Source organism: Variovorax sp. (assembly GCF_035634955.1).
Taxonomy (GTDB): domain Bacteria; phylum Pseudomonadota; class Gammaproteobacteria; order Burkholderiales; family Burkholderiaceae_C; genus Variovorax.
In genome coordinates, this window is record NZ_DASQBZ010000015.1 from 110,758 (window position 1) to 340,196 (window position 229,439).

Consider the following 229,439-nt stretch of genomic DNA (forward strand, 5'->3'; position numbering starts at 1 on the left):
GCGCCACTTTCGTCCAAAGCCGCCCGTCGTTGGGGGTCTCCGACAGACTTGAGGTCGGCGCCCGCACAAAAGTGTTCCCCCTGACCCGTCAGAATCGCGACACGCGCCTGAGGGTCAGCCTCGAAACGTTCAAATGCCTGGCGCAACTCGACGCCCATTGGTCCATCGACCGCGTTGCGGCGCTCGGGCCTTGCCAGCGTGATGACGCACACGCCACCGATTTGCTCCACTCTTACATTGTCAGGCTCGGCCAATTGATGCTCCATGCTGCTTCGGCAGGGATGCTATGGGTTGTTTCAAAGTTTCACAACGACGGCAATTCCATGTAACTTTGAGGGATGCGTTTGAAAGCTCCCGACCTGTTACTCGACCTGCTTGGCACCAATGAGCAACCCGTGCCGACCCAGGTCCTCATTCAAGCCGGGCGGCTCATTGGCATTGGCGACGTCGCGATTCGAGTGGCGCTGGGGCGCTTGGTGGTCGACGGGAAGATCGAGCGGCACGCGCGTGCGAGCTACCGAGCCCGTCGTCCAGCGGGCGTAGCGCGCGCGGTCACGAATTGGCGAGACAAGCACTTCGTGATGGGCCCTTGGGAGGCCGGACAATGGATTGCCGTTCAGGACGCAGACGTGGCACGCGCTGAGAAGATTGTCTGGCGCCGCCACCAGTTGGCGATGGACTTGTGGGGATTCAGGCAGCTCAGAGCGGGCTTGCACGTGCGGCCCGCGAACCTGCGCCTTTCTGTCGACGAGCTGAGGGCGCAGATGACGGACGTGGGGCTTTCCCCCTCGGCGTTCGCGTTTCACATCAGCGCGTTGCCGAAGGAAATAGAGACCCAAGCGCGAGGCCTTTGGCGTGTCGAGGAAATTGTTGCCACGGACACTGCGCTGCTCAAGCGACTTCGGGCAAGCCTGCCGCGGCTCGCCCGGTCCACGCTGGATCACGCGGTGGTGGAGTCGTTTGTCTTGGGCCGGGAGGTCATCGAGTACCTGGTGCGGGACCCTTTGCTTCCGCCAGAACTCATGAAATCGGCCCTGCGCCTGCAATTGCTCGAAGCCGCACGCCGCTATCAAGACCACGGCAAGAATCTTTGGCGGCAGTGGATTGCTGAACGATTGAGCGGCGCACGTTGACGTTTGCCAGATGGCGTGTGTCGCGAGGCGCGATGGGTGCGGCGCACGGCGCGCAGCTTCAGGGATCGCCGGGGCAGGTCGGGCCACCCCACCCTGCGGCAGACCTTGCGGCACGCCTCCTGGCTGACTCCAAGCATGCTGGCGATGTCCCTGAACTGCATTCAGTCCTTGCGTACGGCGCGCGAGTCTGCGGTCCGGGAGCAGTCGAGGGGCGCGAAACGAAGAAGTGTGGAAACGTTCACATTGCGGGGTAAGTAATCATTTCTACAATGCCCGACAGCGCCGCTGCGTGCTATTGGGGAGATCGCGCGCAGCGTTCCATTGGTGTGACATGCCGGTACTCGAAGGGTGTCGGGGTAAGAAGGGCTAGACGTCAATGAGGTCCTACAGAGAAGCAAAGTCGTTCTCGCCGTCGCACCATACAGCGTAGGTCATGAGCATCTTGCGCAGCGCAGCCACACTGCGCAACCTTCGCGAGCAATCGATGTGGAAGCTCCTTGCTGCCGACCGCGCGCCTGTCATTGCCGCCCTGTTGGACAACTTGCTCCTTCAGGACGAGAAGGTGCTCTCCGCGTCTACCTTCGAAGAGCGGCTTACGCGAGACATGGAAGCGCTTCGCGCGCAGGGCTATGAGTTGCCTTACGCGGCACCGGCCTATGTGCGGGAATGGCTTGACCTGGGTTGGCTGTCGCGGCGCCTTGCTCAAGGCGCCGCCGAGGAAGAGCTCAGCCTCACGACCGATGCAGCCAATGCCGTGCGCTTCGTTGTTGGGTCGACCCAGCCGCGCCGCACTGCAACGGAAAGCCGTCTGGCCACTGTCATCAACCAACTGCAGCGACTTGCGGAAGAAACTGATGGGGACCGCAAGAGCCGACTCGAGTCACTGATCGAGCAGCGCGACCGTATAGACCGCGAGATTGAGCGCGTCAACAACGGCCAAATCACGACGCTGCCAGATGAGCGGGCGTTGGAGCGTGCTCGCGACATTATCTTTCTCGCCGAGGAACTGGTTTCGGATTTTCGGCAGGTGCGCGATGAATTTGAGCGACTCAACCGCGACCTACGCGCAACCCTTATGGATCACGAAGGCAGCCGCGGCCATGTCCTTGAGAAGCTCTTCAGCGGTGTGGACGTCATCGGCGATAGCGACGCCGGTCGCACCTTCCAGGCCTTCTGGCGCCTCCTCAATGACTACGAGCAATCCGCCATCCTTGAAGATGCCGTCGATGCGCTGAACTCTCGCTCGTTCTCCAGAAGCCTGAGTGATGCCGACCGGCGCATGTTGCGCAACCTCACGAGTCTTCTGCTCAAGGAAGGTTCGACCGTGCATGAAGTGCAGCAAAGCTTTGCCCGAGGCCTGAAGCATTTCGTTCAGAGTCGGGAGTTCATGGAAAACCGCCGACTGCATCAGCTGCTCGGGGCGGCCCAGCGCGGCGCTGTTCAAGTCAAGGATCAGCTCCGTACCAACGCCAATATCGGCTTCACTCTCACCTCGACCGGTGCCCGGGTCGCTTCAGCTGCCCAGTGGGGTTTGCTCGACCCCGACATGCGGATGGCGGACACCACGATGGAGAAGGTACCCGAGGGCGAACTCTCGATGGATCAAATTGTCGAGATGGTTCGTCGTTCGGAGATCGACCTCCGTGCCCTGAAGCGCAACATCCTCGTCCTCCTAGAAGACAAGGAAGTGGTGAGCTTGACCGAATTGCTCGAAAACTTTGATGTCGAGCAGGGCCTGGGCAGCGTCGTGGGCTATCTCTCCTTGGCCGCGAAGCACGGTCAGATTTTCGACACGCAGCACTGCTCCATTGAATGGACGGGTGCAGACGGCGTGCGTCGACGTGCTGACGCTCCTACCGTGTTCTTCCGTCGGGAACGGGCCCATGAATTCCAGCTTTGACTTTCTTCCTTTCGCCGAGGACGGCACTCCCACCGACTCGTTAGAGGCTTCGGTAGCCGCGTTGCAGGTGACCCGTCAGCAGACTTTTGAGGGCGATAGCGGCGCCCTGCCGCTGGACACGCGCCGCACACTGGTGCAACTCTTAACCGGTCCCCTGGTAGACGGTCGGCGACATTCCAAAGCGTGGGAAGTGGTGTTGCGCGACGAGCAAGTCCTGCGCAGCCGGCTACACGAGCTATTCCTGGAGCTGGTACTGGACCGGGACCAGCAGGTGGCCTTCTTGCGCCAGGTATCCCGAGAGGATGTGGACATCCCGATCCTGCTGCGACGAAACACGCTGTCCTTCATCGAGACCGCGCTGCTGCTCTTCTTGCGTCTTCGCCTGACTCAGGCCGACGCGCAGGGGGAGCGCGCGGCACTCGACCTCCAGGAAATGCTCGAGTACCTCAAGACGTTTGAACGCAGTGACAACGTCGACCAGTCGCGTTTCGCCAAACAGTGCGATGGTGCGGTGGAGAAGGCAAAAAAGCTGGGCTTGTTGCGCAAACTGGCCAACTCAGAAGAGCGATTCGAGGTTTCGCCTGCGCTCAAGCTACTTTTTCCTGCAGAGGAGATTGAGCAGCTGACCAAGGCCTATGCCATGGCAGCCGGCCTTCCGAATGCGCCCGACGCGGGGGCCGCCACCGGCGACGACAACGAGGATGAAGGGGACGAAGCGTGACGGACTCCAACAACGGGAACCAGTCGGGGGGCGAAGGGTTGTTCGCCACGACCAGTGTGCCCGCGTTCCTCTTGAAACAGGCGAATGAGGTCGATCCGATAGCCCTGGCACCAGCCGTCGCCCCGTTTTCGCCAGGCCCCGATCTATTTTCGTTCGAGGTGGACAGCGCGCCCCCTACCCCCTCTCCGCCCTTGATGGCGCGCCCTCCTGCAGTTGGGGCCGACATGGTGAGCGGGCATTTGACACGTCCTAACGTGTTCCTCGACGGCGACGACCCCGATGTCCGAGCGCAGTTCCGCCTGCGTCGCCTGCAGGCCTACAACTGGGGGACGTTCCAAGGGGTCGCGGACTTTGCCATCGCGCCCGAAGGCTACCTATTCGTAGGCAACTCCGGCTCAGGAAAGAGCACGATGCTCGATGGTCTGGCTGCGCTCACCACCCCGGACCGATGGCGCGCTTTCAACGCGGCGGCGCGCGAGGCGGATCGCGGCCGTTCTGACCGCAATCTTGTGACCTACGTGCGCGGCGCCTGGGCTCGGCAGAGCAATGACGAGCGTGAGGCCGTCCAGCAGTTCCTGCGCAAGGGCACCACCTGGAGCGCGCTGGCCGCCACATACCGCAACGCGCTGGGAACGGTGGTCACCATCGTCATGCTGATGTGGATTCGAGGCCAAAGTGCATCCACTCGCGACCTGCGCCACCAGTACCTCGTCTTCGAGCGCGAATTCGACGTCACTGAATTCAAGGCACCGTTCGCCGAGACGGACTTCGACGTTAGGAAGCTCAAGACGGCCTTTCCGGAAGCCTTCATCCGCGAAGAATTCAAGGCCTACCAAGAGCGCTTCTGTCGGCTGTTGGGCATCGAAAGCGAGCGAGCGCTACGTCTGTTGCACAAGACGCAGTCGACCAAGGACCTGGGCGAGCTAAATGTGTTCCTTCGAGATTTCATGCTCGACGAACCAGAAACGTTCTCAGTTTCCGAGCGACTGGTTCGCGACTTCCAGGAGCTCAATGCAGCTCACGCCGAAGTGGTTTCGGCTCGTCGACAAATTGAGACGTTGGCGGCAGCGCGGGACAACTTTGCGACCCGTGCGGGCGTCGTGACACAGATTGACGACCTCCAAGCCATCGACGAGCACCTGGAAAGCTATGGTCAGGAGCAGCGCGGGATATTGATAACTGCCGATATCGATGAGACGAGAAGGGAAATCCAGCACTCCCAGATCGCCGTTGGCGAGGCAAAGGCGAAGGAAGCGCACGAGAAAAGCGTGCGCGACCAATACATCTCTCAGGTACAGGGTGCCGGCGGCCTACAGCTTCAAAACCTGGAGCTTCGAATTAAGGAGGCCGAGGGTCAGAAAGGCAATCGCCTCACCAAGCATGCAGTGGTCGATGCGGCATGCCGGGCCTTGGAGTGGCCGACTCCCAATGCGCCGCAAACCTTTCTTGCTATCCAAGAGAAAGCGCGGGTCATGCTCACCGGACCGTCGCCGGCTGACGACCTTGAGGAGCGTCGAGACCCCGTCAAGAGCCAGTACGACCGCCTTTCCGAGCGTTTGAGCGAACTGCGCAGCGAAATCGAGTCGATGGAGCGCCAACCATCCAGTATTCCAAGGCCGTACCTGCGGCTGCGTGCCGAGCTTGCGGAGGAACTTGGCGCAGAGCCCAAGGACCTGCCCTTCGCGGGTGAGCTGATGGAAGTACGTTCCGAGGAAGCGGTTTGGACCGGTGCCATAGAGCGCGTTCTGCGAGGCTTTTCGCTATCCATCGTCGTGCAGCCAGACCTGTACGCCGATTTCAGCCGCGCGCTCAACGAGCGGCACACCGGAATGCGTGTCGTCTATTTGCGCGCCATCATGAACGCGCCCACAGAGGCAGACCGTCGTTCTCTCAGCGAAGGCTCGCTGGTCCGCAAGGTCACGCTGGCCCGTGGGCCTCACCAAGACTGGATGCGTCAACAATTGCGCCAGCACTTCGACTATGAATGTGTCGAGGACATGGCGGAGTTCCGCAGTAGCACTCGCGCCGTCACCAAGGCCGGCCAGGTGAAGCACAACTCCACGCGTCACGAAAAGGACGACCGCTCAAACGTCAGCGACCGTCGCCAGTGGGTAATGGGCTTGGACAACCTGGCTAAGAGACAGGTTTACATCGCCGAGGCGCAAAAGGTTGGCGTAGACCTTGCCGTGCTCAAGGGGCAACTCGACGAACTCACGAAGGAGCGCAACGAACTTCAGAAGCGTCGCGATCAGGCGAACATCCTCGCCAATGTGAGTTGGGAAGAGATGGACGTCAACGGCTTGCTGCGCCAGATTGCCGAGCTGCAGCAGCAGCGCAACCTCGAGCTGGAGCGCAATCCAGACCTAAAGGGCTTGCAAGAGCGCTTGGCCAACCAGGAAAAACACTACGAAGCTGCGGTCGCGAAGCGACAGAAGGCCGAGGGCGATGAGCGCGACGGCCTAAAACGACTGACGGCCCTGCAAAAATCGCTGGACGCGCTGCATGTACCTCGTGCACTTACCGAGGGGATGCGCGCTTCCATCAAAGAACGCGTGGTGCGTATCAACCGTCAATTGACTCTGGAGTCGCTGGACAGCGTACTGCACAACGTAACCCGGGACATTGGGAAGGAGCGCGACACGCTCAAGGGCCGCTCGGCCGCTCTTCAGGCGGCCATCGAACAGGCGTTTCGGGACTACAGCCGCATTTGGCCGTCAGAAGCCGGCGGTCTGGACCCAAAATTGGAGAGCGCAACGGACTTCATCGCCAAGCTCGAACGACTGGAAAGCGACGACTTGCCGCGGTTCGAAGACCGATTCATGCAGCTACTGCAGCAACAGAGCAACCAGAACCTGGCCACATTGCAGCAGCGCCTGGATATCGAGCGAAAGCAGATTCATGACCGGCTGGACCAAGTCAACGGCAGCTTGAAAACGGCGGACTACAACCCCGGCACCCACTTGGTGATCGAACCGCACGACCGCGCTCTGGACGAGGTCAAGGCGTTTCGCGCGCAATTGCGCGACGCGTTGACCCAGGCCTTCACGCAAGACAAGGAAGCTGCCGAGCGCCGCTTCGAAGCCCTCAGCGCTATGGTGAAGCGCTTGTCCAGCCAGGAATCGGCCGACGTCAAATGGCGCACCCTGGTCTTGGATGTCCGACTCCACGTGGACTTCCGCGTTCGCGAGCTTGACCGGGACGGTATCGAGCGCGAGGTCTATCACAGTGGTGCCGGCAAGTCGGGGGGCCAGCGGCAGAAGCTGGCTGCGGCGTGCCTTGCTGCCGCGCTGCGTTACCAGCTAGGCGGTCAAGATCGCTCAGTGCCCTCGTACTCCACCGTCGTTTTAGATGAAGCCTTCGACAAGGCCGATGCGGAATTCACGGCCGCTGCCATGACCATTTTCAAGACCTTCGGGTTCCAGATGGTGGTGGCCACACCAATGCGCTCAGTGATGACACTCGAGCCCTTTATCGGCGGGGCCTCTGTCATTCATATCGTCGACGGCAAGAGTTCACGCTTTTCGCAGGTCCAGTATGACAACGTCCAAGGGCGCCTCGGCTTGACCGCAGAGCTGCACGCCCTCGCGACCGAAGAGTGAGCGCACGAGGCATGAAGTTGGAATCCGTGGCCACCGTCCTCGCCGAGATGAAGCGGCGCATAGACGCGCGGTTTGGCCTATGGCTTCTGCAGGACGCAGGCGTGCCCGAGGGCACGGAGCCCCGTGAGGACGGGCTTGACGCTGCAACGTGGCCAGTCCGCGTGCCCATGGGCAGCTTGAAGGAGCGAGATGTCCTCGAGTCGATGGACCTCGTCGCCAAATGGGTGCGAGAGTGGGAGCAAGCGCAAGCCGCTTTGCCCAGAGGCATCACGTTGGACTGGGAAACTCGCCAGTGGACCCGACTCGGGGAGCAGCGAATTCCTGCGCGTCTGGTCATTGATTCCCCAGGTGCCCTGGCTGAATGGGTAAATCAGGGCCCGCAATGGCGCCAGGCCTGCCACCGCCGAGAGATGCTTTTCCGGCGTTTTGGAAAGTTGCGCAGCTCACCGGTCTGCCGGCGCCACCTCGCAGTGTTCGTGGACTGGGCCGATGAGGACGTGGAGCGATTGCAAACGCTTCTTGCGTGGTTCGAGGCCAATCCGAGCTCAGGCCTGTACCTGCGTCAACTCCCCGTGCCAACCATCGACACCAAATGGATCGAACCGCGCAAGGCCGTCGTGCGCGATTTTCTATTGGCGGTCAAGGGTCAGCTGGTCACTGCGGCGTCTCAGGACTTCCACGAGGTTTGCGGGTTGCGCAAGCCGGCGGGCAAACTTCGTTTGCGAGTCTTGTGCCCCGAGCTGCGAGCGAGCCTAGCCGGCCTATGCGACATCGAGGCGCCGGTGGAAGAAGTGGCCAGGATGACCCTTCCTGTCCGTTCGATCATCATCGTAGAAAACTTGGAAACCGGTCTGGCGCTGCCGGATTTCGAGGGCGCAGTTGCCTTCATGCGATTGGGCCACGCGGTTTCGGAGCTCGCTCGCATTCCTTGGTTGCGACCGGAGCATCTCGCTGGCAGCGTCGACCAAAGCTCCCCGCCCCGCATGATCTACTGGGGCGACCTGGATACGCATGGTTTTGCCATTCTGTCGCGAGCTCGCGGCATCTTTTCACGGCTGCAATCCATCTTGATGGATGAGGCGACCTTTTCGCGCGGGCAGTCCCTATGGGTTACCGAACTCAAACCAAATCGCGCCGAGGTCTTACCTCACTTAACGCCTGCCGAGATGGACGTGTATGTTGGGCTGCGTTCGAATCGATGGGGCGTCGGCCTTCGGTTGGAGCAGGAGCGACTCTCCTGGCCGGAGTGTCTACGCGTGCTCCGGGAGGCGCTTGAGGTCAATCCTGACCAATCAATCGACGGTTCGGCCGACCGACAGTTGGTCGGCCAGGCGGTTCATATCGTAGGCCTCTGAGGCCTCCGCAGTCTGCGCCGCTGCGCCGCTGCGCCGCTGCGCCGCTGCGCATTATCGGATTGCCGCCGGACGACAGAGCGCGTCAAGCATTTGTTCCTCAAACTGGCCGTTCCAAAACCTCGGAGGTCAATATCCTGCGGGCGGTAGCGTCGCTCTTGTGGAAGGATGCGCGGGGTGTTATCCGAATGCGTAGCTCACTCGACCTGTCGCCTCGATAGAGACCTTGCCTCCCGCCAGAAGCCCAGACAGCACTGCCGGCACCGACTCGGCGTTTGCTGCCTCACCCAAGAGTGACGCGATGGCGGCAACAAGTGACGCCTCCTTAGACGGCCGACTTGTGGTTTTTTGAAGGCTGGCTTCCACCCGAGCGAGGGCTCGAAGGAGGTCTTCGGCCAGAGGCGTCGGTAGAACGTCTGCAGATTGAGGCGAAATCGCGGGAAGTACGATCGCAAAACCAACCTGACGCGCCGCGAACCCGAGGCCAATCGCGTGATCAATCATCGGACCATAGCCCCGATCGTTCGCCATCACGACCAGGTTCGCCTGTGGATGGCGAGATGCGATGTACCCCATGTAAAACGACAAATGAAAGTCGAGCGCGTTCTTTCCCGTGCGCGCAATCGGTACAGGAGTAACTCGATTTCCAAAGGAAGCGTGGTGGACCTCGACGCGCTTTTGATGTGGGCCATGAAAGAGCCAAACGTCCGTGACGTCAGGCACTACCTTGCGAATGTCTACATCTTTGGGTTGGACGTTTTCCCAGTCAACCAACACATGCGTCTGCGGCGAGACGGTCTTCTCTTCCATCGGAACGGCTACGCGAACCGGCGGATGCTTCTTGGCGTTCATCGCCAGCTTTCGACCAACGGCGCGCTTCAGATCAATTTGCGAATGGTCGGCCAGTTGGAGAAGGTAGAGCAACACATCCGCGACCTCCTCCCCAATCCGGTCCCTCAGCACCGCATCATCATGGGCTCGCTGTGACTCCTCAGCAGTCATCCACTGAAAGATCTCCGCCAACTCCGCAGCTTCGACCATCAGCGCTGTCGACAAGTTCTTCGGTGTGTGGAAAGGCTGCCAATCGCGTTGGGCCGCGAATTCTCGCAAGGTCGTCTGTAGAGCCAACAAATCCAAGTCTCACTCCGATGGGCTTAGGTTCCTCAGTTTCCCGTACACCTCCAGAGAAGACATTAGCCAAATCCCGAAAAGGCATCGGGTGCTGCGTCAAGCGGCTTTCGAATCCCGAAGACTAAAGTCGTCGTCACGCGGCGCCCAATAGGCTGGATGTGCCACACCGTACGGGTGACGCTCCTGCAGGCCTCGAAGTTCAATTTCACCCCAAAAGTGATGCTCCGATTCGAGTCCGCCACTTCTGGGCCTGATACGCTATGCAAAACGCTAGCGTTTTCCACACAGGAGCAGTTTTTGACCATCACCAAATCCGAAGTCGTCAGCGTTCGCGTCCCACCCGATGTCAAAGCCGCTCTTATCACTGCCGCAGGACTCGAGCGTCGCAGCCTTGCGTCGATGGTGGAGTTCATGGTGCTGGAATACTGCAAGACACGGTCGATTCCGCTTGATACCGAGGGAGCCGCAGCGACGTTGAGTCGTCGAAAGGCGCGGAGCAGAGCGGATGTTTCGGATGTCTGAAGGCGCACGGTGCAGACCGCGAGGGGTTGACGCCTTATTGGCTCCTGGCATCCGCCTTCGCGCGCGAACCCAATACAAAGATAACGGAGAACAGAGCCGTGGATGACGTTTTTCAGTTCCGCAACCAATTGGTTGATCGCTACAGCAACTTCTCTCGCAGCTTCGTTCGTATCGCAGCGCAGGACATCCAACAGGAAGTCGAGCGCCAGTACCAGGACGGCAGGTACTGGCCCGAGCCACTGGTTCAGATCAACCCCAACTATCAGCGCAAAGGCACCGTTCAGTCGCTGGCTGCTGAAGGCGTACTGCATCCCGTTTGCGCAGACGTTTTTCTGGTTGGGAAGCCTGAAGGCCATCCGCAACCACTCCACCTATACGCCCATCAATTGCAGGCCCTCGCCAAGGGCCAGGCGGAGCAAAGTTATGTCGTAACCACCGGGACGGGCTCCGGGAAGTCGCTTTCGTTCTTCATCCCCATCATTGACCGGATCATCAAGGCTAAGGCAGAAGGGGGTAAGCCACGTACACGGGCCATCGTCATCTACCCGATGAACGCGTTGGCGAACAGCCAACTGGAAGAACTCGACAAGTTCCTGCACGGCTATGGATCCGGCGAGCGGCCATTTACCGTAGCGCGCTATACCGGCCAGGAGAAGAAGCCTGAGCGCGACGCGATCGCGGACAACCCGCCAGACATCTTGCTCACCAACTTCATGATGCTGGAGTACATCCTCACCCGCTTCGACGATGTGGATCGCAGGGTGGTGGACAACTGTGAAGGCTTGCAATTCTTGGTGCTGGATGAGCTCCACACCTACCGGGGACGCCAAGGGGCTGATGTGGCCCTGCTTGTCCGGCGTCTGCGCGAGCGACTCAAGGCTGACAAACTGGTTTGCATCGGCACATCCGCCACTATGTCGAGCGCGGGCACCCAGGCAGATCGCAACCGCACCGTGGCCGAAGTAGCTGCCAAGCTGTTTGGCACCCACATCAGCGAACACGATGTGATTGGGGAAACCCTCGAACGCGTTACGAACCCGCTCAAGGACGTCGCGGCGGTTGCTGCCGAATTGCCAGCAGCCGTACGGCGTGAGCACTTCGAGTGGTCAGACTTTGACGCTTTTCAACGTGATCCGCTGTCGATCTGGGTAGAGCTCAACCTCGGCATCGAGCTGCCTGATCACGAGCCCCCTCGGAGAGCCAAGCCCAAGACCATCCAGGTCGCCAGCGAAGATTTGGCGCGCGACGCCAAGTGCGACGTGGTGCAGGCCCGCGCAGCACTGCAGGGTTTTCTGGTGGCCGCGCACGAAGTGCGAACACCTCAAGGGCGCCCTCCTTTTGCCTTCAAGCTGCACCAATTCATCAGCGGCCCCGGCAAGGTTCTCACCACGCTGGAGGCCGCAGGCCACCGTCACATTACCCTTGATGCCCAACGCTTCGCGCCCGGTCGACAAGATGAAGGTGTTCATCTCTATCCCGCCCACTTTTGCCGGGATTGTGGGCAGGAGTACCTGCCAGTGTGGCAGTCTGGGCAAAGACCGGTCACCTACCTGCCGCGAGAGATCGACGACGTCAGCGCAGACGACAACGAAGATGCCAGTTATGGGTTTCTCTGCCCGACGAAAGGTGGGCAGCAGTATGGTGGTCAGATCGACGATCTGCCTGAGACTTGGCTGGACCTGAGCCGGGAGGAGCCGAAAGTCAAGCCCGCCTACAGAAAGGCCATCCCCTATCGAGTCGCCGCCGACCCCCAAGGGCACGATGGATCGGGTGAGGACTTCTGGTTCGTTCCGGGCAAGTTCCGCTTTTGCCTGAGTTGCGGTGTGGTCCATGAGGCGCATGGCAAGGATGCGAACCGCCTCTCCAGTTTGTCGGGCGAAGGCCGTTCCTCGGCCACCACGATGATCGCGCTGAGCGCCCTTCAGCAGCTCTTTGCTTTGCCTGATCCAGCGCCGGGTCAACCCGACCCGCGCAAGCTGTTGGGGTTCACCGACAACCGGCAGGACGCCGCCCTGCAGGCGGGTCACTTCAACGACTTCATCTTTTTGTTGACTCTGCGCGCAGGCCTGATTGGTGCCTTGCAGGACAACGCTGGCGTGCTTAACGAGGAGCAACTCGCCGATGCCGTGTTTAAAGCGCTCGGCTTCCAACAGGTGGAGCAGAGCATCCTGGCGGAGTATCTGCGCTCTCCCAAGCTTATGGGCCTAGCACGGCAAGAGGCCCAGCGCACGTTGCGCTTCACTATTGCCTATCGCCTGCTGCGCGATCTGCGTAAAGGCTGGCGTCACAACAACCCCAATCTGGATCAGCTCAATCTACTGGCGATCCGCTATCGCGGCCTGGACGAGTTTTCCGCTGATGCAGGTGCATTCACGGATAACAGTGTGCTGTCCAGACTCAATCCGACGCATCGCGCGCGCTTGAGCGTGCTGCTGTTCGACAGCCTGCGCCGGCATCTGTGCCTTGAAACCCGGTACCTGGACCCTGTCGAGCATGACAAGGCGCGCACGAGCGGCCATACCTACCTTACGGAGCGCTGGGCATTTGCCCCCGATGAAAAACTTGAAACGGGTCGCTACCTGATCCTGGGCAAGCGTCCCGAGTACAAGGGAAAGCCGCGCACCGACCTTGTCACCGGCGGTGCACGCTCGCGTTTGTTGCGGCAGATCAAGACATCCAGCTTCTGGCAAGACACGGTCTTTGCCAATGAGGTCAAACGTTGGAAGGACGTTGAATGGGTTGAACTCATCGAGGCCATGCTGCGCGCCGCAGGCAGCTACGGCTATGTCCAGAAGCACGCCATCGATGCGCAACTGGCAGGCTGGCGCCTGAACGCCGCGGCCTTGGACTGGTGCCTGACCACCGATCAGATACTGGGCGACGACACCCGGGTGAATGCCTTTTTCCGTGAGCTCTACCTGAGTGTGGCTGACCTGCTGCGCTTGCCATCTCACCCACTGTTCGAGTTCGAAGCACAAGAGCACACCGCACAGGTCGATGCCCCGCGCCGGCAACTGCTGGAGCAGCGCTTCCGCTACACGGACAAAGACCGCAACGATTGGTCCCAGAACCCCGCGCACGAGGCTCCGCTGGAGCGCCTTCCTGTCATGTTCTGCTCGCCCACCATGGAGCTGGGCGTAGACATCTCTGCACTCAACACTGTGTATCTGCGGAACATGCCGCCCACGCCCGCCAACTACGCGCAGCGTAGTGGCCGGGCGGGCCGCTCCGGCCAGCAGGCGCTGGTGGTGACCTACTGTGCCGCCCTCAGTCCCCACGACCAATGGTTCTTCCACCATGCCAATGACATGGTGCACGGAGTGGTCCGTGCGCCGACGCTGGATCTGGCCAACCGGGACCTCGTAGACAGCCACCTGCAAGCGGTTTGGCTGGCCAGCACGCAAAGCCCGTTGGACGCCAGCATCGCCCCGATGCTTGATCTGGACCAACCCGGCAAACCGCTCAAACAAAGCTACCAAGACGCCTTCAATGCACCTGGTGTGCGTGAACGCGCCTTGGACAGCGCACAGCGGGTCGTCGACCAACTTCTGACCGAGTTGAATGGCAGCCACTGGTTCACACCTGAGTACGTACGACAGGTCATCGAGCGTGCTCCGCAACAGTTCTCGGGTGCACTGGAACGCTGGCGAGTCTTGTTCGATGCCACTCGGCAGCAGATGAACATGGCCGACCAGATCGTCAAGAGCCACACCGCCTCGCACGGTGAGCGCCAGAACGCCCAGCGGCGCTACGGCGACGCTGCCCGCCAGTACGCCGTACTCCTCAAGTCAGGCAACAGCCAGAACACTGATTTCTACACCTATCGCTACCTGGCCAGCCAAGGATTCCTGCCGGGCTACAACTTCCCTCGCCTGCCCCTCATGGCCTGGATACCAGCTCGCGGCGGACAAACGACCAATGGCAAGGACGACGAGGGCAGCATGGTAAGTCGCCCCCGTTTCCTGGCGCTGTCTGAGTTTGGGCCACGCAGCCTCATCTACCACCAAGGCCGCATGTACCGCGTGGTGCGTGCCAAGCTCAATGTGGGCAACGCCGATCACATTTCGGGCAATAGCCAGCTCTCAACGATCACCTCGTTGGTGTGTAGCCAATGCGGCTACGGCCACCTGGGCGAGCCGGGTGGCGGGCAGCCTCTGGTTAACCGCTGTGAGAACTGTGATGCCCTGCTGACTGAAACCGATTGGGTGCGTGAGCTCTACCGCATCGAGACAGTCGAAACCGTGCCGGTCGAGCGCATCTCCATCAACGACGAAGATCGCCAGCGACAAGGCTTCGAGCTGCAAACCACATACCGATTTTTGCCTGGGCCCGATGGGAATATCCAGAAACAGAAAGCAGATGTTTTGCAGAATGATGAGGGCCTTGCTGAGCTCAGCTACGCCCCTGCCGCACGCATTTGGCGAATCAACCGGGGGTGGCGTCGTCGCAAGGACAAGGAGCAGTTGGGCTTCTACATCAACCCCATTACGGGCACCTGGAGCAAGCAGGACGCCCCGGATGCGGGTGACGACAACGGCAACGACGACGCGCTCATGGACAAGGTGCCCAACCAGCGCATCGTCCCCTTCGTCGAAGACCATCGCAATTTGCTGATCCTGGCGCCGGTGGATGAGTTGCAGTTAGAGGCCATGGCGACGCTGCAGGCCGCTCTCAAGCGGGGTGTCGAAATGACTTTTCAGATCGAAGAGTCTGAACTGGTGACCGAGCCTTTGCCGAAGCTCGACGAACGCCGCGCCCTGCTGTTTTACGAGGCAGCAGAAGGCGGTGCGGGTGTGCTCACCCGTTTGGCTAACGACTCCGCCAGCCTGGCACAAGTTGCGCAGAACGCGCTGCGTCTCCTGCACCACCGAGATCCCGCCGACGGCATCTGGCGCATGGAAGATCTGCCCTCGCTGGAAGAAACCGATGACCTCGGCAACCACATCTGCGAGGCGGGTTGCTACCAGTGTCTGCTCTCCTACTTCAACCAGCCTGACCACGAGCACATCAACCGTCGCAACCCCGAAGCGCTCAAGCTGCTGGTTGCCATGGCCAACGCCGAAGTGAAGCTGCGCCCCGCACTGGACAGCCCCCCGGCCGCCTCGGTTGGCGCTGATACGCTACCAACAGGCAATACGACCGAGGCACGCTGGCTGGCCGCCCTGCATCAGGCAGGCCTGGCCACCCCAGACGCCTTGAATGTCTCTGTCAACCAAGGCGCAGCCACCGCTGCAGCCCAGTACAAGGCCGCGCGTGCCTTGGTATTCCTCAGCGCGGTCGATGCCGCTACGGCCGCGTCGCTGCAAGACAAGGGCTGGCAGGTGCTGGACTTCTCTGAACCCGAACATTGGTCAAAGCGCTTCGCCGAACATCCTGCCGTATTTGGTCAGGCCAGCTGACCTCCCCGAACGAATTCCATGACAACCCTTGAATACGTCTTTCAGCCAGGCACCCTGGTTCGCGCTCGAGGCCGCGAATGGGTGGTACAGACTGACACGCACCGCGACTGGCTGCGCTTGCGCCCTCTGGGTGGTGCCGAAGACGAAACCATTGCCCTGATTCCCGAACTGGAGCTGGTGCCGGTCGAACACGCCACCTTTGAATTGCCAGACCCAGCCCTGGCAGGCAACCATGCAGCGGCTGTTCTGTTGCGCGATGCCTTGCGCCTCACCCTGCGCGCCGGCGCAGGCCCCTTCCGTTCGTTCGGCAACATCGCGGTGGAACCACGCGGCTACCAACTGGTGCCCTTGCTGATGGCTCTGCGCCTGTCCACGGTTCGCTTGCTGATTGCAGACGACGTGGGCGTTGGCAAGACCGTCGAAGCAGGGTTGATTGCCCGCGAGTTGATGGACCGTGGCGAGATTGCCCGCCTGGCCGTGCTGTGCCCGCCGCATTTGGTCGAGCAATGGCAATCCGAGCTGGAGACCCGCTTCAATCTTCATGCCATCGCCCTTACGGCATCGTCAGCCGCCAGGGTCGAGCGCGAACTGCCCCACGGCGTGGCCTTGTTCGATCACCACCCTGTGGTCGTCGTGAGTCTGGACTACATCAAAAGCGAGCGCAACCGCGAGCAGTTCATTGCCACCGCGCCCGAGTGCATCATCGTGGACGAGGCCCATACCTGCGCCAGCAGCGGCGCCGGCAAGCAACTGCGCTTTGAGTTGTTGCAGCGCTTGTGCAAAGACGAACACCGGCACCTGATCCTGCTCACCGCCACGCCGCACTCGGGTGACGAGGGGGCCTTCTACAACCTACTGTCGTTGCTGGACCAGCGCTTCCTGGCACTTCAAGGCCGTATGTCGGCCAGCGATCCGTTGCGTCAGGAACTGGCGCGCCATTTCGTTCAACGCCGCCGAAAAGACATCGCCGAGTGGCAGGCCGAGACGCAAGACGGTCGAGGCTTTGCCCGGCGCATGAAAACCGAGCTGACTTACCAGCTCAGTGGCGACTGGGGCAACTTCTTCGACGCTGTACAAGACTACTGCCGCGAACTGGCCGAGACCGCCGAGCGCGAAAGCGCGGCCGGAGGCTCCGGCCTCATGTGGTACGCCACCTTGGCCTTGCTGCGCTGCGTGGCATCCTCGCCTGCTGCAGCGGTCAAAGCCTTGACCACCCGTCTTGAAGGCACTCGGTCCGAAGATGAGCTGCTGACCGACGAGCGTCTGCACGACGGGGCAGTAGACGACCTTTCAACCAGCGACCTGGAGCCCCCTGCCCAGGTGCAAGACGCGTCCCGTCTACAAACGCTCATCAACACGGCCGAGCGTCTCTCAGGACTGTCCGGCGACCCCAAGCTGGCCGCACTGATCCAACACGTGGGTCAGTTGCTCAAAGATGGCTACCACCCCGTGGTGTTCTGCCGCTACATCGCCACTGCGCATTACGTGGCCGACCATCTCAAGGCAAAGTTTCCCCAGGCCACCATTGAGGCCATCACGGGCGAATTGACGCCCGAGGAGCGGCGCGAGCGTGTCGAAGACATGGGCGAGACCAGCAGCCGCATCTTGGTTGCGACCGACTGCCTGTCAGAGGGCATCAACCTGCAGCACCTGTTCACCGCCGTCATCCACTACGACCTGGCCTGGAACCCCACGCGCCACGAACAACGCGAAGGCCGGGTGGATCGATTCGGCCAGCAAGCCCCGGAGGTGCGCTGCACCATGCTCTACGGGCAAGACAACCCGATTGATGGCTTTGTGCTGAAGGTCATCTTGCGCAAGGGCGAGGCGATCCAGAAAGAACTGGGCGTAATGGTGCCCCTGCCTGAGGACGATGCCCGCATCAACCAGGCACTGGTCAAGGCCGCGCTGATGCGCCGCGAGCACAAGGCACCGGCCATCATGCTGCAAGAGTCCTTCGACTTTGGCGAGCCGGAGCGCCTGCTCGCGCCCTTGCAGGCCCAGTGGCAAGACGCTCTGGAAAAGGCCAAGGCCAACCGGACCGTGTTTGCTCAGCGCCGCATCCGCCCTGACGAGGTGCTGCCCGAGTGGCACAAACAGCAGCAGGCCCTGGGTGCCCAGGCCGATGTGAAGCGCTTTCTGCAAAGCGCCTGCGTGCGCCTGGGCTCACCTCTGGACAACACGCGCCGCGCCGACCGGGTGCGCTTCACCCCTGAACACCTACCCGAAGCCTTGCGCCTACGCTTGGCCGACGAAGGGCTGGATGAAGCTCAGCTGATCGACTTTGACGAACTGCACCGCAGCCACCCGCTGGTGGGCCTGCTGGCCCAGCACCTGCTGGAAGATGCCCTCGGCAACACCCAGCCCGTTGCAGCCCGCTGCGCGGCCACGCTGACCAACGATGTGGAGGTGGCCACCACGTTGTACCTGCTGCGCGTGCGCCACCAGCTCAGCTACGTGCGCCGCCGCGAACCCTTCCAGATGATGGCCGAAGAAACCGTCGCCCTGGCTGTACGCGGCCGGGCGAACCCGGAGTGGTTGACAGATGGACAGGCGGCCCGCCTCATCGAGTGCACCCCCAGTGGCAACCTCCCAGCTGAGGCCGTGCGGCGCGAGGTGCGTCAGGCCCTCGAGTTCCTGGCCGCCCATCCACATCAGTTGCAGGCCCTGGCCCAGCAACGTGCCGATACCTTGCTGGACGACCACAAGCGCGTGCGCGAAGCTGCTCGCGACGTGGGCCAGTACAACGTCAAGCCCTGCCTGCCCGTGGATGTGATGGGCGTGTACGTGCTCCTGCCTGATTCGCTGTAAGTCTGAGCCGATAACAACATGAAACGCATCCGCAACAGCAAGCACCAGTCCACGCTCAACCTGCCCACCATCCAGCTGGAAGGCAGCCTTTTCCTGCCCGACCAGTTGGAAAAGGCCGCCCAAGGCCGCGCCGAAGGCCAGACCGAGGTGGACTACGGCGTGCCCAAGGGCGTCAAGCTCAAAGACGAGTACAGCCGATCCTTCCAGATTGCCTGCGCGCAGTGGCAACACTTCGCCACCCACTTAGACCGAGCCGACGTAGAAGCCCACCGGCTCACCATCGGATTCGTGAGCGAACTGCTGCGAGACGCCTTGGGTTACACGCCTGTGCAGCCCAGCACGTCGGTGCAGGTGGGTGCCATGGCCTACCCCGTCAGCGTGATCGCAGGCCGGACGGTGGTGCTGGTGGCCCCGCACAACGTTACCTTGGACGACGCCGACCCACGCTTCGCCGTGGCAGGCAGCGGCAACCGCAAGAAGTCGGCCTTTCAGGCCATGCAAGAGCTGCTCAACGCCAGCCCCCAGCACAGCTGGGGCATCGTCAGCAACGGCAAGCAACTCCGTCTGCTGCGCGATGCAGCGTCACTTACCCGGCCCACCTACCTAGAATTTGACTTGGCGGACTTGCTGGGCGGCCAACGCTATGCCGAGTTCGCCAACGTGTGGCGCTTGCTGCACGCCAGCCGCGCACTGCAGACTGGCGGCGCGGCGTGTGTCTGGGAACGATGGCGCGAAGCAGGCAAAGCCGAGGGCACCCGCGTGCGGGATGGCCTGCGCAACGGGGTTGAGAAAGCCCTGCTCACCTTCGGCGAAGGCTTCTTGCAGCACCCTTCCAACGATGCGCTGCGCGCGGCGCTGCACGATGGCAGCCTGAGCAAGGACGCCTACTTCCAGCAACTGCTGCGCCTCATCTACCGGCTGATCTTTGTCTTCACCGTGGAAGAGCGCGGTGTGTTGCATCCAATTGATGAGAGCGCCGAGGCCCTGGCTGCCCGCAACGCCTATGCCGAAGGCTATGCCCTGAGCCGTCTACGCGAGGTCTGCCTCAAGCGCCGCGCCCGCAACCGGCATGACGACCACTGGCAGGCCATACGCATCATCTGGCGAGGCTTGGCGCACGGCCAAGCCCGGCTGGCTTTGCCCGCTTTGGGCGGCCTATTCTCGGAAGACCAATGCCCGCACCTGGACACAGCTAGCCTGCAAAACACCCACATGCTGGCCGCTCTGCAGCACCTGCGCTGGGCCGTCACCGTCCAAGGCAAGGCCAGCAGCCTCACCCCAGTGGACTACCGCAACATGGGGCCGGAAGAGCTGGGCAGCGTGTACGAAAGCCTGCTCGAGCTTGTGCCCACCGTTGACCTGCCCGCGCGCACCTTTGGCTTTGTCGGCATCACTGAGGAAGGAAGCACCGCCGGCAATGCCCGCAAGACCTCGGGCAGCTACTACACGCCTGATAGCCTAGTGCAGGATCTGATCAAGAGTGCGCTTGATCCTGTCATCGAACAGCGCCTGCAGGCCCGCCCCGAAAACCCCACCGACGCCCTGCTGTCCATCCGCGTGATGGACCCCGCCTGCGGCAGCGGGCACTTTCTGCTGGCTGCCGCCCGCCGCCTCGCCGAAAAGCTGGCCGAGATGCGCAGCGTTGACGGTGGGCAGGAGGGCGCGGTGCGCCCGCAAGACTATCGCCACGCGCTGCGTGAGGTGGTGGCTCGCTGCATCTTCGGGGTGGACCGGAACCCCATGGCCATTGAACTGGCCCGCACCGCTCTGTGGCTGGAAGGCTTTGAGGAAGGCCGCCCCTTGAGCTTTCTGGATCACCACCTGCAAGTGGGTGATGCGCTCTTGGGCCTCACCGACCTCAAGACCCTGGAATTCGGCATCGCGAAGGATGCGTTCAAACCCTTGTCAGGTGACGACAAGGAGGTGTGCAAAGGACTGGCCAAGGCCAACACCGCCGCACTCAAGCAACTTGCAGCTGAACGCAAGAGCCAACAGGCCCGCCTGCAGTTGGAAGACACACATGGCCTGACCCAACTGCGGGCCATCGAAGCCCTGCCCGAAAGCAGCACCGCTGAAATAGAGGCCAAGGCCCAGGCATACGATCATTACCTGCAAGGGGCACGATCCAGCCACTTGGCCGCCGCGGCCGACGCCTTGCTGGGTGCCTACCTGCTGCCGAAAAACGAGGCCACCGCCAAGGCCATTCCGACCACCACCACCCTCGTCCTCATTCTACAAGGCTCCACCCTACAGGCCGAGCAACAAGCGGCGCTAGCCACGGCACAAGCGGCATGCCTGCACGCCCGGGTCTTTCACTGGCCACTGGCCTTTCCGCAGGTATTTGCCCAGGGTGGTTTCGATTGCGTGCTGGGCAACCCGCCGTGGGAACACGTGGAGCTGAAAGAGGAAGAATTCTTTGCCACCCGCCACCGTAACGTGGCAGAGGCCCGCAACAAGGCCGAGCGTGCGCAGCGCATCCAATGGCTAAGCGAAGGCATGCTGGCCCGGCACCTTCACCCCGAACTGATCCAGGACTCCCATGAAGACGAGGCCGAAAAACGCTTGTACGCCGAGTTCATCAACACTCGCCGTACCTACGAGTCCGCTAGTAACTTCGCCCATGTGGATGGTAAAGACGGAGGGCGCTACCCGCTCACCGGCGTGGGGCGCGTCAACACCTATGCGCTGTTCGCGGAAGCCATTCTGCAGATCCACGCGCGCGACGGCCGCGCTGGCTTCATCGTGCCCACTGGCATTGCCACGGATGACAGCACGAAGGCCTTCTTCGGACACATCACGCAGCAAGGCCGCCTGGTCAGTCTTTACGACATTGAGAACCGAGATGCCGTGTTCCCCTCGGTACACCGCAGCTACAAGTTCTGTCTGCTTACCCTGGGGGCAGCAGAACAGGCCGAGTTTGTTTGCTTTGCCAGCCAGGTGGATCAACTGTCCGACCCCAGGCGCCGCTTCACTCTCAGCCCCGACGAATTCCGCCTCATCAACCCCAACACGCTCACTTGTCCGGTGTTCCGCAGCGCGCGCGATGCGGAGTTGACCAAGCGGCTATACCGCGCCGCACCCGTGTTGATGAAGGATGCGGTGACCGTTGGTGAAGGCAAGCAGGCCCACGTGGTTGAGCCGCCACACAACGCATGGGGCATCACGTTCTCTCAAGGCTTGTTCAACATGTCCAGCGACAGTCACTTGTTCGCCGATGAACCCGCTCCCGACCGACTTCCGCTGTACGAGGCCAAGCTGATGCACCAGTTCGACCACCGTTGGGCCACCTACACACCGGACGGCAACAGTCGTGACCTGGGCAAGGCAGAAAAAGCAGATCCCGCTTGCACAGTCACCCCGCGTTATTGGGTGGGCCGCGCCGAAGTAGAAGAGCGCCTGCAAGAGGTAGGATGGCGCAGTCGTTGGATGATTGGCTGGCGACGAAACTGCCGATCCACGGACGAGAGAACATGCATTGCCAGCGTAATGCCTGCGGCTGCAGTTGGCGACAGCTTGTTTCTCATGCTGCCGAGAACGGAAGACCTCAGATTGAGCGCCTGCTTGTTGGCATGCTTGAACTCGTTGACTTTTGACTTCATATCTAGGCAAAAGGTGGGTGGCGTCAACTTCAGCTTCTATTTCATGAAGCAGCTTCCCGTCCTTCCACCCAGCCGTTACTCCGAGACGGACATGGCCTTCATCGTCCCGCGTGTGCTGGAACTGACCAACACCGCACACGATCTGTCCGATTGGGCGAAGGACTTGGGGTACGAAGGCACTCCCTTTTCCTTCGACTCCGACCGCCGAGCCACTCTGCGCGCCGAACTCGACGCCTACTACGCGCGCCTGTACGGCCTGACCCGCGACGAGCTGCGCTACATCCTCGATCCAGCAGATGTGATGGGTGAGGACTACCCGTCAGAAACCTTCCGCGTTCTGAAGGACAAGGAAAAGCGCGAATTCGGCGAATACCGAACTCAGCTACTGGTACTGGAAGCTTGGGAGCAGCTGGAACGCGGAGAACTGTGCTGATGCTGACTCACCTAAAACTGGAAAACTTCAAGATCTGGCGTAGTACGGGCCCAATTCGAATGGCACCTATCACGCTGCTGCTTGGCACCAACTCGTCGGGCAAGTCCAGCTTGATTCAAAGCCTGCTACTGGTTCGACAAACCGTGAGGGGAGATGACCCAAATCTAGACCTGAATTTGGGCAATCCTGACGGCGACGATTCGGTCACCCTGGGCCAATTCAAAGATTTGCTCTGTCGGCACGGCGCCGCGACCGAAAGCACATTGGCAACGCAAGTGGGCATCGAGTTTCGCTGGAGCGAGGATGGTTCGGCGGAGAGCTCTACGCTGTTTTCTGCGCGTTACAACAAGGGCCCGGCTGGCAGCGCCGAACTGGCCTTTTTGCGCTTGGGCAAAGACGGGCAAGGATTCAGCGTGCAAAGACGCAAACCCGGTATCTACCGCTTGAGCATAGCCACACAGGCGAGGCCCTTGGGCCAGAGTGCCGATCTTCGTCCGCAGCGTTCATTTGCCTTTTCGGCGTCCACGCTGAACAAGCTCGGCGTGCAGGGGGAGTTGATCGAGCCAATCGGCCCGGCCTTGCTCGATGAGTTGGGACGCATCATCTACTTGGGCCCCGTGCGCCGCTTGGCACAGCGCGACTATGTGTGGGCAGGCAGGATGCCTGCCCACGTTGGTGACGATGGGGCCAAGGCCGTAGACGCCCTCATAGCCAGCGGTGTGGCCCGCCAATTGGCCAAGAGGCGCAACGAAGCCTTGCCGGCAGAAGGGGCACTCTTTGAACAAACGATTCGCTGGTTGAAAGATATGAACCTCGCTGATGGTCTCTCCATCCGCGCTTTGGGAAACTCAGCTCGCTATGAGCTGCTAGTCGAGAACGACGGCCAGGCCGTCAACCTAAAGGATGTGGGCGTGGGAGTTTCGCAGGTCATCCCCGTCATCGTTGCGGCCTTGTTTGCGCAGCCCGGTCATATCGTCATCGTCGAAGAGCCTGAAAGCCATCTGCACCCGCTCGCTCAAAGTAAGCTGGCCGAACTGCTGGCGCTAGTAAGCAAGGAGCGCAACGTCCAGTTTATCGTCGAGACCCACTCCGAACACCTGTTCCGGCGCATGCAGACCTTGATTGCCCGTGGAGAGGTTCCAATTGCCGATGCTGCCATGTACTTCGTTGAACGAGAGGGCAAGAACGCACGCCTTTTGCTGTTGGAGGTCGATGACTTCGGGCGGGTGCGAAACTGGCCCAAGGATTTCTTCGGTGATGCGCTGGGTGAAACCCGTGAACAAACTGCACTAGCCATCAAACGAGCTAAAGAGCTGAGGGCCCAGGATGGCAAAGTTCCTGGTTGACACAAACGTAATGCTCGCCGCCAGCGCAATCTCTGACCTGTCCAATGTCGCGGCGCGAGCGATGCCGAATGAGATCGAGTTGCGCGAGTTGGTATACGAATGGCTGATGCAATTCGATCTCTCGAACGACCACATCGTGCTGGACGATGTTGGATTGGTGCGAGCGGAATACGAGCGCAACATGCCATACAACTGGCGTGAGCAGGAGTACGGCATGCGGGTACTTCAAAACAAGATTGACCACATGCAGGTGGATCACGTGCCGATCGACACATTTGAGGGCAATGGTGAGCACATAGCCGTACTCGAAGCTGTGCACGAGGCCATCGTCACCGACCGAGAGGACCGCAAATGGATCGCGTGCGCGCTGGCGGCGCTGATCCTGTTTGATGAATCGCCCCCCATTGTTTACGGCGCAGAGACAGACTGGCATGTCGCCAGAGCACAGTTGGAGGCCCTCGGAGTGTGCTTTCAGCCACTGTTACCTGCCGATTGGTATCGGGTCAAAGCGGGTCATCCATGACAGAAGGCTTCTTTCGCTTTCCCCATACTCCGCACCTGGTGTGGCTAGGCCAGACCGAGCCGCGCGACGACAAGGTGCTGTCGTCTGACGAAGCCAAATCTTTGTTGACAGCCGACGTTGTGGTGGAAGAAAAACTCGATGGCGCCAATCTCGGCTTTTCCCTCGCCCCCGATGGCAGTCTGCGCGCGCAGAACCGTGGGCAGTATTTGTCTGAACCTCATGCCGGCCAGTTTGCCCGGCTGCCAGCGTGGCTTGCCCTGCATGGTGACGCGCTGCGCGAGGTACTGATGCGCGACATCATCCTTTTCGGCGAGTGGTGCGCCGCACGTCACTCGCTGGACTATGCCGCGCTGCCCGACTGGTTCCTGCTGTTCGACGTGTATGACCACAGACTGGATCGTTTCTGGAGTAGCTCGCGTCGAAATGCGCTCGCCGACTTCGCAGGGTTGGCCACGGTGCCCCTGATCGCGCGCGGAAAGCACACGGTTGTTGAACTTGAGCGGTTGGTGGTCGCAACCATCAGCCGTTATCGCCATGGGCCGCTGGAGGGGGTTGTGGTTCGCCGCGAGTCTGCAGACTGGTGCGAGGCCAGGGCGAAACTCGTGCGGGCTGATTTCAATCAGGCTATTGCGGCGCATTGGCGCAGACGTGCCATTGAATGGAATAGGGTGGATCCCAACAGGCAGAGCCACGCTTGAGCTGTGTACAAGGAGAAAAGAGATTGTTCGAGAAGATCACTCAAGACATCGCACAGAGCTACTACCAGCAGCACTTTCCCAATGATGGGCAGCGCTTCGTGGCTTGGTATGTACGCAACATCCACGCGCAAGACGCTAGTCAGGCGCGCTACTGCATTACCGATGGCTCAGATGACAAGCAGATTGATGCCATCGTGATCGACGACGATGCGCAGGCGGTCTACGTGGTGCAGGGCAAGTTCATCGCCACCCAGGCGGTGGATGCAGCGCCGCTGCGGGAGGTGCTTTCATCCTGGGTTCAGCTGAAGGACCTGGCCGCACTGCAACAGAATGCCAACAACCGCCTCAAGCAGCGGCTAACAGACCTATCTGCGGCGCTGGACGATGGATATGACGTCCACTTCGAGCTCATCACCACAGGCGAGTTGACAGATGCGGCGCGGAACGACTTGGCCCTATTTCAGAAGGAGCTGGCTGCATCCGATGACCTACCCGCCACGCTGACGCTGGTGAACACGGACGAGCTGCAGCGTCGTTACGAACTCTCGCTGGAAAAGGAAAACCCCTTTCTCAAGCACGAGTTGACTTTGGTGCCGGGCAAGTACATGAGCATGGAAATGGCCGGAACGGCAGTGATAGTTGCGGCCGTGCCCTTGAAAAGCTGCCTGGCGTTTCCCGGCATTAAGGACGGGGCGCTCTTCCAGAAGAACGTGCGCCAGTCACTGGGCTTGTCGAACAGCGTGAACAAGCAGATCAAAGCCACCATTTACGGAGACAAGCATCGCGACTTTTTCTTCTTTCACAACGGAATCACGGCAATCTGCTCGCGTATGGCGCTCCACGGCGATCATCTGCAGTTGCAGGGGCTGAGCGTAGTCAACGGCTGCCAGTCGCTGACCACCATCTTGTCTTGCAGCGAGAAGGTCAAGCAGCTCGACGACACCTTCGTAATGTTCCGCTTCTACGAAATTCCCCAGCACGACCGCGCCGATCGCATCAGCATTTCGACCAACTCGCAGTCTACGGTGAAGCCGCGAGATCTGCGCAGCAATGACAAGCGGGTATTGGTGCTTAAGAAGTCCTTCGAGCAGCGCTATCAAGACGGGCAGTTTCTGACCAAGCGCGGCGAGCAGCCGACCGCTGACAAGAACTCTGCGCGGGTGGTGGACTTGGGAAATCTAGGCAAGCGCCTGATGGCTTGGCATTCACAGCGGCCCAACATCTCGTATAGCGAGACCAAAATTTTCGACAAGTATTTCGAGCAGCTCTTCAAGCGTGACTACGCGCCGGAACGCATTGCTGCCTTGCAGGATTGGACGGCTCTTGTAGAGGCAGGATGGGGCAAGGACAATCCTCACGGCTTCAATGAGACACTACTGGCGATGCGTGCGTATGCGCCGTTCCACCATCTGTACGCAGTGTCCATGTGCTTTGCCGTGGCAAGCAAGCACGTAGATCGTGTGCCGGCGCCTGATCGGGCTTGGCGGCAAGCTCAAGATAGGGGTATCGCCGAATGGACCGTGACGGTAGCTGCCACGGCGCTGAACTTCGCGCTGGAGACGGCAGCCAACGAGCCACAGCCGGGGAGCAAGGTGTTTAGCCCCGTCAACTGGATCAAGACCAAGACTTGCTTGAGCGGCATCACCAATGCCATCCAGATGCAGCTGATGATGATGCCCAACATCCCGGGTGGAAAGGAGAAGCGTGAGGCTCTGGTGTTGGAGGCGGATGCGTTTGAATATCGTTGGCAGGCGGACTGAGTAGATGAACCCGCTGCAGCGCGCCCTGATCGAAAAGGCAGGGCATGACTACGGCTTTGAGCATGTACTGGTCAGTGGCCTGGAAGGTGTGGTGCTAGCCTCAGCGCGGCATGCGGCGCGCGCGCAGGTGTCCGCCCTGCCTGCGGGTGGCTACGTGTTGCGCTTGCTTCAGGTCGCCACGCCAGCTTTGCTGCCCGAGATGCATCGCTCCTTCGCCACTGTGCTTCACTCGGACGGCTTTGCGGCTGGCTCTGTAGCCGAACTGGCCGCATTGTTTCGCCGCGCCTCTGGCCTGGCGCGGGCCCTGCCCAGCCAAGTTGCACAGGACTACGAGGCCGCTGTTTCCAGCGAGTTGGCAAAGTTGCCAGGTGGCCTAGGTGGCACTGAGGTGGAGCGGGTGGTCCGTCAGCGAGTGGGGCAACAAAAGTTTCGTGCAGCCATGCTCGACTATTGGGGCGGCGCCTGTGCCGTGACTGGTGTGGCGCTGCCCGAGGTGCTGCGCGCCAGCCATGCCAAGCCTTGGGCGGCATGCGTCAGTGACGCCGAAAGGCTTGACGTGTTCAACGGCTTCTTGCTGGTCGCCAACCTGGATGCGTTATTCGACCGCTTTCTGATCAGTTTTGATGACGACGGGCAGTTGTTGGTGTCGCCACGGTTAAGCGCTGATGATCAAGGTTGTTTGGGATTGAGCCCCGGCATGGCGCTTCGCTGGTTGAGCGATACGCATCGCCGCTACTTGGCATGGCATCGCGGTCAAACCACTGGCGGCAACTCGCTCTCTGGGCAGCAGCAGCCCGCAAGAGAACTCTAAGCCCACTCGCTCCCGAGTGCTGGCGTAAGAGGGATATTTGTCGCCAGGTGGCGCCGCCAAAGGGCGGATCGCGATGGCCGAGAACGGCAACTGCGCGCCTAGGCGATGGTTGTTTGCGACGCGCAGCGCCGTCCGCGCGCCGCATGATGAGGCCTGCCTCGTTTCCATGCATACGGGCGGGTGCTCCGATTCAGCGCAATGGCGCCGAGAATCCGGCGAATTCGACTAAGTCCAGACAAATCGACGCGAGTCCGCTGAAATTCGCTCCTCTCGCGAGCCTTTGCTCGACGATTCCTGATGGTCATTCAGGTGGACCGCCTGCCGGGCGAGCCCATGGATTTCTCATCTTATGGGTCTCAGATTCTCACCTAATGGGTAGCCCTACAAAGACGCTCAAACGTCAATATTCGCCGCCCGCAGCGCATTCGTCTCGATGAACTCCCGGCGCGGCTCGACCTCGTCGCCCATCAGCATGGTGAACACGTGGTCGGCCTCGATCGCGTCGTCGATCTGCACCCTGAGCAGGCGGCGCACGTTCGGGTCCATGGTGGTTTCCCACAGCTGCTCGGGGTTCATCTCGCCCAGACCCTTGTAGCGCTGGCGGCTGGTGGCGGCTTCGGCCTGGCCGATCAGCCAGCGCATGGCGGTGCGGAAGTCGCTCACGCGCTCTTCCTTGGCCCTTTCGCCTTCGCCGCGGCGCACCATGGCGCCCTCGGACAGCAGGTTGCGGAAGGTGCCAGCGGCCTCGGCCAGCGCGGCGTAGTCGGCGCCGTGGACGAAGTCCTGGGTCAGCACGCTGCTCTTGATGTTGCCGTGGTGGCGGCGGCTGATGCGCAGCACCGGCTTGTCGGTGCGCGCGTCGAATTCGCTTGCCACTTCGGCGGGCACGCCGGTGGTATTGAGCTCGCGCAGCTTCGCCTGCAATGCCACGGCGCTCGCCTCGGCGGCCGGCGTGGTGTCCAGGTCCAGCGCGACGCCGTCGGCGATGGCGCGCAGCGCCTCGGCATCCATGAAGCCACCCAGCCGGTCGATGACCGCCTCGGCCAGCTGGTGCTTGCGCGCCAGTTCGGCCAGGGTGTCGCCGTCGATCAGGGTGGGCTTTTCGCCGCCGGTGCTGATGCTCGCGTCCTTGAGCGCCACCTTGAGCAGGAAGGCGTCGAGTGCCGGGCCGTCCTTGAGGTATTGCTCTTCCTTGCCGACCTTCACCTTGTACAGCGGCGGCTGCGCAATGTAGATGTGGCCGCGCTCGACCAGCTCCGGCATCTGCCGGTAGAAGAAGGTCAGCAGCAGGGTGCGGATGTGCGCGCCGTCCACGTCGGCGTCGGTCATGATGATGATGCGGTGGTAGCGCAGCTTGCTGACGTCGAAGTCGTCCGCGCCGCCGCCCGAGGTGGTTGCGCCGGCACGGCCGATGCCGGTGCCCAGCGCGGTGATCATGGTCAGGATCTCGTTGCTGGTCAGCAGCTTCTCGTAGCGCGCCTTCTCCACGTTCAGGATCTTGCCGCGCAGCGGCAGGATGGCTTGGAATTTCCGGTCGCGGCCCTGCTTGGCCGAGCCGCCGGCGGAGTCGCCCTCCACCAGGTAGACCTCGCAGAGCGCCGGGTCCTTTTCCTGGCAGTCGGCCAGCTTGCCGGGCAGGCCCATGCCGTCGAGCACGCCCTTGCGGCGCGTCATCTCGCGTGCCTTGCGCGCCGCTTCGCGGGCCCGGGCGGCCTCGACGATCTTGCCGCAGATGATCTTGGCGTCGGCCGGGCGTTCCTGCAGGTAGTCCGACAGCAGGCGCCCGACGATGTCCTCGACCGGCGCGCGCACTTCGCTGGACACCAGCTTGTCCTTGGTCTGGCTGGAGAACTTGGGCTCGGGCACCTTCACGCTGAGCACGCAGCACAGGCCTTCGCGCATGTCGTCGCCGGTGACCTCGACCTTCGCCTTCTTGGCGAAGTCGTTCTCTTCGATGTACTTGTTGATCACGCGCGTCATGGCGGCGCGAAGACCCGTCAGGTGGGTTCCGCCGTCACGCTGCGGGATGTTGTTGGTGAAGCACAGCACCTGCTCGTTGTAGCCGCTGTTCCACTGCATCGCCACCTCGACGCCGATGTGCGTACCGGGAATGCCGCCGTAGGTTTCCGCCGGCTTCTCGCCTGCCGCGTAGAACGGCGTGGGGTGCAGCACCTGCTTGCCCTTGTTGATGAACTCGACGAAGCCCTGCACGCCGCCGGCGCCGGAGAAGTCGTCTTCCTTGCCGCTGCGCTCGTCGATGAGGCGGATGCGCACGCCGTTGTTCAGGAAGCTCAGCTCGCGCAGGCGCTTGGAGAGGATCTCGTAGTGGAAGTCGTTGTTCTCCTTGAAGATCTCGGTGTCCGGCAGGAAGTGCACCTCGGTGCCGCGCTTCTCGGTCTCGCCGGTGATCTTCATCGGCGAGACTTCCACGCCGTTGACGGTCTCGATGATCCGGTTCTGCAGGAAGCCGCGGCTGAACTCGAGCACGTGCACCTTGCCTTCGCGGCGCACCGTCAGGCGCAGCATCTTGGACAACGCATTGACGCAGCTCACGCCCACGCCGTGCAGGCCGCCGGACACCTTGTAGCTGTTCTGGTTGAACTTGCCGCCCGCGTGCAGCTCGGTCAGGGCGATCTCGGAGGCCGAGCGCTTGGGCTCGTGCTTGTCGTCCATCTTCACGCCGGTGGGAATGCCGCGGCCGTTGTCCACCACGCTGATGGAGTTGTCGGTGTGGATGGTCACGACGATGTCGTCGCAGTAGCCGGCCAGTGCCTCGTCGATCGAGTTGTCGACCACCTCGAACACCAGGTGGTGCAGGCCGGTGCCGTCGGACGTGTCGCCGATGTACATGCCCGGGCGTTTGCGCACCGCTTCGAGGCCTTCGAGGATGGTGATCGAGCCTTCACCGTAGGCTTCGGCCGAAGCCTGCGCCAGCTGCGCGGTTGCTGCGCCCTGGGCGAGCGTGTCGGCGCCGGCCCCATCGATACGCGGTGCGTCCGGCTTCACTTCTTCGGTGCTCATCAGATTTCCTCAAACTCTTGCTGTGATCGGGGCCTGCGACGGTGGCCCCTTGTGCGGCCGGCGCCGCGCGGGCCGGCCGGTGGTTGCTGTCGGTGCGCGGTCAGATCCGCATCGGCATCACGACGTACTTGAACTCGTCGTTCTCCGGAATCGTCACCAGTGCCGAGCTGTTGGAGTCCTGCAGGTCGATGCGGACCATGTCCTGGCTCATGTTGGCCAGCGCCTCGCTCAGGTAGGTGACGTTGAAGCCGATCTCGATGGCGTCGCCGCCGTAGTCGATGTCGATCTCGTCCTGCGCTTCCTCCTGCTCGGCATTGCTCGAGGCGATGCGCAAGGTGCCCGGCTCGATGTTCAGGCGCACGCCCTTGAACTTCTCGGACGTCAGGATGGCGGTGCGATTGAGCGCCGCCAGCAGCGCCGTGCGGCCCAGCGTGACGCTGTTCTTGTGGCCCTTGGGGATGACGCGGTTGTAGTCGGGGAACTTGCCCTCGACCAGCTTCGTGACGAACTCCATGCCGTCGAACGTGAAGCGGGCCTGGTTGCTGGCGAACTGCATCTCGATGGCGCCTTCGGCGTCGGACAGCAGGCGCTGCAGCTCCAGCACCGTCTTGCGCGGCAGGATCACTTCCTGGCGCGGCACCTCGACGTCCAGCGTGGCGCTGACGAAGGCCAGCCGATGCCCGTCGGTGGCGACCAGCGAGAGCTGCTTGCCTTCGGCGACGAACAGGATGCCGTTGAGGTAGTAGCGGATGTCATGCACCGCCATCGCGAACGAAACCTGCGACAGCAGGTTCTTGAGCGTCTTCTGCGGCACGCTGAAGGCCGGGCCGAAATTGGGCGACTCCTGCACCAGCGGGAAGTCCTCGGCCGGCAGGCTCTGCAGCGTGAACCGGCTCTTGCCGCCCTTGAGCAGCAGCTTGTTCTGGCTCGACTCGAGGCTCACGGTCTGGTCGGCCGGCATGGTGCGCAGGATGTCCACCAGCTTGCGCGCGCCCACCGTCGTGGTGAACGCGCCCTCGTCGCCTCCCAGCTCGGCCGTGGTGCGGATCTGGATTTCCAGGTCGCTCGTCGTCAGCTGGACCTGGCCGCCTGCCTTGCGGATCAGCACGTTGGCCAGGATCGGAAGCGTGTGCCGCCGCTCGACGATACCGGCCACCGATTGGAGGGCGGCGAGGACTTTGTCTTGAGTTGCCTTCAAAACGATCATGGTCTACCTCTTCTCTTCCTTTTTGTTTCCTGGATCCGGAACCTGGACACCCGACGCGCCCGGTACAGCGCCGGCGCGGCGATGATGGGACAGGCGGGTGACGCGGCAGTGGCGGCTCGGGCGCATGGGCGGTGTGGTCTTCAGCCCTTGAGCGTCTGCTCGAGCACGTGCAGTTGCTGGTTGAGTTCGGACAGCTGCTGGCGCTCGCCGGAGATCTTGCGCACCGCGTGCAGCACGGTCGTGTGGTCGCGGCCACCGAACAGCTCGCCAATTTCGGGCAGGCTCTTCTGCGTCAATTCCTTGGCCAGGTACATGGCAATCTGGCGCGGGCGGGCGATCGAGGCCGGGCGCTTCTTGCTGTACATGTCGGCGACCTTGATCTTGTAGTAGTCCGCCACCGTCTTCTGGATGTTTTCCACCGAGATCTGCCGGTTCTGGATCGACAGCAGGTCGCGCAGCGCCTCGCGCGCCAGCACGATCGAGATCTCTTTCTGGTTGAAGCGCGAGTAGGCCAGGATCTTGCGCAGCGCCCCCTCGAGCTCGCGCACGTTGGAGCGCACGTTCTTGGCCACGAAGAAAGCCACCTCTTCGGGCATCTCGGCACCTTCTGCGCGCGCCTTGTTGATCAGGATGGCCACGCGCATCTCGAGTTCGGGCGGCTCGATCGCCACCGTCAGCCCCGAGTCGAAGCGCGACACCAGCCGCTCGTGGATGTCCGCCAGCCCCTTCGGATAGGTGTCGCTGGTCATCACGATGTGGCTCTTCTTGGCCAGCAGGGCCTCGAACGCGTTGAAGAATTCTTCCTGCGTGCGATCCTTGTTGGCGAAGAACTGCACATCGTCGATCAGCAGCAGGTCGAGCGAGTGATAGCGCTCCTTGAACTCGTCGAAGGTCTTGCGCTGGTACGCCTTGACCACATCCGAGACGAACTGCTCGGCGTGGATGTAGAGAACCTTGGCGTCCGGCCTGTCGGCCTGCAGCCGGTTGCCCACGGCGTGCATCAGGTGGGTCTTGCCCAGGCCGACGCCGCCGTAGATGAACAGCGGGTTGTACAGGTGCCCCGGCATGCCGGCCACGTGCATGGCCGCGGCGCGCGCCATGCGGTTGGCCGTGCCTTCGACCAGGGTGTCGAAGGTCAGGCTGGCGTTGAGCCGGCTCTTGAAGCCGGCAACCGGCGGCTCTTCGCCCAGGCCGACCACGTCCCGCGGCACGTCGGTGTAAGCCGAGACGGCCACGGGGGCAGGCATGACGGGCGCTTCACGCGGAGCGAGCGCTAACTCAATGGTGACCGGCTGGCCGTTCAGCTTCTCGGCCAGCGCGGCGATCTTGCCGGCGTACTGGGCGCGAATCCAATCGAGCTTGAAGCGGTTGGCGACGAAGACGGTGACGCGCGACAGGTCGTCCGTGACCTGTGCGGTCAGCGGTTTGATCCAGGTGTTGAATTGCTGCTCGGACAGCTCCTGCGCGAGCTGGTCGACGCAGGCTTGCCAAAGACTTTCGCCGATGCCGTCACTGGACATGGATGGGAAGGCGCAGGGTGTATCCCTCGGGCATTGTCGTTGTAGGGTTGTGGATAGCCGCGCTGCGGGCAAGCCGTCCATTCTAACTTCTCAAGACGTTATCCACACCGCCTTTCGGCGCCCGGCAGGGCTATCTGTGGGCAGCCCGATACGGGCCTCGAATTGTGCTTGTCGCAAATGTTTGCGATAATCGCGGGTTTCCCTCAGTGCGCTTCATTTCCAGGTGCGGTGCGAGCCGAGCTACTTGCGGAGGCGGGGGAGCAAAGAAAAGAGAAGCGCTGCGGCAGGCCAGAGTCCGCTCACGCCCAGGGCCCAGCCATCATGGGCCGGGCACGGCCCGATGGGCGCTTCGAGTTAAGCCGTTGGCGGGGCGTCTGGCCACCACGCCAAGACCATCAGGAAATTTTCAATCATGAAACGTACTTACCAAGCTTCCAAGACCCGTCGCGCCCGCACCCACGGCTTTCTGGTCCGCATGAAGACCCGTGGCGGCCGCGCCGTCATCAACGCCCGCCGCGCCAAGGGCCGCAAGCGCCTGGCCGTCTGACGGCCAGCGTCGGGTTCACGCCCAGACCCACGCCTCGAGACTGGCTGGCGCCGGCTTCGACGATGGCCGACCTGCCGTGTCCAGCCTCATGATGCGGTTGAAGACACGTGCGCAGTTCCAGGCCGTTCTAGCCGGGACCACGGTGGCGCGCACCCCCCATTTCGCGTTGCATCGCCGGACCGCCGAGGCGGCCGGCGCGCTGTCGTCTGCGCCATCCGCGGATGAAGCGCCCGGGCGGCGCGAGCCCCCGCTGTTCGACGGCGCGGGCCCGTGGCTCGGCGCAATGGTGCCCAAGCGCTGGGCGCGCCGCGCCGTCACGCGCAACGCCATCAAGCGCCAGATCTATCAAGTGAGCGCCAGCTTCGAAGCCGCCGCGCCGAACGCCGCGTACATCGTGCGCCTGCGCGCCGGTTTCGACCGCACCGCCTTTCCAAGTGCCGCCTCGGGTCCGCTGAAGGCGGCCGTGCGCGCTGAACTGCTGCGGCTTTTCGAGCGCGTGGCGGCGCCGGCACCTGCCGTGGCCCGTCCGGAAGGCTCGGCATGAGCGCCGGCCCGGCGGTCCCCGCCAGTGCTCGCGCCAGCGGGCCGGTGGCGCGCCTGCTGGTGTGGCTGGTGCGCGGCTATCGGCTGCTGCTCAGCCCGTGGCTGGGTTCGGCCTGCCGCTTCGAGCCGACCTGTTCCGTCTATGCCATCGACGCGTTGCAGTGCCACGGCGCGGCGCGCGGCAGCTACCTGACGCTGCGCCGCCTGGCACGTTGCCAGCCGTGGTGCGAGGGCGGGCACGATCCCGTCCCCTCCGCCGGCGGCAGCGCCGGCGCCGGTGCGCGTCCGGCGCTGTTTTCCTCTCTTCTCCCGTACGACAAGAAGTCCCCTCCATGAACGACATCCGCCGAACCATCCTGTTGGTGATCTTTGGGTTCTCGCTGATATTGCTGTGGGACCAATGGCAGGTCTACAACGGCCGCGTGCCGACCTTCCTGCCCACGGCCTCGCAGAAGGCGCACGACGCCGCCGGCAAGCAACCCGTCGCCCCGGCCGGCAATGCGGCCGGCCATGGCGCGGATGGCGTTCCGGCACCGGCTGCGGCGAGCAGCGCCGGCGGCACCGTGCCGGTGCAGGCGGCCGCGGCCGCGCCCGCCGGCACGCAGGTCGAAGTCAAGACCGACGTGTTCCGGGCGGTGATCGACAGCCAGGGCGGCACGCTGTCGCGGCTCGAGCTGAGCCAGTTCATGGACGAGACGAACAACCACGGCTTGGTGGAGTGGTTCAAGAAGCTCATCGGCCGTCCGGTCCCGCTCAATGAGGTCAAGCCCGTGGTGCTGATGGAGGACGGCTCGCCGGCGGTGCGCTACGTCGCCCAGACCGGCCTGCTGAACCCGACCGAAGGCGGCCCGCGCTTCCCGACCCACCTGGCGCCGATGACCGTCCAGCCCGGCGCGCGCGTGCTCGCCGATGGGCAGGACACGCTGGAGGTGTCGTTCGAGTCGCAGCCCGAAGGCGGCATCAAGTACGTCAAGACCTACGTCTTCAAGCGTGGCGACTACGTCATTCACGTCAAGCACCAGGTGGTCAACGTGAGCGACCAGCCGCGCGACGTGCAGGTCTACATGCAGTTGGTGCGCCACGGCACCGTGCCGGGCACCACCATGTTCGGCGCCAACACCTTCACCGGCCCGGCCTTCTACACGGAAGAGAAGAAGTTCCACAAGGTGGCCTTCGCCGACATCGCCAAGGGCAAGGGCGAGGTGCCGCCGCCGGCCAACGACGGCTGGGTGGCAATGGTGCAGCATTACTTCGCCTCCGCCTGGCTGCTCAACCTGCCGGGCAACGAGAAGCTGCGCCGCGAATTCCGCGTGCGCGACCTGGGCAACAACCAGTTCTCGGCCGCGGTGGTCATGAACCTGCCGCAACTGGCGCCCGGCGCCACCCGCACGCTCGACAGCAACCTGTTCGCCGGCCCCGAAGAGGAAAAGAAGCTCGAGGCGCTGGCTCCGGGGCTCGAGCTGGTCAAGGACTACGGCGTCTTCGCCATCATCTCCAAGCCGCTGTACTGGCTGCTGAACAAGCTGCACACGCTGCTGGGCAACTGGGGCTGGTCGATCGTTGCCCTGGTGGTGCTGCTCAAGGCCGCCTTCTACTGGCTCAATGCCAAGGCCTACGGCAGCATGGCCAAGATGAAGGCCATCAATCCGCGCATCATGGAAATGCGCGAGCGCCTCAAGGACAAGCCGCAGGAGATGCAGCAGGAGATGATGCGCATCTACCGCGAGGAAAAGGTCAACCCGATGGGCGGCTGCCTGCCGATCGTGATCCAGATCCCGGTGTTCATCGCGCTGTACTGGGTGCTGCTGTCGTCGGTCGAGATGCGCCACGCGCCCTGGATCGGCTGGATCCACGACCTGTCCGCACCCGACCCGTGGTTCATCCTGCCGGTGATCATGACGGCCAGCTCGCTGGTCCAGACCTGGCTGAACCCGACCCCGCCGGACCCGATGCAGGCTCGCCTGATGTGGATCATGCCGCTGGCCTTCTCGGTCATGTTCATCTTCTTCCCGGCCGGCCTGGTGCTCTACTGGATCACCAACAACATCCTGTCGATCGCCCAGCAGTGGGTCATCAACAAGCGGCTGGGCGTGATCCCGGACCGCAAGACCGCCGCCGCGGCCAAGACGGCCGTCGCCGTCAAGAAGAAGTAGCACGTCGCACAGTCTGGACGTCCGGGGCCGCGAAAGCGGCCCTTTTTGCTGAAAGAATCGCCCCATGCTGGCTCGCCATGCGGATCCCATCGTTGCCCTCGCCACTGCGCCGGGTCGTGGCGCGGTGGGCATCGTGCGGGTGTCCGGCGCGAACCTGGGTCCGCTGGTCCGGGCCCTGTGCGGACGGGCGCTGCGCCCGCGCGAGGCCACGTACCTGCCCTTCCTCGACGCGAGCGGGCAGCCGCTGGACCGCGGCCTGGCCATCTACTTCCCGGCGCCCCATTCGTTCACCGGCGAAGACGTGCTGGAGCTGCAGGCGCACGGCGGCCCCGTCCTGCTGCAGCTGCTGCTGGCGCGTTGCCTGGAGGCGGCCGCCGAATCGGACGACGCCACCGGCCAGCCGCGCGCGGCCAACCTGAGGGTGGCGCAGCCGGGCGAATTCAGCCAGCGCGCGTTCCTCAATGGCAAGCTCGACCTGGCCCAGGCCGAGGCCATCGCCGACCTGATCGACGCCAGCACCGAGGCGGCCGCGCGAAGTGCCAGCCGCTCGTTGTCGGGCGAGTTTTCGCGCGAGATCCACGGCCTGCGCGACGCGCTGATCCACCTGCGCATGCTGGTCGAGGCGACGCTGGACTTTCCCGAGGAAGAAATCGACTTCCTGCGCCAGGCGGACGCGGCGGGCCAGTTGGCGGCGCTACGCGCGCGGCTGGCAGCGGTGCAGGCACGCGCACGCCAGGGGGCGTTGCTGCGAGAGGGCATCAAGGTCGTCATTGCCGGCCAACCCAACGCCGGCAAGAGCTCGCTGCTCAACGCGCTGGCCGGCGCCGAACTGGCGATCGTCAGCAACGTGCCCGGCACAACGCGCGACGTGGTCGCGCAGACCATCCAGATCCAGGGGGTGCCGGTGCATGTGGCCGACACGGCCGGGTTGCGCGACAGCAGCGACGAGGTCGAGCGCATCGGCATCGCGCGCGCCTGGGGCCAGATCGAAGGCGCAGATGCCATCGTGTTCCTGCACGACCTCACCCGGGCCGGCGAGCCGGGCTATGCCGACGCGGACGCCGCGCTGCTGCGGCGGATCCGCCAGGCGCTGCTCGCCAGCGTGCCGGTGCTCAATGTCTGGAACAAGCGCGACGCCGTCGGCGAACTGGCGCCGCAGCCGGCCGAGGGCATCGCCCTGTCGGCCCGCTCAGGCGAAGGCCTGGAAGACCTGCGGCAGCGGCTGCTCGCGGTGGCCGGATGGCAAGCCGTGCCCGAAGGGGTGTACCTGTCTCGCGCGCGGCACGTGCAAGCGCTGGCGCGCGTGGGCGATCATCTGGCGTCGGCGTCGTCCCAGCTGGATGCGCCCTCGCCCATGCTCGAGCTTCTGGCGGAGGAATTGCGCCTGTCCCAGAACGCGCTGAATGAAATCACAGGCGAGTTCGGCGCCGACGACCTGCTTGGCGTGATCTTCTCCCGCTTCTGCATCGGCAAATAGCACGTAGTAGTTACGTTAATTACATTTTGTACACAACAGCGGGAATATCGCTGATACTGGCGGCGCCTCCATTCACGGAGCGCTACGCCCATGTCCGTGCCCATCCAGGAACTTTGTCGCGCTATTTCGCAGAACACCAGCTACGACGCGTTCGCGCCGTCGCTGAATGCCCAGCAATGGGAAATGCTGGCGACCTACCTGCAGCCCCTTGACCTGCCGCCGGGCCAGATCCTGATCGACCAGGGCTCGCAGGACCGCTCCCTCTACTTCATCGAAAGCGGCGCACTCAGCGTGCACGTGATCAGCTCGAGCGGAAAGATGCAGCTGGCCATCCTCAACGCCGGGTCGGTGGTGGGCGAAGGTGCCTTCTTCTCGCACCTGCCGCGTTCGGCCAACGTGATCGCCACCGGCGCCAGCCGTCTCTGGCGGCTGACGCCGATCCGCTTCTCCGAGATGGTCAACCGCCAGCCGGCGCTGGCACTGGAAGTGGCCATGGCGCTGGGCGCCGTCATTGCAAAGCGCATGGTCAACAAGCCCAAGCGCGTCGCGGTGACCTGAGGCGCGCTGGCGCAGCGCACCCGGATCGACACACCATGGCGCTGCTGTGCGAGCATTGCCGGGCCGAGAACCGCAACGCGGCCAAGTTCTGCAAGGGGTGCGGGCGCAAGATCGCCCAATCCTGGCCGAGCGAAGCGCCGGCCGGGCTGGGCGCCGACCCGGCCATGGCATTGGCGACCGGCGTTTCCGCCGCCGCGGCGCCGCCATCCCTGCCGCCGTGGGCTTCGAACGATCTTCCGGAGTTTCCCGGTGCACCAGGCGCCATCGACGCCGACGCGCCCCGTGCCCGGCTCCTGCTGCCGGCGCTGGCGGGCGTGATCATCGCCGTGGCCTCCGTGGCATGGCTGGCCATCGGGCATCGCGCTCCGTCGGCGGGATTGGCCAGCGCCGCAGCTTCTGCTGCGCCAGCCACCCCGCCGCCCGCAGCCCCATCGGTGAATGCCGCCGCACCGGCAGCGAAGGCGCCGCCGACGGAATCAACCCACGCCGCCGCGACCGTGGACGCCGTGCCGGCCACAGTGGCGGCCGAGCCGCCGGCGGTGGCCGAGCAGCCGGCACCGGCGAAACCGGTGCGCAAGCCGGTCGCGCGCAAGCGCGCACCTCCGCCGCCGCCTCCGGCAGTGGCCGCCGCCCCGCCGCCTGAGGTGGCGCCCCCGCCTCCGCCCCCGCCGTCGCCGCAGGAAGCCTGCGCCGGCCGCAACTTCATCGCCAAGGCGCGCTGCCTGGCCGACCAATGCGCCCAGGCGTCGCAAAGAAGCCATCCCCAATGCCAGGCCGTGCGCGACCAGCAGCGGCTGGAGGAAGAAAAGCGCAACCCGCAGTGGGCAAGCTAGCGGCCCGCGGCGACTAGGCTCGCCGCGCCAGCCGCTCCATCGCCTCGGCCAGGGGCGCTGCCTTGCCCGAGAGCACCAGCATGTCGCCGGCCGCCAGGTGCGCCTGGCCGGTGGCCTCGCTGCGCCGGCCGTTGCGCGTGCGAAGACTCACCACCCGCACCCCGAGCGATTCCAGCCCCAGGCTGTCGATGTCCTGCCCCACGGCGCGTGCGCCCGGCTCGAGTGTGATGCTGTCGAAGCGCTCCTGTTCGACCTCGTCGGGATGGTCGTCGTCGGCGCCGTGGAAGTAGCCGCGCAGCAGCTGGTAGCGCGCATCGCGCTGGTCCTGCACCACCCGGATCACCCGCCGCAAGGGCACGCCGACCAGCGCCAACGCATGGCTGGCCAGCATGAGCGAGCCTTCGATCGCCTCCGGCACCACCTCTGCGGCACCCGCGGCCTGCAAGCGTTCCAGGTCGTGGTCGTCCTGGGTTCGAACGATGACCGGCACCTGCGGCGCATGTGCGCGGCTGTTGGCCAGCACCTTCAACGCACCGGGAACGTCGAGGTAGGTGACCACCACGGCGCTGGCGCGTGCCAGGCCGGCTGCCATCAGCGCTTGCAGTCTGGCCGCATCGCCGAACACCACCGAGTCGCCGGCGGCCGACGCCTGTCGCACCCTGTCGGGATCGAGATCGAGCGCCACGTAGGGAATGCCTTCGCGCTCCAGGATGCGCGCCAGGTTCTGCCCGCAGCGCCCGTAGCCGCAGATGATCACGTGGCGGGTCGTGTTGATGGTCTTGCGGGCGATGGACGTCATCTGCAGCGACTGCTGCAGCCAGTCGCTGGCCACCAGCTTGCGTACGATCGCCTCGCTGTAGAGGATGATGAACGGCGTGGCCAGCATCGAGGTCACCATCGACGCGAGCACGGGGTTGATCAGCCAGTCGGGGATGAGTTCGCGTTGGCTGGCCAGCGTCAGCAGCACGAAGCCGAACTCGCCCGCCTGCGCCAGGTACAGCGCGGCGCGCAGCGACACGCCGGTGGTCGCCCCCAGCACGCGCGCCAGTACCAGCACCAGGCCCAGCTTGAAAGCCAGCGGCAGGACCAGCAGGACGGCCACCAGGCGCCAGCGCTCGACCACCACGTGCCAGTCGAGCGCCATGCCGATGGTGATGAAGAACAGGCCCAGCAGCAGGTCGTGGAAGGGCCGGATGTCGGTTTCCACCTGGAGCTTGAACTCCGTCTCGGACACCAGCATGCCGGCGATGAAGGCGCCCAGCGCCAGGCTCAGGCCGGCCCGCTCGGTCAGCCAGCTCAGCCCGAGGGTGATCAGCAGCAGGTTGAGCATGAACAGCTCCTCGCTGCGCCGCCGGGCCACCAGGGTGAGCCACCACCGCATGATGCGCGGGCCGCCGAAGAGCAGCACCGCCACCAGCGCGCCGGCCTTGAGCATGGCCACCAGCAGCGCCGTCAGCAGCAGGTCCGGCGGCGTGCCCAGCGCCGGGACCACCACCAGCAGGGGCACCACCGCCAGGTCCTGGAACAGCAGCACGCCCATGACGCGCTTGCCGTGCTCGCTGTCGAGCTCGAGCCGCTCGGCCATCAGCTTGACCACGATCGCGGTGCTGCTCATGGCCAGCGCGCCGGACAGGGCGAGCGCTGTCTGCCAGGAAAAGCGCCACTGCGGCGGCAGCAGGCGTGCCAGCAGCAGCGCACCGCCGGTGGCAAGGACCATCGTCAGCACCACCTGCAGCAAACCCAGCCCGAAAACGTGGCGGCGCATCGCGCGCAGCTTGGGCAGGTTGAACTCGAGGCCGATGACGAACATCAGGAACACCACGCCGAACTCGCCCAGGTGGCGGATTCCTTCGGAGTCGTGCGCAAGTGCCAGCGCGTGCGGACCGATGACGACGCCGGCCACCAGGTAGCCGAGCATCGGCGGCAGCTTCATCGAGCGGCAAACCACCACGCCGCTGACCGCGGCGAGCAGATAGAGCAGCGTGAGCTCGAACGAAGACATCGCCTGATCCTATTCGAGGCGGCGACCTGCCGGCGGCCACACGCGGCCGGCAAGCGGTTTCCAAGTGCCCGAGCCGCACGCCCGGCGCGGCCCGGGCGCCTAGAATCCGGTCGATGAGCACCCCGACGCCCGACACCGCTGCCGCCTTCGACCCCGACGCGATGCTGGCGCGGGCGCGCGCCACCTTCGACATCGAGGCGCAGGCCGTGCTCGGCCTGAAGCAGCGCGTCGGCGGCAATTTCGTCGAGGCGGTGCGCCGCATCCTCGCGGTTCGCGGCCGCGTGGTCGTGATGGGCATGGGCAAGAGTGGCCACGTGGGCCGCAAGATTGCCGCCACGCTCGCTTCCACCGGCACGCCGGCCATGTTCGTCCATCCGGCCGAAGCCAGCCATGGCGACCTGGGAATGATCAAGGCGGTCGACCTGGTGCTGGCCATCTCCAACAGCGGCGAGGTCGAGGAACTCACCACCATCCTGCCGGTCGTCAAGCGCCAGGGCGTCCCGCTCATCGCCATGACCGGCCGGCTCGACTCCACGCTGGCCAACCATGCCGACGTCGTGCTCGACGCCGGCGTCGAGAAGGAAGCCTGTCCGCTCAACCTCGCGCCAACCGCCAGTACCACGGCACAGATGGCGCTTGGCGACGCCCTGGCGGTGGCCTTGCTCGACGCCCGCGGCTTCGGCGCCGAGGACTTCGCCCGCTCGCATCCCGGAGGGGCGCTCGGGCGCAAGCTGCTGACGCACGTCAGCGACGTCATGCGCAGCGCCGATCAGGTGCCGCGCGCCACGCCGCAGGCCACGGTGAGCGAACTCATGCGCGCCATGAGCGTTGGCGGCTTCGGTGCCGCCGTGGTGGTCGAGCCCGATGGCCGGCCCAGCGGCATCTTCACCGACGGCGACCTGCGCCGGCTGGTCGAGGGCGGCGTCGACCTGCGCAGCGCGCGCGCAGACGAGGTGATGCATCGCGGCCCGCGCACCATCCGCGTCGAGGCCCTCGCGGTGGAAGCGGCCGAACTGATGGAACAGCACGGCATCACCCGCCTTTTCGTCATCGATGCCGATGGCCGCGTCGTCGGCGCCCTGAACACGCACGACCTCATGCGTGCGAAGGTGATCTGATGCGCGTTCGCCCGTCCGCTCCCACGGAGGCTGCCTCGTGAGCGCGGCGTCCCCCGCGGCGTCGCAACCGTTCCCGACCGAAGCCTTGCTCGCGGCGCAGGACGTGCGCGTGGCCTTCTTCGACGTCGACGGTGTGCTCACCGACGGCGGCGTCTACTTCACCGAGGCGGGCGAGACGCTCAAGCGCTTCTCCATCCTCGACGGCCTGGGACTGAAGCTGCTGCAGCGCGCCGGCATCGTCCCGGCCGTCGTCACCGGCCGCGACTCCAAGCCGCTGCGCCTGCGCCTGGAAGCGCTGGGCGTGCAGCACGTGCGCTACGGCACCGAGGACAAGCTGCCAGCCGCACAAGCCATGCTGGACGCCCTCGGCCTGGATTGGACCCAGGCGGCGGCCATCGGCGACGACTGGCCGGATCTGCCCGTGCTCTGCCGGGCCGCGCTGGCCGTCGCGCCGCCCAACGCACACGTGGAAGTGCGCTCCGTGGCACACCACGTGACGCGGGCACGCGGCGGCGAAGGCGCGGCGCGCGAGTTCTGCGACCTGCTGCTCACCGCCGGTGGGCACTACCGTCGCATGCTGGACGCGGCGCGGGGGCCGCAGCCTTGATGGCGCTGCCACGCTGGCTGACCGTCGGGCTGGATCGATTGACGATCTACCTGCCGATCGTGCTCGCCGCCGCACTCGCCCTGAGCTCCTACTGGCTCGTGCGCATCGCGCCCAAGCTCTCGTCGCCCACCACGCCGGCAGCGCCGACCCACGAGCCCGACTACTTCATGCAGGGCTTCGTGGTCAAACGCTTCCTGCCCAACGGCGACCTGCGCAGCGAACTGCGCGGCACCGAAGGGCGCCACTATCCCGACACCGACACGATGGAAGTCGACCAGGTGCAGCTGCGCAGCATCTCGCCGGCCGGGCTGGTCACCCACGCCACGGCCAAGCGGGGACTGTCCAACGCAGACGCCAGCGAGGTCCAGTTGTTCGGCGATGCCGTGGTGGTGCGCGACGAAGCACGCGACACCGACGGCACCGTGCTTCCGCGGCTCGAGTTTCGCGGGGAATTCCTCTGGGCCTTCGTCGACCAGGAGCGCGTGATGTCCAACAAGCCCGTGACATTGACGCGCGGCAGCGACACCTTCACGGCCGACGCCATGGACTACGACAAGATCACCGGCGTGGCGAACCTCAAGGGGCGCGTGCGCGGCGTCATCCAGCCGCCGGCAGCCGCCAAGGGCCGATGAGCGACGGCAAGGGTCCGCTGGTCTTCATCACCGGCGCTTCCAGCGGCATCGGGCAGGCGCTGGCCGCGCAGTATGCGCGGTCCGGCTGGCGGCTTGCGCTGTCGGCGCGCCGCGTCGATGAAGTGCAGGCATGGGCTCAGTCGCAGTCGATCGCCGCGGAACAGGTCCAGGTCTATGGGGCTGACGTGGCGCAGCCCGACAGCATCATCGGCGCGGGCCGGGCCTGCATCGAACGCCAGGGCCTTCCCGACGTGGTCATCGCCAATGCCGGCATCAGCATCGGCATGGACACCGCCGAGCGGGACGACCTGGACGTGATGGCGCAGACCTTCGCCATCAACAATCTTGGCATGGCGGCAACGTTTCATCCTTTCGTTGCGGCCATGCGTGCGCGCGGCAGCGGCCGCCTGGTCGGCATCGCCAGCGTGGCCGGAATCCGCGGCCTGCCGGGCCATGGCGCCTACTGCGGCAGCAAGGCCGGCGTGATCAGCTATTGCGAGAGCCTGCGCACCGAACTGCACGGCACCGGTGTGCGCGTGGTGACGATCTGCCCGGGCTACGTGGCCACGCCGCTGACCGAAGGCAACCGCTACGGCATGCCGTTCCTGATGCAGCCGGACGACTTCGCCGGACGCGCTCGCCGCGCGATCGAGGAAGGCAGCAGCTACCGGGTGATCCCGTGGCAGATGGGCGTCGTGGCGAAGCTGCTGCGCCTGGTGCCCAACGCGCTGTTCGACCGGGCCGTTCAGGGCCGGGGCCGCAAGCGCCGCCGCTCCGAAGCCTGAGGGGCGAAAAAGCAAAAGGGCTCCGATCGGAGCCCTTTCTTGTCCATTTGCTCGGGGCACCTTCGTGCCCCGGCGTGGATCAGTAGCTGCTGCTGCCGAAGCCCCGGCCGCCGCCACCGCCGCCGCTGCGCGGGCCGGTGCCGTACGGGCTGCGGAAGCCGCCGTCGCCGCGACCACCGCCGCCGCCACCGTAGCCACCACCACCGCCGCCGCCGTAGCCGCCGCCACCACCGCTGCGGCCACCGCCGCCGCCGCCGTAGCCGCCGCCACCACCACCATAGCCACCACCGCCACCGCCGTAGCCGCCGCCACCGCTGCGGGGGGGACGCGGCTCCATCGGGCGCGCTTCATTGACCACGACGCTGCGGCCGCCCAGGGGCTGGCCGTTCATGCCGTTGATGGCTGCTTGCGCTTCCGCGTCGCTGCCCATTTCCACGAAGCCGAAGCCCTTGGAGCGGCCGGTTTCGCGCTCCATCATGACCTTGGCGCTGGTGACCGAACCGAACTGGCCGAAGGCCTGCTCCAGATCACCGTCACGCACGGAATACGGCAGGTTGCCGACGTACAGTTTATTGCCCATCAAGGGACTCCTCAAAAATAACAAAACCAGCGATGGAGTCCCGTGAGCTTGACTCGCAAAATCAAGCTGAAAAGTCTCGCGAAACTGCCCGATCACCTACTTGCCATCCCATCCACCTATGAAAGGCCTTGGAAAGGCTTCGCGCATTATGTGTGATCTCTCGAAAAAGCAAGTAGGAAATTGATATCTCTAACGCAATAGGCAAGAAAAAAATCGAAGTGTGTACGCACTCATGCGGCGCCGTATATCAATGGCCTACATGGGCCACAGCGGTATCTCCCGATTCGCCGTTGCCGAGGTGCCTAACGGGTCGAAACGAGTCTGTCGCTTCGACCCAACGTCCGGGCGCGTCCGACCGCTTGCGTGGGCATCGGCAGCCGGCTCCGCCGCCTCGCGGCATGGGGTGGGCAAGCCCGCCGGCCGGGGAGCCTCGCTATACTGACGCCGCGCCGATTTGCTCCAGCTTGCGGGCGCTTGATAAATACTGCTAAAGACGGATGCCTACCCGGCTCGTTTTTGGCGAGGCCGGGTTTTTTATTGTCGATGTCCTTCGAAGTCACGCCCCAGACGATGTCGTTCGGCGAGCCGTTGCCGCTGCGCAGCGGCGCCCGGCTGGCCGGCTACTCGCTCACGTACGAAACCTACGGCACGCTGAACGCCAACCGCAGCAACGCCGTGCTGGTGTGCCACGCGCTCAATGCGTCGCACCACGTCGCCGGCGTGTATGCGGGCCAGCCGAAGTCCGAGGGTTGGTGGGACAACATGATCGGCCCCGGCAAGCCAGTCGATACCGACCGCTTCTTCGTGATCGGCGTCAACAACCTCGGCTCCTGCTTCGGCTCCTCGGGGCCGATGCACGTCAATCCGGAAACAGGCCGCGTCTGGGGAGCCGATTTCCCGGTCGTTACCGTCGAGGACTGGGTCGACGCACAGGCGCGCCTGCTCGATGCCCTCGGCATCGACACCCTGGCCGCCGTCATGGGCGGCAGCCTCGGCGGCATGCAGGCGCTTTCATGGACGTTGCAGTACCCGCGGCGCGTCAGGCATGCGGTCGTGGTGGCCAGCGCGCCCAACCTCACGGCCGAGAACATCGCCTTCAACGAGGTCGCGCGGCGGGCGATCGTGACCGATCCCGACTTCCACGGCGGGCATTTCTATGCGCATGGCGTGCTGCCCAAGCGTGGTTTGCGCATCGCCCGCATGATCGGACACATCACGTATCTCAGCGACGACGTGATGAACGAGAAGTTCGGCCGCGAGCTCAGGCACGCCACCGCCGAAGGCGCGTCGTACCGCTATTCCACGCAGGACGTGGAATTCCAGATCGAGAGCTACCTGCGCCACCAGGGCGACAAGTTCAGCGAGTACTTCGATGCCAACACGTACCTGCTCATCACCCGTGCGCTCGACTACTTCGACCCGGCGCTGGCCTACGGCGGCAACCTTTCCGCGGCGCTTGCCGCCGCGCAAGCAGCCTTCCTCATCGTGAGCTTCTCCACCGACTGGCGATTCGCGCCCCAACGCAGCCGCGAGATCGTGCACGCCCTGCTCGACAACCGCCGCCGCGTGAGCTACGCGGAGATCGACGCGCCGCACGGGCACGACGCTTTCCTGCTCGACGACGTGCGCTACCTCGGCGTCGTGCGCGCGTACTTCGAGGGCATCGCGCAGGAGGCCGCGCCGTGAGCGACGAGACGACCCAGCGCCGCATCGCGCAGATGGTGCCGCGCGGCTCGCGCGTGCTCGACCTCGGTTGCGGCGACGGCGCCTTGCTCGACCTGCTGCAGCGCGAGCGCGGCTGCACCGGCTACGGCGTGGAGATCGCCGACGGCAACGTGCTGAAATGCGTGCGCCGCGGCGTGGACGTCATCCAGCTCAACCTCGAGGAAGGGCTGGCGCTGTTCCAGGACGCCTCGTTCGACATCGTCCTGCAGATCGACACGCTGCAGCACCTGCGCAATGCGGAGGTCATGCTGCGCGAGACGGTGCGGGTCGGACGCGTGGGCATCATTGCCTTTCCGAACTTCGCCCACTGGCCCAATCGCCTGAGCATCGCCCGCGGGCGCATGCCCGTGACCCGCCGCCTGCCCTACGAGTGGTACGACACGCCGAACATCCGGGTCGGTACGTTCAAGGACTTCGAGGCGCTTGCGCACAAGAACAAGCTGCGCGTGCTCGAAGCATTCGGCCTGCAGAACGAACGCGAGGTGCGCTGGCTGCCCAATGCGCGCGCCGGCACGGCCGTGTTCCGCATCGAGCGCAGCGCCTGAGCGCGTGCGTCGGCAAGCGCGCCCGCGCCTGGCATGGCCTTCACCCTGACCGCCGCCGCCCACAGCGAACTGCTGGTCAAGAAGAGCCGCTTCATCGGCTGCGTCCAGCCGGTCACGGACCGGGCCGCCGCACGCCAGGTGGTCGACGGCCTGCGCGCCGAGCACCCGGCAGCGGGCCATGTGTGCTGGGCGCTCATGGCCGGCGGGCAGTCGGCGGCCAATGACGACGGCGAGCCCGGCGGCACCGCCGGGCGGCCCATGCTCGACGTGTTGCGCCATCGTGAACTCGACGGTGTACTCGCCACCGTGGTGCGCTACTTCGGCGGCGTCAAGCTCGGCGCCGGCGGACTGGTGCGCGCTTATACCGAAGCGGTGTCGCGCGCATTGGCCGACGCGCCGGTGATCCAACGCGTGCCGCGCAGCATCCTCGAATGTGCGCTGCCCTATGCACTCGAAGGCGCGGCGCGCCGCGAACTTGCCGCGTGCGGCGCCGACTTGCAGGACGTGCGCCACCAGGCCGACGTCCACCTGCGCTTCGAGGTCGACGCCGCCATCGCCTCGGCGCTGATGCAGCGGCTGCAGGACCTCAGCCAGGGCCGTGTGAAGTGGCACGAATCTGATTCCGCCGACTAATTTGTTACCGAAGTAGTGAAAAGTTTGCGAAGAGTGATTCGCTGCTCCATTTTGTTACGCCTCTTTCGCAATGAAGTCACGCGGCGAGCGTGTGCGCTTCTAGGATGGCCTTTTCTGCAGGAGTTAACCCAGTGGCATCTCAGTCCCCCTTCTTCGGCCGTCGTGATCGCGAGCCCGAGCCGCTCACTTCCCGTCCCGCACCGCTGATGGGTTCTGGCACCAATCTGTCCGGTACGCCCGTCGGCAGCAGCGCCGCAGGCGCGGCCAGCTCCGTGCCGCCGTCGGTCAGCAACGCGGCAACCGCTGCGGGTGCCGTTGCCAAGGAAGGCGGCGCCAAGCTCACGGTGGGTCCCAACATCAAGCTCAAGGGCGTCGAGATCACCGATTGCGACACGCTCGTGGTCGAAGGCCTGGTCGAAGCAACAATGGATTCGCGCGTCATGCAGATTGCCGAGACGGGTGCCTTCAAGGGCTCGGCCGGCATCGACATCGCCGAGATCCGCGGCGTGTTCGACGGCAACCTGACCGTGCGCGAGAAGCTGGTCATCCACGCCACCGGCAAGGTCAGCGGCAAGATCCGCTACGGCAAGGTCGTCATCGAGGAAGGCGGCCAGTTGTCCGGCGAAATCAGCGTTGGCGAAAGGTCCGCCAGCGCCGACAAGTCGGAAGACAAACCCGCCAAGCCAGCGCTCCAGGCCGCAGCCTGAGCGGGCGGGCCGGCCGCATGGCGGCTGGCCCACGGTTCGTCAATCGGACGGCGGCTTCCAGCCCAACCGATCGAGCAAGGCACCGGCCGCGGCCGGTGCCTTTTCTTTTGCGCCGTTGATGAAGTACACGAACGTCTCGCGCCCGGCCGCCCATTTCCTGGCGCGTTCGGCCCATTCGTCCAGCGCCTTGGGCGCGTAGCCGTTGACGTAGGCGGCATCGCTGCGCATCAGGCGCGCATACGCCACCGGCCCCTGCGGCTCGTCGAATGACGGGTACTTGTCCGAATCGGTGAAGACCGTCGAGACACCGTACTTGTCCGCCAGCGCCTGGTAGTCCGGCGAGATGAAGGTCGGATGGCGCACGTCCATCACATGACGCAGCACGTGGCTGCCTTCCTTGGCGGGCAGCAGGGCCAGGAAGGCCTCGAAATCCTCGGCGTCGAACTGCTTGGTCGGCATGAACTGCCACACGATCGGCCCCAGGCGCGCGCCCATCTCCGTCGGGCCGCTGTCGATGAAGCGGCGTATGGATTCGCCGGCCGTCGCCAGTTGCTTGCGATTGGTGGCAAAGCGCGTCGCCTTGAGCGAGAACACGAAGCCATCGGGCGTCTCGGCGGCCCACTTTCGGAAGTGTTCGGGTTTGAAGCCGCTGTAGTAGGTGCCGTTGATCTCGATGGCCGTCAGGTGGCGGCTGGCATAGGCCAGCTCGCGGGCGTGCGGCAGGCCCTTGGGGTAGAAGTTGTCGCGCCAGGGCTCGTAGGTCCAGCCTCCGACCCCCACGCGTACATCCGCGCGCTTCATGGCGAAAGCTCCTTCGTCCGGCGTCGGGCGGGCCGCCCCATCGCTCTTGCAATGCGGTGCTTCATGTGCGCATCTTTGCAGTGGCTTTTGAAGCAGCGCACTCTACGCGCAGGCCGCGACGGGCGCAAAATGCATTTCCCCCCGTTTCTTTCGCCTGAACAGAAGGTTCGCCATGAACGCACCCTTGCACCGCGAAATGCCGGCTGGCCTGCTCGATGCCGGCCGCGCCCTCGCCGATGTCAGCCGCCAGTGGGACGACGACATCCTGCGGCAACTGACCGCATACATCGAGATCCCGGCCAAGTCGCCCGGCTTCGACAAGGACTGGGCCGCCCACGGCTACCTGGAAACCGTGCTGCGCAATGCCGCGCAATGGGTGGAGGAACAGAAGGTCGACGGCCTGCGGCTGGAGATCGTGCGCATCGAAGGCCGCACCCCGGTGCTGTTCTTCGAATTGCCGGCCCATGGCACCGACATGCGCGAGACGGTCCTGATGTACGGCCACCTGGACAAGCAGCCCGAATTCTCGGGCTGGCGCAACGACCTCGGCCCGTGGACGCCCAAGTACGAGAACGGCCTGCTCTACGGCCGAGGAGGCGCCGACGACGGCTACGCCGTGTATGCCAGCCTGGCGGCGATCCGCGCGCTCAAGGCCCAGGGCCAGGCGCATCCGCGCATCGTCGGCCTGATCGAGACCTGCGAGGAGTCCGGCTCGCCTGACCTGCTGCCCTACGTGGATGCCCTGCGCGAGCGGCTGGGCGATGTCGGCCTGGTGATCTGCCTCGACTCGGGTGCGGGCAACTACGACCAGCTGTGGCTCACGACGTCGCTGCGCGGCCTGGCCGCCGGCACGCTCAAGGTGGAGATCCTCACCGAGGGCGTGCACTCGGGCGACGCCTCCGGCCTGGTGCCTTCGAGCTTTCGCATCATGCGCCAGGTGCTCGACCGCCTGGAAGACAGCAAGACCGGCACGCTGCTGCCGCGCAGCTTCCACTGCGAGGTGCCGGCAGAGCGGCTGGCGCAGGCCCGGGCTACTGCAGACATCCTGGGCGACGAGGTCTACAAGCGCTATCCGTGGGTGCATTTCGACTGCGACGGCTCCAGCCGGTTCGCGCTGCCGGTGACCACCGATCCGGTCGATGCATTGATCAGCCGGACCTGGAAGCCGACCCTGAGCGTCACCGGCGCCGAAGGCTTTCCGGCGCTGGCCGATGCCGGCAACGTGCTACGCCCATACACCGCCTTCCAGCTGTCGCTGCGGTTGCCGCCGCTGGTCGATGCCGCGCAAGCGGTGGCCGAACTCAAGAGCCTGCTGGAGGACAACGCACCCTATCAGGCGAAGGTGACCTTCCAGGCCGGCGGCGCGGCGACCGGATGGAACGCGCCGGAAACCGCCCCGTGGTTCGCGCGGGCGCTCGACGCCGCCTCTCAGGCGCACTTCGGTGCATCTTGCGGCTACATCGGACAGGGCGGAACCATTCCCCTGATGAACATGCTCAGTGCCGGCTTCCCGAAGGCGCAGATGATGGTCTGTGGCGTGCTCGGGCCCAAGAGCAACGCACACGGGCCCAACGAGTTCCTGCACGTGCCCTATGCCAAGAAGCTCACCGCCGCCGTGGCGGAGGTGATTGCCGCCCTGCCCGCCGCCCATCGGGCCGCGCAGCAAGAGCCCAGCGCAGCCTGAGCATGCGCCGTGCCTCGCTGGCCAGCCGCGACGGCGAGACGCTGGCGCTACGCCAGTGGCCGAGCCCGGCAGCAGCGCCCCGCGCGCTGGTGCTCGTGTGCCACGGCCTGGGCGAACATGCGGGGCGCTACCAGCAACTGGCGGCACATCTCAACGATTGGGGCTTCGCAGTCCTGGCCTACGACCACTATGGCCACGGCGAATCGAGCGGAGCCCGTGGCGGACTGCCAGGTGCGACGCGCCTGCTGGACGACCTGGCGCTGGTGACGGACGACGCGCGGCGCAATCACCCAGGCGTGCCGCTCGTCCTCCTGGGGCACAGCATGGGCGGCCTGGTGGCGGCGAGCTTCGTGGCGCGCGCGTTGCGCCCGGTCGACGCCCTCGTGTTGTCGTCGCCCGCGCTGGTGCCGGCGCTGAGCTGGCCACAGAAGGCGCTCATCGCGTTGCTCTCGCGCATCGCCCCCGGTCTTCGCGTGGGCAACGGCCTGGATGTCGATGCGCTGTCGCACGACCCGGCCGTGGCGCCGGCGTATCGCGCCGACCCGCTCAATCACGACCGCATCAGCGCTCGGCTGGCGCGATTCCTGGCCGACGAAGGCGCTTGCGTCATGGCGATGGCGCCTCGCTGGCGGGTGCCCACGCTGCTGCTGTATGCCGGGGCCGACCGCCTCGTCAGGCCAGAGGGCAGCGATGCCTTCGTGCGGGCCGCCGCGTCCAGCGGCCATGTCGACGGACGTCGGTTTTCCGGCCACTTCCACGAGCTGTTCAACGAGCTCGAATCGCGCGTGGTGCTCAACGCGCTGTGGAGCTGGCTCGAGGACCGCTACCCGGGCCAGGCGCGCGCGGCGCGGACTGCCTGAGCGCGGCAGGGCGTGCCGGTCAGGCCGCGCTGGTGGCCGGGCGGCGCTGCACGCGCGCCAGCCACAGCAGCAGCGCGCCGATGATGACCACCGGCAGCAGGGATCCCAGGTTCAGCCACTGCCAGCCCTGCGTTGTCACCAGCACGCCCGACGCCAGCGACGTCACCCCGAGCGTGGCGAACACGCAGAAGTTGAGCGCTGCCTGGGCGCGATCCTTCTCCTCTGGTGCATAGGACGACAGCGACAGCGTGGTGCTGCTGGTGAAAAGGAAGTTCCAGCCCACGCCCAGCATCAACAACGCGATCACGAAGTGATGCAGCTCGACCCCGCTCAGCGCCACCAGGATGCAGACCAGGTTGAGCAGCAACCCCGCAGCCATGATCGGCAACGCACCGAAGCGGCGGATCAGGTGGCCGGTGAAGAAGCCGGGCGCGAACATGCCGATCACGTGCCACTCCAGGACCAGCGCGACGTCGTCGAAGGGCAGGCTGCACACCTGCATGGCCAGCGGCGTGGCGGCCATCAGCAGGTTCATCACACCGTAGCTCAGCGCGCCGGCCGCAGCGGCGACGATGAACAACGGCTGTCGCGCGATCTGGGCCAGCGGACGGCCGCCGCCGCCGGCGCGCACCGGCACCGCTGGCGGGAAGCGGATGAACTGCATCAACAGGGCCGACAGCACGGCCACCCCGGCCAGCGCGACGTACACGCCGACGTAGGGCGTGGCGAACCACTGGCGCGTCTGGGCCGCCAGGTTGGGCCCGACCACCGCTCCGATCAGGCCGCCGGCCATGACCAGCGACACGGCTTTCTCGCGCCAGCCGGGTGCCGCCAGCTCGGCTGCCGCGAAACGGTAGAGCGTGGCGTTGGCACTGTAGTAGCCGGCGACCACGGTGGCCGCGCACAGCAGCCAGAAAGAATGCGTCAGTACCGCCGCCGCGCAGGCCAGGGCCGAGACGAAGGCCACCACCAACCCGATCTGGAACGAGATGCGCCGGCCCAGGCGCCGCTGGGTGCGCGCCACGATGCCAGTGGAGAGTGCGCCGCCGACCACATAGCCCATCACCGGCAGCGTGGCCAGCCAGGCATGCGGCGCGAGCGACAGCCCCACCAGGCCATTGATGGCGATGAAGCTGACGTTGTTCGTCAGGAAGAGTCCCTGACAGAAGGTCAGGAGCCAGAGCTGCCGATTCACGCGCGGTTGGTTTCTGCGCCCGCGCTCAGCCGCGCGGGCCGAACAGGTTGCCCAGCGACGCCATCAGGTCTTGCTGATTGCCGAGGCCCTGGTCGGGCACGCGCCCATGCGGCGTGAACTGGTTGATCAGCACGGGCAGGAGGCTGGCAAGCAGCGGCAACAATGTCTGCGCATTGATTCCCAGCCGCGCAGCCATGCCCGAGATGGCTTCGCTGCCGAGCGCGCCTTGCACCTGATCGGGGGCAATCTGCTTGTTCTCGCCGTTGCCCACCCAGGAGCCGACCACGTCGCCCAGGCCGGCCTGCTCGAACTTGGACACCAGGCCGCCGAGCCCGCCGGCCGCGCCGTCATTGGCCAGCAGACCGCCCAGCACGTCGGCCAGGCCGCCCGCGCCCGGGCCTTGCCCCGGCGCCTCGGTTCCAGCGCCGGCGCCGCCCAGCAGCGCATCCAGGCTGCCCAGGCCGGCCAGGCCACCCAGGCCGTCCAGCCCGCTGCCTTCCCCCTGCTGGCGAGGTTGCGCGTTGGCGCCGAGCGCCTGGCTCAATACCGAATCCAACAATCCCATGACGTACTCCTTGTTCCCTGATCGATCTGGCGAGCCATCGCGCCGTGCAAGGCACGGCAGCCCACGGGCCGACAGGCATTGTGCGCGCGTTCGCATGTGTCGTCACCCGCCGCGCTCGTGCCGATGCGGCGAGCGCCGTCAGGGCTGTACCGGGTTCGCCAGCAGCACCAGCGCGGCGAGCGCCGCGCTCTCGGCGCGCAGCACGCGCGCGCCGAGGCCGGCGGGCTTGAAGCCTGCCGCCAGCGCCTGCGACTGCTCCTGCGACGACAGGCCGCCTTCGGGGCCGCTGAGGACCCATGCGTGGCGGCCGGGCGCCAGCGCGGCCGCGATGGCGGGCAATGGCTCGCTGCCGTCGGCAAGGCTCAGCAGCACGCGCAGCGCGCCTCCGTCATCCATGGCGGCCGAGGGCAGCCAGTCCGCGAAGTCGCGCACCGGATGCACCACCGGGAGCCGGTTGCGGCCGCATTGTTCGCACGCCGCGGCGGCGACGGCTTCCCAATGGGCCCGCTTCTTCTGCGCGCGTTCGCCCGAAAGGCGCAGCACGCCATGCGCCGTGACAAGTGGCTGAATGCTGGCGACGCCCAGTTCGGTGGCTTTCTCGACCAGCCAGTCCATGCGCTCGTTGGCCGGCATGCCCAGCGCCAGATGCACGGCGCGCGGCGCCTCGCGCTCGACAGGGTCGTGCGCGCCCACCTGGACGACGACTTCGCTGCGGCCCATGCGTTCGACGGTGGCTGCATGCTCGCCGCCCGCTCCGTCGAACAGGGTGATGACAGCGCCGGGCTGCAGCCGCAGCACCTGCACGTGCCGCGCGGGCCCGGGTGGCAGCGCCAGCGTGGCGCCGGGCCGGAGCGGCTCGGGACAGTGGAAGCGCGGCATGTCGGTCGGGGAAGCTGGATCGCGCCTTGCGCTACATGCGGCCGAAGGCATAGCCGGTCTGCGCCTGCGAGCCTTCCACCTCGTCGATCAGGCGCAGCAGAGGCGTGAGTTCGCGGTAGCGTGCGGCGGTGGCACGGATGTAGCCGATGAAGCGCGGCGTGTCGGCCAGGTAGCGCGGCTTGCCGTCGCGAAGCGTCAGACGGGCAAAGATGCCGGCGACCTTCAGGTGGCGCTGCAGGCCCATCCATTCCACGGCGCGGTAGAAGGCGCCGAAGTCCTCGTCGACCGGCAGGCCGGCGCGTCGCGCCTTCTCCCAGTAGCGCACGGTGACGTCGAGCACGAACTCCTCGTCCCAGCTCATGAACGCGTCGCGCATGAGGCAGGCGATGTCGTACGTGATGGGCCCGTACACGGCGTCCTGGAAGTCGAGCACGCCGAGCCCGGCGCCGCCGGGGTCCACCATCAGGTTGCGCGGCATGAAGTCGCGGTGGACGTAGACCGCGTGCGACGCCAGGTTGGTCCGCACGATCTGGTCGAAGGCGGACGCCAGCGTCCGGGCCGCCTTGTCCTGCAAGGTCACGCCGCGGTGCCTGCCCAGGTACCAGTCGGGAAACAACGCGAGCTCGCGCCGCAGCAGGGCCTCGTCATAGGGCGGCAGCACGCCTGGCGCGGAAGCGAGCTGCCAGCGCACCAGTGCATCGGTGGCTTGCTCGAACAGCTCCAGTGCCGCCTGCGGTTGTGCCGGGTCGACGGCTTCGAGCATGGTCTGGCGGCCCAGGTCGTCCAGCAGCATGAAGCCGCTGCCGGCATCCCATTCGAGGACCTTCGGCGCCCGCACGCCGGCCTGGGCCATCAGCCCGGCCACCTTCACGAAGGGGGCGCTGTCTTCCTTGTCGGGCGGCGCATCCATGATGATGCGACTGGCGCCGGCGTCGGCAGCGTCGATGCGGAAGTAGCGCCTGAAGCTTGCGTCCACCGACGCCGGGCGCACGGTGGCGGCCAGCAGGTGGTGTGCGGGGGCGATGCGCTCGAGCCAGCGGGCAAATGCCTGGCCGCGGGCGGCGTCGTGCCAGGCGATGCCGGCGGGTGCCTCGGCATTCGTGGCAATGGCCGGGGTCGGTGAGTCTGTCATGGATAATCGATTCTACAAACGAGCCCGGCGTCGGCTGCGCCGGATACCCATTGGGCCGTCGCTGGCCCGGAGCCCCAAGCCGTCGCCGCGATGCTGCCTGACACACCTCCAGACACCGCCATTACAGATTCGGATGCCTGATTCGACCCGTGCCTTCCGGCGCCGGACCGGGCCGCCCCTGCCGCTGGCACTGTTGTCGGCGGCCCTGCTGCACGCGCCCTGGGCCTCTGCGCAGCAACCGTCGGCGGGCTCGGCGGCCGACCCGCTCGGCGGTCCCTTGCAATTGCGCACCACCGATCGGCTGGCCGAGGTGATCCCGAACGACCTGCGGTCGCTGCTGCCCAGTTTCATCACCGGCGACAAGATCAGCGGCCAACCCGACCTGGGCACTGTCGTCGAGGGCAATGCGGCGCTGCGCAAGGGCGACACGGTCATCACCGCCGACCGCCTGGAGTACTACCAGCCCAACGACACGGTGCGCGCCAGCGGAAATGTGCACGTCAACCAGGCCGGCAACATCTACGAGGGGCCGCAGCTGCAGCTCAAGGTCGAGACGTTCGAGGGCTTCTTCGACAAGGTGCGCTATCAGTTCCTTGCCAACGGCGGACACGGCGAGGCAACGCGCGTGGACTTCATCGACCAGAACGTGGCGGTGGCCAGGAACGCCAGCTACACCACGTGCCGGCGCGAGGATTTCCCCGGCTGGACGCCCGACTGGGTGCTCAATGCCGCGTCTATCCGCACCGACAAGGAAGAGGACGTCGGCGTCGCCGAGAACGCGCGATTGAGCTTCATGGGCGTGACGACGCCGGCACTGCCGTCGATCAGCTTCCCGCTGTCGGGCGCACGCAAGAGCGGTTGGCTGCCGCCCATCATCGGGCTGGACAACACCAACGGCTTCGAGCTCGACATGCCGTACTACTGGAACATCGCGCCCAACCGGGACCTGACGCTGATTCCGACGATCATGAGCAACCGCGGCGTCAACCTCGGAACGGATTTCCGGTACCTGGAGAACACCTACAGCGGCGAGGCGCGGGTCGACTACATGCCATCCGACCAGCTGCGCGACCGCGACCGCTGGGGCATCTGGGCCAACCACCTGCAGACCTTCGACGGCACGTGGCTGGGGCTCGACAGCCTCTCCGGTTCCCTGAACATCAACCGGGTCAGCGACGACAACTACTGGAGCGACTTCTCGCACACGCCGTCGGTGACGCAGCGCTTGCTGGCCTCCGACGCAACCCTCAACTGGGCTCGCGGCGACTTCTACGGCCAGGTGCGCGCGCTGTCCTACCAGACGCTGCAGGCAGCCGACTCGGTCATCGTGCCGCCGTACGACCGGCTTCCGCAGTTGACCGTCAACTACGACAAGTTCGCGCTGCCCGGCGGCTTCGATTTCAGCTTCAACGGCGACTACACGCGCTTTCGCGGCGATCCCGCGCTGCAGGCGTTGCTCTATCCGGGCCTGGCACAGCAGCCGGACGGCGAGCGCATGTTCGGCATCCTCAGCCTGAGCCGCCCGTTCCTGACGCCCGGAACCTTCGTCATCCCGAAGGTGATGCTCAATGCCACGGCCTACCAGTTCGACGAGCAGTTCTACGGCGCCAACAGCGCCAGCCGCGTGCTGCCCACTTTCAGCCTCGACAGCGGCCTGATCTTCGAGCGCGACGCCAACTTCTTCGGTCGCCGCTTCACCCAGACGCTGGAGCCGCGCGCCTTCTACACCTACACGCCGTTTCGCGACCAGAGCATGCTGCCGGTGTACGACTCGGCGCAGAACGACTTCAACTTCGCCACCGTCTACACCGAGAACGTCTACTCAGGCTACGACCGGATCGCCGACAACAACATGGCCACCGTCGGCGTGACCTCGCGCCTGATCGATCCCGACACCGGGGTCGAGGCAGTGCGCCTGGGCATCGCGCAGCGCATCCGCTTCAAGGACCAGGAAGTCACGCTGCCGGGCCAGCCTGCCGTGACCGATCGCCTCAGCGACATCCTGATGGGCGCCCAGATCAACTGGACCCCCAAGTGGGGCGTGGACGGCACCATCCAGTACAACCCGGACACGCACACCTCCAGCCGCACCACGCTGGGCGCGCGCTACAGCCCGGGGCCTTATCGCAGCCTGACGGCGGCCTACCGCTACCAGGACGCCAGCACCGCCGCCTTCAACGACGGCAATCGTTCGATCGACGTGTCCTGGCAATGGCCGCTCAATGACCTGTGGGGCGATTCGGGCAAGGACCTTGGCTCAGGCAGGGGGCAAGGCGGCGGCCGCTGGTACGCCGTAGGCCGATTGAATTACAGTCTGGATGACAACAAGATGACCGACGGCATCGTCGGTGTGGAATACGATGCTTGTTGCTGGATCGGCCGGGTGGTGATGGAGCGCCTGACCACCGGACAGGCCACCGCCAACACGCGGCTGATGTTCCAGCTGGAATTCGTCGGCTTTGCCGCCGTCGGCACCAGCCCGCTGCGCAGCCTCCAGCAGAACATTCGCGGCTATACGCCCTTGCGGCAGGACTATCCGAGTCCCAGCCGCTTCACCCAGTACGACTGAATCTCATCGATCGAAGGCCAGCCATGAGCCACCCGCGCATTCCCCTTACCGCCTTCTGTCTGGCCGCCCTGGCATTCCTCGCCTCGGGCGCGCAGGCGCAAGGCATCACCGATTTCATGCGCGCCCGTCCTCCGCAGCTGCGCGCTCCCGCGCCGACCCCCGCGCCGGCCGCGCCAGCCGCGGGCCAGCCGCGCCAGCGCGTCGCCGAATACATCGTGGCGCTGGTCAATTCGGAGCCGGTCACCAACACCGAGGTGCAAAAGCGTGTCGAACGCGCCCTGCGCCAGGGCAACCCGGAAATGCAGCGCATCCCGCGCGCGGAACTCAACCGCATGGCGCTCGAGCGCATCATCGCCGAGAAGGCGCAGATGCAGACGGCCAAGGAAGTCGGCATCAGGATCGACGACCTCGCGGTCGACCAGGCGGTCGAGAACGTTGCCCGCCAGAACCAGATCTCGGTCGACGAGATGCGCCGGCAACTGGTTGCCGGTGGCGATACGTTCGAGTCGTTCCGCAACGACCTGCGCAGCCAGCTGACGCTGCTGCGCCTGCGTGAGCGGGAGGTCGAGCCCAAGGTGAAGATCACCGACCTGGAGGTCGACCAGTACCTGCAGGAGCAGCGCAACAAGGCTGGCGGCGCGGCCGCGCCGCAGGAAATCAACCTGGGCCAGGTGCTGGTGGCCGTGCCGGAGAACGCAAGCGCCGACCAGGTGGCGGCGGCCCAGCGCAAGGCCGAGGACATCGCCCGGCGCGCCCGCGGCGGCGACGACTTCGCCGCGCTTGCGCGCGAGTATTCCGATTCGCCCGACAAGGCCAACGGCGGCGCCATGGGCCTTCGCAATGCCGACCGCTATCCCGCCCTGTTCACCGAGGCCGTCGCTTCCACCGCCGTGGGCGGCATTGCCGGCCCGGTGCGGTCGAGCGCCGGCTTCCATGTGCTCAAGGTGATTTCCAAGGCCCAATTCGGAGACGCCGCCACGGTTACGCAGACCAAGGTGCGCCACATCCTTCTGCGCGTCGACGACAACCGCACGACGGCGCAGGCGGTCGACATCCTGGCGGGCTTCAAGCGCCGCATCGAGAGCGGCACGGCCACGTTCGAGGGCCTGGCCCGGGACAATTCGCAGGACGGCAGCGCCAAGGACGGCGGCGAACTCGGCTGGTCGCGCCCGGGTCTGTTCGTGCCCGAGTTCGAGGACGCCATGAACCGGCTGGCGCCCGGCCAGATCAGCGACCCGGTCGTCACCCGCTTCGGTGTGCACCTGATCCAGGCCGAGGAGCGCCGCGAAGCCAAGCTCTCGCAGGCCGAGCAACGCGATGCCGCGCGTGCGCTGCTGCGCGAGAAGCGCCTCGAAGATGCCTACGACACCTGGGCCCAGGAAGTGCGCGCCCGCGCCTACGTCGAATACCGCGAGCCGCCGCAGAGCTGATCCGCAGCTGCGGCCGACTTCATGAAACACATCCCGCGCAAGCGCTTCGGGCAGCATTTCCTGTCCGACGGCGCGATCATCGACGCGATCGTCCGCGCCATCGCGCCGCGTCCGGGCGAGCCGATCGTCGAGATCGGCCCGGGCCTGGCCGCACTGACGCAGCCGCTGGTCGAGCGCGCAGGCCGCATCACCGTCATCGAGCTCGATCGCGACCTGGCACAGCGCCTGCGCGCGCATGCCCACCTGTCGGTGATCGAGTCGGACGTGCTCAAGGTGGACTTCCGGGCGCTGGCGGCGAGCTTGCTGCCGCAGACCACGGGCGGCGCCGGGCTGCGTGTGGTGGGCAACCTGCCCTACAACATCTCCACGCCGATCCTGTTTCACCTGTTAGGCAGCGCTGACGTCATCGCCGACCAGCACTTCATGCTGCAAAAGGAAGTGATCGACCGCATGCTGGCCCGACCCGCCACGGCGGACTACGGCCGCCTGAGCGTGATGCTGCAGTGGCGCTACGAGATGGAAAACGTCCTCTTCGTGCCGCCGGAGAGCTTCGATCCGCCCCCACGGGTCGACAGTGCCGTGGTGCGGATGGTGCCGCGTGCGGCGCCGGCCGCGCTCGACGTGCGGCAACTGGAGGAACTGGTACAGGTCGCCTTCAGCCAGCGGCGCAAGCTCCTTCGGCACACGCTGGGGCGCTGGCTGGCAGAGCGCGGGGTGGCCGATGGATTCGACACCCAGCGCCGCGCCGAAGAGGTGCCGGTGCAAGAGTACATCGCGCTGGCCCAGGCCTTGCCGTCGAAGGCCTGATGCGGCCCCGAGCGGCCTGCCTTGCGGCGGGCCGCCCATGAAAAAGGCCCGTCGAGACGGGCCTTCGGATGTGACGACGGTCGGTCGCGGCTCAGGCCGCCGACAGCCAGTATCCCGCGTTGAAGGGGCTGCTCATGCGCAGCGCCAGCGGCGACACGTCGAGCAGCTTGTCGGTGGGCATCTTCTCGGCCGACAGGTCGTCGACCGCGATGCCTTGCGCTTGCTGCTGTTGTTCGGGGGCAATGGCTCCCGGGGCCTCATTCGCCCGTTCTGCTTGGCCGGCTGGTGCAGAACGGGCTACAGAAAAGAATAGAAGCACCGGAAGGGTATCTTGCGGTCCCCCCAGTAGTCGGAGGCGTCGCGGAAGATGTCGAGCAGTTGCTCGCGCGCTTCCTTGTCGAACTTGGCGTTGGCGGGAATGTGCTCGAGCACCACCACGAAACCGGGTTGCGGGCCCGACTTGTGCAGCGGGTCGGTCATGCAGTCGTACAGCGCGTCGAAGTTCTTGCCGAAGTGGGCAGGGAACATGAATTGCTGCGCGATCAGGTCGAGCACGTCCTGCTTGCTTTGCGCGCTGCTGAGGTTGGCGTACAGGAAATGCTGTCCGCTGGCGTGGGCCACCTCTTGCAGATCGCTCACGCGGAAGGCGCGGATCGACTGCACGATATTGGGCCGTACGCCCCGCAGGGATACGTTCGTCTCCACTGGTCTTTCCATAGTCATCAACATAAACGTCAGGCGCGTCAGGCGCGCCGGCTGCTCCATTACATCAAGGCTCAAGTCTCGGCACGATGCGGCGAAAGCTCGCATAGTGGTCGGCCGTATACCAACACGTTTGCGGCGCCGTCCGCTTGCCACCGCACACGATGCGCCGGGCACCGCGGTCACGCGATCCGGGCGTCTCGACCGTGTATTCGCGATAGTGGCCTCGTGTCTCGCGCGGCAGCAGGCGTTCGCGGTTGCCGAACACACTGCCATCCTTCTCGTACCGGAACGGGCCGCCATTGAAAATGGCCTCATAGGCTTGGCGCCCCTCGGGCGGCAGTTGCGACAACGCGATCGTGGTGGTGCGATCGGCGTCGATGCCTGAGCTGCCAACCCCTTCGCGCGCCAGGGCTTCGGTGCCTGCCGTCGCCATGGCCACGAACGCCAGCCCGGCAAGGGCAAACTTCGTAACAGACGACTTGAGGCAGGCGAGTGCCACCATGGAACGTGCGAAAAAGTGGGGTGCGGGAGCTTCTGATCGAGGGATCCAACCCTTAGGGGTTAACCCGCAAATCCAAGCCCGCCAGTGTGCACCACCTGCGCACAAATAGCAAGGGCCTGCCCAATTGTTGAGCAGGCCCCAGTGTGGCTGCAAGTATATGTAAGTGTGTGCTCGCTACTTGGTCAGGCGTTTACCGCTCGACGTTGGCATCCGCGACCGTGAGCGCCGTCATGTTGACGATGCGACGCACGGTTGCGCTGGCCGTCAGGATGTGCACAGGTTTGGCCGCGCCCAGCAGCACCGGGCCGATGGCGATGTTTCCGCCGGCAGCCGTCTTGAGCAGGTTGTAGGAGATGTTGGCCGCGTCGATGTTCGGGAAGACCAGCAGGTTGGCATCGCCGGCCAGGGCGCTGTGCGGCATGATCTCGTCGCGTTGCTTGCCGTCGAGCGCGACGTCGCCATGCATCTCGCCGTCGACCTCGAGCCAGGGCGCCTGCTCGCGCAGCAGCTCGAGCACCTTGCGCATCTTGACCGCGCTCGGGGAATCGCTCGTGCCGAAGTTGGAATGCGACAGCAGCGCGGCCTTGGGCTTGATGCCGAACCGCATCATTTCCTCGGCCGCCATGGTGGTGATCTCGGCCAGCTCGGTCGGGCTGGGGTCGTAGTTGACGTGCGTGTCGACCAGGAAGACCTGCCGGTTCGGCAGCACCAGGCCGTTCATGCAGGCGTAGATCGGCACGTCCTGGGGCGTGCTGGCGCAGCCGCCCGGGCGCTTGCCGATCACCTGGTCGATATAGCGCAGGTGCAGCGCGGTGGTGCCCCATGTGCCGCAGATCATGCCGTCCACGTCGCCCTTGTGCAGCAGCATGGCGCCGATCAGGGTCAGGCGCCGGCGCATCTCGATCTTGGCCACCTGAACCGTGATGCCCTTGCGCTCGGTCATGCGGTGGTAGGTTTGCCAGAAGTCGCGGTAGCGGTGGTCGAAGTCGGTGTTGACCACGTCGTAGTCGACGTCCTGCTTGAGCCGCAGGCCGAACTTCTCGACGCGCTGGGCGATGATCGCCGGCCGGCCGATCAGCGTGGGCCGGGCAATGCCCTCGTCCACCACGATCTGCGCGGCACGCAGGACGCGCTCTTCCTCGCCCTCGCAGTAGGCCACCCGCTTGCGCGGCGCACGACGCGCGGCGTCGAAGATCGGCTTCATCGCCGTGCCCGACGCATAGACGAAGCTCTGCAGCTTGTCGCGGTAGGCGTCCATGTCCTGGATCGGGCGCAGCGCCACGCCGCTGTCGGCGGCGGCCTTTGCCACGGCCGGCGCGATCTTGATCATCAGGCGCGGGTCGAAAGGCTTCGGGATGAGGTATTCCGGGCCGAAGCTCAGCGACTCGCCAACGTAGGCGGCCGCCACGCGCTCGCTTTGCTCGGCCTGCGCCAGGTCGGCAATGGCATGCACCGCGGCGATCTCCATCTCGTCGGTGATGGTGGTCGCGCCCGAGTCGAGCGCGCCGCGGAAGATGTACGGGAAGCACAGGACGTTGTTGACCTGGTTCGGGTAGTCCGTGCGGCCGGTGGCCATGACCACGTCGTCGCGCACCGCCCGCGCGTCTTCCGGCGTGATTTCCGGATTGGGATTGGCCAGCGCGAAGATCACCGGCCGCGCGGCCATGCGCTGGACCATCTCCGGCTTGAGCACGCCGCCTGCGGACAGGCCCAGGAACACGTCGGCGCCTTCGATGACCTCGCCCAGCGTACGGGCGGAGGTGTTCTGCATGTACTGCGCCTTGTCCTCGTCCATCAGCTCGGTGCGGCCCTGGTAGACGACGCCCGCGAGGTCCGTGACGTACACGTTCTCGCGCTTGAGGCCCACCTTCAGCAGCAGGTTCAGGCAGGCCAGCGCCGCGGCGCCGGCACCGGAGGTCACCAGCTTCACGTCGCCGATGTTCTTGCCCACGACCTTCAGGCCGTTGAGCATGGCGGCGGCCACCGTGATGGCGGTGCCGTGCTGGTCGTCATGGAAGACCGGAATGTTCAGCCGCTTGCGCAGTTCGCGCTCGACGTAGAAGCAGTCGGGCGCCTTGATGTCCTCGAGGTTGATGGCGCCGAAGGTGGGCGCCAGCGCCGCGATCACGTCGACCAGCCTGGCCGGGTCCTTCTCGTCGATCTCGATGTCGAAGACATCGACGGCGGCGAACTTCTTGAACAGGACGCCCTTGCCCTCCATCACGGGCTTGGCGGCCAGGGGGCCGATGTCGCCCAGGCCGAGCACGGCGGTACCGTTCGTGATGACGGCCACCAGATTGCCGCGCGAGGTGTACTTGAAGGCGTTGACCGGATCCTTGACGATCTCCTCGCACGGTGCCGCCACGCCCGGCGAGTAGGCCAGCGCCAGGTCGCGCTGGTTGATCACCTGCTTGGTCGGCATGATGGCGATCTTGCCGGGCGTCGGGAACTCGTGGTACTCGAGTGCGGCGCGGCGCAGCTGCATGCGCTTGTCTTCGGCGCTCACGGTGGACGTGGTGGAAGCGGCCGGCGTGCCGTTTTCGTTCGGACTGGACATGGGGCAATTGACTCCTGCAGCCGTTGCTCTCCATGGCGCCATGCCTTGCGTGCCTGCGGCTGTCGTTGTGACGTGCTGGCCCGGGTGGCCAGGGGGCGCCGATTGTAGACCCCGCCTGCAAGGCGCGTCGCGGCTGGGGCTGTGCGCTATGGCAAGATCGCCGGCCGGGCCGCCGCGCGGCACCTGCAATGGCCCCTCAAATGCCCTCAAAGGAGTGCGACATGGCGCTGGTGGATTTCATCAGAAAGCAGTTCATTGACATCATCCAATGGACCGAGAGCGGCGACGGCACGCTGGCCTGGCGCTTTCCGATGCAGGAGATGGAGATCCAGCACGGCGCCTCGCTGACCGTGCGCGAGTCGCAGGTGGCGCTGTTCGTCAGCGAAGGCCGGGTGGCCGATCTCTTCGGCCCGGGCACGTACAAGCTCACGACCCGGACGCTGCCGGTGCTGACCTACCTCAAGAACTGGGACAAGCTCTTCGAATCGCCGTTCAAGAGCGACGTCTATTACTTCAGCACGCGCCAGCAGCTCGACTGCAAGTGGGGCACGCCGCAGCCGGTCACGGTCCGCGACAGCGAATTCGGCGCGGTGCGGCTGCGCGCGTTCGGCAACTATGCCTACCGGGTGGCGGATGCCAAGCGCTTTCACACCGAGATCTCCGGCACCCGTCCGTCCTACGAGGCCGAAGATCTCGACGGGCAGCTGCGCGGGCTCGTGCTGCAGAACATCAGCAACGCCATCGCCGCCAGCGGCGTGCCTTTCCTGGACCTGGCGGCCAGCCAGAACCAGTTCGCACAGGCATTGACCGCCCAGCTCGCGCCCGAGTTCGAGCGTCTTGGCCTCGAGCTCGAAAGCATGACCGTGCAGAACGTGTCGCTGCCCGAGACGCTGCAGCAGGTGCTGGACCAGAAGATCGGCATGGGCATGGTGGGGCAGGACATGGGCCGCTTCATGCAATACCAGGCGGCGCAGGCCATCCCCAGGATGGCCGAAGGCGGCAGCCAGGGCGGCGGCGTCGCCGGCGACGCGATGGGCCTCGGCGCGGGCGTGGCGTTGGGACAGCTGGTGGCGCAGAACCTGGCGCAGGGGCTGCAGGCCCGCCCACCCGAAGTCGCCGCAGTCAGCCCGGCAGATGTCATGAGCACGCTGGAGCAGCTTGGCGAGCTCAGGGCCAAGGGCATCCTCACTCAGGAAGAGTTCGACGCCAAGAAAGCCCAGTTGCTCAAGAAGCTGGTGTGAGCTCCGCCGCGGGCGGGCGCCGCGGCGAAACCCACCCGGGCCGCGCGCTGCCCGCGCGTCAGCCGCGCATCAAGGCCTCGATCTCGTCCGCCTTCACCGGCACGCCGCGGGTGATGAGTTCGCAGCCGCCGTCGGTCACCACTGCGTCGTCCTCGATGCGGATGCCCAGGTTCCAGAATTCTTCGGGCACGTCCTCGGTGGGCCGTACATACAGGCCGGGCTCGATGGTCAGCACCATGCCCGGGCGCAGGATCCGGCTCGGGCGGTTGACCACCAGTTCGCCCGAAAGCGGATCGCGCCGCTCGGCGGTCTGGTCGGCTTCGCCGGGCTCGACGTAGCTGCCGCAATCGTGCACGTCCATGCCCAGCCAGTGGCTGGTGCGGTGCATGTAGAAGGGGAAGTAGGCGCGCTGCGCGATCACGTCCTCGGCCGAGCCGACCTTGCCGGCGTCGAGGATCTTCAGGTCGAGCAGGCCCTGGGCCAGCACCTTCACCGTCGCCTCGTGCGGGTCGTTGAAGCGGGCGCCTGCACGCGTGGCGGCAACCGCCGCGTCCTGGCTGGCCAGCACCAGGTCGTACAGCGCGCGCTGCGGGCCGGTGAAGCGGCCGTTGGCCGGAAAGGTGCGGGTGATGTCGCTCGCGTAGCTGTCGAGCTCGCAGCCGGCGTCGATCAGTACCAGTTCGCCGTCGCGGACCGGCGCTACGTCCGCGCGGTAGTGCAGCACGCAGGCGTTGGCACCGGCTGCCACGATCGAGCCGTAGGCCGGGTACTGGGAGCCGCCAAGGCGGAACTCGTGCAGCAGCTCGGCGTCCAGGTGGTACTCGCGCACCTCGCGGCCTTCGCGCAACATCCGGGCCGATGTCTGCATGGCACGCACGTGCGCACGGGCGCTGATCGATGAGGCCTTTCGCATGACATCGAGCTCGTGCGCGTCCTTGATGAGCCGCATTTCGTCAAGTGGACCGCACAAATCGCGCTGCTCCTGCGGACAAATTGCGCCCTGCCGCACGCGGCCGCGAACGACCGCCAACCACTCGTCCACGCGTGTCTCCAGGCCCTTGTGGGTCGCGAAGTTGTACCAGACGGTCGTGCGGTTCTCGAGCAGGCGCGGCACTTGCTTGTCGAGTTCGAAAACGGACCAGGCCGCGTCCACCCCCAAGGCCTCGGGGGCGGCCTCCGGTCCGAGCCGATAGCCGTCCCAGATCTCGCGTTCGAGGTCCTTGGGCGCACAGAAGAGGGTGCTGCGACCGTTGCCTTCCAGCACGAGCCAGGCGTTGGGCTCGGTGAAGCCGGTCAGATAGTAGAAGTAGCTGTCATGACGGAACAGGAAGTCGCTGTCCCGGTTGCGCTGACGCTCGGGCGCCGTCGGCACGATGGCGACGCCGTGTGGACCAAGTTCCGCGGCCAGCCGCGCGCGGCGCTCTGCATAGGGAGTTGAGTTCGTCATGGCGACACGATGCCATACGTTTGTAACAGATGCCTGTTGTTCGTTGGTTGACCAGTGCAATTGTTTGAAAGAACGATTGCCCGACAACGTCAACTCAATAGAACATATTGGTTATGTCAAAAGTAGGATATTGTCTTGAAAGTAATTAAGAAATTCGCGTTACTTAAAGGTAGCGCATGGGTGTCCGCACTGCTCGTGCTCAGTGCCTGCGGCGGCGGTGGAGGAGGAGAAAGCGGCAGCGTCAGCGGAACGGCCAGCGGGTCGAACGGGTCAGTCTCCGGCTCATCGGGAACGCAATCGGACGCGCAAGCGTCGTCACAGGCGCCCGGAGCTTCCGATTCGTCGACGGCCGCGCCTACGCCGGTCGCCGCGGTGCCCGCGCCCGTGCCCGCGCCGCCTCCAGCCGCTGCACCGCCGTCCGTCCCCGTGGCAGCGAACGGAGCGGCCGTCAGCGGCGACATCGTCAACGCGAGCGGCCAGATCGACCCGGCCGCCTACGTGGCGATGGCCGGCAAGCTGAGTACCGATGCCGGCATCGCCTATCGTTATGGCAACCTGCCCGGCACGCAAGCCGCAGCCACGACGACCACCTGGTACAAGAGGACCGACACAGTCCGCATCCACGCCTCGGACGGCGGCGACTGGCAAGTCGGCGGGCCCGATCTACCCGACGTGGGCGACTACTTCCAGAACTGGTCGAACATGCTCTTCGTGGCGGACGCGCCGACCACCAACGTGGGCGTCGGGACCATCCTGACCGCGCAGACGTCGTTCAACACGTTCACCCAGCGGCCGCAACTGGCGCCGATCCTGACCCGCTACAGCCCCGTGGGTGGCCTCGACGACAGCCAGGGCGCCGCCCTGAATGCGCATTTCCCGGTCGCGCAGGGCCGCTGCTACGGTCGCCCGGGCTGGTGCGTGGGCTCGATCATCGCCTACCAGAACGGCCTGATCTCGACCGCCTACAGCAGCAACACGGCGTCCAACTCGGCCAACCTGCGCCTGCCGGCGAACAAGGTGCCGACTGCGGTGGCCGTCACCAACAGTTCGGAGTTCGCGCTCGTCACTGTGTGGGACACATCGGCCATGAAGGGCCAGATCGCGGTGATCGCGCTCGCCGGTCTGTGTGAAGGCTGTACGGTCTCCACGCCGAACAAGCCCGACTACTGGGGCGAGTGGGGCGCCGCCTACCCGGGCATGCCCAACCTCGGCAACATCGCCTTCATGAAGCTGGTGGGCTTTGTCGACCTGCCCGAGAGCGTGCGTGCGCCCACGGAAATCAGCGTCACCACGGGGTCGAACCCATGGGACGGCAGGCCGCGCGATGCCAACAACCAGTACACCACGCCATACAAGTTCCCGATCACCAACGAGACCAACCGCCAGACCTTCGTCTCGGGCAACAACACCGGTGTGTATCCGCGCGGCGGCATGGCGATCGTGGCTTCGAAGTCTGAGAAGCGGGTCAGCTTCGTCGACCTCAAGCCGCTGTTCGACTACTACCGGTCGATGTACTTCGGTGCCCGCACCGATTTCGACAAGACCGCCAACGTCGGCACGGCAGACAACCAGTGGCCGTTCGCCCTGCCCGAAAGCGCCAAGCCGAAGGTGGTGAATACGCTGGATCTGGGCGCGCGCCCCACCGCCGTCAAGGCCACCCTCTGGGGCGACAACCTGCGCGCCTGGGTGGCCACGCAGGAAGGCAACCTCAGGTTCTTCGACATCAACGGCTATGGCCACGGAACCGGCACGTCGAGCTTCGCCGAAGTGGGGCGCGTGGCGGTCGGCCCCAACCCGACGAGCATCTCGTACTACCGCGCGACCATGAACGACATGGGCAACGACATCAACAACACGTTGCTGGTGCTCTCGCGCGCCGACCGGATGGTTCGCTGGGTCGACTTCTCCGCCGACCACAACAGTGCGACGGTGCGCCGCAACGCGCTGGCGGACAGCCGCATCGTCGACCCGGTCATGATCGAGGACAACGGCAACCACGGCACCGCGATGTGGGTGCTGTCGATGGCCGACTACGGTGGCAAGGCCATCCGCAACTTCCGCTATGGCCCGGTGATCTTCTGGAGCAACCCGGGCGCCTGCCAGCCGCCCAACGGCTGCGGATTGGGGCCGAACAACCTGCCGGCTTCGCAGTACCCCTTCGAGTACGGCGGCGACATGACCCTGCCGGGCAAGCCTTTCGTGATCTCCACGGCCAACGTGCCCTGACGCCGTGCCCGGCCCGCCGAGGCCGGGCCTTGCGTCGCTTCAATCGGCGGCGCCGGTGCGCGGCCCGGGCCCGGGGCCGTCGAGCGCCGCCAGTCTTTGTGGCGTGCCGACGTCCGTCCAGGGCCCTTCGTACAGCTGCGCGCTGACCTTGCCGAGCGCCATCCCCCGGCGCAGCAAGGGCGCCAGCGGCGCCTTCACGCCATTCGCATTGCCTGCCGGGATGTCGCACATCGGCGGCGCGAAGAACTCGGCGCGAACCAACGCGACCGTCGAATAGGTGAAGCGGGGCGCCCCCTGTGGCGGATCGGCCAGCGCGCTGCCGTCCGCCGCGATGCCGAAGTCGCCTCCCGGGTGCTGCGGCGGGTTGGGCACCAGCCACAGGTGCGCCAGCCTGCCGCTTTCGCGAAAACGGGTCACCGCGGACTGCGAGAACTCGAAGCCCGGCATGAAGACGTCGCCGGCGACGATCCAGAACACCGGCGCCAGCCGCGGCAGGGCGCGCACGATGCCGCCGGCGGTTTCCAGCGCAGCGCCGAAGTCGACTCCCTCGTGTGAATACGCGATCGTCACCGGGCCATCCGTGCTGTCGAACCGCGCCCCGAATCGCGCAGGAATCTGTTCGCCCAGCCAGGCGGTGTTGACCAGCACGTCGCGCACACCCCCGCGCGCCAGGCCTTCGAGTGTCCATTGCATGAGTGGCTTGCCGCGCACAGCCAGCAAGGGCTTGGGCGTGGTGTCGGTCAGCGGCCGCATGCGCTCGCCGCGTCCGGCGGCCAGCACCATGGCCTGGGCGAGGGGCTGGCTCAAGGCGCGGCGCCCGCGCGGGGATTCGAGGTGAGATGCAGGGCTTGCATGGCGCCCGACTCTAGCAGCCGGGCCGGGCCGTTAAACTTACGGGTTCTCCCCCAGATTTCCCAGGAAAGCCACACCCATGGCCCAACAAGCCTTGATGGCCAACGCGATCCGCGCGCTGGCGATGGACGCCGTTCAACTCGCCAATTCCGGACACCCGGGCGCGCCCATGGGCATGGCCGACATGGCCGTCGCGCTGTGGGGCGACCACCTGCGCCACAACCCGGCCAACCCGAGCTGGTTCGACCGCGACCGCTTCGTGCTGTCCAACGGCCATGCGTCGATGCTCATCTACGCGGTGCTGCACCTCACGGGCTACGACCTGCCGATCGGCGAGCTCAAGCAGTTCCGCCAGTTGCACAGCAAGACCGCCGGCCATCCCGAGACCGGCATCACCCCCGGCGTCGAAACCACCACCGGCCCGCTGGGCCAGGGCATCACCAACGCGGTGGGCTTTGCACTGGCCGAGAAGCTGCTGGCCGGCGAGTTCAACCGCGACGGCCACAGCATCGTCGACCACCACACCTACGCTTTCCTGGGGGACGGCTGCCTGATGGAGGGCATCAGCCACGAGGCCTGCGCCCTGGCCGGCGCCTGGAAGCTGGGCAAGCTGATCGCCCTGTACGACGACAACGGCATTTCCATCGACGGCCCGGTCAAGCCTTGGTTCATCGACAACACGGCCGAGCGGTTCAAGGCCTATGGCTGGAACGTGATCGGTCCGATCGACGGCCATGACGTGCCCGAAGTCTCGCGCGCCCTCGCCGAAGCCAAGCAGCAGGACGAGCGACCGACACTGATCATCTGCAAGACGCAGATCGGCAAGGGCAGCCCGAACCGCGCCAACACCGCCAAGGCGCACGGCGAGCCGCTGGGCGCCGAGGAAATCGGACTGACCCGCAGCGCGCTGAACTGGCAGCACGCGCCCTTCGAGTTGCCCGCAGCCGCCTACGAGGCCTGGGACGCCAAGAAGACCGGCGCCGCGCACGAAGCCGCATGGAGCGAGAAGTTCGCGGCCTACGCCAAGGCCTTCCCCGACCTGGCCGCCGAGTTCACCCGCCGCATGAAGGGCGAACTGCCCCGCGGCTTCCACCAGACGGCGCTCGACGCCGTGGTGGCCGCGCACACCAAGGCCGAGACGGTGGCCAGCCGCAAGGCATCGCAGATCGCGCTGGAGGCGTTCACCGCCGCCCTGCCCGAACTGCTCGGCGGCAGTGCCGACCTGACCGGCTCGAACCTCACCAACACCAAGAGCACGCCTGCGCTGCGCTTCGGCGCGAAAGGCGAGGTGCTGCGCAGCGAAGGCAACGAGACCAACCCCGACGGGCTGCCCGGGCGCCACATCAACTACGGCGTGCGCGAGTTCGGCATGGCCGCCATCATGAACGGCCTGGCGCTGCATGGCGGCTTCATTCCTTACGGCGGTACCTTCCTGACCTTCAGCGACTACAGCCGCAACGCCATCCGGATGGCGGCGCTGATGAAGCAGCGCGTCGTGCACGTGTTCACGCACGACTCGATCGGCCTGGGCGAAGACGGTCCGACGCACCAGTCGATCGAGCATGCGGCCAGCCTGCGCCTGATTCCCAACCTGGACGTCTGGCGTCCGGCCGACACCGCAGAAACCGCCGTGGCATGGGCCATGGCGCTGCAGAACGCCACGCGGCCGACGGCGATGCTGCTGTCGCGCCAGAACCTGCCCTACGCCCCCAAGGGCGACCTGAGCGACATCAGCAAGGGTGCCTACGTGCTGGCCGAACCCGCGCGCGTGGGCCTCAAGAAGAAGGCCCAGGCCGTCATCATCGCCACCGGCTCGGAAGTGCAGCTGGCGCTCGCCGCCCAGGAACAGCTCGCGGCGCGCAAGATCGCCGTGCGCGTTGTCTCCATGCCCTCGACGACCACCTTCGACCGCCAGGACCTGGCCTACAAGAAGCGCGTGCTGCCGGCCGGCCTGCCACGCGTGGCCGTCGAGATGGGCGCCACCGACGGATGGTGGAAGTACGGCGTGGCCGCCGTCGTGGGAATCGACACCTACGGCGAGTCGGCGCCCGCGGGCGTGCTGTTCAAGCATTTCGGCTTCACGGCGGAGAACGTCGCCGCCACGGTGGAGGCGGCGCTGCGCCGGCGCTGAGCCCGCGGCCTGTCCATTCACCTGACTTTTTCAACTTCAGCAGGAGCATTTACATGGCTATCAGGATCGGCATCAACGGCTTCGGCCGCATTGGACGCATGGTGTTCCGCGCCGCGGTGCAGAACTTCAAGAACGACATCGAGGTGGTCGCCATCAACGACCTGCTCGAACCCGACTACCTGGCCTACATGCTCCAGTACGACTCGGTGCATGGCCGCTTCAAGGGCGAGGTCAGCGTCGAGGGCAGCAACCTCGTGGTCAACGGCAAGTCGATCCGCCTGACCGCGGTGAAGGACCCCGCCGAGCTCAAGTGGGGCGAGGTCGGCGCCGACGTGGTGATCGAATCCACCGGCATCTTCCTGACCAAGGAAGGCGCGCAGAAGCACATCGACGCCGGCGCCAAGAAGGTGATCATGTCCGCGCCTTCGAAGGACGACACCCCCATGTTCGTCTACGGCGTCAACGACAAGACCTACAAGGGCGAGGCCATCATCAGCAACGCCAGCTGCACCACCAACTGCCTGGCCCCGCTGGCCAAGGTGCTCAACGACAAGTGGGGCATCAAGCGCGGTCTGATGACCACCGTGCACGCTGCCACCGCCACGCAGAAGACCGTCGACGGCCCGAGCAACAAGGACTGGCGCGGCGGCCGCGGCATCCTGGAGAACATCATCCCCAGCAGCACCGGCGCGGCCAAGGCGGTGGGCGTGGTCATCCCCGAGCTGAACAAGAAGCTGACCGGCATGTCCTTCCGCGTGCCGACCTCCGACGTCTCGGTGGTCGACCTCACGGTCGAACTGGTCAAGGAAGCCAGCTACAAGGACATCTGCGCCGAGATGAAGGCACAGAGCGAAGGCGCCATGAAGGGCGTGCTGGGCTACACCGAGGACAAGGTGGTCGCCACCGACTTCCGCGGCGACCCGCGTACCTCCATCTTCGACGCCGAGGCCGGCATCGCGCTCGACAGCACCTTCGTCAAGCTGGTGAGCTGGTACGACAACGAATGGGGCTATTCGAACAAGTGCCTCGAGATGGTCCGCGTGGTCAGCAAGTAGGCGGTCCGGATCTCCACGAAAAAAGGCGCGCCCCGGGCGCGCCTTTTTTCGTTGGCCGCTCGCGAAGGCCTCAGACCGGCTCGAGGACGTGGATCACCCGGTTGGCCAGCAGCTCCTTGGTCCTTGCGGCATAGGCCTGCATGTGGGCCGAGGCGCCATGCGCCTGCAAGTCGGCCAGCGAGGCCCACTTCTCGACCACCATGAAGGTGTCGTCGCCCAGCGAGCCCTTGGATGGCGGCAGGCCCTTGGCATCGACGACGGCCTGGTATTCGATGCAGCCCTGCTCGGCCAGCACGGCCGGGACATTGGCCTTGAAGGCTTCCAGAACGGCGGCTCGCTGGCCGGGCTTGGCGGTGATGACGGCGACGACGTGGATCATGGACGAGGGTCTCCTGGTGGCATGGGATGGAAGGAATCCGCCAGTGTGCCGCAGCGCGCCGCGCCGGCCCGGCACGTGCGGGACAGCGCGTCCGCCGTTCGTCCGCCGTTCGCTCAGGCTGCCGCCAGCAAGCGGGCCAGCGCGATGGTGGTGCGGTCTTCCAGGTACGGCCCGACGATCTGCACGCCCAGAGGCAGACCCTGCGCATCCCGGGCCAGCGGCGCGACGGTGGCGGGCAGGCCCGCGTGCGACGCCATCGTGCTCCAGGCCCCCTGCGCCCCGAACCGCGTGGCCGCACCGTCGATCGTCAGCATGCGCGCGTCCCAGTCGGACGCTTCCTGGTGCGGGAATGCGGCGCAGCCGAATGGCGGGCACAGCAACGCGTCGAACTCGCCGAAGAAGGCGCGCCACTGCACCCGCAAGGCGTCGCGCCGGGCGATCAGGCCGATCCAGTCGTGCGCACTCAGGCGCGTGCTGCCGCCTGGCTGGACGGCGGACAGGACGGTGTTGATGAAGGTTCCGTAGTCCTTGCTCAGCGACTGCAGGTCGGGCAGCCGGGGGCTTTGCCGCGCCACCGTTGCGCCGGCCGCCTCGAGCCGGGCCGCCAGCGATTCGAGGGCGTCGCGCATGTCGTGCGAGCACTCGGCCGCCGGATGCGCCGCGAGCACCAGAACGCGGAAGTCGCGCAGCTGGGCATGGCGCGGCGGGGGCAGGCGCACGGACCAGGCAGCCGAATCCGGAACGTCGGCGCCGGTCAGCACGTCCAGCGCAAGATCGAGGTCCTGGGCCGTTCGCGCCAGCGGCCCGATCACGCCCGGGCGGTCCCCCGGGTCCTGCTCCGTGCCGGGGAAATCGTGGCCGCGCGTGGGCAGCACGCCCACGCTGGGCTTGTGTCCGTACACGCCGCAGAAATGCGCCGGCACGCGGATCGAGCCGTACAGGTCCGAGCCCAGTTCCAGCGCCACCATGCCGGCCGCCAACGCAGCGGCACCGCCGCCGGAGGAACCCCCGGGCGTGCGCGTCGGGTCGTGCGGATTCACCGTGCGCCCGTGGATCGGGTTCTCGCATTGCCAATCGCTCAACGCGACCGGCACGTTGGTCTTGCCCAGGATCACCGCGCCGGCGGCCTTGAGCCGCTGCACCGCCACGGCGTCATGCTTCGGACGGAAGTCGCGCAGGTCCGGCAGCCCCCACGAAGTGGGCAGGCCGGCGACGTTGAACGACTCCTTGACCGTCATCGGCACGCCCAGCAGCGGCAGCCGTTGCCCCTGCGCCCGCAGCGCGTCGGCGGCCCGGGCCTGCTCGCGCGCGCTGTCGAAGTCGCGCAGCACCACCGCGTTGATCGCGCCGTCGAGCGCCTCGACGCGGCCAATGGCCGCCTCGCACAGCGCCTGTGCGCTGACACGTCCTTCATGGATGGCGTGGGCGCAGGCGCTCGCACCGGCAGCAATCAGGGTCTCGGGATCTGTCGGGTCGAGTTCGTCCGTGTCGTTCATCGGAGCGTTTCCGGAAGTCGCATCGACGGATTGTGGTCCCGGTCGGCGGCGCCTGGATAGCTCTGGCAATGCACCCTTTCGCCGCCGTCGTCAAGACGAATTCGGATGATGCAGCGCACGCTATCGTGCGGCTACCCTGGCCGCTCCATCTCAAGAAGGAGCGCCGCCATGCGACTGCCATTGGTATTGCCGCTTTGCCTGATTGCCGCGGTGCCGGCGCTCTGCCCGGCACAGGACGCTCCTGAACGCACATACCTGACAAAACAGGAGGTAGAGCAGACATTGATTGGCAAGCCGCACACCTTCAAGGCGTCGAACGGCAGCCTGATCAAATGGGACCTGCGTCCCGATGGAGATCTGTACTACAACAACCTGAGCTACGCGACCAGCGGAGGCAACGGCTCAGGCAAATGGGAGCTCAGGGACGATGGCCAGTTGTGCGTGAAGTGGAACCGTGCCGAAAGCGGCAACGGTGGCTGCAACTACTACTTCAGGAAACCGGACGGAAAGTTCGGGCGCAGTGGCCGCAAGGCGCCCGATGCGAAGGAGAACGCGCAGATCGAGTCGATCGGCTAGGCGGCGGTTCTACCGGTCGGCCGGCTTTTCCTGCCTGCCACCGGGATGGCGCGCAAAGCGCCCCGGCTCGCGGCCATGCACCGGCGCGGCGTCCGGCCAGGGCCAGCCACCGAACTGCGTGCGCCGGTAGTCCTGCATGGCCTGCATGATCTCGGCCTGCGTGTTCATGACGAAGGGGCCGTATTGCGCCACGGGTTCGCCGATCGGGCGGCCTTGGAGCAACAGGCATTCGGCCTCGGCGCCGTCGCCGTTGGCCAATTCCACCGCGACGCGGGCATCGAGTTCGATGGCCGCCGGCCCCTCGATCGCCTGGCCGGCGGCACTCAGCACGCCGCCCTTGAAGAAGTAGAGCATGCGGCGCGTGCCGGTCGCGCGGGCGGCCGGCAATGTCCATCGGGCGCCGGGCGCCATGCGCAGGGTCCAGATGGCCACGTCCGCGTCGGCCTGTGCCGCCCAGGAATCGGGCGGCGGCGCCAGCGGGGCCGGGGCGGCATCGTCCGCTGCCGATTCCGGCCGGCCGGCGATGCAGGCGATCTCGGTCTCGCGGCCGGCCGCATCGTGCAGGCGCAACCGCGGAATCGCTTCCGACCAGAACATCGTGAAGTGCGGCGTTGCCATCTTGCTGGCGGCCGGCAGGTTCAGCCAGATCTGGAACAGTTCGAGCGGATTGGGCGCATCTGCGCGCAGCAAGGGGAACATCTCGGCGTGCACGATGCCCGCGCCGGCCGTCAGCCACTGAACGTCGCCACCGCCGAAGCGTGCGGCAGCGCCGAGCGAGTCGGCGTGGTCGATCAGGCCCTGGCGCACGATCGTGACCGTCTCGAAGCCGCGGTGCGGGTGCGCGGGAAAGCCCGGCACCACCTCGCCGTGGTACATGCTCCAGCCGTCCTTGCGGCTGAAGTCCTGGCCGATCTCGCGTCCGGCCAGGGCCGTGTCAGGCCCCATGGCTGCATTGCCGCGCGGGTAGGCGTCGTCATGGTGCACGCAGAACAGGAACGGGTCGATGGTCGGCCAGGGAAAGCCCAGCCGCTGAGCGTTCAGAACGGGCGATGCAGACATATCGCCTCAGTGGTGGTGGCCGTGTTCGCCGTGCACGTGGCGGTGCGCGATCTCCTCGGCGGTGGCGGCGCGCACGCCGGTCACCTTGAGCGAGAAGCGCAGGGCCTTCCCGGCCCAGGGATGATTGCCGTCGAGCAGCACCTGGTCGCCCTTGATCTTCTGGACGTAGAAGACGTGCGGTTCGCCCCCGTCGGTCGTTCCCTGGAGCTGGCCGCCGACCTTCACGCCGGGCGGGAACTCGGACTTCGGGATGGTGCGCACCAGCGATTCGTCGCGCAGCCCGAATGCGTCTTCGGGCGCCAGCGCCAGCGTCGTGGCATAGCCGACGGACTGGCCATCGAGCGCGGCCTCGATCCGGGGCAAGGTGTTGTCGTAGCCGCCGTGCAGGTAGGCCATGGGCGTCTTGCTCTGCTCGATCAGCTTGCCGGCGGCGTCGCTCACCTTGTAGCTGATGGTGACGACGGAGTCTTTGGTGATTTGCATGGCCGCCATTGTCTCGCAGCGCCGCCGCCGGCGCCTGCCGAGGGCGCCTTGCTCAACCGCCGGAGCGCGCGGGGAGGTTGCTCAGGTACAGGTACAGCGCGCGCACGTCCACGTCGTTCATCTGCGACAGCGAGTCGAACGGCATCACCTGGATCGCCGAGCCGTCCGGCCGGCGTCCGGACTTGAACATCGCGGCAAAGGCCTCGGCACTGCCGTAGCGGGGCATGGCAGAGCCTTCGCCCGGCGCCAGGCGGGCAGCCGCCGGCCACTCCGGCGGTCCGCCCGGAATGCGGCCGCCGGCCAGGGCCGCGCCGTGACAACCCAGGCACATGTTGGCCACGTAGGCGCCGTGCTCGAGCGACACGGCGTCGGCCACCGGCTTCTCCGGCGCGCGCGCATGGTCGATCTTGGCTGCGGCGTCCTGCATCAGGCCGAAACCGTAGGCGACCCGCACCGGCAGGGGCATCTCGATCACCGCCTTGCCGCCCTGCGTCGGCGGCATGTGCCGCACATAGGCCACCAGCGCGGCGAGGTCGTCGTCCGTGAAGCGGTTGTAGTCTTCGCTCGGCATCACCATCAGCGGCCGCCCCTGCGGATTGACGCCGTGGCGGATCGCACGCACCCAGTCCTCGGCCGCATAGCCGGCGACCACGCTGCCCGGCCCGGGCGCGATGTGCGGCCCGGCGATGCGCAGCCCCTTGCCGTCGTCGATGAAGACGCGGCCATTGCCCTGCGCGCCGTGGCAGTCGACGCAGCCGCGCGAGGCAAAGAGGTAGCGACCGCGGGCGATGGCCGCCTCGTCGTCGCGCAACGCCACGGCCTGCACCGGCACGTCGACCACGCGCGTGCGGCGCCGCTCGGCCATGTGCTCGCCAGCGAACAGGCCGGCGCCGGCCAGCACCACCAGCACCGCCAGCGCCACGCCCGCACGGCGCAGCCAGCGTCGGCCGCGCGTCATGATGCCTCCCGCGCGCCGGCGTTGCCTGCGGGGTCCTCGAAGACGAGGTAGCAGAGCCGAAGATCGGGGCTGGGCGGCGGAGACATTGCTGTTATCCTTAAATTTGATGATGTCGTTGAAAATTGAACGCAACACTCAAAAATGAATATTAGTCAGAATTCATTAACACCGTCAATGCCGCCACTGCCCCCACCTTTGGCCTATGGCTTGACCAGCCTCGCGCCAGGAATGCCCAAGCGCGAGCGCACGCGCGCCCAGCTTGCCGGGGCGGCGATCCAGGTGTTCGCCGCGCGGGGCGTGCTCGGCGCCACCGTCCAGGAAATCGCGGACGTGGCCGGCGTGACCACCGGCACCGTCTACAACCATTTCAAGACGAAGGAAGAGGTGCAGCGCGAAGTCGCCGTGCGGCTGGCCACGACGCTGTGCCAGCGCATCGTGGAAAGCCAGACCGGCGTGAAGGACGGCGCCGAACGCATGGCCATCGGCGGGCGCCGCTACGTCTGGCTTGCCGAGGTCGCGCCGGCCTGGGCGATGCTGATGCTGGACGTGGCCGCCACCGTCCCGGAACTGATGGCGCACGTCCTCCAGTACGTGCTGGCCGACCTGCGGCTGGGCGTGCGCCAGAAGTCGTTCCGCATCGCCAGCGAGCCGGTGGCGATGGATCTCATTGGCGGTGCCGGCATGCAGGCCATGCGCAGCGTGGCCATGGGGCTGGCGCCGGCCGGGCACGGGGCCGCCATGTCGGCCTGCGTGCTGCGCGCACTGGGCGTGCCGTTCGACAAGGCCGAGCGCATCGCGCATCGGCCGCTGCCGGACTTTCCCGTTGTCGTGGTCGAGCCGACGCCGAAACCTGCGCCCAAGCGCCGCGCGGCGCGCAAGGTGGCCTGACGTGGTGCGGCCGATTGCAGGCATCGACTTCGGCGCCGATGCGCACGAAGTGGCACGGCGGCTGATCGGCGTCACGCTGCTCGTCGACGGCGTGGGCGGCCGCATCGTCGAGACCGAGGCCTACGACCGCGATGACCCGGCCTCGCACGCCTTCGCCGGACCGACGCAGCGCAACGCCGCCATGTTCGGGCCGCCCGGCCGCGCTTACGTGTACCGGTCGTACGGCATCCACTGGTGCCTGAATTTCGTCTGCCGCGAAGCGGGGCACGGCGCCGGCGTGCTGATCCGCGCGCTGGAGCCGACCCATGGGCTGGCCACCATGCATCGGCGCCGCGGCGTCCAGGACGAGCGGCTGCTGTGCGCCGGGCCGGGCCGGGTCGGCCAGGCGCTGGCGATCGACCCGATGTTCAACGGCAAGCGCCTGGATGCTGCGCCCTTTCGCCTGCTTGCGGTCGACGGCGCGGCGCCTGCACTCGTTGTCGGGCCGCGCATCGGGATCTCGAAGGCCGTGGAACAGCCGTGGCGCTTCGGCGAAGGCGGCTCGCGCTACTGGAGCCGGCCCTTCCCGATCGCGCCGGCGGACGGCTGAGGCGCCGGCCGCGGCAACCAGGCGAACGCGCATGCGCCGGCGGCCAGCAGTGCGGCAATCGTCAGCAGCACCGCGAAGAAAGGGTCCAGGCCATGCGACTTGGCCCACGAGGCGACGGCGCCGGTGAACCACTGCATCACGGCCACGCCCAGGAACATGGCCATGGTGAACAGGGCCAGGGCGCGGCCGGCCATCTCGGGCGGATAAGCGGCCTTGGTGTCGGCGTACTGCAGCACGATGTAGCCCGACAGGACGCCCACCAGCAGCATCACCGCCACGTCGACCGTTGCCGTCGGCGCCAGGGCCATCAGCAGGAAGCCGGCCGCCACCACTGCCGTGAAGCCGACGATCCAGCGCCGGCGGCTGGCCGGCCCGGGGTCTAGGCGGCCGAACAAGGGTGGCCCGAACATGCCCACCACCGACACGATCAATGCGATGTTGCCGCTTTGCACCAGCGAAAAGCCGTGCCGCTCGACCAGCAGCGGACCGAGCCACAGCCCGCGCAGCGAGATGAACGCGGCGTAGGTCACCGAGGCCAGCAGCAGGATGCCCAGCGTGTGCGGCAGCGCGAACAGCGCGCCATAGCTCTTGAGCGCGTCCCACATGGAGGGCGCCGGCCCGTGCGCGGGCAGCGCAGGTTCGTGCACCTTCCAGGCCATCAGCAGCCATGCGGCCAGCGAGCACAGCGCCAGCGCGATGAAGCCGGCGCGCCAGGATGCCGCGTCGACCAGCCAGGCCAGCGGCGTGCCGGTCAGCAGCATGCCGATCGAACCCACGCCCATCGTCAGGCCCGACACGGAGGCAAATCGCTCGGGCGGAAAGTGGCGGGCGATGAACACGGTGCACACCAGGAATGCCGGCGCGCAACCCACGCCGATCAATACCTGGCCGAGCACGAGCATCGGGAAGCTGTGCGCCAGCGCCGACAGCAGCGCGCCGGCCATGGCGAACGGAAAGGCAACGAGCACGGTGCGGCGCAGGCCGTGCACGTCGATGCCCATGCCCATGAAGAACTGCAGCGCGCCGAACGCAAAGTGGAATGCACCGGCGAAGACGCCGAGCTGCTGCGCGGAAAGGTGGAACTCGGCCTGCAGCGGGGGCGCCAGGATGGCCGCCACGGTACGAAATGACTGGCTCAGGGCAAAGGCGCTGCACAGCGCCAGGAGCATCACCCAGGCGGATGCGGGTGAGCCGCCAGCCGTTCTACTCACGCCGCAGCGCTGCCGACGCAGGGGGTCGGGCTCGACAAGCGCGGTCGGCGCACGCCTTCATGCCGGCGCGAAGGCTCAGCGGCGGTGGTGGTTGCCGCCGCCGGGGGTCGGGCCGGTGCCCGGCGCACGACGCTCGAGGTGGCGGAACGTGATCCGGCCCTTGGTGAGGTCGTAGGGGGACAGTTCGAGCGACACCTTGTCACCCGCGAGGATGCGGATGTGGTGCTTGCGCATCTTGCCGCCGCTGTAGGCGATCAGCTGGTGGCCGTTGTCCAATGTCACGCGGTAGCGGGAATCCGGCAGCACTTCTGTCACCGAACCGCTCATTTCGATCAGTTCTTCCTTAGGCATTCAATCCCTTTGCAAAATTCCTCCCGCAGCTTGGCCTGCAGGTCGCTTGCGGGTTGCCAGCATTCAATGCGGCGTGCCGCCCGTAGTCTTCGTTAGCGTCGACTTAGCGCGCTCGAGCCAACCCTCAATGATAACCGATAGGCGCCCATCGCGCATCGCGCGGCGGCTTGGACACTTGCTGGACGGGGGCTCCGGCGCTTTGCGGGGTTTTGCTTCGATGCTATGAAAAGCATAGCGCCGCGATCCATGGGAGAACGCGCGTGCGCCATGCGTTGCGCAAAGCACGAAAACGGTCTCCTCGTACAGCCGGCAGGGCGCATGCCTACAACATCGACCCGGCGAACGCGCCACAATCCAACTCAAGTTTCAACAACAGTTCGCCCGCCCGCCGGAGCCGCCACGGGATGACTCAAAGCGTTGCCAGCCGCCTCAAGATCGGCCTGTCGGCCTGCTTCCAGCACGCCGATCCCGCGCGGTCGCTTTTCACCAACAAGACCCTGCAGTACGTCGAGCAGTCGATCGCGCACTGGCTGATGTCGGCCGGCGCCATGGTCGTCATGGTGCCCTGCCCGACCGGCGAGACCGCGCGCGGCGACACCAGCCTGACGCACTACGCCGAATGGCTCGACGGGGTCGTCATGCACGGCGGCGCCGATGTCTGGCCCGGTACCTACGGCGAGGTGCCGCTGCGCGAGGCCTGGATGGGCGACCGCGTGCGCGACCTGTACGACCTGGCCGTGGTGGAAGCTTTCGAGCAGGCCGGCAAGCCGGTGTTCGGCGTCTGCCGCGGGTTGCAGCTGATCAATGTCGCGTTCGGCGGCACGCTGTACCAGGACATCGAAACGCAGCACCCCAACGCCCTGCAGCACCGCGACCCGATCAGCTACGACCAGAACTTCCACGACGTCGAGCTGGTCGAAGGCTCGCGGCTGTCCAAGCTCTACCCAGACGTGACGCACGCCCGGGTCAACAGCATCCATCACCAGGGCATCAAGCACCTGGCGCCCGGCTTCGACGTGGAGGCCTGGAGCTATCCGGACCATGTGCCGGAGGCCATCCGTCGCCGCCCCGGCGAGGGCGGCCGAGGCTACATCGCGGCGACACAGTGGCACCCCGAGTTCCATCGCGTCGACGGGCCGGTCCACACGATGGACGACACGGCCATCCTGCACGACTTCCTCAACGCCTGCCTGATGGCGCGCACCCTGCGCCACCCGCGGCCGCGGGGGCTGCCCGGCAAGGTGCGCGATCGCGCGTCGCGCCTGCTGCGCCAGGCGCTGCTGCGCCACTGAGGCGAGGAAGCCGCCGCCTCCCGAATGCATCCATCCCGAGGCCAGGCTCCTTCCTCATGACAGATTCCACGTTCCGCCGGATCCCGGACGCCGTCACCGGGCCCGCGTATGAGCGCCTGCGCGGCGTGGAGGTCGACCCGTCCTACGGCCTGCACGTCGGCACCATCGACATCGACGGGCAGGCTTTGCGCGTGGGCATCCGGCCGCGCGACCGGGCCGCGCCCGCCGACGCCGGCCGAAGGCCGCTGCTCCTGTTCAACGGCATCGGCGCCAACCTGGAATTGTGCGGGCCGCTGATGGCCTGCCTGGCCGGGCGCGAGACCATCGCCTTCGACGTGCCCGGCACCGGCCAGTCTCCCGCGCCGGGGCGGCCCTATCGCCTGTTCTGGCTCGCCCAGCTGGCGCGCCGGCTGCTCGATCGCCTCGGCGTCGAGCAGGTGGACGTGCTCGGAATTTCCTGGGGCGGCGCGTTGGCGCAGCAGTTTGCGCTGCAGTATGGGCGGCGCGTGGGGCGCCTGGTGCTGGCGGCCACCTCCACGGGCGGCGCCACCATGGTCCCGCCCCGGCCCTCGGTGCTGATGAAGCTGGCCAGCCCGCGCCGCCTTCTCGACAAGGGCTACCTGTCGCGCATCGCGCCCGAGATCTACGGCGGCCGCATGCGCTCGGACCCTCAAGCCCTGCGCCTGCTCGGCGAACTGGCGAGCGGCGGCGACCCGGCCGGATACCGCTACCAGTTGCTCGCCATGGTCGGCTGGACCAGCCTGCCCTGGCTGTGGCGCTTGCGCCAGCCGGTGCTCGTCATGGCGGGCAGCGACGACCCGCTGGTGCCGCTGGTCAATGCGCGCATGCTGGCGGCGCTGCTGCCCCGCGCGCGGCTGTGCGTGGTCGACGATGGCCACCTCTTCCTGCTGACCCGGGCGCGCGAGGTGGCGCCGCTGATCTCGTCCTTCCTCGACCAGGCCGAGGCGGCCGGCCGCTGAGGGCGGGCGTTCAGCCCACCAGCTCGCAGAAGCGCTTGAGGTCGACGTTGCCGCCGCTGATGATCACGCCGACGCGCTTTCCGGCCAGCGAAGGGGCCAGCCGGCGGGCCGCCGCAAAGCCGAGGCACCCGGTCGGCTCGACCACCATCTTCATGCGCTCGGCGAAGAAGCGCATGGCCTCCACCAGCTCGGCGTCGCTCGCGGTGTGGATGTCGTCCACGTCGCGCCGGATGATGGCGAAGGTGTGTTCGCCCAGGTGCTGCGTCTGCGCGCCGTCGGCAATGGTCCGAGGCGTGTCGATGTGGATGATGCGGCCTTCGCGCAGCGAGCGCTGGCCGTCGTTGCCCGCCTCGGGCTCGACGCCGTAGACCTTGCACGACGGCGCCAGCGCACGCGCGGCCAGCGCGCTGCCCGACAGGAGCCCACCGCCGCCGAGGCAGACGAACAGCGCGTCCATCGGGCCGCATTCCTCGAACAGCTCCTTGGCCGCGGTGCCCTGCCCGGCGATCACGTGAGGATGATCGTAGGGCGGAATCAGCGTCAGGCCCCGCTCAGCCGCCAGCCGGCGCCCGATTTCCTCGCGGTCCTCGGTGTAGCGGTCGTAGTGCACGACCTCGGCGCCGTAGCCCCTGGTCGCCGCCACCTTCATGGCTGGGGCGTCGTTGGGCATCACGATGGTGGCAGGCATGCCCAGCAGCCGCGCCGACAGCGCGATCGCCTGCGCATGGTTGCCCGACGAGAACGCCACCACGCCGGCCTTGCGCTGCGCGGCGTCGAAGCAGGACAGGGCGTTGAACGCGCCGCGGAACTTGAAGGCGCCCATGCGCTGGAAGTTCTCGCATTTCAGGAAGAACTGCGCGCCGGCGGCGGCGTCCAGGCCGCGCGAGGTGAGCGCCGGCGTGCGGTGCGCATGACCTTCGATGCGGCCGGCGGCTGCCACGACGTCGTCGTAGCCGGGGGTGGCGAGTGCAGCGCTCATGTCGACGTCATCCCAGGTGCTTGCCGACCACGCCGGCCAGTTCGAACATGCCCACCTGCGCCTGGCCGAACACCGGCAGCAGCTTGGCGTCGGCGTTGATCTTGCGCTTGTCGGCGGGGTCCTGCAGGTTGTTGGCCTTGATGTATTCCCACAGCTTCTTGATCACCTCGGTGCGGGCCACTGGCTCGCTGCCGATCACCGCGGCAAGCGCGGCGTCGGGCTGCAGCTTCGAGGCGGCGGCGGTCTTGCGTGGTGCCTTCGGCGCGGCGGCGGCAGGCGACTTCGCCGCCGTCTTCTTCGCGGCGGTCTTCTTCGCTGCCGGCGCCTTCTTCGCCGCCGCGGCGGCGGGCCGGGCCGCGGCAGTCTTGCGCGGCGGGAACTTGGAGGTGCGCGGCTCGAACTCGAAGGTGACCTTGCCTTCCTCCGGATTCCACACCAGGAATGCCTTGAAGGTCCGGCGCGTGCGCATCGAGACGAACTTGTCGAGCAGGTCGGTCTTGCCGTCGCGCAGCAGCTTCTGGATCTGCTCGGTCGCTACCGGCTGCGACAGCACCACCTTGCCGGTCTTGAAGTCGCAGCTCGGCGCCGGCTGGGCGGCGGTGGGCACGGACTTCTCGCACAGGTAGTTGCTGCCGAACTCGAACACGCGGGCGCCGCACTTGGGGCAGTTGCCCAACGGCGCCTGGTCGGAGAAGTCGACCAGTTCGCCGGTCTCGGCTGGGTCCTTCTCGTCGCCGAAGTCGAACTCCAGCTTGTAGTTGTGCGCCTCCTCGTCGTAGCGCAGCACGATCTCGGAGGTGAATGGCCAGCCGGCCTTGGAGCGGAAGCCCTCCAGCGGGCCGATGCGCTTGTCCGCCAGCAGCGCCTCGGCCTCGGCCACTTCGAAGGTGCGACCGGCCGGCGACTTGCCGAAGGAGAAGCCGCACGGCTCCTGGCCGGGCTTGCCGATGCAGCCGTAGCGGCGGTAGTTCTCGCGCACCACGCCGCCGCAGTTCGGGCAGGGCGTCGACAGCGTGGCGTAGTCGCCGGGCACCGTGTCGCGGTCGTACTCCTTGGCCTTCTTGACGATGTGGCGCGTCATCTCGGCGATCTCGCGCATGAACTCGTCGCGGCTGAGCTGGCCGTGCTCCATCTGCGCGAGCTTGTATTCCCATTCGCCGGTGAGCTCGGCCTTGGACAGCTCCTCCACGCCCAGGCCGCGCAGCAGCGTCATGAGCTGGAAGGCCTTGGCGGTGGGAATGAGTTCTCGGCCTTCGCGCAGGATGTACTTCTCGGCCAGCAGTCCTTCGATGATGGCGGCGCGCGTGGCCGGGGTGCCCAGGCCCTTCTCCTGCATCGCCTCGCGCAGCTCGTCGTCGTCGATCAGCTTGCCGGCGCCTTCCATGGCGCCGAGCAGCGTGGCTTCGGAGTAGCGCGCCGGCGGGCGCGTCTTCAGGCCCTTGGCATCGACCGATTCGGTCAGCACCTGCTCGCCGGGCTTGACCGGCACGAGGTTCTTGCCGTCCTTCTCGTCGTCGTCGCTGACGGCCTCCTTGCCGTAGATGGCCAGCCAGCCCGGCTTGACCAGCACCTTGCCGTCCGAACGGAAGGCATAGCTGCGGCCTTCGCGCTCGACCGTGCTGATGCGCGTCGTCACCTGGAATTCGGCGCTCGGGAAGAACACCGACAGGAACCGCCGCACCACGAAGTCGTAGAGCTTCTGTTCCGCGTCCGACAGGCCGCTGGGCGCCTGCAGCGTCGGGATGATGGCGAAGTGGTCCGAGACTTTCGCGTTGTCGAAGATCCGCTTGCTCGGCTTGACGTAGTTGCCGTCCACCGCCTGCTGTGCGAACGGGGCCAGGTGGCGCATGCCGCTGCCGGCCAGCATCTGCATGGTGTCGCGCACGACGGGCAGGTAGTCTTCCGGCAGCGCCCGCGAGTCGGTCCGGGGATAGGTCAGCGCCTTGTGCCGCTCGTAGAGCGACTGCGCCAGCGCCAGCGTCGTCTTGGCCGAGAAGCCGAAGCGGCTGTTGGCCTCGCGCTGCAGCGACGTCAGGTCGAACAGCAGCGGGCTGGCCTGCGTCGTGGGCTTGCTTTCCTCGGTGACGCTGGCCGGCTGGCCGCGCGCCGCCTCGGCGATGGCCTGCGCGTCACGCGCGTTCCACACGCGGTCGGCCCGCTGTTCCGGGTCAGGTTCCCCGCTGGGCAGCAGCGGCGCGTTCGCCTTCTTCCAGGCCGGGTCGAACCACTTGCCAGGGTATTGCCCGGCCTCGGCCTGGAATACGGCGTGGATTTCCCAGTAGTCGCGGCTGACGAACTTGCGGATCTGCTCCTCGCGTTCGACCACCACCGACAGCGTGGGCGTCTGTACGCGGCCGACGGTGGTCAGGAAGAAGCCGCCGTCGCGCGAATTGAAGGCGGTCATGGCACGGGTGCCGTTGATGCCCACCAGCCAGTCGGCTTCCGAGCGCGAGCGGGCGGCATCGGCCAGCCCCTGCATCTGGCGTTCGCTGCGCAGGCTATCGAAGCCGTCGCGGATGGCCTGCGGCGTCATCGACTGCAGCCACAGCCGCTGCACCGGCTTGCCAAGCCCCTTGCCATCGGCCTTGGCGCCGCCGGCGTACTGCTCGATCAGGCGGAAGATCAGCTCGCCCTCGCGGCCCGCGTCGCAGGCGTTGACCAGCGCCGACACGTCCTTGCGCCTGGCCTGGCGCACCACGGCGTTCAGGCGGGTCTTGGTCTTCTCGACCGGCTTGAGGTCGAAGCGCGGCGGGATGACCGGCAGGTTGGCAAAGCTCCACTTGCCGCGCTTGACGTCGAACTCCTCCGGCGCCTGGATCTCCACCAGGTGGCCGACGGCGCTGGTCACGATGTACCTGTCGTTCTCGAAGTGCTCTTCGTGCTTGTCGAACTTGCCGGCCACCGGCGTGAGCGCGCGCACGATGTCCTGCGCCACCGACGGCTTTTCCGCAATAACCAATGTCTTTGTCATCTGAGCTCTCTCTACAATCTGCCGCTACGCGCTCGCGTGCGCATGTGTGCACATACGCGCGCAGGCCTATTTATTCAAACTACCAGACTTCGGCGATGCCTTCCAAATCCACACAGACCGGCGGTCGTCGCATCCAGATGCGCCGCTCGGCCGTCCATGGCAACGGCGTGTTTGCCGCGCAAGACCTGGCAGCCGGCGAAACGCTGGTCGAGTACAAGGGCGAGGTGATCGATTGGCCGGAGGCGCTGCGCCGCCACCCGCACGATCCGTCGCAGCCCAACCATACCTTCTACTTCCACGTCGATGAGGAGCACGTGATCGACGGCGGGGTCAACGGCAACGTCGCCCGCTGGATCAACCATTCCTGCAATCCCAACTGCGAGGCCGACGAGCAGGACGGACGCATTTTCATCAAGGCCCTGCGCGACATCCCGGCCGGCCAGGAACTCAATTACGACTACGGCCTGATCATCGACGACGAAGAATACAGCCCCGAGCTGCTGGCCGAATTCCCCTGCTGGTGCGGCGCCGAGACTTGCCGCGGCACGCTGCTGTCGCCGCGCGAGGACGAGGGCAAGAAGAACAAGAAGAAAAAGAAGAAGGCCAAGTCGAAGTCGTCCAAGGGCAAGGCAAAGCTCGAGGGCAAGGACAAGGAAAAATCCAAGGACAAGAAAAAGTCGTCCAGGAAGAAGGGCTGAGCGCCGTGGCCGCTGCCGACTGGCCGCTTGCAACACTCGACGCGCAACTGGGCGCGCTGCTGCCGGCGTGCCGGGCGGAACACCTGGACGCGGTCGATTCCACCAGCACCGAGCTGATGCGCCGCGCCCGCGCCGGCCGCTGCGAGCCGGTGCTGCTGGTGGCCGACCGGCAGACGGCCGGGCGCGGCCGAATGGGCCGGCCCTGGCAAAGCGCGCTCGGCGCGGACCAGCCCGCTTCGCTGACCTTCTCGCTCGGCCTGCCGCTGGCGCCGCGGGACTGGTCGGGCCTGTCGCTGGCCGTCGGCATCGCGCTGGCCGAAAGCCTCGACCCGGACGGTGCCGCCGGCCTGGCGCTGAAGTGGCCGAACGACCTCTGGCTCGAAGGTCGCAAGCTCGGCGGCATCCTGATCGAGACCGCCGGTGGCGGCCAGTCGGCGCGAAGCGAGCGCCAACTGGTGATCGGCGTGGGCCTCAACATCGATGCGCGGCCGGCAACCGATGGCATGAGCACCGCGCCGGCATGGCTGCGCGAATGGCAGCCGCAAGCCTCCCCCCAGAGCGCCCTGCTGCAAGTGGCTGCGCCGCTGCTGCAGGCGGTGCTCGCATTCGCCGAGACCGGGTTCGCACCGCTGGCCGAGCGCTTTGCCCGGCGCGACACGCTGCGTGGGCGCGACGTCCAGCTCAGCGACGGCCGCTCGGGCCGCTGCGCCGGCGTCGGGCCGGGCGGTGAACTGCTCGTGCATACTGGCCAGGCAATGGAAGCGATCACCAGTTCAGAAGTCAGCGTGCGGCCCCGGGCGGCGTCGGCACCACGCCAGGGTTGACGCCGTGCTGCGCCTGCTTTTCGTTGTGCTCCTGCTGGCCAACGGCCTGTACTTTGCCTGGTCCGAAGGGGCACTTGCGGCGTTCGGCTACGTGCCGGCCAGCCTGACCGAGCGCGAGCCGCAGCGCATGTCCCAGCAGATCCGGCCGCAGGCGCTGGTGATCCGCCCGGCGCCGGCGCCTAGCGCTCCCGCGCCAGTTCGAAACGGACAGTAAAGCGCGAGCCCGGCGGCTGCCGGCCAGGATGGGCCTCTTCATGGCTGACCTGGGCGGCATGCCGGTCGGCGATCTCGCGCACGATCGGCAGGCCGAGCCCGGAGCCGTCCGCCTCGCTGCCCAGCACCCTGTAGAACGGTTCGAACACCAGTTCGCGCTCGGCCTCGGCGATGCCCGGGCCGTTGTCCTCCACCTGCAGCAGCAGCACCTTGCCGAACGGGTCGCCGAGCACCCGCACGGTGATCACGCCCGGGTGATCCGCCGACGACGGCGTGTAGTTGATGGCGTTGTCCAGCAGGTTGCGCACCAGTTCCTTGAGCAGCGTCGGATGGCCCTGCAGCTGCACGCCCGGCGCGCCGGGCTGGTGGCCGTCGTAGCCGAGGTCGATGCGCCGGTCCAGGGCGCGCGGGACGGCCTCGCGCACCACCTCGATGGCCAGCCGGGCGAAGTCGCACATCTGCGGCGCAAGCGCACCGATGCCGCCTTCGGCGCGCGCCAGCGACAGCAACTGGTTGACGGTGTGCGTGGCGCGGATGCTCGAGCGCCCGATGTGCTTGAGCGACTGCTTGAGGTCGTCCGCGTTGGTGCCTTCGCGCAGCGCCAGGTCGGCCTGCATGCGCAGCCCTGCCAGCGGCGTCTTGAGCTGGTGCGCCGCGTCGGCCAGGAAGCGCTTCTGCGTGGCGAGCGTTTCCTTGAGCTTGATCAGCAGGCCGTTGACCGACATCACCAGTGGCGCCACCTCGACCGGCACCTGGCTGTCGTCGAGCGGGCTGAGGTCGTCCGAGCGCCGCTCGCGGATGCGGTCTTCCAGCTCCGACAGCGGCTTGATGCCGCGCACCAGCGCCAGCCAGATCAGCAGGATGGCCAGCGGCAGGATGGCGAACTGCGGCAACAGCACGCCCTTGATGATCTCGGCGGCCAGCACGCGCTGCTTCTCGCGTGTCTCGGCCACCTGGACCTGCACGCGCCGCGCCGCGCCGTCGGGTCCTCGCAGTTCGACCCAGGTCGCGGCCACGCGCACGGTCTGGCCGCGCATCGTGTCGTCGCGCACGATCACCTCGCCGTCATCCGCCTCGTCCGGCGGCCGCGGCACGTCGGCGTCGCCCCCGAGAAGCTCGTCGTCGGCACTGAGCACCTGGTAGTAGACATGGTCGGTGTCGTCGGCGCGCAGGAGCTCGCTGGCGGCCTGCGGCAGGTGAAACTGCAGCGATCCGTTCTGGAAGGTCACGAGCCGGGCCAGCGTCTGGGCGTTGAACTCGAGCGTGCGGTCGAACGGCCGGTTGGCAATGCCCTGCGCCACCAGCCATGTCACGCCGATGCTGACCGGCACGAGCAGCAAAAGCGGCGTGAGCATCCAGTCGAGGATCTCGCCGAACAGGGAGCGCTGGCCGCGTTGGAACAGTCTCAAGTGATCTTTTCCTCGATGGTTGAAGCTTGAATCGTCAATTCAGTGTCCCATTTTTGCGGATGGCGAAATAGTTCCGCTTCGACATCAAAGACGAACCTAGGCTTCACAGTTACTTCGACTCGAACACAGAGAAAAACATGAATTCCGAGCAGGGCGGCTGCTCTCGTCAGCGCATTTTCTTGTTGCGGACGGTGCTGACAATCCTTTCGATCGCGACGCCTGCCGCGTGCAGTGGCGGCAGTGGCGGCGGCGCAATTTCCTCGGAAAGAAATATGTCGAGAGCCGGTTCTGGCCAGGCGTCCGGCGAGCCGGCAGAGAACGCTCCGGACGATCGCTGTCTGCGAGAGGCCATCGACAGTTCAAGGCTGTCGCCAGACTTCGCGCGACCTCACTGCGGTTCGACTGCTGATGTCCATCGACGAAGATGGAGTCCTCACCGGTGGAGTAGATAGGAAGGCCGGCACTATGGGCGCGGGACCTTTGCAAGCAATGGCAGGGGTGCAATTCCGGACTGACCCACTATCCCTGGATCTTTTCCAGGCAGTAGCCCAGGCCGCGCACCGTCGCAATGCGGATCGGGCCCTTCTCGATCTTCTTGCGCAGGCGATGGATGTAGACCTCGATCGCATTGAGGCTGACCTCCTCGCCCCATTCGCACAACCGCTCGACCAGCTGGTCCTTGCTGACCAGTCGTCCGGCGCGTTGCAGCAATACCTCGAGCAGGCCCAGCTCGCGCGCCGACAACTCGATCATCTTGCCGTCGATGGTGGCGACGCGGCCGGCCTGGTCGTACACCAGCGGACCGTGGCGGATGGCGTTGCTGGTGGCGCCCATGCCGCGGCGCGTGAGCGCGCGAACACGCGCCTCGAGCTCCTGCAGCGAGAAGGGCTTGGCCATGTAGTCGTCGGCGCCGTAGTCCAGGCCCTTGACCCGCTCTTCCACGCTGTCGGCGGCGGTGAGCACCAGTACCGGCATCTGCGAGCCGCGGGCACGCAGGCGCTTGAGAATCTCCAGGCCGTGCATGCCGGGCAGCCCGAGGTCGAGGATCAGAAGATCGAACTCGCTGTTGGTCATGAGAGCGGCGTCTGCCTGGGTGCCGCTGGCGACGCGGTCCACGGCGGCGCCCGACGTGCGCAGGCTGCGCAGTAGCGCATCGGCAAGCACCTGGTCGTCCTCGGCAATCAATATGCGCACGCTGTCAGTCTCCGCTGCAGGCAACGCCCCCGACATCTGATGCACCGAGGTTTGCGCGCCGTTGTTGTTCTTGCCGCCCTGCGGCGGAAATTCTAGGCCCGAACAGGCGCCGCCCTAGGCAGCGGCATAGGCTTCGAGGCCGATGGTCAGCACCGTGGCGATCTCGTCGCCGACGCTGGCGCGGAATTCGTCCTCGGCCTGCGCGACAGCGCGCCGGAAGGCATTGAGCCAGGCCAGTCCGTCGGCGGTGAAATGCACCACCCGCGCCCGGGCGTCGCGCGGGTCCCCCGCACGCGTGACCAGGCCCCAGGCCTCGCATTGGTCCACCAGCGTGCCCATGGCCTGCTTGGTCATGCCGGCGCTTTCGGCCAGTTCGGTCAGACGCGAACCATGGCGCGAGAGGTGGCGCGTGATGTGGATGTGCGCCGCGCTCACCTGCTGGCGCGCCGCCAGGTTGGACAGCGCCAGCGGCACGTCGACGTCATGCGCCATGAGGGTGAGCACGCGCTCGTCGAATCGGCGCATGGCGTGGCCGAGCAGGCGGCCGAGGTGTGTCTGGCGCCAGGCGTCGGGATCGTGCGGAGAGGCGGCTTCGGTCACGGCTAGATGGTAAGGCAAACTGACCAAAAAATGGCTTTACGCCGCGCCATGGCCTCGTACACTACTGTTCAAGCATCCAGGCTGTAGTTTGAAACAGGCCGATCAGCATCACACAACCCATTGATCTTCAAGGAGTTTTCTCACATGGACGCAATCGTCAAGGGCGCGAGCATCGCCAACGCCAACAGCGAAAAGGCCAAGGCCCTGCAGGCCGCGCTGGCCCAGATCGAAAAGCAGTTCGGCAAGGGCACGATCATGCGTCTGGGCGAGGGCGAAGCCCTGCAGGACGTGCAGGTGGTCTCCACCGGCTCGCTCGGCCTGGACATCGCCCTGGGCGTCGGCGGCCTGCCGCGCGGCCGTGTGGTCGAGATCTACGGCCCGGAATCCTCGGGCAAGACCACCCTGACCCTGCAGGTGATCGCCGAGATGCAGCGCCAGGCCGGCACCTGCGCCTTTGTCGACGCCGAACACGCCCTCGACGTGCAGTACGCGCAAAAGCTCGGCGTGAACCTGTCCGACCTGCTGATCAGCCAGCCCGACACCGGCGAGCAGGCGCTCGAAATCGTCGATTCGCTGGTGCGCTCGGGCGCGGTCGACCTGATCGTGGTCGACTCGGTCGCCGCGCTCACGCCCAAGGCCGAAATCGAAGGCGAGATGGGCGACTCGCTGCCCGGCCTGCAGGCGCGCCTGATGAGCCAGGCGCTGCGCAAGCTCACCGCCACCATCAAGAAGACCAACTGCATGGTCATCTTCATCAACCAGATCCGCATGAAGATTGGCGTGATGTTCGGCTCGCCAGAGACCACCACCGGCGGCAATGCGCTCAAGTTCTACGCCTCGGTGCGCCTGGACATCCGCCGCATCGGCACCATCAAGAAGGGTGACGAGGCGATCGGCAACGAGACCAAGGTCAAGGTGGTCAAGAACAAGGTCAGCCCGCCGTTCAAGACGGCCGAGTTCGACATCCTGTTCGGCGAGGGCATCTCGCGCGAGGGCGAGATCATCGACATGGGCGTCAACGCCCGCATCATCGAGAAGTCCGGCGCCTGGTACGCCTACGGTGGCGAGAAGATCGGCCAGGGCCGGGACAACGCCCGCGAGTTCCTGCGCGAGAACGTCGAACTGGCCCGCGAGATCGAGAACAAGGTGCGCGAATCGCTGGGCATTCCGCTGCTCGCCGCCGATGTCGATGCCGAGCCGGCTGGCGCCGCCCCCGGCAAGCCGCAGAAGGCCTCGAAGGCCGACAAGGCGGACAAGGGCGACAAGGCCGAATAAGTCCGGAGCGCGGCTTCTCCCGGGGCCGCACGGACGATTCCCGCATGGCATTCGACGCGCCTTCGCTCAAGGGCCGCGCGCTGCGCCTGCTGTCGCAACGCGAGCATTCGCGCGCGGAGCTCGAGCGCAAGCTGGCCAGATACGAGGAAGAACCCGGCACGCTGGCAGCCGCGCTCGACGCCCTGGACGCGGCCGGATTCATCAGCCAGGAGCGGGTGGTGGCCTCGGTGCTGCATCAGCGCGCCGGCCGCCACGGCACGCTGCGTGTGCGCCAGGAACTGCAGCAGAAGGGCATTGCGCCCGAGGCCATTGCCGACGCCGTGGCGCAACTGCAGGAGACTGAACTGGCCCGCGCCCGCGAGGTCTGGCGCCGCCGCTTCGGGCAGCCAGCCGCAGACGCGAACGAGCGCGCACGGCAAGGGCGATTCCTGCTGGCGCGTGGGTTTCCGGCCCCTGTCGTGAGCAAGGTGCTCAAGGGTGGGCCGGAAGACGAAGGCTTCTAGCGCCCGTTGCCGACCGCCACTGCCGCCGAGATCAGCGGCCCGGCGCCTTCCCAGAAGATCTGGATGCCCAGGCACAGCAGGATGAAGGCGGACAGCCGCAGGAAGATGATGGTGCCCGTCTCGCCGAGCGGGCGCAGCAGCTTCTCGGCGTAGCGGTAGCAAAACAGGATGACCGCGGCGACGACGCCCAGGCCGATCACCGAGCCGGTGGTGCGCGCCAGGGCCATCGTCCAGGACGGATCGGACAGGCTCACGCCCACCGTGATGGTGGCCGCCAGCGTGCCGGGGCCGCAGGTGATGGGGAACGACAGCGGGTAGAAGGCCGTGCTGCGCACCATGTCGGGCGTGTAGGCCTCGGCCAGGCGCGAGGCGCGCGGCGAGTCGCTGCGCTCGGCGCTCAGCAGGCGCCATCCGGTCTGGATGACCAGCAGTCCGCCGCCCACGCGCACGATGTCCAGCGAGATGCCGAAGAAATCGAGCACGTACGACCCGACCAGCGTGCAGCCGAGCATCAGCAGGAACACGTTGCCGGCGATGCGCCGCGCCAGCTCCCAACGGGTGGCATGGCTGGCGCCTTCGGTCAGCGACAGGAAGATGGTCGCCGTGCTGGGCGGGTTGATGATCGGCAGCAGCGTGCCGACCACGAGAAATGCGCTCTTGCCGAGCGCCACCAGGTAGGTGAGCAGTTCCGCTGTCATGCCGGGCTGACGCCGCCCGAGCTCAAAGCCCCAGCATCAACCTGAGGTTCTGCACCGCGGCACCGCTGGCGCCCTTGCCCAGGTTGTCCAGGCGGGCAATGGCCACCGCATGGCGATGGTCCTCGTTGGGAAACACGCGGATCTCGAGCACGTTGGTGTCGTTCAGGCCCAGCGGGTCGAGCTTGCCGTCCTCGGTGGGCGGCAGCACCTTGACGAACTGCTCGGGTGTATTGCTGCCTGCATAGTGCGCGGCATACACGGCCTGCAGGTCGGCGGCGCGCGGCTTGCCGGGCAGATCGTCCAGGTGCAGCGGCAGGTTGACCAGCATGCCCTGGCGGAAGTTGCCCACCGAGGGGATGAACACGGGCCGGGCGGTCAGGCCGGTGTATTTCATGATCTCGGGAATGTGCTTGTGCTTGAGGCCCAGCGCGTAGGTCTCGAAGGCGGGTGCGCTGCCTTGCTCGTAGGCCTCGATCATGGTGCGGCCGCCGCCGGAGTAGCCGCTCACCGAGGGCAGGCTGGCGGCGAAGCCGGCCGGCAGCACGCCGGCGTCGACCAGCGGGCGGACCAGGGCGATGGCGCCGGTGGCATAGCAGCCCGGGTTGGCCACGCGCGAGGCGGCCACCACCAGGCGCGCATGGCCTTCGGTCAGTTCGGGAAACCCGTACACCCAGCCGGGCGCCACGCGGTGCGCGGTAGAGGCGTCGATGATCTTGGGCTTGTTGCCCGGCAGCGCGTCGATCAGGGCCACCGACTCGCGGGCGGCGTCGTCATGCAGGCACAGCACCACCAGGTCGACGCCGGCCATCAGGTCGCGCTTGGCCTGCACGTCCTTGCGGCGCTCGGGCGCGATGCTGACGAGTTCGACCTCGGCCATCTTCTGCAGCCGCTCGCGGATTTGCAGGCCGGTGGTGCCGGCCTCGCCGTCGATGAATACCTTGACCATGTGTGTGTCCCTGCTCGAAAAACGCAACCGCCTGCCTACGTGATTGCCGCAAAACCGTGCGCCAGGTTGGTGCAGCGCAACATGATACAGTTGACCGATTGTCCTTCGACCGCGCCTTTTCTGCGCTGTGGCCGGTGGGCAACGGCAGCAATCCAGCTTCTGTTCAACCTCCGCCCGAGAGAGTTCCCTCATGAAGATTCACGAGTATCAAGGCAAGGAAGTTCTTGCCAAGTTCGGCGTGCCCGTGCCCCGTGGCATTCCCGCATTCACAGTCCAGGAGGCGGTCGAGGCCGCCCAGAAGCTCGGTGGTCCGGTCTGGGTCGTCAAGGCGCAGATCCACGCCGGCGGCCGCGGCAAGGGCGGCGGCGTCAAGGTGGCCAAGAGCATCGACCAGGTCAAGGAACTGTCCGGCCAGATCCTGGGCATGCAGCTCAAGACCCACCAGACCGGCCCCGAAGGGCAGAAGGTGCGCCGCCTCTACATCGAGGAAGGTGCGGACATCCAGAAGGAGTACTACCTCTCCGTCGTGACCGACCGCGCCACCCAGAAGGTGGCCTTCATCGCCTCGAGCGAAGGCGGCATGGACATCGAGGAAGTGGCCCACTCCACCCCCGAGAAGATCGTCACCGTGTTCGTCGACCCGCTGGCCGGCTTCACCACCGAGCTCGGCAAGGAGCTGGCCAAGGGCATCGCCCTGCCGGCCGATTCCGAGGCGCAGTTCATCGACGTGTGCGCCAAGCTGTACAAGTGCTACATGGACACCGACGCGTCGCTGGTCGAGATCAACCCGCTCAACCGCGACAGCAAGGGCAACATCGTCGCCCTGGACGCCAAGTTCAACTTCGACTCCAACGCGCTGTTCCGCCATCCCGAGATCGTCGCGCTGCGCGACCTGGATGAAGAAGACCCGGCCGAAGTCGAGGCCAGCAAGTTCGACCTGGCGTACATCTCGCTGGACGGCAACATCGGCTGCCTGGTCAACGGCGCCGGCCTGGCCATGGCCACCATGGACACCATCAAGCTGTTCGGCGGCGAGCCGGCCAACTTCCTCGACGTGGGCGGCGGCGCCACCCCCGAGAAGGTGACCGAGGCCTTCAAGATCATGCTCAAGAACAAGAACGTCGAGGGCATCCTGGTCAACATCTTCGGCGGCATCATGAAGTGCGACACCATCGCCACCGGCGTGATCGCCGCGTGCAAGGCGGTGAACCTGCAGGTGCCGCTGGTGGTGCGCATGAAGGGCACCAACGAGGAACTGGGCAAGAAGATGCTGGCCGAGTCGGGCCTTCCGATCATCAGCGCGGACACCATGGCCGAAGCGGCCCAAAAAGTGGTTGCGGCCGTCAAGTAAGGAATAGTCATGTCGATCTACATCAACAAGGACACCAAGGTCATCACGCAGGGCATCACCGGCAAGACGGGCCAGTTCCACACCGAGAAGTGCCAGGAATACGCGAACGGCAAGAACTGCTTCGTCGCGGGCGTGAACCCCAAGAAGGCCGGCGAGTCGATCTTCAACATCCCGATCTACGGCTCGGTCAAGGAAGCGGCCAAGCAGACCGGCGCCACGGTGTCGGTGATCTACGTGCCGCCTCCGGGTGCCGCCGCCGCCATCTGGGAAGCCGTCGAGGCCGACCTCGACATGGCCATCTGCATCACCGAAGGCATTCCGGTGCGCGACATGCTCGAAGTGCGCAACAAGATGAAGGCCAAGGAAGCCGCCGGCGGCAAGAAGACGCTGCTGCTGGGCCCCAACTGCCCCGGCCTGATCACGCCCGACGAGATCAAGATCGGCATCATGCCCGGCCACATCCACCGCAAGGGGCGCATCGGCGTCGTCTCGCGCTCGGGCACGCTGACGTACGAAGCCGTGGCGCAGCTGACCGAGATCGGCCTGGGCCAGTCCAGCGCCGTGGGCATCGGTGGCGACCCGATCAACGGCCTCAAGCACATCGACGTGATGAAGGCCTTCAACGACGATCCCGACACCGACGCGGTCATCATGATCGGCGAGATCGGCGGCCCGGACGAGGCGGATGCCGCCCGCTGGTGCAAGGACAACATGAAGAAGCCCGTGGTGGGCTTCATCGCCGGCGTCACGGCGCCTCCGGGCAAGCGCATGGGCCACGCGGGCGCGCTGATCTCGGGCGGTGCCGACACGGCCGACGCCAAGCTCGCCATCATGGAAGAGTGCGGCTTCACCGTCACGCGCAACTTCTCCGAGCTGGGCAAGCTGCTCAAGTCGCGCCTGTAAAGGCCTGGCGTATTGCCGCAGGCCGCGGCAAGCTCCCAAAAGCGCTCGCAACTGCAAGGTGGCGGGCGCTTCGTGCTTCAGTCACCCAACGACAGGCGCAGAGACCATGGAACTTCTGCAGAGCTCGGACTTCTGGATCGGTCTGCTCAAGATCGTCTGGATCAACATCATCCTGTCGGGTGACAACGCCGTCGTGATCGCCCTGGCGGCGCGCTCGCTGCCGCCAGCGCAGCAAAAGCGCGCGATCTTGCTGGGTTCGGGCGCCGCCGTGGTGCTTCGTATTGCGCTGACCGTGGTGGCGGCCAAGCTGCTGACGCTGCCCTTCCTGCAGGTTGCCGGTGGCCTGTTACTGCTGTGGATCGGCGTGCAGCTGCTGGGCGACGAGGAGGACGGCGAAGGCAGCGGCAAAGAGCCCGGCAGCATGGCCGCGGCCGTGCGCACCATCCTGCTGGCCGACTTGGTCATGAGCCTGGACAACGTTATCGCGGTTGCCGCCGCGGCGCGGGGCAACATGGCGCTGCTGGTGCTGGGCCTGGCGATCAGCATTCCGCTCGTCATCTTTGGCAGCCAGCTCATGATTCGCCTGATGGAGCGCTTTCCCATCATCGTCATGCTGGGCGCCGCACTCATCGGCTGGGTGGGCGGCGAGACCATCGTCAACGACGCCGCGCTAAGCGGCGTTGTCGAGGGCCGCGAGTGGCTGCACCACGCCGGCGCAGTCGCGGGGGCGGTCATAGTGCTCATGATCGGGCGCTATCTTCAAGCGCGGTCGGCCGCACGCCGCGCCGGGCGCTGAACAGGCCGGCGCGGACGCTTTGTTCTGTGGCAAGCTCGCGCGCTAGAGAACCATCCATCTACATACCGAACCTCGTGCCGTCCTGGGATTTCGTTGCGCTGACCGACCCCGGTCGGGTACGCGCCAACAATGAAGACGCAGTCGCCTTCGATGCGCCGCTGGGCCTGGCCATCCTTGCCGACGGCATGGGTGGCTACAACGGCGGCGAAGTCGCCAGCGGCATGACCATCGCGCTGCTCCAGGCCAGCCTCGGGCGCTGGCTGGCGCATGCGGGGCCGGACGCCAGCAACCGTGGCGTGCGCCGTGCGCTGCAGGCCGGCGTGGACGAGGCCAACCTTGCCGTGCTGGAGGCAAGCGTTGCAAACACGCAACTGCAAGGGATGGGCACGACGCTGGTCATGGCGGTGTTCGGGCCGCAACGCGTCGTGGTGGGGCACATTGGCGATTCGCGCTGCTACCGCCTGCGCGGCCAGAACCTCGAACAGCTGACCCGAGACCACTCGCTCCTGCAGGAACAGCTGGATGCCGGCGTGTTGACGGCCGAACAGGCCGCGAAGTCGCCCATTCGCAACTTGGTGACGCGCGCGGTGGGCATCGAGCGGCAGGTGCTGCTGGAGATGAGCGAGTTCGACGTCCAGCCGGGCGATCTGTACATGTTGTGCTCCGATGGGCTCAGCGAGATGGTTTCTCCTGAGGACCTTTTCACAATTTTGTTACAAGATATCGGTCTTTCTCAGAAAGCAACACTTTTGGTTTCACTTGCAAATGACAATGGCGGCCGAGACAACATTTCCGTCGTCCTGGCGCATGCCGTCGGTTCGGAGGACGTTGTCTCCGACAAGGGAAGCCAACTCCAGTAGGCCGCGCGGATCCAACCGAGGCAGCGAGGGGAGTTGCCTGGCAGCCTTGAGCACAAGTACAAGCAAACAAAGCAAGAGCGGACTGAGGAGCAGGCCATGCCGAAGCTGATCGTGTCGATAGATGGGGTCGTCATCAAGGAGGTGCGGCTCTCCAAGGAGCGGACCACGCTCGGTCGGCGCCCTTACAACGACGTCGTCATCGATAATCTCGCCGTCAGCGGCGAGCACGCCGTGCTGCACATGATCGGCGAAGATGTCTACATCGAAGACCTTCATAGCACCAACGGCACGTATATCAACGGAACGGCCGTCAAGAAGCAGCAGCTGGCCCACCAGGACCTGGTCGAGGTCGGCAAGTACAAGATTCGATTCCTCGCGCGCGGTACCTCGGGCGATGCCCCCGAGCCAACCGCCGGCCATGCCAGCGACGCCGTGCATGGCGTCGCCTCCGACAGCGTGCCGCTGTCCGTGGCGCCCACCGCCCAGATGCCGCTGGTGGCCAATGCCGGCGCCGCCGTGTTGCGCGTCCTGTCGGGCGCGGGCGCCGGCCGCGAAGTGTCGTTGTCCAAAGTGGTCACCACCATCGGAAAACCCGGCGTCGCCGTGGCGGCCGTCACTCGGCGGCTGCAAGGCTACGTGGTCGCGCCCATCGACGGGGGCACCCTGCTCAACGGCGAGCCGCTGGGCGCGGAGGCAGTCGCCCTTCAGGACGGCGACACCCTCGAACTCGGCGGCACTCGGATGCAGTTCGTATTTGTCTGAGCGGGCTTTTGCATGGCAGCGCGGCTGAGGCTCTGGCCGCGCATCCTGGTCACGTTGCTGCCGGTGGCGCTCATGCTGCTGCAGGCGATCTCCGGCGCGCACCGGTCCATGGTCGAGAGCCTCGACTACAGCATCTACGATTGGCGCCTGCGCGCCACGCTGGCCCAGCGGTCTGACCCGCGCATTGTCATCGTCGACGTGGACGACGCCAGCCTTCAGCGCGTCGGCCAATGGCCCTGGAGCCGCGACAAGCTCGCGCAATTGACGCATGAACTGATGGAGCGGCAACAGGCGGCGGTGCTCGGGTTCGACATGGTCTTTCCCGAGCAGGACCGCAGCTCGGGCCTGGCCAGCCTGCGCGCGCTGGCCAACGGCCCCCTGCACGACAACGCCTCCCTGCAAACCGCGGTGCAGCGCCTGGCGCTGGTGCTCGACCACGACGGCAATTTCGCGCAGGCCATGCAGGGCCACAAGGTGGTGCTGGGCTACTACCTGACGCAGGGCCCGCAACCGCTGGCCAGGGGCGTATTGCCGCCGCCGCTGCTGTCGCCCTCGGACTTTCCGGCAGGCCACCCCTACGCCACCCACTGGAACGGCTACGGCGGCAACATTGCCCCGCTGGCGCGGGCCGCGACGACGGCCGGCTTCATCAACGCCGCCATCGTCGCCCGGAGCGACGGCCTGCTGCGCTCCACGCCACTGCTGGCCTACTACGAAGGCAACGCGGGCGTGCCCGGGTACTACGAATCGCTGGGCCTGGCGGTGTACCGGCTGGCGGCCGGGGTGACAGCGGTCACGCCGGAATTCGCGGCCAACGGCGAAGGCCAGCCGCCAACGCTCAAGGCGCTGGCGCTGGCCGGTACCGCGTCGACGCTGAACCTGCCGGTCACTTCGCGCGGGCGCATGCTGATCCCCTTTCTCGGCGCGTCCGGCCCGGCCGGGGGCACCTTCACCTACATACCGGCCCACAAGCTGCTGGAGGGCGCGCTGGCGCCGGGTGCACTCAAGGGCAAGATCGTGCTCGTGGGCACCACGGCACCCGGCCTGCAAGACCTTCGGCCGACGCCGGTGAGCGCCACCTTTCCCGGGGTCGAAGTGCACGCCAGCATCGTCTCGGCCTTGCTCGACCGGCGCGTCTTCGCCGTGCCCGACTACGCGCCGGGCTACGAGGTCGCGGTGCTGGCCGTCACCGGCCTGGTGCTCGCCATCGGCCTGACGCTGCTGCCGCTGGCGCGCGCCACGCTGCTGCTGGCCGCCATGCTCGCGGCAGTGGTCGGCCTCAACACCTGGTTGTTCGTCGCGTACGGGCTGGTGCTGCCGCTGGCCTCGGCGCTGGTCATGATGGCGCTGACCTTCGCGGTCAACGTCAGCTGGGGCTACCTGGTCGAGTCGCGGGTGCGGCGCGGGCTGGCCAACCTGTTCGGCACCTACGTGCCGCCGCAACTGGTCGAAAAGATGCTCGAGCAGCCGGACCAGTACAGCATGCGCGCCGAGAGCAAGGAACTCACCGTCATGTTCTGCGACATGCGCGGCTTTACCCAACTGTCGGAACAGCTCGCGCCAGTCGTGCTGCAGGGCCTGCTGAACGACCATTTCAGTCGCCTGACGGAGATCATCAGCCGCCACGGCGGCACGGTGGACAAGTACATCGGCGACTGCGTCATGGCGTTCTGGGGCGCCCCGGTCGACAACCCCGACCATGCCGCGCTTGCCGTGCGCGCAGCCATCGAGATGACCGAGGCCGTGAAGAACTTCGGCACCGTCGGCACCAACCCGGAGGTGCGCGTGGGCATCGGCATCAACACCGGCGTGATGCGGGTCGGCGACATGGGCTCGACGGTGCGCCGCAGCTATACCGTGGTGGGCGACGCGGTCAACCTGGCGTCGCGGCTCGAAGGCCTGAGCTCGACGTACGGCGTCACGGTGGTGGCGAGCGACGCCACCATGCGCCGTGCGGGCGAGTTCGCCTGGCAGGAACTCGACCGCGTCAAGGTTCGCGGCCGCCAGCAGGCCGTCACCATCTTCACCCCGATCGCGGCGCGCGAAGCCCTCACGGTCGAGCAGCGCGACGAACTGCAGGCCTGGGACGAGGTGCTTGCCGCGTACCATGCCGGCGAAATTGGCAAGGCTCAGGCCTTACTTGTTTCATTGCTGCGCAAAGGTGAGCAAAAAGTCCTTTACCAGGTGTATGCGGAGCGCTTAGCCTCCATGGAGTTGCGCCCCTTCGACCCCGAGCGGGATCGCGCCACCCGGTTCGAATCCAAATAGAGAAACAGCAGCCTTAGAGGCGTTGCCAGATGCAGGTGCGTGTATTGGGGTGCTCTGGCGCCATTGCCAAGGATTGCCGGACAACCTCCTTCCTGATCGATCGCGACCTGCTCGTGGACGCAGGCACCGGCGTGGGCGAGCTCAACCTGTGGGAAATGATCGAGGTCGACGACGTGCTGCTGACGCACTCGCACCTCGACCACATCACTGCCCTGCCCCTGATGATCGACGCGGTGGCCAGCCGCCGCACCCGGCCGCTGCGCGTGCATGCGCTGCCGCAGACCATTTCGGCGCTGCGCACCCACGTGTTCAACAACGTCATCTGGCCGGATTTCGCCGCCATTCCGAGCCGCGATGCGCCGTTCGTCAGCTTTCACGAGATCGAGATCGGCCAGGTGCTGCAGCTCGGCAGCCAGGCCGCCAAGCAGATCGAGGTGCTGCCCGCCTTCCACACCGTGCCGGCCTGCGGCTTCGCCGTCAGCTGTGCCAAGGGCGGGCGCCAATGGGTGTTCAGCGGCGACACCGAGCGCAACCAGGACTTCTGGCAGCGCGTGAACCAGCTCGACGTGGGCGCCCTCGTCATCGAGACCGCCTTCAGCGACCGCGAACAGGCCCTGGCCCAGCGCAGCCGCCACCTGTCGCCATCCACCCTGGTCAAGGAACTGGGGTTGATCGGTGCGGACAAGCGCTACCCCATCTACATCACCCACACCAAGCCCGCCGAAACCGCCGAGATCATGACCCAGATCGGCACCGGCATCGGCCGCCACGACATCCGCTGGCTGGCCGCGGATGACGTTCTGGTCCTCTAGGCGGCAGACATTTCTTGGGAGACTGACAAAAAATGTCAGCCACCCGTGCAGCCCGACAACAGGTTTTGTCACCACGTGTAACCGATTCGTGAACAAAGTCTCGCTGATCCGGCCCGAAAAAGTCCGGAAGCGAGCTGGCACAGATGGTGCGGTTACAAGTCCGGCTCCGGGGGGTTCCCGGGCTTGATCTAAGACTTGAACCAACTGGAGTAAGTGAAATGAACCGTCGTTCGATTGCACGCAATGTGCAGAAGGGCTTCACGCTGATCGAACTGATGATCGTCGTGGCGATCATCGGTATCCTGGCTGCCGTGGCGCTGCCTGCGTACCAGGACTACACGAAGCGCGCTCGCGTTTCGGAAGGTCTGGGTCTGGCTTCGGCTGCGAAGACTGGTGTGGGCGAGTACTTTGCTTCGAAGGGTGTGTGGCCGACTACCAACGGCGCGGCTGGAATGGCAACGGACACCTCTATCACCGGCAACGCCGTGCGCAGCGTGGCGATTGGCACCAACGGTGTTATTACCGTGACCTACAACACCCTGGTTGACCCGGGCAAGAAGGTTACTCTGAGCCCGACGAGCTCCGCAGGCGGCGTCAAGTGGACCTGCGGCAAGACTGCCGACGGAACCGACATGTCGCCCAAGTTCCTGCCTTCGGAATGCCGCCAGTAACCAGGCAAACAAGCTGAAGGAAGAGGCACCCTGCGTGCCTCTTTTTGTTTTTGCGGTTGCGGGCTTTCTCCATGACTTCTATTGCCGTGAACACCAGAACCCATTCAAGCGCGCACGCGACCGCGGTTCAATGGGTGCTCTGGCTTGCACTGCTCGGAGGCGTGGCCCTGTGCTACTGGCCGGGTCTTTCCGGCACTTTCGTCTTCGACGACGACGTAAACATTCTCGAAAACACGGCACTGCGAGTTCAATCGCTGAATTGGCTGGAACTGTGGGCGGCGGCCCTGTCCGGCCATGCGGGTCCGCTAGGGCGCCCCGTCTCGCTCTTGACGTTCGCGCTCAACTACCATTTTTCAGGCTTCGACCCATTCGCCTTCAAGCTGACGAACCTGCTGATCCACCTCGGCAACACCCTGCTCGTTGGCGCTTTGGCCCAAGTCTTGTGCAACGCTTCGCGTGAAACGCGCCTGGCCTTTGCGGTAAGGCCAACCTGGGTTGACCAATCGGCTGGCTGGATGGTGGCCGCATTGTGGGCGTTGCATCCGCTCAACCTGACAGGCGTGCTGTATGTGGTGCAGCGGATGACGAGCCTGTCCGCGCTCTTTGGGCTCGCTGCCTTGCTGATCTATGTCAGCTACCGTACCCGTACTGCACACCGAAACGATATCAGGCATCCGTTCCTGGCGGGCCTTGTGGCTGCGGCGTTGGTGCTCTTCTGTCTCGCATTGTCGGCGCTGAGTAAGGAGAGTGGCTTGTTGTTCGCCCCTCTGTTGTTCTGGATCGAGATATGGTTCTTCGGATTCCGCTGGAACGGACAACCGGCACGCATCTTCGGCCTGGATGTGCGCCGGGCAACCCTGGTGCTGCTGAGCATGGCAGCGATCTATGTAGTTGCCGTCAAGCTGCCGCAGATGCTGAGCCCTGCGGCGTTTGCGAACCGAAACTTCACCCTTACAGAGCGTGGCATGACGCAGGCGCGTGTGCTCATGTTCTACCTGCGCATGCTCGTCTTGCCCAGCAATGGCGAACTCTCGCTGTATCACGACGACGTCGAGATATCGCATGGGTTGTGGCAGCCCCCATCCACGGCGTTCGCTATGGCCGCGCTTGTGGCCATCACGGCCGCGTCCTATGCGTTGCGCAAACGCTTTCCCGAGCTGATGTTCGGCTGGGGCTGGTTTCTGATCGCCCATGCGCTCGAGTCGACGGTCTTTCCGCTCGAGCTCGTGTATGAGCATCGCAACTACTTTGCCACTATCGGTCTGATGATGGTGGTGCCTTTGATGCTTCGCCGTGTGGAGCGCGAGCAAACCCAACGCGTGTTCGTTGCGATATTCGCCGGCTACCTCGGACTGCTGGGATTTGTGACTTACGTCCGGGCGCTCCAGTGGTCCAACCCGGTGGACTGGATTGCGTTGGAGGCTGCCAATCATCCCAGGTCGCCGCGAGCCAACTACGACCTGGCGCGGGTCTACATGGTTCTCATGAACCAGTCTGGTGACGACCGGTTTGGCGCGCTTGCCGATCAGGCGCTCGTAAGGACCACGCAGGCCTATCTGCCGGGCGTGCTTCCTTTCGTTGCCCGAATGCAGCTGGCGTACTTTCGCAAACTCCAGCCTGACCCGGCACTCTCGGGCCAGGTCCTGGATGCGTTGAAGCACTGGCCCTATCAGAACTCCACAACCCCGACGCTGAACTCGGTTGTGCTCTGCCAGATCCAGCGGACGTGTCACATGTCCGACGAACTGGTGCTCCAGATGCTCGCGGCGCCGCTGGAGAATCCGACATTGCGTCTCAACGATCGAGCGGAATTGTTGAAGCTGCAGGCGCAGTACCGCATCAACCAGGAAAAAGACATGGCTGCGGGAGAGGCGTTGATTCTCGAATCCATCCGGGTGAAGGACGATCCTTCTACCCGAATCATGTATGCGCAAAGCCTTGGCCTTCAGGAAAAATACAATGAAGGCTTGGCTCAACTGGACAAAGCGCAATCGATGGACCGTCTAGGCGCGTATCGTCGGCAGATTGACCTTGAACGTGAAGCCATGCGGCGTGCTCAATCCGAATAGCGAGGACGAAGTGTTGGGTGTACTTGAAAAATCCCCATTCAACGCCGTCAGCGTGGATGACGACCAAGCGCGTGTCGCGCCGCAAGAACAGCGCTTCGCAAATCTGAGCGTCGTGATTCCGGTGCGCAATGAGGCCCAGGGCTTGGCCTCGCTTCTGCCGGAACTGCTTGCTGCCCTGCCTGGCGCCGAAATTATCCTGTCCGACGACGGGTCGACTGACGGCTCGTGCGAACTGGCGGCTTCGCTGGGCGTGCAAGTCGCGCGCCGGCCCTACGGTGCGGGCAACGGCGCCGCAATCAAGGCGGGTGCGCGCGCGGCGAACCGGGAGTGGGTCGTCTTCATGGACGGCGACGGCCAGCATCGCGCTCAGGATGTCGAGCGCCTCTTGGCCCGTTTGGACGAGGGCTATGACATGGTCGTGGGCGCGCGCAGCGCGGGTGGGCAGGCCAGCAGGCATCGCGGATTGGCCAACGCCTTTTACAACCGACTGGCTTCATGGATGGTGGGCCATCCGGTAAAGGATCTGACGTCGGGTTTTCGAGTCGTCAGACGCAAGCGGTTCAGGGAGTTCCTGCATCTGCTGCCCAACGGGTTTTCTTACCCAACGACCTGCACGATGGCCTTCTTTCGCGCGGGATACTCGGTCGCGTACGAGCCGATCGACGTGCAGCAGCGCATCAAGGGAACCAATAGCCATGTGCGAATTCTGCGGGATGGCGCACGGTTCCTGTTGATCATCTTCAAGATTGGCACGCTCTACTCCCCGGTCAAACTGTTCGCGCCAGTCAGCCTTGCCTTCTTCGCAGCCGGCTTGGCCAACTACGCCTACACCTACTTTGCGCACGGGCGCTTCACAAATATGAGCGCCCTGATGTTCAGCGCATCGGTGATCGTTTTTCTTATCGGACTGATCTCCGAGCAGATCACGGCGCTCATGTACAAAGATGCGGATGCCGGCGGCTCACAGCGCTGAACAGGCCCGCGCCATCGACGTGACCAAGCCCGCGCTGCTGGTCCTGGCCTCCACCTACCCGCGGTGGGCCAACGACACGGAGCCGGGCTTCGTTCATGAGCTGAGTCGACGGCTTACCGATCGCTTCCGGGTCACTGTACTTTGTCCGCACGCCAACGGCGCGAGGACGACTGAATGGCTCGATGGCGTCGAGGTGATCCGCTATCGCTACGCGCCAGAGCGCTGGGAACGCCTGGTCAATGGAGGCGGCATCGTGACAAACCTGCGGCGACATCGATGGATGACGCTGCTCGTGCCCGGCTTCGTCGGATTTCAGGCCTGGGCGGCATGGCGTCTATTGCGCGCGCGTCAATTCCATGTCGTGCATGCTCATTGGCTGATTCCGCAAGGCCTGGTGGCCCGGCTACTCGGGCGCACGTTGGCGCGGCCGGTGCCCTTTCTCGTCACTTCCCACGGTGCGGACCTTTATTCCCTGCGTGGCCGAGTGCTCAACGCAATCAAGACCAAGGTCGCGATTGAAGCTGGAGCCGTGAGCGTGGTCAGCACAGCGATGCGAGGTGCGGTACTGCAGATGGGCGTTCACTCGCGTCAGGTGCATGTGCTGCCGATGGGAGTGGATCTGACCCACAGATTCGTTCCCGGCGACGAAACCCAACGCAGCGGTCATGAACTCCTGTTCGTCGGACGGTTAGTCGAAAAAAAGGGCCTGCGATATCTGCTGCATGCCCTGCCGCAGGTGCTTCAGCGTTTCCCGCAGGCAAGACTCACCATAGCCGGATTCGGCCCTGATGCTCAGGTCCTCGCTAAGCTCGCCGATGAGGTGGGAATCTCAGATGCGATCAGCTTTCTGGGCGCAGTCCCTCAGCCGGAACTGCCTGCGCTTTACCGCAAGGCGGCTGCATTCGTAGCGCCGTTCGTCAAGGCTGCGTCCGGTGATCAGGAAGGGCTGCCGGTAGCGCTGATGGAGGCGATCGGATGTGGCTGCCCGATTGTTGCCGGGTATGTGGCGGGGCTGGAGGACATTCTCGGGCCCGATACCGCTGCGGTCACGGTGGACCCAACCCACACCGAAGCGCTTGCGCAGCGCATCGTTCGCGTGCTCGAAGCGCCCCGCGAAGAGCGCGCCCGCGCCGTACAACTGCGAGGCAGGCTGCGGGAAGAGCTTGACTGGGGATCGATCGCTGAACGCTATGGAAATCTGCTCGAGACAGTGGCCGAAACGGCCTCAGAATCGCCTCGCGCACCTTCTGAATGCAATCCATGACAGAGCTGTCCAAACTTGATCTGCTGGCATCCAAAATCGGCAGCCGGCACGTCGTCGTTGCCATCTACGGTCTTGGGTATGTGGGTCTGCCCCTGGCCCTGCGCTTTGCCGAGGTGGGCCTCAAGGTCATTGGCTTCGATATTGACGCAGACAAGGTTCGCAAGCTCAATTCCAACGAGAGCTATATCGAGCGAATCACCCCGGAAAAGTTGTTGGCGGCGCGCACCGCAGGGTTTGAGGCGACCAGTGATTTCTCTCGTACCGCTGAAGCGGACGCGCTGATTGTCTGTGTTCCGACGCCTCTCGACGCTCACCGGGCGCCGGACCTCAGCTTTGTCACGAATACCGTCGACTCTCTCATGCCGTACTTCCGGTCGGGGCAGTTGCTGAGCCTCGAAAGTACGACCTGGCCAGGCACCACCGATGAAATACTGGCCCCGCGCCTGCGCGCGCAAGGCTTTACGCCAGGTGCCGATTGCGCCCTCGTGTTTTCGCCCGAGCGAGAAGATCCCGGCAATCCGGACTACGGAACCAAGGACATTCCGAAAGTCATTGGAGGCGCAACTCCCCGTTGCCTCGAACTGGGTACGGCGCTCTATCAACTTGCTATCCGCACCATGGTCCCCGTCAGCTCGACACGTGCAGCGGAAATGACAAAGCTTCTGGAGAACATTCATCGCGCCGTGAACATCGGATTAGTCAACGAGATGAAGATCGTGGCCGACCGCATGGGCATCGACATCCATGAGGTGATTCGCGCCGCAGCCACCAAGCCGTTCGGGTTCGTCCCCTACACCCCTGGGCCTGGGCTGGGAGGCCACTGCATTCCGATCGATCCGTTCTACCTCACCTGGAAGGCGAAGGAGTACGCAATCAATACGCGCTTCATCGAGCTGGCTGGCGAGATCAATCACTACATGCCGCATTGGGTCGTCGGAAAGATCGCAGATTCCTTGAACGAACAGGGCAGGTCCGTGAAGGGAAGCCGGATCCTCGTACTCGGCGTCTCCTACAAAAGGAACATCGACGATTGTCGTGAATCGCCAGCGCTGGAAATCATGGATCTGCTGCGTGGTAAGGGTGCGCAGGTGGCCTACTCCGATCCCCATGTCCCTCGCCTGCCCAAGCTGCGTGAGTATGAGTTTGACCTCGAGTCGGTCAACCTAGATTCAGAAAGTCTGCGGACGTTCGATTGTGTGGTCCTCACCACCGATCACGACGGTTTCGACTATGACCTGCTGGCAAAGGAAAGCATGCTTCTCGTGGACACGCGCGGGAGATTCACAACCGCAGGGAACATCGTCAGCGCGTAGTCTGCATGCGCATTCCCGTCCGATGAAATGATCACGACACTCAAGAAGGTCTGGGGGATCTTCTCTCCCGCAGAGCAACGTAAGGCGCTGGTTGTGCTGGTGCTAGTCATCCTGATGGCGTTGCTCGAAACGGCTGGCGTTGTATCGATCATTCCGTTTCTCACAGTCATGACGCGCCCCCAAGTCATCGAGGAAAACGCGTGGCTGCATTCCGTGTATGCGCAGTTTGGTTTTTCCAGCCACAGAGCATTCGTGGTTGCCTTGGGTGTCTTTTCGGTGGCCACCGTAGTGCTTGCGGCTAGCTTCAAGACAACGACGTATCACATCATCAACAGGCTAATCCAACTCCAGCGTCATTCCCTTAGTCATCGATTGCTGTCGCGCTATCTGGGCCAACCGTACGAATTCTTCTTGAAGCGCAACTCCGCTGAACTCAAGAAGAACGTCTTGTCGGAAGTTGACCATCTTGTCTTCACGTTGCTGCAACCCGTCGCCCAGATGGTCGCACAGGGCGCAGTTGTACTGGCGATGACCAGTTTGATTGTCATCTATGACCCATGGATCGCGGCAGGGGCCCTTTGCGTCGTAGGTGCTCTGTACGCGTTGATCTATGGATTGGTTAGGAATCGACTCGCATACTCAGGCGGCGAGATCCTGCAAGCCAACAAGGACCGGTTTGATACTTGCCAAGAGGCACTGGGCGGCATCAGGGAAATCAAGACGACTCACGTCGCAAACGTCTACCTAGAACGCTTCTCTATGGCGGCAAGAAGTCATGCGCGACATGTGGCGACAACTGAGACCCTGAGCCAGACGCCCCTCTACCTGGTCGAGGCAGTTGGGTATTCGGGGCTCATTCTGATAGCCCTGTATCTGTTGGCGGGCAGCGATGATCCGGCCAAAGTTTTGCCTGCACTGGGCATGTACGGCTTTGCCGCCTACAGAATGCTCCCGGCGATCCAGATCATCTATCGGGGCGTCGCGCGGTTGCGAATCTCGCAAGCCATGCTCGACGCAATCCACCAAGACTTGCACCTTGCAGACGCGCATGAAGAGCTGGCAGCTCCGATCGCTCCAATGGTGCCGCGCCACGCTATCCGATTGCACGAGATTTCCTACGCCTACCCCGCATCGCCCCATGTCAGGATCTTTGATCGATTGAGTCTGGACATTCCAGCCAACAGGGTTGTCGCCATTGTCGGTAAGAGTGGTGCCGGTAAGAGCACCCTGATGGACCTATTGCTCGGGTTACAGCGCCCTCTACATGGCACGATGTCTGTGGACGGGGTCGTGATTGATGACAGCAACCTCACGGCATGGCAGCGGTCCATTGGCTACGTGCCGCAGCAGATATATCTGGCTGACGCAAGCGTTGCACAGAACATCGCATTCGGCGTGCCAGGCGACGAGATCGACATGGCGGCGGTTGAGCGAGCTTCATCTGTCGCGCAAGTTCACGATTTTGTGCGCGAGTTTCCGGAGGGCTACGCCACGATGCTCGGCGAGCGAGGCGCACGCCTGTCAGGCGGCCAAAGACAACGGATCGGGATCGCCCGGGCGCTCTATAGAGCGCCGGCCGTGCTCTTCATGGACGAACCGACGAGCGGCTTGGACCGGAGAACCGAGGGGGCACTGATCGATTCGCTTGACGCCCTGTCAAAGGACCAGACCATCATTCTCATTTCGCACAATCCCCGCGCACTTAGCTTTTGTTCGGTCGTCATCGATCTCGATCAGGTTGGCTTGGGGCGTCAGAGCAAATCAACTTAATGTCTTCCCCTACTTCAAGCAGCCGCGAGCTGGGTATCCCAAGGCGTCTGGCCCACATCTGGATCGGGGATAAGAGCCCCCCCAAAGAATGGATGGCATCGTGGTCGGCGCATCATCCGGAATGGAGCTACACGCTTTATGACAACGATTTTCTTCGTTCGTACAAATTTCGAACGGAAAGGCAGATCAAGGAATACCTAAAGCGAGGCCAGCATGCCGGTGCGGCGGACCTGATGCGGCTGGAAATCCTCTATGAGGTGGGCGGATTCATGCCAGGGGCCGATTCCATCTGCTTGAAAAATATGGATGAACTATTCGGTGAAGCTCGGCTTTATACGATCTTCGAAAACGAACTGGTTCGCGGCAAGTTGGTCTCGCCCATACAAGCGTCTCCTCCCGGGCATCCGTTTCTGCGCTCGATGATCGATGTGCTGTCTGACACCGACCCGGCGGATCTCGACGAGCCTTGGATCACGACCGGCAACCTATTTACCGCACAGATGATCGAGCGCATGCAACCGGAAATTACTATCTTTCCCTCGCACTTCATGATCCCAGTTCACTTTACTGGCGTTGCGTACAGCGGATCCGGCCCTGTCTACGCGATGCAATTGTTCGGCACCACCAGACGCATTTATGGTGACCGTAGTCTGCTCGGTCGAGGGGTTGACTACATCAAGTCGATCCGTACCAGGGGCTATCGGGTCATGCGCCTCGCGGAAGTGAACAGGCGCAAGGCAGAACTCTTCAAGCGCGCTTACTAGTCAGCTGCCTTGAGATGAGTTCCGAAGCTTTTCATCCTGAGGTGACGGTCGTCATGCCCGCCTTCAATGCGGCACGCACCATCAGACAGGCCATAGACTCAGTTCTGCAGCAGTCTCATTCGAGCCTCGAACTGCTGGTCGTGGACGACGCCTCTACGGATGAAACTGTCGCCGTCGTACAAGGCTTTTCTGATCGGCGCATCCGGTTGACCACCAATGCGGTCAACGAAGGGCCGGGACCCTGTCGTGACGCGGCGATATCGGAAGCCAGGGGGCAGTGGGTCACGATCCTTGATGCTGATGACCTCTACGCGCCGACTCGGATCGAGTCATTGCTCCGTGTAGCGCAACAGTACCCGAAAGATATTGTTATTGACAACGTCGTGGATTGCCACGACATCGACTCGGCCGTGGTGCCTTGGCGAACGGTGTGGGACCAAAGGCGGTTCACACCCAAGGCAGCTGCTGTGCGCGAAGTCGACCTTCCTCGATTCTTGCAAGAGACTCGTCTCCTCATTAAGCCGTTCGTGAGTCGAGAATTGATCGCCCGGTGTGGGGCGAAGCATGGCAGTAGTCGAAATGGAGAGGACCTCGCCTTTCTCTATCCGTTGTTCGCCGCGGGGTCTGTCATCCGCTACGTGCCAATCTCAACTTATCTTTATCGCATGACGCCTGGGTCGCTAAGCACGACCAATCCCGATCGCCATCGCATGTATCGGGAGGTGTTTGAGAACGCGCGAGCGCTCTTTGCCGCGGATCCTCGTGCACTTGCTGCCATCGATGCCCGACTAGTGCAGCTCAACCGGGTACAGACCTATCAGTTGTTCTTCAGCGCATTGCAGCAAAAGCAATGGGAACGTGCGATCGAGAGCGCCTGGTCGCACCCTTGGATCATCGGCGAGTTCTCGAAGCGCGTCATGCAGCGATTGCCGCTTCATCTACATCGACTGCTGCATGGTGGCCAAGGACGAACAATCGAATGACCGAAAAGCTTCCTTGCACGGCGACAGTCATCGCAGTTGTGGTGACCCACAATCGCCGCACGCTCTTGGAACGTTGCCTGCTTGCGCTTAGCAGCCAATCGCTACAGCCTAGCAAGATCCTAGTTGTCGACAACGCTTCAGTCGACGGCACTCAGCAGTGGCTTGAATCGTGGCTTCCAATCCACATGCCAGCCGCACGGGTCTTGCGTTCTGCACACAACGGGGGTGGGGCAGGAGGGTTCGCGCAAGGTGTTCAGTTTGCGCGTGAGAGCGGGGAGGATTGGGTATGGCTCATGGACGATGATGCGGCCCCCCATGCAAATGCGCTTGAGGAATTGATGAGATTTGCGGCTCATCCGGAGAATGTCTATGGGTCCTTGGCACTCCAGGGTGAAGACACATCCTGGATTACCACATTGTTGGGCCCACCGGTGAAGGAAGTCGTATTCGTCAGAGATGTTCCAGCAATGAGCGAGGTGCAAAGCCTTCCCTTCCTGGGCTTTCTCGTCCACAGAAAGCTGGTAGAGAAAGTTGGCGTGCCAGACGCAGGCTTCTTTATCGCCGCAGACGATGTGGAGTACTGTCTCAGGGCCCGCCGTGCGGGCGCGAAGATCTATGTGATCGGATCGAGTCGCATCGAACACCCCAAGTCCAGACCGACCCAGCACCGGCTGTTCGGACATACGCTAACTTATCTAAGCTTGCCGCCGTGGAAGCGGTACTACGACACTCGAAACAGGCTGTTGATTGCTCGCAAGTATCACGGCCATCGTCTATGGACCCAGGCTGTCCCCGGTACGCTCTTGAGGTTGGTCGTGGCGATGGCTGTGGAACCAGACAGATGGAGCCAACTGCATGCATTTTGTGCAGGCCTGCTTGACGGCCTGCGCGGCGTCAAAGGCGCGCGCCATCTCAAGTGGAGAATAGCGGTGTGAGCAGTTCGGTATTCATTGTTGGTGCAGGGTTTGCAGGCAGTGTTGTGGCGCGCGAACTCGCCGACGCCGGTTGGAATGTGCGGTTGGTGGACAAGCGCCCACACATCGGCGGCAATGCTTTCGATGAATTCGACGCGCATGGTGTCCTCGTCCATCGCTACGGGCCACACATCTTTCACACGAACAGCGTCCGCGTACTGGAGTTCCTGTCGAAGTTCACCAATTGGCGACCCTACGAGCATCGAGTCCGCGGCGTGATTGATGGACGCGCCTATCCGTTTCCCATCAATCGCGACACATTGAACGAACTGTACGGACTCGACCTGAACGAAGAAGGGGCGGCAGCGTTCTACGAAAAGGTTCGCGACCCCCGCGACCCCGTTCGCACGAGCGAGGACGTTGTACTCAACAGCGTTGGTCGAGATCTCTACGAGAAGTTCTTTCTGAACTACACCCGCAAGCAGTGGGGTCTGGAGCCATCGCAGCTTAAGGCCGGCGTAGCTGCACGAATTCCGACCCGCACGAACACAGACGATCGCTATTTCACCGACACCTTTCAGTCTATGCCGGCCGAAGGCTACACAAGGATGTTCGAGCGCATGCTCGACCACCCCAATATCAAGGTGGAACTGGGTACGGACTTTGTCGAAGTGCGTGGCAAGCCGGATCTGGGGCATGTGGTCTACACTGGTCCGATCGACGCCTACTTCGATCATTGTTTCGGCGCACTGCCCTATCGGTCGCTGCGTTTCGAGCATGAGCACCTTCCGAATGTTGCGCAGCTGCAGAGCGTGGGAACGATCAATTATCCGAACGACCACGCCTACACCCGGATCACCGAGTTCAAGCACCTAACCGGGCAGTTGCATGCGGGAACTTCCATAGTGCGCGAATACCCTCAAGCCGAAGGGGATCCGTACTATCCGATTCCTAGCGATGACAGCGAAGCGCTGTTCAAGCGCTATCAAACCCTTGCCGACGGCCAAACAGACGTGACCTTCGTCGGTCGTCTCGCCGAATACCGTTACTACAACATGGACCAGGTTGTGGCCGGGGCCTTGGCTGCCGCGCGTCGCCTGATCGACGCCAGGGCCTGAGCGTCATTGATCAAGCATGCGAATTGCCTTTCTATGCAAGCGGCGCTACATGAGCAAGGACGTGGTGGCGGACCGCTATGCGCGCCTGTACGAGATTCCGCGACAGCTCGCAATGCTTGGCCACGATGTTGTGGGCCTTTGCCTCGACTATCAGGGTGACGTGGATGGCGAATGGACGCACGACGGTGGAGCTGGCCGACTCCGCTGGCGTTCGCGTGCCCTACGGCCGTGGGTCGCCCACAAACTGGCAACCTATCCGTTCACGTTGCTTCGAGAGCTTCGGGAGTTTGCACCCGATGTGCTCATCGGCGCATCCGATATCCCGCACGTGGCGTTAGGCGCGTGGCTGGCTCAGCGCCTGCGCTGTGGCTACGTCGCCGACCTCTATGACAATTTCGAAGGCTTTGGCCAGGCCCAGATTCCGGGTTTCGTCGCTGCGTTGCGATGGGGTGTGCGCCATGCTGACCTTGTCACGACAACCAGTGAACTGCTCCGTGACCATGTGATTGCCTGCTATCCGCCGCGTGGCGCGGTATTGGCTATGCCGAGTAGCGTGGATTTCAACGTATTTCTCCCTTACGACCAGGCTGCCGCGCGCAAGGCACTCGGCCTTCCGCTCGATGCCAAACTGATCGGAACCGCCGGTGGGTTGTATCGGGAGAAGGGTGTTGAGCCGTTGTATGCGGCTTGGGGCCGCGTGCTTCATCAGCGTCGCGACGTCCACTTGGTGCTCGCAGGCCCCATCGATCCCGCTTTGCCGCCACCGGAGGGCGAGCGCGTGCACTACCTGGGGCAGCTCCCCCATGAACAGGTCGCTCAGGTCTTCAGCGCGCTCGATATCGGAGTGATCTCGGTGCTGGACACTCCGTTTGGTCGCTACTGTTTCCCGCAGAAGGCGTACGAAATGCTTGCATGCGGATTGCCTGTCGTGGCGGCGAACGTCGGTGCAACGGGGCAACTATTCTCCGCTTATCCGCAGTTGCAGTTCTCGCCTGCCGATGCGGACGGATTGGCTGCCGCAATCATGCGTCAATTGGAGGCGCCCGTTTCACTTAGCCACCTTCCAATTCGTGACTGGACAGCGCAAGTGAGCGCGCTTGCGCAGCGCCTGCCAGAACTTTCGCGCATGAGCGGCGCGACGGTCCGACCATGAAGCGTCTGACTGCGGGAAGCTCAGGGCCAACGCAGGCCTGATCGTCGATACCCACGGCGGTTATCGGGAACAAGCCGGCAACATCGTTCTGGCCAGGGTTTGAGCTTGAGGAGCGACGCCGCCGAGGCGCGTTTCAACGCCCCGGCCGCTGCGTCACTCAACCGTCGGCAACTCCCGCCAGTTCAACAGCTTCACCGCCGACGCATCCGAAAGGTTCGCCGGAATCTTTCCGATGCCACCCTGATTGTCGCCAGCAATCAGCAGCGGACGACCGTTCAGGCTGACGAAGCGCAGGTCGGTCACCGAATTCGTGAATGACTGGTACTCCGCGCCCGATGTCAAAACCGTGCGCCCGGATGTGAAGTTGATCGCGTAGACCCGGCTTTGGCCGGACGGGCTGCAGGCATCGCCGGTGGTGAGCATGCTTGAGAAGGCGAGTACCCCGTTGAAGGCGGCCGGTGGAGACGAAACGCGCCAACCGATGGTGTTGGGCCCAGACGTGTCCAGGCCCAGGTCCATGTACCAGCCGTCTGAACTGTCGCTCAGCGTTATGCCCTTGGTCAGATCGTCGATCTCGGTGAGCGTGGCTCGTGTGATGGGGCTGGTTACCGTCGAAAACGCGCCTGCCGTGCCGTCCAGGATGCCGTAGAACGATTGCTCCTGATCGACGTTGATATCAGACGGCGCGAGCAGTTTGCCCGTGCCGACCAGGATGTAGCGCTTGCGCGTGGTCGGGCTGATCTCGATCAACGGAGGGGTGGTGATGGGTTGCGCGGTCGCTACGTCGGCCCCGTCGGTCAGTTGCGCCAGCTTGATCGGTGCCGGGTACGCGCCCGTCGCCGCGGTCAGGTCGAAACGCCACACCGTACCGTTGAGGTCGCCGACGTAGATCGAATCGGCCTCGTACTTGGCAAAGTCCTGCACATAGGCCGACGCATAGGTCAGCCCGGGCGCGGATGCGCCGGTGCTCACCCTTTCAAGCAGATGTCCGTCGCGCGGATCGACGAAGTACAGGTATCCGTTGTCCGAGTTGTCGCCGTCCTTGTAGCCGGAGGTGAAGACGACGACCCAGCCGTACTTCTTCGTGCGCACGACGATCGGCGCGCCATAGCTGTAGCCGGCATCCTGGCCCTCGAACTCCCACAATACCTTGCCGGCAACGGCCGCTTCGGTGGTCATGTCGGCAGGGTCCGTCACGTCGATCGCGTAGTACTTGCGGCCACCCTTGCCCATGCCGCCGATCAGCACTGTTCTCCACTTTGCGTTGGTGCCGTCCTCTTCGGTGGTGAACGGGCCGCCGCCGGCGTAGTTCATGTCGATGTCGAACGCAACAGGGGTGGAGTCGACGAAGTAGTGGTGGACGAAGTTGGTGGGGTTGCCGAACTGCGCCAATCCGTCGACGCGCGGGGTGCCATTGGGGCCGGTAATCGCCGCGGACGGCACGTAGGCAAATTGTTCCTTGCCCGCGTCATCGCCTGTGACCGCACCATTGAAGGCGTGCACCATCCCGTCGTTTGCAGCCACGTACACCATCGTGGGACGCAACCTCTTGGCGGTCTTGAAAGCGGCGTATCCCGGGTTGAGAGAGTCACCGTATGCGGAATTGGGCGGGCCCACGGGCGTCACCTTGGCGTTGACGATATCGCCGAGCAGCGCGCCGCGCGAGCGGAACTTGGCGCCTTCATGAGAGCGGTCTCCGCGCAGGTAGGCCACATATTCATCGAGGGTGGCGTCGTTGCCGAAGTTCGGTGTCAGGTCGGTCTTCTGGCCGGTCGTCAGGCCGCCGGTCGTTGTGCGGAAGGGCACGCCTGCGGAGCCGCTCCAGGTCACCACTCGACGGTTCGTGTCCCAGCCTTCACCATCGAACTGCGCGGCCATCTTGCTGGTGGACTCCCAGGCGTTGACCGCCGAGGGCGTGCCGTCCTTCGTGAAGGTCAGCGAGCGAGCGGTTACCACGCCGCTCCAATCGCTGGAGTCGTACTGCGATGCGTACGCGACGCTGCCGGACTCCGACACCTGGGCGGTCGAGAGCGAAAAGGACGTCGTATACGCCTTGATGGCCGCGACGATCTGCTCGAACGCCTTGTTCAGACCCGCGATGAGCGTGTCGGGCCGGCCGCCCGTGAAATAGTTGTCCGGCCGCTTCTGGGAGCCGACCATATCGGTCGTGGTGTGCCACCAGCTTTCCTTGATGGTGTCGGAGGTCGTGGCATTGGAATAAGGGTCGAAGCTATCGGGCACCTTCATGCCGCCGTACTTCGCCGCCAGGTAGAACTGGTTGTTCGCCTCGAACGCCTTCTCCAGCACGTCCACCCAGTACGTCTGCACCGTCTGCTTGCCGATGGTCTGCTTGTATTTCGGGTCGTCCTCGCGTATGTCCTTGGTGTTCGCGTCGTAGGCCATCCCCGCGATGAAGGCGGAGTTGTCGCGGCCGCTGTAGCTGTTGGTGCTGCCGATGTTGCCAACGCCCTGCAACGCACCCACCTTGTTGGTGGCGGTGATGGCGTTCATGGTTTTATCCGCGGCAACCTCGGTGGGCATGGTCGGCTCGCGCGTGCGATAGGTTGTATTGCCAACGACGTTCTTGTCGACGTGGGTGTAGATGTCGCCGATGCCCAGGACAAAGTTCCGCTGGCACGAGAACTCGATGGGGTCGGCCCAGTTGGTGATCACCGGAAAGCCGTCGAGAAACTGCTTCTTCGTGGCAGCATCCACGTTGCCCAGCTTGCTCCAGGCGTCTACGTTGCCGAGATGGCGGTAGTACCGCATGACCGCGTAGTACATCTCGCTCACCGGGTCATAGTCCTTGTAGTTGCCGGGAATGAGCTGGCCGAAGTTGTTCAGGTAGTTGATGACGCCGCTGTCGGAAATGGTGACGCCGGTGGCGTCCGTGGTGGCTTTCGCGTCGCCTTTGTCAGGGTTCTGGAAGAAGGTGCCGTCAGTCGCGCTCCACTCTTTCTGGCCATTGTCGATCGAGGGCGACCCGGGCACCGGCTTGGTGGGCCCCACGAACTTCTGGTTGGCGCGCAGCACGCCGCCGTCGCGCTGGTCGCTGGAATCGTTGAGGTAGCCGAACGCGCTGAAGCGCATTCTGTCGGCGTACTTCTGGATCAGCCCTTCGGGCTTGTAGTTGTTTCCATAGCGCTTGCAGTTCGCCTCGGGCCCTCCAGCGGCCTCGCTCGGGTCGCACACGAGCACGCGCATGGTGTAGTCATTGGTCTGGTTGCCGCCACTGCTGAAGGACGTGTACGAGTCTGACGTCGGGCGCTTCCAGCTCAGTTGCATGACGGCGCCGCCGCCTTTTTCGTAGTAGTCGACCTGGATGCTGAAGGACTGGCCCTCCGTCAGGTAGATATCGTCGGTGGTGTCTTCGGCGGGGCCGTGGTCCGTCCAGTTTTCGATGACTCGCGTGCTGTCGTTGAAGTTCAGGCCGCCAGTCGTATCGACCCACAGGCGCACGCCATCATCCGAACGGGTGCGGAACCTGTAGTTTCCGGTCGTGGGCGCCTTGTACGTACCGCTCATGCGAACGGAGAAGTTGTCGTTGCCGACGCCGGCGCCGGGCGAACCACTGCCCCAGTCGTGGTAGGCGTTGTCGTCATTGACCGTCAACACCGGCGTGCCACCCGGCGTGAGGCTGTTGTAGTAGTAGGCCGTCAAGCCGCGCGATGTCACGCCCTCGGCCGCAAGCCGCATCTTGAAGCCCATGTTGCGGATCGTGATCGAAAGGCGCGTCGCGTTGAAGGGAGTTGCCCCCGGGATCGCCGCCACGGGAAGGTCCCGATCGGGGAACAGGTCCCGGTCCGGATGCCAGCCTTGCTCGAGGATGGTCTGGGTGGCGGTATCGACCACGCGGCGCCCACCGGTGAGCGCCCACCGGAACGGGTCGATCGTCGCGGTCGATGCCCAGTTCAGGAAGTTGCCGCTCCACTTGTCATCGTTGTCGCCCACACATTGGTGGTTGACTGCCTGGCCAGCCGGATAGAAATAGCTGGTGTCACCCGTATTGGTGCTGTTCGCCGTCGTATCGACGTGGTACAGGTAGCACTTGTTGGGGTCGAAGTAGCCCAGGAACTCGCTGCTGGCCGAGTAGTTGTCCGTGTGCGCGGTGCGCGAGGCGGTCGGCCATTCCACCGACAGCGCGAGCGCGAGGTTGCCGGGCACCGCGCTGGTGGAGAACACCGGCTGGTCAGCCAGTTCGACTGCCATGACGTTCGTCATGCCCGCCAGCGCGAAAGCCACCGCGGCCGTTGCGCGCGCAAGGCCGGTCCTGAAGGACGTGATCGATGTGTTCTTGTATGTCATCGGACTCGCTCTGCTCGGTTTACAGGTCGGGCTTGTTGAAGGAGGTCTGCATGAACACCTGGGTGCTGCGCGGTCCGGAGACGCGGATCGTGAGCCGGTAGACGGACGAGGTGAGTGCCGTCGGCCCCCCCTTCGGGTCGGCTGTCCCGCCGCTCGGCGCGGACATGGCCTGGACGCAGTTGGCGCTCGTGGGAGCGCCTTCCGCATTGCACATCCGATCGATCAGGTACCGGATCTTCACGTCTTCGGTTGCGCCGGTCATGTCATTGGTGATGACACCTACGTCGCCGAATTTGGTGTCCGAGCCCAGCAGCGCGCTGGGAATGCCTTGGGTGTTCGTTGCCAGTTGCACGGCGCTGTAGTTGCGCGCCTTGCTGCTGGTGAGCGTGGCACTCGCGCCCGCCATGGCGCCGGACCCCTGGAAATCCGCCAGCACGGTGGAAACGGCGAGTTCGCCCTGGTTGAGCAGGTCGCGCTTGAAGGCCAGGTTGCCGGCACTGAACAGCGCGCTGTTGGACGAGCGGATGACCGCCACGCCGCCGGCGAGCAGGATCACGAGCACGATCAGGCAGAAGATCATCACCACGCCGCGCTGGCGCGTACGGCGTGATGGTGGGGCCATGGTCTTGTTCATAGCGCGGCGGGCAGCAACTGCATGTTGTGCAGGGGGATGGTGGTGTCGATGACGCGGTAGCGAAAGTGGCGCGCGTCGTCGTTCGAGGTGTCGACCTCGCGCTGCAGCGACTTGTTGGCCGCGTCCTTGAGGTCGGTGAAATAGCGGTATGGCGCGCAGGCGGCTTCGACGGTGTCGATCTTGCCGTCGCACTTGGCAGTCACTTCGTCTCGTTCGTGCGTCGAACTCTTGAGCACCAGCGCCAGTCGGATGGCGATGATCTGGCGGATCTTGGCGGGCTTCGTCATCACGGTCGCAATGCTGAAATCCGTGTCGCCGCCTCCGCTCCCGCTCGGATCAGCCCACGAATCCAGCCTCCCGTCGCCGTTGGTGTCGAGGCCGTAGAGGGCGTGCATTTCCAGTACGCCATCGGCCAATGCCTGGGCGTTGTCGTCCACGATGCGCAGAAGGTCGTAGCCGAAAAGCGTGTCGTTGGCGCCGATGCCAAAAAGCGAGAGCTGGACGCTCGTGTTCGACGTGTTTCCCAGGGGCGATACGTAGGTGTCGGTATCGGCGGCCAGGGCTTCCAGCTTGGTGAGGCCGTCACCCTTGCTGTGGAACGTTCCGCCGAGCGTCAGTTCGCCGGGGCTGCCTACCGGATCGACAGCGGAAATCTGCTCCAGGAGGCAGTCGGATTCGCCCTCTCGGCTGACGAGCAGCAGGTCGCCAGCAGCGAAGCCGAGCGAATTCTGCAGCCGCAGAAGGCTGTTGCTCCCGGGGTCGGTAACACGACGCGGCACGCCACCACCGTTGCCGTTTCCGCGCATGACGACCAGCACGTCGGATGTGTCGTCGTCCGACATGGCCTTGCCGATCAGCACGGGCGCCACGCGCAAGTCGCTGGGATTGCCGCCGAGGAAATTGTCCTTGAACGGCACCGGCATGGCCGCCGTGCGTGGCAGGATGTCCGAGACATGAAGCTTGCAGCCGAACGCGCCGAAATTTGCGGACTGCACGAAGGCAGAGCCAGCACTGCGCAGGGCCCGGTCGAGCTGGTAGACGGCAAATGACCCGGACTGGCCCATTTCATTGAGCGAATTGGTGCTGCGGCGCTGCGTTTCGCCAACGGTGACCACGCTGGTCACCGCGATGGTCACGATCAGGCCGATGGCCACGGCCACCAGCAGTTCCACCAGCGAGAAGCCGCGCGAGCGCGAGGCGTTGGCGATGTTCTTCATGGCGAGGCGAGCGGCAGGGTGACGCGGGTGGTGTAGGTACTGGCCTGTGCGGAGGCATCGCGCGAAGGCTGGCGCCAAGTGATGGTGATGTCGGCGGCATTGGTCGTGCCATCGACTGGCTCGATCAACCCCTCGCCCCCGGGCAGGCCGCCGGTATCCACGGCGGCAAGGCGCGCTTCCCACCCGTCCTTTTCCGTCTCGCTGAGGGTGATCGACTTCTTGAGCCACATGATGCTGGCAACGTCGTTGGCGAGCAGCGCAGCGCGGTTGCGATCTTCCGCATCGACGGAGAACTGCGTGGCTCGTGCCTGCAGCCCGATCAGGCCCAGGATGCCAAGGGAGAACAGCAGGATGGCGATCAACGCCTCGATGAGCATGACGCCGGCCTGCGAGCGGCGGCCGCTTCTTGGGGGGTGGGGTGCGCGGGCCATCAGCAGCCGTCCGGGTTGGTCGATCGAGTCTTGTCGCGGTCGCAGATGCGCACTTGGCCGCCCAGGGCCACGGTCACGCGGTAGCTCCGGTCTTCACCTGTGACGGGCGTCTCGAACGCGATGTCATAGTTCTGCACCGCCGGCGTGCCGGTGGGCAATTTGCATTCCGCGCCTTCCAGGCCGGGCGCATTGTTGAGGACCATGCGGCCCATGGCGTTGAAGCAGATCGCAGCAGGCCCAGTGATCTTCACCCCCTCGGCGACGTCGTTGAGCACGCCGCCCTCGATGAACTCGGCGGCATCGCCGGCATACGCGGCGACCGCCGACAGAGACCAGTAGTTGCCATTCGCAACCGCCTTCTGGTCAGCGAAGTCGTCGGCCGTGACCTTGTCGTTCGTCAACGTGAAGACCACCTGCCGATTGCGCCGCAACGCCTCGGCCTGCGCCAGGCGCAGGCTGTTCTGGAGCGCATCGCCCGCCGTGCGCAGCTTGCTGTTTCGCACCCAGCCCGAGAACGCCGGCATCGCCAGGGCCATCAGGACGGCCAGGAGCGTCAGCGTCACCATCAGCTCGACCAAGGTGAAGCCGCCGACCCGGCGCCGCATGGGACGCGGGATGGTCAGCACGCCTGGCCCTTCTTGCTCATCCACGCCGTGGTGCACGTGTTCCAGCCGGAGCCGGTCGCGACGGCCGCCGTCGACCGGGTGCCCTTTTCGTCGATCTTGAAGGTGAAGCCGCTGGTCGATCCGCTGCCCACGGCCTGAAGAGTGAAGCTGTCCGTGTCGGGCGTGCCGTCGCAAGAAAGCTGGAACGAGCCGATCTGGCGGCTAGTGTCCGCGCCCTTGGCGCAGGGGGTTATGAAGGTCGTGCCGACGGATGCATAGGTGCGGTTGTCCTGATAGAACCGTTCCATCTCCGCCCGCATGGCGGCCAGTCCGCTCGTCGCGTCCACAACCTGACCGCGAAGGATGTAGTCGCGGTAACTCGGAATGGCAACCGCGGCCAGGATGCCGATGATTGCCACGGTGATCATGACTTCGATCAGGGTGAAACCACCGGGGCGGACGCACGGGTGTTTGGGAGGCATCTGGCGCATGGGCATGGCTTCAACTTGCTCAAAGTGATCGATCAACGATCGTTTCTGTTGTGCACAAGTGTCACGGAATGTCACCGAGAACGCTCGGCCGCTCATCGGCGGAAGTTCCCCGCTCATCGGCGCGACTTGCCGCTCCAACCGTAGAAATGAGGACTTTTGCGCACACGGCCCAGCACCGGCCTCTCGCGCATGGCCCGGCGCAGCGCCTTCGCTAGCAACCGCCGTCCGACGTCAGCCAACAATCCGCATCCACCGTACGGCCCTTGAACAGCACCGTGCCGTGCCTGCCCTCGTGGTCGATCGTGAACACGTGCCCGGCCGCGCTGGACCCTGGCCGGCCTGTGGCGACGACTAGGTAGCCGTCTTGGCTGACCCGCACGGCGCAGCGGTAGCTGAAGTTCTGGGCGTCGCGTGGAGCAAAGGCGTTCCAGCCGGCGGCGGACGGGTCGTCCGCGCAGGCGCTGCCGCCGCCGCTGCCGTAGCGCTGGTGGTCCTGGTAGAAATGTTCCATGCGCACGCGGAAGTCGGCCAGGCCGTTGAAGGCCTCCGGCAGGTACGCGCGCCGCTGGTAGTCCGAATAAGCCGGCAAGGTCACCGTGGCCAGGATGGCCATCACGGCGACAGCCATCATCGCTTCGATCAGCGAAAAGCCGGCAAAAGCGGCCATTGGGACGCTTTTTGCTCTTGCTGCTTTGCGCGTGCGAAGGTTCTGCCGGGGTTTCAAGCTGTTTCTTGCGATGTCAACGGTCGCAGATTGTCAGCGAATCGTTGCTCCGCTGGTTGCTTGTGGAACGCGCAGTTATGGCCCTTTCGTGCACGGTTGCACATCCGGGCCATCGAAGGCGGGCGGGTCGAGGTGGCCTATTCCCGATCCACGCTCCGCCACATCACCCGCGTCGGCTTGGTCGCGCTCGGGGCGGCGACGTCGTAGACCCGGGTGCCGCCGTCGGACGTGCGCACCAGGATCTTGGCGTTGCCGCTGGGCAGGCTGATCGGCTGGACCCGGCTGGCCAGCACGTTGCCGACGTAGCGGCTGACCAGGTCGCCCTGGGCGCCGCCGGTGCTGTAGTCGAGGAAGTACAGGTTCGAGCTGCCGCCCGGCGCGCACGGGTCGCTGGACGGCGTGATGGTGGTGAACGACAGCACGCCCGCGAACAGCACCGGGTTGGTGGTGGACCGTTCGCCGCTGGGCGAGGGCGCCAGGTCGAGCACCCAGCCGCGTTTGACGGCCAGGTTCACCGGGTTGCTGCTGAGGTTGATCTCGCCGTTGGGCGATGGCGTGGCGCTTTGCGCCACCAGCTGGCTGCGCAGCGGCGCGATGGTGGGCGTGGCCAGCCGGTCGTCGACTAGGCCGTAGAAGGACTGGCGCTGCGTCGCCTGGGCGTTCTCGGAGGGGCTGCCGGGGATGTCGCTGGCGCCGAGGTAGCGGCCGGTGCCGACGTAGACCATGCGCTTTTCGCTCACCACGCCCAGTTCGGGCGCCTCGGTCACAGGCTGCGGGTTGCCCTGCGCATCCACCAGCGTGGCCAGCAGGGCCACCGACCAGTCGGCGCTGGTGTCGCCCGACAGGTCGAAGCGCCACACATTGCCCAGCAGGTCGCCGCCATAGACGAAGTCGGCCGTGTCGTCCGTGCCCGGGTTGGCCAGGAAGGCGCTGATGCGCGCCAGGCCGCTGGGGGTGGCCGCGCTGCCGGCGCCGGTGCGCAGGGTGCGGATCAGCTGGCCGGTCGCGGTGTCGATGACGAACAGCCGGCCGACGCCGTCGCCGCCGGTCGCGCTGCCGTTGTCGTAGCCCGAGGTCACCAGCGTCACCCAGCCGGCCGCCCGGGTCTTCACCGTCAGCGGCGAGCCGTAGCTGTAGCCGACGCTCGCGCGCGTGGCGCTGTCGGTGGCGGCGTTCGGAAATTCCCACATCAGCTTGGCGGCCACGTCGGTGTCGGCGCCGGCCAGCGGGTCGGTCACGTTCAGGGCGTAGTAGCCGCGCCCGCCCTTGCCCAGCCCGCCCACCAGCACGGTGGCCCAGTCGGGGGCAGGCGGCACCGGCTGCCGGGTGGCAGTGTTCGACAGGTCCACGTCGGTGGCGGTGGGTGTGGCGTCCACGTAATAGCGGTGGTGGAACAGCGCCTGCTGCGTCAGGCCGACCAGGGCGCTGGTGCCGGCTGCCGTGGCGGACAGCGGCGCGTCGATCAACGCGCCGGGAACGTAGGCCCACAATTCCTCGCCGCTGGCGGCGTCGAAGGCGTGCAGCATGCCGTCGTTGGCGCCCTGGTAGACCACCGGCCTGCGGCTGGCTGCGCCGGACTTGTAGTCCGGATACCCGGCGTCGGTGTATGCGGCGCGTGGTGCCGACACGTACACCGCCTCGGCGTTGACCACGTCGCCCAACACGTGCGCGCGGGTGCGGTAGGGCTGCAGCGGGTTGGTGCCGTCGCCTTCGCCGCTGCGGTCGCCGCGCAGGTAGGCGATCACCGCCGCATGGTCGGCCGGGCCCGGCGGGCTGACCGGCGAGTCGAACCGGCTGGCCAGGCTGGCGAGCGCGTCCGCGGTGAAGGGCACGCCCTGGCTGCCGTCGGAGGTCGCGATGCGGCGGGTGGCGAACGGTTTGGCGTCCAGCCTTGCCTGTGCCGACCAGGTTGCCGTGGCACCCAGCGCGCCGGTCTGCAGGTCGATCGGGTAGGCCTGCAGATCGCCGTACCAGCCGCCCGAGTTGAAGCTGGAGGTAAAGGCCAGGTTGTCGCCGGCTTGCACGTTGGGGTTGCTCACCGCCACCGCGGTGGACGAGCCGGTGCGGTTGACGATGTCGTTCAGGATCGCGCTGAGCGAGCTGCGCAGCCGCGCCGGGTCGGAAGAATTGAAGTACTGCCCGTGGCCGTTGAGCGCCGCGTGCCACAGGTCGTCGATGGCCGTGGCCGTGCCGCCGTGCGGCGCCGGCCAGCCCGCGCCGCCGCTGGGCGGGGCGCTCAGGGTGCCGGTGGCGCCCAGGCCGATGGTGTAGGTCACCATGTGCTGCCAGGTGGCGGGGTCGGACGGATTGGGCTGCACCGTGCCGCCCGAGTTGCCGGCCAGGTCGCTGATCCAGTAGTGCATGGCCACGTCGGCCAGCGAGTTGGAGCTGCCGTTGCCGTCCTGGAAAGGCGCCGGGAAAGGCTCGCCGGGCACCAGCGGCGTGCCCGATACCGGGTCGTTGCGCACGACACCGGTGGCCGGGTCGTTGTAGACGTTGGCGGGCAGGGCGGGGACGGTACTGTCGGCATTGCCCACCGACACGTCGGACGACGTCCAGTAGCCGTCGGTCGACAAGATGGCGTAGTTGGGCGTGCATGCCAGCGGCACGGTGTCGGTGCGCGTGCCGCCGCGCGCGCCTTCCATTCGTCCGCTCTGGAAATAGCGCCCGGCGCGGTCCAGCGCTTCCACCAGCGGGGTGCCGCCGGTCGGGTCGATGGCGTAGAGCTGGTTGTACCAGCGCGACTTCTGCGCACTGTCGAAATCGCCCAGCGCCACGAAGTTGCTGGCGCGGGTGTTCTTGCCGCCGCGGTCGTCGTTGATGGTGGTGAAGCCCACGCGCGACTTGTCGTCCAGCGCCGAGAAGGCCAGCCCGAGCGTGGTCTTGGCGGTCAGGATGCGGGTGCGGTAGTAGCTGAACCAGTTGGCGAAGTTCTGGATTTCCTGCGCGTAGGTGCAGGCGCCCGGGTCGCAGTCGCTGCGTGTGGCGGCTTTCGGGTAGGTCGGCGTCTGCGGCAGGATCTCCACCCGGTCGTAATTGCCGTCGTTGTCCTGCCCGCTGCTGCCGTCCTCGGTGCCGCTGCCTTTCCACACGTAGTAGAAGGCGTAGCGCGCATACGCGGTGGTCGACGAGAACGACGAATCGACGGCGCAGCTGCCGTTGGCGGTAAGGCGCCCGGCGTCGTAGCGCGGCAGGCCGGGCGGGGTGGTGTCGCTCCAGCAGGCCTGCGTCAGGTCGAACCGGTCGCCGCCGAGGTAGGGGTCGACCGGCGCGTCGTGCGGGTCGCTGGCGCTGCCCGGCCGCGTGAAGCCCTCGGCGGTCGCGTCATACGTGGCGGGCGGCAGGTAGGTGACGGCCGGGTCGTAGTAGAGCCGGTTGTAGCTGGGCGAGTAGTAGGCCCGCATGTCCTTCTGGCCGCTGGTGCTCCAGCCGCGGGCGGTGTATTCGGCGTCGGTGTCGGTGCCGGTGATGGAGCCCCAGCCCATGCTGCCGGAGTTGTCCAGGATGAACAGCACATTGGGCTTGACGCCGGTCTGCACCGACAGCGGCACGTCGGCCAGGTCGGTGGCCGCAGCGCGGGCCGCCGGCGCGGCCCCGGCCAGCGCGACGGCTACGGCCAGCAGCCACGGCGGCGGCGCCGCGCGCCGGGCGCGCGCCTTGTCGGGGGTGGGCATGGCCATGGCGCCGCTCCTAGCCGAAGGGCAGTTCCACCACGGTCTGCACCATGCTGGTCGTGTTGCGCGGGCCTTGCACCCGCACCGTCACGCGGTAGTGCACGGTCGGCCGAGAAGGCGAGGCCGGCGTCAGCCCGCCGAAGACATGCGTGGTCTGCGCATGGCTGCCGCGGTCGTTGCCCGTGGCGCCGGCAGTCGAGAAAGGCTGCCCGGCCACGCACTTGACCGCCAGCACCGACACCGGGTCCGAGATCACCGGCTCGTCGGTGCACAGCCGGTCGATCACGTACTGCACCCGGTAGCTGGCATCGTCGCTGCACGACACCTGCTGCTGGCCGCCGGAAGGCGCCCAGCAGGGCACGTTGCGCCAGTCGATGGTGCTGGGCACGCCCCAGGCGTCCACCGTCTGCATGAACCGGAAGTACTTGTTCGGCACGTCCACGTTGGCTGCGGCCAGCGCGGGCAGTTCGTCGAAGGCCCGCTCGGCCCCGGTGTCGGCGGCGCCCGTGGCCGCCTGCTTGAAGGCCAGGTTGCCGGCGATCACGCCGGCCGTGTCCGAGGTGCGCAGCAGCGCCATCGCCGCCAGCGAAAGAATCAGCAGCGCGATCAGCGCCACATACACGACGAAGCCGCCCTGCGCGCCCGCGGGGCGTGCCGACGTCGGGGGCGTGCATCGCTTCATGCCAGGTTCGCCCACAACACGTTGCGCAGCGGCACCACCGTCTCGAAGCTGCGGTAGCGGTAGCAGCGCCAGTCCGGATCGTTGCTCAGGTCGATCGCCGGGCCGTCGGGCCAGCTCACCGGCGCGACGCTGGTCACCGCGCACTGTCCGGTGGCCGCGTCGGGCCGCTCCTTGATGGCGCTGCGGATCACCACCGCAAGGCGGATCGCCTTCACCCGGCGCAGGTCGACCAGGCTCGGCGTTGCCCAGTTGCCCGCAGGGCCGAGCGTGGCACTGACCCACTGGTTGACGATCTGGCTGCCCGCATCGCTGATGCCGTACTGCGCCTTCAGCGCCACCACGTTGTTGGCCACCTGCACCTGCGTGCCGCTGCTGAAGTCGTCGCGCGCCATCAGGTTGCCGTTGTCCACGGAGTAGGTGCGCAGCACCAGGGCGCCGACGTCGTGGATGCGTGGGTTGGCGTCGAATGTCGACGGCCAGGCCAGCTCGCCCATGGCCTCGTCCGGCGGGTTGTAGTTGGCCAGGCCGGCACTGGCCGCCACCGGGTCGTGCGACAGGATGACCGTGTCGGGGCTCAGGGGGCTGGGTGCGCTGGCGGTGATGCGCACCAGGGCGCAATCGTTCTTGTCGTCGGTCAGCCAGACGAACCCGCCGACCGTCGACAGCGCCACCTTGCTTGCCGGCTGCAGCCGGGCCGCGGTGCCGTTGGGCACGGCGGTCACGTTCTGCAGCAGCCCGTCGGCCACGCTGGCGCGCACCGAGCTGCCCCACATCATGGTGATGCGGTCCGACGCGCCGGGCGCGCTGCCGCCGTCGACGATGCGCACTGGCGCCGCACCGGGAAAGTCGGGCACCGGCCCGCGCGTGCTGCCGTCGTCGCGGTAGGTGAAGTAGCGCGCGCAGACCATGGTGTCGGCGGTCGGCAGGCCCCAGCCGGCGGCGCGCAGGTCGTGCGCGACGATGGCCAGGCTGAACATGCCGTTCTGCTGGGCGTCGGAGCCGGCCGACGTGCTGCGCCGCAGGCCCTCGTTGCCGGCCAGCACCTGGTAGATCACCAGCGACACCACCAGCCCCACCAGCAGGCCCACCATCAGCTCCACCAGGCTCAGGCCGCGCGGTCGCGGGGTGGGTGGATGGATGCGGCGGCGCGGCATGCCTAGCCCCGGATCTGCGTGGTGAGGGTGAAGTTGTGCGGCGACTCGTCCTGCGGCGCCTGCCAGCACAGCGTCAGCGTCACCGTGTTGTCGGCGCTGACCAGCACCTTCTGCTGCAGTCCCGCCGCGCCGGGCAGTGCGCCCGGGTTGTCCAGGTCGGTGATTCCTTCAAGCCATTCGGCAATCGCCGGGTTGCCGCTCTGGTTGCCGCCGGCCGGGCAGGTCTGCGTCACGCCGGCATTGAGCGCGTAGGTGGGCACGTTGAAGCGGTCGGCCCACATGCGCCCCACCAGCTGGTCGGCGAACAGGCTTGCCTTGGCTCGGTAGTCGGCGTCGCGCACCGCGCGGATGGCGGTGGCCTGCAGCCCGACGATGCCCAGGATGGCGAACGAGAAGATGGCGATCGCCACCAGCGCCTCGATCAGCATGATGCCGCGTTGCCGCGCAGGGGCCGGGTGCGGTCTCATGCGCACCCCTGCGGGTTGTCGGCCATCGTCAATGCCGGGTCGCACAGGCGCACGTCGCCGCCCGGCCCGAGCAGGATGCGCAAGGGCCTGGAGCCGCTCGGCCCGATGACGTCGATCTGCCGCGCCGTGGTCGCCAGGCTCAGGCGGCCGACCGAGGTGTACGCGATGGTGGCCGGCAGCCCGGCGCCGGCGGCGGCCGGCTCGGCGGACGGAGCGTCGGATACGCCCGCGCGGGCGATCGAGCGGGTCGAGTCGTCGCGCCGCACCTGCAGCACCTGGTCGGGCACCGTCGGTTCGTCCGGCGTGGCGGCCAGCAGCGTCCAGTCGGTGCCGCCCGCCACCGGCTCGCCGCGCAGCATGTTCTCGAGCTTGAGCGCCACCGTCACGTTGCGCCGGATCGCCTCGGCCCGCGCCAGCTGCAGGCCGCTCATCAGCGATTCGGCCGACGCGCGGATCTGCCCGTTCTGAATGAAGCCGGAAAAGCTCGGGTAGGCCACCACCGCCAGGATGCTGAGCACGATCACCGTGACCATCAGCTCCACCAGCGTGAAGCCCCGCACCGCGGCGCGGTCGCCGCCGGCGGGTGCGTGCCGGCTCAGGGCCGGCGCAACACCCAGAGACCGTCCACCGTCCCGAAGTTCCAGGCGCAGCCGCTGCAGCTGCTGCTGCGCTGGTTGACCTGGTTGATGCTGTACGAAAGGCCGCTGACCGTGCCGCCCGCGCCGGTGGCCGTGGCGGTATATGCCTGGCCCGCGTTCGAGGTCGTGCAGCTGTAGTCGAAGTATTCGCCCTGCGGCACCGCCACCCCGCACTCGCTGCCCTCCGCATAGCTGCGATGGTCCTGGTAGTACTGCTCCATCGTGGCGCGGTAGGCCATCAGCTGCGAGGGCGCCTCCTGCACATGGCTGCGGCGGATGTAGTCGGTGTAGCTCGGGTAGGCGACCGACGCCAGAATGGCGACGATCGCAATGGTGATCAGCACCTCGATCAGCGTGAAGCCGCGCGCGGCCCGGCGGCGTTGCGCGCCCGCGCGACTCACCGCCCATCGCTTCATCTTCGTGCATCCCTGATCGATGCCCGGAGCAGGCATCCTTGATCCAATAAAGATCATCAGAGTGTCACCATCGAAGATCTCGAAAGCCGCCGTCCGGCTCGCCTCGGCGGCCGTCCATCGGGGCACTCGGGACGGTGTTGTAAGTAACTTTTGCGTGCAGTATCCGGATGCTCAATCGGCAACAAAACTGCCGGATTTGCCACCATGTTTTTCAAGCAGGCGCACGCCGGTGATGGTCATGCCGCGGTCGACCGCCTTGCACATGTCGTAGACGGTCAGCAGGGCGACCTGCACCGCGCACAGCGCCTCCATTTCCACGCCGGTGGGCCCGACGGTCTCGACCGTGGCGATGCAAAGCACTTGCGGCGGCTGCCCGGAATCGGGATCCGCCGGCTGGGTGGCGAACTCGACCGCCACGCGCGTGAGGGCCAGCGGGTGGCACAGCGGCACCAGTTCGCCGGTGCGCTTGGCCGCCTGGATGCCGGCGATGCGTGCCACGCCGAGCACGTCGCCCTTCTTGGCGCTGCCCGATTCGACCAGCGTCAGCGTGGCCGCCTGCATTTCTATGCGTCCGGTGGCGATGGCCACGCGGTGGGTGGAAGGTTTGTCGGCGACGTCGACCATGTGGGCCTGGCCGCGTGCATCAAAATGGGTGAGGGAACTCATGGGAAAGCCTGGACACGAAAGTCCATCATACGGGCACCCACAGTGTCCCTTGCCTGCCTCGGCCATCATCCGATCCATGCCACTGCATCTGCTTCCAATCCGGCTTGCCCTGCGCCGCGCGCTCGTCGCCCTGCTCGTGCTGGCACAGCTGCTGATGTCGCCGCTTGCGCACGCCCAGTTCGGCGGAGGCGACGAAATGACCGCCGCGGCCGAGCGCCAGCTCGGCGACAGCATCGCGCGCGAGCTGTACCGCGACAACTCCTACATCGACGATCCGGTCCTGCAGGAATACGTGGACGTCATCTGGCAACGCCTGCTGGACGCGGCGCGCAAGCGCGGCGAGCTCACGCCGGAGCTGGACGAGCGCTTTGCCTGGCAGATCGCACTGATGCGCGACCGCGAAATCAACGCCTTTGCGCTGCCCGGCGGCTACATGGGCATCAACCTCGGCCTGATCGGCGTGGTCGGCAGCCGCGACGAGCTGGCCACCGTGATGGGCCACGAGCTGTCGCACATCACCCAGCGCCACATCTCGCGCATGCTGGCGCGGCAATCGCGCCAGGCGCCGCTCATGCTCGCGGCGATGATTCTCGGCGCGATCGCCGCGGCCAAGAGCAACAGCGGCGACGCCGGGCAGGCCGTCATCGCCGGCACGCAGGCCTTCGCCATGAACTCCCAGCTGAGCTTCTCGCGCGACATGGAGCGCGAGGCCGACCGCGTCGGCTTCGGCGTCATGACGCAGGCCGGCTACGCCCCGCAGGGCGCCGCGTCGATGTTCGAGAAGCTGCAGTACGCCTCGCGCCTGAGCGACAACGGCTCCTATCCCTACCTGCGCAGCCACCCGCTGACCTCGGAGCGGATCGCCGACATGCAGACGCGCTTCCAGCTCTCGCATGGCCAGCTGGCCCCGCCGCCGCTGGTGATGGACCACGCGATGATCTCCGCCCGCGCACGCGTGCTGGCGCGCGCGGGTGTCGACCAGCTTCGCCTGTGGATCGACGGCGTGGGCAGTGGCGAATTCACGCGCGCCGCGCCGGCCGAGCAGGCCGGCATGCTGTACGCGGCCGCGCTGTCCGAGACGCAATTGCGCGACTTCGGGCAGGCACGGGCGCTGGCGGCGCGGCTCGTGACGCTGACCAGCGCCGACGCGTCGGCGGCCCGCCTGGCGCGGCTGCTGTCGGCCGAGATCGAGCTGGCCGCCGGCGCCCCCATGCGCGCCCAGCCCTTCGTCGACCCGGCTGCCAAGGGCCGGCCGGAGTTGTTCCTGCGGGCGCAGATCGCCACCTCGCTGCGCCAGAGCACGCAGCAGTCGCTGCCGGTGACGCAGGCGCTGCGCGACTGGGTGGCCACGCATCCGCGCGACGCCGGCGCGTGGCGCATGCTGGGCAGTGTCTATGGCGCCGGCAACGACACGCTGCGCGCCATCCGCGCCGAGGCCGAGGCGTTTGCCGCCGTGTATGACTACCCGGCCGCGCGCGACCGCTTCAAGGCCGCGCAGGACCTGATGCGCCAGCAGCCGGGGAATGTCGATTACTACGAAGGCTCGATCATCGATTCGCGCGCGCGCGAGATCGAGGCCCTGTGGCGCCAGCAGGCCCGCGACGATCGCGAGCAGCAGCGTTGAGGCGTTTCGGGGAAAAAGGGGCCGAGTTTGCGGCCCCGGCCTGCGTCAGCCGACGCGGACGCGCGGCGACAGGGCGGCGTCGATCAGCAGGCCCAGCGCCGAATAGATCAGCGAACCCAGCAGCGCCGCGCCGAACCCGTTCACGTGGAACCCGCCCAGCAGGCCGGAGGCGGACCAGAACATGAGGGCGTTGATGACGAACAGGAACAGCCCGAGCGTGACGATGGTGACCGGCAGCGTCAACACCACCAGCACCGGACGGACCACGGCATTGAGCAGGCCGATCACGGCCGCGGCGATCAGCGCCGCGCCGAAGTTGACCACCTGCACGCCGCTGAAGACGTAGCCCACCGCCAGCAGCGCGACCGCGCTGAGCAGCCATTTGAGGACGATTCTCATCGACGCAGGATAGCACCGGCCCGCGCTCGGTGGGCCGCGTGCGCGGGGGCTACTCGCCCAGTTCGGTCGCCAGCACCAGCAGCGCGCCGAGTCCGGCGGCCGCGCCTGGCAGGGCCCAGCGCGACTGGGGCGTGGGCGGATGCTCCGGTGCCACCGGCTCGAGTGCGACCCCGGCCTTGGGGCGCCGTGCATCGATCACCTGCGCTGCGGCGCCGTGGACCAGGCGCAGCTGGCGCGTGGTCTCGAGCAGCGGACGCGTAGCCAGCTGCGCCGTCACTTCGCTGCCGCCCTGGGCCAGCACGGGCTCGAGCTGTTCCATCGTCTTGGCGAACCACTTGGCGCGCCAGTTCTCGCGGGCGCTGTGGCTCACCCACTTGCTGATGCGATGCGTCATGCGCGGCGCGCAGGCGACCACGATCCAGTGCACCGGTGCCGGCGCCGCATCGGCCTGGCGCTCGGACAGCCATTGACACGCGTGGGCCGCGTCGTCAACGTACAGGATGGTGTTTTCCATGGGGCACTCCTTGTAGGGCTCGTCATTGCCGTGGACCGGCCTGCCGGCTTTCTCGTCGTGAATCATCTGTTGCTCAGGCCGCAGACGTGTTCTTCTCGACGGCCTTGCGCGCCTTGCTGCGCGTGGCCAGCCAGGCCAGGCCCAACACCAGCACGATACACACGGCCTCGAGGCCGTAGCGCAGCATTTCGGCAGGGTTTTCCTTGGTGCCGAAGATGTTCGACAGGACGGGCTCGCTCACGATCATCTTGGCGGCGGTGTAGGCCAGCACTGCAGCGCCGATGTACATGATGGCCGGGAAGCGGTCCACCATCTTGAGCACCAGGCGGCTGCCGAACACCACGATGGGCACGCTGATCAGCAGGCCGATCACGACCAGGTCGAACGAGCCGTGTGCGGCGCCGGCCACGCCCAGGACGTTGTCGATGCCCATCAGCGCGTCCGCCACGATGATGGTCTTCATCGCGCCCCAGAAGGTCGTGACGGCGACGCCGTGTTCGTCATGGTTCTCCTGGTTGGCCACCAGCTTGTAGGCGATCCACAGCAGGCCCAGGCCGCCGACCAGCAGCAGGCCCGGGATCTTGAGCAGCCAGACCACGCCGATCGTCATGACCGAACGCACCACGATCGCGCCCACCGTCCCCCAGACGATGGCTTTCTTTTGCAGATGCTTGGGCAGGCTGCGGGCAGCCAGTGCGATCACGATCGCGTTGTCGCCGGCCAGGACCAGGTCGATGAGAATGATGGCAGCCAGGGCCGACCACCAGGAGGTGCTGAGGAATTCCATTTGCAGGGCGCTCCGTTTGTTATGTCAGGATTTCGATGCATCCTGCAAACGATCCGGGCGGAGTGTGCTGCCCACCAGCCCCGGCAGGCGGGGCCGCGGGGCAATGGACAACGCTTCGACCGAACCGGACGCAGGTTCAGATCGAAGGTCTTGCTCGGCAAACGTTTGACGTACACCCGACGGGCCGGAAGCATTGCTTCGTATTGACGACCCGGTCGACATCCGGCGCGTGGGCGACGGACAGGAGCTACTCCCCTTCTGGCGCCGATTAGAGCATCGCTCGACCTTGGCGGCAACCGGGGCAATGACGCGCTTCAAAACAAAAGGCTCGCGAACCTGCGATGGTTGAAGGACTCTTTGCTATTGTTTTGGTAGCAAACATGTCCTTCAATTGCCAAGGGGCTTGGCGCGTCTATGATTCGCGCCCGTCCCGCATCCCCGTTTCCATGGCTGGCATTCACATCACCGACATCGAGGCAGCCATCAACTATTGGCGCGAACGCAGTCCTTCGCCCGACGGCGTCACGCTGGCGCCCGCAACGCGCGCGCTGGCCGAGGTGTATGCGCTCATGGTGTTCCACCACGAGGACGAGGTGGACGAGTTCGGCTTCCCGCCCAAGGCCTGGGAGGCCTGGGAGGCCTGGTACCACACCACCCCGGACACGCCCTGCATCGCCATCTGCTCCACCAGCCAGGGCGACGACACCTGCAAGGGCTGCGGCCGCAGCTTCGACGAGGTGCAGCACTGGCCCGCCATGTCGCCGGCCGAGAAGCGCGTCACCTGGCGCCGCATCACCATGGAAGACACGGCCTGGCGCTTCAACCGCTATGCCGAGCGGGCCCGCGAATCCGACCGGGTCGCGAACGAATCGGCGGGCGACGTCGCCGCGCCGGCGGACTGACGGCAACCAGGGCCAGGACATGCGCCGCCTCGCCCAAGCGCCCAACCTGGCCATTGCCACGCTGTGGGCGCACGCACTGCGCGAGGACGGCATCGACGCGCTGGTGCAGCGCGAGTTTCTGGCCGCGGCCGCCGGCGAACTGCCGCCCGACCAGTGCCTGCCCGAGGTCTGGGTGGCCGATGACGGGCAGTGGGAGCTTGCCGGCCGGCTTCTGGACGCATTGCGCGACCGCCCGCAGCGGCGCTGGCATTGCCAGGGCTGCGGCGAGCTGGTCGAAGGCGGCTTCGAGCAGTGCTGGCGCTGCGGCGCCATGATGGGCTAGGGCCGGGCGCCCGAGGGCGGCACCCGCTGGCCTATTTCCAGCGCTGCAGTTCGAGCTCGACGCTGCGCGCGCCGTCGCCGAACATCAGTTGGCCTTCCTGAACCGTCGCCTGCAACTGCATGCTGCGCTGGGCCAGCGCGGCCAGGGCCTGGGCGCCAGCGGCGGGGACCCGCCACACCTGCAGGTTCGACAGGCGCGAAACCCGCCCCTCGATGCCGCGCCACCAGACCTCGGCCGAGTGCCCGTAGGGGTAGATCAGCACTTCGTCGGCCTTGCCGCAGGCGCGCGCCAGCGCCTTGTCTTCCGATTGGCCGACTTCGACCCACAGGCGGGTCTGGCCGGTGAAGTCGCGCAGGTAGACGTCCGGATCGTCCGGCGCCGACAGTCCGGCGCCGAAGGCGAGGGTGCCGTCGCCGTTGCACGCGGTCTGCAGCTTGTGGGCATTGAGAGCGAGCGCGGCCAGCCGGATCATCATGCGCTCGTCGGTCTCGCTCGGATGGCGCGCCAGGGTCAGTGCGTGGTCGGCGTAGTAGCCGTGGTCGATGTCGGCCACGGCCACGCTGGCCTTGTAGATGGTGGCCTTCAGCGCCATGAGGCATGCCTCCGCGGCGCGGCGCCGGCCGCGCGGTCGGCGCGCCTCACAGCCTGCGCGCCAGTTCGGCTGCCTTGCCGATGTAGCTGCCGGGAGTCATGGCCAGCAGCCGATCCTTTTCATCCTGCGGCACCGGCAGGCCGTTAATCAGCGCATGCAGCGCCTCGGCCGACACGGTCTTGCCGCGTGTCGCTTCCTTGAGCTGCTCGTAGGCGCCCTGGACGCCGTAGCGGCGCATCACGGTCTGGATCGGCTCGGCCAGCACTTCCCAGGATGCATCCAGGTCGGCGGCGAGCCTTTCCTCGTTGAGCTCGAGCTTGGACAGCCCGGTGGCCAGGCTGGCGTAGGCCAGCGTGGCATAGCCGAAGGCCACGCCCAGGTTGCGCAGCACGGTGGAGTCGGTCAGGTCGCGCTGCCAGCGGCTGATCGGCAGCTTCTCGCTCAGGTGGCGCAGCAGGGCGTTCGACAGGCCCAGGTTGCCCTCGGCGTTCTCGAAGTCGATCGGGTTGACCTTGTGCGGCATCGTGCTCGAGCCGATCTCGCCTTTCTTCAGGCGCTGCTTGAAGTAGCCCAGGCTGATGTAGCCCCAGACGTCGCGCGCGAAGTCGACCAGGATGGTGTTGGCGCGCGCCAGCGCGTCGAACAGCTCGGCCATGTAGTCGTGGGGCTCGATCTGGGTGCTGTAGGGCTGGAAGGTCAGGCCCAGGCCCAGCGGTGTCGGCGTCTCGACCACCTTGGCGCTGAAGGCCTCCCAGTCGAAATCCGGCCAGGCCGACAAGTGCGCGTTGTAGTTGCCCACGGCGCCGTTCATCTTGCCGAGCAGTTGCACGCCGGCGATCTTCTCGCGCGCCTTCGACAGGCGAACCGCCACGTTGGCGATTTCCTTGCCCACCGTGGTCGGGCTGGCGGTCTGGCCGTGGGTGCGCGCCAGCATCGGTACGGCGGCGAAGTCGTGCGCCATGGTGCGCAGCGTGCCCAGCAGGCCGTCCAGCGCGGGCAGGATCACGTTCTCGCGCGCAGCCTTGATCTGCAGGGCGTGGCTGGTGTTGTTGATGTCTTCGCTGGTGCAGGCGAAATGCACGAACTCGGCGGCCGATTCCAGCTCGGGCCTGGCCTCGAACTTGGACTTGATCCAGTACTCCACGGCCTTGACGTCGTGGTTGGTGGTCTTCTCGATCTCCTTGATGGCGCGCGCGTCGGCCTCGGAGAAGTTGGCGACCAGGCCCATCAGGTACTTGCGGGCGCCGCCGGTCAGCGGCTTGAATTCGGCGAAGCCGGCGTCGGACAGGGCGATGAACCAGGCCACCTCCACCTGGACTCGACGATGCATATAGCCCTGTTCGCTCATCAGGGGACGCAGGGCTGCCAGCTTGCTGGCATAGCGCCCGTCCAGTGGGGACAGGGCGGAAACGGTGGACAGACTCATGCCACAATTTTAAGCGGCGCTTGAGAGTCGGTCGTTACCCCTAGAATCCGCAGGCCGCCGACCCCCCGTACCCCCAAGTCGAACCCACGAAAAGAATCCCTGCCCGCAAATGAAGTTGATCGGATCCACTGCCAGTCCTTACGTCCGCAAGGTCCGCGTCGTCATGGCCGAAAAGCGCCTGGACTATCAGTTCGTCCAGGAGAACGTCTGGGCTGACGACACCGCCATCGGCGAGTCCAATCCGCTGGGCAAGGTGCCATGCCTGGTCATGGAAGGCAGCGAGGCCATGTTCGACTCGCGCGTCATCGTCGAATACCTGGACACCCTGTCGCCGGTCGGCAAGCTCATCCCGGCGCCCGGCCGCGAGCGCGCCGAGGTCAAGACCTGGGAAGCCCTGGCGGACGGCGTGATGGACGCGGGCGTGCTCTGGCGCATGGAAGCCACCTGGCCCAAGCGCGCCGACGGCGAGCGCAGCCAGGCGTGGATGGACCGCCAGCGGGGCAAGGTCGTGGCCGGCATCGCGGCGATGGCCAAGGGCCTGGGCGACAAGCCGTACTGCAGCGGCATCCACCTGAGCCTGTCGGACATCGCGGTCGGCTGTGCGCTGGGTTGGGTCGGCTACCGGTTCCCGGAGGTCGACTGGCAAGGGGATCACCCCAACCTGGCGCGCCTCTACGACAAGCTGATGCAGCGGCCCAGCTTCGCGGACACGCAGCCCGCCTGAGCGACCCGTCCGCCGGCAAGAAAAAAAGCGCCCTGGAGGGCGCTTTTTCTTTGGCACCGCGCCGAGCGGCGCACCGGAAGAATAAAAACACTGCGAGGCGCCCAAAGGCGAAGGAGGGAGGGAGGGAGGAGGAGAAGAGTCGCCTCAGGATTTCAGCCGGGCGGAACCCGGAAGGCCTCGCAGTGGGAAAACACGGCACGACCGCTCTAGCGCATCGTGCATTGAGTATGAGGCTGCGATCTTTTGACGGTTCCGGATGCGGTGGTAAGCGTTTGCTACCAAAGTGTCTCAAAGCGCCGTACCCCCGCGCGGTGGCGAATTACCCGGCGGCAAGGCCGGCTCTCGAGCCGTGGTGCGGATCAACCCGGCTGCTGGGCGAGGAGCCGTTCGATGGTGGCCGTGAAGGCCTTGTCCTGCGGCTCGGTTCGGCTCGGGTAGGCGCCCACCAGCTTGCCTTCGCGGTCCACCAGGTATTTGTAGAAGTTCCACTCGGGCGCCTGGCCGCTTTGTGCCGCCAGATCCTTGAAAAGCGCGTTCGCCTGTGGTCCGCGGACCGACGACTTGGTGAACATCGGGAACTTTACGCCGAAGGTGTTCTCGCAGAACTCTGCCACTTCCTTGTTGCTGCCGGTTTCCTGGGAAAAGTCGTTCGACGGGAAACCCAGCACGACCAACCCGCGGCCCTTGTAGCGCGCGTAGAGGTCCTCCAGCCCCCGGTATTGCCTGGTAAAGCCGCAGAAGCTCGCGGTGTTGACCACCAGCACCACCTTGCCGGCGTACTGGCACAGAGGCTGTGGCTTTTCGTCCTGCAGGCGATCGAAGGTGTGCCGAAGCAAGGTGGGGCAGCCCGCCCCGGCAGGAGCAACGCCGGAGGCAGGCGCGGCCGGGACGCCCTGGGCACCGGCCATGCCGGACAATGCGCCGGCCAGGAGGGTCAGGAACGCGAGAAGACAAGTAGGCAGGAGTCGGGCATTCATGTTCGTCACCTGTGATGGCGGGTGCCGTAGTGGCGCGGTCTGCCATCATCGCGCGCCTGCGGAGGAGCCGCAAAGCACGCGGCAGATAAAATCTGGAAGGTCAACGAAAGACTGTCATGCTGTATCCCGAACTATTCCGACAACTCGAATCCGTCCGCTGGGACATGGATCGGGACATTCCGTGGCAGTCATTCGACGCCTCCCGCCTGACCGAAGAGCAGGCCAAGACGATCAAGATGAACGCCATCACCGAGTGGGCGGCATTGCCGGCCACCGAGATGTTCCTGCGCGACAACCGCCACGACAGCGACTTCTCCGCGTTCATGTCCATCTGGTTCTTCGAGGAGCAGAAGCACTCGCTGGTGCTCATGGAATACCTCAAGCGCTTCAGCCCGCAGCATGCGCCCACGGAGCAGGAATTGCACGAAGTGCGGTTCGACTTCGACCCGGCGCCGCCGCTCGAGACGCTGATGCTGCACTTTTGCGGCGAGATCCGCCTGAATCATTGGTACCGCCGCGCCGCGGAATGGCACACCGAGCCGGTCATCAAGCACATCTACACCACGCTCAGCCAGGACGAGGCGCGCCACGGCGGCGCCTACCTGCGCTACATGCGCCGCGCGCTGGAGAAGTTCGGCGACGAGGCGCGCGCGGCGTTCGCCAAGGTCGGCGTGCTGATGGCCAGTGCCCGCCGCACGGCGCAGGCGCTGCATCCGACCAACCTGCACGTCAGCAAGGCGCTGTTCCCCAATGACACCGTGCAAAGCCGCATGCCCGACCCCGACTGGCTCGAGCACTGGCTGGACAAGCAGATCAACTTCGATGCCACCTGGGAGACCAAGGTCGGCACGCGCATCCTGCACAACCTGAGCCTGCTGCTCGACCGCAGCTTCAAGTCGGTGCAGGAACTCAACCGCTACCGCAAGGAAGTGGTGGCGACGCTCGGGCCCCAGCCGGGCTACCAGGGCGCCTGAGCGCCGCGCTCGGCCGGCGCTGCCGCCGGCCCGACTGCGCAACCGGTCAGCGTCGCTGCACGATGATCGGCGATCCACCCAACTGAAGACGCCACCGCGCCTGCGCCTGCACGGCGTCGGCGCGCGAGGTGTGCGGCCCGGACTGGAGCCGGAACAACCCGCCGTCCTCGTACACCTGCAACTGGCCGACCGGCCTGGCGGTGTCGCGCTCGATCCGCTCCTGCATGGCCACCGCGCCGTCGCGCGCGCGGAAAGCCCCCAACTGCACCCAGTAGCTCTCGGCAGTGCCCGGCGGCGTGGCGTTGTCCGCGGCAGGGGCTGCGGCTGCGCCAGGCGCCGCGTCGCCGACGGACGGGGTTGCCGGGGGCGTCATGGGCGTCATGGGCGGCAAGGGGCTGACGTCCAGGTGCCGTGCCGGTGCAGGCGGCGGCGTGATCGCAGGTGCGAGCGGAGAAGCTGGCGAGGGCGAGGGCGAGGGCGAGGGCGAGGGCGAGGGAGTGAGCGACGGCGCGGCGGGCGGCTCGGGCGCCGTCGAAGCGGCCGCGGGCGCAGGGACGGGCGCGGTCGGCCCGTTCGCCGCGGACAGGTCGCTGCCTGTTGCCGCCACGGGCACCGCCATGGCCGCCGGCACCACGACGGCGCGGCTGGCCGCTGTGCTGGGGGCATAGCCCGGCGAGGCGTCCGCGCTGGCCAGCTGAACGGCGTCGTCCCGCCGCCAGGCGCCGGTGCGGATGTCTTCGTTGGTGAGCCGCTCGATCTCGACCGGCGCCACGCCGGCCAGCAGGCCCAGCCGCGCGGCGGCGGCGTAGCTCAGGTCGATGATGCGGCCGTCGACGAAAGGGCCGCGATCGTTGACGCGCACGATCGCCTCGCGCCCGTTCGCCGGATTGCGCACGCGCACATAGCTCGGCAGCGGAAGCGTCTTGTGCGCGGCGGTCATGGAATACATGTCGTAGGACTCGCCACTGGCCGTCTGCCGGGCGTGAAAGCCGGTGCCGTACCAGGACGCCAGGCCGCGCTCCTGGAACGGGCGGTCGTCGGTCATGGGCACGTAGCGCCGGCCCAGGACGGTGTAGGGCTTGGCGGTGCCGCCGCTGCTCCGGATGGGCTCGACCTGCGGCTGCGCATCCGGCAACTGCGACAGGTTGGACGGCGGCGAGGCCGGGGCGCCATCGCTGCGCGGGCCGCTGGCGCAGCCGGCCAGCAATGCGCCGATGGTCAGTGCCGCCGCCCCGGCGAGGCGGGTGCCGGGCGAGCCGGGCAGCAGGGGTGACGCGCGCTCAGCCAAATACCGCCTTCCACAAGGCGAGCATCGCCTGCTGTTCGTTGGCCAGCGCGCTCATGGGCAGCTGGGTCGAGGCTTCGTCCAGGCGCAGCCGATGCTGCTCGCGACGCAGCGCGCGATAGGCGGCGGCGGCCCGCTCGCCCACGCCCGGCGGCAGCAGGCCGGCCTGCTCGGCGCGCTGGAGCAGCGCGATGTTGCCCACGTTGGGGATCAGCTCGGGATGCGCGGCCGATTGCGAAAGCACCAGGAACTGCACCGCGAACTCGCCGTCGACCATGCCGCCGGGGCTGTGCTTGACGTCGAAATGCCCGTCCTTGACCGGCCGCGCGGCGCGCACCTTCTCGCGCATGGCGACGATCTCGGCCTTGAGCGCGGCGACGTCGCGTGGCGCGGTGATGACGGCTTCGCGAACGCGGTCGAACCGCTCGGCCAGCGCCGGCCCGCCGAGCACGAAGCGTGCGCGCGTCATGGCCTGGTGTTCCCAGGTCCAGGCGGTATTGCTGCCGCGGCCGAGCTGGTATTTCTCGTAGGCCTCGAAGCTGGTGGTCAGCAGGCCCGAGTTGCCGTTGGGCCGCAAGGCGGTGTCGATCTCGAACAGGTCGCCCTCGCGCAGCTTCACCGTCAGCCAGTTGATGAGCTTGCGCACGTAGCTGGCGTAGACCTCCGGGGCGCGCTCGTCGTCGTCGTCGTAGACGAAGACGATGTCCAGGTCGCTGCCGTAGCCCAGCTCCTTTCCGCCCAGCTTGCCGTAACCGATGATGGCGAACTGCGGCCGCTCCCGGTGGCGGTTGCGCACATGGTCCCAGCACCAGTCGGAGGTGACCCGCAGCACGGCGTCGGCCAGTGCGCTGAGGTCGTCGGCCACCTGCTCGACCGTGATGCGGCCCTCGACGTCGCGCGCCAGCGTGCGGAACACCTCGGCGTGGTGCGCGCGGCGCAGGATGTTGAGCAGCGACTCCTCGTCGTCCTCACCCGTCCTGCGCAGCGCGGCGCGGCGCTGCCCCAGCTCGGCCTCGAATTCCTCGGCGTTGAAGCGCCCCGACAGCATCGCGTCGCTGGCCAGCTCGTCGATCACGCCGGGATGCAGCATCAGGTAGCGTGCCGGCCACTTGGCCGCGCCGAGGATGCGCAGCAGGCGCTCCTGCACCGCCGGGCGTTCCACCAGCAGCGCCAGGTAGCTCTCGCGCCGGAACAGCGGCTCGAGCCAGTCGGCCCAGCGCAGCGCGGCGTCCACGTGGTTGCGGGTCTGTCCGTCGCCATCGCCGTCCGGCTCGCTGCCCAGCCACAGTCCGGTGCGACGCACCAGAAGCCGCAGCTGCGCTTGCGCCTGTTCCCGCATGGCGGTCACGCGCGGGTTGCCGCACCATTGGCGGACACGGTCGGAGAAGGCGCGCGGCAGGTCGGGAAGCAGTTCTTCCAGCTCCTGCGGCGTGGGCGCCGCGGGCTTTGCGCTGCAGCGGTTGCCGTTGCATTGGCCGTTGCGGGCTTCGGCGCCGCCGAGCAGGCGGTCGAATTCCTGGGCCACCAGTTCGCGGTGGGTGTCGAGCTGTCCGAGGAAGTCGCAGCAGTCGACGTAGCCCATGCTGGCGGCGATCCAGTGCTGGTCTTCGTCGCTGACCGGCAGCATGTGCGTCTGCTGGTCGTCCAGGTACTGGATGCGGTGCTCCACCCGACGCAGGAAGACGTAGGCCGCGGCGAGCGCCTCGGCCGTGGCTTGCGGCATCAGGCCGGCGGCGGCCAGGCGCTGCAGCGCGTCGAGCGTGGGGCGGGTGCGCAGTTCCGGGAACTGGCCGCCGCGCACCACCTGCAGCAGCTGCACGGTGAACTCGATCTCGCGGATGCCGCCGCGCGACAGCTTCACGTCGTTGGCACGTTCGGGCCGGCCGGCGCTGCGGCGCGTGGCCTGCTCGCGGATCTGGCGGTGCAGCGTCCGCAGCGACTCGAACACGCTGTAGTCGAGGTAGCGTCGGAACACGAAGGGCAGCACCACGGCGCGCAAGGCCTGCGCCGAGCCGTCCGCGATGACGCGGCGCGGCGCAACCACGCGGCTCTTTAGCCAGGCGAAGCGCTCCCATTCGCGGCCCTGGACCTGGAAGTATTCCTCGAGCGCGTCGAGCGACACCACGGGCGGCCCGGAGTTGCCGTTGGGCCGTAGCGCCAGGTCGACGCGGAACACCAGGCCGTGCTCGGTCAGGTCGCCCACCAGCGCATAGACGCGCTTTACCATCGCGGCGAAGTATTCCTGGTTGGACACGCGGTTCATGCCATGGGCATTGCCCGCGGTCTCGCCCGGCAGGTCGTAGACGTAGATCAGGTCGATGTCGCTGGACACGTTGAGTTCGCGCGCGCCCAGCTTGCCCATGCCGATCACCCACAGCTGCGCGCGCCGGCCGTCTTCGCCGGTGGGTGCGCCGTGGATGTCGTCGAGCTCGCGTTCGGCCTCCAGGCAGGCGACGTCCAGCGCGAACTCGGCCAGCTGCGTGACGGCGCGGGTCACGACGGCGAGATCGGCCTGCCGGTCGCAGTCGAGCGTGACCAGCCGCTCCATGACGAGCTGGCGGACGATGCGCAGGCTATCGCCGACGCCGTGGCCCCGCTCGCGCAGCGCGGCATAGGCCTGGTCCATGTGCGGATGTTCCGGTTCGCCGGGCGGCAGCAGTGCCAGTTCGTCGGCGTAACGGCGGCGCAGGCGCTGGACGAATCGGGAATAGGACGACAGGGGCGGCGGCGCCCTGCGCGATCCGGATTCGGTGGAACCCGCGGGGGCGCTGCCAGTCATAATTCCTTGCACCGCGCCCTCTTCAATGAATGTCACAGCGTCTCCCCCTTCACGTTGGCTCAAGATCACCGCGGTAGTGGCGCGCTGGGCGCTGGGCCTCGTGGCGGCGGCATGGCTCTTGTTCGCAGCAGTGGTGGTTGTCCTACACGGCTGGATTGTGCCGCGAATCGGCGAATACCGTGGGGCACTGGAGGCACAAGCCACACGCTCCATCGGGGTGCCCGTGCGCATCGGCGCCGTCAGCGCCCATTCCGAGGGCTGGCGCGGCATCTTCCTGCCGACCATCGAACTGCGCGACGTCGTGCTGCACGACGCGCAACAGCGCGAAGCGCTGCGCCTGCCGCGCGTGTCGGCCACGGTGTCTGCGCGCTCGCTCTGGCGGCTGGGCTTCGAGCGCCTGTACATCGAGCGCCCCGCCATGGAAGTGCGCATGGACGCTCAATCTCGCCTGCACGTGGCCGGCCTGTCGGTGGACGGGGCGGGGGCGAGCGCCTCGGGCGGCTCGCGGGCGGCGGACTGGTTCTTCTCGCAGCGCGACCTGCTCATCGAAGGCGGCACCGTGCGCTGGATCGACGAGCGCCGCAATGCCCCGCCCCTGTTGCTGACCGACGTGCGCCTGGCCGCCCGCAACGGCGGGCGCGTCCACGAACTGGCGCTCGATGCCACGCCGCCTGAAGGCTGGGGCCGCCGGTTCACGTTGCGCGCGGACATGCGCCAGCCGCTGCTGTCCACGCACAGCGGCAAATGGCAGACCTGGGACGGACAGGTCTTCGCCGATCTGCCGCAGATCGACGTCAGCCGCATCGGCCGCTATGTCGCGCTGGACGAGAAGGTCCGCGAGGCGCGCGGCGCGCTTCGCGGCTGGGGCGACGTGCGCGATGGGCGCCTGGTGGGCGCCACCGTCGACCTCGGACTGGAAGGCGTCGACGCCACGCTGGTGCCGGGGCTCGCGCCGCTGGTGCTCAAGTCGACCAGCGGGCGGGTGGCGTACAAGGACGTCGACGGCACCTTCGAGCTGTCCACCACCGGGCTGGCGTTCGAGACCGACGACGGCGTTCGCTGGCCGGGCGGCAACCTCTGGCTGCAGTTGGCGCAGCCGCGCGGACGCAGCGCGGCGCGCGGGGCGGTCCGCGCGGATCGGCTCGACCTGCGCATGCTCGGCCAGCTCGCCGACCGCCTGCCCCTGGGCGAGGCCGTGCACCGCGCGCTCGGCGCCCGTGCGCCGGCCGGCCTGGTCGAGCGGGTCGAGGGCGACTGGGACGGTCCGATCGAGGCGCCGCGGCGCTACCAGCTGCGCGGCCGCGTCAGCGGCATGGCGCTGGCGGCCGAGCCGGCGGCGCAGGCCGGCCACGCCGGGCGGCCCGGACTGGAAGGCGCGACGGTGGAATTCGAGGCGACGCAGGCCGGCGGCACGGCCAGCATCGCCATGCAGCAGGGCGCGCTGGAGTTTCCGGGCGTGTTCGACGAGGCGCGCATCCCGATCGACTCGCTGTCCGCGCGCACGCAATGGAAGGTCGACGGCGACAACATCCAGGTGCAGGTGAACAACCTTCGCTTTGCCAATGCCGATGCGCAGGGCGAAGCCCGCCTGAGCTGGCGCACCAGCGATCCCGCAACCTCGTCCGGCCACGACCGCTTCCCCGGCGTGCTGGACCTCGAAGGGCGCCTGGGCCGGGCCGACGGCACGCGCGTGTGGCGCTACCTGCCGCAGCACATTCCGCTGCATGCGCGCGAATACGTGCGCGACTCGGTGACCGCCGGACGCGCCAGCGAGGTCACCTTCCGGGTGCGCGGCGATCTGTGGGACATGCCCTTCACCGAACCGGCCAAGGGCGAGTTCCGCATTGCCGCCAAGGTCTCCGACGTGACCTTTGCCTATGTTCCGCCGACCGTCTCGCGCGACCCGGCCAACAGGGAGAGCGTCGCCGCACTGGCCTGGCCTGCGCTGACGGACGCCAGCGCCGAGCTGGTCTTCGAGCGTGCCGGCATGCGGGTGAACAACGTGCGCGGGCGCCTGGCCGGCGCCAACGGCATCGAACTGGCCCGGGGCGAGGCCGGCATTGCCGACATGTCGGTCGAAGCGCCCCTGCTGCACGTCGATGCGCAGGCCGCCGGCCCGCTGGCCGAGGCGCTGCGTGTGGCAGTGCCGCTGGCCGGGCCGGCGAAGGACTACGTGGCCAAGGTGCGCGCCACCGGCCGTGCCGAGTTCAAGCTGCAGCTGGACATGCCGCTCGAGGACATGGAGAAGACCAAGGTCCAGGCCAGCGTCGGCCTGGCCGACAACGAGCTGCAACTGGCGCCCGACCTGCCCACGCTGTCGCAGACGCGCGGCACCGTGCACTTCACCGAGGGCGGCTTCAACCTGGCCGGCCTGCGTGCCCGGCTGGCCGGCGGAGACATGCGGCTGGACGGCAAGGGCCGCTACGGCGCCAAGAACCAGGACATGGCCTTCAAGATGCAGGGCGATCTCGACGCCGACGGCCTGCGCGCACAACAGTCGGCCGCCTGGCTGGCCATCCTGGGGCGGCGCATGCGCGGCAGCACGCCGTACCAGGCCGATTTCAGCCTGCGCGACGGCCAGACCGAATTCTCGTTCTCGAGCAGCCTGCAGGGGCTGGAGCTGCAACTGCCCGCGCCGCTGTCCAAGCCGGCCGGGCAGGCCATGGCGCTGCGGGTGGAAAAGAAGCTGCTGCCGCGCGGGGCGGCCCAGGGCGGCGTGCTGCCGCCGCAGCAGGACCGCATCAGCATCAGCCTCGGCAGCACGGCGTCGGCGCATTGGCTGCGCGACCTCGGCAGCGGCCAGCCGAAGGTGGTCAACGGCGGCATCGTGCTGGGGCAGGGCGCGGCCGACGCCACGGTGGCGCCCGCGGCCGGCGTGCTGGCGCGGCTGCAACTCGAGAGCTTCGACATCAGCGCCTGGCAGGCACTGTTCCGCGCCCCGGCGAAGGCAGGAGGCGAGCCGGCAAGCGGGCCGGACGAGGACGCGCTGCCCTATCTGCCGAACGTCCTCGCCGTACGCGCGCGCGAACTGCGCCTGGCCGGCCACAGCCTTCATAACGTGGTGCTGGGCGGCAGCCGCGAGGGAACGCTGTGGCGCACCAACATCGACGCCGACGAGCTCAGCGGCTATCTCGAATACGGGCATGCGCAGGCCGGGCGGGTGCTGGCGCGGCTGGCGCGCCTGCGCATTGCGCGTACGGAGGCAGGCGAGGTCGAGTCGTTGCTCGACGAGCGCACCCTCACGCTGCCGGCGCTGGACATCGTGGTGGACGACTTCGAGCTTTATGGCCGCAAGCTCGGCCGCGCCGAAGTCCAGGCGGTCAACATCGGCGGCGCGCGGCGCGAATGGCGGCTCGACCGCCTGCGCCTGACCGTGCCCGAGGGCGCCTTCAACGCCCAGGGCAGCTGGGCCACGCCGGAAGGCGGCTCGGCCGGCGACGATCGCCGCACGACCATGGATTTCCAGCTCGACATCAAGGACGCCGGCGCCCTGCTCGGGCGCCTGGGCATGAAGGACGTGCTGCGCCGCGGCGACGGCCGGCTCTCCGGCAAGGTGGGGTGGAGCGGCTCGCCCTTTTCCATCGACTACCCGAGCATGGACGGCAGGCTGCATGTCGACGTGCAGAAGGGCCAGTTCCTCAAGGCCGAGCCCGGCATCGCCAAGCTCCTGGGCGTGTTGAGCCTGCAGGCGCTGCCGCGCCGCCTGACGCTGGACTTCCGCGACATCTTCAGCCAGGGCTTCGCCTTCGACTTCATTCGTGGTGATGCCGACGTGTCGCAGGGCGTGGCCAGCACCAACAACCTTCAGATGAAGGGCGTCAATGCGGCGGTGGTGATGGACGGTTCGGCCGACATCAGCCGCGAGACCCAGGACCTGCGCGTGGTGGTCGTGCCGGAGATCACCGCCGGCACCGCCGCGCTGGTGGCCACCGCGATCAATCCCGCCATCGGCCTGGCCACCTTCCTGGCGCAACTGGCGCTGAGCAAGCCGCTGTCGATGGCCGCCACGCAGGAGTTCGACATCGAAGGCACCTGGGACGACCCGAAGATCACCAAGGTGCAGCGCGCGCCGCCGGTCAAGTCCGGCGGCGAGACACCGTCGCAGGACAGGCCCTGAAGGAGCAGACCGACCATGAAAGTAGCAGCCATCCAGATGGTCTCGGCCGTCGCCCGCGAAGCCAACCTGGCGCGCGCCCACCAATTGCTGCGGCAGGCCGCGGAAGCGGGCGCCGAACTCGCCGTGCTGCCCGAGTACTTCTGCACCATGGGCCTGCGCGACACCGACAAGCTGCGGCTGCGCGAGGCGCCGGGCGGCGGCATGGTGCAGGGCTTCCTGGCCGATGCCGCGCGCGAGTTCGGCATGTGGATCGTGGGCGGCACCCTGCCGCTGGAGAGCCCGGAAGAAGACCACGTGCTCAACACCTCGCTGGCCTACGCGCCGACCGGCGAGTGCGTGGCCCGCTACGACAAGATCCACCTGTTCTACTTCGCCAGCGGCGACGAGCACTACGACGAGCGCCGGGTCATCACGCCGGGCAGCCGGCCTGTGGTGTTCGACCTGCCGTCCCGCGACGGCCACCGCTGGCGGGTCGGCATGAGCGTGTGCTACGACCTGCGCTTTCCCGAGCTGTATCGTGCGCTCAGCCGCGCCGGTGCCGAGCTGCTGCTGGTGCCCAGCGCGTTCACCCACACCACCGGCTCGGCGCACTGGGAGGTGCTGCTGCGCGCCCGCGCCATCGAGAACCTGGCCTGGGTGGTCGCGCCCGCACAGGGCGGCCAGCACGAGAACGGCCGCCGCACATGGGGCCAGTCGCTGGTGGCCGATCCGTGGGGCACCGTGCTGGACCAGCAGGCGACGGGCGAAGGCGTGGTGCTGTGCGAGCTGGACATCGGGCTGCTGGAACAGGCCCGCACGCGCCTGCCGGCGCTGACGCATCGCGTGCTGTAAGGCATTCGCCGCGCTGCTTCCCGCTGCCTCCATGTCCGCTGCGACCGCTCCCGACAACGTTCCGCCGACCGCCCTGTGGCAGCGCGCCGGCGCGGCCTATCGCCGGGTGCGCGCGGTCTGGCAGCGTTGGTTCCTGTGGGCCCTGCTGGCGCTGCTGGTGATGGTGCTGGTGACCACCGTGGTCTGGTTGGCCGGCCGGCACGAGGTGCAGCAGGTGCAGGAGGCGCTGGACCGCGACGCCGCCGATGCCGCCGTCGACCTGCGCAGCGGCCTGCAGCGCAATGCCCAGAGCCTGCGTGCGCTGCGGGTCGATGCCGATCCGATGCATTGGAACGACGACGCGCGCGAGTTGCTGCGCACCCACCGCGAATGGCTGCGCATCCAGTGGCTCGACGCCCGCATGGCCGTGCGCGAGAGCGCGTTCACGCCCTATCGCATGCCGGTGTTCGACAGCGACACCCGCGCGGCCGGTCGCGGCGACGTCAGCCAGGCCTGCGCCAACGCGCGCAAGGACGGAACGCCCACGTACGTGCCGAGCCGGTTCGTCATGATGGCCAACGGTGGCGGGCTGGAGGTCGTGCAGATCTGCCTGGCGCTCGACGGCGGCGGCTACATGCTGGCGGCCTACAGCCTGCGCGACACCCTGACCGAACTGGTGGCACCCTCGTTGCGGCGCGGGCAGGAGGTGTCGCTGGTCGAGCCCGACGGCACCCGGCTGGCAGTGGTCGGCGCTCCGCGGCGCAGCGGCACGCGGGTCTTCACCGCCTTGCAGCCCATCGACCTGCAGGGCATGCGCCTGGGCCTGCGCATCGACGGCTGGCGCGCCGCGCCCGACCTTTTCCCCAACCTGCTCACCGGGCTGGTGACGTTCATCTCGATCGCGCTGGTGTCGGTGCTGATCCTGCTGGCGCGCGACACGCGCCGGCGGCTCAAGGCCGAGCGCGACCTGGCCGACTCCCTGGCCTTTCGCAAGGCCATGGAAGACTCGGTGGTGACAGGCCTGCGCGCACGCGACCTGCAGGGCCGCATCACCTACGTGAACCCGGCCTTCTGCGACATGGTCGGCTTCGACGCCGAGGAGCTGATCGGCCAGCATGGGCAGCTGCCCTATTGGCCCACTGAGCTGGCCGAGGAGTACGAGAAGCGCCAGGCCGTGCGCCTGGCCGGCGCGCCGCCGCCGCGCGAGGGCTTCGAGTCGGTGTTCATGCGCAAGGACGGCACGCGTTTTCCCGTGCTGATCTTCGAGGCGCCGCTGATCAGTGCGGACCGCGTTCAGACCGGCTGGATGAGCGCCTTCGTCGACCTCAGCGAACAGCGCCGCGTCGAAGAGCTGTCGCGCGCATCACAGGAGCGTCTGCAGGCCAGCGCCCGCCTGGCCACGGTCGGCGAGATGGCATCGCTGCTGAGCCACGAACTGACGCAACCGCTGGCTGCCATCTCCAGCTACGCCAACGGCTCGCTCAACCTGCTCGAGCCGGGCGCCGGCCCCGGTCAGGCCGCCGACGACCTGCGCCTGGCGCTGGCCCGCATTGCCGACCAGGCCACTCGCGCGGGCCGCGTGATCCGCAGCGTGCACGACTTCGTGCGCCGGCGCGAAGGGGCGCGCGAGGCCGTTGCGCCGTCGGATCTCATCGATGCCGTCCTGCCCCTGGTCCAGCTGCAGGCGCGCAAGCTGGGCGTGCGCATCGAACTGCGCGTGGCGCCCGGCCTGCCGCCAGTGCTGTGCGACCGGACGCTGGTCGAGCAGGTGCTTCTGAACCTGGCCCGCAACGGCATGCAGGCCATGGATGCGCCGGGCATCGTGCGGCGCGAGTTGAGCCTGCGCGCGGTGCTGCTCCAGGGCGGCCGGGCAGAGGGCCGGCGCTGGATCGAGTTTGCCGTGGCCGACATCGGCGCGGGCATCGACGACCAGGTCGCGCAGCGCCTGTTCACCCCCTTCTTCACCACCCGCGGCGACGGCATGGGCCTGGGCCTGAGCCTGTGCCGCACCGTCGTCGAGCAGCACGGCGGCGCGCTCATCCACGAGCCCAACAAGCCGCGTGGCACCGTCTTTCGATTCACTCTCGCGGCGGCGGGCATCTCGCCGCCGCCTTTCTGACCATGCAACCCCTGATCGATGGCCTGATCTTCATCGTCGATGACGACGCCAGCGTGCGCGAGGCGCTCGCCTGGCTGCTGCGCTCGCGTCGCCTGCACAGCGAGCACTTCTCCGGCGCCGAATCCTTCGAGGAGCGCCTGGCGGCCGAGGAGAACCCGGCCGCACCCCCGCAGCCCCGCTGCCTGCTGCTGGACGTACGCATGCCCGAGACCAGCGGGCTGGTGCTGTTCGAACGCCTGCGCGAGCGTGGGTGGCTCGACGCCATGCCGGTGATCTTCCTGACCGGCCACGCCGACGTGCCGACGGCCGTGGACATGGTCAAGCTGGGTGCGTTCGACTTCTGCGAGAAGCCTTTTTCCGACAATGCGCTGGTCGACCGGATCGAGCAGGCGCTGGGCGAATCGGCGCGTGCCATCGCCGCCCAGGCCGAGCGTCGCGTCATCGCGGCGCGGCTGGCCGAACTGACCGATCGCGAACGCCGGGTGGCGCAGCTGGTCATCGAGGGGCTGCCCAACAAGCTGATCGCCGACCAACTGTCGATCAGCGTGCGAACGGTCGAGGTGCACCGCGCGCGCGTATTCGAAAAGATGGAGGTCAAGTCGGCCGTGGAACTGGCCAACCTGTTGCGCGGGATGCCACGGGCAGCCTGACAGCTACCCGTGGTGGGAATGAGCGTGGCGCTCAGCCGCGGGCTGCCGGCGCGCGCTCGCCGGTGAAGATCTCGACGCGGCGGTTCTGTGCCCGGCCGGCCGCGGAGTTGTTGTCCGCCACCGGTTCGCGCGAGCCTCGCCCGTCGATGCGGATGGCCGCTGCCGGCACGCCGCGCGAGACGAGGTAGTCGCGCGTGCTGGCGGCGCGCTGGATCGACAGCGGGTCGTTGATCGCGTCGGTGCCGGTGTTGTCGGTGTGGCCGATGATGCGCACTTCGGCGTTCGGGTTGTTGCGCAGCCCCGTGGCGAACTGGTCGAGGATCGGCGCGAAGTTCGACTTGATGTTGGCCTTGCCGGTGTCGAACGACACGTCGCTCGGGATGTTCAGCTTGAGCTCGTTGTTGGCCGTTTGCGTGACCGCCACGCCGGTGCCTTGCGTGGCCTGCTCCATCTGTTGCTTCTGATTCTCCATGCGCTGGGACCACAGGTAGCCGCCGGCCGCGCCTGCCAGCGCACCGATGGCCGCGCCGGCGCCGATCGCGCCGCGGTCGCCGCCGGTCATCGAGCCGATGGCCGCGCCGGCCAATGCGCCGGCGCCGGCACCGATGCCGGTCGTCTTCTGGGTGTCGCTCATGTTGGCGCAGCCGCTGGCGAGGATGCCGGTGGCTGCGACGCAAAGAATCAGTCTCTTCATTGGATGCCCTTCCTGGGAATGAGGTTGGCGGCCATTATGCGAAGGTCGGGCACGCCGGGCGTGTCAGCCAAAGTCAACGCTTGGTGCCGGGCTCGTCGTCGGCATCGTCCGGCCCGTTGTCCTTGCGTCCCGAGAACATGGTCCACCAGACAATCAACACCAGCACCGCGAGGGCGGCCAGGGCTTCCAGCAAAATCAGACCCATGAAAAGTGGACTCCGTGCGCTCGTTGGGAGCGTGATCCTAGCAACCCTGGCTGCGTGCAGTACCGGGCCGCGCCGCTCGCTCGAGGGGCCGCCGACGCCGCCGGCGGCCCGCCCCGAAGCGCCGTTGCCCCCGCTGACCGGCTCGCTGGCCCATCCCAAGAGCCGATGGGTGCCCGCGCCCTGGAGCGAACTGCCGGGCTTTTCCGAGGATGCGCTGAACGAGGCCTGGGTCGCCCTCATCGCCAATTGCGCGCGCCCGAATGCCGCCATCGCGCCGCTGTGCGGCGAGATGCGCCAGCTCTCGCTGGCCGACGAGGCACAGCAGCGCGAATGGATGATGCAGCGGCTGCAGCCCTACCGTGTCGAATCGATGTCCGGGCAGGCCAGCGGCAAGCTCACCAGCTATTACGAGCCCATCTTCGACGGCGCGCGGCGTCCCGACGCGACGCACACCGTTCCGATCTACGCGCCGCCGGCCGGACTGGCGCAGGGCCGTCCCTGGTTCACGCGCCAGCAGATCGACACGGTGGCACAGGCGCAAGCGGCACTGCGCGGGCGCGAACTCGTCTGGCTGGCCGATCCGATCGATGCGCTGATGCTGCACATCCAGGGGTCCGGGCGCGTGCGGCTGACCGAGCCGAATGGCGTGCAGCGCGTGGTGCGCCTGGCCTTCGCCGGGTCGAACGAACAGCCGTATCGCAGCGTCAATCAATGGCTGCTCAGCCAGGGCGTCACGCGCATCACGCCGTGGCCCGACGCAACCAAGTCCTGGGCGGCGGCCAATCCCGATCGCCTGCAGCAACTGCTCTGGAGCAATCCGCGCTACATCTTCTTCCGCGAGGAGCCGATGAGCGAGGTGGATGCCGCTTTCGGGCCGCGCGGGGCGCAGGGCGTGCCGCTGACTGCCGGGCGGTCGATCGCGGTCGACCGCGACAGCATTCCCTACGGCACGCCGGTGTGGCTGGCCTCCAGCGGGCCTGCGGTCCAGCTGAACCGCCTGGTCGTGGCGCAGGACACCGGCAGCGCCATCGTCGGCGCGGTGCGGGCGGATTTCTTCGCCGGCACCGGGCCGGAAGCCGGACGGCTGGCGTCCGCGGTCGACCAGCCGTTGCGGCTGTGGGTGCTGTGGCCGCGCGCCGAGCGGCAAGCTTCGCAACCCTGAAGCCGTCACGCCGGGCGTGAAGCCCGGTGTCATCGATCCTTCACGGGGGTTGCACGGCGCTGTCATGTCGCGTTTCTATGGTCGTGGGCTGTCTTCTTCCCCACACCAAGAAACATGACCGAACCCACGAACGCCTTTCGTCCGTCGCGCCGCCTGGCACTGAAGTTTCTCTCCGCCCCGTTGCTGCCCCTGGGCGGCGCCGCATTCCTGACCGCCTGCGGCGGCGGCTCTGATTCGCCGGCACCGGCGCCGGCGCCGGCGCCCGCACCCGCCCCGGCGCCTGCCGCGGCCACGCCCAACTACGTGTCGGCCACGTTCGGCAGCATGCCCGCGCCCAGCCTGGCGGACCCGGCCGCCATGGCCACCACCAGCGTTGCCTCGGTCATGAAGGTGGCCTTCGACGACGGCAGCAGCAAGAGCTACCAGCTGGCCTACCGGCCCTTCTTCATCACCGGCGACCAGGTGCCGGACGGTAACGGCGGCAAGGTGCTGGCCGGCGGCTACTTCGATGCGCGCAACCAGCCGATCATCGACGCCTCGGTGCCCGGCAAGGAGCGCCAGTTCTTCTCCGACTGCCCCGACGGCAGCTCGCTGCTGGCACTGGACAACGCCAGCGTGCCGGGCCTGCGCGGCAAGGCCGTGTTCGCGGTGGTCCAGTTCGAATATGCATCGCGCGACCAGGCCGGCAACGACACCTACGGCACCTTGCCTTCACCCATCGCCGTGCTCACGCTCGACCAGGATCCGGCCACCGGCAAGCTCGAGCTGGCCAAGTACCACAACGTCGATACGTCGGCCGCCCACGGACTGTGGATCACCTGCGGTGCCAGCCTGTCGCCGTGGAACACCCACCTGTCGAGCGAGGAATACGAACCCGACGCCTTCACCGCGGCCGGCTCCGCCTCGTTCAAGGCTTTCAGCCGGAACGTGTTCGGCGAAGAGACGACGGCCCGGCCGTACCACTACGGCCACCTGCCGGAGGTGACGGTGAACCCGGACGGCACCGGCACCATCACCAAGCACTATTGCCTGGGTCGCATCTCGCACGAGCTGGTGCAGGTCATGCCGGACAAGCGCACCGTGCTCATGGGCGACGACGCCACCAACGGCGGCCTGTTCATGTTCGTGGCCGACCGCGAGGCCGACCTTTCCGCGGGCACGCTGTACGTGGCCAAGTACGCGCCGGGTCTGTCGATCGACCCGGCGGCGGCACCGGCCGCGATCAGCTGGATCAACCTGGGGCATGCCACCAGCGCCGAGATCGAGGCCCTGGCCGACACCCTGGCTGCCACCGACATCATGGACCTGAAGACGGTCGACCCGGCCGACGCCAGCTACACCAAGATCTTCTACAACGGCGCGGCGCAGTGGGTGAAGCTCAAGCCCGGCATGGAGAAGGCTGCGGCCTTCCTGGAAACGCACCGCTACGCCGCGCTGGCCGGTGCCAGCATGGCCTTCACGAAGATGGAAGGCACGACGGTCAATGCGGCCGACAAGGTGGCCTACTCGGCCCTGGCCAACATCCAGGACTCGATGATCAGCGGCGGCAAGGGCTGGAGCGCCGACACCAACATCGCGCTGGCCAAGACGCTCAAGGCCGGCGGCATCGCTGCACATCAACTGGGCGCAGGCCAGGGCGATACCGGCGGCGCGGCCATTGCCAGCGAATGGGTGCCGACCTCGACCCGCATGCTGCTGGTCGGCGAGGACATCAGTGCCGATGCGCTGGGCAACACCGCGAATCCGGACCGGATCGCCAGCCCCGACAACCTCAAGTTCTCGGAGAAGATGCGCACGCTGTTCATCGGCGAGGACAGTGGCAACCACGTCAACAACTTCCTGTGGGCCTACAACGTCGACACGAAGGACCTGTCGCGCATCCTGTCGACGCCGGCCGGCGCCGAGTCGACCGGCCTGCATGCGGTGGACGAGATCCACGGCTGGACCTACATCATGAGCAACTTCCAGCACCCGGGCGACTGGAGCGGCCTGCACGCGAAGGTGCAAGCCACGCTCGATCCGCTGATCCGCGCGAACTACAAGGATCGCTATGGCGCGGCGGTGGGCTACCTGACGGCCGATCCGCTGCAGCCCTCGCTCCAGGCCAGCGCGGCCTGAAGGCGTGGCGGCCGCGGCGCGCGAGGCCCGCGGCCGCTTACTTGGCCGGCGGCGCCGGGACCGGCGTCACCGTCTCGCGCAGCACGCCGCCGCCCATCACGCTGCCGCTCGTGCTGGCGCCGCCCCCGGCGCCGCGCACGCGCGCCTGGCAGTCCGCCTGGTCGGCCGCCGGAAGGCGCTTGCAGCGGTCCAGCGCGTTGGCCTCTTCGGAGGTCGCGTTCTCGTGCGTCAGTGCACCTTGACCCGCAGCCTGCCGGGCGGCGCCTGCCTCGCGCAGGCAGGCCTGCCGGTCCTGCTGTACGCCGTCGCAGTTGGGTGGGGCGGTGCCGGGGGTGCCCTGTGCCCAACTGGCGCCGGCCAGGCAAAGTACGCCCAGGGCAAGCGCCGTACGTGGCATGTGAATACGCATGGGGTTCCTCGATGTCGTGGCTTCGGGGCCCAGTATGAACGCTCGGGCGCCGAGGCGCACCGCGCCTGTCAATGTCGCGCCGGATCGATATTGCGCGCCGTGCCCAGCAAGGTGGCGCACAAGGTTTCTTCGCCGCCTTCGACTGCGTAGACCTCGGCCGCGCAGATCGTCAGCAGGCGGCCTGCGTCGACCACCCGCCCGCGCGCGCGCAAGTGCGTGCCGCGGGCCGGCGCCATCAGCTTGAGCGTGCCGTCGATGGTGGCGTTGATCCAGCCGTTCGGCAGCACGGTGCCGGCCGCCGACACCGCGGCGAAGTCGGCGATGGCGAACACGGCGGTCGCCTGCAACTGGCCAGGACGGAAGCAGAACGCATCGAGCACCGGCATGCGGATCTCGGAGCGGCCAGCCTCCAGATGGTCGAACTGCAGCTGCAGCGTGCGGGCCATCGGCATCGCCAGCACTGCTTCGCGGACCTGTTGCGCATTGCTCATGCAAGGCTCCTGGTGGACGGGCCCCGAGCGTCGCGCGCCTGCTCCGCGCGATGCAATCACCTGCGCGACGGTTTGTCGCAGAATCGGCGGCTTGCACGTCGTTCCTGTCACTCATGCGTCATGCCCATGAATACTCACGAGTCCGGCCGATCAGGCCATGACAAGGGGCCGCCCTATCGTGGCGGCTGCCTGTGCGGCGCGGTGCGCTACGAGGTCGGCACCGTGATCGACCGGGCCTCGCATTGCCACTGCAGCATGTGCCGCAAGGCGCACGGGGCCGCGTTCGCCACCTACGCCACCGTACCGGCGGAGCACTTCCGGATCACCCAGGGCGCGGATTCGCTGCGCAGCTATGTCTCATCGCCGGGCAACACGCGCACCTTCTGCATGCACTGCGGGTCGCCGATCACCTGGGTGAGCGAACATGCGCCGGACCAGGGCAGCGTCGACGTGACCCTGGGCACGCTGGAGACGGCCGTCCAGGTGCCGCAGCAGTGGCACATCTTCGTGGCGTCCAAGGCGCCGTGGTACGTCATCGACGATGGCTTGCCGCAATGGCCGCAGCGACGGCCGCGCGGCACCGCCCGGCCCGGCACGGGCGAGCCGTCGTGAGCCAATGCCGCTGCGGCCGCGCGGACAGGGCCTTTACAGTCGCGCAATGACCGAGAACGAGACCAGGGAAGAAATCGTCCGCGTTGGCCGCAGCCTGTTCGAGCGCGGGCTGGTGCATGCCACGGCCGGCAACATCAGCGTGCGCCTGGACGATGGCGGCTTTCTCATCACCCCCACCGACGCCTGCCTGGGCTTTCTGGATCCGGCGCGGCTGGCGCGGCTCGACGCCAGCCTGCAGCAGGTGGCCGGCGACCGTGCCAGCAAGACCATCGCGCTGCATGCGCGCATCTATGGCAGCGCACGGCGCTTCGACGCCGGCACCGCCTGCGTCATCCATACCCATTCCACGCACTGCGTGGCGCTCACGCTCGATGCCGACGGCGGAGCCGAGCTGCTACCCGCCCTCACGCCGTACTTCGTGATGAAGGTCGGCCACGTGCCGCGCATTGCCTACCGCCGCCCCGGCGCCGCCGAGGCGGCCGAGGCGGTGGCGCAGGCCATCGAGCGCTATGGCGCGCGCGGCACGCCGATCCGCGCGGTGATGCTCGAGCGCCTCGGCCCGAATGTCTGGCACGACACGCCGGCCGCCGCCATGGCAACGCTCGAAGAGCTGGAAGAGACGGCGCGCCTGTGGTGGCTGGCCGGCAGCCGCGGCGGCGAGCACCGTCCGGCGCCGCTGGACGAGACACGCATCGACGAACTGCGCCGCCAGTTCGGCGCCCGCTGGTGATCGGCGCCGGCACAACGAAAGACCCATCCGAGAAAAGCACATGCCACGATTCGCAGCCAACCTGTCGATGCTCTACACCGAGCTCGATTTCCTCGACCGATTCGACGCCGCCGCGCGCGATGGCTTCGGCGCCGTCGAATACCTCTTCCCCTATGACTACGACGCACGCGAGTTGCGCGCACGGCTGGACGCCAACGGGCTGCAGCAGGTGCTGTTCAATGCACCGCCGGGCGACTGGGGCGCCGGCGAACGCGGCCTGGCCTGCCTGCCCGGGCGCGAGGCGGAGTTCCGCGAAGCGATGCTGCGCGCGCTCGACTATGCGCATGCGCTCGACTGCCCACGCATCCACGTCATGGCCGGCCTGGTGCCGGACGGCATGGCCCGCGAGGCGCTGGCCGGCGGCTACGTCGACAACCTGCAATGGGCCGCGCAGCAGGCGGCCCAGGCCGGTCGCGACGTGCTGATCGAGCCGATCAACACGCGCGACATCCCGCGCTTCTTCCTGAACCGGCAGGACCATGCGCACGAGATCGTGCAGGCGGTCGGCGCGCCCAATCTCAAGGTGCAGATGGACCTGTACCACTGCCAGATCGTCGAGGGCGACCTCGCCATGAAGATCCGCAAGCACCTGCCGAGCGGCCGCGTCGGGCATTTCCAGATCGCCGGCGCACCGCAGCGGCACGAGCCCGACGTGGGCGAGATCAACCACGACTACATCTTCGAGGTGATCGACGAAGTCGCGGCCGCCTGCGGCTGGCAGGGCTGGGTGGGCTGCGAATACCGGCCCGCGCGCGGCGCGGTGCCCGGCGGCACGTCCGACGGCCTGGGCTGGCTGCGCCGGCGGCTGGCGGCCGGAGCCGCCGCGCCGTGAAGCTCGAGGCCCTGCACATTCCGCGCGTGCTGCGCGGCTTCGAAAGCGCAGCCGCCGAAGTGTTCGACGTACGCATCGAGGGCGCCCACGTGGCGGACATCGTCGCCTCGCCCGTCCAGCGGGCGCGCGGCATGCTGATCAGCGCCCCGGTCGACGCCCACGTGCACATCGACAAGGCCTTCTCCGTACGCGAGGTCGGCGCCGCCAACGGCGACCTGTTCACGGCGATCGACCGAACCGCGCGGCATCGGGCGCAATGGCGCGCCGAGGATATCGAGCAGCGCATGGAACGCGCGGTGCGCGAAGCCTGGCAGTGCGGCACCCGCGCAATGCGCACGCACCTCGACTGGCCCGACGCGGAGCCGCCGGTGGCGCTGCAGTGCTTCGAGCGTGTGCGCGAGCGCTGGCATGGGCGCGTGACGCTGCAGTTCGTGGCGCTGACGCCGCTGGATGTCTTCGCCGACGCGCGGGCGGCGCGGCGCATTGCCGCGGCGGTGCGCCAGGCCGGCGGGGTGCTGGGCGCCTTCGTCTATCGGAACGAAGGCATCGTGCACAAGCTCGGCCACGTCTTGGACCTGGCGCAGGAGTTCGGGCTGGCGCTCGATTTCCACGTCGACGAGGGCCTGGATGCCGACGCCACCGGGTTGCGCGCCATCGCGCAGCTGGCACTCGCGCGCGGGCTGGCGCGGCCCATCACCTGCGGCCACGCCTGCTCGCTGTCGGTGCAGGACGCGGTGCAGGCGCGCGACACGCTGCGCCTGTGCGCCGAGGCCGGCATCGCGCTGGTCGCCCTGCCGACCACCAACCTCTACCTGCAGGGCGCGTGGGACGAGACACCGCTGCCGCGCGGCATCACTCGCATCCGCGAGGCTGCCGTGGCAGGCCTGCGCGCCTGCCTGGCGACCGACAACGTGCAGGACGCCTTCTACCCCTATGGCAGCCACGACCTGCTGCAGGTCTTCGGCCTGGGCGTCCAGATGGCGCACCTGGCGCCGGCGACGGACTGGTTCGATGCGATCACCGTCAGCCCGGCGCGGGCCCTGGAGCTGGACTGGAGCGGGCACATCGCGCCGGGCTGCCCGGCGGACCTGGTGCGACTGGCCGCCGCCGACGAGCATGACCTGCTGCACGCCGGGGGCCTGCAGCGCACCGTGATCCGCGACGGCCGCCCGTTGCGGCAGGATGAGCAGCAGGTCGAACAGTACGAGGAAACCGCAACATGACCATGGGCAAACCGATGGCCCGCTACGCTGCCGCCCGGCGCGTGGGCGATTTCGTCTTCATGAGCGGGGTGGTGGCGGTCGACCCGTCCACGCGCCGCGCCGTCGCCAGCTACGAGGAGCTTCCCGAGACGGCGCGCACCGCGCTGCAGGCACTGGGCTACGCCACCGGCCAGATGTCGGTGGACGTGTTCGAGGCGCCCATCGTGGCGCAAAGCTGGTTCGTCCTCGAGCGCATCCGCGCGCTGGCGGCCGAGCACGGCGGCACCATGGAAGACGTGGTCAAGCTGGTCCAGTACTTCCGGCGGCTGGACCACTACCCGGCCTACAGCCGCGTGCGCGGCCTGTTCTACCCCGGCGATCCACCGGTCAGCACGGTGGTGGAAGTGTCGAACTTCCTGCCGGGCGACAACGTGTGGATCGAGGTCGAGGCGACCGTGTACCTTCCCCGCGCCTGAAGGCGGGCGCGGTGCCGCCGGCGGCTCACCCCCGCCGGACCGAGGGGCGCGACTGTTCGGTGATGGCCTTGATCAGCGCATGCGCCTGCAGCGGCTTGGCCACGTGGTTGTCGAAGCCCGCCTCGAGCGCGCGCTTGCGATCCTGGGCGCGCGCGAAGGCCGTCAGCGCCACCGCATACAGTCGGGGTTGTTGTTGCGCCTGCCCGATCCTGCGCACTTCGCGCACCAGCTGGTAGCCGTCGTTGCCCGGCAGCCCGATGTCGCTCACCAGGATATCCGGCCACTTCTTTTCGAGCGTCTGCAGTGCCGAGCCGAAATCCGTCGCCAGCATGACCACGGCGCCGGCGTCCTGCAGCACCACCTGCACCAGTTCCGCCGCGTCCTGGTTGTCCTCGACCACCAGCACCGTCTTGCCGGCCAGTGGCGCGTCGCTTGTCGCCTCGCGTGTCTGGTCCGTGTCGATCGCCGGGAGGCCTGCCGGCGGCCGCCCAACCGCGGGCAGCAGCACCTCCAGCGTGGCGCCCTGGTCCGGCCCCGGACTGCTTGCGCTGACCGACCCGCCGTGCAGCTCCGTCAGGTGCCGCACGATCGACAGGCCCAGCCCCAGGCCGCCATGCACACGGTTGCCCGGCGCATCGCTTTGCGCGAATCGATCGAACAGGTGCGCCATGAAATCGGCTGAAATGCCCTTCCCGTGGTCCTGCACCGTCAGCCGGAGCTGGTCGCCGCTGCGGTGCAGGCCCACCTTCACTTCGCCACCGGCGTGCGAGAACTTGACGGCATTGGTCAGCAGGTTCCACACGATCTGCTGGAAGCGCGTCGGATCGAGCCAGACGTTGCCCACCGAGTCGCCTTCGCTTTCGATCCGCAGCACGATCCCTTTGGCGCGGATCGGCTCCTCGAGCGCCTCGACCGCCGATTCGACCAGCGCCTTCGGGTCGATCGACTCCGGATACAGGCGCAGCTTTCCGGCGTTGACGCGCGAGACGTCGAGGATGTCGCTGATGATCTGGGTCTGGGCCTTGACGCTGCGGTCGATGGCGGCCAGTGCCTTGGTCACGTGTTGGGGGCTGGCGCCGTGCTTTTGCAGCAGGTGCACCCAGCCCGCGATCGCGTTGAGCGGCGTGCGCAACTCGTGCGACAGCACGGCGACGAAATCGTCCTTGGTCCGGCTCTGGCGTTCGGCCGTCGCGCGCGCAGCCTGCTCGCGCTCGAGGACTTCCTGGCGTCGCAGTTCCAGTTCGCGCCGCTCCGAGACATCCACCGCCACGCCGACGCGCAGCCCGGGCTCGACATGGTTGGACATGCTCCATTCCAGGTGCCGCTGCGTGCCGTCGGCGCCATTCAACGGAAACGCCGCTTCCCAGGACGGTTCGTCATCGTGCGTCGAGCGCATCTTGTCGGCAACGATGTCGGCCCACGCGGGCGGGGCGAAGTCGGCCACCGCCCGGCCGACCAGTTCGGCAGCCGGACGGCCGAGCATGCGCTCGAGCGCCGGGTTGACGTCGGCGAACCGCCCTTGCGCGTCCACCAGCGCCATGCCGCTGGGCGCCTGGTTGTAGATTGCGCGAAAGCGAAGTTCGCTGCGGCGAAGCAGGTCTTCGGCCATGCGGGCGCGCACCAGCGCCTGCAATGTGGCGACGAGCATCGCGGGCTCCGCCGGGTGCACCAGGTACGCATCGGCGCCGGCATTCAGGCCCGTGACCTTGTCGGCGTCCTGGACGTAGGCCGCAGACAGGTGGATCACCGGCAGCCGGGCCGTGGCCGGCTGCATGCGCAGGCGATGGCAGACCTCGAAGCCGTCGATGTCCGGCAGATGCACATCCAGCACGATCGCCGAAACATTGCCCTCGCTCGCCAGGGCCAGTGCCTGTTCCCCGGTGGATGCTTCCTCCGTCCGGAAGTCCGCCGCGCGCAGCACCCGGGCGGTGGAATAGCGGGTGGCCGGGTCGTCGTCCACCACCAGGACGGTGTGGCGGGATCGATCGATGGTCGTGTTGATGACGCGAGCGGGCTGCATGCTTCAACTCGCAGTGGCCGCCGGCGGTGCGTCGGGCAGCTGGACGGGAATCACGACCGAAAAGCGCGATCCTTCGCCGAGTTCGCTTTCGACCATGACCTTGCCGCCCAGCAGCGTGGCGAGCTGGCGGCTGAGCGACAGGCCCAGACCGGTGCCGCGCAGGCGCTTCTGCACGGGCGAATCGACCTGGGCGAAGTCGTCGAACACCGCAGCGTGATGCTGGGGCGCGATGCCGATGCCGGTATCCGCCACGGTAAAGCGCACATGGTCGTCGGGCTCGGCCCTGGCGCAGATGCGCACTTCGCCGTGCGTCGTGAACTTGAGTGCGTTCGAGATGAAGTTGCGAAGAATCTGCGACAGCTTGCGGTCGTCGGTATAGAGCCGGGGCAGGCCGACGGGTTCCTCGAACACCAGCGTCAGGTCCGGGTTGGTCAGCATCGGGCGGAACATGCCGCGCAACGCGGAAAACAGGTCGACCATCTCGAACCAGGCCGGCGAGATCTCGACCCTGCCGGCTTCGATCTTTGCCAGATCGAGCAGGTCGTCGATCATTTCGGCGAATTCGGCGGCAGTGGTCTGGATGAACTGCACCTGTCGTTCCTGCTCGCTGGTCAGCGGGCCGTCGACACGGTCCTGCAGCAGCCGCGCGATGCTCCGGATGGCACTCACGGGCGCCCGGAACTCGTGGCTCATGTACGAAAGGAAGCGGCTCTTGAGCTCGGTCGCGTTGCGCAACTGTTCTGCCTGGGCGTCGAGCTCGGCATACAGCGCCACCACGCCACGGTTGGTTTCCTCCAGTTCGGCGCGCAGCGCTGCCAGTTCTCGGTTCGATGCCGCGAGGGCCTCGGCTTGACCGGCGACGGCCGGGTCCGGTTCGTTAGCCTGGTTCATTCGTCTCTCCGTCGCAGCACGACCACCGTCGCATCGTCGCGGTGGCGGCTGTGCTGGCGCACGAGCAGCGCCGCCACCAGCGTAGGGTCGCGGCCGAGCAATGGCAACAGTTTCGCGCCGTCCCATCGTGTCTCGATGCCATCGCTGTGCAGCACGATCAGGCCGTGCTGGGCCCACTCGGCCGTGGTTTCCTCCGGACGCCGGATCTGCAGGCCGGCGGTCCCGTGCTGCGTCAGCAGCGACTTGTCGCAGATGCCGGAAAGCATGCGTCCGACGATGTTGCCGGCGCCGGTGTATCGGAGCGAATCGGCCTGGCCGTCGAGCTCGGCCAGGCAGACGGCGGCACCGCGCGTGGTCTTGAGTTCAGCGTGGATCAGGGCCATCTGGTTGGCCAGCGGCTCCCAGGGCGAGGATTCGAACGTGGCGCAGGCCGCGCCAGAAGCCTTGGCCGCTTCGGGGCCGTGGCCCAGTCCGTCGGCAACCAGCACGCGTGCGCGCGCGCCCTGCATGACCAGCGACCAGCCGTCGCCGCATTCGGTCTCGCCCGGCGCTGGCAGGCACACCGCGCCGAACTGCAGTTCACCGGCTCGCGACCGCGTGCCCGGCTGCGCCGGATCCGGCCCGACGCGTACGACGCAGACCGTGCCGTCCGGGCACGACGAGTGAATGTCGAATTCGTTGGCCAACCGACGTACCGCGCCCAGGCCGGTGCCCGGGGTGCCGCCGGTCGAGAACCCGTCGCGCAGCGACTGGGCCAGGTCGGCGATGCCGGGCCCCTCGTCGATGCTGACGATCTCGACGCTGCGGTCGTGCGGCCGGGCCGCGACCAGCAGGCGCCCCTGTCGGGCATGCCGGGCCAGGTTTGCGCCGAGCTCGGTTGCGACGATGGCCAGTCGCCCGGCCTGAACGTCGTCCCAGCCGAAGGCCCGCGCCAGCTCGGCGCAATGACGGCGCGCCTGTCCGGTCCCACTCGCCTCCTCGCAGGCGAACGCCCGGTGGGTCCAGCCGCGGATCACTTCCATTTGGTGATGCTGACCCGCGTGCCGCGGCCGGGGGCAGACTCGATGTCGAATTCATTGACCAGCCGCTTGCTGCCCGGCAGGCCCAGGCCCATGCCGTTGCCGCTGGTCCAGCCGTCCGACAAGGCCAGCCGCAGGTCGGCGATGCCCGGGCCCTCGTCCTCGAAATGCAGCTGCAGGCCGCGCCGCGCACCGTCTTCGCGGACGCACCAGCGCATGTGACCGCCGTGGCCGTGCACGAGGGTGTTGCGTGACAGCTCGCTGGCGGCGGTCACCATCTTCGTCTGCTCGACCAGCGAGAACTTGAGCGCCTGGCACAGCAGCCGCACGCGCTGGCGCGCGGCCACGATGTCCTGTTCGGAAGCGATCGGGCAACTTCCGGCAAGGTCAGGGTTCAAGTGCGTTCTCCTGGCGGATCCGGTCGAGCAGCTGCATGCCGCGCTCGACGTTGAGCGCCGTGCGTACGCCGGTCAGCGAAAGGCCCAGCTCGACCAGCGTGATCGCCACCGCCGGCTGCATGCCGACGACAACCGTGTCGGCCGACAGGATGCGTGCGATGCCGGAGATGCTGCTGAGCATGCGTCCGACGAACGAATCGACGATCTCCAGGGCGGAGATGTCGATCATCACGCCGTTGGCGCCGGTGTCCGCGATCTTGGCCGCCAGGTCCTCCTGCAGCGTCATGGCGGTCTGGTCCTGCATGTCCACCTGTATGGTGACCAGCAGCGTCGGGCCCATGCGCAGGATGGGAATGCGTTCCATGCGGGCCCCTCAGGCCGCGCGCGAGACGCGCCAGCCGGTGCGCTGCAGCGCCACCGCGAGCGCGTCGGCCAGCGACGCCTTGGTGGTGATGCCCTGCAGGTCGATGCCCAGGTGCACGATGGTCTGGGCGATCTGCGGGCGGATGCCGCTGATGATGCAGTCGGCGCCCATCAGGCGGATCGCCGTCACGGTCTTGAGCAGGTGCTGCGCCACGAGCGTATCGACCGTCGGCACGCCGGTGATGTCGATGATGGCCAGGCCCGAACCGGTCTCGACGATGCTCTGCAGCAGGCTTTCCATGACCAGCTGGGTCCGGCTGCTGTCCAGCACGCCGATCATCGGCACGGCCAGCACGCCTTCCCACAGCTTGACGACAGGGGTGGACAGCTCCAGCAACTCCTCCTGCTGGCGCCGGATGATTTCCTCGCGCGATTGCTGGAAGGTCGTCACGGTGTGCTGCGCCACCCTGTCGATCAGCGTGGTTACCGACCACAGGGTGCCGGCCAGGGCGGCGGGGTCGCTGCCAAAACGCGCCTGCAGGGCGTCGAACAGGGGCTTTTTCAGTGCGAGGACGAACAGGCTGGTTTCGCCGGCTGTCTCGCCCTTGGCGGCACGGGAGCGCGAAAAGCCGGCCAGGCCCTCGCGCAGGCTGCTCCAGGCGGGCGCGTCCAGGGCATCCGGCGCTCCGCCGGCGCGCAGCCCGTCGCGCAGGCCTTCGAGCAATTGCCGGGCCTCGGCCCGGCTCGACTGACTGGCGATCTGGGCGCCGGCGGGCAAGGCGCCTTGCCATCCTTCGATGAGTTGAGATTCGTCCGCGCTCAAGGCGTCCAGGATGGCCTGGTTTGCTTCTTTCATCCGCCGCTCCGGTATTGTGGGAGCGAAGAGTGTCCTAAAAAAGCTCGGGCGTTTGCAGCCTGCGCCGCGCGACGGCGTGTCCGCCTACAAGAAACCGTGGCGTGGCCGCCTACAGAGGGGCCGCCCGGCTAGCGGGGCTGCACGTACCGCGTGACCGTCGGCGCCCCGTCGCCCACGTGGAAGGCCAGCCGGCGCTCGCGCAGGGCGATGTCGGCGGCGGTGGCGCGGTGGAAGCGCCGCAGGTGCTCGGTCCAGGACTCGTCGACGATGTGCTCGACGAAGTGGCCGGGGTCCTGGATGTCGTGCCACAGCGCCCACTCGATGGCGCCCTGGCTCAGCCGCACCCGGCGGGTCTCTTCCATCACACGGCGGAAGGCATCCGCGCGTGCAGCGTCGATCCGGTAGTCGATCTGGATGACCACGCGGCCGTTCTCGTCGGGCTTGCGCCCTGGCGGATGGGTGGCCCAGCCTTCCCGCGCCGGGCTGACGTCGTCTTCCTCGGGGCGGTCGCGCACCGCGCGCACCGCCACCAGCATCGAGGCCACGCCGCTGGACGCCGCGATGAGCAGCGCCGTGCGCAGGTCGGTCACGGTGGCGATCTGGCCCCACAGTGCGGCGCCGATCGCGCTGGCACCCATGATCGCCATCTGGTAGGTGGCCATGCCGCGCGCGCGCACCCAGTCGGGCAAGGCCAGCTGGGCCGAGACCGACAGCGAGTTGGCGGTGGTGATCCACGCCATGCCACCGATGAACATGGCCGGCACGGCGATCCAGGCGTTGGGCGCCACCGCCATCACGGCCGTGGCGCCGGCCTGCGCCACCGCGCCCCAGGTCACCAGCTGGTCGCGCGCCAGGCCCTGGCGCAGGCGCGGCAGCAGCAGCACGGCGAAGATGGCACCGCTGCCCATGGCCGCCAGCAGCAGGGTGAAGGTGCCGGCGTCGCCGCCCTCGAGCCCGCGTGCGAGCAGTGGCAGCAGGGCCAGCAGGGCGGTGGAGTGGAAGAAGAACAGCGAGATGCGCAGCAGCACCGCCCGCATGCGCGGCGACTGGCGCACGAACTGGACGCCCACGCGCATGGCGCTGACGAGCCGCTCGCGGCCCAGCGGGTTGGGCCGGTGCTCGCGCCGCCAGCGCATCACCACGAAGCCGGACACCACCGACAGCACGGCGTTGAGCGCGAACACCCAGACGCTGCCGGCGCTGGCAATGAGAAAGCCGGCCAGCAGCGGCCCGACGATGCGCGACGCGTTCATCGCGATCCCGTTCAGGCCCAGTGCCGCCGGCAGGTGCGTGCGCGGCACCAGTTCCGGCACGATCGCCGAGAAAACCGGCCAGCGCAGCGCAAGCCCGATGCCGTTGGCGAAGGTCAGCGCCAGCAGCAGCGGCGCGTTGATCAGGCCCAGGGCGATCACCGCGCACAGAACGACAGCGGTGCCGGCCAGCCAGAACTGCGTGGCCATCAGCCAGCGCCGGCGGTCGAGCATGTCGGCCAGGGCGCCGCTGGGCAGCCCCAGCAGGAACACCGGCAGGGTGGAAGCCGACTGCACCAGCGCCACCCACAGCGGCGAGGGGTCGAGCGTGGTCATCAGCCAGGCGGCCGCCACGTCGTTCATCCACATGCAGACGTTGGCCATCAGCCAGGTCGTCCACAACATCCGGAACACCGGCAGGCGCAGCGGTTCGAGCGCGCCCACGCGGGGCGCCGGCTTGCGTGCGGGAGGGGCGGCCTGGCCGGTGCTGGCGTCTTCGGCGGTAATGGGCGGCATCAGGCCGTCGATTGTGCGTTGCTTCTCAGCGCCGCTCCGGCCGGCGCTCGGCGACCGGGCGCAGGTGGCCCAGGGGCAGCGCCCGGCTCGACTTGACCTCGCCCAGCGAGAAACTGGTGTGCAGGTCCTTGACGTTGGCCAGGTTCATGAGGTGGTGCTGGGCGAAGCGCGAGAAGCTGTCCAGGTCGGGTGCGACCACCTGCAGCTCGAAGGTGCCGGTGCCGCTGATGTAGTGGCAGGCCACCACTTCGGGCAGTTGCCGGATGGCCTCTTCCAGCCGGCGCGTGGCCTCCAGGTTGACCCGCTCGGCGTCCACCCGCACGAAGGCCAACACGCCCAGCCCGATCTTCTGGCGGTCGATCTCGGCGTGGTAGCCCTTGATGAAACCCTGCGACTCCAGCGCCCTCACGCGGCGCCAGCACGGTGCCGCGGACAGGCCCACGCGCTGCGCCAGCTCGGCATTGGTCAGGCGCGCGTCGGCCTGAAGTTCTTGCAGGATGGCCAAGTCGAACTTGTCAAGGCTTTCCAAGATGTGGCATTTCGAGAAAGAATCTTTCTCAATGATCGCTTTTCTCGACAGAGAACGCAAACATCTATCTTCGGTGCAGGCATACACTTTGCGTAGAACATGGCAAACGTTTCCGACCAGGAAACGTTCAACGAACACCCTGCCCACGAGGCAAGCCAATGGAGACCGCACGATGAATGCACCCCTGCCCGAGCACATCCGCAAGGCGCTGGAAACCGTCACGCTCGACGACAAATACTCCCTGGACTACGGCCGGGCCTTCATGAGCGGGGTGCAGGCGCTGGTCAAGCTGCCCATGCTTCAGCGGGCGCGCGACGGCCTGGCCGGCAAGAACACCGCCGGCTTCATCAGCGGCTACCGCGGCTCGCCGCTCGGCGGCTACGACCAGGCGCTGTGGAAGGCGTCCAAGTTCCTCAAGGGCCAGAACATCGTGTTCCAGCCCGGCGTGAACGAGGAACTGGCGGCCACCGCGCTGTGGGGCACGCAGATGATGGGCTTCGCGCCGGCGGGCTCGAACAGGTTCGACGGCGTGTTCGGCATCTGGTATGGCAAGGGGCCGGGCGTGGACCGCTGCTCGGACGTCTTCAAGCACGCCAACATGGCCGGCACCACCCCCTGGGGCGGCGTGATCGCGGTGGCCGGCGACGACCATATTTCCAAGAGTTCGACGGCTGCTCACCAGAGCGACCACATCTTCAAGGCGTGCGGCACCCCGGTGTTCTTCCCGGCCAACGTGCAGGAAATACTCGACCTGGGCATCCATGCCTTCGCCATGAGCCGTTTCGCCGGCCTCTGGTCGGGCATGAAGACGATCCAGGAGATCGTCGAGTCGAGCGCCACCGCGATGATCGACCCCGAGCGCGTGGAGATCGTCCTGCCGACCGACTTCCAGATGCCCGAGGGCGGGCTGCATATCCGCTGGCCCGACCACGCGCTGGAGCAGGAGGCGCGGCTGATGCACTACAAGTGGTACGCGGCGCTGGCCTATGTGCGTGCCAACCGCCTCAACCACAACGTGATCGAGGGCCCGAACGACCGGCTGGGCCTGATGGCCAGCGGCAAGGCCTACAACGACACCCGCCAGGCGCTGCTGGACCTGGGCCTGGACGACGCCGCCTGCCGCCAGCTGGGCATCCGGGTGCACAAGGTGGCGGTGGTGTGGCCGCTGGAGGCGCAGCTCACCCGCGACTTCGCCACCGGCCTGCAGGAAATCCTGGTCATCGAGGAAAAGCGCCAGGTCATCGAATACCAGCTCAAGGAAGAGCTCTACAACTGGCGCGCCGACGTGCGCCCGAACGTGCTGGGCAAGTTCAACGAGGTCGAGGGCGACTTCTCCGGCGGCGAATGGTCGATGCCGAACCCGACGGCCAACACCCTGCTGCGCGCCAATGCCGACCTGAACCCGGCCCTGATCGCACGCGCGATCGTGCAGCGCCTGAAGAAGACCGGCATCCTGGCGGCGGCCGGCAGCGACATGGCGGCGCGGGTGGAGTCGCAGATGGCCATCCTGGACGCCAAGGAGCGGTCCATGCAGACGCTGCAGCTCGGCGGCGTGAGCGAGGGGCGCCAGCCCTGGTTCTGCTCCGGCTGCCCGCACAACACCAGCACCGTGGTGCCCGAGGGATCGCGCGCCATGGCCGGCATCGGCTGCCACTTCATGGCGACCTGGATGGACCGCGCCACCATCGGCTTCACGCAGATGGGCGGGGAGGGCGTGCCATGGGTCGGCCAGCAGCCGTTCTCGAACGAGAAGCACGTGTTCGCCAACCTGGGCGACGGCACCTACTTCCACAGCGGCCTGCTGGCGATCCGCCAGTCGATCGCCGCGGGGGTGAACATCACCTACAAGATCCTGTACAACGACGCGGTCGCCATGACCGGCGGCCAGCCGGTGGGCGAGCGGCCCGAAGGCCATTCGGTGATCCAGATCGCCGAGAGCCTGCATGCCGAGGGCGCGAAGAAGGTCGTCGTGGTGACCGACGAGCCGGAGAAATACGCCGGCGTACGGATCCCCGGGGACAACGTGGCCGTGCGCCACCGCGACGAACTGGACGCCGTGCAGCGCGAGTTCCGCGAGATTGCCGGCACCACCGCCATCATCTACGACCAGACCTGCGCCACCGAGAAGCGCCGCCGCCGCAAGCGCGGCACCATGGTCGACCCGGCGCTGCGGGTGATCATCAACGAGGCGGTGTGCGAGGGCTGCGGCGACTGCAGCGTGCAGAGCAATTGCCTGAGCGTGGAGCCGCTCGAAACCGAATTCGGCCGCAAGCGCACCATCAACCAGAGCAGCTGCAACAAGGACACCAGTTGCCTCAAGGGCTTCTGCCCCAGCTTCATCACCGTCGAAGGCGGCCAGCTCAAGAAGAAGGCCAAGGCCAAGGTGGCGGCGCCGGCCGACCTGGCGCCGCTACCCGAGCCGACGCTCCCGGCGCTGGCGGCCCAGCAGGTCTGGGGCATCGTGGTGGCCGGCGTCGGCGGCACCGGCGTCATCACCATCGGCCAGCTGCTGGGCATGGCCGCCCACATCGAGGGCAAGGGCATCGTCACCCAGGACGCGGCCGGGCTGGCGCAAAAGGGCGGCGCCACCTGGAGCCACGTGCTGATCGGCAACCAGCAGGACGACATCCGCACCACGCGCGTCGGCACCGCCGCGGCCGACCTGCTGCTGGCCTGCGACCCCCTGGTTTCGGTCAATGCCGAGACCCTGGCCCGCCTGCGCGAGGGACGCAGCCACGTGGCGCTGAACGTCCACGGCGCGCCGACGGCGGCCTTCGTGCGCAACGCCAACTGGAGCAATCCGCAGGAGCAGTGCGCGAGCGAGCTGGCGCACGCGGTCGGCGAATCGGCGCTGGGCCATTTCGACGCCGACCATCTCGCCACCGCGCTGATGGGCGACGCCATCTACGTCAACCCGATGATCCTGGGCTATGCCTGGCAGAAGGGGTGGGTGCCGCTGGCGCACGAGTCGCTCATGCGCGCCATCGAGCTCAACGCGGTGGCGGTGGACAACAACAAGGCCGCCTTCGAATGGGGCCGCCGCGCGGCGCACGACCTGGCCGCGCTCGAACGCCTGGTGTCGCCCGGGCAGGTGATCGAGTTCCGCAAGCGCGAGACGCTCAAGACCCTGGTGGACCGGCGCGTGGACTTCCTCACCGGCTACCAGAACTCGGCCTATGCCGGGCAGTACCGGGACTTCGTCGAGCGGGTGCGCCAGGCCGAGCAGGCCGCCACCGGCAAGACCAGCCTGGCCGAGGCGGTGGCGCGCTACCTGTTCAAGCTCATGGCCTACAAGGACGAATACGAGGTGGCCCGCCTGCATGCCGACCCGGCCTTCCTGGCCCGGGTGGCGGACATGTTCGAAGGTGAGATGGGCAAGGACTTCAAGCTCAACTACCACCTGGCGCCGCCGCTGACGGCCAAGCGCAACGCCAAGGGTGAACTGGTCAAGCGCAAGTACGGCCCCGGCATGCTGACCGGTTTCAGGTGGCTGGCGCGGCTCAAGGGCCTGCGCGGCGGGCTGCTGGACGTGTTCGGCCGCAACGAGGAGCGTCGCACCGAGCGCGCACTCATCCAGGAATACCGCGCCAGCATCGAGGAGTTGCTACGCGGACTGGACGCCGGCAACCATGCGCTGGCGGTCGAGATCGCCAGCCTGCCCGAGCAGATCCGCGGCTACGGGCACGTCAAGGACCGGAACCTGGCGGCCGCGCGCACCCGCTGGCAGTCGCTCATGCAGAAGTGGCGCGAGCCGCAGTCGCTGCGGGCGGCTTGAGGTGCGGCCGGTGGCGGGGCGGATGACCTGGATTTCCCTGCGTGGGCCAGGGCGGGCGCGGGGGATCGGGCGGGGCGCAATACAATGGTCGGTTGCGTGGGGCGCGCTTGTTGCCCTGCATTCGCCATCTTTTCCGACCGACGCTGGAGCCTGCCTTGTTCATTTCCACCGCCTTCGCACAGACCGCTGCCCCCTCCGGCGGCGGCGACATGATGTCTTCGCTGGGCAGCATGCTGCCGCTGCTGCTGATGTTCGTGGTGCTGTACTTCATCATGATCCGTCCGCAGATGAAGCGACAGAAGGAAACGCGCAACATGCTCGCCGCGCTCGCCAAGGGCGACGAGGTGGCGACCGCCGGCGGTGTGCTCGGCAAGATCGCTGAAATGGGCGACCAATACCTGACGCTGGAAATCGCCAGCGGCGTGCAGGTGACGGTGCAGCGCAGCGCCGTCATCCAGGTGCTGCCCAAGGGCACCGTCAAGTAACTCCCGATACGGCGCAGGCCGCGGCCTGCCCGTATCTTCGCCAGGCGGCCCGTCCGCAAATCGAGCGCGATCATGAATCGATACCCGGTCTGGAAGTACACGATCATCGTGATCGTGCTGCTCCTGGGGCTGATCTATGCCCTGCCCAACTTCTTCGGCGAAGCCCCTGCGGTGCAGGTCTCGAGCGCCAAGTCGACCGTCAAGGTCGACGAATCCACGCGCCAGCGGGTGGAAGCCGCGCTCAAGGGCGCAGCCCTCCAGCCCGACCTGCTCACGCTCGACGGCAACTCGGTGCGCGCCCGCTTCGCCACCACCGACGACCAGCTCAAGGCGCGCGACGCATTGCAGCGCGCGCTGGTGCCGGACCCGGCCGACGCCTCCTACACGGTGGCGCTCAATCTGGTGTCGCGCTCGCCGTCCTGGCTGACCGCTCTGCACGCCTATCCCATGTACCTGGGCCTCGACCTGCGCGGCGGCGTCCATTTCATGCTGCAGGTGGACATGAAGGGCGCCATCGAGAAGAAGGCCGAGACCTTCGCCGGCGACCTGCGCCAGGCGCTTCGCGACAAGAGCATCCGCGGCAGCTCGGTCAATCGCGACGGCCAAGCCATCGACATGCGCTTCCGCGACGCGCAGGGGCTGGAGGCGGCGCAGCGCATCGTACAGGACCAGTTCACCGACCTGGCGACGACGACGTCCCAGGAAGGCGGCGAATACAAGCTCACCGCCCGCTTCAAGCCAGAGGCCGAGCGCCAGCTGCAGGACAAGGCGCTCAAGCAGAACATCACCACGCTGCACAACCGCATCAACGAGCTGGGCGTGGCCGAGCCGGTGATCCAGCAGCAGGGCCTGGACCGCATCGTCGTCCAGCTGCCGGGCGTGCAGGACACGGCCAAGGCCAAGGACATCCTGGGCCGCACCGCCACGCTCGAGATGCGCCTGGTCGACGACAGCGCCGAGGCGCGCGCGGCCACCCAGGGCACCGGCCCGGTGCCGTTCGGCGGCGAGAAGTTCCTCGACCGCTCGGGCCGACCGGTCATCGCCAAGAAGCAGGTGCTGGCCACCGGCGAGAACCTCACCGACGCGCAGGCCGGCTTCGACCAGCAGCACCAGGAGCCCAACGTCTCGCTCACGCTCGACGCCAAGGGCGGCCGCGTGCTGCGCGACGTCAGTCGCGAGAACATCGGCAAGCCGATGGCCATCATCCTGTTCGAGAAGGGCAAGGGCGAGGCCATCTCGGTGGCCACCATCCGCGGCGAACTCGGCACCCGCTTCCAGATCTCGGGCGCCATGGGCATCCAGGAAGCCAACGACCTGGCGCTGCTGCTGCGCGCCGGCTCGCTGGCCGCGCCGATGGAGATCATCGAGGAAAGCACCATCGGCCCCAGCCTGGGCGCCGACAACATTTCCAAGGGCTTCAAGAGCGTCGCCTACGGCTTCGCGGCGATCATGGTCTTCATGTGCGTGTACTACGCGCTGTTCGGCCTGTTCTCGTCGATCGCGCTGGCAGTGAACCTGCTGCTGCTGGTGGCGATCCTCTCGCTGCTGCAGGCCACCCTCACGCTGCCGGGCATCGCAGCCATGGCGCTGGCGATCGGCGTGGCCATCGACTCCAACGTGCTGATCAACGAGCGCGTGCGCGAGGAGCTGCGCGGCGGCGCCTCGCCGCAAGCGGCGATCCACGCCGGCTATGACCGCGCCTGGGGCACCATCCTCGACTCCAACGTCACCACCCTCATCGCCGGCATTGCGTTGCTGGCCTTCGGCTCGGGCCCGGTGCGCGGCTTCGCGGTGGTGCACTGCATCGGCATCGTTACCTCCATGTTCTCGGCCGTGTTCTTCTCGCGCGGCCTGGTGAACTTCTGGTACGGGCGCAAGAAGAAACTCAAGAGCGTGTCGATCGGTACCGTGTGGCGCCCCGACACCAGCGCGACGACTGCGGTCGCCTCGGGCAAATAGGACGGAGCCGCAGCCATGGAATTCTTCCGCATCCACCGCACGATCCCGTTCATGCGCCACGCGCTGGTGCTGAACATCGTGTCCGTCGTCACCTTCCTGCTGGCGGTGTTCTTCCTGTTCTCGCGCGGGCTCCACCTGTCGGTGGAGTTCACGGGCGGCACCGTGATGGAGGTCGCCTACGAGCAGCCGGCCGACCTGGGCCAGGTGCGCGACGCCATCGGCAAGCTCGGCTTCGCCGACGTGCAGGTGCAGAACTTCGGCACCTCGCGCGACGTGCTGATCCGCCTGCCGGCGCAAAAGGGCGTGAGCAGCGCCGAGCAGAGCGCCAAGGTGGTCGACGCCCTCAAGACGGTCGATCCGTCGGTGCAGCTGCGCCGCAACGAGTTCGTCGGCCCGCAGGTGGGCGACGAGCTCACCACCAACGGCCTGAAGGCGCTGGCCATGGTGGTGGTGGGCATCATGATCTACCTGGCGTTCCGCTTCGAATGGAAGTTCGCCCTGGCCACCGTGCTGGCGAACCTGCATGACGTGGTGATCATCCTGGGCTTCTTCGCCTTCTTCCAGTGGGAGTTCTCGCTGGCGGTGCTGGCGGCGGTGCTGGCGGTGCTGGGCTATTCGGTCAACGAATCGGTCGTCATCTTCGACCGGATCCGCGAGAACTTCCGGCGCTACCGGAAGCTGAGCACGGTCGAGATCATCGACAACGCCATCACGTCGACCATCAGCCGCACGATCATCACGCACGGATCCACGCAGCTGGTGGTGCTGTCGATGTTCTTCTTCGGCGGCCCGACCCTGCACTACTTCTCGCTGGCGCTGACCATCGGCATCTGCTTCGGCATCTATTCCTCCGCCTTCGTCGCCGCTGCCATCGCCATGTGGCTTGGCGTCAAGCGTGAAGACCTGATCAAGCATTCCGCAAAGCGGGACGGTGACCCGGACGATCCCAACGCCGGCGCGGTCGTCTGAGGTCAACCCGCGTGGACGGCGCGCGACGCTCCAAGGGCACTAATATGTATCAGGACTTGTCGGCAGGCCGTGCGCAGGGCAAGCTAGGGCCTGCCGGTATCTAGCGCCCCCAATCCCTACATGAGCAGCCAAGAGCGTTCCCAGGAGACCGCACGACAGATTGCGCGCGAGGCGCGAGAACGCTTCGTTGCCGCGACCGAGGGCGTGATCGCGCCCACCGCACAGGCCATCCGGAGCCGGCTGGACGTGCTGGCCAGCCAGACCGGCAACGTGCGCGAGATGCATCAGAACCGGGACGACCTGGTCGCCTTCGCCGAACACCAGTCGCGCTGGGTCGGACTGGCAGCGGCCGGATGGCGCAAGGCGCTGGCGAGCGCCTCGACCGCCGGCACGCAGACTTCCGCAAGCCTCGGGCTCGAACTCATCGGCGACGAGGTGGTCGAGAACAACATCCTGTCGTCGCGCCTGGCGCTGGTCATCCAGGACAAGGCCAGCTTCGAGCTGAACGACCTGCGCCTGCGCATCCAGCACCTCGAGGGGACGAGCGAACTCGGCCAGAAGGACGTGTTGCGGCCCGAGGTCCTGGCCAAGAACCTGGTCGACCAGTGGCTGGCCGCCGGCTTGTCGCGCCCGATGTGGACCAAGGTGCAGGACGTCGTGCAGGCCCAGATCCTGGACGTGGTGCAGCAGGCCTACAAGGAGGCCAACGCCTTCCTGGTGGCGCGCGGCGTCATGCCGGAGATCGATCTCAAGGGATTCGTGAAGCGTGCGCACGGTGCGCCCTCTTCGGCTGCGATGGGCATGGGCGTGGCTGGAGGCGGTGGCGGTGGCAGCAACAGCCGGGCCGCCGGCCTGGCGGGCGATGCGGGCATGCCCGGCGGCTTTGCACCGGCCGCGATCGGCGTCAATCCCGGCGGCGCGCAGGCCGCCTGGAGCGGTGCCGCGCATGGCGCCATGGCCGGCAACGGTGCGGGCACGGCGTCCGCGGCTGGGGGCGGCTCGCCGTTCGTCGCGGCGCGCCAGCGCGCACAAGGCGTTCTCTCGGGCCTCAAGCGTTTTGTCAGCGCCCGACTGGGCAGCGACTTCGTCGGCGGCAGCGCCGCCCAGGGCGTCGCGGCCGGCGGCGGGGGCGGCATGGCGCCGGGTGCCGGCTCGCCGGTCTTCGTCCAGGCCATCATGGATGCCGAGGTGGCCTACCGCGCCGCCGCATCGCGCTACGTGGTGGGCGACGAGGCCACCGCCATCCAGCAGAGCGTGGTCGACATGCGCCGGCGCACCGCCGAGCTCAAGAAGAAGGCGCCGACCACCGCCGACAAGGCCACCGTGGAGATCGTGGCGCTGATGTTCCAGGCCATCCTGGCCGAGGAGCGCATTCCGTTCTCCGCGCGTGTCTGGTTCGCGCGGCTGCAGATGCCGGTGCTGCGCGTGGCGATCGCCGAGCCGGAGTTCTTCGGCACTCTGCAGCACCCGGCGCGCATGCTGATCGACCGCATGGGCTCGTGTGTCATGGGTTTCGACGCGGCCGCCATTTCGGGCAGTGCGCTCGAGGGCGAGATCCGCCGCGTGGTGCAGGTCATCGAGCAATACCCCGAGACCGGCCAGCGCGTGTTCAAGCTGGTGTACGACGAGTTCGTCGCCTTCCTGTCCAAGTACCTCACGCAGAGCGACGCCACCCAGCGCCTGATGAGCGTGGCGCAGCAGGTCGAGCAGAAGGAGACGATGGCGATCCAGTACACCATCGAGCTGCGCAAGATGCTCAACGACATTCCGGTGCGCGACGAGATCCGGGAGTTCCTGTTCAAGATCTGGGCCGAGGTGCTGGCCATGGCGGCACTGCGCTACGGTCCGCAGGACCAGCAGACCGTCACGCTCAAGCGCGCCGCCGCCGACCTGGTCTGGGCCGCCAGCGCCAAGCCGAGCCGCACCGATCGCGCGCGCGTCATCCAGGACCTGCCCAACCTGCTGCAGCGGCTGCGGCAGGGCATGGCCCTGATGGGCATCGAGGGCGAGCCGCAGGAGCAGCAGATCCGGGTCATCGGCGAGACGCTGTCGGACGCCTTCATGTCCAAGACCGACGCGATCCCGGCCGCGCAGATCGACGCCATGTCCAAGCGGCTGGCCAACCTCGAGGATTTCTTCAGCGACGAGGGCGCGGCCCAGCTGCCGCTGGACGCCGCCAGCATCGAACTGCTGCTGGGCGTGGACGCCTCCACCATCGAGGTCGTGCCGGACACCGGCACCAAGGTGAGCGACGAAATGCTGGCCTGGGCGCACGACCTGCAGGTGGGCAACTGGTTCATGCTGGACCACAACAACCGCGTCACCCAGGTGCAGTTCGTCTGGCGCAGCGACCGCAAGCAGCTGCACCTGTTCGCCGCCACCGGCGGCCGCAGCTTCCTCATCCAGGCCGGCCGCCTGGCCTCCTACCTGCAAGCCGGCCTGCTGGTCCCCGCCGAAGAGGAAACCCTCACCGTCCGCGCCACCCGCGAAGCCCTGGCCAAGCTCGACGCCAACCCCGAGCGCCTGCTGGACTGACGCACCCGCGAGCAACAGCTCGCGCAGCCCGTCGCCCAAGCCACGCCCTCGCGCAAAGCCACCCCGCAACCATCACAGAAACGCAAGAGAGCTGGGTGTGGAACGCCGCGGAACTGGCTCCGCCAGGCCGCAGGTTTTGCCCCCGGCAGGGGGTTGGCGGAGCGACACGAAATGTCGCGCAGCCTGGGGGCGAGCAAAAAGCTAATGCGCGACCCGGTCCTGCGCGTCGTCGCAGAGCTCGTCGAGCACCAGCGCATCCGGCTCGATGCCGGTGCTCCAGTAGACCATCAGCACGATGATCTTGAGTTCGTCCAGCGACACCGGCGCATCCGGGGCCGCCATGGCCCGCTCGATGATGACCTCGCGCATGCCGGGGGCCAGCACCTGCGAGTCCTCGAGGAAACGCAGGAATCCCAGGCATTCGGCGCCGAGCTGTTCCTGCTCGGCCACGGAGTACACGCGCATGGCGTTCGCCGACTGGGCCAGCGTGATCGCGGCCGGGCCCGCCGGCGCCTCGCCCAGCCGAACCGGCGGCACCTGGGCTGCACCGGCGGCAGGCTGGAGTTCCTGCGTGGCCAGGCGCAGGCCGTCGAGCCATTGCAACGCGGTGGCGATGTCCGCGGCTTCGAAGCCCTTGGCGCTGAGCTTGAGGCTCAACTGCTCGGATTCGGGGCAGGCGTCGCCTTGCCAGAAATTCTCATAAACGAAAACGAGCACGTCGTACATGCAGCCAATATAGCCGAGTGACGCGCCCGCGCGCGGGAAAATCAGGCCTGCCCGATGCGCTGGAACAGCCCGCCCGGCAGGCGCGCCACGTGGCCGTCGATTTCCAGTTCGAGCAGGCGTGCCTGCAGCTGCGCGGCCGGCCAGCCGGTGCGTGCCACCAGCGCGTCCAGGCCGACCGGGTCGTGGCCGATGGCCGCCAGCATGGGGTCGTCGGCTTCCTGGGGTTCTGTTTCGGCTCCGCTTTGGCGATCGGAAGGCGCCGCCGGTGGCACCTGCGCGCCCAGGTCTTCCAGGATGTCCTGCACCTTCTCGACCAGCTTGGCGCCCTGGCGGATCAGCGCATGGCAGCCCCGTGCCTGCGGCGAATGGATCGAGCCGGGGATGGCGAACACGTCTTTGCCCTGCTCGGCGGCCAGGCGGGCGGTGATCAGCGAGCCCGACTGGAGCGCCGCTTCGACCACCAGCGTGCCGCGTGCCAGCCCGGCGATGAGCCGGTTGCGGCGCGGAAAATTCTGCGTCAGCGGCGGCGTGCCGAGCGGAAACTCGCTGACCAGCAGGCCCTGCCTGGCGATGTGCTGGGCCAGCGGCCGGTGCCGGGCCGGGTAGACGCGGTCCAGCCCGGTGCCCACCACCGCGACCGTGGCCAGTTGCCGGGGATCGTTGCCGGCTGCTTCCAGCGCGCCTTCGTGGGCGGCGCCGTCCACCCCCAGCGCCAGGCCGGAGATGACCGTCCAGCCGGCCTCCCCGAGCGCGCGCCCGAACGCCTTGGCATGGCCGAGCCCCTGCGGCGTGGGATTGCGGCTGCCGACCACTGCGATGGCCTGGCGCAACTGCGTCAGGTCGAACTGCGGCGGCCCCAGCACGTGGAGCAGCAGCGGCGGATCGGCGATTTCCAGCAGCGATTGGGGATACGCCGGGTCTCCCAGCGTCACGACCCGCCGCACGCCGGGGTCAGCCTGCAGCCACTGCCAGGTGTCGGCCACCAGGGCGGGGAGCGCCTCGGGCAGTTGGCCGAGCGCCTGCGCCTGCTCCGGCGTCGCCACCTGAAGCAGGGCCGTGCGCGGCTGCGCGAAGATGGCGCCGGGAAGGCCGAAGGCGGCCAGCAGCCGGCGTGCGGTGCCCGGCCCGACCCCCGGGGTCAGTGCCAGTCGAAGCCAGTCGGAAAGTTCGTCGCGCGTCAGACCCAAGGAATGTCGAGTGAATGTGCCCTACGGATTGACCAGCAGGTCACCGGCTTGCGGCACGTCGCTGATCTCGAGGACCAGAGCGTACGACACTCTTTCGAACGGGCGGAAAACCATCAGCAGGCCGATGCGCTCGTTGGGCAGCTTGAGCGTTTCCTTCTCGCCGTTGGTGCGGTCGGTGATGACCGCGCCGTTCTTCAGGATGGCCATGACGTGGCCGCTCTCGATGCCGTCGCGTAGTCCCTTGTTGATCGCGACCACCTGGTTCTGCGAGGCGTACTTCACCGCGTTGCCATAGACCGAGATGATGCGGCCGCCTTCGACCGGCGCCGACGGCGCGCGCGGCACGTAGCTCACCAGCTGGCGCGGCGGCTCGGGCACCAGGCGGTCGCCGGCGCGCACTTCCTCGCGCGCGGCCACCACGTCCAGCGTGGCCGGCACGTTGCTGGTGACCATCTTGCCGTTGTCCATCTGGGTCTCGGTGGTCTGGCTGCGCTCCAGGCGTGCCCGGCCGAGGTACTGCGCCTCGTAGCCCAGGATTTCGCCGGTGGCCGGATCGACCATCGGTGTTGCGTCGCGGAAGATGCGGAACTGCTGGATCGGGCCGGGCTTCTCGATCAGTTGCGCCGGGCCGTCTCCGGCGGCATAGAGGCGGTCGCCGCGCGACAGGAGCACCCGGTCGTCGCGGCCGGCGACGATGCGCGGCGCATTGGCCAGCGTGTCCTTGTCGACCACGATCGGCTCGGTCAGGAAGGCCTCGATCAGCGCCGGGTTGAGCGTGGGCAGCGCCAGGTCAGATACCGAGTCATAGCGCGTGCGCGGCGTCAGCTTGATGGTGCCGCCGCCCGCGCCGGCGCGGGTGGTCAGGCGCGCCCGGCCGTTGCTGCGTTCCAGGTAGAGCACCTGCCCCGGATAGATCAGGTGCGGATTCTTGATGTCGTTCAGGTTCATGCCCCACAGCTCGGGCCAGCGCCACGGGCTGCGCAGGAACATGCGCGAGATGTCCCACAGAGTGTCGCCCCGCTTGACGGTGTATTCGTCAGGCGCGTTGGGGCTCAGCTCGCTGACCGGGATGCCGCTCTGGGCCGTGGCTTGCGCGACGGCGCGCTGCTGGGGCGTGACGGGGTACTGCTGCGCATCGGCCGACGTGGCGCCGCCGCCGAGCACTGCGAGCGCCGCCAGGCTGGCAAGCAGGGTCTGGCGCCCGGGGCGCGGGGTCGATGGCAGAGTATTCATGGTCGAATGATGTGCAGGCCGCGGACGCGGCGGCGCCCGACGAACAAATCCTCACAATTTGCAACGAATTCTGCGCTTGAAGCCCCGGAGGGGGCAACGTTTATCCGGCCGCCGCGCCGCCGTCCCGGGCGGAAGTGGCGAAAATAGCCACATCCGGGCGAGATTCCATGGCAAAACGAAACATTCTGAGTTACCCCGACCCACGTCTGCACACGGTGGCCAAGCCGGTGCAGCAGGTCGACGCGCGCATCCGCACCCTCGTGGCGGACATGCTCGAGACCATGTACGCGGCCAACGGCATCGGCCTGGCCGCCACGCAGGTCGACGTGCACGAGCGCGTGGTGGTGATCGACGTCTCGGAGGAGCGCGACCAGCCCATGGTGCTGATCAACCCGGAAATCACCTGGGCCAGCGACGAGAAGGTGCTCAACGAAGAAGGCTGCCTGTCGGTGCCGGGCATCTACGACGGCGTCGAGCGGTCCACCGCGGTCAAGGTCCAGGCGCTGGACGAGCATGGCGAGTTGCGCCGCTACGAAGCCGAGGGCATCCTGGCGGTCTGCGTCCAGCACGAGCTGGACCATCTGCTGGGCAAGGTGTTCGTCGAATACCTGTCGCCGCTCAAGCGCAACCGCATCAAGGGCAAACTGCTCAAGCAGATGCGCGAGGACCAGCGCGAAGCGCAACGCACCCGGAGGGCATGAGCCATGCGCCTTGACATGCTGTTTCGCGCCGGCGCCTCGCTGGCGGCAGTGGCCGTGCTGGCGGCCTGCGCCAGCGATCCGGCGCGGCTCCCGCCAGGGGCGACCAAGGCCGAGGCGCTGCAGCGCCTGGGACCGCCGACTGCCTCCTACCCGCTGCCCGCCGGCGAACGCCTGCAGTACTCGCGCCTGCCGATGGGCTTCGAGGTGACCAACGTCGACCTCGATGCCAATGGCCGCGTGGTCTCGGTCATCCAGGAGCTCGATGAGCGCTATTTCGACAAGGTGATCCAGGTCGGCCAGTGGACGCAGCAGGACGTGATGCGCACCTACGGCCGGCCGTACGAGATCACCGAGGTGACGTCGTTCAACGGCAAGGTCTGGTCCTGGCGCTACCGGCAGATCAACAACCCGCGCATCCTGTACATCTACATCGATCCGCAGGGCGTGGTGAGGCGCTATCACACGGGTGACGACCTGACCGTGGACGATCGGTTTCGCTGGTGAGAGTCGTCTTCGCGGGCACGCCGGAATTCGCCCGTTCCGCGCTGCAGGCCATCGCCGATGCGGGCTTCGACATTCCCCTGGTGCTGACCCAGCCGGACCGCCCGGCCGGGCGCGGCATGAAGCTGCAGGCATCGCCGGTCAAGCAGTGCGCGCTTGCGCACGGCTGGCCGGTGGCGCAGCCGCGCAGCCTGCGGCTCGACGGAAAGTACCCCGAGGACGCGGCCGCCGCGCGCGAGGCGCTGCTGGCTGCCCGTCCGGACGTGATGGTGGTCGCCGCCTACGGGCTGATCCTGCCGCAATGGGTGCTGGACCTGCCGCGCCTGGGCTGCCTGAACATCCATGCCTCGCTGTTGCCGCGCTGGCGCGGCGCCGCGCCGATCCAGCGCGCCATCGAGGCCGGCGACAGCCATACCGGCGTAACCATCATGCAGATGGACGCCGGCCTGGACACCGGCGACATGCTGCTGGCCGAGTCGCTGGCCATCGGCCAGGACACCAGCGCGCAGCTGCACGACCGCCTGGCAGCGCAGGGCGCGCGGCTGGTGGTCGAGGCGCTGCGCGCCGCCGAAGCCGGCACGCTCGAGCCGGTGCCCCAGCCGGCCGACGGCGTGAACTACGCGCACAAGATCGAGAAGGCCGAGGCGCGCATCGACTGGACGCAGCCGGCCGAGCAGATCGCGCGGCGCATCCGCGCCTTCGACCCTTTCCCCGGCGCGGCAGGGCAGATCGGCCCCGAAACCGTCAAGCTGTGGCGCGCCAGCGCACTGACGCCATCCGCCGCCGAGGCTGCACCCGGCACGGTGCTGGCGGCCGGGACCGAGGGCGTGCGCGTGGCCACCGGACAAGGCGACCTGCTCGTGACCGAACTGCAGCGCGCCGGCGGCAAGCGCCTGCCCGCCAGCGACTTCCTGCGCGGCTTCGAACTGAAGGCCGGACAGGCCTTCGACCGCCAGTAAGTGTTCTTCGTCGCCTCCATCCGCCGGCATCCGGCGTTCCGCGAAGGCCTGCGCGACATGGCGCCGGTGGCGCTCGGCATTGGCGCCTGGGGCCTGATGACCGGCGTGGCCATGGTCAAGTCCGGCATGAGCGTGCTCGAGTCGGTGGCCATGACGTTGCTGGTCTATGCCGGCAGCTCGCAGCTGGCGGCCATCCCGCTGGTCGTGGCAGGCGCGCCGTTGTGGGTCGTGCTGGCCACGGGTTTCTGCGTCAACCTGCGTTTCGTCGTCTTCAGCCTGCACCTGCGCCCGTACCTGATGCACATGCCGCGCTGGCGGCGCATGACGCACGGCTACCTGACCGCCGACATGAGCTATGCCCTGTTCACCGGCCGCTTCCCCGAACCGGCCAGCACCGCCGACCAGCGCGCCCACCAGGAGGCGTACCTGACCGGCGGCTACTTCGTCACCTGGCTGTCCTGGATGGGGCTGAGTCTCGTCGGCGTCGGCCTGGGCAACCTGGTGCCGCAGACCTGGGGCCTGGGGTTCGCGGGGGTGCTGAGCCTGGTCGGCATCCTGTGCTCGATGGCCACGTCGCGCCTGCGGGTGCTGGCCGCGCTGATCGCCGGCGCCACCGCGGTGGCGGCCTATGCGCTGCCGCTCAAGCTCAACATCGTGGTGGCGATCGGCGTGGCGGTGCTGCTGTGCTTCTGGATCGAGAAGGGCTTCGTGCCCAACCCGGCCGCGGAGGACGACCGGTGACCGAGGGCATCGACTGGTGGACCATGGGCGTCATCGTCGGCCTGGCCTGCGTGACCGTGGTCACGCGCTGCTTCTTCTTCATTCTCGACCGGCCCTGGGGCTTGCCCGGCTGGGCGCATCGGGCGCTGCACTACGCGCCCATCGCCGCGCTGGCCGCGGTCGTGCTGCCGGAGATCGTCATGACCGCCGGCGTGTTCGCCCACACCTGGCGCGATGCACGCATCTACGCGGCGATCGTGGGCTGCGCCTACTACTTCTGGCGGCGCGGCGTGCTCGGCACCATGGTGGCCGGCATGGCGGTCTACATGCCCCTGCACCTCGGTCTGGGCTGGTAGGCGCGCCGCGCGCGGCCCCGGTTCAATCGAGCCGCACGCCTGCCGTCTCGATGATGCGGCCCCAGCGAGCGCTTTCCTCGCGCGAGAGCCGGTAGAAATCCTGCGGCGTTCCGGGCAGGGGCTCGAAGCCGAACTCGGCGAACAGCTTCTGCACCTTGGGTGCCTGCATCGCCTTGTGCAGTTCCCCGTTCAGGCGGGCCACCACGTCCGGCGGCATGCCTGCCGGACCGATCAGGCCATGGAAGGCGAAGGCATTGACGTCGGCGTAGCCGAGCTCCTTGAACGTCGGCACGTCGGGCAGCATGGCGCTGCGCTCGGGAAGGGCGATCGCCAGCACCCGCACCTTGCCGGCGCGGATGATCGACAGGCCCGACGCCAGGTCCAGCATCATGGCCGGCACCTGCCCGCCCATCACGTCGGTCATGGCCGGCGCGGCGCCCTTGTAGGGCACGTGCTGGATCGACAGCCCGGCCTTCTGCTTGAACAGCTCCATTGCCATGTGGTGCGGCGAGCCGTTGCCCGGCGAGGCGTAGTTGACCGAGTCCGGGTGGGCCTTCACGTAGGCCACGAACTCCTTCACGTCACGCGCCGGAAAGGCCGGGTTGACCACCAGCGCCACGGGAAAGCGGCCGATCGTGCCGATGTACGTGAAGTCCTTCGCCGGCTTGTAGGGCAGCTTGGCGAACATGTGCTCGTTGAAGAGCAGGGCCGCGTTCTCCGCCTGCATGATGGTGTAGCCGTCCGGCTTGGCCTGCAGCATCACCTGCACGCCGATGTTGGTCGAGGCGCCCGGGCGGTTGTCGATCACGATCGGCTGGCCGAGCGACGGCTGCATCGCCTCGGCCAGCGCGCGCGCCAGGTTGTCGGTACCGCCGCCGGCCACGTAAGGCACGATCCACTTGACCGGTTGGCTGGGATAGGTGCCCTGCGCGAAAGCCTGACCGGCCGCAGCCAGCATCAGTCCCGCGCCCAGCAGGCGAAGCAGTCTTCTCATCATTTGTCTCCAGTGTTGAAATGAAAGTGGTCACCGGCGCAGGACGCCAGGACCGAGGCAGCCTGGCCTCTCGGCGCGGCTGCGGTTTGCAGCGCGGGCAGTCGTTCGCGGCTCAACCGCGCAGCTGGTCCCACAGCTCCCGGTCGCGTTCGGCGGTCCAGACGCGCGGGTGTTCGATGCCCGACAACTCGTCGAAGGCGCGCGAGACGTCGAACGGCAGCACGTGCTGGAACACCGGCCAGTCGCCGAAGCGCGGCTTCATCGCGCTTTCGGCGCGCTGGAAGCAGCCGTGCAGCGAGTCCCCGGCGGCCATGCCCGCGCGCACGCTGGACAACAGCGTCGACAGGAATTCCTGGGTCAGCGCCACCGCTTCGGCGCAGGCGGCTTCGCCTTGCAGCACGGCGCCGCGGCCGGGCACCAGCACGCGCGGGCGCAGGGCGGCCACGGCGTCGAGCGTGCCGGCCCAGTCCTGGATGTAGGCATCGCCGGCGTAGACGCCGCAGCGGTTCTCGACCACGTCGCCGGAGAACAGCACGCCGCAGTCGGGCAGCCAGGCCACGGTGTCGCCGCCCGAATGGCCGCGCCCCAGGCACTTGAGCTGCACCTCGCGACGGCCCAGCCACAGGCTCATCGACCGTTCGAAGGACACCGTGGGCCGTGTCAGGCCGGGCACCTCCTCGACGCCGGCGAACAGGCGCGGAAAGCGCCCCACCTCGGAGTCGAAGTCGGCCTGGCCGCGCTCGCGGATCCAGTCGAGCGTGCCCTGGCTGGCGATGATCTGCTCGACCTCGGCGAACGCGCTCGCGCCCATCACCCGCACTGCGTGATAGTGCGTGAGCACGATGGTGCGGATCGGCTTGTCGGTCACGCGCCGGATGTCGGCCAGGAAGTCGCGTGCCATGCGCGGTGTGGGCCGCGTGTCGATCAGCACGACCTGGTCGTCGCCGACGATGAACCCGCAGTTGGGGTCGAAGTCGCTGATGTAGCCCCAGACGCCGGGACCGAGTTCGCGCAACTGGGGCTTCTGCTCGCGCGTGTCGGTGGCGGACGCGAAGGAGACCTTGGCTTGCGTGGAGGAGGCGGCGCTCATGCGGCACTCCCGGCGCTGGCGGCCGAGCCGCTTTCGGCGGCCGCGGCGATGCACTGCATCAGCACCGCCTGGTCGCCCACCTGGTTGGCCAGCAGCAGGACCAGGCGCGCGTTCAGGTCGGCGCTGGCGGATTCGGTCAGGCCTTCGTGGGCGGCGAGCCAGCCGGCATAGAAGCCGTCGGGGTCGGTCATGTGAGGCGTGGTGATCATCGTGTTCGTTCTCATGGTTTCAGTTCAGCGCGAGGGCGCAGCGAAGCAATGCGGCCAACGCATCCGGCGTGGCGGCGACATGGCCGGCCAGGCGGTAGGCGTCCGGCCGCACCAGCACCAGGCGGCCGGCGGGCGGCTCGCCCAGCTGGCGGGCGAGTGCCGGGTCCGGCGTGAGCGTCGGCAGCGGGCCTTCGCCGCCGACGGCGAGCAGGCGCACCGGCAGTTCGTCGCCCAGGCCGGCTTGCAGCGCCTGGGCCTGCGCGCGGGTCGGCGCGATGGCCAGCGCCAGGGCATGGGTGCCGCCGTCCAGCAGGCGTGACATGGTCGTGGGCACGCCGTCGAGCATCAGCGGCAGGTTCTGCACCGACTGCGCGCCTTCGGGCAGCAACGGCGCCGCAGGGTAGGCATTGGGCACCGACATGCGGCCGGTATTGACCATCGCCCGCGCGAAGGGATGGCGCGCCGCCAGCGCGATGACCGCGCGCCGCAGCCGGTGCTCGACCGGCGAGCGCGGCGCCAGGAAGCGGGCCGAGCGGCTGGTGACCTGCAGGTTCTCCTGCGCCGCGGGGCGACGCTCGGCGTCATAGCTGTCGAGCAGGGCATCGGCCGCGCGGCCCTGCACCACCAGTGCCAGCTTCCAGGCCAGGTTGGCCGCATCCTGGATGCCCGTGTTGCCGCCGCGGGCGCCGAAGGGGCTCACCACGTGCGCCGCGTCGCCGATGAAAAGGATGCGGCCGTGGCGGAAGCAATCGAGCAGATGGTCGCGGTAGCCGTAGGGGCCGATCCACACGAACTCGAACTCGATGTCCGGCCCCAGCTGCTCGCGCAGCCGCGCACCGGCGACCTCGGGCCGGCTGATCTCGGCGGTGTCGCAGTCCTCGGGCATCTGGTAGTCCATGCGCCAGACGCCGTCGCCCATCAGGTGCTGCCAGACGCCGCGGCCCTCGTTGAAGGGCGCATCCACCCAGGTCCAGCGTTCCGCCGGCAGCGGCTTGGCGAAGCGCACGTCGCTGATGCACCAGCGGTCGGTGCTGCGCGAGGCGCGGCACTCGATGCCCAGCTGGGTGCGGATCGGGCTGTTGGCCCCGGTCGCGTCGATCAGGTGGTCCGCCTCTATCGCGTAGTTGCCGGCCGGTGTCTCGACGTGGATGCGCACGCCGTCCGGCAGCGGCTCGACCCGAGTCACGCGGTTTTTCCAGCGCACGTCGGTCAGTCCCAGCGCCAGGATGCGGTCGACGAGATACCACTCGAGGTAGAACTGCTGCAGGTTGACGAAGGGCGGCTGCTGCGAACAGCTGTCGGTCTGCAGGTTGAAGCTGTAGACCTCGTCGGCGCCGGAGAAGGTTCGCCCGAGCGACCAGGTGATGCCCTTGCCCGCGATGCGCTCGTACAGGCCCAGGCGGGCGAAGATCTCCAGGCTCTTCTGGGCATAGCAGATGCCGCGCGAGGACGCGCCGCGTACGCCGACCGTGTCGTCCTCGTCCAGCAGCACGGATTGCACGCCGCGGCTGGCCAGGTCGCAGGCGAGGGTCAGGCCGGCCGGGCCGGCGCCGACGATCACGATCGGATGGCGGGTGATCTCTGCGGAAGGTTGCGCCAGCTCCGGCGGCGGCTGGAACGGCCACTGCGGCAGTTCGTACGGCTCGGCGAATCGGAATTCTTCTGTCGTGGGGGGCATGGATGGCTCTTGTCTCTCGGATGGCACGCCGCTACTTGCAGAAGGCGCGTTCAGCGCAGGGCGTGCGCCCATTCGGCGATGGCGTCGGCGGCCTGCGGCACCAGGTGCGGCTGGCCGGCCAGGTAGTGGTTGCCGCCGACGATGTCGACGTTGCGGATGCGCGCGCCGCCGGCCGCCAGCCACGTGTCGCGCGTGCTCGGAAAGGTGGACTGGTCGGCCGTATAGGTCAGCAGCAGGGCCGGCGACGTGGTGCGCGCCAGGTTGTCCGGGCCGTCGGCCTGCGAGCGCGACGACCATTGCGACAGGAAAGCGGTGAGCGAGGTCGTGCGGCCCATGGCGTTGCAGGAGTAGTTCACCTGCCGCGCGTCGCCCCACACGCTGCCGGGGGCGCGGTCGTTCGGGTCGAGCGTCAGGTCGAGGCAGCGCGGGTCGGCGTGCGTGCGGTAGACCACGAAGGCCTGGTCGCGCGGCGCGCCCGGCGTGGCGCGCAGCAGTGCCAGCCGGTCGAGCGCCCACTGCTCGATGCGCGCCAGACGCGCGGCCTGGGCGGCCGAGAAGCGGGCCAGGAAATCGCGGTCGTAGGGCAGCGCGTGCCGCGGGTCGTACATGTCCAGCGCGCTGTCGCACGAGAGCACGTCATGCTCGTCGGTGACGGCCGGGTCGATCCAGTCGCGCAGCAGGCGCGAGCGGCCCAGGTGCGCGGCGCACAGGGCGATGCCGTCCACCGGTGGCAGGTCGTCCGGATGCAGGTGGGTCGGGTCGCCGTCGGGGAAATGGTGGGCGGTGAGCTTTTCCGCCTGTGCCTGGTAGAAGCTCGCCAGCGCGGCGCCGCCCGAATTGCCGATCAGCACCACCTTGTCGTAGCCGGCGGCGCGCAGGTGCTTGACGCCGGCGCCCAGGTCCTGGATCGCCCGCTCCATCAGCAGCACCGTGTCGTTGCCCATGTAGCGCGAGTTCAGGCCCATGCAGGTGACGCCGCGCGCGGCCAGTGGCGCGATCAGGTAGTGCCCCATGAAGTTGCTGGTGGGGTGCATCACGATCGCGGCCACCCGCTTGCTGCCGTCGGCCGGCGACATGGACGCGCCATAGATGCGTGGGCGCAGCATCTGCAGCCCCGACTGGCTCTCCATCGCCGCGCCGGGCTTGACGTCGATCACGGCCAGCTGGAGGGTCGGATCAGCCATGCTGGCCTCCTTCGCGCTGGCGCTGCGCCTTGAGCGTGGTCCACGCCGCCAGCTCGGCATGCGCCGCTCTGGCGTGGGCGTCCATCACCTCCGGCGGCACGCTGGGCGTGGTCAGTTCGAGCCGGATGCCGTTCGGGTCGAAGAAGTAGATCGACTCGATGATGTGGTGGTCGGTCACGCCCAGCACTTCCACGCCGGCCGCCTCGAGGCGCGCCTTGGCCGCCAGCAGCGCCTCTTTCGAGGCCACTCGCAATGCCAGGTGGTTGACCCAGGCGGGCGTGTTCGGCGACGGCAGCGCGGCGGTGTCGTCGCCCAGGTCGAAGAAGGCGATGTAGGCGCCGTCGGCCATCTGGAAGAAGATGTGCACGTACGGGCAGTACTCGCCGGTGCTGGGCACGTGGTCGCTCTTGATGACGTGCGTCAGCGGCAGGCCCAGCAGGTCTTCGTAGAAGCGGCGGGTTTCCTCGGCGTCGCGGCAGCGCCATGCGAAGTGATGCAGGCCGTGCACGGGGACCGCGGCGTCGGCGGGCGCGGCGGCAGGGGCGGGGACGTGGGCACTCATGGCCGCCATTGAACGGCGCACGCGTCCATGAATCAATCGAAATAAATTGATGAATTCATTAATGGGTTTTATGAAATGGCGGGCTGGCGGTGGCCGGCCTGCGCGAGGGCCGCTCGGGCGCCGCGCCCTGCCCCTTCCTAGAATGGGCGCTTTCGCCTTTTTCCATCAACCCGGCCGGGCTCTGCGCCCCGCCGCATGCTTCGCATCACCATGAACGTCATCCGCTTCTCCGATCTGTGCGCCCAGGGCAAGGTCTCCGGGCAACGCGTGTTCATCCGCGCCGATCTCAACGTGCCGCAGGACGACGCCGGCCGCATCACCGAGGACACCCGCGTGCGCGCCTCCGTGCCGTGCATCAGGATGGCGCTCGATGCCGGCGCGGCCGTCATGGTCACGTCGCACCTGGGCCGCCCGACCGAAGGCGAGTTCAAGCCCGAGGATTCGCTGGCGCCGGTCGCGGCCCGTCTGGGCGAGCTGCTGGGCCGCGAGGTGCCGCTCGTTTCCGACTGGGTCGACGGCGGCGTCGACGTCCAGCCCGGCAATGTCGTGCTGCTGGAGAACTGCCGCCTGAACAAGGGCGAGAAGAAGAACAACCCCGAGCTGGCGAAGAAGATGGCGGCCCTGTGCGATATCTTCGTGCACGACGCCTTCGGCACGGCGCATCGCGCCGAGGCCTCGACCTACGGCATCGCCGAATACGCCAAGGTGGCATGCGCCGGCCCGCTGCTGGCGGCCGAGATCGACGCCATCAGCCGCGCCCTGAGCAATCCCAAGCGCCCGTTGGCGGCCATCGTCGCCGGCTCCAAGGTGAGCACCAAGCTCACCATCCTGGAAAGCCTGGCGAGCAAGGTGGACCAGCTCATCGTCGGCGGCGGCATTGCCAACACCTTCATGCTGGCTGCCGGCCTGCCGATCGGCAAGTCGCTGGCCGAGCCGGACCTGGTTGGCCAGGCCAAGGCGGTGATCGAGGCCATGCGCGCGCGTGGCGCAGCCGTGCCGATCCCGGTGGACGTGGTGGTCGCCAAGACCTTCGCCGCCGACGCGCCGGCCACCGTGAAGGCAGCCGCCGACGTGGCCGAGGACGACCTGATCCTCGACATCGGTCCCGAGACGGCCGCGCAGCTGGCGCAACAGCTTCGCCAGGCCGGCACCATCGTCTGGAACGGCCCGGTGGGCGTGTTCGAGTTCGACGCCTTCGCCAAGGGCACCGAGACCATCGCGCGGGCGATTGCCGGCAGCAGCGCGTTCTCCATCGCCGGCGGCGGCGACACGCTCGCGGCCATCGCCAAGTACGGCATCGAGAAGCAGGTGGACTACATCTCCACCGGCGGCGGGGCCTTTCTCGAAGTCCTCGAAGGCAAGACGCTGCCGGCCTTCGAGATCCTCACCCGCCGGGCTGCCGGCGCCTGAGGACGGCGTGGCAGGGCGAGCTGCCGGTGCATGGATGCGACAACGGCCGGCCGTTCGTCGGAATGCCCGGCGTCAGTCACATTTCTCACATGGTGCAATGATATATTTCGATGTGAGATAGCCACAAGTCAAAACAGGAGACACCGCCCATGGCCACACCACGCCTTCCCCGTCACGCCACCAAGATCGTCGCCACCCTCGGCCCTGCCACCAGCACGCTCGAGATGATCGAGCAGATGATCCGCAACAAGGTCAGCGTGATGCGCCTGAATTTCAGCCACGGCACGGCGCAGGACCATATCGACCGGGCGGCCATGGTGCGCGAGGCTTCGCGCCGCGCCGGGCGCGAGATCGGCCTCATGGCCGACCTGCAGGGCCCGAAGATCCGCGTGGGCAAGTTCGCGCAGGGCAAGGTGCAGCTCGAGCCCGGCGCGAAGTTCGTTCTCGACGGCGCGCGCACGGAGCTGGGCGACGAGGAAGCTGTCGGCCTCGACTACAAGGACCTTCCGCGTGACGTGAAGCCCGGCGACGTGCTGCTGCTCAACGACGGCCTGATCGTGCTGACCGTCGACGCGGTGCGCGGCGAGGCGGTGCACACCACCGTGCGCCTGGGCGGCGTCCTTTCGAACAACAAGGGCATCAACAAGCAAGGTGGCGGCCTGACCGCGCCGGCGCTCACGGCCAAGGACATGGAGGACATCAAGACCGCCATGAGCTTCCAGGCCGACTACGTCGCGGTGAGCTTTCCCAAGAACCGCACCGACATGGAGATGGCACGCCAGCTGTGCAACGTGGCGGCAGCCGAATTCGGACACAAGCCGGGCCTGATCGCCAAGATCGAACGGGCCGAGGCCATTCCGAAGCTCGAGGAGATCCTTTCCGCCAGCGACGGCATCATGGTCGCGCGCGGCGACCTGGCGGTGGAGGTGGGCAATGCCGCCGTGCCCGCGCTGCAGAAGAAGATGATCCTCATGGCCCGCAACATGGACAAGGTGGTGATCACCGCCACCCAGATGATGGAGTCCATGATCAACAACCCGGTGCCCACCCGCGCAGAGGTGAGCGACGTCGCCAACGCCGTGCTGGACGGCACCGACGCGGTCATGACCTCGGCCGAGACGGCTTCTGGCAAGTACCCGCTCGAGACGGTGCAGGAAATGAGCCGCATCTGCGAGGCCGCCGAGCAGGCCGAGGACCTCAAGCGCGACACCGATTTCAGCGGCCAGGCCTACACGCGCATTGACCAGTCGATCGCCATGGGCGCGCTGTTCACCGCCCACCACCTGGGCGCCAAGGCCATCGTGGCGCTGACCGAGTCCGGCTCCACCGCGCTGTGGATGAGCCGCCACGCCGCGCACATCCCGGTCTATGCGATGACCTCGCGCCTGGCGACCCAGCGGCGCATGGCGCTGTACCGCAACGTGCGCCCGCTGCTGATGGAGTCCGAGAACGACCGCGACGCCGCGCTGGCCCAGGCCGAGGCGCACCTCAAGCGGCGCGGCATCGTGCAGAAGGGCGACATCTACGCCATCACCTGCGGCGAGCCGATGGGCGCGCCCGGTGGGACCAACATGCTGAAGATCTGCACCGTGGGCTGAGCGCGCGGGCGGTGCCGGGCATTCCCCACGTGGCGTGGGTGCGCTGCGCTCGCGCGGCCCGTGCCCTGCTATCTTCGCCCGCATGAGGACATTGACCCGTCGCCAGGCCGCCCTGGCCTGCATCAGCCTGCCCCTGGTCGCCGGCGAGTGGGTGCTTGCCCAGGGCAGCAAGACCAGCAGCCCGCTCGAACTGGCCCGCCAGGCCGAGGCGCTCAAGCCGGGCGAATGGGTCTGGGCGCCGGACATCGCGCCCGCAGGGCCGATCACCGTCTACGTGGACCTGTCGCGCCAGCTTGCCTATGTCTACCGCAACGGCGTGCGCATCGCCGCCAGCAGCATCTCGTCGGGCAAGCCCGGGCACGAGACGCCCACAGGTGTCTTCACCATCCTGCAGAAGGACAAGAACCACCGCTCGAACAAGTACAACAGCGCGCCCATGCCCTACCAGGAGCGCCTGACCTGGGACGGCGTCGCGCTGCATGCGGGCGGCCTGCCCGGCTACCCGGAAAGCCACGGCTGCGTGCACTTGCCGTACGAATTCGCGCGGCTGCTGTTCGGCATCACCGAGATGGGTGGCACGGTGGTGGTGGCCGGCAAGGCCGGCGGCGCCGGCATGCCGGCGGGCGTGCTGCAGCCAGTGCCTGGGCAGGGGGCGCTGGCGCAGCACCTGGCGCTGGCCGATGACGCGTCGGCCGTCTGGCTGCCGGAACTGTCGCCGCAGGGGCCGGTGTCCGTCGTCCTGTCGCGTCCCGACCGGCAGGTGCTGGTGATGCGCAATGGCGTGGAGATCGGCCGCGCCCGCGTCGAGCTGCCGCCGGACGACTATGCCGACCACCTGCTCACGCTCACCCGCGGCGCAGACGGCCGCATGGTCTGGACGGTGGCGCCCACGCCCGGCCGCGAGGCCGAGGCGGGCCGCCCGGTCGACCAGTCGCTGATCGAGCAGGTGCGCCTGCCGGCCGGCTTCATGAAGTCGGTGCAGCCGCTGATGCAGCCTGGACTGACGGTGCTGGTGACCAACGAGCCATTGGCGCCGCACACCACGGGCCCGCAACTGGCGGTGCTCGACAGCCAGGCACGTCCGGGCGACGGGCCCGACGGGCCGGCCATGTCTCCCGCGCGCCGCCCGGTCAGCGGCTGATCGGCGGGTCGGGGTCAGGCGCCGAAGCGGCCTGCGAGCAGCAGCCGGTCGGGGCCGAGGGCTTCCATCACCAGGTCGGCCTCGTCCTCGGCAAACACGAAGCAGCCCTCGCTGCGGCCGAGCTTGCCCAGGCGCCCGAGGATGCCGTGGCTCACGTACCAGGCCTTGTGGATGACGATCGCGCGCGGCTCGGCGTTGTCGTTGGTCTCGTCCAGGCCAGCCAGGCGCATCGAACGGCCATGCTTGCCGACATAGAGGTCGCCGGTGCGATAGGCCCCCTCGGAACTGGCGTAGGAGCCGAAGTCGTTGGAAAAGCGTTGCACCCGCCCGCTGTGATCCGGGTCGGAGCCGCGGCCGTGCGCCACCAGGTAGCTGCTGGCGGTGGCCGCGGCCACGTCGAGCAGGTAGAACCTGGGCTGGTCCGATGGCAGGCTGTAGTCGGCCACGCCGACGCGGTCATGCAGCGGGATGGCCGGGCCGAGCCGGTCGAGCTCGCGCTGAACCAGCGGCCAGAGCCGGTCGAACGCGGGGTCGCGGCCGGGCGCGGCGCCGGTTCCGGGGGCCGCCGCAAGCGGGTGATCCGCCGGCGTGGCCGCGGCGGCTGAATACGGCAGGACGGCGAGTGCCGCGATTCCTGCGGCGCCGGCCGCGCGGGCGAGGAAGTCGCGGCGCGAAGCCGGCGTGACGGAGCGTGAGCGGGACATGACCTGCAAACAGACCGGCAACGCAAGGCGCGGGTTCCCGGGCGTTACAAACATTGCAATCGGCTGCCATTGGGGGGCAGAGTGCGGCACCGCCGGCAGCATCGGTCTTGGCTGACAGGGGCAGCCGGGGCCCGCCGATAGAATCACGGGCAAGTTTTCATATTTCTATCATTCCCCGGAATCCCGCGAGAGGTAACACCATGGCACTCGTTTCGATGCGCGAACTGCTGGACCACGCCGCCGCCAATGGCTACGGCATCCCGGCCTTCAACGTGAACAACCTGGAGCAGGTCCAGGCCGTCATGGAGGCTGCGAAGGAAACCGGTGCGCCGGTGATCCTGCAGGCCAGCGCCGGCGCCCGCAAGTACGCCGGCGAGCCGTTCATCAAGCACCTGATCGAGGCGGCCGTCGAGATGTACCCGAACATCCCGCTGGTGATGCACCAGGACCATGGCCAGAGCCCCGACGTCTGTCAGGGCGCCATCAACCTGGGCTTCTCCTCGGTGATGATGGATGGCTCGCTCGAGTCGGACGGCAAGACCATCGCCAGCTACGACTACAACGTCGACGTGACCAAGAAGGTGTCCGACCTCGCGCACAAGGTCGGCGTGACGGTCGAGGGCGAACTCGGCTGCCTCGGCTCGCTCGAGACCATGAAGGGCGACAAGGAAGACGGGCACGGCACCGACGCCACCATGACGCGCGACCAACTCCTGACCGATCCGGAGCAGGCGGCCGACTTCGTCAAGCGCACCCAGATCGACGCGCTGGCCATTGCCATCGGCACCAGCCACGGCGCCTACAAGTTCACGCGCAAGCCCACCGGCGACATCCTGGCGATCGATCGCATCAAGGAAATCCACCGTCGCATTCCCAACACCCACCTGGTGATGCACGGCTCGTCGTCGGTGCCGCAGGAACTGCTGGCCATCATCCGACAGTACGGCGGCAACATGAAGGAAACCTACGGCGTGCCGGTCGAGGAGATCCAGGAAGCCATCAAGCACGGTGTGCGCAAGATCAACATCGACACCGACATCCGCCTGGCCATGACCGGCGCCGTGCGCAAGTTCCTGGCCGAGAACCCCGAGAAGTTCGACGCGCGCGAGTGGCTCAAGCCGGCGCGCGAGGCCGCCAAGCAGATCTGCAAGCAGCGCTACATCGAGTTCGGCTGCGAAGGCCAGGGCGCCAAGATCAAGGGCGAGACGCTGCAGGTCGTGGCCGCCAAGTACGCCAAGGGCGAACTGGCGCAGGAAGTGGTCTGAGCCGTACCCGGCGCCGCGCCCCACAAAGTACCAAGCCACCTTCGCGGTGGCTTTTTTCCGCGCGCACAATGCGCGCATGAGCGATCCATCGAGCGAAGACTGCTGTCACACGAGCCCCACATGACCACCGTCCACACCTCTTCCATCCAGAGCCTGCCCCTGCTCGCGCGCGGCAAGGTGCGCGACAACTACGCCGTCGGCGAGGACCGCATCCTCATGGTGGCGAGCGACCGCCTGTCGGCCTTCGACGTCATCATGGGCGAACCCATTCCGGGCAAGGGCGAGATCCTGACAAAGATGGCGCTGTGGTGGTTCGACCGGCTCGGCCACATCTGCCCGAACCACTTGACCGGCGAAGCGCCCGAGAGCGTCGTGACGCCGGCCGAGGTGCCGCAGGTGCAGGGGCGGTCGATGCTGGTGCAGCGCCTCAAGCCGGTGCCGGTCGAGGCCGTCGTGCGCGGCTACCTGGCCGGCAGCGGCTGGAAGGAATACCAGCACGACCGCACCGTCTGCGGCGTGCCGCTGCCGGAGGGCCTGACCAATGCCGCGCGGCTGGCGCGGCCGATCTTCACGCCCGCGGCCAAGGCGCAGGCCGGCGAGCACGACGAGAACATTCCCTACGAGCGGGTGGTCGAGATCGTCGGGCCGACGATGGCCAGCCAGATCCGCGACGTGAGCATCGCGCTGTACGAGGCGGCTGCCACCATCGCCCTGGGCAAGGGGATGATCATCGCCGACACCAAGTTCGAGTTCGGTCTCGATCCCGAAGGCCGGCTGGTGCTGATGGACGAGGTGCTCACGCCCGACAGCTCGCGCTACTGGCCGGTGGAGGGCTACGAGCAGGCCCTGGCCAGCGGCGACAACCCGCCGAGCTTCGACAAGCAGTTCGTGCGCGATTGGCTCGAGGCGGTGCGCCTGCACGGCAAGCCATGGGACAAGACGCCCCCGGCGCCGCGCCTGCCGGCCGAGGTGATCGAGAAAACCGCGGCCAAGTACCGCGAGGCCTACGAGCGCCTGACCGGCTGAATCGCAGTCCGGCTGGGCGCCGGAATGTGAATGCATCACAAAACTGGCGGCAATAGTCACCGCCCGTAAAGATCGCAAATTTCCATACTTTCCTCATACAGATGGATGAGGAGCAGGTGATGGAAATGACAAGCGAAATCGAGCTTGCCGCGCGGCCGGCGGCGGTTGCGGCACAGCCGCCCGAGGGTCTGCAGGCCGTGATGCTGGCGCGGGTGCTGGACGAGATCGATCATGGATTGATCCTGGTCGACCTCGGCGGACGCATCCTTCACACCAACCAGCCGGCGCGCAGCGAACTGGCGACGGCCCAGGCCCTGTGCGAGCGAGACGGCGTGCTCCAGGGCAGCAATGACAGCCGCCAGCGCAAGATCCGGCAGGCCCTGCGGGACGCCGCCGGCGACGTGCGCGCCATCGTGGACATCGACGACCACGACGGCCAGCCGCTGTCGCTGGCCTTCATCCCGATGGCGACCCGGCCGGACGGGCGCATCGACGCGGTGCTGGTCATGTGCAGCAAGCGGCAGAACTGCGCCTCGCTGACCATGCAGATGTTCGCCCGCGCCAACCGCCTCACGCGTGCCGAGCAGCAGGTGCTGCGCCAGCTGTGCGACGGCCACCGTGCCGAGGAGATCGCCGGTCTGCAGGGCATCCGCGTATCGACAGTGCGCACCCACATCAAGAGCGTGCGCGAGAAGACCGGCAGCAACAGCGTGCGCGAGATCGTGCACCGCCTGGCACGCATGCCGCAGGTCGTGTCCGGCCACGGCGTACCCGCCGCCCTGCACGACTGAGCGTTGCCGGTCTGCCCCCGCCGGCGACGCGCCGGCGACAGCGCGCGCGCGGCCGACGGCCCGGCGCGGCTAATATCCGGCGCATGCCGCCAAACGCCTTGCGCCGCGTCGCGCCGGACGCGGCCGCGCACCTCACCCTCCTGACGCCCCCGGTCGACCGCCTGGCCGCCCTGGGTGTGCAGCGCCGCTATCGCAAGCACACGATGCTGATCCAGGAGGGCGACACCGGCGACGCCATCTACATCGTGCTGTCCGGCAAGCTGCGTGCGTACGTCTCCGACTCGCGCGGGCGCGAGGTGACGATGGCGCTGCACGGGCCGGGCGAATACGTGGGGGAGATGTCGCTCGACGGCGGCCGGCGCTCGGCCAGCGTGCAGGCGGTGGAGGCCACGGTGTGCGCCGTCGTCACCCGCGAAACCGTGCTGCAGCACATTGCCACCGATCCGGAATTCGCCCTGGCGCTGATCCAGCGCCTGATCCGGCGCGCCCGCCTGGCTACGGAGAGTGCACGCTCGATGGCGTTGCTCGATGTCTACAGCCGGCTGCGCGCCCTGCTCGAGCAACGCGCCCGGCCGGCGGCGGACGGCACCCGCGTGGTGGCCGAGCGCCTGACCCACCAGGCGATTGCCAGCGAGATCGGCTGTTCGCGCGAAATGGTCAGCCGCCTGCTCAAGGACCTCGAGTCCGGCGGCTACCTGCAGGTCGTGCAGCGGCAGCTGGTGCTCATGCGCGAACTGCCGGCGCGCTGGTAGGCGCCCCGCGCCGCCCTGGCCTTGTGGGGGCGTCTAGGGCGCGGCGCTGCCGAGCCGGGCCAGCGTCTGGCCGCGCCCGTCGATGAGCACCAGTTCGCCGCCCACCACGCTGTAGCGGGCGGTCGCTTCCAATGCTGCCAGGAAGCGGGCTTCGATCTGGCTGCGTGCCTGATCGGTACAGGCCATGCGCGTCGAGGCCAGCGGACCGATCTTGAGTTGCGCGCCATTGCGCTGGTAGCTGCCGCTCAGGCGGTTGCAGCCGCCCGAGCCGGCCACGCGGCCATTGCCGTCGAACTGCAGCTGCGCGTTCTGCCGTGGGTCACCGGCGGGCTGGACCGGCTGGCCGTCGATGCTGGTCAGGCGCCAGTTGCGCGACTCGATCGGCTCGTCCAGGCTCACGCTGGCGCACCCGGCGAGAAGCGCCGCCACGAGCAGGGACAGGGCGGCCCGGCAGGCGGCGGGGCGGGCGGACGACAGGCGCATGGCGGTTCCTGATTCAATGGGTTGGACGCCGGCATGGTAGCCGCTGGTGTCGCCGCCGTTCAACTCAGAACGATGCTGCTCAGGCGCCGGCGGTAGGTGGCGACGGTCGGGTCATCGGGCGGGATCTGCCCTTCGGCCACCTTGGGCTTGGGCGGCTCGATGACTTCCAGGATCGCCACGTAGGTCTTGCGCGCGAGCTCCTCGCTCCAGGCCTTGTCGCGCATGAGGATCTCCAGCAGTTCGTCCATGGCGTCCGTCCAGCGCTGCTCGGCCATGAGCAGGCGGGCCCGGTCGAAGCGGGCCTGGAAGTCGCGCCTGTTGGCGGCGATGCGCGCGTCCAGGTCGGCCAGCGCGGGCGCGGCGCCGGCCGGCGGGGCGGCGAAGTCGATGGCATCCATCCAGCGCTGCAGCGCGTCGAAGCGGCGCACCAGCGCGGCCCGGTCGATCACCGGCGCGAAGGCCACCTTGGCATCGTCCGTGCGGCCCTCGAGCAGCAGCAGCTTGATGTAGTCGAACCGGGCGTCGTCGTTGGACGGGTCGGTCGCGACCGCGTGCTGGAGCTTCTCCAGCGCGCCGAGGGTGTCGCCCTCGGCCAGGGCGGCATTGGCCTCGTCCTCCTGCTGCTGCGCCTCGAATTCCTGGGCGCCGGGCACGTGCTTGTCCAGGAACTGGCGGATCTGGTCGGCCGGCAGGGCGCCGACGAAGCCGTCCACCGGCTGGCCGCCGGAGAACATGACGCAGAACGGGATGCTGCGCACGCCGAACATCTGCGACAACTGCTGCGAGATCTGCGGCACCTTGTCGGCGTCGAGCTTGGCCAGGGTGAAGCGTCCGCCGTACTCGACCTCGAGCTGCTCCAGCACCGGACCGAGCTGCTTGCAGGGGCCGCACCATTCGGCCCAGATGTCCAGCAGGATCGGCTGGTTCAGGGAGGCTTCGATCAGGTCGTTCTGGAAATTGTCGAGGGTGATGTCAATCATCAGTCAATCCATTTGGCCCGCAGGGCTGGCTGTGCGGCCCGTCCCGCCCTTGGGCGAGCCCGGAAAAGCGGCAAGGCCATATTTTCCCGTGCGGGGTGAAACGTAGAATTCCGATCATGAACCAAGCGATTCAGGTCGGCGTCGTGATGGGCTCGAACTCCGATTGGGAGACGATGCAGCACGCGGTCGAGATTCTCCGGCAATTCGGCATCACCCACGAGGCGCGGGTGGTGTCGGCGCACCGCATGCCGGACGACATGTTCGCCTATGCCGAAGCGGCCGCCGGCCGCGGGCTGGCCGCCATCATCGCAGGTGCCGGCGGCGCCGCGCATCTGCCGGGCATGCTGGCCGCCAAGACCACGGTGCCGGTGCTGGGCGTGCCGGTGGCCAGCCGTCACCTCCAAGGGGTGGACTCGCTGCACAGCATCGTCCAGATGCCCAAGGGCGTGCCGGTCGCGACCTTCGCCATCGGCAACGCCGGCGCGGCCAATGCCGCGCTGTTCGCAGTGGCCATGCTGGCGGTGGGCAATCCGGCGCTGCGTGCGCAGCTCGACACCTTCCGCGCGCGCCAGACCGAGGCCGCGCGCGCCATGGCACTGCCGCCGCCGGACCAGGCCGCGGTGTCTCCCTTCACGCCCCGCGGCGGAGGTGCACTGTGAAGCCTGCCCATCAACCGCTGCTGCCGGGTGCCACGCTGGGGGTGATGGGCGGCGGCCAGCTCGGCCGCATGTTCGTGCACGCGGCGCAGCAGGCCGGCTATTTCACGGCCGTGCTCGATCCGGATGCCGACAGCCCGGCCGGCCGCGTCAGCCACCATCACGTGCACAGCGACTACCTCGACGGCGACGGCCTGGCGCGGCTGTCGCGGCTGGCGGACGCCATCACCACCGAGTTCGAGAACGTCCCGTCGCGCGCGCTGGCCTCGCTGGCCGGCGACGTGCCGGTGTCGCCGTCGGCCGACGCGGTGGCCATCGCCCAGGACCGCATCCGCGAGAAGGCCCATTTCGTCAAGTGCGGCGTGGCCTGCGCGCCTTACGCGGTGATCGAGACGGCCGACCACCTTGCGGCCGTGGCCGACGACCTGCTGCCCGGCATCCTCAAGACCGCGACCCTGGGCTACGACGGCAAGGGCCAGCAGCGGGTGGCCACGCGCGGCGAACTGGGCGCCGGCTGGGTGGACGCGGGTCAGGTGCCCTGCGTGCTGGAAAAGCGCCTGGCGCTCGGCTACGAATGCTCGGTCATCGTCGCCCGCGGGCACGACGGCCAGGCGGTCAACTACGGCCCGCAGCGCAACCTGCACCGCGACGGCATCCTGGCAGTGACGGAGGCGCACGGCGAAGCGCTGCCGCCCGAGATCGCCCGACGCGCCGTCGATGCCGCCCTGGCCATCGCCCATGGCCTGAACTACGTGGGCGTGCTGTGCGTCGAATTCTTCGTGCTGGCCGGCGGCGAACTGGTCGTCAACGAAATGGCGCCGCGCCCGCACAACAGCGGCCACTACACCATCGACGCCTGCGACCTGTCGCAGTTCGACCTGCAGGTCCGCACGCTGGCCGGGCTGCCGCTGGTCGCGCCGCGCCAGCACAGCCCGGCCATCATGCTGAACCTGCTGGGTGAGCTTTGGCTGGCCAAGGGCAGCAAGCCGAGCGACCCGCCGTGGGCGCAGGTGCTGGCGCTGCCGGGCGCGCAATTGCACCTGTACGGCAAGCTCGAGCCGCGCCCGGGGCGCAAGATGGGCCACCTGAACATCACCGGCGCCAGCGTGGCCGAGGTGCGCGCCACCGCGGCGCGCGCAGCGGCGCTGCTCGGCCTGCCCTCGCCGCTGGCGGCCGCATGATCCTGGACGGGCGATCGGCCGAGGCCATCGAGCAGGCGGCGCGCACGCTGCGTGCTGCGGGCCTCGTCGCCTTTCCCACGGAAACCGTCTATGGGCTGGGCGCCGATGCCGCCAACGACGCCGCCGTGGCGGGCATCTTCACTGCCAAGGGGCGCCCGAGCGACCATCCGCTGATCGTGCACGTGAGCGCCGGCGCCGGCCAGGCGCAGGCCATCGAACACTTCGCGCAGCCGCTGCCGGATTTCGCACGGCGTCTGGTCGAGGCGTTCTGGCCCGGCCCGCTGACGCTCATCGTGACGCGCCAGCACGGCGTGGCCCGGGCGGCGGCCGGCGGCCAGGACACGATCGGCCTGCGCTGTCCCGCACATCCGGTGGCGCAGGCGCTGCTGGTCGCCTGCGCCGCGCAGGGCGTGGCCGGGCTGGCAGGCCCCAGCGCCAACCGCTTCGGACGCGTCAGTCCCACCACGGCGCAGCACGTACAAGGCGAGTTCGGCGACGACCTGCTCATCCTCGACGGCGGGCCCTGCGCGGTGGGCATCGAGTCGACCATCATCGACTGCAGCCGCGGCGTGCCGGTGCTGCTGCGGCCGGGCCTGATCACCCGCGCCCGGATCGAGGCCGCCTGCGGCGAGCGCCTTCGCACACGCCAGGACGTCGGGGCCCCGGACCCGCGCGCCTCGGGCACGCTGGAGGCGCACTACGCCCCCAGCGCCAAGGTGCGCCTGATGGACGCCGCGGCGATCCGGACCGCGCTCGACCTTCTCGGGGCCGACGCCCGCCACATCGCGGTGTGGTCGCGCGCCGAACTCAAGAGCCGATCGAGCCACCTGCTGCAACGGCGCATGCCGGACGACGCGGCGGCGGCGGCCCGGCTGCTGTTTGCCGTGCTGCGCGAGTTCGACGCCCAGGGCGTCAAGCTGATCTGGGTCGAAACGCCGCCGGACGAGCCGGCATGGGAAGGCGTGCGCGACCGGCTGCAGCGCGCGGCCGCAGCGGGCTGACCGCTCGCGGCGGCCACGCGGGCTGTCCGGCCGAAGTCAGCGCACGCTGTTGAACAGCGCCCGCGCCTGCACGTGGCACAGCGGCGGCTCGTAGGTGCCGTGGTAGCTGCCGTAGTAAGTGGCGAAGGCCGGCGAGGCCGGGTCCGTCGGCGCCACGCCCCCGGGAGCGAACAGCGCCTGCACCTGGGCATCGACGTCGACCGTGCGCACGGTGGTCACGCCGCGCGCATCGAAATCGGCCTTGAGCGGGATCATGTGGACTGCCGGCGGCACGGTCGGATCGCCGGCGCCGCCGCACAGCAGCGTGGTCGCGCGCGGGGTCCAGCCGAACAGGTCGTTCTTCTTTGCGTCCAGCATCAGCGCATTGGCGGGGTTGGCGCGCACGTCCGTCAGGAAGGCGCTCTGGAATAGCGCGTCGCGCGCCTCGTTGGGCGTGCCGCCCGGCAGGGCGCCGCTGGTCACCAGCGTCGTGTAGTCGAGCGTCGGGCTGGGCAGCAGGTCCTCGATGCCGGCGGCGTACGGTGCCTTGAAGACCGTGTTGACGTCGGTGTAGACGTCGCCATAGACCTTCTGCCACGCGGTGACCATGAAGGGCACGAAGAACTGGTAGCCCGCGATCGCATTGGTCAGCTTGAACGACCCGGACAGGTTGTAGGGGCCGGCCAGGTGGGCGCCGGCGGTCACGTTGAAGGTGTTGCCGCGCTCGGCGGCGCGCTGCGCGGCCATCGACGAATGGCCGCCCTGCGAGTACCCGGTGAGCATCAGCTTGTCGGACAGTTGCCCGCCCGCGATCGGCGCGGCCAGCCGGGCGGCGCGGACCGAGTCGAGCACCGAGCGCGCTTCCGAGTCGGCATGCAGGTACGGGTGGTACGGAAAGGTCGACTTGGCGTAGCCGAGGTAGTCGGTTGCCACCACCGCGTAGCCCTGCGCGGCATACATCGCCACCAGCATCAGGGTTTCCGGGTCCTGCGGGTTGGCCAGGGTGCGCGGCTTCTGCACGTCCGTGCCCTTGGCGTAGGCCACCAGCGGGACGGGGCTGTTGCAGTTGCCGGGCCCGCTGGGCAGCAACAGGACGCCGGACGCATTGGTGTCCTCGTTCTTCGGCCCCAGCGTGTGGTAGTCGAGCGCGACCACCTTCACGTCGCATTGGGCCACTCCGCTCAGGGCGAGCAGGCCGCTGGCGCGGGCGGCGGCGTCGATCTGCGCCTGCGTCAGGGTCGTCACGGTCGAGGGCGCTTCCTTGAGCGTGCCGGCGACGTCGCGGGGAAGATCGTCGTCGTCGCTGCCGCCACAGGCGGCCAGGACAAGTGCGGCGCCAAGGGCGGCCAGGCCGTGCACGTGAGTCATCGGTTCGCTCCATTTCGTACGGGGTGGAAGGCGCCGACGATTGTGTGCTTGCCATCGGCCATGGGGAAGGGCCGCGGGTTTCCAGTTGTCCGCCGCCGTCCGGCTTCACGGCCGGGCAGGCGGCGGCGATCGAGCATCACGTGGGCTTCTTTCCGTCCCATTGGCCATCCGACGAGTCTTCCCTCATGACGGCGCCGGTCGGCACGCCGGCGACGCGCGTGGTTTCGAGGGGCTTGTCGGCCGCAGAACCGTCGAAGTCGAACTGCATCGACCTGCCGTTCTTCGAGACGACGACGTTGTCCGTGACCGGCAATCCCGCGGTGCCCTTTTCCGGGCGGATGGTGACGTGCGCACCGTCCTCGGTCCGCAGGGTCAGGTCATTCTTGAAATCGAACTTCTGCCCGTTCGCCTCGAAGTGGGGATCGCCCCACACCTTCGTCTCGTTGCCTGTGGCCTTGTCACGAAGGATGCTCTCTTTCTTCGGCCCGTTGAGTTCAAGGATGTCGCCGCCCAGATCGATGATGGCCTTGCCCTTGGCGTTCGACAGCACCTTGAAGTCCTGGGCGCCCTCGGCCGCCTTCGGCATCGGCCGTCCGACACCCCTGGTCCAGCCATCGGGCGAGGGCATGGGACGGCGGCCTTCATTGCCGCGCCAAGGTGTCGTCGACGGCCACGACGTTGGCGTTGTCGCCCCCTGGTGCGGCCAGGAAGGGCGCGAGGCGTCGGTATCGCGCCGCGAGCAGTGGTCGCCGGCCGGGTTCGAGCCGGTCGACTGCGGCGGCGGGGACGACGGGGGCGACGGATATGACGGTCGAGACGGATATTGGGGATGCGACGGGGCGCGGCCGCGTGCGCAGTGGTCTCCTGCCCAGTCGGCCCGGTCGGGCCGGCCCCCCCGGTCCGGATGCGAGAACACGCCTGGGTAAGGCGCGCCACTGGCGCCGGGGTAGTGGGGCGCAGCCGGCATCGCAGCGGGCGTCTGCATTGAAGGCGTGGGATAGGCGGTACCGCCGTTGCCCGGATGGGCCGCCGGCATTGCCATGGCCGGTTGCGACCAGCCCGTGGGGTAGGCGGGCGCCGCGCCGCCCGCTTGCGGGTAGACCGCAGGCGTCGCGGTGGCCGGTTGGGGCATGGGATACGACGCAGCGCCGACGCCCGGGTTGGCGTATGCCGTTTGCATCGGGGTCGCCAGTTGCGGCTGCATGCCTGCTCCCGGGTAGTTCTGCGGGCCTTGCGCCATGACCGGGGCGGCGGGCGATGCATAGGCGGGTGCCGATGGGTAGGCGGGCGCCGCGGTCTGCGGTGTCGGCGATTGCACGGACTTGGTCAGGAAGTTGGCGAACTCGCCGCGCGAAAGAAAGTTGTCGCCGTTCGAATCCATGGCCCTGAACAGCGAGTCGGCAGTTCCGCCCGCCTGCTGGGTTACCGGCGTTGCGAGGGCAGGGGTTGCGACTTGCGCGTTTGCCATGATGCTGCCTCGCAGTTCGTTTCTCAACGATTGCAGTCCCTCCGCAAGGCTCTGCAATCCCCCCTCGATGCCGGTGGTCGCGCGCTGCACGAATGACTGCGTACCCACAGCCGTCGGAACGGCTGGAATCGTCGGGAGGACAGGAATGGCCGGAAGATTTGCTGTGTACATGGTTGGCTCCTTGATTTGGATGGACGGCTCGCCAGCAGCGACCCGTTGAAAAGTCTGGGTTCGCTGCCTTTCATCTGCATTTCGTCGATTCGATGGGAAACGATGGGCGTGTCGCGCGTGCGCCCGCCTGACTCCGCACAACCGTTGACCCTTTGCAAGGTCGTGAAAGGCGCTCGAAATACCTCCAGCGCACGATTGCAGGCCGGCGACCAGCTCACGGATGAGCGCGCCCATGCCATTCAAGGAGGAGACATGTCATCTGTATCAAGAAGGTCGAAACCCCAGAGTCAACCCCGCAGGGCCAGCAGCCCGGCTTCGAAGCCAAGGTCTGGCGGCAACTCGTCACCGATGCGGCTGACGGACGGCAACAAGAGCAAGGCCCCTTCGGTCAGCGCTTCGTATTCGTCGGTCAGGCAATTCGGTGCGGGGCGCTCGACGACCAGCGCGTCGAACAACGCGCAATCGTCGGCGGCGGCGAGTCAGCGGCGCACTCAGAGCGCCGCGACACCTGCCAGGTCGCAGCCGGCTGCGCGTTTGCAACCGAGGAATGAGCCCGCGACGGAGCGCCCGTCAGGGACGGCGCTCAAACGCCAGGCCGACGTCCCCAAGCAGGGCGTGCACACGAGCGGCGCCCAGATTGGCGTGCGTCAATCGGCGCCGGACTTGCCGGCCAAAGGCAAGGAGATCGACTTCAATCCGCTTGCGACGGCTTCGCAGATCAGCTCGAGCCTGAAGGACTCGCACGGCGTCGTTGCCGATGGCCAGGAGAACTGGGCGCCCAAGGATCCTCAGCAGAAGAAGTCGTATGACACGCGAAACCGGGTTCGCAGCCTCGCGATTCCGAACGCCGTCGCCGGTCTTTCAGGCACGGCCGAAAAGGAGGGCGCCTCGCCGGTCGAGGTCGCGAAAGGCGGCCTGGGCCTGGCCGGACACATTGCGCTGACGACGCACGGCGCAGCGTCGGAGTACATCAACAACTCGCAGGCCCCCGCCCCCAAGGCCGGGGCGCCGGCGACCGGGGAGAAGGCCTCGGTGCCACAGGCTGCGGAGCAGTCCGCCGCGCCGAAGGCACCTTCGACGAGTCGAGGCGAGGCTCCGCTTTTCGGTCGAGGCGAAAAGGCGCCGTTGTGGATGACGGATCCGTGGCCATCGACCAAGACGATCGAGGCGGACGGGTGGCCCCGCGGCGGCCCGGGCGCAGACCCGTCCGCGTCCGGCAGCCCAAGCACGTCGGGCTCGCCCACCGGCGAGCCGCCCGCAGGCGGTCAAAAGGCAGGGTCGTTCTATCAGACGGCGACGCCCGCACAGCGGCTCAAGATGGGAGCGGCCACGGCTGGGCTGGCCGCCTTCACCGGTTCGGACGCACTGGGGCTCGCGCACTCGATCCAGAAAGGAGATGTCGCCGGAGCGATCACGAACGGGGCATACCTGGCCGCGGACGCCGCGACAACCGGCGGGGTCATTGTCGGCAGCGTGGCAAAGAATCCGGCGATTGCTGCCAAGGGCTTCCACGTCTCCAATGCTGCCGGAGCTGGCGCCCACCTTCTGGGGGCTGCGGCGGGCGGTTACTCCATGTACGACGGCGCAAAGAAGCTCTCGATGGGTGACGGCACCGGCCTGCTCGACGTCGCCAAGGGAGGTACGAGCGTGACGGCCGGCGCGGCGGGCCTGACCGGACTCGGCGCGGGCATCGCCGGCCGGGCCGGCCTGTCCGCTCTCGCCGGCAAGATCGCCACCGGGGCCGGCGTGGCGGCGCCGCTGGCGATCGGTCTGACGGAGGGGTCGCTCAAGGCGGCCGACAGAATGCTCGAGGTCAAGTCCGGCCAGGCCGCCACTCATGCCAAGCACAACCTGATCGGCGACAAGAGCAATATCGCCAGGGCATCGGCTGCGGCGAAGAGCAACGTGCACGGGGCGCAGGTGCTGGCCGCAGACGCAGGCAATCAGTACCAGCGTCTGATTACCAACAACCCGGTCAATCAACTCCTCCAGGCGGCGCCGCGCGATGCTTTCCAGAACGGAGTCAAGCCGGTCAACAACTGGCTCGACATCGCCACGACCGGCGACAACGGCGGATTGACGCAGATCGACCTGAACCAGCGGGCATCTGCACCGGACGCCTCCGGACTGTCCTATATGGGAGAAGGCGCCAGTCGGACCTACACCTTGAGCAAGAACCGCGGGCTGGAGAATTTCTATCGCTATGAACAGGCGCCGATCCATACGGCAGCCTCGCCCGGGCAGGCGATCGTGCTGCCCGGCAACCAGTCGCCCTCGTCACAAGCGGCCGGCGACCTCGTCTACTACAACGAGCAGAAGCTGGATGGCGAAGACAAATACGGGCCCGTTCCGGACGCGGCGACCAGAGCATCCGATCCCAATGGCTACTACAACAAGGCGCTGCCGCGAACCGAGGCGGAACGGGCGTTTCGGCGCGACTACGAGGCCGCACGCGCAGGAGTGCGCGGCCTTCCGGATCCCGGCGCTGCAGCCGAGCTGAACAAGTTCCGCGGGAATCCGATCGTCCGCTCGCAGGTGCCTTTGCAGGGAAGTGAGATCACGACATCGGCCGAGCGGCCCAGTCGCGTCGTCTACGACTCGCTCCACAACCCGTCCGTGCTGACGCTCAAGCATCGCGGCGACCAACTGGAGTTTCTGAAGAGCCCCAACGCCGACGTCCACGTGAACGTCCCGGACGACTTCAAATGGAACACGAAGTTTGCCCAGGACCATGACGCGATGGTCGGCGCGTCGATTCGACAGCAGACCCCATGGGAGTCCGGCATGTGGGACTACGCGATGGGCTCCGAAGGCTCGCCGGTCATCTCCTTCAATGGAACGCCGCAGGCGTTCGAGGAACTCAGGCGGCTATACGGTGCCGAGTGACGGTCTCCTATTGGGCGCTCGCCGGAAAGATCGAATGCGGGCGCCCCTTTCCGGCCTCCATTCTGTCCACAGATAAGTGGTCACTATTTCAGTGCAATTGCAAATCACCTCAATCGTCTCGAGAAAAACGCAGTAACAAAATGGATAAATAAACAGGTTTTGCGTTTTGGGCTCGGGTGCGATCATGCGTGACGGTGCCATCTGTCGTCATCGAAATTCGATAACAATTAGCGCATCTCATGGCACCTGCGAGCTTGAAATAAATCGAGCAAGAGATGCACCCTGGCGCGCCGCACCGGTGCCGGGTGCATGCCTGAGCTCGTCGCAATATGGGAGGGGGCAATGATTCGAGTGAGAGGGCCAGCCGATTTCCCCGGCAATCTGCCCGCGAAATACTCTGCGAACGGTCCAAAGGCGTCCGAACGGCAGTTTGGCCGTAGCGCCGCGCTGTTGATCGATGCTTCCGAACGCATGAATCAGGCCTACCACGAGCAGATGAGCCTGCGCGAATCGAGATTGATCGGGAAAATGGACATGCGCCACCCGCAAAACCTTGCCGATGCATTGAATCGGCAGGAGCGCATGCATCAGTTGAATATCGACATTCAATTCATGATGTCGCTCGGCCAGAATGCGAGGACCTTGCTCGATCAACTGCTCAAGGCGCAGTAGATCGTGGCAAGCCGTCGTTTGTCACCGGCAGTTGCCGGTTGCGTCGTCATCACCTTGCTCGCGCTGGCCGGCTGCAAGGAGCATCTCATCGGGTCATTGAGCGAGAAACAGGCCAATGAGGCGCTTTTCTCGCTCAATGAATCCGGTATCGCGGCGACGAAATCACTGGAATCTTCCGGCAAGTGGTCAATTTCCGTCGACAGCGAATTGATGCCGAATGCCATTCAAGTGATTTCGGCCTCCGGAGTCATCAGGGACGAGGTTCCAAGTCTGGGAGAGATATTCAAGAAGGACGGCATGTTCTCCAGTGCCCGGCACGACCGCATCCGCGAGTACTGGGGCATTTCGATGGACCTGCGCGATACGCTGAACAACATGGACGGCGTGATCTTCGCCAAGGTCCACCTGGTGGCGCCGCAAGAGCCGATGGGCAAGGCACCGACCGCGCCGAGATCGGTTTCCGTCGTCGTCAAGCATCATCCGCGGGCGCGGATTGCCTTCCAGCATGCCCAGATACGCGCCATCGTCGCCAAGGCCATTCCCGGGATGAGCGAGAACGATGTCTTCGTGACCATGTTCCCGTCGGATGACAACGCGTTCCGCGCAGCCGCGGACAAATCGAGGCAGGTGGTCGCCAGAATCGCCGCGCGCAGCGTGAATTTCCGGTGGGTCGATGCGGCGGTGCTCCTGGTTGGCGTTGCCATTGGCGCGACTGCGCTATTTCTCTTGTTCGCGCGCCGCTACGTCACATTGCGCGAACTGCTTGCACCTCTCCTGCGCAGCAAGGGGCCCAAGCTGGAATCCGAGGACGGCGCGACATGATCAAGACCGCGCCCGCCGCGCGGAAGGTCGTCGACAAGATCGACGCCATCCGTCGAACACGCGATGAGTATCTTGGGCCGCTGGCGTGGCTAGCCGGTCCCCTGCCGGCCGACTCGCGCGAAGGGCATCGCGATGCGCTCTTCGACCATTGCATGTGGACGTTGGCCCCCGATGCGCTTCTAGATCGCGTCGGCTCGCCCGCGAACGACTCGTTCCACTATCTCCTGTACTCGAGGGCAGAGGTGCTGAAGATGGCGTGCGTCATCGGTCTTTTTGTCTTCGGATCATCGGCGCCCCAATTGGTGGTGGCGTCGTACAAGTCGCTGGTTCGTCAATTCGGCCCCGAGTTGACCGAAGTGCGGTGGCTCCTCTCGAGGATTGCGAAACATGACGACGGCGCGGGCATGGCGGCGGCTCCGGCCGCGCAGACGGGAGCGCAATCGCACTGTCCGCAGCAGGTCGGCCTGGCCTACTTTCTTCGCCAGGAGGTGATCCCTCGGCCCTTGATTCCGTTCGTGCGTCGAAGGCTTGGCGTGAGGGCTCACGCATTGCGCCAACTGAAAGAGTGCACCTGGCTGCGCGCGGCCTTTCGGCGAAGGCGCTCCGAAATCGAAGGAATGCTGTGCGAATACGTGAGCAAGTTCGAGCCGGCGTAGGGTGACATGCGCATCAGCACCATCGAGATTGCCGCGACCGGAAATTCGAATGTGATCAAGCGGGGTCAGTACGTCGATGCGCAACTCGTCAGGAGCAGGCTCGACCAGGCGATGCAAAACGCCAGCCGCATCGAATCGGATGCCGCGACCAACGCCGCAAGCATCATCGAGGAGGCTGTTTCCTCGACCGACGGGCTGCTGGCCCGGAGGTTGTCGGAGGTTCTGGGTGAACTCGACCGCCAGATCGCAGCGGCGGAGCAACGGCTGCTCGAAGCGGTGGGCGAAGCAGTCGTCTCCCACATCGAAGAGACCGTCGAGCAAAAGTCGCTGGACCAGTTCGTCGCCTATGTTGTCCGCCATGTTCGAGCTCGCCTGGACGATACGTCGGCGGTGCACGTCTCGGTATCGCCCTACGACTACCCGGAAGGCCACTTCGAGCCGGTCGGGATGTCCAATCTGACCGAGGTCAGGCTCGATCCTGAGCTGTCGCCCGGCAACGTCCGAATCCAGATCGGCGCGATCGTGCTCAAGGTGGACAAGGCTGCGTTGGTCGACTACCTGGCCCAGCGTTGCAGGAGCGTCGGTCATGCCTGACCATTTTCCGAACCTGACCTGGCAGGCCGACGTGTGGTCGGAAGGCAGGCGCATCCTGGACGAAAGCATTGGCGCCTACCTGCAGACGCGCAAGCGCGGCTTCGTGTTCGAGGCGGTGGGGATGATCGCAAAGGCGAGCGGCCTGCTCGCGTCGGTGGGTGATTTGTGCCACGTCTACTCCACCGCCGGCAGCGGTGAAGTCGCGGTCGGCACCGGGGAGGTGGTCGGCTTCACCGGCGACGCGACGCTGATCATGCTGCATCAAGGCATTGCGGGGCTTCGCAGGAACTGCGAGATCGGCGGTTCAGGGTCCGCGCTTTCGGTGGGCGTAGGCACGGAGTTGCTCGGCCGGGTTCTCGACGGGATGGGCGAGCCGATCGATGGAAAGGGTCCCCTGGTCACGGCGGAGCGAAGGCCCGTCTTCGTCCCGGCTCCGCAGCCGATGGCACGCGATCCGATCCATCTCCCGTTCCAGACGTCCATCAAGGCGATAGACGCCTTCGCGACCATGGGAAGGGGCCAGCGCCTGGGCGTGTTCGCACCAGCCGGCGCCGGAAAGAGCACCCTGATCGGCATGCTTGCCCGCGGCGCGAACGCCGATCTGAACGTCATTGCCCTCATCGGCGAGCGCGGCCGGGAAGTCATGGAGTTCATCGAACAGAGTCTGGGGGAGTCGGGCATGGCGCGGTCGGTCGTCATCTGCTCGACGTCCGACCGGTCTCCGCTCGAGCGGTCGAGGTGCGCATTCGTCGCGATGACCATCGCCGAATACATGCGTGATCGCGGGGCGGACGTGCTGTTGGTGATGGATTCGCTCACCCGCTTCGCACGCGCGCAGCGCGAAATCGGGCTAGCCGTCGGCGAACCGCCCACTCGAAGGGGCTACCCGCCATCTCTATTCCAGGAGTTGCCCAGGCTGCTCGAGAGGGCTGGCAATGCCAACGGAGGCACCATCACTTCGCTCTTCACGGTGCTCGAGGAGGGAAGCGACGACTCCGACCCGGTAGGCGAGGAGGTTCGATCTCTCATCGACGGTCACATCATCCTGTCCAAGGATCTGGCGGCCAAAGGCCAATACCCGCCAATCGACATCAAGCGAAGCCTGAGCCGGGTGATGAACATGGTCACCACCAGGGAGCACCAGAGAGTTGCCACCCGACTGAAGTCCTTTCTCGCCAAGTACGAGGAGATCGAATTTCTCCTGCAGGTCGGAGAGTATCGGGAAGGTGTCGATCCGCTGGCGGACGCCGCTTGCGAACATCAAGGCCAGGTCGTCGAGTTCCTGAAGCAATCCAGCGACGAGATCGTGCCGCTCGAAGCTTCGCTGGAGTGGATCAGCGGGTGGGCGGAGGTATGAGTCGCAAGGAGCAGCTGATCAACTACGCGCGCCTGCTCCAGCTGCGCGGGTCTGTCCTCGAACGCGAACGATCGTCGGCACTTCGCGACGCCGCGGAGATGGGCCGGCAGATCGAGGAGCTCCAGGCCAGGAATGACGCCACGCGCCGGGACATCGACGCGATGCATTCGCTTGACGGCGAACGCCAAGACAAAGGGCCGCGCATTGCCAGCATGGAAATGCGCATGCATGTCGCGGCTGGCTATCGCGCCAGGCTGGAGGATGCGCAGGCTGAGGTCGAAGCGATCGAGACAAGAAGGCTGGACGCCGGGCAGCGAGCCGACAGTGCCAGCAGAAAGCTCGACGTGATGCAAAGAAAGATGGAAAGCCTCGAGGCCAAGGTTGCGGCCCAGAAGGCGAGGCATTTGCTGGCGGTCGAACTGCGCGAGGAGGACGATCTGCCTCCTCGCAGAAGCTAGGGGCGAATCATCGACACGCTCGTCCGCCACATGTTCGCCTCGCTCGGCCTGGTTGCAAGTGCAGCCGTGCCCTTCTACTTCGCGCTCAAGCTGGCGCCATTCTTCAACACCCGCATTCTGGGCGGATCGGCAACGGCGATCCTCGCGGTGCTGCTTGCATTCGTGGGCACCCGGCAGTTTGCCGAAGTCGACGCATCGGCCGGTCGGTTGCTGATGGCTTGTGCAGCCGCGTTTCTGAATCTTGGCGCCTCGGTCTTCCTGGTGTCACTACCGTTTTTCGCCGTGTTTGTCGGGGCGTCCGCTATCGATGCACTCCTGAAGCAACAGGCGAAGGTATCTTCATTCGTGTATCAGGATGAGGCATCCCCTCCACTACAACTGATCTTCATGGGCTACTGCATCGCGTCTTTGAATGACGAGTTTGTGTACGAATTGTTCCGCCTCGGGATCGACGCGGTGCGCGATTCGCACGGGGCAGTACTCGACCACGGTCCGTCCAGCTGGTCCATGCCGCGGCTGTCGAACATCGAGGGTTCGCTCGTCAGCACATTGCGGCAGGCCGCGACGCTGGCCTTGCCGCTGTGCGTCGCGATCGCCAGCATTGAGATTGCTCTTGGCCAGATTGATCAACAAAGCAATCTGTTCCGTCTCTCGGAGCTGGCGGCGGGCGTTCAACTGCTGATCCTTCTCCTGTTCATCCACGTCGTCCTGCAGTCAAGGTGGCTGTATTGGATCGGTCGCTAGCCCGCGTTCTGCCATGTCCGAGAAAAAGCATCCGCCAACGCCCACACGTCTGAAGGAACTTCGCAAGAAAGGACAGCAGGCGCAACCGAGCCGAGCACTCGAGACAACCCTCCAGCTTGCGGCGCTCGCGGCGCTCTACCTGCTGGCCGACACAACCTTCAAGGAGGCCATGTCGCTGTGGAAGACCGGTGTCGATCCCTCAACCGGCGTCGACGGCCTTCCTGCACTGTCAGCGGGCTTGCTGGTCAGGCCCGCAGCGCTCGGGTGTCTCCTGATGGCAGTCGGACCTGTGGCCGCGCTGTTGCTGTCGCGGCGAGCGTCGTTGACTCACATTGCGCCAAAACCGGAGGCGTTCAATCCGGCATCGATCTTTGGCCGCTTGTTTGGAAAGGCGCAGATCTGGACCCATGTCTTCGGATTGATCTGCGCCATGGCTTCGATTGCCATCTACGTCGTCCAGGTGAGGCGCCTGATCGTTGGCCCCATATCGCTTGACACGGTGCAGGGCTACTCGATGGGGATGCTCTGGAGTGCAGTCGTGATGCACTTCGCCGTGGCCGCGTCCGTTCCGCCGATGCTGAAGGTCGTTCTGTCTCCGGTCGACATGCTTGCGAAGCACTTCATATTTCTGTCGCAGAACAAGATGAGCGACCAGGACCTCCGAGACGAACACAAGAATACTGAGGGAAACCCGGAGATAAAAATGGCCCAGCGTCAGATCCAGATGGAGGAGGCGGCATGACGTCCGAAACCAGAAGTCATCGTGTCATCTCCGCCGCCATTGCTGCCATGTCGCTCTGGGTCTTCGCGCCCACCGCGCACGCCGCCTCGTGTCTCGATCAGCAGATGGGCATCAAGGTCTACGAAGCGCCCGGTGTGGATCTGCGGCAGATCCTGGGCGATCTGCTCCAGGAGTGCAAGTTGTCCGCGCACATCTCGCGCAGGGTCAAGGGAACGGTGACCGGCGCCTACCAGGGCACGATGAAATCGTTCTACCGGCGCCTGTTGAGAAGGCACAGCCTGACGTCGGTGGAACTGGGCGGCGCGTTCTACATCTACACGGCCGACGAGACCACCACCTCGGCCTATTCTGTCCCCCCGGAGCTTCTCGGGTCGGTGTTGCGGGCTTCGCGCGCCACCGGAATGCGTTCCGATGCCGCGCAGCTGATCCCCGACCATGCGATCGGGCGGCTTGTCGTCACCGCTCCGCCAATCTTCCAGAAGGAAATGGCGGACATCGTTGCCCAGACGGTGAGAGCGAAAGGGCCCGCGCTTGCCCAACAGACGAAAGTCTTCCGGCTCGGCTACTCGACGGCCGACGACACGGTCAGCAAGACGATCGAAGGGGAACGCCGTGTGAAAGGGCTTGCAAGCATACTGCGCAGCGCCTTGCCTCGCGACGGCCCCGATGCCGCCGGTGGAGCGACGGCGGCCGTGTCGCAAGAATCGGACGGGCGCCGCGCAAGGGATGTCGGCGCCCCGCTCGACACCACTTATTCGATCGGATCTCTCATAGGAGACCCCGACGCGGCGGCAGGTTCTGCCCGCGAAGAGGGCGCGCGTTCCGCAGCCAGGGTCTCCACTGACCCGAGGACGAATTCCATCATCGTCACGGGCTCGAAGCAGACGCTTCGGATGGCAGAGAAGATCATCAGGACGCTCGACGTGCCAAGTCAGCAGATCCAGATCGAGGCCACCATATTCGAGCTCGAGAAAAGCTACCTGGACCAGTTCGGAATCGATCTTGGTTTCGGCTCCAGGAACGTGAAGATCGGGAGCGCCACGCGATTGGTCGACTGGAATCCTTCTTCCGGCGCGCAGGTCGCGGACCTCATCAGTGTCGGATCGAGCGTTGCCGGAAACATGACCGGGCTTCTGACCTACGGTGCCAATCAGTTGCTGGCGCGCATTCGTGCGCTGCAGTCGCAAGGCGTGGCCCGCATCGTCTCCACCCCCAGCATCCTGACGACCGAGAACATGGAGGCCTCCATCGAAAGCAGCGACGTCATGTACGCCAAGATCTACGGCTACCAATCCGGCCAGATCCAGCAGATCGAAGGGGGCATGAAGCTGTTCGTGCGTGGCGTCATTCTCGACGACAGCCGCGGAATCAACCTTTCGATCCGGATCGAAGATGCCGTCGCGAGGGACGCGCAAGTCGATGGCATTCCCACGTTTCGTGTCAACAACATCACGACGCAGGCCGTGGTGCCCGAAGGCATGAGCATCGTGATCGGGGGGCTCAACGTAGAGGAGAAGTCAAAGTCGGCCAGTGGGGTGCCAGGCCTTCGCGACATCCCGCTGCTGGGGCGCCTGTTCAGCGGGTCGACCGACCAGATCAAGGAGAAGGTGCGCATGGTGCTGGTCGAGCCGAGGATTCTTCCCTAGCCGAACGAAGGGCCATGATGCGGGACGGCTACACCATCGAATTCAGGTCGGGTCTTCTCGGCGGAATGACGCAGAACTTCGAAGGTCCTGCGCTGACTCTGGGGCGGGCCAGCGACGTCGACATTCCCATCCTGGATCTGTTCGACGTCGACGCGAAGTACCTGATCGAGATAACGCCTCTGGGCATCATCACGGTTGCCGCGCTGCACAAAAGCGCGGACACACGGCGTTCTGTCGGGAGCCTGGGCAAGCCGCAGATCATTGACGATACGGAGTTCTGCATAACGCGCTTGTCCGCAACCGCCAGTCGCCCGGCTGTCGATCTGCTGCACGATGCCGGCTTCAGGCGGCGCCTCGTCCCCGCACTGCTGCTGTCGGCACTTTGCGTAATCGTCATATGGGCGTTCGGGTCGTACTCCGCGCACCGGGCGCGCAGCCAAAGGGCAGAGTCCTTCGATGCGGCCGTGGCCGCTACTTCAGCGCTCGGGCTCGACGGCGTGACCTTCGAGCGCGCCGGCGACCGCGCAGTAGCGGTTCGTGGAGTCGTCAAACGCTCCGAGCGCCAGGCGCTCGACGCCGTGCTGCTCGAACTGGCCGCCCACTTCGACATCGACTCGCGACTGATCGATGGCGACGACGCGAAGCGTCTGATACGCAGTCTCCTCGGGCCGGAGGCACTGGCGGTCGACTACGAAGGCAAGGGCCGCTTCGTCGCTCATACGGTCACGGCCCCCGAACTTGCGCGCACCACTGCGGCGCTGTTGAACGAGGAACTCGGCCGGTATGGCGTGCGCGCGGAAATGGTGCACGTGGAAGGACCGGCAAGGGAGATATCGCTCGAGGATCTTCTGCGCAGCACCATATCGAGCACCGTTCAGTTCTCCGGCATGCAATACCTCGTCCTGGCCAATCAGGAGCGTGTCTACGTTGGCGACCAGCTGGCTGGCGAGTATCAGTTGATGCGATGGTCGCCGCAGGGCGCGAGCGTTTCCGTCAACGGCAGGACCCTGCAGATAGCACTCAAGAAGGAGGCCCCCCGATGACCGACGACGAACTGACCGCCTTCATCGAAAATCTCGATGCATGCGATGCCGGTGACTCGAGCGCGGATGCTTTCAGGCGAGCGATCGAGAGCCTGCAGGCCCGCAGAAGACTCCTGTGTTCACCGGCCCACGCTTGGGACCGCGGACTTCCCGGCCTGGTGAGCGCCCTGGACGGTGCCATCGGCTTCCTCGAGCTCAAGGCGCGTGAAAGTCGCCTCTCGATCTGAAGCCGAGACGATTTGCACGGAATGACGCAGTGGATCGGCAACGCCATGGAGCATGACAGGATCGTCGTCGCCGCAGACCGCGTGGCGCTGCCCGAGCATGAGAATCGGTTCGTCCGCATCTGCATCCTGCATGGCAACCGGCAGTTCAGGAACGGTGTCGTCAGTATGTTCAGCGGAGCGGACTGCGTCGTTGAATGGGCTGCCGACCTGCAGATGCTCCGCCGCATCATGCACTCCGAAAGCTTCGACCTTCTTGTCCTTGAAGCATCCGTGGTTTCGGCATGCCTGCGCGAGCTGATCGGCGAGATTCGGGCGCTGCACAACGCCAGCAGCTGCATATTCGTTTGCGACGCAGAACCTTGTGCCGTCGACCGCGCAGGCTTTCTCGAGGCCGGTGCGGACGACGTCATCTCGGCTCCCGTCGATCCCCGCGAGTTCAAGGCGCGGGTCCATGCGCTGGTAGGCCGGTCGCTGCGCCGCCGCGACCGCTTTCTGTCCCTTGGCAGATTGGAGCTCGATTGCGACGGGCTCGTCGCATACGTCGATTCGAGGGTGTTTCAGATGACGGCTCGCGAATGGAAGCTCGGCGTGTACTTCGCGATGCATCCGAACAGGACGCTTTCCTTCGCCAGCGCTTTGGAAATGCTCAGCTTCGATGGCGAACTTTCCGACAACGCGCTCGCGATCATTGTCTGCAGGTTCCGTAGCAAGGTGCGGCCGCACGGGGTCGAGATCATCTCGACGCGCGGCATGGGCTACTCGGCCCGAATACTGGACGTGGACAAGGCGAGTCCCGCCCGACTCAGGAAATGAAGGTTCTGCGCCATGCCAACCTTCCGCAGTTGGGGCCGCTCGATCTGCAGCAGAGCGCCCTGGTCGCGAAACTGCGCCGCGCGCCGGCGATCCGCTCGGTGCTCGAGTCTCGCGTCCGGTCCCCGGCCTCCGCCTGGGCATCGTTCGAGGCGAACGACGGAAAGCTGGCGTTCGCCGTCCGTCCCCGCCCGCCCTCTGCCGTTGCAGCCGTCTTGCGGCGGGGTCAGCTGGCGGCGGCGTTTGCCTATGTCCTGCACCGCAACCATGCCGGGCTGCTGCGCGCGGCATTCGGTCTGGAGACGTTCGAACAGATCGAGTACTGCGGCCGGTTGAGCCTGATCGAGTGCCCGGTCAAATGCATCAGCGCGGAAGAAGACGGCGGCACGGTCGACCTGGTGCTTCTCAAGGCCTGCGGCATCGCGCCGCACTGCACGGCGACTGCGCCGGCGCCCAGCCGCGAACTGTTCGACTTCCTGAAGCGCCAGTCGATCGAGTTGCTGCTTTCCTGCGGAAGGACTTCCGTCGCGTTGGCGGAGTTTCAAGGGTTGGCGCCGGGCGATGTGGTGCTGCTCGGAGCGCACAGCCCGGAAGCCGACGCGGTATCCGTGGACATCGTGCTTTCCCACAATCTCGCCAGGCTTGGAGGCGGAAAGGTCCAAGGCGCTCTACTGGAAATCACCTCTGTATCAAATATGTCTGAAAGCGAAAGCAACCTCGAAGAAGGAGGAGCCGACGGCCAGTTGTCGAAGCTGTCGGGGCTCGAGATGCTCGAGATCGACCTGATGTTCATCGTGGCCAGGAAGCGCCTGAAGGTGAAGGAGCTCATGGCCTTGGAGCCGGGCTCGCTGATCGATCTCAAGGCGATCACCGACAGCCAGGCGCCCGTGGCCGTCGACATCGTCATGCAGAGCTCGGTCGTCGGTACGGGCGTGCTGGTGTCCGCCAGCGGGCGCCTGGGTGTCTGCATCGAAAGCATGTTGGCGCGCAAGGCCGACGCCTCATAGTTGGCGCGCCATGTGCGAATGCGGGTCACGCCATGGCTTCCATGGAGGCAGACGAACCAGATGATCTACCAGAACCCGGGCGTCCTGTTTTGGGGGCTGCTGCTGCTGAGCCTCATGGCCGGCATCTTCGTCCTGTGCACCTGCTTCCTGAAGTTCACCATCGTCTTGAACATTCTGAAGACCACCATCGGGCTGCAGCAGGCGCCTCCTGCCATGGTGATCAATGCCTTCGCGATCGTGCTGACGCTTCAGACAATGCATCCGGTGATCGAGGAGGTTGCGGCGCGCTTGGGCGAAGAGGTCAGCCTCGAGACACCTGGCGGCCTTTCCATCAACGATGGCCTCGAAATACTCGAGCTCGTCTCGTTCCCGCTGCGCAGCTTCATGGCGAAGAACATCGGTGATTCGCTCACGCAAAGGTATCGAAGCGATCTGGAAAGCGGCGACCACGTCGACGTCGATGTGACCATGGAGGAGGCGCCGTTTGCCGATCTTGCCGTGCTCTTCGTCTGCGCAGAGATCACGGGAGCACTGAAGATCGGCATGGTGTTGTACCTGGTCTTCCTGGCCATTGACTTCGTCATCGCGTCCATCCTGCAGGTCGTCGGCATGTCGCAGTTGCAGCTGAATTCGATCGCAACGCCCTTGAAGTTTCTTCTGATTGCATCGGCGGACAACCTGTACCGCCTCCTCGGGGTCGTTTCCCGCTCCTATTCGTTCTGATCGAAATGGACAACAGCTCGTCGCCTCACGCGCCGCCCTTGAGCGACAACCGGATCATGGACGCCCTGCTCCAGAACTCCGATCTGCTCTTCGCGGCGATTCTGCTCGCGTCGATTCTCCTGCTCCTGGTGCCGGTGCCGGCCTTGGCGCTGGATATCGGCGTCGCCATGAACCTCGCCTTCAGCTTCCTGTTGGTGATCGTCGGCACGTACGTCACGGGCCCCCTGCAGCTTTCCTCCCTTCCGTCGCTGTTGTTGATCACCACGCTTTTCCGCCTGGGGCTCAACCTCGCGTCCACCAAGCTGATCCTCCTCCACGGAGAAGCCGGGCGGATCATCGAAGCTTTCGGGCAGATGATCGTCGGCGGAAATCTGCTGGTCGGAATCACGACGTTCGCCATCGTCACGGTGGTGCAATTGATGGTCGTGACCAAAGGCGCGGAGCGCGTGGCCGAAGTCGGCGCGCGCTTCACCCTCGACGGCATGCCCGGAAAGCAGATGGCGATCGATGCCGACCTACGAAATGGCCACATTGCAGCCGCGGAAGCGAAGACCAAGCGCCGCCACATCGAGCTGGAAAGCCAGTTCTACGGCGCAATGGACGGGGCGATGAAGTTCATCAAGGGCGACGCCATTGCGGGACTGATCATCATGCTGCTCAATCTCGTGGTCGGAATTCTCGTGGGCGTCCTCTACCGCGGCATGGAGTTCGGGGCCTCGGCCAACACTTATTCCGTTCTCTCGATCGGCGATGCGCTTGTTTCCCAGATTCCGTCGCTGCTGATCGCCGTGACGGCCGGCTTTGTCGCCACGCGCGTGGGGTCACCGACCGGACGTGGAGAAACCCTCGGCGCGGCGATCGTGAATCAATTGCTCGGACAGCCGCGCGCACTGCTCGTGGCCGCTTCGCTCATTGTGGCGCTGGCCTTGATTCCTGGCTTTCCGCTGCTCTACTTCCTGATCATGGGGCTTGCGCTGATGGTGGTTCGCTACCTCGTCTCGCCGTTCAGGAAGCAAAGCATGGTCCAGGTCAATCGCGTGCCCGTGCCAGCCTTGGCGCGCGAGGGCTCGGAGGAGGTTCCGAATTTCGTCTCGGAGTCCGAGAGCTCCATCACGGAGCCGCTCAGCTTGCGGATGGAAAGGGGCCTGACGGAGAAGTTGCGGCCCGGACGCTTCAACTTTCACCTGAATGCGCTGCGCACCCAGCTGAACGCCGAACTGGGCTTCCCGTTCCCGGGCGCCCAGATCACTCACGGAGGTGGACTCGACAGGAACCAGATCGTGGTGGCGGTCTACGAGGTGCCTTTCTTCTCGCTCGTCTGGCGTCCAGGGCAGGTGCTTCGCGCCGTCAAGGCTGACTCGCCTGCAGACGCGCAGGACTGCATCGACGTGCCAGGCCTTGGCCCGATGAGTTGGGCGCCCGCACTCGAAGTGGCGTGCGATGGTGCCGGACACGACCTGACGTGCGAGGAAGTGCTCGCGCATCTGGTGGTTGCGGCAGTCCGCGCGAACATTGGTCGCTTCGTCGGGATGAACGAGACCAAATACATCCTCGAGGCCGCCGATGTCCATCTTGGCGGGCTGGCCCGGCAACTGACGGAGATCGTTCCCGTCCAAAGAGTCTCCGAGGTGTTCAAGCGCCTGCTGGAAGAGGGCATTTCGATCAGGAACATGCGCGTCATCTGCGAGAGCCTCATATCCTGGGGCAGCAGAGAGAAAGACAGCGGCATGCTGTCCGAGTACATCCGCTGCGATCTCGGTGAGTACGTTACCTACCGCGCGGCCCGCGGCGGTTCCGAACTGCATGGCATCGTGCTGGATCCTTCGAGCGAGCAGGCCGTGCGTGAATCCATTCAACATTCAGCGAACGGCAGCTACCTGACGCTTTCGCCGGACCGGATCCAGTCGCTCCAGGCAAGCTTGCAGCAGGCGATGCTGGGTGGTCGGGGCGACGTGCCGACCGCGGTCATATGCGGCATGGACATCAGGAGATACATCAGGAAGATCCTTGCGCAGACCCATCCCGACGTGTTCGTCCTGTCGTATCAGGAGCTCAAGGACAACGTGCGTGTCGTGCCCGCGGGACGGGTCAGTATCGATCTCGAAGCACCATGACGCATTCGGGATCTGCGTGATGGGCCCGCGTCTTGCAATGAGGCCGTGAATTGGAAGAGATCTATCAAGCCTGCATTACGGCGATCTACGAGCTCGTGCTGCCTGCCGTCCTTGCCATCTCGGCGGTGGGCATCGTGATTGCCTTGATTCAGTCGATATTTCAGGTTCAGGACCAGTCCCTGGGAACCAGCGCGAAGATCGTCCTTTGCGTCCTCGGGGCAATTCTGTTCGGCACCTCGGCATTTTCCGTCGTCCTCGAACTGTGGGAGCTGGGCTTGCGCACGATCGCGTTCGAGATCTGAGCACACCCGCAACGCCGACCGACGTGCCCTGGCCCCGGGGTCGGCGGCGCTGGCCTGGCGGCTACGTCCTGGCGCCGTTCCTGATCGCCTCTTTCAGGCATTCGAAGTTCTTGTTCATTCCCTGCGTGGCGGCCTGAAAGGCCAACGTCCGGTTCTGGCTGTCCATCTGGCTTCTGGACGCAAGTTGCTGAATCGCCTGCTGCTGCGCGCCGCTTTCGGCCATGCGGCTGGCCTGCGACTCGATCAGATTGGCGGTGCTGCCGCCGGCGCCCTTTGCGCCGGCACCGGGAGACCCGGCACGTTGCATTTCGCTCGACCGGATGCGTGCGGGATTGGCGCCGCCCGTTGCACGTATTGACATCGATTTTCTCCATTGGGAAAGAAGCCGCTCATGCCGGCGTTCGTTGCCGCATGAGAAGCCAGGAGCATGGACGCATGTCCTTTCGAATTCATTTCCGAAAGCATCGCAAAGCGTCGAGCGCTGTCCGGCCGCCTGCGAAATGTCGATGAAATCGGTGCGGCCTAGCATCGAGTGGCGCGATACACCTCGTGTCTGCGCTTGACCTTTCATCTCATCTTCTGGAGGCAATCATGGCAACCCAAGTCAACGGAAACGGCAACTCTCAAGCAATCTTCCAACAGATGCAGCAGCAGTTTGCGCAGCAAGCAACGCAGCAGCAGCAAGTCCAGGCATTGGCGTCCAAGTCGCAGCAGGACAGCCAGAACCGGACGCTGGGATTTCAAACCAGCACGGAAATGATGAAGAACGCCTTCGACTGCTGCAAGGAAAGCATCAAGAACGGCGCGAAGACGCAGTGACGACGGCTGGGGCGGCTCCGCGTACGGAGCCGCTCCGGATCGACTTCGGTCAGGAATATCTGTCATAACGAAAGCTGAACAATGGCAACGACTACAACCGGCGTCAGGGGGACAGGCGGGCGCGCGCCTTCATCGATGCGGACGCCGTCGATGTCCGGCGTTGCGCGTGCCGCGCCAAGGGGCAACGCGATGCGGCTGACGGACGCCGGATCCGCAGGGACCGGCCGTTCGCAGGTCGCGCGGGGACTCTCCGGCCCGGCTGCAGGCGTCAACAACGGGCGATCTGCGGCGGGAACGGCCAGCCCGGCGCGGCTGGGCAACCTGGCCCAGGCCTTGAGCCAACCCGGCGGCCGCCATCCGAACGAAAGCCGGCTCACCAGCGCGGGCGAAAAGTTCGCGGGGCTGCGCGGTGCGTTCGCAGGTGGTGCAGGCGTTCCGTCGCAGGCGGACTTCAACCGGCCGGCCAACGTGGACCCTGCATCGCAGGGCGGTCGAACCGGGTCTGCGGCCGTCAACTCCCCTGAACGGATGGGCACGCCGATGCCCGCAGGCGGAATGGACGACGGACAGGCGCGCGGTGCCACGCAAGCGCCTGCGCCGGTTGGCGAAGACGCGGGCCCTGCAGAAGCGGCGGCCGAGCCGGCGGCTGAGCCGGCAGCCGAAGAACCATCGGCGGATGCAGGCTCGGCGGCGCCGGCCGCTGAAGGTGCGCCGGGAGGCGATGCGCCGGTCGACGGCGCGGCGGCGGCGGAGGGCGCAGGCCAGGCCCCGGAGGATGCAGCGACGCTGGAGGAATTCGAGCGCCTGCTCAATACGGCAGTCCTCGCCAGTCGACTGGATCCGACGGGCCAGTCGCCGGTCACGAAGAGCGCCGTTGCAATGCTCGAAAGATGCGCGCAGGCGTTGCCGGCGCAAGATCGCGAAGCCGCTGCGCAACTTCTCATTCAGTACATGAGCGAGGGCGCAGGAGCCGAGGCCATGCCGGTTGCCGGCGCCGGGCCGGCGGACCCGGCGCCGGCCATGGCGCCCTGAAGAATCATGTCGATCGCCAGCAGGAGCGTCTGACCGATGAGCGCAATCGAAGCCATCTCCCGTCAAGTGCCGAGCGCAGGTCTTGCAATGATCCTGGCATCGCGGTCCGATACGCCCGCGGCCCAGGCGCGGCAGGCAGCGAGCGCGGTGAACGTGCATCTGCGAACGGCACAAGCCGAGGCGCCGCGTTCTGCCGAATACTGGCACGGATATCGCCTCGTACGCCGCGACGACGTGGCCGACCCGACGTCGGACCGGTCGGCTGGACCAAAGGCGGCGGCCTCGTCCTTCCTTGATGGCGTGCAAGCCACCTCACTGAGGAACTACGCAAGCAGGAGCGATTGAATGCGGTCAGGCGTGGCGCGCTGTCGGAATTCGCCGTCACAGCAATGCGGGCCCGAGCAGAGAGTTTTTGCACCTTGTGCCAGAATTTTTCGACTCGGACAGCCTCGGCGACGACATCATTTCCTGCTGTGATGTCCGGCACTGCGAGCCGGGCGAATTTTCCAAGAAGCTTCGAGGCACAAGATGGCTATCAATTCAATTCGCGGAACGGAGTCGACGGTCAATCGGATTGACGGGCCCCGCGTGGGGTCGCCTGCCTCGCCCGGGCCCGGGATGCGGTTGCTCGACGATCCTGCGCAAGCGGCAGGCGGGAATCGAGGCTTCTCCGCACTGGCGGCCAGCTGGAAGGCGCTCGAGCAGATTCTGGAGATGCGCTATGGAGGCGTCGCCGCGACACTTGCCGGCAAGTCAGATGACCTCGCGGGCCCGCAGGCGCTGCTGGCGCGTGTCGCCGACTTGCGGCAGAAAGCGGGCGACAGATTCCCGCCGGATATCCGGAAGGCATTGGATCAACTGCAGGCTGAGCTTGGCAGTGCCGGCGTGCACTCCACGTCTGCGGCGCCAGGCGCCCCGGTCGAACTCAAACGCGGCCAACGCACACGGCACTTCGAAGTGCTCCGCCATGATGGCAATGTGGCCGATGTGGGGTTGTCCAATGGCGCAGTCGTCAATCTTGACAAGCGCTCCTCCCAGATGTCGTTGTCCGATCCGCAGACCGGCCAACGGCGGCGGATTCTCGGGGAGCCGATCATCCCCGGCCGCAATCTGTCCGTGGCGACCAAGGGCGTCTCGCTGGACGTCGAGACGAAGCAGTCACCCGAGAACCGGCACTCGAATGACGTCCTGATGCGTCAGGGCGACGACACGGTCATCATCAAGGGACTTGATCTCTCCGACAGGAATCGGCTGACGCTGCAAGCCGCGCGCGCCAACAACGGGAGTGATCCGGCCAAGGAGGAGCGACTTGCCGGCGGCATGAACGCGCTGCTCAATGCGGTGGCCGGCGACGTGCACGCGCCGCGGCCCGGCCAATCGCCCGCTGGACAACGTGATGATCCGCGCGATCGACTGGTTCGCGAGCTCCTGTCGACAGCGAGGGACGGGCTTCGCAACGCATCTGCGGCGCCGCCTCCCGCGCATGGGGGAATGATTCCCGGATGAGATGGCCGGCGCGGCTGGCGTGCCGCTGCGAAGGCCCTTCCGGTCACCCCTTGATGGAATGAGGCGGGATGAATGCGCGCGGCGACTGTTCCAGCAACGCGAGTGCCTTTTGGCGAATCGAGTCCTGGACTTCGTCCTTGAGAATCTGTTCCACCCAGTACCGCCAGGCTTCGTCACCGGCGTGGTTGGTGATCTGCGCAAACATCAGCTTGGCATCGCGAAAATCGGGGAAGTTCTGCACGACCACGCGCAGTTGGGAGATCGTCTCGGGGACGTCATTCTTCGACAACGGGATCAGGCACCGGCCCAGGTGCGCGCATCGATTGTCGGCTCGGTAGCGAATGATGCCGTTGAAGATCTGCTCGGCCGGCTCCGGGTGGTTCGACCACGCGGCCGTTGTTCCAATGAGCAGGAGATTCCGGGTCAGGGCTTCGACATTCATTGCTGTTCGATCGGGGTGCCTTCAGGGCGGAAAAAGGCCGGACGGGCCGGCCTCGATGTCGTCACGTCCCGTGCGTTTCGGGCGTGGCACGTTATTGCGTCTTTGCGCCGTTCTTGATTGCATCCTTGATGCAGTCGAAGCTGTTCTTCATGATTTCCGAGGAAGATTGAAAGATCAGCGTTCGGTTGTGCGCCTCCTGCTGCGAACGAGCAGCCAGGCTCTGGACCAATAGCTGCTG

The 229,439-nt window shown here is 66.6% G+C and carries 206 protein-coding genes (2 of these 206 only partly in view); 123 read left to right on the top strand and 83 right to left on the bottom strand.

What is annotated here, in order from left to right; genetic code table 11:
* Positions 1–266, bottom strand: partial view of a crotonase/enoyl-CoA hydratase family protein gene (locus VES41_RS05505; RefSeq protein ID WP_324814008.1) — the 5' portion only. The gene continues 544 nt to the left of window position 1, outside the view; only the first 266 of its 810 coding nucleotides appear in the window; the start codon lies at positions 264–266; the stop codon falls past the left edge of the window.
* A gap of 78 nt (positions 267–344) precedes the next feature.
* Here VES41_RS05505 and VES41_RS05510 point away from each other — a divergent pair, with 78 nt between their 5' ends.
* The 5 genes from VES41_RS05510 to VES41_RS05530 all read left to right on the top strand — a co-directional run bounded on the left by VES41_RS05510 (position 345) and on the right by VES41_RS05530 (position 8,708).
* On the top strand, positions 345–1,133 hold the full coding sequence (locus tag VES41_RS05510) for a PaaX family transcriptional regulator (RefSeq protein ID WP_324814010.1): 789 nt from the start codon (positions 345–347) through the stop codon (positions 1,131–1,133).
* Positions 1,134–1,566: 433 nt separating this feature from the next.
* Complete coding sequence (locus VES41_RS05515; RefSeq protein WP_324814012.1) at positions 1,567–3,033, top strand: DUF3375 domain-containing protein; 1,467 nt, start codon at positions 1,567–1,569, stop codon at positions 3,031–3,033.
* Positions 3,017–3,754, top strand: coding sequence for a DUF4194 domain-containing protein (locus tag VES41_RS05520; protein WP_324814015.1), 738 nt, complete (start codon positions 3,017–3,019; stop codon positions 3,752–3,754). Before VES41_RS05515 ends, VES41_RS05520 begins: the two co-directional genes overlap by 17 nt.
* Positions 3,751–7,353 carry an ATP-binding protein gene (locus VES41_RS05525; protein ID WP_324814018.1) on the top strand — a complete coding sequence of 1,201 codons (3,603 nt, stop codon included), beginning with the start codon at positions 3,751–3,753 and terminating at the stop codon, positions 7,351–7,353. The genes VES41_RS05520 and VES41_RS05525 overlap by 4 nt, the downstream gene beginning before the upstream one ends.
* An 11-nt stretch (positions 7,354–7,364) precedes the next feature.
* Positions 7,365–8,708, top strand: coding sequence for a DUF3322 domain-containing protein (locus tag VES41_RS05530; protein ID WP_324814021.1), 1,344 nt, complete (start codon positions 7,365–7,367; stop codon positions 8,706–8,708).
* 177 nt (positions 8,709–8,885) lie between these two features.
* Here the strand turns inward: VES41_RS05530 and VES41_RS05535 are convergent, their stop codons facing one another.
* The gene (locus VES41_RS05535; protein ID WP_324814024.1) at positions 8,886–9,842 is read right to left on the bottom strand and encodes a nucleotide pyrophosphohydrolase; all 957 of its coding nucleotides are present in this window, start codon (positions 9,840–9,842) and stop codon (positions 8,886–8,888) included.
* A 291-nt stretch (positions 9,843–10,133) separates the two neighbouring features.
* On the opposite strand from VES41_RS05535, the gene VES41_RS05540 reads away from it, so the two are divergent.
* The 9 genes from VES41_RS05540 (at position 10,134) to VES41_RS05580 (ending at position 27,738) form a co-directional block, all read left to right on the top strand.
* Positions 10,134–10,358 carry a hypothetical protein gene (locus VES41_RS05540; RefSeq protein ID WP_324814026.1) on the top strand — a complete coding sequence of 75 codons (225 nt, stop codon included), beginning with the start codon at positions 10,134–10,136 and terminating at the stop codon, positions 10,356–10,358.
* 98 nt (positions 10,359–10,456) lie between these two features.
* Positions 10,457–15,757: a DEAD/DEAH box helicase gene (locus tag VES41_RS05545; RefSeq protein WP_324814029.1), complete on the top strand. Its 5,301-nt coding sequence runs from the start codon at positions 10,457–10,459 to the stop codon at positions 15,755–15,757.
* 18 nt (positions 15,758–15,775) lie between these two features.
* The gene (locus VES41_RS05550; RefSeq protein ID WP_324814031.1) at positions 15,776–18,568 is read left to right on the top strand and encodes a helicase-related protein; all 2,793 of its coding nucleotides are present in this window, start codon (positions 15,776–15,778) and stop codon (positions 18,566–18,568) included.
* Positions 18,569–18,586: 18 nt separating this feature from the next.
* Entirely contained in the window at positions 18,587–22,600 is a 4,014-nt protein-coding gene (locus VES41_RS05555) for an Eco57I restriction-modification methylase domain-containing protein (protein WP_324814034.1), read from the top strand.
* Positions 22,600–23,946, top strand: coding sequence for a DUF3696 domain-containing protein (locus VES41_RS05560; protein WP_324814981.1), 1,347 nt, complete (start codon positions 22,600–22,602; stop codon positions 23,944–23,946). Before VES41_RS05555 ends, VES41_RS05560 begins: the two co-directional genes overlap by 1 nt.
* A 10-nt stretch (positions 23,947–23,956) precedes the next feature.
* A complete protein-coding gene (locus VES41_RS05565) occupies positions 23,957–24,469 on the top strand; it encodes a hypothetical protein (RefSeq protein WP_324814036.1) in 513 nt (170 codons plus the stop codon).
* The gene (locus VES41_RS05570) at positions 24,466–25,167 is read left to right on the top strand and encodes an RNA ligase family protein (RefSeq protein ID WP_324814037.1); all 702 of its coding nucleotides are present in this window, start codon (positions 24,466–24,468) and stop codon (positions 25,165–25,167) included. Before VES41_RS05565 ends, VES41_RS05570 begins: the two co-directional genes overlap by 4 nt.
* Positions 25,168–25,190: 23 nt before the next feature.
* Positions 25,191–26,927 (top strand): AIPR family protein, encoded by a 1,737-nt coding sequence (locus VES41_RS05575; RefSeq protein ID WP_324814040.1) that lies wholly within the window; start codon positions 25,191–25,193, stop codon positions 26,925–26,927.
* 4 nt (positions 26,928–26,931) lie between these two features.
* Positions 26,932–27,738, top strand: coding sequence for an HNH endonuclease (locus tag VES41_RS05580; RefSeq protein WP_324814042.1), 807 nt, complete (start codon positions 26,932–26,934; stop codon positions 27,736–27,738).
* Between the two features lie 393 nt (positions 27,739–28,131).
* On the opposite strand, the gene gyrB is transcribed toward VES41_RS05580, so the two are convergent.
* The 3 genes from gyrB to dnaA all read right to left on the bottom strand — a co-directional run bounded on the left by gyrB (position 28,132) and on the right by dnaA (position 33,486).
* A complete protein-coding gene (gene gyrB / locus VES41_RS05585; protein ID WP_324814044.1) occupies positions 28,132–30,759 on the bottom strand; it encodes a DNA topoisomerase (ATP-hydrolyzing) subunit B in 2,628 nt (875 codons plus the stop codon).
* Between the two features lie 100 nt (positions 30,760–30,859).
* Positions 30,860–31,966 carry a DNA polymerase III subunit beta gene (gene dnaN / locus VES41_RS05590; RefSeq protein WP_324814046.1) on the bottom strand — a complete coding sequence of 369 codons (1,107 nt, stop codon included), beginning with the start codon at positions 31,964–31,966 and terminating at the stop codon, positions 30,860–30,862.
* Between the two features lie 140 nt (positions 31,967–32,106).
* Positions 32,107–33,486, bottom strand: a complete 1,380-nt coding sequence (gene dnaA / locus VES41_RS05595) for a chromosomal replication initiator protein DnaA (RefSeq protein ID WP_324814048.1) — start codon at positions 33,484–33,486, stop codon at positions 32,107–32,109.
* Positions 33,487–33,898: 412 nt separating this feature from the next.
* On the opposite strand from dnaA, the gene rpmH reads away from it, so the two are divergent.
* The 7 genes from rpmH to VES41_RS05630 all read left to right on the top strand — a co-directional run bounded on the left by rpmH (position 33,899) and on the right by VES41_RS05630 (position 39,597).
* Positions 33,899–34,033, top strand: coding sequence for a 50S ribosomal protein L34 (gene rpmH / locus VES41_RS05600; RefSeq protein ID WP_047486751.1), 135 nt, complete (start codon positions 33,899–33,901; stop codon positions 34,031–34,033).
* A gap of 88 nt (positions 34,034–34,121) precedes the next feature.
* Positions 34,122–34,577, top strand: coding sequence for a ribonuclease P protein component (locus tag VES41_RS05605; protein ID WP_324814056.1), 456 nt, complete (start codon positions 34,122–34,124; stop codon positions 34,575–34,577).
* Entirely contained in the window at positions 34,574–34,912 is a 339-nt protein-coding gene (yidD, locus tag VES41_RS05610) for a membrane protein insertion efficiency factor YidD (protein WP_324814060.1), read from the top strand. The genes VES41_RS05605 and yidD overlap by 4 nt, the downstream gene beginning before the upstream one ends.
* A complete protein-coding gene (gene yidC / locus VES41_RS05615) occupies positions 34,909–36,729 on the top strand; it encodes a membrane protein insertase YidC (RefSeq protein ID WP_324814062.1) in 1,821 nt (606 codons plus the stop codon). The genes yidD and yidC overlap by 4 nt, the downstream gene beginning before the upstream one ends.
* A 64-nt stretch (positions 36,730–36,793) precedes the next feature.
* Positions 36,794–38,206, top strand: a complete 1,413-nt coding sequence (gene mnmE / locus VES41_RS05620; RefSeq protein ID WP_324814065.1) for a tRNA uridine-5-carboxymethylaminomethyl(34) synthesis GTPase MnmE — start codon at positions 36,794–36,796, stop codon at positions 38,204–38,206.
* Positions 38,207–38,302: 96 nt separating this feature from the next.
* Positions 38,303–38,764 (top strand): cyclic nucleotide-binding domain-containing protein, encoded by a 462-nt coding sequence (locus VES41_RS05625; protein WP_324814983.1) that lies wholly within the window; start codon positions 38,303–38,305, stop codon positions 38,762–38,764.
* A gap of 35 nt (positions 38,765–38,799) precedes the next feature.
* On the top strand, positions 38,800–39,597 hold the full coding sequence (locus tag VES41_RS05630) for a hypothetical protein (protein ID WP_324814067.1): 798 nt from the start codon (positions 38,800–38,802) through the stop codon (positions 39,595–39,597).
* A gap of 13 nt (positions 39,598–39,610) precedes the next feature.
* Here the strand turns inward: VES41_RS05630 and VES41_RS05635 are convergent, their stop codons facing one another.
* Positions 39,611–41,599, bottom strand: coding sequence for a cation:proton antiporter (locus VES41_RS05635; RefSeq protein WP_324814072.1), 1,989 nt, complete (start codon positions 41,597–41,599; stop codon positions 39,611–39,613).
* A gap of 113 nt (positions 41,600–41,712) precedes the next feature.
* Here VES41_RS05635 and VES41_RS05640 point away from each other — a divergent pair, with 113 nt between their 5' ends.
* Genes VES41_RS05640 through VES41_RS05655 form a run of 4 tightly spaced genes read left to right on the top strand, consistent with a single transcriptional unit; the run spans position 41,713 to position 44,741 of the window.
* Positions 41,713–42,717, top strand: coding sequence for a KpsF/GutQ family sugar-phosphate isomerase (locus VES41_RS05640; protein ID WP_324814075.1), 1,005 nt, complete (start codon positions 41,713–41,715; stop codon positions 42,715–42,717).
* A 37-nt stretch (positions 42,718–42,754) separates the two neighbouring features.
* Entirely contained in the window at positions 42,755–43,324 is a 570-nt protein-coding gene (locus VES41_RS05645) for a KdsC family phosphatase (protein WP_324814077.1), read from the top strand.
* Positions 43,324–43,956, top strand: coding sequence for an LPS export ABC transporter periplasmic protein LptC (lptC, locus tag VES41_RS05650; protein WP_324814079.1), 633 nt, complete (start codon positions 43,324–43,326; stop codon positions 43,954–43,956). The genes VES41_RS05645 and lptC overlap by 1 nt, the downstream gene beginning before the upstream one ends.
* On the top strand, positions 43,953–44,741 hold the full coding sequence (locus tag VES41_RS05655) for an SDR family oxidoreductase (protein WP_324814083.1): 789 nt from the start codon (positions 43,953–43,955) through the stop codon (positions 44,739–44,741). Before lptC ends, VES41_RS05655 begins: the two co-directional genes overlap by 4 nt.
* A 79-nt stretch (positions 44,742–44,820) precedes the next feature.
* On the opposite strand, the gene VES41_RS05660 is transcribed toward VES41_RS05655, so the two are convergent.
* Entirely contained in the window at positions 44,821–45,321 is a 501-nt protein-coding gene (locus tag VES41_RS05660; protein WP_324814085.1) for an RNA-binding protein, read from the bottom strand.
* A gap of 543 nt (positions 45,322–45,864) precedes the next feature.
* On the opposite strand from VES41_RS05660, the gene metX reads away from it, so the two are divergent.
* From metX to VES41_RS05680, 4 genes are all read left to right on the top strand, one after another.
* Entirely contained in the window at positions 45,865–47,007 is a 1,143-nt protein-coding gene (gene metX, locus VES41_RS05665) for a homoserine O-succinyltransferase MetX (RefSeq protein WP_324814087.1), read from the top strand.
* Positions 47,004–47,591 (top strand): methionine biosynthesis protein MetW, encoded by a 588-nt coding sequence (metW, locus tag VES41_RS05670; protein ID WP_324814089.1) that lies wholly within the window; start codon positions 47,004–47,006, stop codon positions 47,589–47,591. The genes metX and metW overlap by 4 nt, the downstream gene beginning before the upstream one ends.
* A 33-nt stretch (positions 47,592–47,624) precedes the next feature.
* Positions 47,625–48,224, top strand: coding sequence for a YigZ family protein (locus VES41_RS05675; RefSeq protein ID WP_324814092.1), 600 nt, complete (start codon positions 47,625–47,627; stop codon positions 48,222–48,224).
* Positions 48,225–48,355: 131 nt separating this feature from the next.
* A complete protein-coding gene (locus tag VES41_RS05680; protein ID WP_324814095.1) occupies positions 48,356–48,931 on the top strand; it encodes a polymer-forming cytoskeletal protein in 576 nt (191 codons plus the stop codon).
* A 39-nt stretch (positions 48,932–48,970) separates the two neighbouring features.
* On the opposite strand, the gene VES41_RS05685 is transcribed toward VES41_RS05680, so the two are convergent.
* The gene (locus VES41_RS05685) at positions 48,971–49,732 is read right to left on the bottom strand and encodes a DUF72 domain-containing protein (RefSeq protein ID WP_324814097.1); all 762 of its coding nucleotides are present in this window, start codon (positions 49,730–49,732) and stop codon (positions 48,971–48,973) included.
* A gap of 172 nt (positions 49,733–49,904) precedes the next feature.
* Here VES41_RS05685 and VES41_RS05690 point away from each other — a divergent pair, with 172 nt between their 5' ends.
* Both VES41_RS05690 and VES41_RS05695 read left to right on the top strand, forming a co-directional pair.
* Entirely contained in the window at positions 49,905–51,416 is a 1,512-nt protein-coding gene (locus tag VES41_RS05690; protein ID WP_324814101.1) for a M20 family metallopeptidase, read from the top strand.
* Positions 51,417–51,418: 2 nt separating this feature from the next.
* Positions 51,419–52,276, top strand: a complete 858-nt coding sequence (locus VES41_RS05695) for a lysophospholipase (protein ID WP_324814103.1) — start codon at positions 51,419–51,421, stop codon at positions 52,274–52,276.
* A 19-nt stretch (positions 52,277–52,295) separates the two neighbouring features.
* On the opposite strand, the gene VES41_RS05700 is transcribed toward VES41_RS05695, so the two are convergent.
* The 4 genes from VES41_RS05700 to VES41_RS05715 form a co-directional block, all read right to left on the bottom strand.
* The gene (locus VES41_RS05700) at positions 52,296–53,471 is read right to left on the bottom strand and encodes an MFS transporter (protein WP_324814105.1); all 1,176 of its coding nucleotides are present in this window, start codon (positions 53,469–53,471) and stop codon (positions 52,296–52,298) included.
* 25 nt (positions 53,472–53,496) lie between these two features.
* Positions 53,497–54,036, bottom strand: a complete 540-nt coding sequence (locus VES41_RS05705) for a YidB family protein (RefSeq protein ID WP_324814107.1) — start codon at positions 54,034–54,036, stop codon at positions 53,497–53,499.
* A 138-nt stretch (positions 54,037–54,174) separates the two neighbouring features.
* Positions 54,175–54,915 (bottom strand): 16S rRNA (uracil(1498)-N(3))-methyltransferase, encoded by a 741-nt coding sequence (locus tag VES41_RS05710; RefSeq protein WP_324814110.1) that lies wholly within the window; start codon positions 54,913–54,915, stop codon positions 54,175–54,177.
* 31 nt (positions 54,916–54,946) lie between these two features.
* The gene (locus VES41_RS05715; RefSeq protein ID WP_324814112.1) at positions 54,947–56,047 is read right to left on the bottom strand and encodes an aminoglycoside phosphotransferase family protein; all 1,101 of its coding nucleotides are present in this window, start codon (positions 56,045–56,047) and stop codon (positions 54,947–54,949) included.
* Positions 56,048–56,180: 133 nt separating this feature from the next.
* Between VES41_RS05715 and VES41_RS05720 the strand changes: the two genes are divergently transcribed.
* The 3 genes from VES41_RS05720 to rsmA are packed head-to-tail and all read left to right on the top strand — an operon-like array spanning position 56,181 to position 60,853.
* Complete coding sequence (locus VES41_RS05720; RefSeq protein WP_324814114.1) at positions 56,181–58,616, top strand: LPS-assembly protein LptD; 2,436 nt, start codon at positions 56,181–56,183, stop codon at positions 58,614–58,616.
* Between the two features lie 23 nt (positions 58,617–58,639).
* Positions 58,640–60,046 (top strand): peptidylprolyl isomerase, encoded by a 1,407-nt coding sequence (locus VES41_RS05725; RefSeq protein WP_324814116.1) that lies wholly within the window; start codon positions 58,640–58,642, stop codon positions 60,044–60,046.
* A gap of 21 nt (positions 60,047–60,067) precedes the next feature.
* Entirely contained in the window at positions 60,068–60,853 is a 786-nt protein-coding gene (gene rsmA, locus VES41_RS05730) for a 16S rRNA (adenine(1518)-N(6)/adenine(1519)-N(6))-dimethyltransferase RsmA (protein WP_324814119.1), read from the top strand.
* 297 nt (positions 60,854–61,150) lie between these two features.
* On the opposite strand, the gene VES41_RS05735 is transcribed toward rsmA, so the two are convergent.
* The 3 genes from VES41_RS05735 to VES41_RS05745 form a co-directional block, all read right to left on the bottom strand.
* Positions 61,151–61,570 carry a barstar family protein gene (locus VES41_RS05735; RefSeq protein ID WP_324814122.1) on the bottom strand — a complete coding sequence of 140 codons (420 nt, stop codon included), beginning with the start codon at positions 61,568–61,570 and terminating at the stop codon, positions 61,151–61,153.
* A 52-nt stretch (positions 61,571–61,622) separates the two neighbouring features.
* A complete protein-coding gene (locus tag VES41_RS05740; protein WP_324814124.1) occupies positions 61,623–62,060 on the bottom strand; it encodes a ribonuclease in 438 nt (145 codons plus the stop codon).
* Positions 62,061–62,250: 190 nt separating this feature from the next.
* A complete protein-coding gene (locus VES41_RS05745; protein ID WP_414719039.1) occupies positions 62,251–64,617 on the bottom strand; it encodes an NADP-dependent malic enzyme in 2,367 nt (788 codons plus the stop codon).
* 221 nt (positions 64,618–64,838) lie between these two features.
* On the opposite strand from VES41_RS05745, the gene VES41_RS05750 reads away from it, so the two are divergent.
* Entirely contained in the window at positions 64,839–65,858 is a 1,020-nt protein-coding gene (locus VES41_RS05750; protein WP_324814989.1) for an SPFH domain-containing protein, read from the top strand.
* A gap of 58 nt (positions 65,859–65,916) precedes the next feature.
* Here VES41_RS05750 and VES41_RS05755 read toward each other — a convergent pair whose 3' ends face one another.
* A complete protein-coding gene (locus tag VES41_RS05755) occupies positions 65,917–67,305 on the bottom strand; it encodes an aminopeptidase P N-terminal domain-containing protein (protein ID WP_324814127.1) in 1,389 nt (462 codons plus the stop codon).
* A 426-nt stretch (positions 67,306–67,731) separates the two neighbouring features.
* Between VES41_RS05755 and VES41_RS05760 the strand changes: the two genes are divergently transcribed.
* Positions 67,732–69,531, top strand: coding sequence for a hypothetical protein (locus tag VES41_RS05760; RefSeq protein WP_324814130.1), 1,800 nt, complete (start codon positions 67,732–67,734; stop codon positions 69,529–69,531).
* Between the two features lie 39 nt (positions 69,532–69,570).
* Here the strand turns inward: VES41_RS05760 and VES41_RS05765 are convergent, their stop codons facing one another.
* On the bottom strand, positions 69,571–70,314 hold the full coding sequence (locus VES41_RS05765) for a nucleotidyltransferase family protein (protein ID WP_324814993.1): 744 nt from the start codon (positions 70,312–70,314) through the stop codon (positions 69,571–69,573).
* Positions 70,315–70,462: 148 nt separating this feature from the next.
* On the opposite strand from VES41_RS05765, the gene tkt reads away from it, so the two are divergent.
* Both tkt and gap read left to right on the top strand, forming a co-directional pair.
* Entirely contained in the window at positions 70,463–72,514 is a 2,052-nt protein-coding gene (gene tkt / locus VES41_RS05770; protein WP_324814132.1) for a transketolase, read from the top strand.
* A gap of 53 nt (positions 72,515–72,567) precedes the next feature.
* Positions 72,568–73,569, top strand: a complete 1,002-nt coding sequence (gene gap, locus VES41_RS05775; RefSeq protein WP_324814134.1) for a type I glyceraldehyde-3-phosphate dehydrogenase — start codon at positions 72,568–72,570, stop codon at positions 73,567–73,569.
* Positions 73,570–73,639: 70 nt separating this feature from the next.
* Here gap and VES41_RS05780 read toward each other — a convergent pair whose 3' ends face one another.
* Both VES41_RS05780 and VES41_RS05785 read right to left on the bottom strand, forming a co-directional pair.
* A complete protein-coding gene (locus VES41_RS05780; RefSeq protein WP_324814137.1) occupies positions 73,640–73,948 on the bottom strand; it encodes a putative quinol monooxygenase in 309 nt (102 codons plus the stop codon).
* Positions 73,949–74,061: 113 nt separating this feature from the next.
* The gene (locus VES41_RS05785; protein ID WP_324814139.1) at positions 74,062–75,444 is read right to left on the bottom strand and encodes an amidase family protein; all 1,383 of its coding nucleotides are present in this window, start codon (positions 75,442–75,444) and stop codon (positions 74,062–74,064) included.
* Between the two features lie 168 nt (positions 75,445–75,612).
* On the opposite strand from VES41_RS05785, the gene VES41_RS05790 reads away from it, so the two are divergent.
* The gene (locus VES41_RS05790; protein WP_324814140.1) at positions 75,613–76,020 is read left to right on the top strand and encodes a hypothetical protein; all 408 of its coding nucleotides are present in this window, start codon (positions 75,613–75,615) and stop codon (positions 76,018–76,020) included.
* A 9-nt stretch (positions 76,021–76,029) separates the two neighbouring features.
* Here VES41_RS05790 and VES41_RS05795 read toward each other — a convergent pair whose 3' ends face one another.
* From VES41_RS05795 to VES41_RS05805, 3 genes are read right to left on the bottom strand one after another with little or no spacing between them, the layout of a single operon-like run.
* On the bottom strand, positions 76,030–77,079 hold the full coding sequence (locus VES41_RS05795) for a pirin family protein (RefSeq protein WP_324814143.1): 1,050 nt from the start codon (positions 77,077–77,079) through the stop codon (positions 76,030–76,032).
* 6 nt (positions 77,080–77,085) lie between these two features.
* Positions 77,086–77,562, bottom strand: a complete 477-nt coding sequence (locus tag VES41_RS05800) for a peptidylprolyl isomerase (protein WP_324814145.1) — start codon at positions 77,560–77,562, stop codon at positions 77,086–77,088.
* 52 nt (positions 77,563–77,614) lie between these two features.
* On the bottom strand, positions 77,615–78,520 hold the full coding sequence (locus VES41_RS05805; RefSeq protein ID WP_324814148.1) for a cytochrome c: 906 nt from the start codon (positions 78,518–78,520) through the stop codon (positions 77,615–77,617).
* 228 nt (positions 78,521–78,748) lie between these two features.
* On the opposite strand from VES41_RS05805, the gene VES41_RS05810 reads away from it, so the two are divergent.
* Positions 78,749–79,408, top strand: a complete 660-nt coding sequence (locus tag VES41_RS05810) for a TetR/AcrR family transcriptional regulator (protein WP_324814150.1) — start codon at positions 78,749–78,751, stop codon at positions 79,406–79,408.
* A gap of 1 nt (position 79,409) precedes the next feature.
* The gene (locus VES41_RS05815) at positions 79,410–79,997 is read left to right on the top strand and encodes a DNA-3-methyladenine glycosylase (RefSeq protein ID WP_324814152.1); all 588 of its coding nucleotides are present in this window, start codon (positions 79,410–79,412) and stop codon (positions 79,995–79,997) included.
* Here VES41_RS05815 and VES41_RS05820 read toward each other — a convergent pair.
* Entirely contained in the window at positions 79,955–81,166 is a 1,212-nt protein-coding gene (locus tag VES41_RS05820; RefSeq protein ID WP_324814995.1) for an MFS transporter, read from the bottom strand. The two genes, VES41_RS05815 and VES41_RS05820, sit on opposite strands and share 43 nt — an antisense overlap.
* A gap of 117 nt (positions 81,167–81,283) precedes the next feature.
* Positions 81,284–81,559 carry a translation initiation factor IF-1 gene (gene infA / locus VES41_RS05825; RefSeq protein ID WP_324814155.1) on the bottom strand — a complete coding sequence of 92 codons (276 nt, stop codon included), beginning with the start codon at positions 81,557–81,559 and terminating at the stop codon, positions 81,284–81,286.
* A gap of 404 nt (positions 81,560–81,963) precedes the next feature.
* Here infA and VES41_RS05830 point away from each other — a divergent pair, with 404 nt between their 5' ends.
* A complete protein-coding gene (locus tag VES41_RS05830) occupies positions 81,964–82,851 on the top strand; it encodes a type 1 glutamine amidotransferase (RefSeq protein ID WP_324814156.1) in 888 nt (295 codons plus the stop codon).
* A 56-nt stretch (positions 82,852–82,907) separates the two neighbouring features.
* The gene (gene phaZ / locus VES41_RS05835; protein WP_324814159.1) at positions 82,908–83,831 is read left to right on the top strand and encodes a poly(3-hydroxyalkanoate) depolymerase; all 924 of its coding nucleotides are present in this window, start codon (positions 82,908–82,910) and stop codon (positions 83,829–83,831) included.
* A 10-nt stretch (positions 83,832–83,841) separates the two neighbouring features.
* Here the strand turns inward: phaZ and VES41_RS05840 are convergent, their stop codons facing one another.
* Together VES41_RS05840 and VES41_RS05845 are read right to left on the bottom strand one after the other, a co-directional pair.
* Positions 83,842–84,810, bottom strand: a complete 969-nt coding sequence (locus tag VES41_RS05840; protein WP_324814162.1) for a threo-3-hydroxy-L-aspartate ammonia-lyase — start codon at positions 84,808–84,810, stop codon at positions 83,842–83,844.
* A 7-nt stretch (positions 84,811–84,817) separates the two neighbouring features.
* Positions 84,818–87,781 (bottom strand): DNA topoisomerase III, encoded by a 2,964-nt coding sequence (locus tag VES41_RS05845; protein ID WP_324814165.1) that lies wholly within the window; start codon positions 87,779–87,781, stop codon positions 84,818–84,820.
* A gap of 95 nt (positions 87,782–87,876) precedes the next feature.
* Between VES41_RS05845 and VES41_RS05850 the strand changes: the two genes are divergently transcribed.
* From VES41_RS05850 to VES41_RS05860, 3 genes are read left to right on the top strand one after another with little or no spacing between them, the layout of a single operon-like run.
* On the top strand, positions 87,877–88,479 hold the full coding sequence (locus tag VES41_RS05850; protein ID WP_324814168.1) for an SET domain-containing protein: 603 nt from the start codon (positions 87,877–87,879) through the stop codon (positions 88,477–88,479).
* Entirely contained in the window at positions 88,476–89,303 is an 828-nt protein-coding gene (locus VES41_RS05855) for a biotin--[acetyl-CoA-carboxylase] ligase (RefSeq protein WP_414719059.1), read from the top strand. The genes VES41_RS05850 and VES41_RS05855 overlap by 4 nt, the downstream gene beginning before the upstream one ends.
* Before the next feature lie 4 nt (positions 89,304–89,307).
* A complete protein-coding gene (locus VES41_RS05860) occupies positions 89,308–89,517 on the top strand; it encodes a sporulation protein (RefSeq protein WP_324814170.1) in 210 nt (69 codons plus the stop codon).
* On the opposite strand, the gene VES41_RS05865 is transcribed toward VES41_RS05860, so the two are convergent.
* The 3 genes from VES41_RS05865 to VES41_RS05875 all read right to left on the bottom strand — a co-directional run bounded on the left by VES41_RS05865 (position 89,483) and on the right by VES41_RS05875 (position 92,719).
* Positions 89,483–90,925: a sensor histidine kinase N-terminal domain-containing protein gene (locus VES41_RS05865; protein ID WP_324814172.1), complete on the bottom strand. Its 1,443-nt coding sequence runs from the start codon at positions 90,923–90,925 to the stop codon at positions 89,483–89,485. The genes VES41_RS05860 and VES41_RS05865 overlap by 35 nt on opposite strands.
* Positions 90,926–91,444: 519 nt before the next feature.
* On the bottom strand, positions 91,445–92,119 hold the full coding sequence (locus VES41_RS05870; RefSeq protein ID WP_324814175.1) for a response regulator transcription factor: 675 nt from the start codon (positions 92,117–92,119) through the stop codon (positions 91,445–91,447).
* 114 nt (positions 92,120–92,233) lie between these two features.
* Entirely contained in the window at positions 92,234–92,719 is a 486-nt protein-coding gene (locus VES41_RS05875) for a MarR family winged helix-turn-helix transcriptional regulator (RefSeq protein ID WP_324814178.1), read from the bottom strand.
* A gap of 144 nt (positions 92,720–92,863) precedes the next feature.
* Here VES41_RS05875 and recA point away from each other — a divergent pair, with 144 nt between their 5' ends.
* The gene (gene recA, locus VES41_RS05880) at positions 92,864–93,994 is read left to right on the top strand and encodes a recombinase RecA (RefSeq protein WP_324814180.1); all 1,131 of its coding nucleotides are present in this window, start codon (positions 92,864–92,866) and stop codon (positions 93,992–93,994) included.
* Positions 93,995–94,038: 44 nt separating this feature from the next.
* Entirely contained in the window at positions 94,039–94,497 is a 459-nt protein-coding gene (gene recX, locus VES41_RS05885; RefSeq protein ID WP_324814183.1) for a recombination regulator RecX, read from the top strand.
* Here recX and VES41_RS05890 read toward each other — a convergent pair.
* Complete coding sequence (locus VES41_RS05890; RefSeq protein WP_324814186.1) at positions 94,494–95,195, bottom strand: MarC family protein; 702 nt, start codon at positions 95,193–95,195, stop codon at positions 94,494–94,496. The two genes, recX and VES41_RS05890, sit on opposite strands and share 4 nt — an antisense overlap.
* Before the next feature lie 22 nt (positions 95,196–95,217).
* A complete protein-coding gene (gene argC / locus VES41_RS05895) occupies positions 95,218–96,141 on the bottom strand; it encodes an N-acetyl-gamma-glutamyl-phosphate reductase (protein ID WP_324814190.1) in 924 nt (307 codons plus the stop codon).
* Positions 96,142–96,331: 190 nt separating this feature from the next.
* Between argC and sucC the strand changes: the two genes are divergently transcribed.
* The 18 genes from sucC to VES41_RS05985 all read left to right on the top strand — a co-directional run bounded on the left by sucC (position 96,332) and on the right by VES41_RS05985 (position 116,885).
* A complete protein-coding gene (gene sucC, locus VES41_RS05900; protein ID WP_324814192.1) occupies positions 96,332–97,492 on the top strand; it encodes an ADP-forming succinate--CoA ligase subunit beta in 1,161 nt (386 codons plus the stop codon).
* A gap of 9 nt (positions 97,493–97,501) precedes the next feature.
* Complete coding sequence (gene sucD, locus VES41_RS05905; RefSeq protein WP_324814194.1) at positions 97,502–98,395, top strand: succinate--CoA ligase subunit alpha; 894 nt, start codon at positions 97,502–97,504, stop codon at positions 98,393–98,395.
* Positions 98,396–98,501: 106 nt separating this feature from the next.
* On the top strand, positions 98,502–99,191 hold the full coding sequence (locus tag VES41_RS05910; RefSeq protein WP_324814198.1) for a TerC family protein: 690 nt from the start codon (positions 98,502–98,504) through the stop codon (positions 99,189–99,191).
* Between the two features lie 74 nt (positions 99,192–99,265).
* A complete protein-coding gene (locus VES41_RS05915; RefSeq protein ID WP_324814200.1) occupies positions 99,266–100,051 on the top strand; it encodes a Stp1/IreP family PP2C-type Ser/Thr phosphatase in 786 nt (261 codons plus the stop codon).
* A 96-nt stretch (positions 100,052–100,147) separates the two neighbouring features.
* The gene (locus tag VES41_RS05920; protein ID WP_324814202.1) at positions 100,148–100,813 is read left to right on the top strand and encodes an FHA domain-containing protein; all 666 of its coding nucleotides are present in this window, start codon (positions 100,148–100,150) and stop codon (positions 100,811–100,813) included.
* Positions 100,814–100,825: 12 nt separating this feature from the next.
* Positions 100,826–103,081 carry an adenylate/guanylate cyclase domain-containing protein gene (locus VES41_RS05925; RefSeq protein ID WP_324814205.1) on the top strand — a complete coding sequence of 752 codons (2,256 nt, stop codon included), beginning with the start codon at positions 100,826–100,828 and terminating at the stop codon, positions 103,079–103,081.
* 29 nt (positions 103,082–103,110) lie between these two features.
* Entirely contained in the window at positions 103,111–103,893 is a 783-nt protein-coding gene (locus VES41_RS05930) for a 3',5'-cyclic-nucleotide phosphodiesterase (RefSeq protein WP_324814207.1), read from the top strand.
* 218 nt (positions 103,894–104,111) lie between these two features.
* A complete protein-coding gene (locus VES41_RS05935) occupies positions 104,112–104,564 on the top strand; it encodes a pilin (protein ID WP_324814209.1) in 453 nt (150 codons plus the stop codon).
* A gap of 86 nt (positions 104,565–104,650) precedes the next feature.
* Entirely contained in the window at positions 104,651–106,633 is a 1,983-nt protein-coding gene (locus VES41_RS05940) for a hypothetical protein (RefSeq protein WP_324814212.1), read from the top strand.
* Positions 106,602–107,606, top strand: a complete 1,005-nt coding sequence (locus VES41_RS05945) for a glycosyltransferase family 2 protein (RefSeq protein WP_324814999.1) — start codon at positions 106,602–106,604, stop codon at positions 107,604–107,606. The genes VES41_RS05940 and VES41_RS05945 overlap by 32 nt, the downstream gene beginning before the upstream one ends.
* Positions 107,584–108,870 (top strand): glycosyltransferase, encoded by a 1,287-nt coding sequence (locus tag VES41_RS05950; RefSeq protein ID WP_324814215.1) that lies wholly within the window; start codon positions 107,584–107,586, stop codon positions 108,868–108,870. The genes VES41_RS05945 and VES41_RS05950 overlap by 23 nt, the downstream gene beginning before the upstream one ends.
* Complete coding sequence (locus VES41_RS05955; protein WP_324814218.1) at positions 108,867–110,183, top strand: nucleotide sugar dehydrogenase; 1,317 nt, start codon at positions 108,867–108,869, stop codon at positions 110,181–110,183. The genes VES41_RS05950 and VES41_RS05955 overlap by 4 nt, the downstream gene beginning before the upstream one ends.
* A gap of 27 nt (positions 110,184–110,210) precedes the next feature.
* Positions 110,211–111,953 (top strand): ABC transporter ATP-binding protein, encoded by a 1,743-nt coding sequence (locus tag VES41_RS05960; RefSeq protein WP_324814221.1) that lies wholly within the window; start codon positions 110,211–110,213, stop codon positions 111,951–111,953.
* Positions 111,953–112,717, top strand: a complete 765-nt coding sequence (locus tag VES41_RS05965) for a glycosyltransferase family 32 protein (protein ID WP_324814224.1) — start codon at positions 111,953–111,955, stop codon at positions 112,715–112,717. Before VES41_RS05960 ends, VES41_RS05965 begins: the two co-directional genes overlap by 1 nt.
* A gap of 14 nt (positions 112,718–112,731) precedes the next feature.
* Positions 112,732–113,700 carry a glycosyltransferase family 2 protein gene (locus VES41_RS05970; RefSeq protein WP_324814228.1) on the top strand — a complete coding sequence of 323 codons (969 nt, stop codon included), beginning with the start codon at positions 112,732–112,734 and terminating at the stop codon, positions 113,698–113,700.
* Positions 113,697–114,635 (top strand): glycosyltransferase, encoded by a 939-nt coding sequence (locus VES41_RS05975; protein ID WP_324814231.1) that lies wholly within the window; start codon positions 113,697–113,699, stop codon positions 114,633–114,635. Before VES41_RS05970 ends, VES41_RS05975 begins: the two co-directional genes overlap by 4 nt.
* The gene (gene glf, locus VES41_RS05980; RefSeq protein ID WP_324814234.1) at positions 114,632–115,732 is read left to right on the top strand and encodes a UDP-galactopyranose mutase; all 1,101 of its coding nucleotides are present in this window, start codon (positions 114,632–114,634) and stop codon (positions 115,730–115,732) included. Before VES41_RS05975 ends, glf begins: the two co-directional genes overlap by 4 nt.
* A gap of 49 nt (positions 115,733–115,781) precedes the next feature.
* A complete protein-coding gene (locus VES41_RS05985; protein ID WP_324814236.1) occupies positions 115,782–116,885 on the top strand; it encodes a glycosyltransferase family 4 protein in 1,104 nt (367 codons plus the stop codon).
* A gap of 153 nt (positions 116,886–117,038) precedes the next feature.
* On the opposite strand, the gene VES41_RS05990 is transcribed toward VES41_RS05985, so the two are convergent.
* The 14 genes from VES41_RS05990 to moaC all read right to left on the bottom strand — a co-directional run bounded on the left by VES41_RS05990 (position 117,039) and on the right by moaC (position 132,989).
* On the bottom strand, positions 117,039–121,190 hold the full coding sequence (locus VES41_RS05990; protein ID WP_324814239.1) for a PilC/PilY family type IV pilus protein: 4,152 nt from the start codon (positions 121,188–121,190) through the stop codon (positions 117,039–117,041).
* Positions 121,191–121,209: 19 nt separating this feature from the next.
* On the bottom strand, positions 121,210–121,812 hold the full coding sequence (locus tag VES41_RS05995; protein ID WP_324814241.1) for a hypothetical protein: 603 nt from the start codon (positions 121,810–121,812) through the stop codon (positions 121,210–121,212).
* Between the two features lie 8 nt (positions 121,813–121,820).
* Positions 121,821–123,041 (bottom strand): PilW family protein, encoded by a 1,221-nt coding sequence (locus VES41_RS06000; RefSeq protein WP_324814244.1) that lies wholly within the window; start codon positions 123,039–123,041, stop codon positions 121,821–121,823.
* Positions 123,038–123,418: a fimbrial assembly protein gene (locus VES41_RS06005; RefSeq protein WP_324814246.1), complete on the bottom strand. Its 381-nt coding sequence runs from the start codon at positions 123,416–123,418 to the stop codon at positions 123,038–123,040. The genes VES41_RS06000 and VES41_RS06005 overlap by 4 nt, the downstream gene beginning before the upstream one ends.
* A 53-nt stretch (positions 123,419–123,471) precedes the next feature.
* Positions 123,472–124,098 carry a pilus assembly FimT family protein gene (locus VES41_RS06010; RefSeq protein WP_324814249.1) on the bottom strand — a complete coding sequence of 209 codons (627 nt, stop codon included), beginning with the start codon at positions 124,096–124,098 and terminating at the stop codon, positions 123,472–123,474.
* Positions 124,092–124,685, bottom strand: a complete 594-nt coding sequence (locus VES41_RS06015; RefSeq protein WP_324814251.1) for a type IV pilin protein — start codon at positions 124,683–124,685, stop codon at positions 124,092–124,094. Before VES41_RS06015 ends, VES41_RS06010 begins: the two co-directional genes overlap by 7 nt.
* 94 nt (positions 124,686–124,779) lie before the next feature.
* The gene (locus VES41_RS06020) at positions 124,780–125,235 is read right to left on the bottom strand and encodes a type IV pilin protein (protein ID WP_324814254.1); all 456 of its coding nucleotides are present in this window, start codon (positions 125,233–125,235) and stop codon (positions 124,780–124,782) included.
* Positions 125,236–125,429: 194 nt separating this feature from the next.
* Positions 125,430–128,972, bottom strand: coding sequence for a pilus assembly protein (locus VES41_RS06025; RefSeq protein ID WP_324814256.1), 3,543 nt, complete (start codon positions 128,970–128,972; stop codon positions 125,430–125,432).
* Positions 128,973–128,982: 10 nt separating this feature from the next.
* Positions 128,983–129,648, bottom strand: a complete 666-nt coding sequence (locus VES41_RS06030; protein ID WP_324814259.1) for a hypothetical protein — start codon at positions 129,646–129,648, stop codon at positions 128,983–128,985.
* Positions 129,645–130,802, bottom strand: a complete 1,158-nt coding sequence (locus VES41_RS06035) for a PilW family protein (RefSeq protein WP_324814261.1) — start codon at positions 130,800–130,802, stop codon at positions 129,645–129,647. The genes VES41_RS06030 and VES41_RS06035 overlap by 4 nt, the downstream gene beginning before the upstream one ends.
* Positions 130,803–130,804: 2 nt before the next feature.
* Positions 130,805–131,269: a hypothetical protein gene (locus VES41_RS06040; RefSeq protein WP_324814263.1), complete on the bottom strand. Its 465-nt coding sequence runs from the start codon at positions 131,267–131,269 to the stop codon at positions 130,805–130,807.
* Positions 131,266–131,829, bottom strand: coding sequence for a GspH/FimT family pseudopilin (locus tag VES41_RS06045; RefSeq protein ID WP_324814267.1), 564 nt, complete (start codon positions 131,827–131,829; stop codon positions 131,266–131,268). Before VES41_RS06045 ends, VES41_RS06040 begins: the two co-directional genes overlap by 4 nt.
* Before the next feature lie 35 nt (positions 131,830–131,864).
* Entirely contained in the window at positions 131,865–132,323 is a 459-nt protein-coding gene (locus VES41_RS06050) for a type IV pilin protein (RefSeq protein WP_324814268.1), read from the bottom strand.
* 171 nt (positions 132,324–132,494) lie between these two features.
* A complete protein-coding gene (moaC, locus tag VES41_RS06055) occupies positions 132,495–132,989 on the bottom strand; it encodes a cyclic pyranopterin monophosphate synthase MoaC (RefSeq protein WP_324814270.1) in 495 nt (164 codons plus the stop codon).
* Positions 132,990–133,065: 76 nt separating this feature from the next.
* Between moaC and VES41_RS06060 the strand changes: the two genes are divergently transcribed.
* Positions 133,066–134,613, top strand: coding sequence for a M48 family metalloprotease (locus tag VES41_RS06060; protein WP_324814272.1), 1,548 nt, complete (start codon positions 133,066–133,068; stop codon positions 134,611–134,613).
* A 45-nt stretch (positions 134,614–134,658) separates the two neighbouring features.
* Here the strand turns inward: VES41_RS06060 and VES41_RS06065 are convergent, their stop codons facing one another.
* The 3 genes from VES41_RS06065 to VES41_RS06075 form a co-directional block, all read right to left on the bottom strand.
* Complete coding sequence (locus tag VES41_RS06065) at positions 134,659–135,012, bottom strand: phage holin family protein (protein WP_324814275.1); 354 nt, start codon at positions 135,010–135,012, stop codon at positions 134,659–134,661.
* A 49-nt stretch (positions 135,013–135,061) separates the two neighbouring features.
* On the bottom strand, positions 135,062–135,526 hold the full coding sequence (locus VES41_RS06070) for a hypothetical protein (RefSeq protein ID WP_324814277.1): 465 nt from the start codon (positions 135,524–135,526) through the stop codon (positions 135,062–135,064).
* Positions 135,527–135,599: 73 nt separating this feature from the next.
* On the bottom strand, positions 135,600–136,313 hold the full coding sequence (locus VES41_RS06075) for a TerC family protein (RefSeq protein WP_324814280.1): 714 nt from the start codon (positions 136,311–136,313) through the stop codon (positions 135,600–135,602).
* 446 nt (positions 136,314–136,759) lie between these two features.
* Between VES41_RS06075 and VES41_RS06080 the strand changes: the two genes are divergently transcribed.
* Positions 136,760–137,215, top strand: coding sequence for a DUF3717 domain-containing protein (locus tag VES41_RS06080; RefSeq protein WP_324814282.1), 456 nt, complete (start codon positions 136,760–136,762; stop codon positions 137,213–137,215).
* A 19-nt stretch (positions 137,216–137,234) separates the two neighbouring features.
* Positions 137,235–137,537, top strand: coding sequence for a putative signal transducing protein (locus VES41_RS06085; protein ID WP_324814285.1), 303 nt, complete (start codon positions 137,235–137,237; stop codon positions 137,535–137,537).
* A gap of 31 nt (positions 137,538–137,568) precedes the next feature.
* Here the strand turns inward: VES41_RS06085 and VES41_RS06090 are convergent, their stop codons facing one another.
* Together VES41_RS06090 and purB are read right to left on the bottom strand one after the other, a co-directional pair.
* Complete coding sequence (locus tag VES41_RS06090; protein WP_324814287.1) at positions 137,569–138,129, bottom strand: YaeQ family protein; 561 nt, start codon at positions 138,127–138,129, stop codon at positions 137,569–137,571.
* Between the two features lie 46 nt (positions 138,130–138,175).
* The gene (gene purB, locus VES41_RS06095; RefSeq protein ID WP_324814290.1) at positions 138,176–139,555 is read right to left on the bottom strand and encodes an adenylosuccinate lyase; all 1,380 of its coding nucleotides are present in this window, start codon (positions 139,553–139,555) and stop codon (positions 138,176–138,178) included.
* 109 nt (positions 139,556–139,664) lie between these two features.
* Between purB and VES41_RS06100 the strand changes: the two genes are divergently transcribed.
* Complete coding sequence (locus VES41_RS06100; RefSeq protein ID WP_324814292.1) at positions 139,665–140,279, top strand: glutathione S-transferase N-terminal domain-containing protein; 615 nt, start codon at positions 139,665–139,667, stop codon at positions 140,277–140,279.
* A gap of 359 nt (positions 140,280–140,638) precedes the next feature.
* Here VES41_RS06100 and VES41_RS06105 read toward each other — a convergent pair whose 3' ends face one another.
* Positions 140,639–141,256 carry a glutathione peroxidase gene (locus VES41_RS06105; RefSeq protein ID WP_414719045.1) on the bottom strand — a complete coding sequence of 206 codons (618 nt, stop codon included), beginning with the start codon at positions 141,254–141,256 and terminating at the stop codon, positions 140,639–140,641.
* 116 nt (positions 141,257–141,372) lie between these two features.
* Between VES41_RS06105 and VES41_RS06110 the strand changes: the two genes are divergently transcribed.
* A complete protein-coding gene (locus tag VES41_RS06110; RefSeq protein WP_324814295.1) occupies positions 141,373–142,230 on the top strand; it encodes a ferritin-like domain-containing protein in 858 nt (285 codons plus the stop codon).
* A gap of 46 nt (positions 142,231–142,276) precedes the next feature.
* Here VES41_RS06110 and VES41_RS06115 read toward each other — a convergent pair whose 3' ends face one another.
* Both VES41_RS06115 and glnE read right to left on the bottom strand, forming a co-directional pair.
* Positions 142,277–143,518, bottom strand: a complete 1,242-nt coding sequence (locus tag VES41_RS06115; protein ID WP_324814297.1) for a septal ring lytic transglycosylase RlpA family protein — start codon at positions 143,516–143,518, stop codon at positions 142,277–142,279.
* Positions 143,511–146,294, bottom strand: coding sequence for a bifunctional [glutamate--ammonia ligase]-adenylyl-L-tyrosine phosphorylase/[glutamate--ammonia-ligase] adenylyltransferase (gene glnE, locus VES41_RS06120; protein ID WP_324815003.1), 2,784 nt, complete (start codon positions 146,292–146,294; stop codon positions 143,511–143,513). The genes VES41_RS06115 and glnE overlap by 8 nt, the downstream gene beginning before the upstream one ends.
* 25 nt (positions 146,295–146,319) lie before the next feature.
* Between glnE and VES41_RS06125 the strand changes: the two genes are divergently transcribed.
* Genes VES41_RS06125 through VES41_RS06140 form a run of 4 tightly spaced genes read left to right on the top strand, consistent with a single transcriptional unit; the run spans position 146,320 to position 153,990 of the window.
* Complete coding sequence (locus tag VES41_RS06125; RefSeq protein ID WP_324814300.1) at positions 146,320–150,411, top strand: YhdP family protein; 4,092 nt, start codon at positions 146,320–146,322, stop codon at positions 150,409–150,411.
* Between the two features lie 15 nt (positions 150,412–150,426).
* Complete coding sequence (locus tag VES41_RS06130) at positions 150,427–151,242, top strand: carbon-nitrogen hydrolase family protein (protein WP_324814303.1); 816 nt, start codon at positions 150,427–150,429, stop codon at positions 151,240–151,242.
* Positions 151,243–151,273: 31 nt separating this feature from the next.
* Positions 151,274–153,340, top strand: coding sequence for a PAS domain S-box protein (locus VES41_RS06135; protein ID WP_324814306.1), 2,067 nt, complete (start codon positions 151,274–151,276; stop codon positions 153,338–153,340).
* Between the two features lie 2 nt (positions 153,341–153,342).
* Complete coding sequence (locus VES41_RS06140) at positions 153,343–153,990, top strand: response regulator transcription factor (protein ID WP_324814309.1); 648 nt, start codon at positions 153,343–153,345, stop codon at positions 153,988–153,990.
* Between the two features lie 31 nt (positions 153,991–154,021).
* Here the strand turns inward: VES41_RS06140 and VES41_RS06145 are convergent, their stop codons facing one another.
* Together VES41_RS06145 and VES41_RS06150 are read right to left on the bottom strand one after the other, a co-directional pair.
* Positions 154,022–154,684: an OmpA family protein gene (locus tag VES41_RS06145; protein WP_324814312.1), complete on the bottom strand. Its 663-nt coding sequence runs from the start codon at positions 154,682–154,684 to the stop codon at positions 154,022–154,024.
* A gap of 73 nt (positions 154,685–154,757) precedes the next feature.
* Positions 154,758–154,889 (bottom strand): hypothetical protein, encoded by a 132-nt coding sequence (locus VES41_RS06150; protein ID WP_324814314.1) that lies wholly within the window; start codon positions 154,887–154,889, stop codon positions 154,758–154,760.
* Here VES41_RS06150 and VES41_RS06155 point away from each other — a divergent pair.
* On the top strand, positions 154,888–156,051 hold the full coding sequence (locus VES41_RS06155) for a murein transglycosylase A (protein ID WP_324814316.1): 1,164 nt from the start codon (positions 154,888–154,890) through the stop codon (positions 156,049–156,051). The genes VES41_RS06150 and VES41_RS06155 overlap by 2 nt on opposite strands.
* A gap of 114 nt (positions 156,052–156,165) precedes the next feature.
* Positions 156,166–158,169 carry a PhoX family protein gene (locus tag VES41_RS06160; RefSeq protein ID WP_324814319.1) on the top strand — a complete coding sequence of 668 codons (2,004 nt, stop codon included), beginning with the start codon at positions 156,166–156,168 and terminating at the stop codon, positions 158,167–158,169.
* Positions 158,170–158,206: 37 nt separating this feature from the next.
* Here VES41_RS06160 and VES41_RS06165 read toward each other — a convergent pair whose 3' ends face one another.
* On the bottom strand, positions 158,207–158,578 hold the full coding sequence (locus VES41_RS06165) for a hypothetical protein (RefSeq protein WP_324814321.1): 372 nt from the start codon (positions 158,576–158,578) through the stop codon (positions 158,207–158,209).
* 68 nt (positions 158,579–158,646) lie between these two features.
* Positions 158,647–159,069 carry a PaaI family thioesterase gene (locus tag VES41_RS06170; RefSeq protein ID WP_324814324.1) on the bottom strand — a complete coding sequence of 141 codons (423 nt, stop codon included), beginning with the start codon at positions 159,067–159,069 and terminating at the stop codon, positions 158,647–158,649.
* Between the two features lie 126 nt (positions 159,070–159,195).
* On the opposite strand from VES41_RS06170, the gene VES41_RS06175 reads away from it, so the two are divergent.
* Genes VES41_RS06175 through VES41_RS06195 form a run of 5 tightly spaced genes read left to right on the top strand, consistent with a single transcriptional unit; the run spans position 159,196 to position 162,960 of the window.
* A complete protein-coding gene (locus VES41_RS06175) occupies positions 159,196–159,681 on the top strand; it encodes a GFA family protein (RefSeq protein WP_324814326.1) in 486 nt (161 codons plus the stop codon).
* A gap of 46 nt (positions 159,682–159,727) precedes the next feature.
* Positions 159,728–160,411 (top strand): aldolase, encoded by a 684-nt coding sequence (locus VES41_RS06180; protein ID WP_324814328.1) that lies wholly within the window; start codon positions 159,728–159,730, stop codon positions 160,409–160,411.
* A gap of 40 nt (positions 160,412–160,451) precedes the next feature.
* Positions 160,452–161,282: a 2-oxo-tetronate isomerase gene (gene otnI, locus VES41_RS06185; RefSeq protein ID WP_324814331.1), complete on the top strand. Its 831-nt coding sequence runs from the start codon at positions 160,452–160,454 to the stop codon at positions 161,280–161,282.
* Positions 161,279–162,505, top strand: a complete 1,227-nt coding sequence (locus VES41_RS06190) for an amidohydrolase family protein (protein WP_324814334.1) — start codon at positions 161,279–161,281, stop codon at positions 162,503–162,505. Before otnI ends, VES41_RS06190 begins: the two co-directional genes overlap by 4 nt.
* Positions 162,502–162,960 (top strand): RidA family protein, encoded by a 459-nt coding sequence (locus VES41_RS06195; protein ID WP_324814337.1) that lies wholly within the window; start codon positions 162,502–162,504, stop codon positions 162,958–162,960. Before VES41_RS06190 ends, VES41_RS06195 begins: the two co-directional genes overlap by 4 nt.
* 25 nt (positions 162,961–162,985) lie before the next feature.
* On the opposite strand, the gene VES41_RS06200 is transcribed toward VES41_RS06195, so the two are convergent.
* The 8 genes from VES41_RS06200 to VES41_RS06235 form a co-directional block, all read right to left on the bottom strand.
* Positions 162,986–164,980, bottom strand: coding sequence for a response regulator (locus VES41_RS06200; protein ID WP_324814339.1), 1,995 nt, complete (start codon positions 164,978–164,980; stop codon positions 162,986–162,988).
* A 3-nt stretch (positions 164,981–164,983) separates the two neighbouring features.
* Positions 164,984–165,871 carry a HAMP domain-containing sensor histidine kinase gene (locus tag VES41_RS06205; protein WP_324814341.1) on the bottom strand — a complete coding sequence of 296 codons (888 nt, stop codon included), beginning with the start codon at positions 165,869–165,871 and terminating at the stop codon, positions 164,984–164,986.
* Positions 165,868–166,893 (bottom strand): ATP-binding protein, encoded by a 1,026-nt coding sequence (locus VES41_RS06210; RefSeq protein WP_324814344.1) that lies wholly within the window; start codon positions 166,891–166,893, stop codon positions 165,868–165,870. The genes VES41_RS06205 and VES41_RS06210 overlap by 4 nt, the downstream gene beginning before the upstream one ends.
* Positions 166,884–167,288: an anti-sigma regulatory factor gene (locus VES41_RS06215; protein WP_324814346.1), complete on the bottom strand. Its 405-nt coding sequence runs from the start codon at positions 167,286–167,288 to the stop codon at positions 166,884–166,886. Before VES41_RS06215 ends, VES41_RS06210 begins: the two co-directional genes overlap by 10 nt.
* On the bottom strand, positions 167,278–167,652 hold the full coding sequence (locus VES41_RS06220; RefSeq protein ID WP_324814349.1) for an STAS domain-containing protein: 375 nt from the start codon (positions 167,650–167,652) through the stop codon (positions 167,278–167,280). The genes VES41_RS06215 and VES41_RS06220 overlap by 11 nt, the downstream gene beginning before the upstream one ends.
* Before the next feature lie 9 nt (positions 167,653–167,661).
* Positions 167,662–168,507 carry an STAS domain-containing protein gene (locus VES41_RS06225; RefSeq protein WP_324814351.1) on the bottom strand — a complete coding sequence of 282 codons (846 nt, stop codon included), beginning with the start codon at positions 168,505–168,507 and terminating at the stop codon, positions 167,662–167,664.
* 128 nt (positions 168,508–168,635) lie between these two features.
* Positions 168,636–170,273 (bottom strand): MFS transporter, encoded by a 1,638-nt coding sequence (locus VES41_RS06230; RefSeq protein WP_324814354.1) that lies wholly within the window; start codon positions 170,271–170,273, stop codon positions 168,636–168,638.
* Between the two features lie 25 nt (positions 170,274–170,298).
* Complete coding sequence (locus VES41_RS06235; protein WP_324814358.1) at positions 170,299–170,802, bottom strand: Lrp/AsnC family transcriptional regulator; 504 nt, start codon at positions 170,800–170,802, stop codon at positions 170,299–170,301.
* A gap of 172 nt (positions 170,803–170,974) precedes the next feature.
* Here VES41_RS06235 and VES41_RS06240 point away from each other — a divergent pair, with 172 nt between their 5' ends.
* From VES41_RS06240 to VES41_RS06260, 5 genes are all read left to right on the top strand, one after another.
* A complete protein-coding gene (locus tag VES41_RS06240) occupies positions 170,975–174,577 on the top strand; it encodes an indolepyruvate ferredoxin oxidoreductase family protein (protein ID WP_324814361.1) in 3,603 nt (1,200 codons plus the stop codon).
* Positions 174,578–174,732: 155 nt separating this feature from the next.
* A complete protein-coding gene (yajC, locus tag VES41_RS06245) occupies positions 174,733–175,062 on the top strand; it encodes a preprotein translocase subunit YajC (RefSeq protein WP_324814364.1) in 330 nt (109 codons plus the stop codon).
* Between the two features lie 72 nt (positions 175,063–175,134).
* Positions 175,135–177,021 carry a protein translocase subunit SecD gene (secD, locus tag VES41_RS06250; protein WP_324814366.1) on the top strand — a complete coding sequence of 629 codons (1,887 nt, stop codon included), beginning with the start codon at positions 175,135–175,137 and terminating at the stop codon, positions 177,019–177,021.
* A gap of 15 nt (positions 177,022–177,036) precedes the next feature.
* Positions 177,037–177,990, top strand: a complete 954-nt coding sequence (secF, locus tag VES41_RS06255; RefSeq protein ID WP_324814369.1) for a protein translocase subunit SecF — start codon at positions 177,037–177,039, stop codon at positions 177,988–177,990.
* 120 nt (positions 177,991–178,110) lie between these two features.
* Positions 178,111–180,525 carry a DUF1631 family protein gene (locus tag VES41_RS06260; protein ID WP_324814372.1) on the top strand — a complete coding sequence of 805 codons (2,415 nt, stop codon included), beginning with the start codon at positions 178,111–178,113 and terminating at the stop codon, positions 180,523–180,525.
* A 201-nt stretch (positions 180,526–180,726) separates the two neighbouring features.
* Here the strand turns inward: VES41_RS06260 and VES41_RS06265 are convergent, their stop codons facing one another.
* The 3 genes from VES41_RS06265 to VES41_RS06275 are packed head-to-tail and all read right to left on the bottom strand — an operon-like array spanning position 180,727 to position 183,671.
* Entirely contained in the window at positions 180,727–181,251 is a 525-nt protein-coding gene (locus tag VES41_RS06265; protein WP_324814375.1) for a DUF494 domain-containing protein, read from the bottom strand.
* Between the two features lie 41 nt (positions 181,252–181,292).
* Positions 181,293–182,432, bottom strand: coding sequence for a DNA-processing protein DprA (gene dprA / locus VES41_RS06270; RefSeq protein ID WP_324815005.1), 1,140 nt, complete (start codon positions 182,430–182,432; stop codon positions 181,293–181,295).
* Positions 182,433–182,459: 27 nt separating this feature from the next.
* Positions 182,460–183,671 (bottom strand): LysM domain-containing protein, encoded by a 1,212-nt coding sequence (locus VES41_RS06275; protein ID WP_324814378.1) that lies wholly within the window; start codon positions 183,669–183,671, stop codon positions 182,460–182,462.
* A 167-nt stretch (positions 183,672–183,838) separates the two neighbouring features.
* Here VES41_RS06275 and def point away from each other — a divergent pair, with 167 nt between their 5' ends.
* From def to VES41_RS06300, 5 genes are read left to right on the top strand one after another with little or no spacing between them, the layout of a single operon-like run.
* The gene (def, locus tag VES41_RS06280; RefSeq protein WP_324814380.1) at positions 183,839–184,372 is read left to right on the top strand and encodes a peptide deformylase; all 534 of its coding nucleotides are present in this window, start codon (positions 183,839–183,841) and stop codon (positions 184,370–184,372) included.
* 3 nt (positions 184,373–184,375) lie between these two features.
* A complete protein-coding gene (locus VES41_RS06285; protein WP_324814383.1) occupies positions 184,376–184,876 on the top strand; it encodes a hypothetical protein in 501 nt (166 codons plus the stop codon).
* Entirely contained in the window at positions 184,873–185,832 is a 960-nt protein-coding gene (gene fmt, locus VES41_RS06290) for a methionyl-tRNA formyltransferase (RefSeq protein WP_324814385.1), read from the top strand. Before VES41_RS06285 ends, fmt begins: the two co-directional genes overlap by 4 nt.
* On the top strand, positions 185,833–186,573 hold the full coding sequence (locus VES41_RS06295; protein ID WP_324814388.1) for an AzlC family ABC transporter permease: 741 nt from the start codon (positions 185,833–185,835) through the stop codon (positions 186,571–186,573). It abuts the gene before it with no gap.
* Between the two features lie 23 nt (positions 186,574–186,596).
* Complete coding sequence (locus VES41_RS06300; RefSeq protein ID WP_324815008.1) at positions 186,597–186,908, top strand: AzlD domain-containing protein; 312 nt, start codon at positions 186,597–186,599, stop codon at positions 186,906–186,908.
* Between the two features lie 22 nt (positions 186,909–186,930).
* On the opposite strand, the gene VES41_RS06305 is transcribed toward VES41_RS06300, so the two are convergent.
* The 6 genes from VES41_RS06305 to VES41_RS06330 form a co-directional block, all read right to left on the bottom strand.
* Positions 186,931–187,902 (bottom strand): tripartite tricarboxylate transporter substrate binding protein, encoded by a 972-nt coding sequence (locus VES41_RS06305; RefSeq protein ID WP_324814392.1) that lies wholly within the window; start codon positions 187,900–187,902, stop codon positions 186,931–186,933.
* A gap of 112 nt (positions 187,903–188,014) precedes the next feature.
* On the bottom strand, positions 188,015–188,992 hold the full coding sequence (locus VES41_RS06310; protein WP_324814395.1) for an MBL fold metallo-hydrolase: 978 nt from the start codon (positions 188,990–188,992) through the stop codon (positions 188,015–188,017).
* Positions 188,989–189,201 (bottom strand): DUF2783 domain-containing protein, encoded by a 213-nt coding sequence (locus VES41_RS06315; protein WP_324815011.1) that lies wholly within the window; start codon positions 189,199–189,201, stop codon positions 188,989–188,991. Before VES41_RS06315 ends, VES41_RS06310 begins: the two co-directional genes overlap by 4 nt.
* 19 nt (positions 189,202–189,220) lie before the next feature.
* Positions 189,221–190,879 carry an FAD-dependent monooxygenase gene (locus tag VES41_RS06320; RefSeq protein ID WP_324814397.1) on the bottom strand — a complete coding sequence of 553 codons (1,659 nt, stop codon included), beginning with the start codon at positions 190,877–190,879 and terminating at the stop codon, positions 189,221–189,223.
* A 50-nt stretch (positions 190,880–190,929) separates the two neighbouring features.
* Positions 190,930–192,063: an alpha/beta hydrolase gene (locus VES41_RS06325; RefSeq protein ID WP_324814399.1), complete on the bottom strand. Its 1,134-nt coding sequence runs from the start codon at positions 192,061–192,063 to the stop codon at positions 190,930–190,932.
* Complete coding sequence (locus tag VES41_RS06330; protein WP_324814401.1) at positions 192,056–192,625, bottom strand: VOC family protein; 570 nt, start codon at positions 192,623–192,625, stop codon at positions 192,056–192,058. The genes VES41_RS06325 and VES41_RS06330 overlap by 8 nt, the downstream gene beginning before the upstream one ends.
* Positions 192,626–192,835: 210 nt before the next feature.
* Here VES41_RS06330 and VES41_RS06335 point away from each other — a divergent pair, with 210 nt between their 5' ends.
* The 3 genes from VES41_RS06335 to VES41_RS06345 all read left to right on the top strand — a co-directional run bounded on the left by VES41_RS06335 (position 192,836) and on the right by VES41_RS06345 (position 196,774).
* Positions 192,836–194,035, top strand: coding sequence for a phosphoglycerate kinase (locus VES41_RS06335; RefSeq protein WP_324815013.1), 1,200 nt, complete (start codon positions 192,836–192,838; stop codon positions 194,033–194,035).
* A 149-nt stretch (positions 194,036–194,184) separates the two neighbouring features.
* A complete protein-coding gene (gene pyk / locus VES41_RS06340; protein WP_324814404.1) occupies positions 194,185–195,633 on the top strand; it encodes a pyruvate kinase in 1,449 nt (482 codons plus the stop codon).
* Between the two features lie 82 nt (positions 195,634–195,715).
* Positions 195,716–196,774: a L,D-transpeptidase family protein gene (locus tag VES41_RS06345; RefSeq protein WP_324814406.1), complete on the top strand. Its 1,059-nt coding sequence runs from the start codon at positions 195,716–195,718 to the stop codon at positions 196,772–196,774.
* Between the two features lie 14 nt (positions 196,775–196,788).
* Here the strand turns inward: VES41_RS06345 and VES41_RS06350 are convergent, their stop codons facing one another.
* Positions 196,789–197,478, bottom strand: coding sequence for a murein L,D-transpeptidase catalytic domain family protein (locus VES41_RS06350; RefSeq protein WP_324814409.1), 690 nt, complete (start codon positions 197,476–197,478; stop codon positions 196,789–196,791).
* Between the two features lie 200 nt (positions 197,479–197,678).
* Here VES41_RS06350 and fba point away from each other — a divergent pair, with 200 nt between their 5' ends.
* From fba to VES41_RS06370, 4 genes are all read left to right on the top strand, one after another.
* Positions 197,679–198,743 (top strand): class II fructose-bisphosphate aldolase, encoded by a 1,065-nt coding sequence (gene fba / locus VES41_RS06355; protein ID WP_324814411.1) that lies wholly within the window; start codon positions 197,679–197,681, stop codon positions 198,741–198,743.
* A 120-nt stretch (positions 198,744–198,863) separates the two neighbouring features.
* The gene (locus VES41_RS06360) at positions 198,864–199,769 is read left to right on the top strand and encodes a phosphoribosylaminoimidazolesuccinocarboxamide synthase (RefSeq protein ID WP_324814413.1); all 906 of its coding nucleotides are present in this window, start codon (positions 198,864–198,866) and stop codon (positions 199,767–199,769) included.
* Positions 199,770–199,888: 119 nt separating this feature from the next.
* Positions 199,889–200,560 carry a helix-turn-helix transcriptional regulator gene (locus VES41_RS06365; protein WP_324814415.1) on the top strand — a complete coding sequence of 224 codons (672 nt, stop codon included), beginning with the start codon at positions 199,889–199,891 and terminating at the stop codon, positions 200,558–200,560.
* Between the two features lie 83 nt (positions 200,561–200,643).
* Entirely contained in the window at positions 200,644–201,312 is a 669-nt protein-coding gene (locus tag VES41_RS06370) for a Crp/Fnr family transcriptional regulator (protein ID WP_324814417.1), read from the top strand.
* Between the two features lie 33 nt (positions 201,313–201,345).
* Here VES41_RS06370 and VES41_RS06375 read toward each other — a convergent pair whose 3' ends face one another.
* Complete coding sequence (locus VES41_RS06375) at positions 201,346–201,795, bottom strand: META domain-containing protein (RefSeq protein ID WP_324814419.1); 450 nt, start codon at positions 201,793–201,795, stop codon at positions 201,346–201,348.
* 59 nt (positions 201,796–201,854) lie between these two features.
* Positions 201,855–202,775, bottom strand: coding sequence for a tetratricopeptide repeat protein (locus tag VES41_RS06380; protein WP_324814421.1), 921 nt, complete (start codon positions 202,773–202,775; stop codon positions 201,855–201,857).
* Between the two features lie 116 nt (positions 202,776–202,891).
* Between VES41_RS06380 and purE the strand changes: the two genes are divergently transcribed.
* Genes purE through VES41_RS06395 form a run of 3 tightly spaced genes read left to right on the top strand, consistent with a single transcriptional unit; the run spans position 202,892 to position 205,613 of the window.
* A complete protein-coding gene (gene purE / locus VES41_RS06385) occupies positions 202,892–203,434 on the top strand; it encodes a 5-(carboxyamino)imidazole ribonucleotide mutase (protein WP_324814423.1) in 543 nt (180 codons plus the stop codon).
* Positions 203,431–204,612: a 5-(carboxyamino)imidazole ribonucleotide synthase gene (locus VES41_RS06390; RefSeq protein ID WP_324814425.1), complete on the top strand. Its 1,182-nt coding sequence runs from the start codon at positions 203,431–203,433 to the stop codon at positions 204,610–204,612. Before purE ends, VES41_RS06390 begins: the two co-directional genes overlap by 4 nt.
* Complete coding sequence (locus VES41_RS06395) at positions 204,609–205,613, top strand: L-threonylcarbamoyladenylate synthase (RefSeq protein WP_324814427.1); 1,005 nt, start codon at positions 204,609–204,611, stop codon at positions 205,611–205,613. The genes VES41_RS06390 and VES41_RS06395 overlap by 4 nt, the downstream gene beginning before the upstream one ends.
* A gap of 36 nt (positions 205,614–205,649) precedes the next feature.
* On the opposite strand, the gene VES41_RS06400 is transcribed toward VES41_RS06395, so the two are convergent.
* The 3 genes from VES41_RS06400 to VES41_RS06410 form a co-directional block, all read right to left on the bottom strand.
* Entirely contained in the window at positions 205,650–206,960 is a 1,311-nt protein-coding gene (locus VES41_RS06400) for an alpha/beta hydrolase family protein (RefSeq protein ID WP_324814430.1), read from the bottom strand.
* Positions 206,961–207,096: 136 nt separating this feature from the next.
* A complete protein-coding gene (locus VES41_RS06405; RefSeq protein WP_324814432.1) occupies positions 207,097–208,599 on the bottom strand; it encodes a DUF1521 domain-containing protein in 1,503 nt (500 codons plus the stop codon).
* A 287-nt stretch (positions 208,600–208,886) separates the two neighbouring features.
* On the bottom strand, positions 208,887–209,054 hold the full coding sequence (locus tag VES41_RS06410; protein ID WP_324814435.1) for a hypothetical protein: 168 nt from the start codon (positions 209,052–209,054) through the stop codon (positions 208,887–208,889).
* Positions 209,055–209,214: 160 nt separating this feature from the next.
* Here VES41_RS06410 and VES41_RS06415 point away from each other — a divergent pair, with 160 nt between their 5' ends.
* The 17 genes from VES41_RS06415 (at position 209,215) to VES41_RS06495 (ending at position 225,402) form a co-directional block, all read left to right on the top strand.
* Complete coding sequence (locus VES41_RS06415; RefSeq protein WP_324814437.1) at positions 209,215–211,485, top strand: hypothetical protein; 2,271 nt, start codon at positions 209,215–209,217, stop codon at positions 211,483–211,485.
* A gap of 309 nt (positions 211,486–211,794) precedes the next feature.
* The gene (locus tag VES41_RS06420; RefSeq protein WP_324814440.1) at positions 211,795–212,157 is read left to right on the top strand and encodes a hypothetical protein; all 363 of its coding nucleotides are present in this window, start codon (positions 211,795–211,797) and stop codon (positions 212,155–212,157) included.
* A 3-nt stretch (positions 212,158–212,160) separates the two neighbouring features.
* Positions 212,161–212,979: a hypothetical protein gene (locus VES41_RS06425; RefSeq protein WP_324814442.1), complete on the top strand. Its 819-nt coding sequence runs from the start codon at positions 212,161–212,163 to the stop codon at positions 212,977–212,979.
* Complete coding sequence (locus tag VES41_RS06430; RefSeq protein WP_324814444.1) at positions 212,976–213,635, top strand: hypothetical protein; 660 nt, start codon at positions 212,976–212,978, stop codon at positions 213,633–213,635. The genes VES41_RS06425 and VES41_RS06430 overlap by 4 nt, the downstream gene beginning before the upstream one ends.
* Before the next feature lie 6 nt (positions 213,636–213,641).
* Positions 213,642–214,229 (top strand): hypothetical protein, encoded by a 588-nt coding sequence (locus tag VES41_RS06435; RefSeq protein ID WP_324814447.1) that lies wholly within the window; start codon positions 213,642–213,644, stop codon positions 214,227–214,229.
* On the top strand, positions 214,222–215,586 hold the full coding sequence (locus VES41_RS06440; protein WP_324814450.1) for a FliI/YscN family ATPase: 1,365 nt from the start codon (positions 214,222–214,224) through the stop codon (positions 215,584–215,586). The genes VES41_RS06435 and VES41_RS06440 overlap by 8 nt, the downstream gene beginning before the upstream one ends.
* Positions 215,583–216,044, top strand: a complete 462-nt coding sequence (locus VES41_RS06445; RefSeq protein ID WP_324814453.1) for a hypothetical protein — start codon at positions 215,583–215,585, stop codon at positions 216,042–216,044. Before VES41_RS06440 ends, VES41_RS06445 begins: the two co-directional genes overlap by 4 nt.
* Positions 216,045–216,074: 30 nt before the next feature.
* Complete coding sequence (locus VES41_RS06450; RefSeq protein ID WP_324814456.1) at positions 216,075–216,788, top strand: hypothetical protein; 714 nt, start codon at positions 216,075–216,077, stop codon at positions 216,786–216,788.
* 13 nt (positions 216,789–216,801) lie between these two features.
* Positions 216,802–217,530 (top strand): EscU/YscU/HrcU family type III secretion system export apparatus switch protein, encoded by a 729-nt coding sequence (locus tag VES41_RS06455; protein ID WP_324814458.1) that lies wholly within the window; start codon positions 216,802–216,804, stop codon positions 217,528–217,530.
* A complete protein-coding gene (locus VES41_RS06460) occupies positions 217,527–219,176 on the top strand; it encodes a secretin N-terminal domain-containing protein (protein ID WP_324814461.1) in 1,650 nt (549 codons plus the stop codon). The genes VES41_RS06455 and VES41_RS06460 overlap by 4 nt, the downstream gene beginning before the upstream one ends.
* 14 nt (positions 219,177–219,190) lie before the next feature.
* Complete coding sequence (locus VES41_RS06465) at positions 219,191–220,219, top strand: hypothetical protein (protein ID WP_324814464.1); 1,029 nt, start codon at positions 219,191–219,193, stop codon at positions 220,217–220,219.
* The gene (locus VES41_RS06470; RefSeq protein WP_324814467.1) at positions 220,216–220,446 is read left to right on the top strand and encodes a hypothetical protein; all 231 of its coding nucleotides are present in this window, start codon (positions 220,216–220,218) and stop codon (positions 220,444–220,446) included. The genes VES41_RS06465 and VES41_RS06470 overlap by 4 nt, the downstream gene beginning before the upstream one ends.
* A gap of 21 nt (positions 220,447–220,467) precedes the next feature.
* Positions 220,468–221,259: a response regulator transcription factor gene (locus VES41_RS06475; RefSeq protein WP_324814470.1), complete on the top strand. Its 792-nt coding sequence runs from the start codon at positions 220,468–220,470 to the stop codon at positions 221,257–221,259.
* On the top strand, positions 221,256–222,263 hold the full coding sequence (locus tag VES41_RS06480) for a FliM/FliN family flagellar motor switch protein (RefSeq protein WP_324814473.1): 1,008 nt from the start codon (positions 221,256–221,258) through the stop codon (positions 222,261–222,263). The genes VES41_RS06475 and VES41_RS06480 overlap by 4 nt, the downstream gene beginning before the upstream one ends.
* Positions 222,264–222,323: 60 nt before the next feature.
* Positions 222,324–222,986, top strand: coding sequence for a flagellar type III secretion system pore protein FliP (locus VES41_RS06485; protein WP_324814476.1), 663 nt, complete (start codon positions 222,324–222,326; stop codon positions 222,984–222,986).
* 56 nt (positions 222,987–223,042) lie between these two features.
* Entirely contained in the window at positions 223,043–225,100 is a 2,058-nt protein-coding gene (gene sctV, locus VES41_RS06490) for a type III secretion system export apparatus subunit SctV (protein WP_324814479.1), read from the top strand.
* Between the two features lie 50 nt (positions 225,101–225,150).
* Positions 225,151–225,402 carry a flagellar biosynthetic protein FliQ gene (locus VES41_RS06495; RefSeq protein ID WP_324814481.1) on the top strand — a complete coding sequence of 84 codons (252 nt, stop codon included), beginning with the start codon at positions 225,151–225,153 and terminating at the stop codon, positions 225,400–225,402.
* 61 nt (positions 225,403–225,463) lie between these two features.
* On the opposite strand, the gene VES41_RS06500 is transcribed toward VES41_RS06495, so the two are convergent.
* Positions 225,464–225,973, bottom strand: coding sequence for a hypothetical protein (locus VES41_RS06500; protein ID WP_324814484.1), 510 nt, complete (start codon positions 225,971–225,973; stop codon positions 225,464–225,466).
* 20 nt (positions 225,974–225,993) lie between these two features.
* Between VES41_RS06500 and VES41_RS06505 the strand changes: the two genes are divergently transcribed.
* The 4 genes from VES41_RS06505 to VES41_RS06520 all read left to right on the top strand — a co-directional run bounded on the left by VES41_RS06505 (position 225,994) and on the right by VES41_RS06520 (position 228,759).
* Complete coding sequence (locus VES41_RS06505; protein WP_324814486.1) at positions 225,994–226,221, top strand: hypothetical protein; 228 nt, start codon at positions 225,994–225,996, stop codon at positions 226,219–226,221.
* A gap of 189 nt (positions 226,222–226,410) precedes the next feature.
* Positions 226,411–227,253, top strand: a complete 843-nt coding sequence (locus VES41_RS06510; RefSeq protein WP_324814488.1) for a hypothetical protein — start codon at positions 226,411–226,413, stop codon at positions 227,251–227,253.
* A 36-nt stretch (positions 227,254–227,289) separates the two neighbouring features.
* Positions 227,290–227,598: a hypothetical protein gene (locus VES41_RS06515; protein ID WP_324814491.1), complete on the top strand. Its 309-nt coding sequence runs from the start codon at positions 227,290–227,292 to the stop codon at positions 227,596–227,598.
* 273 nt (positions 227,599–227,871) lie between these two features.
* A complete protein-coding gene (locus VES41_RS06520) occupies positions 227,872–228,759 on the top strand; it encodes a hypothetical protein (RefSeq protein WP_324814493.1) in 888 nt (295 codons plus the stop codon).
* A gap of 43 nt (positions 228,760–228,802) precedes the next feature.
* Here VES41_RS06520 and VES41_RS06525 read toward each other — a convergent pair whose 3' ends face one another.
* Both VES41_RS06525 and VES41_RS06530 read right to left on the bottom strand, forming a co-directional pair.
* Complete coding sequence (locus tag VES41_RS06525) at positions 228,803–229,201, bottom strand: hypothetical protein (protein ID WP_324814495.1); 399 nt, start codon at positions 229,199–229,201, stop codon at positions 228,803–228,805.
* Between the two features lie 91 nt (positions 229,202–229,292).
* Positions 229,293–229,439, bottom strand: the 3' portion of a protein-coding gene (locus VES41_RS06530; protein ID WP_324814497.1) for a hypothetical protein. 78 nt of this gene lie beyond the right edge of the window; only the last 147 of its 225 coding nucleotides appear in the window; its start codon lies off the right edge, out of view — the gene reads right to left on this strand; the stop codon is at positions 229,293–229,295.

Bases quoted from the DNA above. Each gene is read 5' to 3' on its own strand.
- VES41_RS05515 (WP_324814012.1), top strand. From the start codon at position 1,567: ATGAGCATCTTGCGCAGCGCAGCCACACTGCGCAACCTTCGCGAGCAA.
- VES41_RS05520 (WP_324814015.1), top strand. From the start codon at position 3,017: ATGAATTCCAGCTTTGACTTTCTTCCTTTCGCCGAGGACGGCACTCCC.
- VES41_RS05530 (WP_324814021.1), top strand. From the start codon at position 7,365: ATGAAGTTGGAATCCGTGGCCACCGTCCTCGCCGAGATGAAGCGGCGC.
- VES41_RS05550 (WP_324814031.1), top strand. From the start codon at position 15,776: ATGACAACCCTTGAATACGTCTTTCAGCCAGGCACCCTGGTTCGCGCT.
- VES41_RS05555 (WP_324814034.1), top strand. From the start codon at position 18,587: ATGAAACGCATCCGCAACAGCAAGCACCAGTCCACGCTCAACCTGCCC.
- VES41_RS05560 (WP_324814981.1), top strand. From the start codon at position 22,600: ATGCTGACTCACCTAAAACTGGAAAACTTCAAGATCTGGCGTAGTACG.
- VES41_RS05565 (WP_324814036.1), top strand. From the start codon at position 23,957: ATGCTCGCCGCCAGCGCAATCTCTGACCTGTCCAATGTCGCGGCGCGA.
- VES41_RS05570 (WP_324814037.1), top strand. From the start codon at position 24,466: ATGACAGAAGGCTTCTTTCGCTTTCCCCATACTCCGCACCTGGTGTGG.
- VES41_RS05580 (WP_324814042.1), top strand. From the start codon at position 26,932: ATGAACCCGCTGCAGCGCGCCCTGATCGAAAAGGCAGGGCATGACTAC.
- gyrB (WP_324814044.1), bottom strand. From the start codon at position 30,759: ATGAGCACCGAAGAAGTGAAGCCGGACGCACCGCGTATCGATGGGGCC.
- dnaN (WP_324814046.1), bottom strand. From the start codon at position 31,966: ATGATCGTTTTGAAGGCAACTCAAGACAAAGTCCTCGCCGCCCTCCAA.
- dnaA (WP_324814048.1), bottom strand. From the start codon at position 33,486: ATGTCCAGTGACGGCATCGGCGAAAGTCTTTGGCAAGCCTGCGTCGAC.
- rpmH (WP_047486751.1), top strand. From the start codon at position 33,899: ATGAAACGTACTTACCAAGCTTCCAAGACCCGTCGCGCCCGCACCCAC.
- VES41_RS05605 (WP_324814056.1), top strand. From the start codon at position 34,122: ATGATGCGGTTGAAGACACGTGCGCAGTTCCAGGCCGTTCTAGCCGGG.
- yidD (WP_324814060.1), top strand. From the start codon at position 34,574: ATGAGCGCCGGCCCGGCGGTCCCCGCCAGTGCTCGCGCCAGCGGGCCG.
- yidC (WP_324814062.1), top strand. From the start codon at position 34,909: ATGAACGACATCCGCCGAACCATCCTGTTGGTGATCTTTGGGTTCTCG.
- mnmE (WP_324814065.1), top strand. From the start codon at position 36,794: ATGCTGGCTCGCCATGCGGATCCCATCGTTGCCCTCGCCACTGCGCCG.
- VES41_RS05630 (WP_324814067.1), top strand. From the start codon at position 38,800: ATGGCGCTGCTGTGCGAGCATTGCCGGGCCGAGAACCGCAACGCGGCC.
- VES41_RS05635 (WP_324814072.1), bottom strand. From the start codon at position 41,599: ATGTCTTCGTTCGAGCTCACGCTGCTCTATCTGCTCGCCGCGGTCAGC.
- VES41_RS05640 (WP_324814075.1), top strand. From the start codon at position 41,713: ATGAGCACCCCGACGCCCGACACCGCTGCCGCCTTCGACCCCGACGCG.
- lptC (WP_324814079.1), top strand. From the start codon at position 43,324: ATGGCGCTGCCACGCTGGCTGACCGTCGGGCTGGATCGATTGACGATC.
- VES41_RS05655 (WP_324814083.1), top strand. From the start codon at position 43,953: ATGAGCGACGGCAAGGGTCCGCTGGTCTTCATCACCGGCGCTTCCAGC.
- VES41_RS05660 (WP_324814085.1), bottom strand. From the start codon at position 45,321: ATGGGCAATAAACTGTACGTCGGCAACCTGCCGTATTCCGTGCGTGAC.
- metX (WP_324814087.1), top strand. From the start codon at position 45,865: ATGTCCTTCGAAGTCACGCCCCAGACGATGTCGTTCGGCGAGCCGTTG.
- VES41_RS05675 (WP_324814092.1), top strand. From the start codon at position 47,625: ATGGCCTTCACCCTGACCGCCGCCGCCCACAGCGAACTGCTGGTCAAG.
- VES41_RS05685 (WP_324814097.1), bottom strand. From the start codon at position 49,732: ATGAAGCGCGCGGATGTACGCGTGGGGGTCGGAGGCTGGACCTACGAG.
- VES41_RS05690 (WP_324814101.1), top strand. From the start codon at position 49,905: ATGAACGCACCCTTGCACCGCGAAATGCCGGCTGGCCTGCTCGATGCC.
- VES41_RS05695 (WP_324814103.1), top strand. From the start codon at position 51,419: ATGCGCCGTGCCTCGCTGGCCAGCCGCGACGGCGAGACGCTGGCGCTA.
- VES41_RS05705 (WP_324814107.1), bottom strand. From the start codon at position 54,036: ATGGGATTGTTGGATTCGGTATTGAGCCAGGCGCTCGGCGCCAACGCG.
- VES41_RS05710 (WP_324814110.1), bottom strand. From the start codon at position 54,915: ATGCCGCGCTTCCACTGTCCCGAGCCGCTCCGGCCCGGCGCCACGCTG.
- VES41_RS05715 (WP_324814112.1), bottom strand. From the start codon at position 56,047: ATGACAGACTCACCGACCCCGGCCATTGCCACGAATGCCGAGGCACCC.
- VES41_RS05720 (WP_324814114.1), top strand. From the start codon at position 56,181: ATGCCTGATTCGACCCGTGCCTTCCGGCGCCGGACCGGGCCGCCCCTG.
- VES41_RS05725 (WP_324814116.1), top strand. From the start codon at position 58,640: ATGAGCCACCCGCGCATTCCCCTTACCGCCTTCTGTCTGGCCGCCCTG.
- rsmA (WP_324814119.1), top strand. From the start codon at position 60,068: ATGAAACACATCCCGCGCAAGCGCTTCGGGCAGCATTTCCTGTCCGAC.
- VES41_RS05735 (WP_324814122.1), bottom strand. From the start codon at position 61,570: ATGGAAAGACCAGTGGAGACGAACGTATCCCTGCGGGGCGTACGGCCC.
- VES41_RS05740 (WP_324814124.1), bottom strand. From the start codon at position 62,060: ATGGTGGCACTCGCCTGCCTCAAGTCGTCTGTTACGAAGTTTGCCCTT.
- VES41_RS05745 (WP_414719039.1), bottom strand. From the start codon at position 64,617: ATGTCCAGTCCGAACGAAAACGGCACGCCGGCCGCTTCCACCACGTCC.
- VES41_RS05750 (WP_324814989.1), top strand. From the start codon at position 64,839: ATGGCGCTGGTGGATTTCATCAGAAAGCAGTTCATTGACATCATCCAA.
- VES41_RS05755 (WP_324814127.1), bottom strand. From the start codon at position 67,305: ATGACGAACTCAACTCCCTATGCAGAGCGCCGCGCGCGGCTGGCCGCG.
- VES41_RS05765 (WP_324814993.1), bottom strand. From the start codon at position 70,314: ATGGTGCTGGCCGCCGGACGCGGCGAGCGCATGCGGCCGCTGACCGAC.
- tkt (WP_324814132.1), top strand. From the start codon at position 70,463: ATGGCCCAACAAGCCTTGATGGCCAACGCGATCCGCGCGCTGGCGATG.
- gap (WP_324814134.1), top strand. From the start codon at position 72,568: ATGGCTATCAGGATCGGCATCAACGGCTTCGGCCGCATTGGACGCATG.
- VES41_RS05780 (WP_324814137.1), bottom strand. From the start codon at position 73,948: ATGATCCACGTCGTCGCCGTCATCACCGCCAAGCCCGGCCAGCGAGCC.
- VES41_RS05785 (WP_324814139.1), bottom strand. From the start codon at position 75,444: ATGAACGACACGGACGAACTCGACCCGACAGATCCCGAGACCCTGATT.
- VES41_RS05790 (WP_324814140.1), top strand. From the start codon at position 75,613: ATGCGACTGCCATTGGTATTGCCGCTTTGCCTGATTGCCGCGGTGCCG.
- VES41_RS05795 (WP_324814143.1), bottom strand. From the start codon at position 77,079: ATGTCTGCATCGCCCGTTCTGAACGCTCAGCGGCTGGGCTTTCCCTGG.
- VES41_RS05800 (WP_324814145.1), bottom strand. From the start codon at position 77,562: ATGCAAATCACCAAAGACTCCGTCGTCACCATCAGCTACAAGGTGAGC.
- VES41_RS05805 (WP_324814148.1), bottom strand. From the start codon at position 78,520: ATGACGCGCGGCCGACGCTGGCTGCGCCGTGCGGGCGTGGCGCTGGCG.
- VES41_RS05810 (WP_324814150.1), top strand. From the start codon at position 78,749: ATGCCCAAGCGCGAGCGCACGCGCGCCCAGCTTGCCGGGGCGGCGATC.
- VES41_RS05820 (WP_324814995.1), bottom strand. From the start codon at position 81,166: ATGCTCCTGGCGCTGTGCAGCGCCTTTGCCCTGAGCCAGTCATTTCGT.
- infA (WP_324814155.1), bottom strand. From the start codon at position 81,559: ATGCCTAAGGAAGAACTGATCGAAATGAGCGGTTCGGTGACAGAAGTG.
- VES41_RS05830 (WP_324814156.1), top strand. From the start codon at position 81,964: ATGACTCAAAGCGTTGCCAGCCGCCTCAAGATCGGCCTGTCGGCCTGC.
- phaZ (WP_324814159.1), top strand. From the start codon at position 82,908: ATGACAGATTCCACGTTCCGCCGGATCCCGGACGCCGTCACCGGGCCC.
- VES41_RS05840 (WP_324814162.1), bottom strand. From the start codon at position 84,810: ATGAGCGCTGCACTCGCCACCCCCGGCTACGACGACGTCGTGGCAGCC.
- VES41_RS05845 (WP_324814165.1), bottom strand. From the start codon at position 87,781: ATGACAAAGACATTGGTTATTGCGGAAAAGCCGTCGGTGGCGCAGGAC.
- VES41_RS05850 (WP_324814168.1), top strand. From the start codon at position 87,877: ATGCCTTCCAAATCCACACAGACCGGCGGTCGTCGCATCCAGATGCGC.
- recA (WP_324814180.1), top strand. From the start codon at position 92,864: ATGGACGCAATCGTCAAGGGCGCGAGCATCGCCAACGCCAACAGCGAA.
- recX (WP_324814183.1), top strand. From the start codon at position 94,039: ATGGCATTCGACGCGCCTTCGCTCAAGGGCCGCGCGCTGCGCCTGCTG.
- VES41_RS05890 (WP_324814186.1), bottom strand. From the start codon at position 95,195: ATGACAGCGGAACTGCTCACCTACCTGGTGGCGCTCGGCAAGAGCGCA.
- argC (WP_324814190.1), bottom strand. From the start codon at position 96,141: ATGGTCAAGGTATTCATCGACGGCGAGGCCGGCACCACCGGCCTGCAA.
- sucC (WP_324814192.1), top strand. From the start codon at position 96,332: ATGAAGATTCACGAGTATCAAGGCAAGGAAGTTCTTGCCAAGTTCGGC.
- sucD (WP_324814194.1), top strand. From the start codon at position 97,502: ATGTCGATCTACATCAACAAGGACACCAAGGTCATCACGCAGGGCATC.
- VES41_RS05910 (WP_324814198.1), top strand. From the start codon at position 98,502: ATGGAACTTCTGCAGAGCTCGGACTTCTGGATCGGTCTGCTCAAGATC.
- VES41_RS05920 (WP_324814202.1), top strand. From the start codon at position 100,148: ATGCCGAAGCTGATCGTGTCGATAGATGGGGTCGTCATCAAGGAGGTG.
- VES41_RS05925 (WP_324814205.1), top strand. From the start codon at position 100,826: ATGGCAGCGCGGCTGAGGCTCTGGCCGCGCATCCTGGTCACGTTGCTG.
- VES41_RS05930 (WP_324814207.1), top strand. From the start codon at position 103,111: ATGCAGGTGCGTGTATTGGGGTGCTCTGGCGCCATTGCCAAGGATTGC.
- VES41_RS05935 (WP_324814209.1), top strand. From the start codon at position 104,112: ATGAACCGTCGTTCGATTGCACGCAATGTGCAGAAGGGCTTCACGCTG.
- VES41_RS05950 (WP_324814215.1), top strand. From the start codon at position 107,584: ATGCCGGCGGCTCACAGCGCTGAACAGGCCCGCGCCATCGACGTGACC.
- VES41_RS05955 (WP_324814218.1), top strand. From the start codon at position 108,867: ATGACAGAGCTGTCCAAACTTGATCTGCTGGCATCCAAAATCGGCAGC.
- VES41_RS05960 (WP_324814221.1), top strand. From the start codon at position 110,211: ATGATCACGACACTCAAGAAGGTCTGGGGGATCTTCTCTCCCGCAGAG.
- VES41_RS05965 (WP_324814224.1), top strand. From the start codon at position 111,953: ATGTCTTCCCCTACTTCAAGCAGCCGCGAGCTGGGTATCCCAAGGCGT.
- VES41_RS05970 (WP_324814228.1), top strand. From the start codon at position 112,732: ATGAGTTCCGAAGCTTTTCATCCTGAGGTGACGGTCGTCATGCCCGCC.
- VES41_RS05975 (WP_324814231.1), top strand. From the start codon at position 113,697: ATGACCGAAAAGCTTCCTTGCACGGCGACAGTCATCGCAGTTGTGGTG.
- VES41_RS05985 (WP_324814236.1), top strand. From the start codon at position 115,782: ATGAGCAAGGACGTGGTGGCGGACCGCTATGCGCGCCTGTACGAGATT.
- VES41_RS05990 (WP_324814239.1), bottom strand. From the start codon at position 121,190: ATGACATACAAGAACACATCGATCACGTCCTTCAGGACCGGCCTTGCG.
- VES41_RS05995 (WP_324814241.1), bottom strand. From the start codon at position 121,812: ATGGCCCCACCATCACGCCGTACGCGCCAGCGCGGCGTGGTGATGATC.
- VES41_RS06000 (WP_324814244.1), bottom strand. From the start codon at position 123,041: ATGAAGAACATCGCCAACGCCTCGCGCTCGCGCGGCTTCTCGCTGGTG.
- VES41_RS06005 (WP_324814246.1), bottom strand. From the start codon at position 123,418: ATGCTCATCGAGGCGTTGATCGCCATCCTGCTGTTCTCCCTTGGCATC.
- VES41_RS06015 (WP_324814251.1), bottom strand. From the start codon at position 124,685: ATGAGCGGGGAACTTCCGCCGATGAGCGGCCGAGCGTTCTCGGTGACA.
- VES41_RS06020 (WP_324814254.1), bottom strand. From the start codon at position 125,235: ATGGCCGCTTTTGCCGGCTTTTCGCTGATCGAAGCGATGATGGCTGTC.
- VES41_RS06025 (WP_324814256.1), bottom strand. From the start codon at position 128,972: ATGGCCATGCCCACCCCCGACAAGGCGCGCGCCCGGCGCGCGGCGCCG.
- VES41_RS06030 (WP_324814259.1), bottom strand. From the start codon at position 129,648: ATGAAGCGATGCACGCCCCCGACGTCGGCACGCCCCGCGGGCGCGCAG.
- VES41_RS06035 (WP_324814261.1), bottom strand. From the start codon at position 130,802: ATGCCGCGCCGCCGCATCCATCCACCCACCCCGCGACCGCGCGGCCTG.
- VES41_RS06040 (WP_324814263.1), bottom strand. From the start codon at position 131,269: ATGAGACCGCACCCGGCCCCTGCGCGGCAACGCGGCATCATGCTGATC.
- VES41_RS06050 (WP_324814268.1), bottom strand. From the start codon at position 132,323: ATGAAGCGATGGGCGGTGAGTCGCGCGGGCGCGCAACGCCGCCGGGCC.
- moaC (WP_324814270.1), bottom strand. From the start codon at position 132,989: ATGAGTTCCCTCACCCATTTTGATGCACGCGGCCAGGCCCACATGGTC.
- VES41_RS06060 (WP_324814272.1), top strand. From the start codon at position 133,066: ATGCCACTGCATCTGCTTCCAATCCGGCTTGCCCTGCGCCGCGCGCTC.
- VES41_RS06065 (WP_324814275.1), bottom strand. From the start codon at position 135,012: ATGAGAATCGTCCTCAAATGGCTGCTCAGCGCGGTCGCGCTGCTGGCG.
- VES41_RS06070 (WP_324814277.1), bottom strand. From the start codon at position 135,526: ATGGAAAACACCATCCTGTACGTTGACGACGCGGCCCACGCGTGTCAA.
- VES41_RS06075 (WP_324814280.1), bottom strand. From the start codon at position 136,313: ATGGAATTCCTCAGCACCTCCTGGTGGTCGGCCCTGGCTGCCATCATT.
- VES41_RS06080 (WP_324814282.1), top strand. From the start codon at position 136,760: ATGGCTGGCATTCACATCACCGACATCGAGGCAGCCATCAACTATTGG.
- VES41_RS06085 (WP_324814285.1), top strand. From the start codon at position 137,235: ATGCGCCGCCTCGCCCAAGCGCCCAACCTGGCCATTGCCACGCTGTGG.
- VES41_RS06090 (WP_324814287.1), bottom strand. From the start codon at position 138,129: ATGGCGCTGAAGGCCACCATCTACAAGGCCAGCGTGGCCGTGGCCGAC.
- purB (WP_324814290.1), bottom strand. From the start codon at position 139,555: ATGAGTCTGTCCACCGTTTCCGCCCTGTCCCCACTGGACGGGCGCTAT.
- VES41_RS06100 (WP_324814292.1), top strand. From the start codon at position 139,665: ATGAAGTTGATCGGATCCACTGCCAGTCCTTACGTCCGCAAGGTCCGC.
- VES41_RS06105 (WP_414719045.1), bottom strand. From the start codon at position 141,256: ATGAATGCCCGACTCCTGCCTACTTGTCTTCTCGCGTTCCTGACCCTC.
- VES41_RS06110 (WP_324814295.1), top strand. From the start codon at position 141,373: ATGCTGTATCCCGAACTATTCCGACAACTCGAATCCGTCCGCTGGGAC.
- glnE (WP_324815003.1), bottom strand. From the start codon at position 146,294: ATGACTGGCAGCGCCCCCGCGGGTTCCACCGAATCCGGATCGCGCAGG.
- VES41_RS06125 (WP_324814300.1), top strand. From the start codon at position 146,320: ATGAATGTCACAGCGTCTCCCCCTTCACGTTGGCTCAAGATCACCGCG.
- VES41_RS06130 (WP_324814303.1), top strand. From the start codon at position 150,427: ATGAAAGTAGCAGCCATCCAGATGGTCTCGGCCGTCGCCCGCGAAGCC.
- VES41_RS06135 (WP_324814306.1), top strand. From the start codon at position 151,274: ATGTCCGCTGCGACCGCTCCCGACAACGTTCCGCCGACCGCCCTGTGG.
- VES41_RS06140 (WP_324814309.1), top strand. From the start codon at position 153,343: ATGCAACCCCTGATCGATGGCCTGATCTTCATCGTCGATGACGACGCC.
- VES41_RS06145 (WP_324814312.1), bottom strand. From the start codon at position 154,684: ATGAAGAGACTGATTCTTTGCGTCGCAGCCACCGGCATCCTCGCCAGC.
- VES41_RS06155 (WP_324814316.1), top strand. From the start codon at position 154,888: ATGAAAAGTGGACTCCGTGCGCTCGTTGGGAGCGTGATCCTAGCAACC.
- VES41_RS06150 (WP_324814314.1), bottom strand. From the start codon at position 154,889: ATGGGTCTGATTTTGCTGGAAGCCCTGGCCGCCCTCGCGGTGCTGGTG.
- VES41_RS06160 (WP_324814319.1), top strand. From the start codon at position 156,166: ATGACCGAACCCACGAACGCCTTTCGTCCGTCGCGCCGCCTGGCACTG.
- VES41_RS06165 (WP_324814321.1), bottom strand. From the start codon at position 158,578: ATGCGTATTCACATGCCACGTACGGCGCTTGCCCTGGGCGTACTTTGC.
- VES41_RS06170 (WP_324814324.1), bottom strand. From the start codon at position 159,069: ATGAGCAATGCGCAACAGGTCCGCGAAGCAGTGCTGGCGATGCCGATG.
- VES41_RS06175 (WP_324814326.1), top strand. From the start codon at position 159,196: ATGAATACTCACGAGTCCGGCCGATCAGGCCATGACAAGGGGCCGCCC.
- VES41_RS06180 (WP_324814328.1), top strand. From the start codon at position 159,728: ATGACCGAGAACGAGACCAGGGAAGAAATCGTCCGCGTTGGCCGCAGC.
- otnI (WP_324814331.1), top strand. From the start codon at position 160,452: ATGCCACGATTCGCAGCCAACCTGTCGATGCTCTACACCGAGCTCGAT.
- VES41_RS06195 (WP_324814337.1), top strand. From the start codon at position 162,502: ATGACCATGGGCAAACCGATGGCCCGCTACGCTGCCGCCCGGCGCGTG.
- VES41_RS06200 (WP_324814339.1), bottom strand. From the start codon at position 164,980: ATGCAGCCCGCTCGCGTCATCAACACGACCATCGATCGATCCCGCCAC.
- VES41_RS06205 (WP_324814341.1), bottom strand. From the start codon at position 165,871: ATGAACCAGGCTAACGAACCGGACCCGGCCGTCGCCGGTCAAGCCGAG.
- VES41_RS06210 (WP_324814344.1), bottom strand. From the start codon at position 166,893: ATGGAAGTGATCCGCGGCTGGACCCACCGGGCGTTCGCCTGCGAGGAG.
- VES41_RS06220 (WP_324814349.1), bottom strand. From the start codon at position 167,652: ATGGAACGCATTCCCATCCTGCGCATGGGCCCGACGCTGCTGGTCACC.
- VES41_RS06225 (WP_324814351.1), bottom strand. From the start codon at position 168,507: ATGAAAGAAGCAAACCAGGCCATCCTGGACGCCTTGAGCGCGGACGAA.
- VES41_RS06230 (WP_324814354.1), bottom strand. From the start codon at position 170,273: ATGCCGCCCATTACCGCCGAAGACGCCAGCACCGGCCAGGCCGCCCCT.
- VES41_RS06240 (WP_324814361.1), top strand. From the start codon at position 170,975: ATGAATGCACCCCTGCCCGAGCACATCCGCAAGGCGCTGGAAACCGTC.
- secD (WP_324814366.1), top strand. From the start codon at position 175,135: ATGAATCGATACCCGGTCTGGAAGTACACGATCATCGTGATCGTGCTG.
- secF (WP_324814369.1), top strand. From the start codon at position 177,037: ATGGAATTCTTCCGCATCCACCGCACGATCCCGTTCATGCGCCACGCG.
- VES41_RS06260 (WP_324814372.1), top strand. From the start codon at position 178,111: ATGAGCAGCCAAGAGCGTTCCCAGGAGACCGCACGACAGATTGCGCGC.
- VES41_RS06265 (WP_324814375.1), bottom strand. From the start codon at position 181,251: ATGTACGACGTGCTCGTTTTCGTTTATGAGAATTTCTGGCAAGGCGAC.
- VES41_RS06275 (WP_324814378.1), bottom strand. From the start codon at position 183,671: ATGAATACTCTGCCATCGACCCCGCGCCCCGGGCGCCAGACCCTGCTT.
- def (WP_324814380.1), top strand. From the start codon at position 183,839: ATGGCAAAACGAAACATTCTGAGTTACCCCGACCCACGTCTGCACACG.
- VES41_RS06285 (WP_324814383.1), top strand. From the start codon at position 184,376: ATGCGCCTTGACATGCTGTTTCGCGCCGGCGCCTCGCTGGCGGCAGTG.
- VES41_RS06300 (WP_324815008.1), top strand. From the start codon at position 186,597: ATGGGCGTCATCGTCGGCCTGGCCTGCGTGACCGTGGTCACGCGCTGC.
- VES41_RS06305 (WP_324814392.1), bottom strand. From the start codon at position 187,902: ATGAGAAGACTGCTTCGCCTGCTGGGCGCGGGACTGATGCTGGCTGCG.
- VES41_RS06310 (WP_324814395.1), bottom strand. From the start codon at position 188,992: ATGAGCGCCGCCTCCTCCACGCAAGCCAAGGTCTCCTTCGCGTCCGCC.
- VES41_RS06315 (WP_324815011.1), bottom strand. From the start codon at position 189,201: ATGATCACCACGCCTCACATGACCGACCCCGACGGCTTCTATGCCGGC.
- VES41_RS06320 (WP_324814397.1), bottom strand. From the start codon at position 190,879: ATGCCCCCCACGACAGAAGAATTCCGATTCGCCGAGCCGTACGAACTG.
- VES41_RS06325 (WP_324814399.1), bottom strand. From the start codon at position 192,063: ATGGCTGATCCGACCCTCCAGCTGGCCGTGATCGACGTCAAGCCCGGC.
- VES41_RS06330 (WP_324814401.1), bottom strand. From the start codon at position 192,625: ATGAGTGCCCACGTCCCCGCCCCTGCCGCCGCGCCCGCCGACGCCGCG.
- VES41_RS06335 (WP_324815013.1), top strand. From the start codon at position 192,836: ATGAACGTCATCCGCTTCTCCGATCTGTGCGCCCAGGGCAAGGTCTCC.
- pyk (WP_324814404.1), top strand. From the start codon at position 194,185: ATGGCCACACCACGCCTTCCCCGTCACGCCACCAAGATCGTCGCCACC.
- VES41_RS06345 (WP_324814406.1), top strand. From the start codon at position 195,716: ATGAGGACATTGACCCGTCGCCAGGCCGCCCTGGCCTGCATCAGCCTG.
- VES41_RS06350 (WP_324814409.1), bottom strand. From the start codon at position 197,478: ATGTCCCGCTCACGCTCCGTCACGCCGGCTTCGCGCCGCGACTTCCTC.
- fba (WP_324814411.1), top strand. From the start codon at position 197,679: ATGGCACTCGTTTCGATGCGCGAACTGCTGGACCACGCCGCCGCCAAT.
- VES41_RS06360 (WP_324814413.1), top strand. From the start codon at position 198,864: ATGACCACCGTCCACACCTCTTCCATCCAGAGCCTGCCCCTGCTCGCG.
- VES41_RS06365 (WP_324814415.1), top strand. From the start codon at position 199,889: ATGGAAATGACAAGCGAAATCGAGCTTGCCGCGCGGCCGGCGGCGGTT.
- VES41_RS06370 (WP_324814417.1), top strand. From the start codon at position 200,644: ATGCCGCCAAACGCCTTGCGCCGCGTCGCGCCGGACGCGGCCGCGCAC.
- VES41_RS06375 (WP_324814419.1), bottom strand. From the start codon at position 201,795: ATGCGCCTGTCGTCCGCCCGCCCCGCCGCCTGCCGGGCCGCCCTGTCC.
- VES41_RS06380 (WP_324814421.1), bottom strand. From the start codon at position 202,775: ATGATTGACATCACCCTCGACAATTTCCAGAACGACCTGATCGAAGCC.
- purE (WP_324814423.1), top strand. From the start codon at position 202,892: ATGAACCAAGCGATTCAGGTCGGCGTCGTGATGGGCTCGAACTCCGAT.
- VES41_RS06395 (WP_324814427.1), top strand. From the start codon at position 204,609: ATGATCCTGGACGGGCGATCGGCCGAGGCCATCGAGCAGGCGGCGCGC.
- VES41_RS06400 (WP_324814430.1), bottom strand. From the start codon at position 206,960: ATGACTCACGTGCACGGCCTGGCCGCCCTTGGCGCCGCACTTGTCCTG.
- VES41_RS06405 (WP_324814432.1), bottom strand. From the start codon at position 208,599: ATGTACACAGCAAATCTTCCGGCCATTCCTGTCCTCCCGACGATTCCA.
- VES41_RS06420 (WP_324814440.1), top strand. From the start codon at position 211,795: ATGCCTGAGCTCGTCGCAATATGGGAGGGGGCAATGATTCGAGTGAGA.
- VES41_RS06430 (WP_324814444.1), top strand. From the start codon at position 212,976: ATGATCAAGACCGCGCCCGCCGCGCGGAAGGTCGTCGACAAGATCGAC.
- VES41_RS06435 (WP_324814447.1), top strand. From the start codon at position 213,642: ATGCGCATCAGCACCATCGAGATTGCCGCGACCGGAAATTCGAATGTG.
- VES41_RS06440 (WP_324814450.1), top strand. From the start codon at position 214,222: ATGCCTGACCATTTTCCGAACCTGACCTGGCAGGCCGACGTGTGGTCG.
- VES41_RS06445 (WP_324814453.1), top strand. From the start codon at position 215,583: ATGAGTCGCAAGGAGCAGCTGATCAACTACGCGCGCCTGCTCCAGCTG.
- VES41_RS06450 (WP_324814456.1), top strand. From the start codon at position 216,075: ATGTTCGCCTCGCTCGGCCTGGTTGCAAGTGCAGCCGTGCCCTTCTAC.
- VES41_RS06455 (WP_324814458.1), top strand. From the start codon at position 216,802: ATGTCCGAGAAAAAGCATCCGCCAACGCCCACACGTCTGAAGGAACTT.
- VES41_RS06460 (WP_324814461.1), top strand. From the start codon at position 217,527: ATGACGTCCGAAACCAGAAGTCATCGTGTCATCTCCGCCGCCATTGCT.
- VES41_RS06465 (WP_324814464.1), top strand. From the start codon at position 219,191: ATGATGCGGGACGGCTACACCATCGAATTCAGGTCGGGTCTTCTCGGC.
- VES41_RS06470 (WP_324814467.1), top strand. From the start codon at position 220,216: ATGACCGACGACGAACTGACCGCCTTCATCGAAAATCTCGATGCATGC.
- VES41_RS06475 (WP_324814470.1), top strand. From the start codon at position 220,468: ATGACGCAGTGGATCGGCAACGCCATGGAGCATGACAGGATCGTCGTC.
- VES41_RS06480 (WP_324814473.1), top strand. From the start codon at position 221,256: ATGAAGGTTCTGCGCCATGCCAACCTTCCGCAGTTGGGGCCGCTCGAT.
- VES41_RS06485 (WP_324814476.1), top strand. From the start codon at position 222,324: ATGATCTACCAGAACCCGGGCGTCCTGTTTTGGGGGCTGCTGCTGCTG.
- sctV (WP_324814479.1), top strand. From the start codon at position 223,043: ATGGACGCCCTGCTCCAGAACTCCGATCTGCTCTTCGCGGCGATTCTG.
- VES41_RS06500 (WP_324814484.1), bottom strand. From the start codon at position 225,973: ATGAAAGGTCAAGCGCAGACACGAGGTGTATCGCGCCACTCGATGCTA.
- VES41_RS06505 (WP_324814486.1), top strand. From the start codon at position 225,994: ATGGCAACCCAAGTCAACGGAAACGGCAACTCTCAAGCAATCTTCCAA.
- VES41_RS06510 (WP_324814488.1), top strand. From the start codon at position 226,411: ATGCGGCTGACGGACGCCGGATCCGCAGGGACCGGCCGTTCGCAGGTC.
- VES41_RS06515 (WP_324814491.1), top strand. From the start codon at position 227,290: ATGAGCGCAATCGAAGCCATCTCCCGTCAAGTGCCGAGCGCAGGTCTT.
- VES41_RS06520 (WP_324814493.1), top strand. From the start codon at position 227,872: ATGCGGTTGCTCGACGATCCTGCGCAAGCGGCAGGCGGGAATCGAGGC.
- VES41_RS06525 (WP_324814495.1), bottom strand. From the start codon at position 229,201: ATGAATGTCGAAGCCCTGACCCGGAATCTCCTGCTCATTGGAACAACG.